This is a genomic window from Curtobacterium sp. ABR8, assembly GCF_057812125.1.
Map to the genome: position 1 here is coordinate 3,119,051 of NZ_CM173818.1, position 225,365 is coordinate 3,344,415.

Here is a 225,365-nt window from a genome sequence, read left to right on the forward strand (position 1 = left end):
TACCTGGCGGACAACTCGCAGCTGTTCGTCAACACCGAGCTGTTCGACCGGGCGGGGCTCGACGTCGAGGAGTCGACGAAGGACCTCTCCACGCTGCTCGACGCGGCGAAGGCCATCCGGAAGCTCGACGACGACGTCTTCGGCTGGTCGATCTCCGGCAACGCCGCCGGCATCATCGGCTTCGTCACGCAGCCGCACGTCTGGGCCACGGGCGTCGACACGATGTCCGGCGAGGTCGGTAAGCAAACGGCGAACATCACCGGCAACGAAGCCCTCGAACGGATGCTCGAGTTCTACCGGCAGCTCTGGAAGGACGGCGTTCTGTCGAAAGCGACGTACGCCGACGCCGGCACGACCTGGGGCGCCGACTTCCGGGCCGGCAAGGTGGGGATCTTCCCGACCTCGTACGGCGCGACCGTGCCCGCGGCCACCAAGGCGATGCGGGCGAAGATGCAGACGGTGCTCATCCCGTCGTGGGACGGCCAGCGGTCGTTCTTCGACGGCGGCGACAACATGTGCATCCCGAACGGGGCGGCGAACCCATCGGGCGGCTGGGCGTTCATGCAGTACGCGAACGGTCTCCAGCAACAGCAGGCCCTGCCCGACGGCGGGTACTTCCCCACCCGCTCGGACGCCGCGACGCCCGAGTACCGGAAGCGGTTCCCGCTGGCGTTCGGCCCGCTCGACGCCATCGAGAAGGGCTACGCGCCGCAGACCCTGGCCTACAACCTGCTCGTCAACCAGCCGTCGTCGCCGTACTTCGCGATGTTCCGCGAGGCCGTGTTCGGTTCGGGCACCGCTGCCGCGATGCGGACGGCGCAGGCGGACTACACCCGCATCCTCGACCAGGTCCAGGCCTGACCGTCCGCTCGTTCGCTCGTTCGCTTGTTGCACAGAGAGGTGCAGACATGACCACCATCTCCACCCGACGGACCGGCGCCGGCCGCCCGACCGTCGGCCGCGGCGCCGGCCGCCCGGGCCGCTCGGGTCCGTCCCGCGGTTCGCTCACGCACCCGCCGCGCGCCGGCGCCGTGCTCGTCACCCCGGCGATCGTCTTCGTCGCGGTGTTCGTCCTCGCCCCGCTCGTGTTCGCGCTCTACATCTCGTTCACGAACTGGCCCCTGATCGGGCCGTACCGGTTCATCGGGCTGCAGAACTACCTGACGCTGTTCCAGGACCCGACGTTCGTGCACGCCATCGGGTACACGCTGCTGTACACCGCGATCGTGACGGTACCGATCCTGGTGCTCGGCTACTTCCTGGCCGTGCTCATCCGGGCACGGCGACGGGGCAGCACCCTGCTGCGGACCGTGTTCTTCCTGCCGTACGTCGTCGGCCTGACCACGCTGTCGTTCATGCTCGTGCTCGAGGCGCAGCCGAACTCCGGAGCCGTCAACATGGTGCTCCGCTGGCTTGGCATCACCGACGGCAGCACGGCCTGGCTCGTCAACGGCCCCCTCGCCACGCTGCTCATCTGCGTGCTCGTGGTCTGGGCGGTGTCCGGGCTGACGATGGTGCTCCTGATGTCGGCGATGCAGGGCATCCCCGACGAGGTGTACGAGTCCGCGCAGCTCGAGGGCGCGTCCTGGTGGCAGACCGAACGGCTCATCACCCTGCCGATGATCCGGTCGACCATCGCCCTCAGCGCCATCATCTCGGTGATCGGTTCGCTGCTCGCGTTCAACCAGTTCTACATCCTGACCCAGGGCGGACCCGGTACCGAGACGACCACGATCGTGAACGCGATCTACAACCGTGGCTTCGTCAACCTGCAACTCGGCGCCGCGACCGCCGAGTCGATCGCCCTCGTCGTCGTCATCGCCGCCGTCACGGTGTTCCAGTTCTGGGCACTGCGAGAGAAGGACTGAGCCATGAGCACCACGACCTCCCGCGCCGGCCTCGCAGCACCGGACCTGTCCACCCGCACCCTGACCACCACCGGCGACGGACACCGACGGCGCCACCACCAGGGCAGCGTCCGGCATCCGCGCGACACCGCCGTCAAGCGCACCCTCTACGTGATCGCCGGCGTCGGGTCGGTGCTCGTCTTCGGCGTCCCGCTGCTGTGGTCGATCCTGCGGGCGTTCCAGTCCGAGGCCGTCATCACGCAGGCAGCCGACCCCGCGACGTTCTTCCAGCTCGGCTGGCAGAACTTCGCGGCGGTGTTCAGCTCGTCGTCGCACCTGCTGACCGGCGTGTTCAACTCGCTGATCGTGTCGATCGCCACCGCCGTGCTCACCGCGGTGATCGCGACGATGGCCGGGTACGGGTTCGCCCGCTTCCGGTTCCGCGGCTCCGGCATCGTGTTCGGCCTGGTGCTGCTGACGATGATGGTGCCGTTCCAGGCGATCCTCACCCCGCTGTACCTCGAGATGAACGCCATGAAGCTCACGAACTCGCTGCTCGGGCTCGTGCTGTTCTACACGACGGTGAACCTGCCGTTCGGGGTGTTCGTGATGCGGAACGCGTTCGAGTCGATCCCGACCGAACTCGAGGACTCGGCGTTCGTCGACGGGGCCTCCCGCTTCCGGGTCGTCGTGTCGGTGCTCCGCCCGCTCCTGCTGCCCGGGGCCGCGACCGCTGCGCTGTACGCCTTCCTGGCGTCGTGGACCGAGTTCCTCGGGGCGCTGACCTTCCTGACGAAGGACTCGCTCTACACGCTGCCGGTGGCGCTGCTCAACCTGCAGACCGGTGCGTACGGGCAGGTGTCGTACGGCAACCTCGTCGCCGGGTCGGTCGTGGCGATGATCCCGTGCATCGCGCTCTACGTCGGGCTGCAGCGGTTCTACGTCGCAGGCCTGTCGTCCGGTGCGTTGAAGGGCTGACGGTCGGGTCAGCTCGGGGCCGGGCCCGCTCGCACCGTGCGGGGTTGCCCGCTCGGTGCGGGACGGCCACGACCTCGCACCGTGCGCCGCCCCTCGGCCGGTGCGGGGTTGCCCGCTCGATGCGGGGTTGTAGCGCCGCACCGAGCGGGCAACCTCGCACCGGCCGCACAACAGCGCACGGTGCGAGGGGCGCTACGCGCTGCGCCGCACCACCAGCTCGGGCGCCAGCAGCGTCTCGTCGCGCGGCTCGCCCTCGACCAGGGCCCGCACGGTGTCGAGCACCCGTTCGCCCATCGCCCGGAAGTCCTGCCGCACGGTGGTCAGCGGCGGCGTGAAGTGCGCGGCCTCGGGCACGTCGTCGAACCCGACCACCGCGATGTCGTCCGGCACGCGCAGGCCCTCGTCGGCGAAGGCGTGGAGCACCCCGAGCGCCATCTGGTCGTTGCCGGCGAACACGGCATCGACGGCCGTCACGTCGATGTGGCGTGCGGCCGCGAACCCGCTCCCCGGCGTCCAGTCGCCGTCGAGCACGACGGGCTCGAGGCCGGCCGCTTCCATGATCCGGACGTACGTGGCACGGCGCACCTCGGACTCCTGCGACACCGGTGGTCCGGCGATGTGCACGATCCGCCGGTGTCCGCGCGCGAACAGGTGCTCCATCACGAGCGACGTCCCCGCTGCCTGGTCGATCGCGACCGCGGCGACGGTCGACGCCGCCGGGGTCCGGACGGCGTCGCGCTGCACGGCGTTGGAGACGACGACCGGCACGGTGACCGGCACGGTGAGCGACCCGAGGGCGTCGAGCACGCGGTTGTCGGCGGCGACGAGCACGATCGCGGCGACGTCCTGCGCGAGCAGCGTGGTCAGTGCACCGGACAGGTCGGACGGCGTCGGGTCCTCGGGCAGGGTCGAGAGCAGCACGTGGTACCCGGCCGAGCGGGCCGCGCGTTCGAACCCGATCGCGGTGCTCGACGGACCGTACAGGGCGTCGCCCGCGGTGATGATGCCGAGCGCGCGGCTCCGGCCGCCGGCGAGTGCCCGGGCGGCGGCGCGGGGCCGGTAGCCGAGTTCGTGGACGGCGTCGGTGACCTGCGTGCGGAACGCGTCGCGGACCGTCGGATCGCCGTTGATGACGCGCGAGACGGTCTGGTGGGAGACGCCCGCACGCTCGGCGACGTCGAAGATCGTCGGCGCCTTCCGGCGTTTGCCGCCCGTGCCCCCTGGGGCGGTCGTGGTCGTCACGAGGCCAACCGTACCGCGCAGTCCGACGCGCGCGGCAAGATCGCGAAACGGTCACGTCGAGTTGACACCCCGTCACGGAACCCACAAGATGTGAGCGCTCACACGAGCACATCCCTCGGGGCACAGCAGCCCCGGCACCTGAGCGCGTCGAGGACGACGCGAGAGGAACAGAGGTACTTCGATGACGAAGCGCAGGATCATCGCGGGCGTTGCAGCCCTCGGCATCGCGATCGCACTCGCCGGCTGCTCGGCCGGTGGCCGTGCGTCCACCGACGGCGGCGGCAGCACCGACAACAAGGGCGCCCTGGTCGGCGTCGCCATGCCGACCAAGGTGTCGGAACGCTGGATCAAGGACGGCGACGCCGTCAAGAGCGACCTCGAGAAGGCCGGCTACAAGGTCGACCTCGAGTACGGCGACAACAAGGTCCAGCAGCAGGCCCAGCAGGTCAGCAACATGATCACGAAGGGCGCGAAGGTCCTCATCATCGCGTCGATCGACGGCGGAGCCCTCTCCGACCAGCTCGACGCCGCCGCCAAGGCCGGCATCAAGGTGATCTCCTACGACCGCCTGCTGACGGGCAACGAGAACGTCGACTACTACGTGTCGTTCGACAACGAGAAGGTCGGCGTCGACCAGGCGACGAGCCTGCTCACCGGCCTCGGCGTCCTCGACGACAAGGGCGAGAAGACCGGCGAGAAGGGCCCGTTCAACATCGAGGTCTTCGCCGGCTCGCTCGACGACAACAACGCCAGCTTCTTCTTCAACGGCGCCATGAAGACCCTCAAGCCGTACCTCGAGGACGGCACGCTGAAGATCCAGTCGGGTCAGGACCAGCTCTCGCAGGCCGCCACGCAGCAGTGGGACCCGGCGACCGCCAAGGCCCGCATGCAGAACCTGGTCGCGAAGTCCTACTCGGGCGGCACCACGCTCGACGGCGTGCTCTCGCCGTACGACGGCATCTCGATCGGCATCATCTCGGCACTGCAGGGTGCCGGCTACGGCACCAGCGACCGTCCGCTGCCGATCGTCACGGGCCAGGACGCCGAGGCGGCCTCGGTCAAGTCGATCATCGCCGGTCAGCAGTACTCGACCATCTACAAGGACACGCGCAAGCTCGCCAAGCAGTCGGTCACCATGGCCGAGGACCTGCTCACCGGCAAGAAGCCCGAGGTCAACGACACGAAGAGCTACGACAACAAGGTCAAGGTCGTCCCGACCTTCCTCTTCCAGCCGACGGTCGTCACGAAGGACAACTACAAGGAAGTCCTCGTCGACTCGGGCTACTACACCGAAGCCGACCTGAAGTAGTCGCAACCCACCTGTCGGACAGGAGGCACGGGTCGACCCCGCCCCGTGCCTCCCGTCCGCCCCATCCGCGCGCCACGGCGCGCACCACGGAAGGCGGTCGACGTGACGGACACGATCCTCGAGATGCGTGACATCACCAAGACGTTCCCCGGCGTGAAGGCCCTGCAGGGCGTCTCGATCGAGGTCCAGCGTGGCCAGGTCCACGCCATCTGCGGCGAGAACGGCGCCGGCAAGTCGACCCTGATGAAGGTGTTGTCGGGCGTCTACCCGCACGGCTCCTTCGAGGGGCAGATCCTGCTCGACGGCGCACCGGTCTCGTTCGCGGACATCAACGACTCCGAGGCCTCTGGCGTCGTCATCATCCACCAGGAGCTCGCGCTGAGCCCGTTCCTGTCGATCGCCGAGAACATCTTCCTCGGCAACGAGCGGTCCAAGGGCGGCTTCATCGACTGGAACAAGACCAACCTCGCCGCCGCCGAGCTCCTGCAGCGCGTCGGCCTCAAGGACAACCCAGTCACGAAGATCGTGGACATCGGCGTCGGCAAGCAGCAGCTCGTCGAGATCGCGAAGGCACTGTCGAAGAAGGTCAAGCTCCTCATCCTCGACGAGCCCACCGCCGCCCTGAACGACGACGACTCCGCGCACCTGCTCGAGCTCATCCGCTCGTTGCAGGCCGAGGGCATGACGGCGATCATCATCAGCCACAAGCTCAACGAGATCAAGGCGATCGCCGACAAGGTCACGATCATCCGCGACGGCAAGACCATCGAGACGCTCGACATGCACGCCGACGACGTGTCCGAGGACCGCATCATCCGCGGCATGGTCGGCCGCGACCTGTCGAACCGGTACCCCGAGCACGATCCCCAGATCGGCGAGGAACTCCTGCGGATCGAGGACTGGACGGTCCACCACCCGCTCGACGGGTCGCGCGAGATCATCCACCAGGTCAACCTGAACGTGCGCGCCGGCGAGATCGTCGGCATCGCCGGACTGATGGGCGCCGGGCGGACCGAACTCGCGATGAGCGTGTTCGGCAGGTCGTACGGATCCGGCATCAGCGGGACCGTCTACAAGCGCGGCGAGCCGATCAAGACCCACACGGTGTCACAGGCGATCGACCACGGCATCGCGTACGTCACCGAGGACCGCAAGCGGTACGGCCTGAACCTGATCGACGACATCAAGCGGAACATCTCCGGGTCGGCGCTCGGGAAGCTCGCGAACTGGGGCTTCGTCAACGCGTCCGAGGAGACCACGGTCGCCGGGCAGTTCCTGAAGAACCTCAACATCAAGGCACCGAACGTCGACGTCGTCACGGGCAAGCTCTCCGGCGGCAACCAGCAGAAGGTCGTCCTGTCGAAGTGGATGTACACCGATCCTGACGTGCTCATCCTCGACGAGCCGACCCGTGGCATCGACGTCGGTGCGAAGTACGAGATCTACACGATCATCAACAGCCTCGCGGACCAGGGCAAGGGGGTCATCGTGATCTCCTCGGAGCTCCCGGAGCTCCTCGGCATCTGCGACCGCATCTACACGCTCTCCGAGGGCACCATCACCGCTGATGTGCCCCGCTCCGAGGCCACCCCAGAGGTCCTCATGCAGTACATGACCCAGGAACGGGAGACCCCTGTCAATGAACGCGCTTAAGTCCGCCGCCGGCTACCTCACCGGGCAGCTCCGACAGATCGGCCTGTTCATCGCGCTGATCGTCATCGTCGTCTTCTTCCAGGTGACGACCAACGGCATCACCCTGGCCCCGATCAACGTCTCGAACCTGATCGTCCAGAACAGCTACATCCTCATCCTCGCCATCGGCATGGTCATGGTCATCATCGCCGGCCACATCGACCTGTCGGTCGGGTCGGTCGTCGCCTTCACCGGCGCGATGGCCGGCGTGATGATCACGCAGTGGCACATCCCGTGGCCGATCGCCGTCGTGCTCTGCCTGGTCGTCGGTGCGCTCGTCGGCGCCTGGCAGGGGTTCTGGATCGCCTACTTCGGGATCCCGGCGTTCATCGTCACCCTGGCCGGCATGCTCGCCTTCCGCGGTGCGGCGCAGATCGTGCTGCACAACCAGCAGATCTCGCCGTTCCCGGACGGGTTCCGCGCCCTCGGGTCCGGCTTCCTGCCGTCGTTCGGCACCACCGGTTACGAGCCGCTCACGATGATCCTCGGCTTCGCCGCCGCGGCCGTCATGGCCGTCACCGCGTTCCGCGGCCGCGCCACCCGCCGCAAGTACCAGCTCGAGAGCGAACCGTTCGCCTGGTTCATCGTGAAGCTCGTCTTCGGCGTGGTGCTGGTCGTCTACGTTGCCCTGCTGCTCGCGAGCTACAACGGCACCCCGATCGTGCTCGTCATCCTCGGCGCGCTCGTGGTGATCTACTCGGTCATCATGCGGAGCGCGGTGTTCGGCCGACACGTCTACGCCATCGGCGGCAACGCCCTGGCCGCGCAGCTGTCCGGCGTGAAGACCAAGCGCGTCACGTTCATGCTCTTCGTTAACATGGGTGTCATCTCGGCCCTGGCCGGCGTGGTCTTCACCGGTCAGCTCAACCTGGCGGCCCCGGGTGCGGGCAACGGCTTCGAGCTCGACGCCATCGCCGCGGTGTTCATCGGTGGCGCGGCGGTCACGGGCGGCATCGGCACGGTCCCGGGCGCCATCGTCGGTGGTCTCATCATCGGCCTGCTCAACAACGGCATGTCGATCCTCGGCGTCGGCACCGAGTACCAGTCCCTGATCAAGGGCCTGGTCCTGCTCGCCGCCGTCGCGTTCGACGTGTTCAACAAGCGTCGGGCGGCCGCCGCGCGCAAGTAGGGCGTCCGTCCGGGGTCACCCCCGCGAAAGCGACAGAGTGCTGCGGAACATCCGCGCACTTCTGTCGCTTTCGTGCGTCAGCGGGACAGGACCGCCCACCCCCGGGCCGGGAGGCGCAGGGTCCCGTCCCCGAGATCGGCACCGCCCGCCTCCACCTGCGTCGCGTCGGCTGCGGGAACCTCGACGGGGTCGGCCGACAGGTTCAGGGCGGTCACCACGGCCGCGTCCGACGTCGCGGTGCGCAGGACGACCGCGGTGTTCGTCAGGTGGACGACGTCGGTGTGCGCCCGGTGCAGCCACGGGTTCCGGCGGCGCAGGGCGATGAGCGCCTCGTACGCGTGCGTCAGCTCGCCCGGTGCGGGTGGTGTGGGCGGGAACTCCGGCCGGACGGCGTCGTCGCCGCCCTCGCGTTCCTCCTTCACCCCGGTCCAGCCGTACTCGTCACCCGCGTAGACGATCGGCGTGCCGGCGACGGTGAACAGCACCGCGGCCGCGTGTCCGGCGAACGGCTCCCCCACGGCGCTCGCGATGCGGGTCACGTCGTGGTTGCCGATGAAGGTCGTCGGGGCGAACGTCTCGAGCAGGGCGTCGTGCCGCTCGATCGCGTGCGCCAGCTCGTGACCGTTGCCGTCCGCGATGCCGTGCCAGATCCCCTGCCACAACTCGTACTGCGTCAACGAGTCCATCGTCGACTCGCGGGCGATCGCCGCCGCGTCGCCGTGGATCACCTCGCCGCTGAACCACGCGTCCGGGAACCGCTCCCGCACCCGCGGCAACACCCTGGCCCAGAACGCCGGCGGCACGGCGTACGCAGCATCGAGGCGCCAGCCGTCGATCCCCCGCTCCAGCCAGTGCGTCATCACCTCGACGACGAGGTCCTCGGTCGCTGCGCTGTCGTGGTCCAGCGCCACGAGGATGTCGTGCCCCTCGAACAACCCGACGGGTACCGGCTGCCCCGGCGTCCACCCGGACCAGTCGATCGCGAAGAGGTCAGCGGTCGCTGCGTCCGGCCCCTGCTCCTCGAGCGCCCGGAACGCCGGGTGCTCGCGGCCGACGTGGTTGAAGACGCCGTCGAGCAGGACCCGGATCCCCCGCTCGCGCGCGGCGGTGACCAGGTGGTCGAAGTCGGCGTCGTCGCCGAGCCGGGGGTCGATGCGGAAGTGGTCCACCGTGTCGTAGCCGTGCGTCGAGCTCGCGAACACCGGTCCGAGCACCAGGCCGTTCAGGCCGAGGTCCACGACGTGGTCGAGCCAGGGCTCGATGCGGCCGAGGCGGTGCTCGACGGCGCGTTCCTCGACAGCGGACCCGGGTCGGACGTCCGCCCCGACGAACCCGAGCGGGTAGACGTGCCACCACATGACGTGCGGGACCCACGTGGGCTCGGGCGGGCGGATCGGTGCGGTGTCGGTGCTCACCGGTCCGATGCTGCCAGCCGGACCCGCGCCGGGTGCGCTCGTGCTGGGAACGGACAGGAGCAGCAGGACGAAGATGCAGGCATGGGACGCGCGATCAGGACGGAAGCGGACGCTGCGGCGAACGAGGCGGAGCACGCCGAGCGCACGTGCGCGTCGTGCGGTCGGACGATGCCCGCGTCCGCGGCCCCGGAGGCGCGGTACTGCTCCGCAGCGTGCCGGAAGCACGGAGTCGACGCCACCGACCGGGCCCTCGAACAGCGCATCGACGAACTCCTCGCCGCGCGGGCCCGGACCTCGAGCATCTGCCCGTCCGAGGTCGCGCGTTCGCTCGAGCCCGACGACTGGCGGCCGCTCATGGAACCCGCCCGGCGAGCTGCTCGGCGGATGACGGCCCGCGGCGAGGTCGAGATCACCCAGGGCGGCTCCGTCGTCGACCCGTCGACCGCGAAGGGCCCGATCCGTATCCGTCGCCCACGATGAGGGAACACGTGTCGTCCATCGTCGGTTGCATGCAGGGATGACTGCAACCGGATCGACCGAACCGACCTCTGTCCAGCCCCGTGCCCTCGTCGTGGGAGCGAGCGGCATCACGGGCTCCGCCCTGGTGAGCCACCTGCTCGACCTCGACTGGGACGTGACCGCGTTGTCCCGCCGGCCGCTCGCCGTGCAGGGCGTCCGGACCGTCGCCGCGGACCTGCGTGACCCCGAGAGCCTGGCGACCGCACTCGCCGACGAGCAGCCGACCCACGTGTTCTTCACCGCGTGGCAGCGTCAGGAGACCGAAGCCGAGAACATCCGCGTGAACGGCGGCATGGTCCGCGACCTGCTCGCTGCACTCGCGCACGCCCCGCTGGCGCACGTCGCGCTGGTGACCGGGCTGAAGCACTACCTCGGCCCGTTCGAGGCCTACGCCGCGGGCGAGATGCCCGACACCCCGTTCCACGAGGAAGAGCCCCGCCTGGACACCCCGAACTTCTACTACGCGCAGGAGGACGAGCTGTTCGCCGCCGCCGAGCGCCAGGGGTTCACCTGGTCGGTGCACCGCTCGCACACCGTGATCGGGCACGCCGTCGGCAACGCGATGAACATGGGCCTGACGATCGCGGTGCAGGCGACGCTGGCGAAGGAGCTCGGCCTCGACTTCGTGTTCCCGGGCAGCGAGGCGCAGTGGAACGGTCTGACCGACATGACCGAGGCCGGGATCCTCGCCGAGCAGATGGTCTGGGCAGCGACCGCACCCGAGGGTGCCGACGAGGCCTTCAACATCGTGAACGGCGACGTCTTCCGGTGGCGCTGGATGTGGCCGCGGCTCGCGGCGCACCTCGGCGTCGACCCGGCGCGCGTGATCGGCTACCAGGACGAGCCGCGGCCGCTCGAGCAGCAGATGGCACCCTACGAGTCCGAGTGGGCCGGCATCGCCGAGCGACACGGTCTCGCGGAGGCGGACATCACCCGTCTCGCCTCGTGGTGGCACACCGACGCCGACCTCGGTCGCGCGATGGAGGTCGTCACCGACATGGGGAAGAGCCGCGAGGCCGGGTTCACGGCCTTCCGCCGGACCGAACGGGCGTTCGCCGACCTGTTCGCGCGCTACCGGGCCGACCGACTCATCCCCTGAGCCGTCGGCCCCGAACAGCGGGCTACAGCGCGAGCAGGAGCACCACGAGCGTCGCGACCGACAGCACCAGCAGGACGACGGCGCCCTGCAGGTCGCGGTCGTGCGCTCGGAGGTGCGCCACCACGGCACCGACGAAGTAGACCACCGCGCCGACGGCCGCGGCGATGGCGAGCGGCACCCACCAGATGCCGATGACGAGCCCGGCGGCAGCGGCGACCTCGAGCAACCCGAGGACCGTCATCTGCGCGGGGGTGACGTGGACGGCCTGCATCGAGGCGACGATCTTCGGGTTGCGGACGAGTTTCATGACGCCCGAGCCGAGCAGGGCCACGGCGAGGACGAGGGACAGGACGACGGCAGCAATGTGCACGGGGAACTCCAGGTGATGAAACGGATGGTTGTCCCCGTTTCAAACCGGAGACTGCTCCCCGTATTCCCGGCCACGCGATCTAGGCTCGGTGCATGACCCGCCGAGACGTCGCCCGGAACCGTCAGGCGCTCGTCGACGCGGCCCGGTCCGCGTTCACCGACCACGGCCTCCAGGCTGCACTGGAACCGATCGCGGTCGCAGCGGGACTCGGCAACGCGACCCTGTACCGGCACTTCCCGACCCGCGCCGCACTGTGGGAAGCCGTCCTGGTCGAGCCGATGCACGAGGTGCTCGACCTCGTCGAGCACTGCCGCGAGCTGTCCGCCTCGGACCCGTGGGAGGGCTTCGCGACCTTCGTCCGCGAGACGGCGGCGATCGAGGCGCGCCGCACCGGGTTCAGCGAACTCATGACCACCGACTACCGCGACGCTCCGGAACTCCTCCGGCTCCGCATCGCCGTACAGGACGGGATCGACGCCCTCTTCACAGCCGGACAGGCGGCCGCGGTCCTCCGCGCCGACGCCACGCTGGCCGACGTCGCACTCCTGCAGCTGTCGATCGCGGAGACGATCCGCACCTTCGGCCGGGTCGCGCCCGAGGCGTACCGACGCTGGGTGGACCTGGTGCTCGACGGGTTCCGGGCAGCGGACGTCCCGCGCGGCGTGCTGGCCGGACGCCCCCTGCGCGGCGACCAGGTCCGTCGGGCACTGGCGGAGCGCCACCAGCCCGCCGGCCGTCAGAAGGCGTAGCGGATGCGGCAGGACGGCAGGTGCTCGGCGACGAGTTCGCGGAAGCGCTCGACGAGCTGCCCCTTCATGCCGGACCGGTAGCGGACGTTCACTCCGCCGTTCTGCGACACCTTCTGCTCCTGCAGGTCGGGGCGCCACAGCAGGTCCTCGGCCTTCGGGTGCCAGCCGAGGTTGACCTCGTGCAGGGGTTGGTTGTGCGTGAGGAAGATCACTTCCGCCGCGAGCTGCGCCTTGGCGGCTGGGGACAGCACGTCGTCGACCTGCCGCAGCAGTTCGGCCCAGTGGGCTTCCCAGGTCGGGGTGACGATGACCGGCGAGAAGTTCAGGTGGACCTCGTACCCGGCGTCGACGAAGTCGTTCACCGCGGCGATGCGCTCGGCGATCGGGCTCGTTCGGATGTCGGTGACCTTCGCGGTCTCGTGCGGCATGAGCGAGAACCGGATGCGGGTCCGGCCCATCGGGTCCCAGTCGAGCAGGTCGCGGTTGACGTACTTCGTCGCGAACGAGGCCTTGGCCGTCGGGGTCATCCGGAACAGGTCGCACAGGTCGCGGACGTTGTCGCTGAGCATCGCGTCGACCGAGCAGTCGCTGTTCTCGCCGATGTCGTAGACCCAGGCCTCCGGGTCGCACTGGTTCGGTTCGGTCTTCGGTCCCTGCTTCGCGATGTTCCGTGCGACGTGCTTCGTGATCTGGTCGATGTTCGCGAACACCGTCACCGGGTTGCTGTAGCCCTTGCGCCGCGGCACGTAGCAGTACGCGCACGCCATCGCGCAGCCGTTCGCCGTCGAGGGCGCGATGAAGTCGGCGGAGCGACCGTTCGGCCGGGTGACCAGCGACTTCTTCACGCCGAGCACGAGGGCCTCGGTCTTGATCCGCACCCAGCGCTGGACGTTCCGTTCGTCGCCGTGCACCTCGGGGATGTTCCAATGCGACTCGACTGGGACGATCTCGGCGTCCGGCCACTGCCCGAGGATCTCCTGCCCACGCTGCAGTTCGAGCGCGGCCGGCTCGGCGTAGATGCGTCGGACGTCGAGCATCGGGCGGACGCGGTCGTTGCTCATCGGCTCCTGTCTACCCGACACCACTGACGGTGCAAGACTCGGGGCATGACCGCCGAAGCCGACGACCGTTACTTCTTGGTGAACGGCCGACGCTGGCGCCGCACCGACCCGGCCCTGCCCGAGGAACTCGCGGCCGCGCTCCGTTCCCACCTGGGGCGCGGGCGCAACGCGGTGAAGACCGCGAAGCGCGCGGGCGACGACGCTGCGCTGGCCGCGGCACGGCACCGGAACGGGCTCGCGAAGCACGGTCTGGGTGAACGCGGCCCGGAGTGGTGGACCCGTCCCGAGGCCGATCGGATCGCCGACGCCGAGCAGGCCCTGGCCGACCTGGACGCTCTGCCGTGACGACGATCCGTCCGCCGCGCCTGGAGCGCATCCTGAACCTCATCGTGTTCGGCCCGGTGATGATCGGGACAGGAGTCGTACTTGCGAGCGTGGCTTTCGTGCCCGGAGCATCGGCGCGGGTGTTCGTCTTCGTCCTCGGTGTCGCCTTCATCGCCGGCGGGACCTGGGCCACGGCCAGGCTCCGACGCGTCGCCGTCCACCTGTCCGACAAAACCCTCCGGTACTCCGGCTTCCTGTCGTCGTGGACCGCACCGCGTGCGGGCGTCACTGCGGTGCTCGACGACGCGTACGTCGAGTGGCGCGACGATCGCGGGGTCGACCACCGACGGCAGATCTGGCTGCTGACCCGAGCATGGGAGGACGACGGCACGAGGTTCGCCCCGCTCTGGCGCTGGCGACGCGAGGCGCTCCTCGAGGTGCAGGCGTGGGCAGCGACTCACGGAGTCCGAAACGTCCCATGACGCCCGCGGTGGAAACCAGAATCGGGCGTCCCTGGTCGGAAGTTCCGACCAGGGACGCCCAATTCGACCAGGGACGCGCGGCTACGCCTCGGTGTGCCCCAGGTCGGGCTGCACGAGCAGGTGCGCCGTCCGGGACGCCGACGCGTGCAACTCGAACACGACGAGCTCGTTGCGACCGTGGCGGAGCACCGGCCCCGGGATCGCCAGGGTCTGCTGCGGGCCGCGCGACCAGTACCGGCCGAGGCAGAACCCGTTGACCCAGGCGACACCCTTGCGGAAGCCGTCGAGCAACAGGTAGCGGTCGTCCACCGCGTCGAGGTCGAACGACCCCGTGGCGAACGTCGGTCCGGCGAGCACCTCGCCGTCGACCGGTTCCACGGCGGACAGCGCATCGAGGGCGGACGGTGCGATCGGGTCGAGCGCCAACGGCGACGCGGTCCAGCGCGAGAGCGGGACCCCGTCGACGGCGACCCCACCGATCAGGCCCTTCGGCTCACCGATCCGGATGCCGTAGTCGACCCGCCCCTGGTCCTCGACGAGCAGTTCGAGCGTCCCGGTCACCGGCGGCAGGGCGATCGCACGGTCGTGGTGCTCGCGCTCCAGGACGCCCACGACCACACCGTCGACGGACACGATCCCGCGGTCGCGGACCTCGGTGCCGACGGTCAGCACGCCGCCGGACGGCAGGTCCACCTCGGCCCGGTACAGGACGAAGCCGCTGGCCGCACCGAGGGCGTCGAACGTCGGCGGCTCGTCGTGCGCCGACCACGTCGTGAGCGTGGGCAGCAGGGAGCGGAGCGACGCGACGCGGTCCAGGCGGACGGCGAGGTCCGTGGCGGGGACGCCCCGGGCCTCCCGGTCGGCTCCGTCCGCAGCATCGGACGCGAGCCGACCCGATCCACCCGGCTCCATCGATGCCGGCAGCGGCGGCACGGGCGCGTAGCGCTCGATGACCGCGCGGAAGGCGTGGAACTTCGGGGTCGGCCGACCGGCCTCGTCGAGCGGGGCGTCGTAGTCGTAGGACGTCGCGATCGGACGGTAGACGCCCTTGTCGTTCGCGCCGTTCGTGAAGCCGAAGTTCGTGCCGCCGTGGAACATGTAGATGTTGACCGAGCCGCCGGCGGCGAGCAGGTCGTCCAGGTCCGTTGCCGAGGCGGCCGCCGGCGTGGTGTGGTGGTGCTCGCCCCAGCTGTCGAACCAGCCGTCCCAGAACTCGGAGCACATCAGGGGGCCGGTGGGCTGGGCCTGCCGCAGGCGCTCGAGGCGGGCGACGGACCGCGAGCCGAACGAGCCGGTCTTGTGCAGCGACGGCAGCGAGCCGTCCTCGAGCATCGTGCCCATCGGCTGGTCGACGCTCGTGAAGGGGACGGTGAGCCCGATCGCCCGGTGCATCTGCTCGAGCTTCGACAGGTAGACGGGGTCGGAACCGTAGGCGCCGTACTCGTTCTCGACCTGCACCAGGACGATGGGTCCGCCGTTGTCGATCTGCCGCGGGACCAGCACCGGCGCCAACGCGTGCAGGTACGAGGAAACGGCGGCGAGGAACCCCGGCTCGTCGCGTCGGACGCCGACGGTGCCGTCGGCGAAGAGCCAGTACGGCAGCCCGCCGTTGGTCCACTCCGCGCAGATGTAGGGGCCGGGACGGACGATGGCGTGCATGCCCTCGGCGGCGACCAGGTCGAGGAACCGGCCCAGGTCGAGCCCGCCGGTCAGGTCGAAGACGTCGGGCGACGGGGCGTGCGCGTTCCAGGCGACGTAGGTCTCGATGGTGTTGAGCCCCATCAGCTTCGCCTTGCGGATGCGGTCGGCCCACAGGTCGGGGTGCACGCGGAAGTAGTGGATCGCGCCGGACAGGACCCGGTGCGGCTCGCCGTCGAGCAGGAAGTCGGTGTCGCCGATGGCGAATCGCATGGTGTGACTTTCTCATGGCCGGCCGGAGCCGGGCGTGGAGCGGGGCCGTGCGGACGTGTCCGCACGGCCCCGCCGAGGGTGCGGTGCTACTTGGTCGAGACCGTGAAGCCCTGGTCCTTGCCGTACTTGGCGAGGGCCTTCTGCCAGGCCTCGAGGCCGGCGTCGAGCGAGGTGCCGTTCTCGTACGCCTGACCGACGGTGTCGGCGTAGACGCTGTTCGCGTACACCTGGTACGGCAGGTAGGTGAAGTCGTTGTCCGAGGACTTCGACGCGTCGACGAGCACCTTGTTGATCTGCTGGCCGCCGAAGTACTCCGGCTTCTCGTCGAGGAAGGCCGACGAGTCGAGGTCGGCGGTGGTCGAGGGGAACCCACCGGACTTCATGAAGACGTCGGTCGACGCCTTCGACGAGTTCAGCCACTTCAGGAAGCCCGCGGCGAGGGCCGGGTTCTTCGACTGCTTCATGACGACCTCGGCGCTGCCGCCGTTGTTCGCGGTCTGGGCGGTGCCGCCGTCGTAGGTCGGCATCGGGGCGACGCGCCAGTCACCCGAGGCCTGGGCGACGCCGGACTCCAGGTTGCCGGGCATCCACGCACCGGTGATCATCGTGGCGATCTCACCGTTGCCGAGCTGCTTGTACCAGTCGTCGGTCCAGCCGACGGTCTTCGACAGCAGGCCCTGCTCGACGAGCTCGTTCCAGGTGCTCGTCCACTTCTTGGTGCCCGCGTCCTGCAGGTTGATCGTGACCTTGTCGCCGTCGGTGGTGAACGGCGTGCCACCGGCCTGGGCGATCATGCTCGTGGTGAAGCCGGCGTCGCCGGAGTCCGCCGCGATGTACGCGTTCGGGTCGGCCTTGTGCAGCTTCTTCGCGGCGGTGACGTACTCGTCCCACGTCTTCGGCACGGCGATGTCGTGCTTGTCGAAGACCGTCTTGTTGTAGAACAGCGCCATGGGGCCGGAGTCCTGCGGCAGGCCGTAGACCTTGCCGTCGATCGAGACCGAGCTCCAGGTGCTCTTCGCGAACTTGTCCTCGAGCGAGTCGAAGCCGTAGCCGGACAGGTCGAGGAGCGAGTCGGACAGGGCGAACTGCGGCAGCGCGAAGTACTCGACCTGGGCGACGTCGGGGGCGCCGGAGCCGGCCTTCACGGTGTTCTGCAGCTTGGTGTACTGGTCGGCGCCGGTGCCGGCGTTGACGAGCTTGACCTTCACCTTGGGGTACTGCTTCTCGAACGCGGCGACCTGGGCCTTGGCGGAGGGGGTCCAGGACCAGTAGGTCAGGGTGCCACCGTCCTTCAGGGCCTTGTCGATGTCGTCGGACGAACCGCCGGAGGACGAGCCGCCGGACGCGCAGGCAGCGAGGGCGATCGCGGCGGTGACGCCGATGGCGAGGGCGCTGAGCCCGCGCCGGAGACGCTTGTTCATGGGGGTGCCTTTCACTTCTTCGTGGAGAGGGGGTGGAGCTTGCTGTGTCAGGCCTTGACCGACCCGGCGGCGAGGCCGGACTGCCAGAAGCGCTGGAGGAAGAGGAACGCGACCACGATCGGGATGATCGTGAGGAGCGATCCCGTGACGACGAGGTTGTAGATCGGCTGCGCGCCGGACCCGGTGGCCTGGGCGTTCCACTGGTTCAGGCCGACCGTCAGGGGGTACCACTTCGGGTCGCTCAGCATGATGAGCGGCAGGAAGTAGTTGTTCCAGGTGGCGACGACCGCGAAGAGCAGGACGGTGACGACACCGGGAGCGAGCAGGCGGAGCGCGATCGTGAAGAAGATCCGGAACTCACCGGCGCCGTCCATGCGGGCGGCTTCGAGGAGCTCGGCGGGGATCGCGTCGACCGCGTAGGTCCAGATCAGGTACATGCCGAACGGGCTGATGAGCGACGGCAGGATGATCGACCACGGGGTGTTGGTCAGGCCGACCTGCGAGAAGAGCAGGAAGGTCGGGACCGCCAGCGCCGTGCCGGGGACCGCGATGGCACCGAGCACGATGGCGAACACCGCGCGGCGTCCGGGGAACTGGAACTTCGCCATGCCGTAGCCGGCGACGGTCGCGAGCAGCGTGGCGCCACCGGCACCGACGACCACGTAGAGCAGCGTGTTGCCGAACCACTGCAGGAAGATGCCGTCGTTGTAGGTGACGGTGTCGACGATGTTCTGCCAGAGGTTGAAGTCCCCGCCGAACCAGAGGCCGAAGGTCGACAGCAGCGACGCCTGCGTCTTCGTGCTGTTCACGAGCAGGTAGAACAGCGGCGCGAACGAGTACACGACGAAGACGACCATGACCGCGGTCAGCAGGCCGGAACGCTTCGGCTTGCGTCCGTCGACGTGCTCCTCGGCCTTCCTGGAGGCACGGATCGAGCGGGTGCGTGGCGCACGTTGCGTCGTGGTCGCCTCGGTCACCGTGGCCGCTGCGGGCCCGGCGGGGTGCTGGATGGTGCTCATCGGTTCTCCTCGCGGGTGCCGCGGACCTGGACGACGTAGGCGATCACCGCGGTGATCACGCCCATCACGATCGCGACCGTGGCGGAGTAGTTGAACTGCTGACCGCTGAAGGACAGCGAGTAGGCGTACATGTTCGGGGTGAAGGCGCTGCCGATGACGTTCGGTGCGAGCGTCTTGAGCAGGTTCGGCTCGTTGAAGAGCTGGAAGCTGCCGATGATGGAGAAGATCGTGGCGATGACCATCGGGCCGCGGAGCGCCGGGAGCTTGATCGAGAACACCGTGCGCAGGGGGCCGGCGCCGTCGAGCTCGGCGGCCTCGTACAGCTCACCGGGCACCGTGCGGAGTGCGGCGTAGAAGATCAGCATGTTGTAGCCGAGGAACTCCCACGTGACCACGTTGCCGATGCTCGTCAGCACCCAGGTGGGGCTGAAGGGCTGCAGCAGGTCGATGCCGAGGGCATCGTTCGCGGCGCCGGTGAGACCGAACTGGTTGCCGTAGATGAAGCCCCAGATCAGGGCCGCGACGACACCGGGGACGGCGTAGGGCAGGAAGACCGCGATGCGGAAGAACGACGTGCCCCAGAGTCGGGCGCTGTCGAGCGCGAGGGCGGCGACGAGTGCGAGCCCGAGCATGATCGGCACCTGGACGACCAGGAAGATCGCGACGCGGCCGAAGCCGGACCAGAACTTGGCGTCCTGGAAGAGCTGCACGTAGTTGGCGAACCAGACGAACTGGTTGCCGCCGATGAGCTGGTCGCGGAACAGGCTGAGCCAGAGGGCGTAGCCGATCGGGACGATGAGCATGGCGACGAGGACGACCACGAAGGGGCCGACGAAGAGCCAGCCGGTCCAGCGTCCGCGCGCCTTGGTCCGACGACCGGCCGGGCGGGGTGCTGCCGGCTGCGCTGCGGCTGCTTCGCCGGGCCGCGCTGCGAGCGTGCTCATGTGACTCCTTCGTCTGCTGCGTTCGGGTGGTCGATGTCGACGCCGCAGCCCCGGACGGATCAGGGGTCCGGGGTGAACACCGATGTTGACGTCAACATCGAACGTCAGGACGATAGCATGGCAACGTCAACATGCACTACCGTCCGGGGAGGCAGACTGCGCGAACCCGCAACGGAAGGAGCGAGCCGATGACGACCGAGTCCCCCGCCGGCACCCGCCGCTCGCCCTCGATGGCCGCCGTCGCGGACGCAGCCGGGGTCTCCATGCAGACGGTCTCGCGTGTCGCCCGAGGGTTCGACAACGTCAGTCCGGACACTCGCGACCGGGTCCAGCGCGCGATGGACGCCCTCGGCTACCGCCCGAACCGCGCAGCCCGTGCCCTGCGATCAGGGCGCTTCCGCACCATCGGCGTGATCATGTTCACGCTCGCGTCCTTCGGCAACATGCGCACGCTCGAGGCGATCGCCGACGCCGCCGGTGCCGCCGACTTCACGATCACACTGCTGCCGATGGCCTCGCGCACCGAGGAAGGCGTCCGCTCCGCGTTCTCCCGCCTGCACGAGCAGGCCGTCGACGGCGTCGTGATCATCATCGAGTCGCACATCATCGACACGGCCGAGGTCGTCCTGCCCGACGGCGTGCCGATGGTCATCGTCGACTCCACCGGCAGCACGGAGCACCCGGCGATCGACACCGACCAGACCGACGGTGCCCGCCAGGCGACACAGCACCTGCTCGACCTGGGCCACGAGACCGTCTGGCACGTCGCCGGACCGACCTCGTCGTACTCCGCCGCACGCCGGTTGGCCGCGTGGCAGGACACCCTGTCGCGCGCCGGACGGGTCGTCCCGCCGGTCTTCCACGGCGGCTGGACGACCGAGCACGGCTACTCGGCGGGGCTCGAGATCGCCGCACGCCCGGACATCACCGCAGTGTTCGCCGCGAACGACCAGACCGCCCTCGGGGTGCTCCGCGCCGCACACGAGTCCGGGCGGTCCGTGCCGTCGTCGCTCAGCGTGGTGGGGTTCGACGACTTCCCCGAGTCCGACTCCTTCTGGCCGCCGCTCACCACCGTGCACCAGTCGTTCGACGAGGTCGGGCGCCGAGCGGTCGCGAACCTGCTCGCCCAGATCGACGGCGCGTCCGTGTCCTCCGCCCCCGACCTGGTGCCCGTGCGCCTGGTGGAGCGGTCGAGCACCGCACCCCCGCCCGCGCGCTGACGGTTCGCGGCCCTGGTTCGCGAAAGCGACACTGTGCCGCCGACCTTCCGCGGAGAACTGTCGCTCTCGCGGACAGGACGGCGCCGCCGGCCGCACATCTGTCGCCTTCGCGACCAACAGGCGGACGGGAGGCACGGTGCGGGCCCGCCACGGGCCTCCCGTCCGCCGCTCGGGGCGCACCCGCGAAAGCGACACTGTGCCGCCGACCATTCGCGGAGAACTGTCGCTTTCGCGGTCCGGACGCCGCACCATGCCGGGAGACTGTCGCTTCCGCGGACCGGCCCGGACCGACACGCGACACGCGACATGCGACCTGCCCCGCGCACCCGCGCACCCGCGCGAGAACGAGCAGAGGACGTCGGGCGCGAGCGCCCGACGTCCTCTGTGCTCACTCGACGCCCGCCGCAGCGCACGCCGAGGCGTCTCAGCCGATCGACACGGCGGTCCAGGACACGGGCGGCAGCTCGATCGTGATGGTGTCGCCGTCGCGGCTGACCGTCTCGTTCGTGCGGAGCCCGACGCGCTCGGTGGACGACAGGTCGTTCACGGCGTGGATGTCGTCGTCCCAGATGCCCTCGGCACGGACGTCACCCGAGGCCGCCAGGCCCGCGAGGTCGATCGTGACGGTGGTCGACTCGGACGGGTGGCGGTTGACCAGGAAGACCGCTGCCGTGCCGTCCTCGGTCACGGTGGCGGCCGAGTCCACGACCGGCACCTCGCCGTACGTGCCGCCGTCGACGGTGTCGCCCGAGGCCTTGACCTGCAGCGACGTGCCGTTCGCCAGGCGCGACGTCAGCGCGAACGGGAAGAACGTCGTCTGGCGCCAGGCCGGCCCGCCGGGCTCGGTCATGATCGGGCCGATCACGTTGACGAGCTGCGCGAGCGACGCCGAGGCGACGCGGTCGGCGTGCCGGAGCAACGAGATGAGCAGCCCACCCACGACGACGGCGTCGGCGACGGTGTACACGTCCTCGAGCAGGCGTGGGGCAACCGGCCAGTCCTGCGGCCCGAAGGTCTTCTGCTGCTCGTTCCACTTCGTGATCGACCAGACGTTCCACTCGTCGAACGAGATGTCGATGCGCTTGTCGGACTTCTTCTGCGCCTGCACGTGGTCGGCGGCGGTGGTGACCGTCTTGATGAAGTGGTCCATGTTCACGCCAGCGGCGAGGAACGACGCCAGGTCGTCGCCCTCTTCGTAGTAGGCGTGCGCCGAGATGTAGTCCACGTCGTCGTAGGTGTGCTCGAGGACGGTGCGCTCCCACTCGCCGAACGTCGGCATCGACGCTCCGGAGGAACCGCAGGCGACCAGCTCGAGGTCGGGCTGGATCTGCCGCATGGCCTTGGCGGTCATGGCGGCGAGCTTGCCGTAGTCCTCGGCGTTCTTGTGGCCGAGCTGCCACGGGCCGTCCATCTCGTTGCCGAGGCACCACATCTTGATGGCGAAGGGCTCCTGACGGCCGTTCGACTTGCGGTACTCGGACAGTGCGGTGCCGGCGTTGATGTTCGCGTACTCGAGGAGTTCGATCGCCTCGGCGGTGCCGCGCGTGCCGAGGTTGACGGCGAGCATGAGTTCGGAGCCGACCTGGTCGAGCCAGTGCTGGAACTCGTGCAGGCCGACCTCGTTCGTCTCGGTCGAGTGCCAGGCCAGGTCGAGGCGCTTCGGGCGCTGCTCGACGGGTCCGACGCCGTCCTCCCACTTGTAGCCCGAGACGAAGTTGCCGCCGGGGTAGCGGATGGCGGAGACGCCGAGTTCCTTGACGAGCTCGACGACGTCCTTGCGGAAGCCGTGCTCGTCGGCGGTCTCGTGCGCGGGCTCGTGGATGCCGTCGTAGACGTGGCGGCCGAGGTGCTCGACGAACCCGCCGAACAGGCGACGTCGCACCGGCCCCACGGTGAACGCGGCGTCGAGGACGAGGTGTGTGCGGGGCATGGATCTCCTTCGATCGTGCGAGAGCGGGTACTGCGGGTCATGCGGTGGGCGGGCACGGTCCGGCGCTCGGGAAGCGAAGCGGACCGTCACGAAAGTGAGCGCTCACCTGACCGAAACGCTACCGGGTTCCACGCCGACGCGAAAGGGGTGGCGGACAGCGAAGGCGAGGGCTAATGTGAGCGCTCACGGAACAGCGACCCACTGTTCCGTGTCCGGAACAGCGATGCTCCGGCGGGAGCACCGACCCTGTTCCCGAGCCCGGCCCATCCCGATGGAGTGATGCCATGCCGAACCGCCCAGCAACACCCGCGTCGCGCCTCTCGCGCCGCGGCTTCCTCGCCGCAGGAGCGGCGGCCGCGACGGTCCTGCCGCTCGCCGCGTGCTCGAGCCCGATCGCAGCCGGCCTGGCCGGCAGTGCGCTCAACCCCGAGACGCTCGTCTTCTGGAACCTCTTCGGCGGAGGTGACGGCCTCCGCATGCAGGCGATGGAGGACGGCTACGCGAAGCAGCACGGCGGATCGAGCTCGCTGCAGGCCACCACGTTCGCGTGGGGCAACCCGTACTACTCGAAGCTGACACTGGCCACCGTCGGGAACAAGCCGCCGGACGTCGCGGTCGCCCACCTGACCCGGGCGAAGCCGCTGTGGGACGGCGACCTGCTCGACCCGATCACGTCCGAGGACCTGGCGAGCGTCGGCCTCAGCGCGGCCGACTTCAACCAGAAGGCGTGGACGGCACAGAAGACCGACGGCAACAACATCGCCATCCCGCTCGACACGCACCCCTTCGTGCTCTTCTACAACGTCGACGTGTGCAAGAAGGCGGGCCTGCTGGACGCCGACGGCAACCTCAAGGACCTGTCCGGCATGGACACGTTCGAGAGCGCCCTCGCCGCGGTCGCGAAGGTCACCGGCGGCACGGCCCTCAACGTCGCCAACGTCGTGCCGGAGACCGCCACCCCGTGGCGCTTCTTCTGGACGATGTACAACCAGATCAACGACGCGACCCCCTTCATCAGCGACGGCGGCGCGAAGCTCACGGTCAACGAGGACGCCTACAACGAGGTCACCAGCCGCACCCAGAAGTGGGTCAAGCAGGGCTGGATGAACAAGGCGCTCGACTACGCCACGGCGCAGTCCCTGATGTTCGACGGCAAGGCCGGCTTCTTCATGCAGGGCGAGTGGGAGATCAGCACCGCGCAGTCCATCAAGGGACTGAAGTTCGGCATGGCCCCGATCCCGCAGCTGTACGACAAGCCCGCGACGCAGGCGGACTCGCACACGTTCGTGCTGCCGAAGAAGGACCGCACCCCGGAGCAGCGCAAGCAGCACATGCTCTTCATCAAGCAGATGCTCGAGCAGAGCCTGACCTGGGCCGAGGGCGGGCACGTGCCCGCCTACATCCCGACGTTCGACAGCAGCGCCTACAAGGAGCTCAAGCCCCAGTCCAACTACGCCGCCGCCGCCGAGACCGCCGTGTTCGACGACCCCGCCTGGTACGGCGGCTCCGGCTCGACCTTCGAGGGCACCGTCGGCGCCCAGCTGGCACTCGTGCAGCAGGGCAGCTCGTCGCCCGCGCAGGCGCTCCGTGCCATCAAGTCGCAGCTCGCGACCTACCTGAACACCCCGAGCCCACTGTGACCGGGCCCGCGACCACCGGGCGTGCACCTGCCCGGCACGTGAACGCCGTGAACACCGCGCGAAAGGCACGATGACGTGACCACAGCACCTGTCCTCGACCGGCCCACGGACGCCGCGACCGCGTCGCGTCCGCGCCGGAGCCGCACCTACGGCACCAGCCTGACCCGTGGCCAGGGCCGCAGCGGCTGGCTCTTCCTCGCCCCGTTCGGCCTGTTCTACGTGGCCTTCCTGCTCGGCCCGACGGTCTGGATGATCGTCTCGAGCTTCTTCAACACCTCGACCGTGCGCACCGGCCTCGGCAGCTTCGCCGGGTTCGCGAACTACGCGGAGATGCTCGGACGCTCCGACTTCTGGTCGTCGCTCTGGCACACCCTGCAGTTCACGCTCTACACGACGCCGCCGCTCGTCATCCTGGCGTTCGTCTTCGCCGTCCTGACGAACCGGATGAACCGCGGCCAGTGGTTCTTCCGACTGGCGTTCTTCCTGCCGTTCATCCTGCCGTCGGCGACGATCTCGCTGATCTGGGTGTTCATCTTCACGCCGGCGACCGGCCTGTGGGCCAGCATGCAGTCGGCCATCGGCCTCACCCCGGGCTCCGGCATGCTGTCCAGCCCGAACACGGCGATGATCGGTGTCGCGATCGCCACCGTCTGGTGGACCCTCGGCTTCAACTTCGTGCTCTACCTGGCCGGCCTGCAGGAGATCCCGCGCGAACTGTACGAAGCGGCCGCCGTCGACGGTGCGTCGAACTGGCAGCAGATCAAGTCGATCACGTTGCCGCTGCTCGGCCGCACCACGACGCTGGTCATCCTGCTGCAGATCATCGCGAGCCTGAAGATCTTCGACCAGGTGTACCTGATGACGAACGGCGGACCGGGCATCTCCACCCAGGTCTCGCTGCAGCTCATCACGGGCGTCGGCTTCACCGACAACCGACTCGGCGCCGCCTCGGCAGCGTCGGTGCTCCTGTTCATCGTGATCGTCGCGATCGCGGTCATCCGGCAGCTCGTCGAGCGCGCTGCCGCCAAGCGAGAGATCGGGGCCTGACATGACCGCCACCGAGAGCATCACCACCGGCCGCGCCAAGCTCCGCACCGGTGTCTCGGCCGCCGCGCCCGCGAACGCCGCCAAGATCGGCGTCTCCGGCAAGGGCTTCAACCTGGTCGCCGGCATCATCCTGATCGTCTTCGCGATCATCTGGCTCATCCCCAGCCTGTTCGCCCTGAAGACGTCACTGTCCGACAACGGCGTCGCCGCCCTCGGCGCGAACTCGATCCTGTCGAACTGGAACCCGACGCTGCACTCCTACGCGGCACTGTTCCAGGCCGGCGACATCTGGAACTGGTACCTCGCCAGCGCCATCACGAGCGTCGTGACGGCCGTCCTGACCGTCATGTTCGCCTCGATGGCGGCGTTCGCGTTGTCCCGCCTGGTGTTCCGCGGTCGGAACATCGCGTTCCTGCTCATCATCCTCGGGATCATGATCCCGACGCAGGTCCTGATCATCCCGATCTTCCAGGAGCTCAACGCCGTCGGCCTGCTGAACACCTACTGGTCGGTCATCTTCCCGCAGGTGCCGGCCGTGATCGCGGTGTTCATCTTCAAGCAGTTCTTCGACGGGATCCCGAAGGAGCTGGAGGAGGCGGCACGCATCGACGGCGCCAACATCTGGAAGATCTACTGGTCGGTCATCCTGCCGCTGTCGCGTCCGGTGATCGCCGCGGTGACGATCCTGACGTTCGTCGGTGTCTGGAACAACCTGCTGCTACCGCTGTTCGTGCTGTCGAACCCGGACCTCATGACGATCCCGGTCGGGCTCGCCACGGTCCAGGGCAGCTTCGGTCAGCGCTACGCGGACATCCAGGCCGGAGCGATCCTGGCGGCGTTGCCGCTGATCATCCTCTACCTGATCTTCCAGCGGCAGATCGTGGAGGGCGTGACGGGTTCCGGCCTCAAGGGCTGACGCCACCCCACGACGGACGGGAGGCCCGGTGCCAGCTGGCACCGGGCCTCCCGTTCGTCGGTCGGTCGCGTCTCGGGCGTACCAGGCATCGCAGGTGCCAGGGGAAGGAACGGGCGCCGCTCAGGCGGAGACGGACTCCTTGGCCTCGTGCTTCCAGAAGCCCGAGAACGTGATGCGTGACTTCGGCAGACCCGCACGGTGCAGGTGCCGGCGCCCTTCGGTCGCCAGGGTCGACTCGCCGACCACGAACGCGTAGCCCCGGTCGTCGACGGGCACGTGCCGCTGCAGCTCGGCGAGCGCGGCGCGACCCGGCACGGCGTGGTGGTCGACCTCGTCGCGGACGATCCACGTGACGGTCACGCCGCTGGGTGCGTCGATCTCGCGGACGTCACCGGCGGTGGGGACCTCCTGGATGATGCGGCCGACGGTGTCCCGCGGCAGCGACGCGGCGATGCCGAGCACGCCCGGCAGGCCGGTCTCCTCGGCCGCGATGACGACCTCGCTGGTGTCGTCCGGGCAGTCGAAGATGCAGCCCTGGTCGAGCATCGCCAGCTGGTCGCCCGGTCGGGCCGCACACGCCCAGATGGCGGCGCGGCCCTCGGGCTCGCCGTCGGCGTCGGTGTGCACGACGAAGTCGATGTCCATCTCCGCGGTGCCGTCGGGCATCGGGCGGAACGCGGCGACGGTGTAGTTCGCGCAGTGCGGGCGGACGTCCTCGGGGATGGCCAGGAACGTCGGCCACCACTTCTTGCCGTCCAGCTCCGGCATCCGGAACGCGTCCTGGTCCGGGCGCCCGGTGAACAGACGGAACCAGTGGTCGAAGCCCAGGAACGGGAACTCGTGCAGGTCGTCGCCGGTGACGGTGACGCGGTGCATCGACGGCGTGGTGCGCTCGGTCCGCAGGACCCGGGCGCGGAAGAGCCGGGGATTCTCGGGCAGGAGCCGCGGAGTCTTCGCCATGAGGCAAGGCTAACCTAAGATGTTCTCCGTGCCAGCCCCCTCTCCCACTCTGGCTTCCGTCCCGGAGGCCCGCGTCACCGATGCGACCACCGCGCTCGGCGTCCACCGCACCGCCGTCCGCCGACACGTCCTGGTGATCGCCGCACTGGTCGTCGTGCTGGTCCTGGTGGCGGTCGCGAGCATGCTCCTCGGCAGCAACCGGATCGGCGTCGACCGGGTGCTGGACGGCCTGTTGCGGACCGGGTCGACCACCGACGAGGCGATCGTCTGGGGCTCCCGGATCCCGCGCACGCTCATCGGTGCCGCGGTCGGTGCGGCCCTGGGGATCGCGGGGCTCCTGATGCAGGGGCACACCCGCAACCCGCTCGCCGACCCCGGACTGTTCGGGGTCTCGTCGGGTGCCGGGCTGGCCGTCGTCCTCGGCGTCTACGTGTTCGGGGTGACCAGCACCGGCGCGACGGTGTGGTTCGCCCTCGGCGGCGCGCTGGTCGCGAGCGTCGTGGTGTTCTCCGTGACCGTCGCGGGCAGCGGCACCGCCAGCCCGGTCCCCCTCGCCCTCGCCGGCGCCGCGGTCTCGGCCCTGCTGGGCGCGCTGACCTCGTTCGTCGTGCTGACCGACCAGGACTCGCTCGACGCCTACCGACTGTGGGTCGTCGGTTCCCTCGCCGCACGGCAGCTCGACGTCCTCGGCGCGGTGTGGCCGTTCCTGGTCGCCGGGCTGGTGCTCGCGGTCGTGAACGTCCGGGCCCTCGACGCCCTCGGGCTCGGGTCGGACCTGGCGAAGGGCCTGGGCGAGAACGTGCTCGTCGCGCGGCTCGTCGGGCTCGGCGGCATCACCCTGCTCGCTGCCGGCGCGACCGCCGCCGCGGGCCCGATCGGCTTCGTCGGCCTGACCGTGCCGCACGTCGCCCGTGCACTCGTCGGGACCGGGCACCGGTGGACGCTGCCGGTGTCGGGACTCGTCGGCGCCGCGCTCGTCCTGCTCGCCGACGTCGTGGGGCGGCTCATCGGCGGGTTCTCGGAGGTCGAGGTGGGCATCGTCCTCGCCGTCATCGGCGGTCCGGTGTTCGTCGCCGTCGCCCGTCGCCGATCGCTGGTGTCCCTGTGACGGGCGCAGCGGTCCGTGCGCCCGGCCGCGCCGGCGTCCGCATCGGACCGATCGGCCTCGCCTGGCGCCCACGGGTGTTCTGGTACACGGTCGCGTCACTCGGTGCCGTCCTGGTGCTCGTCGTCCTCGGCGTCGCGATCGGCTCCACCTGGATCGCCCCGGGCATCGTCGTCCGCTCCCTGGTCGGGCTCGAGACCGGCCCGGACGCCTTCATCATCACCACACTCCGACTGCCGCGCGTCCTCACCGGGGCACTCGTCGGTCTCACGCTCGGCATCGCAGGGGCGCTGACCCAGACCTTCACCCGGAACCCCCTGGGCACCCCGGACATCATCGGCGTGACGTCGGGGGCGAGCGTCGGCGCCGTGGCGGCCATCGTGCTCGGCGGTGGCACGTACTCGGTGTCCTCGTTCGTGCTCAGCGGCGGGATCCCGGTGGCCGCGACGATCGGTGCGTTGATCGCCGCCGCCGTCGTGTACGGGCTCGGCTGGCGCGGTGGGGTGCAGAGCTACCGGCTCATCCTGGTCGGCATCGGCGTCAGCGCGACACTCGACGCGGTGACGAGCTACCTGCTCGTCCGCGCCAAGATCACCCTCGCCACCGCCGCGTCGCAGTGGCTCGTCGGCAGCCTGTCGAGCACCTCGTGGTCGAGCGTCTGGCCGCTGCTCATCGTCGCCGCGGTCGCGGTGCCGATCGCCCTGGCGACGAGCGCGGCGCTCGGCATCGGACAGCTCGGTGACGAGGTCGCCACCGGGGTGGGGCTCGCCGTGCAGCGGCACCGCCTGCTCGTGATCGCGCTGGCCGTCGTGCTCACCGCGGCTGCCGTCGCCGCTGCGGGACCGGTCGGCTTCGTGGCGTTCGTGGTCCCGCAGGTGGGCCTCCGGCTGGCCGGGACGAACCGCCCGCCCCTGCTGCTCGCCGGGCTGCTCGGCGCCGCACTCGTCCTCGCCGCGGACCTGCTGTCGCGCGCCGCGTTCCCGTGGCAGGTGCCCGTCGGCATCATCACGACCGTGATCGGCGCCCCGTACCTGATCTGGCTCCTCATCCGTCACCGCAAGGAGATGTCCCGATGACGACACCCCTGTCCACCCCGGTCCTCGAGGCCCGCGGCCTGTCCGTCGGCTACGACCGGCACCCGGTGCTGACCGACCTGGACCTGCGGGTCGAGCGGGGCACCGTGACGACGTTCCTCGGCGCGAACGGCTGCGGCAAGTCGACCCTGCTCAAGGCCTTCGGCCGGGTGCTGAAGCCGCAGTCCGGCGAGGTCCTGCTCGACGGCGCCCCGATCCGCAAGGAGCCGAACCGCCAGGTCGCCCGGAAGCTCGCGATCCTGCCGCAGTCCCCCGTCGCGCCCGCCGGCACGAGCGTGCTCGACCTGGTGATGCGCGGGCGCAACCCGCACCAGTCCTGGGCGAAGCCCTGGACCGCGGATGACGCCGACGTGGCCGAGCAGGCCATCGCGGCGACCGGACTGACCGACGTCGCGCACCGCGACGTCGCGAGCCTGTCGGGCGGGCAGCGCCAGCGTGCGTGGATCGCCCTGGTGGTCGCGCAGCAAGCCGACACGCTGCTGCTCGACGAGCCGACGACCTACCTGGACCTCGCACACCAGCTCGAGGTCCTGCGCCTGGTGCGCCGACTCAACCGCGAGCAGGGCTCCACCGTCGTGATGGTCCTGCACGACCTGTCGCTCGCGGCCCGGTTCTCCGACCGGCTCGTCGTCCTGCACGACGGCGGCGTCGCTGCTGACGGTGCACCGCACGAGGTGCTGACCCCCGCGTTGCTCGAGCGCGCCTTCGGGCTGCACGCGCGCGTGTTCCCGGACCCCGTGACCGGCGCCCCGATGATCGTGCCCGAAGCCGACGAGCACGACGCGTCGCTGCACCGTGAACGCGAGACCGTGCTGGCGAGCGCGGCCGACTTAGGTTAGCCTCTCCTAACGTGAAGCTCTCCCGACGCGGCTCCCTCCGAGCCACCCTCCTGACCTCCGTGGCCGTCTCGGCCCTCCTCCTCGCCGGCTGCTCGAGCACCGACTCGAACGACTCCGACGGTGACACCTCGGCGTCGAAGGCCTGGTCCTACGAGGACGCCACCGGCACGACCGTCAAGGTCGACCACACGCCGAAGCGCGTCGTCGTGCTGAACGACATCGCGATCTCGTTCATCGAGTACGGCCTGAAGCCGGTCGGCACCTTCGGCCAGCTGACCATGGCGAAGGACGCCCGGTTCGACGACCTGGACACCGACGGCATCACGCAGCTCGGCACCGGGTACGGCGACATCGACCTCGAGAAGCTCGCAGCGCTGAAGCCCGACCTGGTCGTGACCTCGGTGTACCCGACCGACGAGAAGGGCACGCTCGACGACACGCAGCCCGGCTACGGCTTCAAGGACAACGAGCAGGAGAAGCAGATCGAGGCCATCGCGCCGGTCGTCCAGGTCAAGTGGGGCGGCAAGGGCGAGGACGTCATCGAGAAGATCGCCGACCTGTCCGAGTCCCTCGGTGCGAAGGAGTCGACGATCGAGGCTGCCGAGAAGCGCTTCGACACCGCCGGCGACGAGCTCGAGAAGGTCGCGAAGGAGCAGGACCTGTCGGTCGTCTCCATGTACGCCGACGGTGACGGCGCCTACGTCACCCGCCCGACCGACGAGCCACTGCTGCAGATGTACTCGTCGTTCGGTGTCGACTTCGTGAACCCGAAGCCGAAGGGCTTCTACTGGGGCATCTACTCGTGGGAGAACGCGGGCCAGATCAAGGCCGACGTCCTGCTGCTGTCGCAGCAGGGCTACCAGGTCGCGGACCTCGAGAAGCAGCCGACCTTCGCCGACAACGCGGCACTGCAGGCCGGCCAGGTGCACAGCTTCACCTTCCCGGCGCTCGACTACGCCTCGCAGGCCGGCTACATGACGGAGCTCGCGGGCTGGCTCGAGGACAGCAAGAAGCTGTCCTAGGACGCAACCGACGATCGGACGGGAGGCCCGTTGCCAGCTGGCAACGGGCCTCCCGTCCGTTCTGTGGTGCGTTCTCGGGCACGTGGCCCGCCTGGTGTCGTCACCCCACCGGCAAGGCGGCGTTCACCGCGGTCTGCGCATCGCGCCAGACCGCTGCGCGGGACCCCGCGTAGGTGCCGCCCTGACCGTTGGAGTAGTACCGCAGGTTGTGCTTCCCGCCGTCGGTGTTGCCCTGCCAGTAGGCGGTCACCGCGCGCGAGCTCCCGCCGACCAACCACACCTGGTCGGCGGCGTCGGCCGTACCGGTCTTGCCGAACAGCGTGGTGCCGTCCGGGGTCTGGCCGCCGCTCGCCGTACCGCCCCGGAACGCGCCCTGCGAGACCTCGAACGCGGTCGCCGCGGTCTGCGGCGAGACGGCCTGCGAGCAGGTGCGCGGCTGCCCGCCGAGCTCCGTGCCGTCCGGTGCGGTGACCTGGTCGATGACGACCGGCGCGCAGTACCGACCGCCGTTCGCGACGCCCGCGTACGCCGCCGCCATCGTCAGCGGCGCGATGCTCTCGGTGCCGAGCAGCGATGCGGGGTTCCACGGCAGCTCGCCGCCGGCGGCCAGGTGCACGCCGAGGCGCTTCGCGACGTCGCGGATGTCGCACAGATCGAGCTGCGCCGCCATCGACTGGTAGGCGGCGTTCACGGACTGCGCCGTGGCCGAGCGGACCGAGTACGGCCCCTTCTGGCCGGGCGAGTCGTTCTTCGGCTGCCAGAAGGCCGTCGTCTGCTCGCCGCACGCCGTCCACGTGCTCTGCGGGTGCGGGGTGCCGTTCACGACCGTTTCCGGGCTGCGGCCGGCCTCGAGCCACGCCAGCAGCGTGAACATCTTGTACGTCGAGCCGGTCTGGAAGCCCGTCGAATCGCCGTCGGCCTGGTCGACGGCGTAGTTCAGGGACGTCGCCGTCGGTGGCGCCTGCTCCGACCGGTCGTAGTCGGTGTTCTGCGCCATCGTGAGCACCCGGCCGGTGCCCGCCTCGACCGTGTTCAGCGTCGCGCCCAGCGCGAGACGAGTCTCGGTCTTCGGGTCGTACCGGTCGAGCAGTTCCTTCTGCTTCGCGTTCAGGTCGAGGTCGAGCGTCGTCTGGATGCGGTACCCACCCGTCCGCCAAGCATCGGCGCGCTGCTGCTTCGTCGCGCCGAGCTGCGGCAGACGTGCGGCGACGCGCTTGGCGTAGTCGCAGAAGAACTCCGCCCCGGTCTCGACGGCCTCGCACCCCTGCTGCGGCGCGGTGATCCGGACGTAGTCGGCCAGCCGCGACAACCGTGCCGTGCGGTACTCGTCGGTCGTCAGGTGCCCCTGCTCGTGCATCGAGCGGAGGATCACGTTCCGCCGCGCGGCGTTGTCGCGGTAGTGGTCCGGCGTGGACAGGTCGCGGCGCTCCGGCCACTGCACGATCGCGATGAGCGATGCCGCCTCGGCCGGGGTCAGGTCGGTGGCGGACTTGCCGTAGTAGTGCTGCGCGGCCGACTGCACGCCGTAGGTCTGGTCGCCGAAGTACGCGATGTTCAGGTACGCCGTCAGGATCTGCTCCTTGGTGTACTTCTTCGCCAGGCCGATCGCGAGCTTCATCTCGGCGAGCTTCCGCTGCGGCGACCGCTTCGTCGCCTCCTTGTAGCCGGCCCTCTGCTCCTCGAGCGTCGGCAGCTCGCTCGCCCGCTGGATCTTGATGTTGCGCACGAGCTGCATCGTGAGCGTCGAGCCACCCGATCCGCCCTCGCCCTGCGACGCGGCAACACTCACCAGGGAGCGGACCATCGACGTCGCGTCCACACCACCGGTCTCGTAGAACCGCTTGTCCTCGCCGTCGACCGCAGCGTGCTTCAGCTGGTCGCTGATCTGGTCGAACGACAGCTCCTGCCGGTCCTGCGCCCACACGTTCGCCAGGTGCACCGGTTCGCCACCGCGGTACGCCCAGACCTGGTTGCGCTGCGGCAGGTCCCCGATCTCGATGTGCTCCGGCAGCGACTCGAACACCCCGATCGCCGACGTCGTGCTCACTCCGGCGACCGCGATCATCGGCGTCACGCCGACCCCGACCATCAACCCGGCGAGCACACTGCCGCCCACGAAGCCGAGCGCGGCTCCCCCTGCACGTCTCATCGTCATCGCTGTGGATCCCCCGTGGTGCATCACCGCACCGATCTGGTGCGGTAGTTCGGGAGCGTCCCAGCCGATCTCGGGCGGTCGCCGGGACTTCGCCGCGGAACACCGCCGTGTCCGCTGGGAAAGCGCCCGTCGTGACGGGATCGTGACGTCAGTGGGGGCGATCTCGGCCCTCCGGACGATGACGGGCGACCCCGAGAGCACTCGCTCCTGCACGTTTCGTCGCAGGCGGTCAAGTACGAGCGTGCAGCACGTGAGACACGAGCTCCCGATGCACCTCCATCGACAACACGTCGGTCGTCGCGGCGCACGCCCGCGGCAACGAGGTAGTCCTCGCGCCGAGCCGTGTCCCCCTGCCGGACGCACAGGCGAGCCAGACCCGATCTGCATCGCCACGTTGTCTCGCAAGCCACTGTGAATGACACCTTCACCGAAGACGCTTGCGAGACATGGTTGTGAGAACCGCCGCACCCCGGATCCCGCGGGACGGAACGCCGCGGCGGTGCTACCGACGAGACGTTTCGCAACCGTAGGGCTGCGAGCACAAAGCCGGTGGCGGCTCAGACCGCCTCGGGGACTAATAGCCTCGCCGGTACAGCAGCTGGAACACAATCACCCAGGCGATGACGAGGGCGAGCCCCACGATTCCCACCCACACGTGGTTCGCGCTACCCGTGGTCAGGAACAGCACGAAAACTACCCCAAGGACGCCGGAGCCGAGGGCAATCGGCCACCTATACGCCTGTGTCCAGGTACGCGGAGTGTCAACTACGGCCTCGGGTTCAAGTTCGTTGTTTTCTTCCACATGGTCAGAGTAGAAGCTGCGCCGCCGCCACGTCAGCGCTTCGACTGTGGAGTAGGGGCTTTGAGCGGTGATCCGCGCCATATTGGCGTGCCTACGCCGACACGTCTGGCCCCGAGCAGCGTGAACTGCTCGGGGCCAGACGTGTCAGTATCTTCCGGACTTACTGCAGGTCTAGTACCTGCTGGTGGCCTGGTCGCGCGTCAACTGAGTTGATCATCCCGAGCAGGTGATGGTGCCGGTGATCAACCCGGTGACTCCGCCGAGAACAGCACCGGCCGCAGCCCCCTCGATCCCGCCAGCCGGTGCTGTTGCCAACGCACCGGCGATAGCGGCGCCGGTTCCAGTAGCCAGTACGGAGTTGGCGACGCAGCGAGCATACGAGACAAGGGCTACACCACCGGCAGGTGTGTGACCGACGGGGTCGGAACATCAGCTGGCCGAGGAGTCCATCGGGTTGTGTCCCGCGAGCAGATCGAGCACGCCGTCCGGGAACACCGGGACGTCCGTCTCGACGGGCACCCAGCGCACCGGGCTGCCCTCGTCCAGCACCATGAGTTCGGCGTCGAGCGGCACCGCGTCCAGGTCAGCCGACCGGATGGCGAACACGTGGACGTACTCGTGTCCGGGCTGGACCTCGTACTCGAACAGGTTCTCCAGGACACCGAGCAGCCGGACCTCGTCGAGGGCGACGTCGAGCTCCTCGCGGAACTCCCGGCGGAGCGCCTGGACCGCGGTCTCGCCGAACTCGATGCCGCCGCCGACTGCACGGTGGAAGCGGAGGTCCCGTACCCCGTCGAACGACTCGGAGAGCAGCACGTGGCCGTCCTTGACCGGCAGCCCGACCGCGATGTTCCGGATGCTCCCCATCACGCCACTCTGCCACCGGTGCGGGTTCGGTAGGTTCGGACCATGCACGCCATCCGCTCGATCGTCACCCTCGCGATCGTCTTCCTCGGTCTGGGCTTCCTGCTCACCGCCGGTGGTTCCGTCTGGACGATCTTCACTCCGGACGGCACCGGCGTGAACTTCGCCGCGGGGTTCATGTACATGGGCGGCATGGCCGTCGGCGTCGTCGGGATCGCACTCGGGATCGCCGCGCTCGTGATCGTCGCCCGGGCGGCCAAGCGCAGCGTCCGCTAGCCGGCGAGCGACTCGGCGGCAGCGCCCCACCCGGTCGGGTCGTCCCCCGGCGGGGTGAACAGCATCGTGTTCCAGAGCACCAGGACGTCCCACCAGGCGAGCTCGTCCTCGGTGAGCGCGTTCACCGAGCGGTAGCCGTCGAGCAACTGCCGGTGGACCGCTGCGGGGACCGGCCCCCAGTCGTGGAAGAGCGTCCCGAGCAGAACGGCCGACCGCGCCAGTTCGACGCTGCGGTGGTCGCAGCGCAGGTCCTCGAAGTCGATGACGGCGACGACGTCCGAGTCGGCGCAGAGGACGTTCGCCGCTCGGTAGTCGCCGTGCACGATCTGGACCGGCAAGTCGTCGGAGGGCGCGGCCTCGAGCCGGCGTCGAAGCGTCCGCTGGACGCGCTCCGGCAAGTGCATCGGCGCGGCCTTGAGCCATCCCGCGACCTGCTGCACGAGCGGGGTCGGCGGCGGGCGTACAGCAGCCGCGCGCGCCCGATCGGGGCGGTCGCGCAGGGCATCGTGGAAGCGGGCCAGCGTCGCGCCGGCTGCGTGGACCTGTACCGGATCACGAACGTCCAGCAGTGTTCCGCCGATGACGTGCTGGAGACCCATCGAGACCCCGTCGTCCTCGACCTGCACCCGTCCGTCGAGCGTCCGCACCGGGGCGGAAACGGGCAGGCCGCGCTCCGCGAGCCACGTCGTGAGGTCCGCCGCGAACGCCAAGCGCTGGAACCCCTCCGGTGCGATCGACCACTTCAGGAGCATCCGTCCCTCGGCGGTCGACACCCAGGCGAGTGCGTTGTGGTCACTCATCACGATGCGCTCGCACACGACGACGTGCACGTTCCACCACCGGTCGAGCGTCCGGATGACCCAGTCCTCGGCAGCGGCGACGTCCGTGAACCCGAAGCGGCTCCGCAGCACCTGGGCGGGATCGGCGCGTTCCCAGAGCATCTCGAGGGTCATCGCTCCACCCTCGCAGGTCGCGCTGGCATCCGGTACCGGTCCCCCCGACGGAAGCGGGACCGTGTCGCGGCGACGGTCACGCACGCGCAGCTGACGCCTCAGCGGCGGCGGGTGCGGAGCCGCTGCACGCCCACCCACCCGGCGACCGCGAAGCAGCCGGCGGCCAGGACGTACGAGACGAGCAGGTCGGCCCACGTGCGCGGGTTGATCGATCCGTCGGGCAACCGTTCCTGGAGCTGGAACGACGACGGGAACAGCCAGTACGAGGTCGCGTACACGGTGAGCGCTAGCCCGACGAGAACCGAGCCGACGATGATCCACCGAGCGCCGCGCGCTCCGACGGTCATGCGGACGCCCCCTTCACGGATCGTCGCGACGCCGACCGCGGTGGGTTCGCTCGCAGGTGTTCGCTGATGCGCCCGAGGATCCGGGCGAGGTCACTCGCGTCGTCGTCCGTGATCGGTGCGAACAGGAGTCCGTGCACGGTGCCGATGTGGCCGGGGAACACGTCGGCAAGGACTTCGCGCCCCGCGTCGGCGATCGCGACGACGGTGCTGCGTTCGTCGTCCGGCGAGGGGGACCTCGTGACGAGGCCGCGCTGTTCGAGCAGTTGCGCCTGGTAGGTCAGACCGCTGCGGCTGTACACGACACCGTCGGCCAGGTCCGTCATGCGCAGGTGCCCCTCCGGAGCATCCCCCAACCGCGCCAGGAGCTGGAACTGCACGTAGCTCAACCCGCCGACGTCGCGGAGCTGCTTCTCGACCGCGGGGCGCAGGAGCGCACTCACCTCGGTCAGCGCGAAGTAGGCGCCGAGCTGTGTCGGGGTCAGCGCGGTGGGGGTGTCGCTCATGCAGCCATCCTACCTGTTGCTTCGAGTTCAAAGCAGTGGTAGTGTCCCGAGCAAGCGCTTCGAATTCGAAGCAACTACGAGAGGGCATCACCATGAAGGCAGTGCAGTTCCACGAAGTCGGCGGACCCGAGGTCCTCCAGTACGGCGAGGTCGAGCAGCCGACCCCTGCAGCGGGTCAGGTGCGACTCCGCGTCGCGGCCTCCGCGTACAACGCTGCAGACAACGGCATGCGGGCCGGCTTCCTGCCGATCCCGATCCAGCTGCCCCACGTCCCCGGCTACGACGTCTCCGGTACGGTCGACGCGATCGGCGAGGGCGTGACCGGTTTGGCCGTGGGCGACGCGGTCATCGCGTTCCTGCCGATGGACCGCGACGGCGGGGCAGCCGAGTACGTCATCGCACCGGCGGACGCCGTAGTCGCAGCGCCGACGAGCATCCCACTGGCCGACGCGGCCGCGCTGCCGTCCGTCGCGCTGACCGCCTGGCAGGCCCTGTTCGACGACGGCCGGCTCACCGCCGGACAGCGGCTGCTCGTCGTGGGTGCCGGCGGGGTCGTCGGCAAGTACGCCGTCCAGCTCGCCAAGCGCGCCGGAGCACACGTCATCGCGACCGCCAGCCCCCGCAGTGTCGATGCCGTGCGCGCGGCCGGTGCCGACCAGGTCATCGACCACACCGACGTCGACCTGCTCGACGCCCTCGACGGTCAGGTCGACGCGCTGCTCAACCTGGCGCCGATCGAGCCCGAGCAGTTCGCGGCGGACGTCGCAGCGGTCCGCGACGGCGGGGTCGTCGTGAGCACGACGGCGTTCATGGCCACCCCGGGTGACGAGTCCCGAGGCGTGCGCGCAGCGACCGTGTTCGTCCTGCCGAACCGCGAACGCCTGACGGAGCTCGTCGCGTTGGTCGACGACGGTGCACTGACGGTCGAGGTCACGCGACGCATCCCGCTCGCCGAACTCCCCGCACTGCACGCCGAGGGCGCAGCCGGGAGGATCGCCGGCAAGGTCATCGTCCTGCCCTGACCCGGCTCACGGGAGCGACCAGTGCGACGGGCGGTCCAGGTCGTCGGGCAGCACGGTGGACGCATCGCCCTGTGCGGCGTTCACCTGCGGCTGGGTGAGGAACAGCGCGTTCGACAGGTCCGCTCCCCCGAGCCGGCATCGCGCAGGTCCGCCCCGAGCAGGTCCACGCCCGACAGGTCGCATCCCCGCAGGTCCGCGGCGATCAGGTACGCACCGCGCAGGTCGGCCCCGGGCAGGGAGCGGGCACGGAGGTCGCGGCCGGCCAGGTCAGCCGACGGGTGCAGGTCACCGGCCGCCTCGCCGCCAGCGGGGTACCCACCCCGGGCCTCGGCACTGACGTCGATCAGGACGGAACGGACCTCGGACCGGAGCGACTCGACGTCCACCGCGAGGACGTCCCCCAGCTCGCCGTCGAGGATCAGCTGGACACGTTCCCGGAGCACGGTCGGTGCCTCCGCTGACCCCAGGGCGGTCGAGCGGGACACCGCCTCGGCCAGGTACCAGAGCATCTCGTGGAGCTGCCGGGCGACGGCGAAGGCCCGGAACATCTCGGGCTTCGAGTCCGGGCGGTCGAGCCAACTCGTGCCGTCGAACAGGATCTGCGACACGTACTGGCCGGCCCCGAAGCAGTCGAACGTGGTGCACCCCGCGAAGCCCCGCGGACGGAGCGCCTGGTGGATCGTGCAGGAGAAGTCGTCAGCCAGGTTCCGGCACGGGGTGTCGGCAGGCTTGTCGATCGGGAAGTCGCTGGACCGCTGGAACCCGAAGGCGGTACAGCAGAGGGCGAAGCAGTCACCGCACGAAGCGCGGAGCCCCGAGCGGGAGGTGTCGCTGGGTGGGCTCTGCGTCACAGAGCGGGAGAACGTGTCACTGCCGCCAGGCTAGCGGCGCGCGACTGCGCTCGTCCGCAGTCCGGACGCGTACGGTACCCATGTGACCAGAACCCACCCGGCAAGACCGCACCGCCTCGTGCTGATCGCCGCCGCCGTCGTGCTGGTGATCGGCGTCGTGCTCCTGTTCACGCCGTGGGACGGGCTGATCCCCGTGCTCGCCTGGGTGCTCATCGTGGCGTCCATCACCCTCGGCGCGATCACCCTCGTCTTCGCGAGGGCCCCGCGCAGCTAGGACCCACCACGGCTCGGACACCGCGCAGCTAGGACCGCGCCACCAGTCCGTGCTCGTAGGCGAAGATCACCGCGTGCACCCGGTCACGCAGCCCGAGCTTGCCGAGCACCCGCCCGACGTGCGTCTTGACCGTGGACTCGCTCGTCACCAGGTGTGCGGCGATCTCCGGGTTCGACAGCCCGCGGGCCATCGCGAGCAACACGTCGCGCTCGCGCGGGGTCAGGGGCTCCAGCGGGTCCGGACCCGCCGGCCGGTCGTCCGGCAGCACGGAACCGAAGAGCTCGAGCATCCGCCGCGTCACCCGCGGTGAGACGGCGGCCTCGCCCGCTGCCACGGACCGGACGGCGTCGAGGAGCTGCGCGGCGCTCACGTCCTTCAACAGGAACCCGCTCGCCCCGGCACGCAGGCCACCGAACGCGTACTCGTCCAGGTCGAAGGTCGTCAGCACGAGCACCCGGGTCTCGGGGACCTGTTCGACGATCGCGGCCGTCGCCGTGACGCCGTCGACGTGGGGCATCCGGACGTCCATCAGCACGACGTCCGGACGCAGGGCACGGACGAGCCGCACACCTGCACCGCCGTCGCCGGCCTCACCGACGACCTCGATGTCGGGTTGCGCCTCGAGCAGCAGCCGGAACCCGGTCCGGATGAGTTGCTGGTCGTCGACGATCGCGACGCGGATCACCGGTTCTCCGTCCTGACCGGGATCGTCGCCCGGATCTGCCAACCGTCGGTGCCGTCGCGGGAGCCCGCGCGCACCTGCCCACCCAGCGCGCGGATGCGCTCCTCGATCCCGATGAGCCCTCGACCCGACCCCGTCGTGGCGTGCGCCGACCCGTCGGGCCGAGTCGGGCCTCCTGTCCGTCCGTCGTCGGTGACGACCACGGTGACCTCGGTGGCGGACGCGGCCACCTGGACGTCCACCGATCGGACGTGCTGCGCGTGCCGGGCGGTGTTGGTGAGGCCCTCCTGCACGACCCGGTACACGGCGAGCTGCAGGGCGTCGTCCTCGGGGACGACGCCAACGAGTTCGAGGGCGACGGGCGTGCCCAGCGCACGGAACCGGTCGACGAGTTGCGGGACGTCGTGGACGCCCGGCTGCGGCGCGAGCGCGGGTTCACCGTCGCCGCCGAGCACCCCGAGCATGCGGCGCATGTCCCCCATCGCGCCGCGGCCGACGTCGGCGACTCCGCGCATGGCCGCGGTCGCTGCGGACTCGCCCCCACCGGACGACGCCCCGGCGGGAGACCCAGCGGAGGCCCCGGCCGCCGCACCCTCGGCCAGCCGCACCATCACCGTGAGCGAGTGGGACACGATGTCGTGCATCTCGCGCGCGATCCGGGCCCGCTCCGCGGCGGTGGCGAGCTGCGCCTGCTGGTCGCGCTCCCGGGCGAGCTGGTGCGCGCGGTCGATCAGGGCCTGCGTGTAGCGACGGCGGTTGGCGACGTTGATCCCGATCAGCACCGCTGCGAGCAGGAACGCCACGGGCTGCGGGTACAGGACGTCGGCGAGCCCGCCGGATCCGGGTGCGATCACCCAGACGCGGAGGGCCGTGGCTCCGGCAGCCAGCACCGTGGCGACCGCGGCCGTCCACCAGCCGGCGGCGCGCGACCACCACACGGTCGCGGCGTAGACCGTGAAGAGCACCGGGGAGTACCCCGCTTCCGTCCACGTCATCGCGACGACCGACGCCAGCCCGAGCACCGCCGTCGCCGCGGGGTGCGTGCGCCGGAGCGGGATGCCGGAGACGGCGATGACCACGAGGACGACGACCGTGAGCCGCGCGGCGGGGCTCCCGTCGACCTGCCACGCACTCCGGAACGCCACGACGACCTCGATCGCGCCCCAGAAGACCATGAGCAGCGCATCGGTCAGGACCGGGTGGCGCGCCCAGAACCGCCGGAGTCGGCCGGGTGCGTCGGGCAGGGCGATGCCCCCGGCGCCGTCCTGGACGGCACCGGGGGCGAGGTCGGGAGGGGTCACGCGTCCCGCTTCTCGACCAGGGCGAGCGCCGTCACCGAGGCGACGACCACCCAGGCCAGCAGTACCGCGAATCCGCTCCATCCCCCCAAGGCTAGGACGCCGTCGTGCCATCCCGAGGTGACCTCGGTGCCGAACTGCATGAGCGGCTGGCCGGCGTTCTGCGGCAGCAGGTTGGTGAGCGTGCCGAGCCACTTCGCGCCCGTGAACGACTGCACCAGCTGCACGACGACCGGGGCGACGAGCATCAGCCCGAGCACACACGCGATCGCCCCGGCGGTGGACCGCAGCACCACCCCCACCGCGAAGGCGAGCAGCGCGATGAGCGTCAGGTAGACCGAGGCGCCGAGCAGCGGCATCGCGACGCTCGCGTCCAGCGACGCCTCGACGTTCCGGCCCGCCGCGATCGGCAGGGTGGTGAACGCGGTGGCCCACACGCTGACGGCACTCGTGACGAAGACGACCACGGCGAGGACGATCGCCTTCGCCGCCAGCGCGACCGACCGCCGCGGGACCGCCGCGAACGAGGAGCGGATCATGCCGGTGCCGTACTCGCCGGTGACGACGAGAGCGCCGATCACCGCGACGATCAGGACCGAGAGCATCGTGCCGCTCGTGCTGTACTGCACCAGGGCGTTCCGCGCCGCGTCGCCGGTGAGCCCCTGCCTGCCGGTGTCCGCAAAGGCCGCCAACAGCACGCCGATGCCGATCGGCAGGACGAGCAGCAGCAGGAAGCTCCACGCCGTCGACCGCAGTGAGCGGAGTTTGATCCACTCCGAGCGCAGGACGCCGGAGAAGTGGACGCCGGCTCCGTCGTGCCGCGGCAGGGTGTTGCTCGTGACCGCGCTCATCGGGTCACCTCCGATCGGTACTCGACCAGGTCGTGCGTGAGTTCGAGGTAGGCCTGCTCCAGGCTCGCTTCGGTGGTGGCGAGCTGGTGCAGGACGATGCCGGCAGCACCCGCTGCCTCACCGATCTGCTCGGCACCGAGGCCGCGGACCTGCAACGACCCGTCGCCCTCGTAGCCGATGGTGACGTCCGGTCCGGCGATCGCGTCGAGGAGCCGCTCGGGCTCCGGCGTCCGCACGGTGACCGACCGCTCCGTGGCGGCGGCGACCAGGTCCGCGATGTCCGTGTCCGCGAGCACCCGGCCGCGACCCATCACGACGATGCGGTCGGCGGTCAGGGCCATCTCGCTCATCAGGTGGCTCGAGATGAACACCGCACGCCCCTCGGCGGCCAGGCTGCGGGCGAGTCGACGCACCCACACGACGCCTTCGGGGTCGAGGCCGTTGACCGGCTCGTCGAGGATCAGCGTCTGCGGATCACCGAGCAGTGCCGCCGCGATCCCGAGCCGCTGCCCCATGCCGAGCGAGAACCCGCCGACGCGCTTCTTCGCGACGTTCTCGAGGCCGGTCATGCCGATGACCTCGTGCACGCGGGCCGTCGGGATCCGGTGCGTCGCGGCGAGCGCCGACAGGTGGTCGAAGGCGCTGCGTCCCTTGTGGACGGCCTTCGCCTCGAGCAGCGCGCCGACGCGACGCAGCGGGTCGCGCAGTTCACGGTAGGGGCGCCCGTCGACGTGGGCGGTGCCCGAGGTCGGCCGGTCGAGTCCGACGACGGCGCGCATCGTGGTGGACTTGCCCGCGCCGTTCGGACCGAGGAAGCCGGTGACGACGCCGGGGCGCACCGTGAAGGACACGTCGTCGACGGCGACCTTCTCGCCGTAGCGCTTGGTGAGGTTCTGGATCTCGATCATGCGGCAACGGTACGGAGACGGCCGGGTCCGCCACATCGCCATCGCAGACGATCTCCGCGGGGCGGTCGTGGTACCCCGGTACCACCCGCAGCGGTGCCGGATACGGTGGGGACATGGTCGTCCAGCGCTGGCACGAGGACGTCCTCGGGGCGCCCTACGAGCGACTCGAACTCCCGCTCGGCACCGACTCCGAGGGGCCCGTCGTCGCCACTCTGGTCCGTCGTCGCCACACCCCGACCGACCTGTTGCTGCACGGGCGCGGACCGCTGCACGGCGCTGACGTGCTGTACGTGCACGGGTGGTCGGACTACTTCTTCCAGACGGAGCTCGCCGAGCGGGTCGAACGGCTCGGTGCCCGCTTTCACGCACTGGACCTGCGGAAGTACGGCCGGAGTCTCCGCCCGCACCAGACCCCGGGCAACGTCGACGACCTGGCGGTGTACGACGAGGACATCGCCGCTGCGCTCGACGCCGTCTCCGCCGAGCACCCCGGCCCCGGCGAGCGGCGGCTCGTGCTGATGGGGCACTCCACCGGCGGTCTGACGCTGTCGCTGTGGGCTGCGCGGCACCCGGAACTCGTCGACGGGATCATCCTGAACAGTCCCTGGCTCGAGTTCCAGGCGACGGCCGTGGGCCGGGCGATCGTCGCACCCGTCATCAAGCTCGGCGCGAAGCGGAACCCCCTCGCCCCGATGCCCGCCGTCGACCCCGGGTTCTACACGCGCACCGTGTCGGCTGCCGGCGAGGGCACGTGGACGTACGACCAGCAGTGGCGGCCGGACCGCGGGTTCCCCCTGCACCCCGGGTGGCTCGCGGCGGTGTTCGCGGGACAGGACAAGGTCGAGCACGGGCTCGGCATCCAGGTCCCCGTGCTGGTCATGCTCAGCGACAAGAGCATGTTGCAGCCCCGATGGGACCCCGGGATGGCGCACGCCGACGTCGCGTTGAACGTCGACACGGTGGCGCACCGGGCGCTGTCGCTCGGTGACGAGGTCACGGTGCGGCGGCTCGCCGGCGCGGTCCACGACGTGGTGCTGTCCGCGCCCGATGTGCGGGAGCAGGCGTACGACGCGATCGGGCGGTGGGCCACGACGTTGCTCCCCCGCTAGCGTGTCGGGATGACCGACCGCTCCGTCCGGCTGACCCGCCTCGACCCGACCGGGGTCGACCACGACGCCCTCGTCGACTTCCTGTCGACCGAGGAGTTCCCCTTCCACGTGCGGCGGACGTGGAGCCGGGCGGACGCCGTCGAGGCAGTGGACTCCGGGTCCTACCGCGACGACGAGCACGACTCCTACTGGATCGACCACGCGGAGCACGGTCGCATCGGGTTCGTCCGGCTCGAGGACCTGGAAGACCCGGTCCCGCTGTTCGACCTGCGCATCGCCGGTGCGTTCCGCGGTCGCGGACTCGGCGTCCCGACGCTGCGCGCGGTCACCGACCACGTCTTCGGCACCCTGCCGTCGGTGACCCGGTTCGAGGGGCAGACCCGCGAGGACAACACGGCGATGCGCCGGGTCTTCGTGCGCGCTGGGTGGGTCAAGGAGGCGCACTACCGCGAGGGGTGGCCGATCGAGGGTGGCCGCGCGGTTGCGTCGGTCGGCTACGGGATCCTGCGCCACGACTGGGAGACGGGCGAGACGACGCCGGTGCCGTGGGACGACGACGTGCTCCCGGACGACTGACGGTGCGGCGCGATCCGGGTCGCGACCCAGGGCGAACGGGAGGCCCGGGTGACGCCCGCCACGGCCCGTCCGCCGGGGCGGGTGGCTACGTCCAGGGCGTGACGCGCGCGATCAGCCGCCGGTGGCCGTCCGGAGCGCGCTGCACGTGCGCCGGAACGCCGCGCTGAGCGGCTTCGCTCAGGCGGGGCGACTGAAGAGGTTCACGAGGTTGCCGTCGGGGTCGCGGAACAGCGCCGACCGATTGCCCCACGGCATCGTCGTCGGCGGCAGCACCACGTCGTCGAGGTCACCACGCAGCCCCGCGAACACGGCGTCGACGTCGTCCACCGCGAACTCGAGGAACACGCCGCCGTTCGTGCGGGGCTCCGGCGCAGCCGGTCCGAGCATCGCCACCGTCACCGGGGTCGCGAGGGCGAGCACGGCGCCTCCGGTCACGATCTCGGCGAAGACCGGGGCGGGCCGCCGAGCCTCGGTGCCGGTGACGCGCTCGTAGAACCGCACCATCCCGTCGAGGTCGTCGGTGATGATCCGGATGGATGCGAACTGCACGGGAAGCCCTCCTGGCCGGCCACCGTGACCGGACTCGTCGAGCATGCGGGACCACCGCGACAGCGTCCTGTCGGTGTTTCGGCGGATCAGCACGCGGATCGGGCGGCTCAGTCGCCGAGCACCGGACGCAGCACGCCGTGCGGGATGTCGAGTTCGTCGAGGTGGACCACCCGCGGCGGCGCCGGCTCGTCGGTCTCCGCGACCGCCAGCACCCGGTCACCACGGAAGGCCCGGACGCCGTCACGCAGCCGGCACCACGCGACGAGGTACCAGTCCTCGCCCTTCCCGATGTACCCGAGCGGTTCGACGACGCGATCGGTCTCCGCGCCCGCTGCGTCGCGGTACCGCATCCGGACGACGCGCCCGCCGGTCAGTGCTCCGGCGAGCGCCGTGGGAGCAGGTGTGCGCTCCCCCGACTCGAGCAGGTGCACCCGGCTCGCGAGTCGCGCTGCCCGTCGGGCGTCGTCCTCGGCCAGCACCGCGGTGACCTTGCGGGCAGCGCTGCGAGCCGCGTCACGGAAGGGGCTGGAGCCGAGCGTGCCGAGGCCGATCGCCACCGCGAGCGCCTCGTCGACGGTCAGCCCGAGCGGCGGGAGCGTCGCACGGGCGTCGATCGTGTACCCGCCGGTCCTGCCGGGCTCGGCCCAGATCGGCACGCCGGCCTGCTGCAGGGTCAGCAGGTCCCGCTCCACCGTGCGCACGCTCACCCCGAACCGCTCGGCGAGTCGGCGTGCGCTCCGCAGGGCGGGCGCCGCGGCGCGGAGCTCCTCGACGAGCGCGTACAGGCGGTCGGTCCGGTTCACGACGCGACCATAGCCCGTGACGCTACCGGGCACCGGACGGGAGGCCCGTGACGACGCCGCCACGGGCCTCCCGTCCGCCATGCCGTCACGCGCAGGGCGCGGGTCGCGTCAGGAACGCGACAAGCGTTCGACCGTGGCGTGGGCGCCGTCGGCGATGAGCCCGTCGAGGGCGTCGCGGTACGCCGCGACGAACCGCTCGTCGTCGATCAGGTCGCCGAAGACCTGGCGGTTCGCGATGAAGGCGAGCCGGTCGTCACGCTGGGTGAGTGCGATGCGGTGCAGTGGTTCGGCCAGCCGGTCGACGATCTCGATCGGCTCGCCGGACTCGTCCGTGCCCTCGTCGTAGCGCGCCCACGACGCGACGATGCCCGCCGACAACGTGACGGGGCGGTCGGCGGCGAGGTTCTCGCGCACGACGGGCAGCAGCCACTTCGGGATCCGGTCGCTCGACTCGGCGCAGAGCCGGGCCAGGGTGTCGCGGACCTCGGGGTTCTGGAAGCGCTCGATGAGGGTGGACTTGTAGTCCTCGAGGTCGATGCCGGGCACGGGGTGCAGGGTCGGCGAGCCCTCTTCGTCCATGTACCGGCGCAGGAAGGTGGCGATCGCCGGGTCCTGCGTGGCCTCGTGCGCGTACCGGTAGCCGGACAGGTACCCGAAGTAGCACAGGCCCTGGTGCGAGGCGTTGAGCAGCCGGAGCTTCATGAGTTCGTACGGCTCGACGTCCTCGACGATCTGCACGTCGGCGTCCTGGTACGGCGGGCGCCCCGCGGGGTGGTCGTCCTCGAGCACCCACTGGAAGAAGGGTTCGGCGACGACGGGCCAGGCGTCCTCGATGCCGAGCTCGTCGCGGACCCAGGCGCGGTCCTCGTCGGCGGTGACCGGTGTGATGCGGTCGACCATCGAGTTCGGGAACGACACGTGCTCGTCCATCCAGTCCGCGAACGCCGGGTCCTGCAGGCGGGCATAGGCGGTGAACACGTCACGGGCGACGTGGCCGTTGCCCTGGATGTTGTCGCACGACATCACGGTGAACGGCTGCTCGCCGCGGTCACGCCGTCGACGCAGGGCTTCGACGACGAGGCCGAACACCGTGCGGGGTGGTCCGTCGCCGCGCAGGTCGGCCGCGACGCCGGGTTCGTCCGCGACGAACTCGCCGGTGACGTGGTCGAAGTTGTAGCCGCCCTCGGTGATGGTCAGGCTGACGATCCTGGTGTCCGGGTGCGCCATCTTCTCGACCACGGCGTCCGGGTCGTCGACCGCGAGCAGGTAGTCGACGATGCTGCCGACGACGCGGGACTCGCGGGTGCCGTCCGGGTGCTTGAGGACGAGCGTGTAGAGCCCGCCCTGCTCCGCCATCGCGGTGGCCATCCGGCGGTCCTGCTCGAGGACACCGACGCCGCAGATGCCGTACTCACGCGCTTCGCCCTGCTGGAGCAGACGGTCGACCACCATCGCCTGGTGCGCACGGTGGAAGCCGCCGACGCCGAAGTGCACGATGCCGGCGGTGATGCCGCTGCGGTCGTAGGTCGGGACGGCGACGCCGCTCGCGGCGATCTCGTCGAGGGTCTCCGGGGACAGGCGGACGGGCATCGGGTACTCCTTCGTACGGCGGGCGTGCTGGCGGTCGCGCCGCCGGTCGCACCGGCGGTCGTGCTGGGTGCAGTCAACCACGTGCACATCTGTTCAGAACCGTGTTTCCGCCGCGGGGTACGAACCTGAAGATGTACTCCTGCTCGTTGCACCGAGTGCATCGATGCACCTAGTGTTTTCATCTGTGACCCTCACGACCGACCGCCGCGCCGCCCTCAAGGCGAAGCACCGTGCGGCGATCCTGCAGGCCGCTCGTGACCTGATCGACGAACGCGGCGGCCGTGAGTTCAGCGTCGACGACCTGGCGGCGCGGGCCGACATCGCCCGGCGCACGGTGTTCAACCACTTCGCCTCGCTGGACGAGGTCCTGCTGGCCGTGTGCGAGCAGGAACTGTCCGTGATCATCGACCGGTTCCTCGCCGACATGGCGCGCACCCCGATCGGCGACGGCAGCCGGGCCTCGATGTTCGACGAGCTCGAGTCCGCCGCACGCGGTGCCGACCTGGCGGCCGCGATCTCGAGCATGTACCGGATCCTCGGCGACCCGGGCAAGGACGACCCGAAGGCCGCGGTCCTCACCCAGACGGCGTTCTCCCGGGTCACCGAACGACTCCGTGACGAGGTCGCACGCCGCTACCCGGCGGCCGATCCCCTCGACGCGGCCCTGCTCGTCGAGTCGCTCATGAGCGGCATCGTCGTGATCGCGGAACACTGGCTGGCCACCTCCGGCCCCGCGGTCGACGAGCAGTCCGTCGCCGACTGGGACGCCCTGCTGGCACGACTCGTGCACAGCGTCCGCAGCGGCTACATGCCCACCGACTGACACTTCCCTCACAGGGGTCCACCGGCGCACCCCGCTCCACACAGCACCTGCAACGAAAGGAACGGGGCAACCGCATGGCCGGTCTCCTCTACCGTCTCGGACGGTTCTCCGCACGACGCCACTGGCTCGTGATCATCACCTGGGTGGTGATCATGGCCGTCGCCGGCGTCACCTACAGCCTGTTCTCGGGCACGATCTCGTCGGCGATCTCGATCCCCAACACCAAGACGAGTCAGGTGCAGGACGAGCTCGCCGACAAGTTCCCGTCCGCGAACGGCGGCAACGGCACGATCGTCTTCGAGACGAAGAACGGCAAGGCGTTCACCGACGCACAGAAGTCGGAGGTCGCGGAATTCCTGAGCAAGGTCGAGAAGCTCGACGGCGTCAAGGGCGCGACGAGCGGGTTCGACACCCAGGACCAGCTCGACGAGCAGCGCCAGAAGATCGTCGACGGCCGCAAGGAGATCACCGACGGCCGCGCGAAGCTCGAGACCGGACAGGACCAGCTCGACGCCCAGAAGGCGCAGCTGACGGCCGGCAAGCAGCAGATCGCCGACGCGCAGGCGCAGCTGGACGCGCAGAAGGCCCAGGCGCAGGCAGCCGGCTCCGCAGCGGTCCCGGCAGCGCAGGCGCAGGCCGCGGCGGCGCAGCTCGAGCAGGCGCAGGCCCAGATCGACGCCCAGCAGGCGCAGATCGACGCCGGCGAGCAGCAGATCGCCGACGCGCAGAAGACGATCGACGCGAACACGAAGAAGCTCGACGACAGCGCCGAGGAGCTGGAGCAGGGCTCGAAGCTCCTCGACCTGTCGAAGGACGTCCGCTTCGTGTCGTCGAACGGCAGCGCGGTCATCGGCACCGTCCAGTTCACGAAGTCGACCTACGAGGTCCCCGCCGACACGAAGACGGCGATCGCGGACGACGCCGACTCGGCCGACATCAGCGGCGTGAACGTCTACGTGTCGAACGACATCGCCCAGGGTGTCCCGTCGATCCTCGGCCCGGGCGAGATCGTCGGTGTCATCATCGCCGCGCTCGTGCTCTTCCTGATGCTCCGCACGATCATCGGTGCGGCGATCCCGCTCGTCAGCGCCGTGCTCGGTGTCGGTGTGGCCTCACTCGCCTCGCTGTCGTTCTCCGGCCTGGTCGAGTTCATCTCGGTCACGCCCGTGCTGGGGGTGATGCTGGGCCTGGCGGTCGGCATCGACTACTCGCTCTTCATCCTGAACAGACACCGCACCCAGCTGAAGCAGGGCATGCAGGTGCACGAGTCCATCGGCCTCGCGAACGGCACCTCGGGCAACGCCGTGGTGTTCGCCGGCGCCACCGTCATCGTCGCCCTGCTCGCGCTGAACATCACCGGGATCCCGTTCCTCGGCCTCATGGGCACCGTCGGTGCGGTCGCGGTGTTCTTCGCGATCCTCATCGCCACGTCCTTCACGCCGGCACTGCTGTCCCTGATCGGGATGCGGATCCTGCGGAAGAAGGAGCGCGCGAAGATCGGCAACACCGGCTCGACCCGGGTGCCGAACAAGCCGATGAAGACCTGGCGCGCGATCGTCACGCTCGTCGCCGGCGTTGCCGTGCTCGGCACCATCGCGCTCCCCGCGACGCAGATGCGCCTCGGCCTGCCGACCGGCGCGTCCGAGTCCGTCGACTCGAGCCAGTACAAGGCGTACAAGGCCCTCGACGAGGAGTTCGGCGCCGGCCAGAACGGCCCGCTGCTCGTCGTCGCGACGCTGCCCGAGTCGATCAACAAGTCCGACGTCACCGCGACCGAGGTCACCATCGGCGAGGCCCTGGCGGAGAACGACGACGTCAAGGCCGTCCTGCCGATCGGCACCTCGTCGGACCGCGACATCATCGCGTTCCAGGTGAAGCCGGCCGGTGGACCGGACAGCATCTCGACCGAGAACCTCGTGAAGGACCTGCGTGAGCAGACGGTCACGACCGACGACGGCACCGTCACGCTCGGCGTCGCGGGCAACGCGTCGGCCAACATCGACGTGTCCGAGAAGCTGTCGAACGTCCTGCCGCTCTACCTCGTGGTGGTCGTCGGCCTGTCGCTCATCATCCTGATCATCGTGTTCCGGTCATTCCTGGTCCCGATCACGGCGACGGCGGGCTTCATCCTGTCGGTGATGGCGTCCTTCGGTGGCCTGACCGCGATCTACCAGTGGGGCTGGCTCGGCTCCGTGTTCGGCGTGCACGACCCGGCGCCGATCCTGAGCTTCCTGCCCATCATCGAGATCGGCATCCTGTTCGGCCTGGCGATGGACTACCAGCTGTTCCTGGTGTCCGGCATGCGTGAGGCCTACGCCCACGGCGCCTCGGCGAAGGTCGCGGTCCAGCGCGGGCTGCACGCCGGTCGCGCGGTGGTCACGGCAGCGGCGATCATCATGATCTCGGTGTTCGCGGGCTTCATCTTCTCGGACTCCTCCACCATCAAGCCGATCGGCTTCGGGCTGGCGTTCGGTGTGCTCATCGACGCGTTCGTCGTCCGCATGCTGCTCATCCCGGCTGCGATGCACCTGCTCGGCCAGAGCGCGTGGTGGTTCCCGAAGTGGCTCGACCGGATCGTGCCGGACGTCGACGTCGAGGGCGCGAAGCTCGAGCGGTCGCACCCGGTCGCCGGCCAGCCCGGTCAGCCCGGCCAGCCCGATCAGCCCGGCCAGCCCGGCCACGAGGACACCCACACGGGGTCGCACGCCCTCCCCGTGGCGCCGGACGCCAACACGCACGACTCGGGGCACCCGCCCGCGCACCGCGCGTAGTCGACGCACCCAGCCTGGAGGCCCGGGGCCGGTCCACGAGACCGGCACCGGGCCTCCCGTGCGTGCGCCACCCCGCGCCCCGCGACCGACTGCATGCGTCCGCACCTTCCGACGTTCCACCCGTTGATCGACGCGTGGAACGTCGGAACGTACACACGCATCTGATGCGTCTGCACCATGCGACAGAACACGCGTCGATCGGCTGCTGTTCTGTCGATACCTATCCCTGCATGAACGCGCCCACCGCGCCCCGGGAACACTTCGTGGGCGAACGGTATCGTGGGCGCATGACCACCGATCCCGACCCGCTCGCGCTCGACCGGCAGCTCTGCTTCGCTCTCGCAGCGACGAGCCGGAGCGTCATCGGGCTGTACCGCGACCTGCTCGAACCGATGGGCCTGACGCATCCGCAGTACCTCGTGATGCTCGCGCTCTGGGAACGGGACCCGCGGTCGGTGCGCGAGATCGCCGGCGAACTCCGGCTCGACTCGGCGACCCTCAGCCCGTTGCTCAAGCGGCTCGAGGCCTCGGGCTACGTCCGCCGGACCCGCAGCGCGGCGGACGAACGACAGCTCGAGGTCTCGCTCACCACGGCCGGGCGGGCACTGCGCGACCGGGCCCGAGCGGTCCCGCTGGCCGTCGCCGACCGGCTCGGCTGGCCACTCGAACGCCTCGAGGCGCTCAAGGACGACCTGACCGAGCTGCTGGATCGTGTCGACCAGGTGTGATCTGCGGCCGATGGTGCCATAATGGTTCGTGCACGAACGAAAGGATGCACCGTGGGTCGCTTCGGCAAGTGGTACGAACGGTGGAACACGACGCTCATCAACAAGATGGGTCCGTCACAGATCGGCGCCGGGCACCCCGAGGGCGTCGACGACCGGTCGGTGGACCGCGGCTGCCCCATCTGCGGCAAGCCCCTCTCGCTGCACCAGGTGATCCGCCCCGAGGGCCAGGTCCGCTCCTCGACCCTAGTGTGCCCGCGCGACTGACGGCGGGAATTGCACCGAGCAACGCGACGTTGCTCCCCTCGTGAAGCTCTTCGAACCCACCTCCTTCGGCGCCCTGCGCCTGTCGAACCGCGTCGTCATGGCCCCGCTCACGCGCACCCGCGCCGGCGAGCACGGGATCCCGAACGACCTGCTCGTCGAGCACTACCGTCAGCGTGCGGGCCTCGGCATGATCATCACCGAGGGCACCTGGCCCGTGCAGGAGGGCCGCTCCTACCCCGGGCAGCCCGGCATCGAGACCGACGAGCAGATCGCCGGCTGGCGCCGCGTCGCCGACGCCGTGCACGCCGAGGGCGGCACCATCGTGATGCAGCTCATGCACGGTGGCCGTGTCTCCCACCCCGACATCTCGCAGACGCCGCGCATCGTCGCCCCGAGCGCCATCGCCGCCCCCGGACAGACCCACACCGCCACCGGCAAGGCCGACATGCCCGTCCCCCACGAGCTGACCACCGCCGAGGTGCAGGACGCCGTGCAGGGCTTCGCGCAGGCCGCCCGCAACGCGATCGCCGCCGGACTCGACGGCGTCGAGGTCCACGGCGCCAACGGCTACCTCGTGCACGAGTTCATGTCCCCGGTGTCGAACACGCGCACCGACCAGTACGGCGGCTCCCCCGAGAACCGCGCCCGCTTCGCGATCGAGGTCACGACCGCCGTCGCCGAGGCCGTCGGCGCGGACCGCACCGGCATCCGCCTGTCGCCCGAGCACGGCATCCAGGGCGTCATCGAGGACGACGCGGCCGACGTCCGCGCGACCTACACGGCGATCGCCGAGGGCCTCGCCCCGCTCGGACTCGCGTTCATCGACGTCCTGCACGCCGAGCCGACCGGCGACCTCGTGCAGCACGTCCGCCGCACCGCGGGCGCACCGTTCATCGTCAACTCGGGCTTCAGCGCGATGACGACACGTGAGGAAGCGATCACCGTCGTCCACGACCAGGACATCGCCGACGCGATCGCCGTCGGCCGTCCCGCCATCGCGAACCCGGACCTCGCCCACCGCTGGGAGCAGGACGCTGAGCTGAACGAGCCCCGCCCCGAGCTCTTCTACGGCGCGGGCGCCGAGGGCTACACCGACTACCCGTCGCTGGCCGAGGTGCGCGCGACCGTCTGACGCTGCGGGGGGTTCCGCGACACCCCGCGTGCGTGCTGCCGAGGTTCCACGACACCCCGCGTGCGTTCCGTCGAGGTTCCGAACAGGACGGTGCGTGCCCGCGAGGTTCCGAGATCTCGGAACCTCGCGGGGTGGGGGCGAGCGAACGACGGACGGGAGGCCCGTGGCGGGACCGCCACGGGCCTCCCGTCTTCCCGCACACCGTCCCAGGGCGTGACGCACGTCTCGTAGGATCGTCGCAGTGAACACTGCAACGCCGGGCGAGCGGGGCCCCGCGCACCGCGCGCGCGACACGACGCGGTGGGACATCCAGGGTCTCCGCGCCTTCGCGGTGCTGGCCGTCGTCGTGTACCACCTGTGGCCGCACGCCCTGCGGGGCGGCTTCGTCGGCGTCGACGTCTTCTTCGTGATCTCCGGGTTCCTCATCACGGGACTCCTGCTGCGCGAACAGCTCGCCACCGGCACGATCCACCTCGGCCGGTTCTGGTCACGCCGGGCGAAACGCCTGCTGCCGGCCGCGCTCCTCACCATCCTGACCACCGGCGCCGCAGTGCTCGTCGCCGTACCGAGCGCGCTGTGGGGGCAGTACGGCCGCGAGCTCATCGCGTCGACCGTCTACCTGCAGAACTGGGAGCTGGCGGCGAATTCGGTCGACTACCTGGCCTCGGCCGACGACCCCTCGCCGTTCCAGCACTTCTGGTCGCTGTCCGTCGAGGAGCAGTTCTACATCGTCCTGCCCCTGCTGCTGATCGGGCTGGCGGTGGCCGTCCGCGGCCGCCTCTCGACGCTGACGACCGCACGACTGTTGCTCGGTGCGGTCGTCGTGCTGTCCCTGGTGTGGAGCATCGTGCAGAGCAGCACGAACCCCGGCGTCGCGTACTTCTCCACCGGCACCCGGGCGTGGGAGTTCGCGCTCGGCGGCCTCGCCGCGACCGTGCACCTGCCCGAGGTCCGCACCGAGGTCGCCCGACGAGTGCGCATGATCCTGACGAGCATCGGCGCCGTGGCCCTCGTCCTGTCGCTGTTCGTCATCGGGGCGGAGACGCCGTTCCCCGGGATCGCCGCGCTGCTCCCCGTCGCCGGCGCGACCCTCGTGGTGCTGTTCGGCGGACGCACCGTGTTCGAGTCGATCGGAGCGCTCGGCCCGGTCGCGTTCACCGGGCGGATCTCGTACGCCCTGTACCTGTGGCACTGGCCGCTCGTCGTGATCCTGCCGATCATGCTCGGCCGCCCGCTCGACTGGGCGACCAGCACCTCGGTGCTCCTGGTGTCGGTCGGGCTCGCCACAGCCACGACCATCTGGTTCGAGGAACCCGTCCGGTTCTCGAACTGGCTGCGTGACCTGCGGCCCCGCGGGGTCGTCGCCCTCGGCGTCATCTGCACCTTCACGGTCGTGACCCTCGGCGCCTCGACCCTGACCGCGGTCTACGTGCAGGAGGTCCACGCGGAAGGCGCCACCAAGCAACTCACGAAGCAGCTCGCGACCGAACGGGCGCAGCACGACGAGTCCTGCATCGGCGCCGCGGCACGGATCAGCTCCGCCGACCCCTGCGTCGACCCGGCGCTGGCCGACACGCGTGTCCCCGACCCCGCCGCTGCCGAGGACGACGACGCGAACCGCCCCGAGTGCTGGAGCGGCACCTTCCGCACCTGCGTGCTCGGCAAGGCGACCGGCTGGTCCAAGCACCTCATCGTCATCGGCGACTCGCACAGCAACGCCCTGCTCGGCGCCTACGAGAAGATCGCCGACGACAACGGGTGGCGCATCGACCTGGCCGGCATCGGCGGGTGCTACCTCACCACCGCGCAGCAGAACTCGGTGAACGCCGGCTCGCTGCGCGGCTGCAACGCCTGGAAGCACGCGGCCATCGACTACGTCCGCGCCCACCGCGACGCGGACGCGCTGGTCGTCACCCACTCCGCCACGCAGATGCCCGTCAGCCTGCCGGCCGGACCCTCCCGCGACATCGCGACCCGCAACGGCCTCGTCGATGCCTGGGAGCAGGCCGCCGGCGACGAGCTCCCCGTCATCGCCATCCGCGACAACCCGGTCCCCCGACCCGACGTCATCGCGTGCGTGAGCAAGATGTCCGGGCCGACGAACGCGTCGTGCGACCGGCCCCGCTCCGAGGCCCTCGCCCAGACCGACTCGTCGATCGAGGCCGTGCGGGCGTTCAAGGCCGCCGGAGGACGAGCCGGGGTCATCGACCTGACCGACTACTACTGCACCGAGACGACGTGCCCCGCGGTGATCGGCGGCGTGCTGGTCTACCGGGACACGACGCACATCACGGCGACGTGGGCGACGTCGTTGGAGCCGTACCTCGAGCGCGGGCTGCAGAAGCAGCTCACGGCGCTCGGGCGCTGAGCGCGAGCGCTTCGTGAGCGCTGAGCGAGAGCGCTTCGTCGCGGCGACTGGCCCGCTGGACCCCGAACGCGGGCCCCCGCTGCGGGCGCCGTCCCTCTACTCTTGGGCCGGACCTCGCACGCCCGCAGTTCAGCACGTGCGCCGACTGAACGGAAGACACCCGTGACCGACCTCGCCCCCGAGCGTTCCGCGCCGGACACCTCCGCCCCGAGCACGGACGGGACGCCCGGACTCCCCCGCTGAGCCTGCCCGCGGTCGTCGCGATCGCGCTCGCCTTCGTCGCCCCGATCGGCGGCGTCGTCGTCGGGTTCATTGCGCGGCACGAGGTCCGACGGACCGGCGAGCGCGGTGACGGACTGGCGTTCGCGGCCATCCTGATCGGCGCGACGCTGACGCTGTTCGGCGTGCTCGTCCCCGGAGCCCTCGCGCTGTCCGGCGTCATCGACTCGACGATCCAGCCCTGGGGCTGACTGGTCGGGCCGTCCTTCCACCAGCCGGTGGCCGCCGGCCGCAGCGCTCAGGAATGGCCGCGCCCGATGACGGCGTGCCGCACCCCGCCTGCCGGCGCCGGCACATCGCCGGCGAAACGCGGGATGACGTGCAGGTGGGCGTGGAAGACGGTCTGGCCGGCGGCGGACCCGTCGTTGAACCCGACGTTGTAGCCGTCTGGGTGGTGTTGCTCGTCGAGCCGGGCCTTCAGCAGCGCCACCATCCGGGTCATCGCGGACAGCTCACCCTCGGTCGCATCGAACCAGCTGGTGATCCGCCGCTTCGGGATGACGAGCGTGTGGCCAGGTGACACCGGGTGTGCGTCGAGGACCGCGAAGACGAGCTCGTCGTCCGCGACCCACTGCGCGCGAGGTATCCGTTCGAACACGGACGTCGTCGTCATGTTCCCCATCCAACCTCGCCGTGCTTCACTCGGACCATGACCGCGACGACCGTCCTCGCATCCTGTGCCATCGGGAACGTCGACTGCCACGACACCGCGTCGGTCGACCTGCTCCCCCTGCTCGTCGTCGTCGTGCTCATCGTCGTGGCGCTGGTCGCCCTGGGGATCGCGCTGCTCGGGCGTCAGCGCCGGTGAGACGCGACTCGCGCACAAACCGCCAACAACGAAGGGCCCCAGCGGAATCCGCCGGGGCCCTTCGTCTGTTCGGTGTCATGCCGTTCAACCGGCACTGTGCGCTCGAAGGGACTCGAACCCCCAACCTTCTGATCCGTAGTCAGATGCTCTATCCATTGAGCTACGAGCGCGTGGCCTTGCGGCCGTGGAAGACTCTACAACAGCTCCGGCCCGGGCGCCAATCGAGGCCGCCCGACCGCTCCACTCGGCGTGTCGCGAGGCGACAGCCGAGCCCTCGACGTCACAGCGCCGCGGCCTCCTCGCCGAACACTTCGGCCAGGAACACGCGCAGGGCCTGCCATGATCGACGGTCCGCACGCTCCTGGTACTGGGCGCCGTGGTCGGGGGCATCGGTGCCGGGAACGGCGAACGCGTGCATGGCCCCGGCGTACGTGACGACCTGCCAGTCGACGCCGGGTTCGGTCCGCATCTCGTCCTGCCAGGCGTGCACGGCGTCGTCGGGCACGACGGGGTCCGCTCCGCCGGTCAGGACGAGCAGCTTCGCGCGGATCGCCGAGGCGTCGGCGGGGTCGTGCGTGATGAGGCCGCCGTGGAACGACACCGCTCCGACCAGGTCGGCGCCGGTGCGTGCGAGCTCGATCGCGGTGGAGCCGCCGAAGCAGTAGCCGATGACGACGATGCGGGTGGAGTCGACGTCGGGGTCCTGCCGCAGCCGCCGAGTCCGGCGGTGGCGCGTGCCCGGAGCAGCGGCAGGTCCTGGTAGTACGAACCGGCGACCTGGCCGGCGGTGTCGTCACCGGGCCGGACGCCGGCGCCGTAGATGTCCGCGCCGAAGGCCACGTAGCCGAGGCGGGCGAGCATCGTCACGCGCGCTTCGACGTGCTCGTTCACGCCGTGCCAGTCGTGCACCACCAGGACGGCGGGGCGGGGCCCGGCGATGGCCGCGTCCTTCGCGAGCACGCCGAGCAGGTCGGTGCCCTCGTGGTCGTAGTGGACGGGCTCGACACGGATGTCGGCGCCGGCGGGTTCGGGAACGGTCTGCAGGACGTCGTCGATGGTGGTCACGTCGTCCGACGGTACGCCGCCGTCCGGGTCAGGCGTCGATGTTGTCCCAGTCCTCAGGACCGCTCGAGCCGGCCGGGTACTCGTCGAGGGGCGTCGTGCCGGCCTTCCACGCGTCGAGGAACGGTCCGACGACCTTCCAGCCCTGCACGGCGCTGTCGCCACGGACCGACAGGGTCGCGTCACCTTCGAGCACACCGGCCAGGACCTCGCCGTAGGCGCTGAGCCGTCCGGGGTTGAACGTCGTCTCGAGGCTGGTGCGGTCGATCGTGTACGGGTCGCCGGGGCCGTTGACGTTGAGCTCGAGCTGCATCTCGTCCGGGGCGATCCAGATCCGGAGCCGGTCCGGGTGCGCGGCGCCGGACAGACCGACGGGCACCTGCGGGGAGTCCTTGAACGTGATGACGATCTCGCGGCGCTGCTTCGCGAGCGCCTTGCCGGACCGCAGCGTGAAGGGCACCCCGGCCCATCGCCAGTTCGCGATCTCGAGGGTCAGCTGGGCCAGGGTCTCGGTGCCGAGCGACGGGTCGACGCCGTCCTCGTCGGCGTACGACGGCAGCTTCCGGTCGCCGACGGTGCCCGCGGTGTAGCGGGCGCGCTTGCCGGCGGCGACGACGTCCCCGCCCCACGGCCGGACGGCGCGGAGCACGAGCTCCTTCTGGGTCCGCAGGTCGTCGGCGTCGATCGACGCCGGCGCCTCCATCGCCACGACCGCCATGACCTGGAGCAGGTGGCTCTGGATCATGTCGGTGAGGGCGCCGGCCTTGTCGTAGTAGCGGGCGCGTCCTTCGAGGCCGAGGGTCTCGTCGTACACGATGTCGACGCGTTCGACGTGCTGCGAGGACAGCAGCGGCTCGATGATGCGGTTCGCGAAGCGCAGCCCGATCAGGTTGAGCACCGTCGAGCGACCGAGGAAGTGGTCGACCCGGTGGATGCGCTCCTCGGGGATGAACGAGTGCAGCAGGTCGTTCAGGTGTTCGGCGCTGGCGGCGTCGGTGCCGAACGGCTTCTCGAGCGCCAGGCGGGTCCGCTTCGGCAGGTCGAGGTGGGCGAGCTGTTCGCAGCTCTTCTCGGTCACGGCCGGGGGCAGGGCGAAGTAGATCGCGGGGTCGTGGTCGCACGCCCCGAGCAGCGCGCGCAGGTCGTCGGGACTCGTGACGTCGGCCTTGCGGTACGAGGACGCCTCGATGACTGCCTGCAGCCGCGCGGACAGCGACGTCTCCCCTTCCGCGCCTTCGTCGCCCTCGTTCTTCGACGCCTGCGCGTTCTCGAAGGACTCGCGCACCTGCGCCTTCCAGTCGGCGTCGGAGAGGTCTTCGACACCCGCCCCGATGAGCTGGACGTCCCAGTCGTCCTTGACCTCGAGCAGGGTCGCGAGACCCGGCAGGAGCAGGCGCTTGGACAGGTCGCCGCTGGCTCCGAGGATGAGCAGGCTGGTCTGGAGGCTCGACATGCCCCCGACGGTACTCATCGGCCCCGGTGGATGGCCGGGCCGCTACGGTGGTGTCAGTCCGGCGCGAAGGAGCACCATGAGCAGTGGGTACGAAGGACGACGCCTCCGCGTCGTCGTGGTCGGCACCGGCATGATCGCGGGGGTCCACGCCCGCGCGGCCCGGGCTGCGGGTGCCGAGGTGCTCGGCGTGCTCGGCCGGAACGCGTCACGCTCCGAGCAGGTCGCGGCGCAGCTCGACCTGCCCCGTGGGTACGCCTCGCTCGACGACGTGATCGCGGACGCCCCGGACGTCGTGCACATCTGCACGCCGAACGACCAGCACCACCCGCAGGCCATGGCGGTCATCGCCGCCGGCATCAACGTGGTGTGCGAGAAGCCCCTCGCGATCGACCCGGCGCAGGCCGCCGAACTCGTCGCTGCGGCTGCCGAGGCCGGCGTGGTCGCCACGGTGCCGTTCGTCTACCGCTACCACCCCATGGTCCGCGAGATCCGCGCGCGCATCGCCGACGGGGAACTCGGCCGGCTGCTCGCCGTGCACGGTCACTACCTGCAGGACTGGATGCTCGACGAGGACGCCTCGAGCTGGCGGGTCGACCCGACCTCGAGCGGATCGTCCCGCGCGTTCGCCGACATCGGCTCGCACTGGTGCGACCTGGTGGAGTTCGTCACCGGCGAGCGCTTCACCTCGGTGTCCGCGGCGACCGACATCGTGTACCCGACCCGGCCCGCGGCATCGGGGCCCTCGTTCTCCGGCTCACCGGATCCCGACCCGGTCGCCGATGCCGCCGAACGGGCCGAGGTCACCACCGAGGACACTGCGGTCGCGACGTTCCGCACCCGCACCGGCCGGATCGGCAACGTGGTGATCTCGCAGGTCGCCTCGGGCCGGAAGAACCGCCTGTGGTTCGAGGTCGACGGCACCCGCGGCAGTGCCGCCTTCGACCAGGAGCAGCCCGAGTCCGCGTGGTTCGGCAACGAGCGCGGTGCCCAGATCGTGGTGCGCGACCCGTCGCAGGGGTACCCGGACCAGCGGCGTCTGGCCATCGTGCCGGCCGGCCACCCGCAGGGGTACCTCGACGCGTTCGCCGCCTTCGTCGCCGACACCTACACCGCGGTCCGCACCGGTGTGGCACCGGACGGCCTGCCGACCTTCGCGGACGGCGCTCGCTCCGCCGACATCATCGACGCCGTGATCGGCAGCGCCGCCGAGACCACCTGGCGGGAGATCCGGTGAAGCTCGGCATGCTGACGGCCTGTCTGCCGGCCTGGCCCCTCGACCGCATCGCGGAGTTCGCCGCTGGACAGGGCTACGAGCGCCTCGAGGTCGGCGTGTGGCCGGGCACCGGTGGCCGTGACTTCGAGGCGGCGCACCTGCCGGTGACGACGTTCACCGACGAGGACGCTGCGACGACCCGAGACCTGCTCGAGCGCACCGGGCTCGAGATCTCGGCACTCGCGTACTACGAGAACAACCTGCACCACGACCTCGCCCGGCGCGAGGAGGTCCGCACCCACCTCAGGCACGCGATCGACACCGCGCAGGTGCTCGGTGTGCCGTACGTGGGCACGTTCATCGGCCGCGACACCACGAAGTCCATGCGCGAGAACATGGCCGAGGGCGACCGGGTGCTGCCCGAACTCGTCGACTACGCCGGCGAGCGGGGCGTGCGGTTGATCATCGAGAACTGCGTCATGGAGGGCTGGCACCCCGACGGGTACCCCGGCAACATCGCGTACTCCCCCGAGCTCTGGGGCTGGGTCACCGGACTCGGCTTCGGACTGAACTGGGACCCGTCGCACCTAACCTGGATCGGCATCGACCCGGTCGAGACGATCCTGCCGTTCGCCGAGCACATCGTGCACGCGCAGGCGAAGGACCTCGAGCTCTTCCCCGCGAAGCGCAACGAGTACGGCTTCTTCGGCAAGGTCGACAAGGGCGACGACCCGTGGGACATGGGGTGGTGGCGCTTCCGGGTGCCGGGCCGCGGGGTCGTGGACTGGCCACACGTCGTCGACCGTCTGTACGAGGCCGGCTTCGACGGCACCCTGTCCGTCGAGCACGAGGACCCGCTCTGGGGCGGCACGGACGAGAAGGTCCTCGAGGGGCTGCGCATCGCCCACCGCACGCTCCGCCCCCTCATCGCGCAGGAACCCCCGTCCATGTGAACGTCGTGTGACGACTTCGAGGTGACACTGGCGGGTCGGCTGTGCGTCCTCATAGGTTCTCCGACGATGAACCTCCACTCCTCTCCGCGCCGCCGACGGCGCATCGCCAGCGGCGCGGCCTTCGCCACCGCGGGTGTGCTCGTCGCACTGTCCGTCCCCTCCACCGCCGTCGCCGCCGAGGGCGACACGACGATCGACATCATCGACGTCAACGACTTCCACGGCCGCATCGAGTCCGAGGGCACCGCCGTCGACAAGGCCGCGGGCGCAGCGAAGCTCGCCGGCGTCGTGCAGTCGTACCGCGAGGCCAACCCGAACACGATCTTCGCCAGCGTCGGCGACAACGTCGGTGCCTCGACGTTCACCTCGCTGATCCAGCAGGACACCCCGACGATCGACGCACTCAACGCGATGGACCTCGACGTCAGCGCGATCGGCAACCACGAGCTCGACAAGGGCCAGGACGACCTGACCGGCCGCATCGAGGACCGGGCCGACTGGCCGTACGTCTCGGCGAACATCGTGGAGGAGGGCACGACCGACCCCGCGTTCGAGCCGTACTCCATCGTGGAGAGGGGCGGCGTGAAGGTCGGCTTCATCGGCGCGACCACCGAGGACCTCATCCCGGGGCTCGTCAGCCCCGGTGGAGTCGAGGGCCTCGCGATGGCCCCGATCGTCAGGCAGGTCAACAAGTACGCCGAGCAGCTCACGGACGGTGTCGACACCAACGGCGAGGCCGACGTGCTCGTCCTGCTCGTGCACGAGGGCGCGCCGACGAACGCACTCGCCGACGCGACCGGCTCCGGCGTGTTCGGTGCGATCACCTCGGGCGTCTCGTCGAAGGTGTCGGCCATCGTGTCGGCGCACACCCACGCGACGTACAACCACTCGATCGCGGGTCCCGACGGCACGAAGCGTCCGGTGATCCAGACCGGTTCCTACGGCGTGAACTACGGACACCTGCGGCTCACGGTGGACGCCGACAAGCAGCTCACCGGCATCACGTCCGAGGTCGAGTCGGTCAACGGTGCGACCCGCGTGCCGGCCGATCCCACCTCCGTGAACGCGGTTGCCGACATCGTGACGGCCGCGAAGGCCGTCGCCGACGTCGAGGGCAGCAAGAAGCTCGGCGAGATCACCGGCGACCTGCGTCGTGCGGTGCAGTCGGACCGCACGACCGAGAACCGCGGTGGCGAGTCCGTCCTGGGCAACTCCATCGCCGAGGTGCAGCGCTCCGCGACCGAGCGGAACGGCTCACAGGTCGCCTTCATGAACCCCGGTGGCCTGCGCACGGACATGCTCTACGCGTCGAGCGGCGCGGGCGACCCCGACGGCACGGTGACCTACAAGGAAGCCGCGCTCGTCCAGCCGTTCGCGAACACGCTGGTCACCGAGGACATGACCGGCCAGCAGATCAAGGACGCCCTCGAGCAGCAGTGGCAGCCGGACGGCCTGCCGCGTCCGTTCCTCAAGCTCGGCGTCTCGGACGGCTTCGCGTACACCTACGACCCCGCGAAGGGCCGTGGCGAACGCATCACCGGCATGACCCTCGACGGCGAGCCGATCGCCCTCGACGACACCCTCAAGGTGACGGTCAACTCCTTCCTGTCGACCGGTGGCGACAACTTCGCCGCCTTCGCGACCGGCACCAACACCGCCGACTCGGGCCAGGTCGACCTGCAGGCGCAGGTCGACTACTTCCTGGCCAACCCGACGGTCACGCCGCCGTCCGATCAGCGTGCCGTCGGCGCCACGGTCACGCCGACCCCCGAGGGTGGGTTCCGGCCCGGAGACGAGATCACGGTCGGCCTGTCGTCGCTCGTCTTCAGCACCGACGACCCCGCCGCGGCCGGCACCGTGTCGGTCAGCGCCGGCGACGTCGAGCTCGCCACCGCCGAGATCGACCCGACGATCACCGACACGAACGACGAGCAGGGTCGTGCGACGCTGACCTTCGCCGTGCCGACCGCCGAGTCGTCTGCGGACGCAGCCACGGTCCGGTCGGCTGCCCGTGCCGCCGCCACGACGGACGAGCCGCTCGTCGTCACCCTGCCGGGCGGCCAGACGATCACGCTCGCCGTGACCATCCCGCTCGCCGCGGCCGCCGACCCGACGGACCCGACCGACCCGACCGAGCCCACGGACCCGACCGACCCCACGGAGCCGGCCGACCCGGACGCGGGGAACGGGGACGGCCCGGGTGCCGGCAGCGCCCCCGGAGCGGGCACCGGGACCGGCACGGACCTGGCGGGCGACCCGTCCGACTCCACGAACGCCGGCGGTGACCTCGCCTACACGGGTGCGGACCTGACCGTGCCGGGGATCGCAGCGGGCCTGCTCCTCCTGGCAGGCACCACCGCACTCGTCGCCGTGCGCCGGAAGCGCGCACGGACCGACGCGAGCGTCGGGACGGACTGAGGCCGAGCCTCCAGTCCGACCCGAACGGGCCGTCCCACCACCGTGGGCCGGCCCGTTCCGGCGTTCCGGGAGGCACGGATCACGTCCGTCGCGCACCGCGCGCGGATCCGCTGCCGCGCTCCCTGTCCCATAGCAGCACCGGCACTGCGGATCCGGGGATCCGCGGGGTACTGTCAGCCCTGTCGCATTGCGACGCGTCGCGCCGGGTCGCCTCTCAGGTCGGCGGTGGTTCCGTTCGACGAGACTCCGCGACGCGGGCGCCCTCCGCCTCCAGGGAAACGGCGGAGGGTGCCCACCCTCCCGGCGACGTCAGCGCGCACCGTGCACGCTCAGCGGAACAGCTGCTCGCCGATGTACGACCCCTTGCGCGGTGCCGGCGGGATCGCGAACACGGCGGACCCGATGTGCGAGATGTACTCGTTCAGTCGGTCCGAGGCGCCGAGCTTCCGCTGCAGCTGCGTGAAGTGCTCCGGGTCGTTCATGTACGCCAGGAACAGCAGCCCGGCGTCGAGCTGGCCGTACTCGTTGAGGCCGTCCGTGTAGTTGTACGGACGGCGCAGGATCTTCACGCCGCCGTTCGCCTCGTGGGCGGCCAGGGCGATGTGCGACGTCGCGTCGATCTTCGGGGCACCGTCGCGGTCGGCGGCAGCGAAGTCCGGCGTCGTGTGCTCGGTCCCACCGGACAGCGGTGCGCCCTCGATCTTGGTCCGGCCGAACACGCGCTGCTGGTCGCTCACGACGTCGGCATCCCAGATCTCGATGTTCATCCGGATCTTCCGCACCACCTGGTACGTGCCGCCGGTCATCCACGCCGCACCGTCGCCCGGCTCGTCGACCCACACGAAACGGTCGTGGTCCTCGTCCGTGGTGATGTTCCGGGTGCCGTCCTTGAAGCCCATCAGGTTGCGCGGCGTCGACTGGTGCGGGCCGGCCGACGCGCGGCCGAAGCCGAGCACCGTCCAGCGCACGGTCGCGGTACCGCGGGCCATCCGGGCCAGGTCGCGGACGGCGTGGTACGCCACCTGGGGGTCGTCGGCGCAGGCCTGCAACGACAGGTCGCCGCCGGTCAGTCCGGCCTGCAGGTTGTCGCTCGGCAAGCGCGGGACGTCGGCGAGCGCGGCCGGTCGCTTGTCGGCCAACCCGAACCGCTCGTCGAAGACGCCGGGGCCGAGTCCGACGGTGACGGTCAGGGACGCCGGGCCGAGGTCGAGCGCCTCACCGGTGTCCGCGCCGACGCCGTCACCGTGGGCGGGCTCGACGCTGCCGACGGTCTTGCCGGCCTGCAGCTGGGCGATCGCCGCCGACCAGCGGGCGAGGAGCACCTGGAGTTCGGTCGTGACGCTCGTGGACAGGTCGAACGTCATGAACACGCAGTACCGCTGGGGCGCGGTCTGCACACCGCCCTGCGGCTGCCGTGCGGCGGTCGCGTAGAACGGGTGGCTCTGCGACAGGTCGATGGACTCGTCGCCGTTCGCGGCCGCCGTGAACGGGTTGACGCCCGTCGCAGCCGTCGCGCCGCCGATGCCGGCAGCGGCGCCTGCACCGGCTCCGGCCGCGGCGAGTCCCGCGCCGAACAGCCCGCGCCGGGAGACGTGCCCCGAGCCGCGCCCCGCTGCCGTCATCGCGCCCCGTTCCTCCGGGGCGCGATGACCGTCAGCGGGCGCAGCCGGCACAGCGTGCGCAGCCGGACCAACCGATGCAGCATCGTCCGGCTCGGTCACGCGGTGGCGACCTTCTCGGCGAGGCGGGACAACGGATCCTGCAGCGCCTGGATCTGCTGCGAGACCGCGTTCGCGTCGGACTTCTTGGTCGCGGCGTCCCACGTGTCGAAGCCGCCGAGGTCGTCGGCGTTCCGGTAGCCGTCCATCATCGTGTTCGTCGCGTCGAACTGCTTCGCGATCTGCTTCGTCAGCGTCGGGTCGAGCTTCGTCAGGCCCGGCTTGAGGTAGGCGAAGGCCTGGCGGGCGCCCTCGACGTTGGCGGCGAGGTCGACGAGGTCGATGTGGCTGTACGCCTCCTCCTCGCCGGTGACCTTGTTCGACTGGACCTCTTCGAGCAGGCCGGCCGCGCCGTTCGCCAGGTCCTCCGGCTTGTAGTCCAGGGTCGGGACGAGCTTCGCGAGCAGCTGGACGTTCTCGGTCAGGTCGGCGGCGGTCTTCTTCGTCGAGGCGGTGATCTCCCCCGCCTGGAACAGGTCCTTCTCGACGGCGTGGAACCCGCTCCAGCCGACGGCCGGGTCGAGGTTCGACGCGCGCATGTCGATCAGGTAGTCGAGGTTGCCGGCGTTGTCGGTGGCCTTGTACCCCTTCTTCACGAAGCCGTCGACGTCGCTCTCGACGTGCTCGTAGAACGGGCGGGCGTTCGCGTAGTCGGTCTTCGCAGCGTCGAGGTCGCCCGCGTCGACGTCCTTCTGCAGGAGCTCGACCGCGGTGACCATGTCGGTGACCTGGCCGTCGACGTAGTCGGCGTAGCCCTTCGTGCCCTCGTCGAGCAGGGAGGCGGCGCTGCTGTTCGCGGTCGAGGCGACCTTGCCGGTGACGGTGAAGTCGGTGAGCTCGGTGTCGGCTCCGGGGCAGTACACCTTGTACTTCCCACCGGTCAGGGTCGCGGTGAACTGCACGGCGTCGAGCCCGGGCGCGAGGTTCTCCTTCTCGCCCAGGATCCGCTGGTCCTGCAGGAGTTCGACCTCGGTGATGGCGGTCGAGGACTCGTTCTCCACCGAGAACGTGACGGGGCCGGCCGGCACCTTCGTCTCGGAGACCTTGCACTGGTCCGAGCCGTCGTTCGTCAGGGTGATGGTGACGCGGGAGACCTTCGCGGCGTCGGTGGAGCTGTCGGAGGCACCGTCGGAGCTCGCGCAGCCGGTGAGCGCGAGGGCGGTGACGACGCCGAGGGCGCCGAGGGTGATCAGGGGTCGAACGGGCTTACCGAACGGCATAGTCGTTGCTCCTTGCAGGGTCCCCGGCGGGTGGGCCGCGTGTCGGGACGGTTTCGGGGGTGGGTGTCACGGGTGCCGTCCGACGACGGCGGTCTCGCAGCGCGAGCAGCGCCTGGGCGGCGGCCGCGACGCCGAGGGCGATCGGCAACCAGGCCTTCCAGAGCAGCAGCTCGGCGGCCCGTGTGTCCGCGGTCGCCACCGCAGTGGCGGACTGCTCGACGCGGGAGTCGGGGACGGACCACACGGAGCGGTCCAGGGTCGTGGTGCGCGCGGACGGGAGGCCCCCGTCGCTCAGCGTCAGCACCGTGCGTTCGTCGCGGGTGGCGTCCAGGACCCCACCACCGACCGTCCAGAGGGTCACGGTGTCGCGCACCGCCCACCGGGCGGTGAACGGACCGGGGTTCGTCGACGGTGAGACGCCCACCGGGATCCGGCCGAACAGGTCGACGAGGTCGTCGAGCGTCAGCGTCGCGGGGCGGTCCGCGGCGGTGGCCGACGTGCGGATCCGCCACCGGTCGGCGGCCACGCCCGCCCGGGTCAGGCGGCGGTGGGCCGACGTCGGCAACGTCAGCCGCGCCTCCTGGCCGGTGGTGGTGCCGGCCACGCGGAGGACGCCGGACGCTCCGTGGACGTCCGCCGAGACGGACGTGGCGTCGCCGCTGACCGCAGCGGTGCGCGGCAGATCGATCCCGCCCGTCGGCACGGCGATCGCCAGAGCCGCGGCCGCGAGGGCGAGCGCGCCGGCGACGGCGGCGCGGACCACGGGGACGCGTGCCGGTGACGGACGCCAGGCGCGGGGCCAGAGCGTCAACGCCAGGACGGGCACGACGTACAGGACCCAGCCGAGCACCTCGATGACCCGAGGGTCGGGCGGGATGCCGAGCACGCCGGTGACCAGGGCGCCCTGCACCGAACCGTTCGGGGCGAGCCAGGACAGGTCGACGGTGCGCTGCTGCCCGGTGACGACCCAGCCGGCCTCGTGCGCCCGGCGGAGGACCGTCAGCACGAGTCCGCCGGCGACGAACACCAGGAAGACCCCGGTGCCGGTGAAGAACTTCGACAGGTTCAGCCGGACGCCGCCGGTGTAGATGCCGTAGCCGACGGCGACGGCGCCGGCGATGCCGATGACGGCACCGAGGGCGGCGAGGCCGGTGTCGGACGATGCCTGGAAGGTGGCGAGGAGGAAGACCGCGGTCTCGAAGCCCTCCTTGAGCACGGCGAGGAAGGCCATGCCGGCCAGTGCCCACGCGGTGCCGCGGCCGAGCGCCTCGGTCGCGCTCGCCTCGAGTTCCTTCGTCAGCGTGCGCGCGTGGGTGCGCATCCAGACGATCATGCCGGTGACGAAGACCACGGCGACGATGCCGATGACCGCCTCCATGCCCTCCTGCTGCGCTTGCGGCAGCGCCTGCTCGACGACCTGCAGGCCGAACCCGACGGCGATGCTGAGCACGACGGCGACCCCGACGCCGAACCACATGGGGGCGAGGGGGACACGGTTGCGACGCAGGAACGCGGCGATGATGCCGACGATGAGCGTCGCTTCGAGGCCTTCACGGAGGCCGATGACGAGGGTGGCGAGCATGACGTAGGTGAGGCTAACCTAACCGCCGTTCGGCCCGCCAGTCGTCCGGCGTGGGGTTTGATGGTTCTCATGAACCTGCTGTCCGTCGAGGGCCTGGCGTCGGTCACGAACGTGCTCGACCTCGCCGGGGTGTTCGCGTCCGCCCTGCTCGGTGGATCGATCGCCCGGGCGATGGACTTCGACCTGTTCGGTTTCCTGGTCGTCGGGTTCGTGTCGGGGCTGGGCGGCGGCATGCTGCGCGACACCCTGCTGCAGAACGGGCCCCCGGTCGCGCTCGTCGACCCGCTCTACGTGCCGGTCGCCCTGGCCGGGGCGCTCATCGCCTTCTTCGTGTCGTTCTCCGAGATCACCTGGGACCGCCTGTTCACCGTGCTCGACGCGGCGGTGATCGGGTTCTGGGCGGTGGTCGGGGTGCAGCGCACCTACGACGCCGGCCTCGAGTGGCCCGCCGCGATCATCATGGGGACGATCACCGCGGTCGGCGGCGGCGCCATGCGCGACCTGCTGCTCCGCCGCGTGCCCGCGGTGTTCGGCGGGAACGCCCTGTACGCCACCGTGGCCGTCGCGGCATCGGCGGTGATGGTCGTCGCGTCCGCGCTCGGCTCGCCGACGATCGGGATCGTCGCCGCGATCGCGCTGTCACTCGGACTGCGGTGGGGTGCCGTCCGCCGTGGCTGGGGGCTGCCGAACGGCCGCGACTGGCAGCCGAAGTCGACGCTCGGCTCGCTGCTGCGGCGTGGGCGGAGCCTCCGACCGGACGCACTCCGGCTGCTCCGACGCCCCGGACGACGCACCGGGGCTGGCAGCGTCCGCGAAGAACACGACACGTCGACGGATTCCTCGTTCGACGGCTGAGGGGTGTCATCTGTCCGCGCTCCGGCGTAGCATCGCTACCGTCGGGTATCGACCCGGCTCATGTCGTCCGCACCGAACCGACGCGACCCGAACTCGGCGGTTCCGCGCAGACGTGGTGATGGGGGCTTCGCTGATGCCGCGCGGGTTCAGACGCGCGGCGCGGCAGGTCTCCCGCCTCCAGCGCGAACACTCCGCGCCCTCCGATCCCGGTGCCCCGCCCCTGCAGGAACGATGAACGACGACGTCTCCGACTCTCCCACGCCGCGGACACCACGCGCCGAGGTCCGAGAGCGCCTGCTCACCGCCGGCGCCGCCCTCTTCGCCGAACAGGGCGTGCACGGTGCACGGCTCGACGACGTCGCCGCCCGTGCCGGGTTCAGCAAGGGCGCGGTCTACTCGAACTTCTCGTCGAAGGAGGACCTGCTCGCGCAGGTCATGCAACGCGGGACGAACCTGGTGCTCGAGTCCTTGCGCGAACTCGTCCGCGCCGACATTGCGGCGACCGACATCGGCGACGTCGTCCGGGCGGCCTTCGGGCGGCACGACCAGCGCGCACAGTTCGCCCTGCTGTCGGAGTTCCGCGCCTACGCGACCCGGCACCCGGACTTCCTGCCCGAGTTCGTGCGGCAGCGACGGGTGCTGCAGGACGGTGTGCACGAGCTGGTACGGCTGTGGTTCGGGGCGCACCCGGAGGTCGACGCCGGCATGCCGCTCGACACCTTCGCCACCGTGCTGATCGGGGCGAACGTCGGCATCGTGTTCGACGGCCCCGCGCTGCCGGGCGTCGATCCCGGTGAGACCATCGCGGCCCTGGTCGAGGCGGTCGTCCGCCGCCGGTGACCCGGCGGCGCACGGTGCAGCGGCGGCGATCCCGTGCGGCGTTGACCGCTCGGTGACCGGCTGTAGCGCTGCACGGAGCTGTCAACCTCGCACCAGCCGGCGAACCGCGCACGGTGCCGCGGCCAGCCGGGGTCAGGCCGGGGGGTCAGGCCGGGCGACGGGAGCGGCGACGGCCCTCGTGCGACCACGCCGACGACGGCAGCAGGCTCGGCGGCAGCAGGCGCGACCGCACCACCCGCCCACCGGACACCGCGGCGTCGAGGGCGTCCCGCGCCTGCTGGACGTGCCGCACCAGCGCGTCGCCGTCGACCGAGGCGACCCCGGCGCCCGCGAACCGTTCACGGTCGACGGCATCGACCACGGCGTCGAGGTGCGGGATCGCCGAGGCCGGCAGCACCGGACGGAGTCGCCCGAGGACGGCTCGGGCGGTCCGGGCCGCAGCCGCTGCGTCGCCCGGTGGTGCCAGTCCCGGGGCGTACCCGTGGTCGGCGACGTCGTCGAGGGCCTCGCGCCAGGCGTTCACCGCCGGGGAGCGCCCGGCAGCGACGGCGGACAACCGCGATCGCCGCCGGAGCACACGGACCAGACCGGGTGCGACGAGCAACGCGAGGACGAGTGCCGCGCCGAAGAGCAGGCCGGCCGGACCGCTGCCACCCGCGGCCCCGGACGCACCGGGCAGCGCCGATGCCGAGGGGGTCGGGGTCGCGGAGGACTCGGCGGGAGCGGACTGCTCGGGCGCGGGGAGCGGCGACTCCGGGGTCGCGGGGGTCGGGCTCGCCGTCGGTTCCGTCGACGGCTGCGCTGCCGCGTCGGAGTCCGGGGTCGGCTCGAAGGCGACCCACCCGGCGCCCTGGATGTACAGCTCGGGCCAGGAGTGCAGCTGCCGGTTCGACACCGCGTACTCACCGTCGGGCTGCGCCGACCCGGCCCGGTACCCCACTGCGATGCGGGACGGGATGCCGAGTGTGCGGGCCATCACGGCCATCGCCGACGAGAAGTGCACGCAGTACCCCTCGCGCACCCGCAGGAAGGTCGAGACGACGTCCATGCTGTCGCCGTCGTAGCCCTGCTCGACGGGGGCGGTCTCGGAGTAGGTGAACAGGTCGCTGCGGAACCACTGCTCGAGCGCGCGGGCCCGGGCGTAGTCGTCGGACGAGGCCCCGGCCACCCGTTCGGCCGTCGACGAGATGTTGCCGGGCAGGTCGTCCGGCAGGGTCAGGTCGGTCTGCAGCTGGTCGCCGCTCGGCTCACGGAACCCCCGGCCGTCGGCACGGGACAGGGCACCCGAGGCCGCGACGGCGTCGAGGTACGCGTTGGCGAAGGTCGAGGCGCCGTAGACCTCGTACGTGGCACCGCGTGGCGTGGCCGGACCGGTCGACCGTACGGTGCTCGAGGCACCCATCCAGCGCCACTGGGACAGGTCGAGGTTGGTGGACCGCGAATCGATCGACACCGCGCCGGACGGCACCGGCAGGTAGGTGCTGGACAACCCGGTGATCCGGACCGTGACGTCGCCGCGGGTCGCCAGCCGGGGGTTCACGCCCTCGGCCCACTGCTGCTGGTCGGCGGTGTCGGCATCGGCGGCGTTGGTGACCGTCGGTACCCAGTCCCCGGTACCGAACTCGTCGAGATCGGCGAGCTTGAGGTACTCGGGCTGACCGTCCGACGACCGGTAGCGGAGCACCTCGAGTTCGCTCGGCTGCCGCAGGTCGTTGCCGAGCTCGAGCAGGGTGCCGGGGCGACCGGGCTGGATCGGCGACTGGACGGCCCCGGTGACGCCGGACAGCCAGCTCGCGTTGAGCGGCACGATCGCGGGCAGGCCGATCGCCACGACGAGTCCGATCGCGCCGACGACCGCGGCCGGCACCGCACGTTGTACGGGCCGGACCGACAGCCACAGCAGGGCGAGGAAGGCGATCGCCGTGGTGACTACGAGTGCGGTGCCCGCCGGCTGTCCGGTGATGATGCCCGGGACGATGAGGATCACGAGCGCGGGCGCGGCCGCGAGCGACGGGATCCGGGCGATGGCGGCGAGGAAGAGCGAGACGCCCGCCACCCAGGCGATCGACACGGTCACGACCAGACGGATCGCGTCGGTCTGCGGCAAGGGAGCGGGGTTCAGGCGGATGGCCGCGAGCGTCTCGCCCAACGCCCCGTCGGCGTCCAACCAGCCGAGGGGTTGCACGTCGTTGACCAGGGCGGCGGCGCACGAGCACAGCACGAGGGTGGCGACGAGCGCGACGAACCGGATGCCCGGGGGCCGGCGGCGCACCGCGAGCATGACGGCCACGAGCACCGCGACGACCACGACGCCGGACACCCACCAGGCGGTGCCCTGCACGAGTGGACGGATCGCGAGCGCGGCGACGAGCACCGGGACGGGGGCGAGTGCGACGACCCAGGTGCTGGGGGTGTCGCGGGTGTCGGCGTCGCGGTCCAGGACCTCGCGCACGTCGACGGGTCGTCGCGACGGCGCAGCGGTGCCGCTCACCGGGCGACTCCGGCCGCGGTCGCCCCGACGACCGGCACGACCAGCGTGCGCCAGCCGCCGCGGTCGAGGATCCCCCGGACGACCGGGTCGGGCGGCACGATCGTCGCCATGATCCCGCGGCTCGATCCGCTCGTCGCCGCCACGAGTTCGGCCGCCTGCTCGGCGGTGCAGTTGCCGGTGACGACGGCGGTCATGCCGTGCACGTCCCGTCCGCGCACCTCGGGCAGGACCTCGGTCACCGGGCGGGCGTCGCTGCGGAGTCGGACGTCGGCGAGTCCGACGAGCACGTCGGTGAGGCCGCCGACGTCGCCGGCGTGGCGGGTGCTGCCCGACGGTCCGTCGCTGACGAGCACGACGCGCGACGTCCGGGCAGCGAGGGCGCGGGCCACACTGGCGGCGACGACGACCGCGTGTTCGAAGGCCTGGTCACCGCCCAGGTCGGACAGCTCCGCCAGGTCCTCGCGCCCGAGGCCCTGGTACGACTCGCGCCGGACGTCGAGGGCGATGACGGCCTCGGGCGGTTGCGCCTGCGTGGTCTGCCGGACGTGCAGTTCGCCGCGACGAGCACTCTGCGCCCAGTGCACCCGACGGATCGGGTCGCCTGGACGGTACGGCCGGAGTTCGCTGTCGTCGGCGGACCCGCCCTGCCCGACCCGCCCTTCGTCGGCGGAGACGGCACCGGCCAGGGCGCCGGTGTCGATCGCGGCGAGGGGTGCGCTCGCGGGGACGACGACGACTTCTTCTGCCGGCACCACCGGGCGGTCGATGCGGAGCAGGCCGAAGGGGTCCTCGACCCGGATGGTGACCGGTCCGACCAGCGTGCGGCCGCGGTGCATGGCGAGCGCCTCGACGTCGAGCACCGCCGGCGGCAGCCCGGGTCCGACCTGGGCGTACGTCTCGGCCTCGGACACGCTCGCGAAGGCGTCCTCGAGCTGTTCGCGGACGAGCAGGGTCGATCGCGGACCGATCGGCAGACTCGTGCTGCCGAGGGTGATGCGCTCGCGGTAGACCTCGCCGACCTGCACGATCGCGCGGGCCGTGCTCCGGCTGCCCCGGAGCGGCGCGGCGACCACGAACGCCATCACGATGCCGAGCACGACGAGCACGAGCAACAGCAGACCGGCCGACACGGCGACGCTGGTGGTGCCCACGAGTCCGCCGCCGATCAGCCCGATGCCGATCGCGATGACGGTCCAGCCGCGCACGGTCGGGCGGGGGAACGGCGTCCGCCGGAGCAGCGACAGCCCGCGGCGGCCGAAGCGCCCGAGCGTCGAGCGCGCGGCACCGGTGCGCCGCAGCAGCGACGACGGTGCCGATCGGCCGGGCATCAGGAGCGGACGGGGGTCGCCGTGAACGGCACGGCGGTGTCGGAGACGATGCGGACGACGATCTCGCGCACGGTGTCCTCGCCCGTGCCGCCGAGCCCGCGGGCCACCGGCACGAGCCGGTGTGCGAGCACGATCGGCGCCAGGGCGGCGACGTCGTCCGGGGTGACGAACGGCCGGCCGAGCAGCGCCGCGTGGGCACGAGCCGCCTGCGCCAGGTGCAGTGTCGCGCGGGGGCTGGCACCGAGCACCAGGTCGGGGTGCGTGCGGGTGGAGCGGACGATCGCGATGACGTACGCCTCGACGTCGGGGGCGATGTGGACGTTCGCGACGGCCTCGATGATCGCGCGCAGGGTGGTGACGTCGACGATCGGACGCAGGTGCGACAGCGGATCGCCACCGCCGCGGTTCGCCAGCATCTGCCGTTCGGCGTCGACGCTCGGGTACCCCATCGCGATGCGCGCCATGAAGCGGTCGCGCTGCGCCTCGGGCAACGGGTAGGTGCCCTCCATGTCGATCGGGTTCTGCGTCGCCACGATCATGAACGGCCGGTCGAGCTGCCGGGTCACGCCGTCGACGGTCACCTGCGACTCGGCCATCGCCTCGAGCAGGGCGGACTGGGTCTTCGGGCTCGTGCGGTTGATCTCGTCGCCGATGACGACGTTCGCGAACACCGGCCCCGGTGAGAACCGGAACGTGCTCGAGGACTGGTCGAAGATGTTCACCCCGGTGACGTCCGACGGCAGCATGTCCGACGTGAACTGGATGCGGTTCACCGAGCCGCCCACCGAGGCGCCGAGCGCCTTCGCGAGGACCGTCTTGCCGACGCCGGGGACGTCCTCGACGAGCAGGTGCCCCTCGGCGAGCATCACGGTGAGCGCGGTGCGGATCGCCTCCGTCTTGCCGTCGATGACCGTCGACACGGACGCGACGATCGCGTCGCCGACCTCTCGGATGCGCTCGAGGGGGAAGGCGGGGTCGGTCGGCTCCGGCACGCAGGGCTCCTCGTCTCGGGACAGGTGTCGTGCATGCTACCTCGGTCCGGTGACAGCGCCCGGTGGGCGTGTCACCGATGCGCAGTGGACGCCGCGTCGGCTGCGCGCAGGACCTCCGCGGCGACCGCGACCCCTTCTTCGCGGCCGAGCTCGGTGTCCTCGTGCTCGATGTTGACCCACATGTCCGGGTCCACCTCGCGCAGGGCCTCGAGGAACGCCGACCAGTACGCCTCGTCGTGGCCCTTGCCGAGGGCGACGAAGTCCCACGCGGATGGCTTCGGCCACTCGTTGGCCCACTCGTCGCCACCGAGGTTCGTGCGCGGCTCGTCCGGCGAAAGCCGACGGAACGAGTTGTCGAGCACGCCGTTGATCGCCGCGTGCGGGTTGATCCGGACGTCCTTCGCGGCGGCGTGGAACACCAGGTCGCCGAGGTCGCGGACGACCGCCACCGGGTCCATCTGCTGCCAGAACAGGTGACTCGCGTCGAGTTCGACGCCGACGTTCGTCAGGCCGCCGCGCTGCACGAGCTCGCGGATCGTCGCCGGGTTGAACACGACGTTCTGCGGGTGCAGCTCGAGCGCGACCTTCACGCCGTGCTCGCGGGCCAGGGCGTCGATCTCCTGCCAGAACGGCACCGCGATGCTCCACTGGTACTCGATGACGTCGAGTGCGGCGGAGTTCCAGGCGTTCACGATCCAGTTCGGTCGCGTGCCGCCGGGCTCGCCCGCGGGCAGCCCCGACATCGTGACGACGCGGTCCTGACCGAGGCGTGCGGCGAGGCGGATGCTGCGCCGGACGTCCTCGGCGTGGGCGTCGCCGATCGCACGGTCCGGGTGCAGCGGGTTGCCGTTGCAGTTCAGGCCGGCGATCGAGACCCCGGTGCCGTCGAACCGGGCGAGGAAGGCGTCGCGGGCCTCGTCGGACTCGAGGATCGCGTCGATGTCCGGCACGTGCACCGGGGGCAGGAACCCGCCGGTGTTCAGCTCGATGCCCGTCAGGCCGTTGCCCGCGATCGCCGCCAGGGCGTCGGCGAGCGGTCGGTCGTGGAAGATCGCGTTGTACAGCCCGAGCTTCATGCGTGTGCTCCTTCGGTGGTGCGGACGGGCGGCACGTCGAAGGCGGCCCCGCCGGCCGCGGCGGACCGGGCCACCGCGTCGAGGACCTCCATGTTGTGCACGCCGTCGTCGAACGTGGCGTTCGCCGGCAGCGGGTCGGCGACGCCGGTGACCTCGTCGAGGAACGCGCGGGCCTGGTACTCGAACATCTGGTTCTGTCCCCAACCGACCCCGGGGGCGTCCATGGCCATGCCGCCGGCGACGTAGGGGTGGTCCGGGCCGAGGACGACCTGGCGGTACCCACCGAGTCGTGAGCCGTCGGACTGCAGGGCGAGGCCGATCTCCGACGCACGTTCCTGGTCCCACCGGGCAGCACCGTTCTCGCAGAAGACCTCGACGACCAGACCGTTCGGGTGCGCGGTGGCGACCCGGGACACCTCGAGCGAGCCCACCACGGAGCCGTCACCGAAGCGCGCGTTGAAGGTGGCGTAGTCGTCGTTCTCGACGTCGGCGAACTCACCCGTCAACGGGACGGCCTGGCCGCGCAGGGCGAACCCGGCGGCGATCGGGCGCTTCGTGATGGCCGTCGTGAACATGCCGCCGTTGACGCTCTGCACCTCGCCGGCCAGGAACTCGGCCACGTACGCCAGGTGCGAGCCGACGTCGGCGAGGGCGCCGGTGCCGGGGGCACCCGCGAAGCGCCACGAGAAGGGCACGTCGGGCGAGGAGCCGTAGTCGGTCCAGTAGCGACCGGAGACGTGCAGGACGCGACCCAGCGTGCCGTCCTCGACGAGCTGCTTGATCGCGGCGAGGCCGGGAGCGCGGCGGTAGGTGAAGCCGACACGGGCGACGAGCCCCCGCTGCGATGCCTCGGCGGCCGCGGTGGCCATCGCCCGTGCGTCCTCGAGCGAGTCCGACAGCGGCTTCTCGCACAGGACGTGCTTGCCGGCGGCCAGCAGGCCCTCGACGATCTCGCGGTGCAGCGTGTTCGCGACCACGACGCTCACGACGTCGATGTCGTCGGCCTCGGCGATGGCCCGCCAGTCCGTGTCGTGCCGTGCGTAGCCGAAGCGCTGCGCGGCCTCGGCCGCGAGGGGCTCGTAGACGTCGCCGATCGACACGAGCCGCACGGGCGGCAGCGTCGGGGCGAAGAGTGAGGGGGCGTTCCGCCACGCGGCCATGTGGGCCTTGCCCGCCATGCCCGCCCCGATGACGGCGACGCCGATGCTGTCGCTCATGGTTCTCTCCTTCGAGAAGTACGGTGCAATTCTGGAACGTTCCAGAACGCGTCGGTAGACTGTAGCCCGACCACCCCATGTCCTGTCAAGGAGCCGCGTGTCACGACCCCCGACGATCATCGACGTCGCGACCCGTGCCGGCGTCTCGAAGTCGCTCGTCTCGATGGTGCTCCGCGACGACCCCGGGGTCTCCGACGCACGCCGCTCGGCCGTGCTCGCAGCGGCCGCCGAACTCGGCTACCGCCCCAACCGCGCCGCCGCGATCCTCGCCGGCACCCGGACCCGCACCATCGGGGTCATCGTCGACGACTTCCGCAACCCCTGGTTCGTCCCCCTGCTCGACGGCATCCGCGACGCGCTCGCACCGCACGGCCTGCGACTCACCCTGGCGGACACCCGCGCGAACGCCCACCTCGACTCCTCGCCGTTCGACGACCTCGTCTCCCTGCGGGTCGACGGCGTCGTGCTCGCCGCCGAGGGCTTCCCCGACCTCGTCGTCCCGGCCGACACCCCCGTCGTCGTCGCCGGTGCACGCGCCGACGTGCCCGGCGGACTCGACGTCGTCGCCTCGGACGAGGCCGCCGGCGGCCGGTTGGCAGCGGATCACCTGATCGGCCTCGGTCACCGCCGCATCGTCCACGTCACCGGCTCGGGAGGCCCGGCTGCGCTCCGCCGCGAGGCCACCGTCGCGCGGATGGTCGCGTCCGGCATCGAGCCATTGGTGTACGGCGACGGTCCGACCTCCGAGACGACCGGCTACGAGGGCACCCGCCGCGCCCTGCAGGACCACCCGGACCTCACCGCGGTGTTCGCCGCGAACGACGTCATGGCGATGGGCGCGATCGCCGCGGTGCAGGAAGCCGGACTCCGCGTGCCGCAGGACGTCTCGGTGATCGGCAACGACGAGACCCCGCTCGCCGCCTCACCCCTGCTGCGCCTGACCACGGTCGACCCGCACAACGACGAGGTCGGCCGGCTCGCGGCCGCGCGGTTGATCGACCGCATCGGCTCGCCGAGGCCGGAATCGGGGTCGGGGTCGGCGGGGCCGATCCGGACGCTCGTGCCGCCGACGCTCGTCGTGCGGTCGACGACGGGGCCGCCGCGGGCCTGAGGCGCGACCACCCACCGACCCCAGCACGCGAGGCGGCGGCACTCCGAGCCTCCCGGTCGACGGGTCAGACGGTGGCACCCTCGAGCCGGTCGACCGCGACGGCGAGCTCCTCGAGCTCCGGCACCTCGCGCGCTTCGGCGAGCGCCCCTTCGAGCGCCGCGGCGTGGATCGGTGTCGCGCGCTCGAGCAGCACCTGCCCCGCGTGGGTGAGCTCCGTGTACATGCCCCGGCGGTCATCGGCGCAGAGGACGCGGGTCAGCAAGGCACGCTCCTCGAGCCGGTTGACCAGGCGGGTGGTCGCACTCGGGCTGAGGGCAGCGGCCCGGGCGAGCTGCTGCATGCGCATGTGGAAGCCGTCCTGTCGGCGCAGCGCGTCGAGGACGGTGAACTCGACGACGGACAGGTCGACGTCCCGCAGCGCGCGCTCGAGCTGCGTCTCGATCAGACCGTGCAGCGCCGCCAGGGTGCGCCAGCCGTGGGCGCGGACGGCGGTGGAGGTGTCGTCGACGGACATCGGGCTCCTTCTGGTGAGTTGCTGGCGCGTGCAGTTGCTTGCGCCGATAGTCCGCGTGTGCAACTATCGATATCCCGCGCCTGCAACAACCAGCGTACGCGGCACAGCTGCACCGCACAACGGAAGGAACCCCCATGCCCGCGGGACTCATCGCCCTCGCACTCGGCGGATTCGGCATCGGACTGACCGAGTTCGTCATCACCGGCCTGCTGCCCGAGGTGGCGGCCGACTACGGCGTCACCGAGACCACGGCCGGCTGGCTCGTCACCGGCTACGCACTCGCCGTCATCGTCGGAGCGCTCGGCCTGACCGCCGCCACCACCCGCCTCCCCCGCAAGCCCGTCCTGCTCGGGCTGCTCGTGCTGTTCATCGTCGGCAACACCCTGTCCGCGATCGCGCCGACCTACGAGGTGATGATGTCCGGACGCGTCATCGCCGCCCTGTGCCACGGTGCGTTCTTCGGCATCGGCTCCGTCGTCGCCGCGAACATGGTCGACCGCTCGAAGCGCGCCTCGGCCGTCGCCCTGATGTTCACGGGGCTGACCGCGTCGAACGTCCTCGGGGTGCCGTTCGGCACGTTCCTCGGTCAGGCGCTCGGCTGGCGCTCGACCTTCTGGGCCATCGTCGCGATCGGGGTCGTCGCCCTGGTCGGTGTGCTCGTGCTCGTCCCCGCCGTCCGCGTGACGGAGAGCCCGTCGCTCGCCCGCGAGCTCGGCGCCTTCCGCTCCGGGCAGGTCTGGCTGTCGCTCGGCATGACCGTGCTCGGCTACGGCGGGATGTTCGGGGCCTTCACCTACATCGCGTACACGTTGACCTCGGTGTCCGGCTTCCCGTCCTCGGCGGTGCCGTGGCTGCTCGTGGTGTTCGGCGTCGGGCTGTTCGTCGGGAACTTCGTCGGCGGCAAGCTCGCCGCACGCTCGATCGACCGGACCCTGCTCGTCGTGCTCGTCTCCCTCACCGTGGTGCTCGGACTGTTCGCCCTCGTCGCGACCTCGCCCGTGCTCACCGTGATCGCCCTCGTGCTCATGGGTGCCTTCGGGTTCGCGACCGTGCCGGCCCTGCAGACGCGGGTGATGCAGTACGCGGACCACGCGCCGACCCTGGCGAGCGGGGCGAACATCGCCGCGTTCAACCTCGGGAACGCGCTCGGCGCCTGGATCGGTGGGCTCACCATCGCCGCCGGGCTCGGGTACACCTCGCCGATCTGGGCGGGCGCGGGCATCACGCTCGCAGCCGTGGCCCTGACGCTCGTCGCGATGGCTGCGGTGCGGCGTGGGCGTTCGCGCGGCGTCGCGGTGCCGACCACGACGGGGAGCGTCGCCGCCGCCTGACAGCCGCCGAGAACGACGAAACCCCGGTCCGATCGGACCGGGGTTTCGTGGAGTGCGGAGACGGAGGGATTTGAACCCTCGGTCCCCTAAAGGGGACTCCACCTTAGCAGGGTGGTGCACTCGGCCGGACTATGCGACGTCTCCAAGCGCTCTCGCGAGCGCTCCAACCACCATACAGGAGGACCGGGCGACTCTCGACCCGACCACACCCCGCGCGTGGCACGGTCACGGAACACCGGTCCCCCGAATTGGGGACAGCTCGGCCTTGTCCCCGCGTACCCCGGTGCATAGCATCGTCGAGACGCGGCAATCACGTTCCGGGGCTCGTCCCCGCAGTCGCGACACAGCACCGACGTCGCTCTCCGAGCCGGGCCCGGCGCGCCCGGTTGCCTGGCGCCCGCTCGGGGAGCGGCTTCCGGGGGCGCGGTCCACCACCGCGCCCCCGTTTCTGCGTCCGGGCACGGCGGCCGACCAGTACGCGAAAGCGACAGTGTCCCGGCACGGCCCGCGGTCCGTGCCGTCAGCGCGACAGTGTGCCGCGGATGTTCGGCGGCAGACTGTCGCTTTCGCGAGACGCGGCGAGACGCGGGGCGGGGCGGGGCCTCAGCCCCGCGTCAGTAGCCGAATGCCTTGGAACAGGTCTGCTGGTCGGCGGACTGCCCCTCGAGCCCGTCGATGGTCTCCGGCGTCGCGGATGCCGTCGGAGCAGCAGCGGGTGTGGACGGAGCAGCGGCGGCAGGTGACGACGGCGCGGCAGCCGCGGGCGAGGACGCCGGAGCCGACGGCGCGGCAGCAGCCGGCGACGAGGCCGCTGCCGACGGCGCCGCGTTCGTCTCGGACCCGATGCCCGTGCTGTCCTCCCCCAGGGAGAACGACTGGTCCGCCTTGATCTTCGCGAACAACCGGTCGGCCAGGTACGTCGTCGGCTGCACCTTGCCCTCGTAGACCCCGGTGCCGCCGGTCGTGCCCGGGTACTGCACGAAGTTCACCTGCGACAGCGGGAGGTCCTGCAGCGCTCGACCCATCTGCACCATCGTGCCGATGTCGTTCAGGCTCTCGGACAGCTGCATGTTCGACGCCGCGGCGCGGGCCAGCTTGTACAGGGTGGTCGGCGAGGTGAGCGTGTCGTTCGACTTCACGGTCCGGAGCAGCGACGACAGGAACACCTGCTGGCTCGAGATCCGGCCGAGGTCAGAGCCGTCACCGACGCCGTGCCGGGTCCGCAGGAAGGCGAGGGCCTCGTCGCCCTGCAGGGTCGAGGTGCCGGCGGGCAGGTCGAGCCCGGTGTACGGGTCCTCGATCGGCTGCGCCACGCAGACCGGCACGCCACCGATCGCGTTCGACATCTCGATGACCCCGTTGAACGAGACCGCTGCCGAGTACTGGACGTCCAAGCCGGTGAGCCCCTGCACGGTCTGGGTCACGCAGTTGAGCCCACCGTCGCTGAACGAGGTGTTGATCGGCTGCGCGGCCATCGCCGACGCCGTGCCGGAGCCGTCGGTCTTCTTGCACGCGGGGATCGGGGTGACGAGGTCGCGGGGGATGCTCACCGCCGTCGCGTTGGTGTGGTCCGCCGAGACGTGGAGCAGGATGTTGACGTCGTTGAGGGTGGCGTCGCGCTCCCCGAACTCCGCGGACTGGTCCGGGTCGTTGTCCGTCCCGACGACGAGCATGTTGAAGCCGCCCTTGTAGGCGCTGAGCGACGGAGCCCTGGTGCCGTTCGACCGCGGCGCCGGCTGACCCTCGATCTGCACGCCGTCGCCGAGGTCATCCGTCACCTGCTTCGCTGCGATGGCCGCCACGGAGGCGGTACTGACGAACGCCACTGCGGCCACGCTCGCGACCAGCGCAGCGACGGTCCGGAGGGGTGCGGAGCGTCGGAGACGTCCGTGGCGTGCGATCCCGTCGGCTCGGTTCAGGCGGTGGGAGCGATCGCGGACGTCGTGCACGGGCTCTCCTGTCGTCGGTGGACGCGCCGGTGTGGCAACCGGTCAAGGCTGCCACGGAGCTCCCTGGCGATCCAGTGCGAACGACGTCGAACCCGAGTGCGCGATCCGCCACCGGCCCCCGGATCCGTGCGCCGCGACGCCGACCTGTGCGAACCCGCAGCCTCGTCCGCTCAGGAGGCCACGGACACCCGGAACCGCTCCGGCAGGGCGATGAGCGCCGCGGCGAGCTCGAGCAACACCGCCGCGCAGTCGTCGACCGCGTCGCGCTCCGCTGCCCGCACGGCCAGGTCGACGAGGTCGAGTCGCCGCGCCCGGTCGACCACGGCGTCGATCCCGTTGGCCAGGGCGACGTCGTCCGTGAAGAACATGTCGAGGACGGTGCGCTGGGACAGCATCCAGTCGGCGCTCACCGACGCGCCGCGCCGTCGCAGGAACCACGCGGCGAGTTCGACGAAGGCCCCGGCTTCGGTCCAGCACTCGCGGAGCCAGCTGTGGTCGAAGCGATCGTCGGGCCCCACACCGCTCGCCGCCGGGTCGACGATCATCGCGCGTGCGATGCGCAGCCGCTCGGTCATCTGGTCGACCGACCACTGCGTGATCACCACGCCGACGTACCGCTGCACCGTGACGAGCTGGTGCGACTCGAGGGAGACGAGGGCTTCGCGCACCGGGGTGCGGGAGACCTGCATGTCCTCGGCGATGGTGTCGAGCCGGAGTCGCTGCCCACGCCGGTACTCGCCGCGCAGGACATTGTCGAGCAGACGGAGGAACACGGCGTCGCGCAGCAGGCTGCGCCGCAGTCCGCGGAGATCGAGGTCGCTCCGACCGACACGCAACGGTGACTTCTCCATGCGGCCAGCCTCACGCACGGCGAATGCCCTCGGCGGGGGCGCCGCCACCATCGTGGATCGTCGTCGTCGGGGTCGCGCTGTGGAGGAGTGCCATGCGGGCACAGTGGCACCATGTCGACGACGCCGCTAAACACTCTGCATTCAGAATGTTGCATGGCCGAGGCCGTGCGTCAGCGTCGCTGCTCCTCCGCGTCGCCGGTCAGGACCGAGAGTGGTTGCGTCACGTCCTCGAGCCCCTTCCGGGCGGCATCGACCCCGAAGACCAGGGCGATCACCCCACCGGCGATCATCACCGCGGACCCGAGCAGGTAGCCCCAGAAGAGCGGTTCACGCGAGGTTCCGTCCCCGATGAACGCCCCGTAGATCAGCGGCGCGATCGCACCGAAGACCTGCGCGAGGGCGAAGAAGTACGAGATGGCCTGCGACCGCAGTTCGAGCGGGAAGATCTCGCTCACCGTCAGGTACGCGCTCGACGCACCGGCCGAGGCGAAGAAGAACGACACGCACCAGAAGGCCACCTGCACCGTCGCCGAGATCGCGTCGGCGCGGAACAGGAACGCCGAGGTCGCCAGGACGAGCCCGGACACCAGGTACGTCAGGAAGATCATCTGCCGCCGGCCCCAGGTGTCGAAGAAGCGACCGAGGATGATCGGCCCGAGCAGGTTGCCGATCGCGAAGGGGAAGAAGTAGATCGACGTCTGCGCGGTCTTCAGGCCGAAGAAGTTCGTCAGGACGAGCGCGTAGGTGAAGAAGATGGCGTTGTAGAGGAACGCCTGCGTGATCATCATCGACGCCCCGACCAGCGTGCGCGTCGGATACTGCTTGAGCAGCACGCGCGCGATGGTCAGGAACCCGACGCGGTCGGTCGGCGTCACGGTCATGGCCTTCGACTCGTCGACGTCCGGCAGCCGCTTGCCCGTGGACTTCTCGACCGCCTTCTCGATCTGGGTGACGGTCGCCTCGGCCTCTTCCTCCCGTCCGTGGGTCATCAGCCAGCGCGGACTCTCGGGGATGTGCCGCCGCAGGAAGATGATCGCGATGCCGAGTACCGGGCCGAGGAAGAACCCGATGCGCCAGCCGATGCTCTCGGAGAAGTTCGCCGTGTCGAGCAGGTAGATGTTCGCGAAGGCGCCGAGCGCTGCGCCGCCCCAGTAGGTGCCGTTGATGGCGATGTCGACGTGGCCGCGGTACTTGGCCGGGATGAGTTCGTCGATCGCCGAGTTGATCGCCGCGTACTCGCCGCCGATGCCGAGACCCGCGACGAACCGGAACGCGGCCAGGAACCAGAAGTCCTGGGCGAGGCCGGCGACGCCGGAACCGATCAGGTAGATCGCGAGCGTCAGGATGAAGAGCTTGCGGCGCCCGAGCCGGTCGGACATTCGCCCGAACACCAGCGCTCCGACCACCTGACCGACCAGGTAGATCGTGCCGAGGGAGGTCACCTGTTGCGTCGACAGGTTGAGGTCCGCCTGGAAGCCCGCGTTGGAGACGATCTGGATCTCCAGCCCGTCCAGGATCCAGGAGACCCCGAGTCCGACGACGACACTCCAGTGGAACCGCGTCCACGGCAGTCTGTCCATCCTGGCGGGGACCAGGCTCTTGATCGCCCCGTTCGTGCTGCTCACGAGAGGGGAACCTACGCCGAGATCGGCGAGATGGTTCACATTCGGTACGACGGGGCCGGCTCGGAGCCGGATCCCCCTATCGAATCCGGCTCCGATGCCGGAGCCCCAATCATCGCGGTCGCTCCGGAAACCCACAAGCGGACGGGAGGCACGGTGCCAGCTGGCACCGTGCCTCCCGTCCGCAACGGCGTAACGTCCAGGACGTGACCCGACCCGACATCCACACGGTCGGCGAGCTCCGCACTTCTGGCCACGTCCAGAAGACGGTCCGCGCCGAGATCCGCGACAACCTGCTCACCGCGCTGCGCGCGGGAGACGACCCCTGGCCCGGCCTGCACGGGTTCGAGACGACCGTGATCCCACAGCTCGAACGTGCCCTCATCGCCGGCCACGACGTCGTCCTGCTCGGCGAGCGCGGCCAGGGCAAGACCCGCCTGCTGCGGACGCTGCAGGGCCTGCTCGACGAGTGGACCCCGGTGATCACCGGCTCCGAACTCGGCGAACACCCGTACGAGCCCATCACCACCGCGAGCGCCCGCCGGGCCGAGGACCTCGGTGACGCCCTACCGATCTCGTGGCGCCACCGCGACGACCGCTACGTCGAGAAGCTCGCGACACCGGACACGAGCGTCGCCGACCTGATCGGCGACGTCGACCCGATGAAGGTCGCCGAGGGGCGCAGCCTGGGCGACCCGGAGACCATCCACTTCGGACTCGTCCCCCGCGGCCACCGCGGCATCGTCGCCATCAACGAGCTGCCGGACCTGGCCGAGCGCATCCAGGTCGCGATGCTCAACGTGATGGAGGAACGCGACGTCCAGATCCGCGGCTACGTGCTCCGGCTCCCCCTCGACGTACTCGTGGTGGCCAGCGCGAACCCGGAGGACTACACGAACCGCGGCCGGATCATCACACCGCTGAAGGACCGTTTCGGCGCGGAGATCCGGACCCACTACCCGATCGAACTCGAGGACGAGATCGCCGTCATCCGGCAGGAGGCGCAGCTCACCGCCGAGGTGCCGGACGCGATCGTCGAGATCCTGGCCCGCTTCACCCGTGCGCTGCGCGGGTCGAGCGCGGTCGACCAGCGCAGCGGTGTCAGCGCCCGGTTCGCGATCGCCGGCGCCGAGACGGTCGCCGCGGCGGCCGTGCACCGCGCAGCACGCCAGGGTGAGCCGGACGCCGTCGCGCGACCGATCGACCTCGAGACGGCGGTCGACGTGCTCGGCGGCAAGATCGAGTTCGAGAACGGCGAGGAGGACCGCGCGGACGAGGTGCTCGAGCACCTGCTGCGGACCGCCACGGCGGAGACGGTGCGTGCCCGGTTCCGCGGGCTGGACTTCGGGGTGCTCGTCGAGGCGCTCGACGGCGGGACGATGGTGACGACGGGCGAGCAGGTCGGGGCACGGGCGTTCCTCGAGGGGCTGCCGTCGATCGGCGAGTCCGACCTGTACGACCAGGTGTGCGAGCGCCTCGGTGCCACGAACGACGGCGAGCGCGCGGGTGCGATCGAACTCGCGCTCGAGGGGCTCTTCCTCGCCCGCCGCATCAGCAAGGAGTCCGGCGGGGGCGAAGCCGTCTATGGCTAGGCAGAACCGTCGCCTGACGCGGGACACCCGGTACGGCAGGTACACCGACGGTCCGGACCCGCTCGCGCCGCCCGCCGACCTCGCCGAAGCACTCGACGCCATCGGGCAGGACGTGATGGCCGGCACGTCGCCCGAGCGCGCGATGCGGGAGTTCCTGCGCCGTGGCGGCCGGACGCAGCGCGGGCTCGACGACCTCGCGCGCAAGGTCGCGGAACGGCGACGGGAACTCACCGCGAAGAACAACCTCGACGGCACGCTCCAGCAGGTCCGCGAACTGCTCGACCAGGCGCTCCGTGCCGAACGCGGCGAACTCGCCCGCAACGTCGACCTCGACGACGGGGACCGCGCCCTGGGGGAGATGCAGCTCGACAGCCTGTCCCCGTCGCCGGCCGCCGCCGTGCAGGAGCTCGGCGACTACGACTGGACGAGCCGCGAGGCCCGGCAGAAGTACGACGAGATCAAGGACCTGCTCGGACGCGAGGTGCTCGACCAGCGCTTCGCGGGCATGAAGCAGGCGCTCGAGGGTGCCACGGACGAAGACCGCGCCGCCGTCAGCGCGATGATGCAGGACCTCAACGAGCTGCTCGAGGACCACCGCGCCGGCACCGACTCGCAGGAGCAGTTCGACGAGTTCATGGCGAAGCACGGCGAGTACTTCCCGTCGGGCCCCGCGAACGTCGAGGAGTTGCTCGACGACCTCGCCGCGCGGGCCGCAGCCGCCCAGCGGATGCGGAACTCGATGACGCAGGAGCAGCGCGACGAACTCGACGCGCTCGCCCAGCAGGCCTTCGGCTCCCCCGACCTGATGGGGCAGCTGTCCCAGCTCGACGGCACCCTGCGGTCGCTGCGCCCCGGTGAGGACTGGGGCGGGTCCGAGCGCATGGACGGCGAGCAGGGCCTCGGACTCGGCGACGGCACCGGGGTCTTCCAGGACATCGCCGACCTCGACGCCCTCGCCGACCAGCTCGCGCAGTCCGGACCCGGCTCCGAGCTCGACGACCTGGACCTCGACGCCCTGACCCGGCAACTCGGCGCCGAGGCGGCCGTCGACGCCAGGACCCTGCAGCAGCTCGAGAAGGCCCTGCGGAACTCCGGGGCGATGCGCCGCGGAGCTGACGGACAGCTCCGGCTCACCCCGAAGGCGATGCGACAGCTCGGCAAGAGCCTGCTCCGCGACGTCGCCGAGCGGATGTCCGGCCGACAGGGTGCACGGGACGTCCGGCAGTCGGGCGCGGCCGGCGAACCGTCCGGTGCGACCCGGCAGTGGGCGTACGGCGACACCGAGCCGTGGGACGTCACCCGGTCGATCACGAACGCCCTGACCCGGACCGCCGCCACCGGCCGGGTCGGCCCCGGCGTCCGCCTGACCATCGACGACGTCGAGGTGCAGGAGACGGAGGCCCGCACGCAGGCCTGCGTCGCGCTGCTCGTCGACACGTCGTTCTCGATGGCGATGGAGGACCGCTGGGTGCCGATGAAGCGCACGGCCCTGGCGTTGCACACACTCGTCTCGACGCGGTTCCGCGGCGACGACCTGCAGCTCATCGCGTTCGGGCGCGAGGCCGAGGTGGTGGACATCGAGCAGCTCGTCGGTCTCGACGCCATGTGGGACAAGGGCACGAACCTCCACCACGCGCTGCTCCTCGCCAACCGGCACTTCCGGAAGCACCCGTCGGCGCAACCCGTGCTGCTCATCGTCACCGACGGCGAGCCGACGTCGCACCTCGAGCCGAACGGGCAGGTGTGGTTCGACTACCCGCCGGACCCGGTGACGATCGCGCTGACCGTGCGGGAGCTCGAGAACGCCGGCCGGCTCGGCGCCCAGACGACGTTCTTCCGCCTCGGTGACGACCCGGGGCTGGCGAGGTTCATCGACGCGATGGCGAAGCGGGTGGACGGCTCGGTCGTCGCTCCGGAGAACGACGACCTCGGCGTCGCCGTCGTGGACTCCTACCTGGGCTCGCGCCGCGGCGGACCGTCGTTGTTCGACTAGTCCCCGAGATGGTCCGGACAGGGACTGTTGCGCGGGATTCCGCGGCCGTATGCTGAGCGCCACCACCGTTGCCCCAGACCCCGGCCGCTGTGGCCGTTCTTCCCGCGCCGATCTGTCGGTGCGAGGGAAGCGGTCGGCCGAGGGCACCTGATCCGTTCTCGACCGGTCGACCCCCGCGGGGTCCCGGAGTGCAACGGCGCACGCCACCGGACGTCACGGGTGTCCGCGTCCACGGATCACGGACGCGGACCGGTCGGTGGGGTCCGGACCCGACGGGCCCCGCCGACCCGCACCCGACGGGCCACAGGGGCCGCCAGGTCCGCCGGGCGTGGGGTCAGAACAACGGCCACGGCACCGCGGGGCCGTGCCCCGGCGGTGGCGGGAAGATGCCGACGGCCCGCAGTGCCGCGCACCGCGCACGCAGCGTGTCGACCTCTTCCGGTGTCAGGTGCTCGGCGAGTTCGTCGCCCAGGGCACCGCGGAGCGCTTCCGACACCCGGTCGAGCCCCTCGAGTTCGTCCGGCCCGAGCGGCTCGCCGATCCACCCCCACAGCACCGTGCGGAGCTTGTGCTCGACGTGGAACGCCAGCCCGTGGTCGACCCCGAACCGGTGACCGTCGGGCATGGCCAGCACGTGCCCGCCCTTGCGGTCGGCGTTGTTCACGACGACGTCGAAGACGGCCATGCGACGCAACGCCTCGGAGTCCTCGTGCACCAGCGTCACCGGCTGGTCGTGCTCGTCGATCGCCTCGAGGACGGGCAGCCACGGTGACCCGTCGGCCTCGGCGACCTCGGGCGCGACGAGGTCGACTGCGTCCTGATCCGGGTCGATCGTCTGCCAGCGCTGCACCATGCCGGGGCCGAACGGGCCGTCACCGAGCCAGGTCGGCGGGACGATCCCCCAGCCGAACGCCTCGGACACCAGGTGCGCCCCGATCTCGCGGCCGGCGAGCGTGCCGTCCGGGAAGTCCCAGAGCGGGCGCTCCCCCTCGATCGGCTTGTAGACGACTGCCTCGCCGTCCAGTTCGGCCAGGAACGTCGCGTTCGAGGCCTCGCGGATCCGCGCCGTGATGTTCAGTGAGCCGTCGCTCATGCGTCGCCGGGCCGACGGCCGGCGGCGACGATCTCGCGCGTGCGCTCGACGAACGCGCGGGCGGTGCCGACCGGGATCTTGACCTGGAAGAGCTCGTCGGGTTCGGGGATCTCGACGACCGCCTCGATCTCGATGCCGTCCTCGCTCTCCTCCGACACGATCTCGACGTCGTCGTCGATCGGGTACGCCTCGATGACCACCTGCGCCGTCGACGGGTCGAAGCCCAGGCTCAGGGCGCCGGCACGGAACTCCGGTTCCACGGGCTGGTCGAGGGGCTCCGGGTCACGGAGTTCGACGGGAGCGGTGTCCGGCACGCTGAAGCGGTTCGCCTCGACCGTGGCGACCTCGTCCAGCAGCTCGTCGATCTTCTCGGCGAGCACTGCGGTCTGCTCCTTCTCGAGGGCGACGCTGGTGACGCGCTTGCCGGAACGGGCTTGCAGGTAGAACGAGCGCTCGCCCGGACGGCCGATGGTGCCGACGACGAGGCGGTCCGGCCAGTCGAAGCCGTGGACGATGGAGGGCATACCCGCATTGTAGGAGTGCGGGCCTGCGCCCGTTCAGGGTCTGGCAGGACCTGGCTCGGACGGGGCCTCCGGGTGTCCGGCCCCGCCGCCGACCGCCGCGTCCCCGCTCGGCGCCGGAGCGGTCGCGAGCCACGACAGATCGCCGGACTCGGTGTTCGTCGCGACCACCTCGGGGCGGTGCTCGCCGTACCGGACGACGGACACCGACGCCGGTCCGACACCGATGCGCTGGAACAGGTCGAGGTGCATGCCGAACGCGTCGGCGAGGACGGACTTGATGATGTCACCGTGGCTCACCGCGACCCAGACCGCGCCGGGACCGTGCGCCGCCTCGACCTCGGCGTCGATGCGGCGGACCGCCGACACCGCCCGAGACTGCATGGTCTGCATGGACTCGCCGCCGGGGAACACCACGGCGCTCGGGTTCGCCTGCACGGTCCGCCACAGCGGCTCCTTCGACAGGTCGACGAGCTTCCGCCCCTGCCACTCGCCGTAGTCGGCCTCGGTGATCGCCCGCTCGACCGCCGACGCGGGGTCGCCCGACTGCCGCTCCAGGATCGCCCGGGCCGTCTGCCGGCACCGTTCGAGCGGGCTCGAGACGACGGCGACGAGGGGCACGGCCGCGATGCGCTCCGCGGTACGGTCGGCCTGCTTCCGGCCGACGGCGTCGAGTCGCACGCCGGCGGTGCGTCCGGCGAGCACGCCCGTGGCGTTCGCGGTGGTGCGTCCGTGTCGGACGAGGAGGACGGTCGCCATGTGCCCGATCCTAGGCGGCACCTGCCACGACGGGCGTCGGCGAGCGCGGCGACCCTTGACGGGCCGTCGGCCGACCGATCAGATGGTCACATGACCCGGCACCCTCGAGGGGCCCTGTTCGCCACGTCGACGATGACCGGCTTCGGCATCGCCACGTGGGTGACCAGGACGCCCGCCATCCGCGACGAACTCGGGGCGTCGATCGAGGCGATGGGGCTCGTGCTGCTCGGGCTGTCGATCGGGTCGATGATCGGGATCCTCGGTGCCGGTGCGCTCGTCCGACGGCTCGGGACGCGACCGTTGATCCTGCTCGGTGGCGCGCTGCCCGTGGTCGGCATGGTCCTCGTCGCCCTGCTGGCCCCGGCGCAGGTGCCGGCGGGTGTCTGGGCGGGGCTGTTCCTGATCGGGTTCGGGTCCGGAGTCGCCGAGATCGGCCTCAACGTCGAGGCCGCCGCGGTCGAACGGCACATCGGCCGCCCGGTGGTGCCGGTGCTGCACGCCTGCTTCAGCCTGGGAACCGTCGTCGGCGGGGTCGTCGGCATCGCGATGACGGCCGCACGGACGCCAGTCGTGGTGCACCTGCTCGTCGGAGCGGTGGTGATGGCGGCACTCGCGGCGTTCGCTGCGCGCAACCTGCAGCCACTCCCGCGTGCCGCGGCACAGACGGGCGGAGCCGACGCCGCAGACGCCGCCGGCGCGTCCCGCGTCACCACGGCGACGCGTCGATCCGTCATCACCGTGCAGCTCGCCCTCATCGCGGTGATCACGCTCGCGATGGCCTTCGCCGAGGGCGCCGCCAGCGACTGGCTCCCGCTCCTGATGACGACCGACCACGACGCCCCGGAAGCGGTCGGCTCGCTGGTCTTCACCGGGTTCGCGCTCGCGATGCTCATCGGTCGGTCGGCCGGAACCCCGCTCGTCACGCGGCTCGGGCGAGGCCCGGTCGTCCGGCTCTGCGCCGCGGTCGGCGGGATCGGGGTCCTGCTCGTGGTGGTCTCGCCGAGTCCGGTCGTCACGGCGATCGCCGCCGCCGTGTGGGGGCTCGGCATCGCCCTCGGGTTCCCACTCGCGATCTCGGCAGCGGGTGACCACCCGACCGACGGGGACCGCCGCGTTTCGGTCGTCGCCACCGCCGGGTACATCGCGTTCCTGGTCGGACCGCCCCTGCTCGGCTTCGTCGGCGAGCACCTCGGGCTGCAGGCGGCGATGCTGGTGCCCCTCGTGCTGCTCGTCGCCGCCTTCGTCGTCGCGCCCGCCGCCCGTGACGCCGACGTGCGGCGGACCGTCCCCACCTGATCCGCGAGGCCGGGCGCGCGTCCGTGCGCGGGTCCGGGCGCGCCGCCCCGCGGATCGGTACGGTCGATCCCATGCCGTTCTTCCGCGACAGCCTCCAGCCGACCACCCCCTCGAAGATCCAGGCGGCGTGGTCCGACTCGGCGGGCCGCCTCGCGACGCGCTGCCTGCAGCTGATCATCGTCGTGGTGGTCATCGCGGGCGTCGTCTACGCCGGCGGCGTCCTGAGCGTCGTCACCATCCCGGTGCTGCTCGCGCTCATCATCGCCTCGGCCATGCACCCGGTCGTGTCCTGGCTCCGCAAGCACCGGGTGCCGTCGGTGCTGGCGACCCTCGCGGTGCTCATCGGCGTCCTCGCGGTGCTGGGCCTGGTCGGCTGGCTGATCGTCGTCGCGGTCGAGAACCAGTGGTCGCAGCTGCAGAAGTCGGCCGTGGACGGCTTCCAGCAGTTGCAGGACTTCGCGAAGAACCTGCCGTTCTCGATCTCGGACAAGCAGGTCGACGACGCGGTGGCGTCCGTCACCGACTTCGTCACGAGCGCGCAGTTCGGCTCCGGCGCCCTGGCCGGCGCCTCGGCCACCGCGAACTTCCTGACCGGCCTGGTGCTGATGATCGTGGTGCTGTTCTTCTTCCTCAAGGACGGCCCGAGCATCTGGGAGTTCCTGCTCCGTCCGTTCACGGGTGAGCGGTACGCACGTGCACGCCGGGTCGGCGACCGCGTGGTGTCGACCCTCGGCGGGTACGTTCGCGGCACCGCCACGGTCGCCGCCGTCGACGCCATCGGCATCGGTGTCGGCATCGCGATCGTCGGCGTCCCGCTCGCACTCCCCCTGGCCGTCGTCGTGTTCATCACCGCCTTCATCCCGATCGTCGGTGCGACCGCGGCCGGCATCCTCGCGGCCCTCGTCGCATTGGTCGCGCTCGGCCCGGTCCAGGCGCTCATCGTGGTCGGCATCGTGATCCTGGTGAACCAGCTCGAGGGCAACTTCCTGCAGCCGGTCCTGATGGGTCGCACGCTGAAGCTGCACGGCCTGGTCATCCTGATCGGTCTGACCGCGGGCACCGTCCTGGCCGGCATAACCGGGGCCATCATCTCGGTGCCGCTGCTGGCCGCCGCGTGGGGCGCGATCCTGGTCTGGGACGGCCCGAACACCCCGGCGCGTCCGTGGCGGAAGAAGCGCAACGAGGACGTCACGGCCCACGAGCTCCCCGCCGACTGAGTCGCGGGGCGTTCTGCGGACATCCGTTTCGCGCAATCGGGACCGTCGCACGAAGATGGACCCGTGCTCGTCTCCATCGTCTACATGAGTCGCGCCGTCGTCCCCTTCGACGACGGCGACCTGGCGACGCTGCTGGACGGCTCACGCCTCCGCAACGAGGCGCTCGGCGTCTCCGGACTGCTCGTGGTGAAGGGCGGCCGCTTCATGCAGTTGCTCGAGGGCCCGGCGTGGAGCGTGGACGACCGGTTCGCCGCCATCAGCCGTGATCCGCGGCACGGCGAGGTGAAGTCGCTCATCCGCGAGGACATCGAGCGACGACGCTTCGACGGATGGTCGATGGCCTACCGCTCGCTCGACGACGCCGACGTCCACGCGGAGCCGGGCTTCAGTCCGTTCCTGTCCGGCGAGACGGACTTCCCACGGTCGTTCGACCGCACGAGCGCTGCGTGGCTGCTCAAGTGGTTCCGCGACCGCGAACTCCACGACCGCTGAACGTCTCGTCCACCACCCCGAGCAGTCGGTCGCGGTGCGCCGGGTCCGCCGTGGCCGTCAGCACGACCCGCCACATCGTCGCGACGGCCGGGAACAGGTCCGAACGCCCGGTGCGGACGTCGGACACGAGTTGCACCCCGGTGAAGTACGGCACGACGGTGGCGCCGAGCTGCTCCGCGCTCAGGTCGGTGCGGAGCTCACCGGCCGCGATCGCCAGCCGGAACACGTCGACGATCCCGCCGATCCACTGCTCGTAGAAGCTGACCGTCGCCGCGTGGAACTCGCCGCGCTCCAGCGACAGCCGGATGCCCGCCCGCACGATCGGGTCGGTCCGCAGCAGGTCCGCGATGGCGTGTGAGGCGCCGACCAGGGCGGCTGCGGGCGACTGCTCGGTGTGGCTGACGACGTCGAAGGTGCGGACGTTCTGCTCGTCGATCACACCGAGCGCCAGGGCCAGCTTGGTCGGGAAGTGGAAGTACAAGGCTCCCTGCGAGACGCCCGCGCCGCGGGCGATGGCCGCGATCGTCGCGGCGGCGAAGCCGACGCGGTCGAACTCCTCCGCAGCGGCCACCAGGATCTGCTCACGTCGTTCCACGTGACCAGTCTGACGGTCTGGAGGCGCGGGGCGGGCGTGCCCTGTGCCTCCAGACCGAGGGGTGGTCGCGTCAGACCGCGTCAGGTGGCCCGCGCGCTCAGGTGAGCGCCAGCAGGTTGTTGACCTGCTCGTTGGTGCCGGTCAACGTCGAGATCGGCTTGCCGTTCGCGTAGACGTTGTCGAAGGCCGGCTGCAGCAGCGCCTGCACGTCCGCCGGGTTGCGGGTGACGGGGAACAGGAAGGTGGTCTTCTCCTCCACCTGCCGGGTGAAGGCCGACACGTCCAAGCCGCGCTTCCGGAACGACGCGACCGCCGCCTCGGTACCGGCGGGACGGGCCGGGAACACCACGCCCGCGCGACCGACGATCTCCTGCGCGGTGTCGCTGCCGAGGAACGCGACCCACTTCGCCGCGGCCTCCGGGTCCTTCGCCTGCTTCGTGATCGAGTCGCCCAGCCCGTTGAACATCGACGCCCGCTTGCCCGTCGGCCCGATCGGCGTGGGTGCGACGGCGATGTCGAGGTCCTGCATGTTCAGGTAGGAGCCGATCATCCACGAGCCGTTGAACGACAGCGCGCACTTGCCCGCACCGAGCTGCACCTCCGGACCGGTCGTGGTCGAGAAGACGCCGTACTTCGCCATGTAGCCCTTGTCGGCCAGCCGGTAGTACCAGGCGAGGGTGTCCTGCACGGTCTGCTCGTCGTAGCGGAACCTGTCGCCCCACGGGTTCTCGTTCGTGTAGAACCAGTCGGTCGAGCCGGTGAAGGGTGACCACTGCGTCTGGCCGAAGCCGTCGCCGCCGGAGCCGTTCGACGAGATGCCGTAGACCTCGACGTTCTCCTTGTCGAACCCGGACTCGTCACCCCGCCGCCCTTTGGCGTCGATCGTCAGGTGCGCGAGCATCCGCTCGAACGAGCCGCCGTCGTCGGGGTTCCACTCGAGCGTGGCGAGCTCGTCGTCGGAGACGCCGGCCTGCTGCATCGCCTTCCGGTCGTAGAACATCCCCACGGTGTCCCAGTCCTTCGGTGAGCCGTAGCGGTGTCCGTCCTGGCCCTTCCACAGCTCGGCGAGGCCGGACTGGTAGTCGTCGTCGCGGATCGACTTCGTCGCCTCGAGCTCGTCGAGCTTGTACAGCACGTCGAGGTCCGAGTACTGCGGGAACTTCGTCAGGTGGTCGGTGAAGACGTCCGGGGCGGTGCCGGCGATGAACCCGGCCGTCAGCTTGGTCCAGTAGTCGGCCCACCCGAGCTGGGTGATCTGCACCGTGATGTCGGGGTTCTCGCGGTGGAACGCCTTCGCGACCTGCTGGTACGCGGGCAGCTGGTTGGAGTCCCAGAGCCAGTAGCTCACGGTGCGGGGGCCGCGCTTCGACGCGGTCCCCCGGCTCGGTGACGAGCAGGCGGCGAGGGCACCGAGGGCGAGGGCTGAGGCGCCACCGGCGAAGAGTGCGCGGCGGGAGAGGGTGTTCGTCATGGTGTGGTGGTCCTGTCCGAGCCGGGGCTACTTGATCCCGGAGAAGCCGATGGAGTTGACGATCCGCTTGGCGAAGACGCCGAACAGCACGATCATCGGGAGGGCCGCGACGAGGGTCGCGGACATGAGCCCGGCCCAGTCGGTGCCGGACTGCGGGGACTGCGACTTGAAGACGCCGAGCGCCACGGTGAGCACCCGCGAGCTGTCGGTGTACGACACCATGAGCGGCCAGAAGTAGTCGTTCCAGCTCGTGATGTACGTCAGCACGGCGAGCGTGGCGATCGGTGCGGCGGCCATCGGGATGACGAGTCGGAAGAACACCCGGACCTTGCCCGCACCGTCGATGAGTGCGGCCTCCTCGACCTCCTTCGAGATGCCGAGGAAGAACTGCCGCAGGAAGAACACCGCGAACGGGGTCATGAACATCGTCGGCAGCGCGATGCCGAGCAGGTTGTCGACCAGCCCGAGCTGCTTGATGAGCGTGAAGTTCGGCAGCAGCGTGAAGATCGCGGGCACCATCAGGCCGGCGAGGAACACCCCGAAGACCTTGTCGCGTCCGGGCCAGCGCAGTCGGGCGAAGGCGTACGCTGCGGCGGCCGAGAAGAACACCTGGCCGACCGTGACGAGCGTCGACACGATCACGGAGTTGAGCAGGTACCGCCAGAAGTTCAGAGCAGCGCCGGAGCCGCCCTGGGCCAGCGCCTCCTCGGTGGTCTGCAGGCCGAGGACCCGCTCGAAGCCGCCCAGGCTGAAGCCGACCGGCAGCAGTGACGTCGGGTCGGAGTTGATCGCGCCGTTCGACGACAGGGCGGTGCGCAGGATCCAGTAGAACGGGAACAGGGTGACGACGATGACGAGGATCATCGCGACCCAGGCGAGGACGCGGCCGACCGACGGACGGCGACGGTGGCCGGCTCCGGGACGGGGCGGACGCTTCGTGGTGACGGAACGGGTGAGGGTCGTGGTCATGGTGCGGCGCTCCGTTCAGTCCAGGTCCGACTCACCCGAGCGGGTGAGTCGGTACTGGATGATCGTGATGATGCTGAGGACGATGAGGAGCGCGACCGAGACCGCGGACGCGTAGCCGAACTGGAACCGGCCGAACGCCAGGTTGTAGATGTAGTTCTGCACGACGTTCGTGGCGTTCGCGGGGCCGCCCTGCGTGGTGACGGCGACGGTGTCGAACACCTGGAACGAGCCGATCACGGTGATGATGAGCACCAGGGACAGGATCGGGCGGAGCAGCGGCACCGTGATGCGCCAGAACATCTTCCACTCGCTCGCCCCGTCGATGCGGCCGGCTTCGTAGACGGTCTCGGGCAGCGACTGCAGGCCCGCGAAGATCAGGAGCGCCGTGTAGCCGACGTGCCGCCACACGTTGATGAGCGCGATCGACGGGATGCCCCAGACGTCGCTCTGCAGGAACGGGATGCGGTCGAGTCCGAGGGCCGCGAGCATCTCGTTGCCGATGCCGAGCTGGGTGTCGAGGATCCACAGCCAGACGAGCGCCGCGACCACGTTCGACACCAGGTACGGCGCCAGGACGATGCCGCGCACGAAGGTCGACTTCGTCAGGCGGTGCATCATCACCGCGATGAACAGCGCGACGACCGTCTGGATGACGATGTTGATGAGCACGTACTCGACGGTGACCACCATCGAGTGCCAGAAGATCGAGTCCTGCACGAGCCGCGCGTAGTTCTGCAGCCCGGTGAACTCCGGTTCGGTGAGCAGGTTGTACGACGTGAAGCTCAGGTAGATGCCCCGCACGGTCGGCCAGGCGAGGAACACCACGAAGCCGATCGCGGCCGGCGCGATGAAGACGAGCGCGAGCCACAGGTCGTTCCGGGGACGGCGGCGGCGGGGGACGGTGGTGCTGGCGAGCGGGAGGTCGGCTGCCCGACTCCTCCGTCTCGTGCTGGCGGTCGTCAAGGGTGACGACACAGGGCTCTCGGTGGCCATCGCGACTCCTTCGTCTGCGGTGGACTGACGTGCAGCAGTCCGTGAGCCGGGAATCTACACGTGGGGACACGGGGTGGCAAGGGGCTTTTTCCCGTTCCCAATCGGGGGTTGTCACGTGTAGACGATCGTGTCAGGATGGCGGTCGATCGCATCGGCGCGACCTGCCGGCGACGCACCCCTCACCCCTGGAAAGGTCACTGATGATCTCTGTCGGAATGGTCGGCGCGGGCCAGTTCGCCCCCCAGTTCGCCAAGCTGTTCAAGCTCCACCCGGACGTCGACCGCGTCTTCGTGACCGACCTCGTCGACGACCGCGCGTCGGAACTCGTCGAGTCGCAGCACCTCGACGGCACGTTCGCCGACTTCGACGCCGTGCTCGCCTCGGACGTCGACGCGGTCGCGATCTTCACCCAGCGCTGGACGCACGGGCCGCTCGTCGTCAAGGCGCTCCGCGCCGGCAAGCACGTGTACTCGGCGGTGCCGATGGCGATCTCGGTCGACGAGATCCGCGACATCATCGAGGCCGTCCGCGAGACCGGGCTCACCTACATGATGGGCGAGACGAGCTACTACAACCCCGCGACGGTGTTCGCCCGCAAGCAGGTCGCCGAGGGCGCCTTCGGCCGGGTCTTCTACTCCGAGGGCGACTACGTGCACGACATGGACCTCGGGTTCTACGCCGCGTACCAGTTCAGCGGCGGCGAGGACTGGAAGCGCACCGCCAGCTACCCGCCCATGCTCTACCCGACCCACTCGGTCGGCGGCGTCCTCGGCGCCATCCCCGGACACGCGGTCAGCGTCAGCTGCATCGGCGTCAAGGACGACCGCGGCGACGGTGTCTTCGACAAGGACGTCAGCCAGTTCGACAACGACTTCTCGAACGCCACCGCCCTGTTCGAACTCGACAACGGCGGCGTCATGCGCATCAACGAGATGCGCCGCGTCGGCTACCCGTCGCACATCCGCGAGTCGCGCTTCCGCTACTTCGGCACCGAGGCGAGCTTCGAGCAGCTCGCGAAGGTCAGCGTCTGGCAGGACAAGGAGGACTCGCACGACATCAGCGACAAGATCAACACGCAGGCGACGATGGACCTCGACGACCCGCGTCTGGCCGGCGTCGACCCCTCGCTGCGCGACGCGTTCGTCTCCGGGTACGCCGAGGTGCACGACACCGACCGCCTGCCCGCCGAGTACGCCGGCGTGCCGACCGGACACGAAGGATCGCACCAGTTCCTGGCCGACGACTTCGTCCGCGCCGTCGTCGACCGGACCCTGCCGCCGGTGAACGCCTGGACCGCCGCACGCTTCACGCTGCCCGGCATCATCGCCCACCAGTCGGCCCTGCAGGGCGGCGTCCGCCTCGAGGTGCCGGACTTCGGCGACGCCCCGGACACCGTCGAGGCGGTGCCCTCGTCTAGGATCGCCAGCGAGTAGCACGTGGTGTTCGAGTGCCGGTCCGGACGGACCGGCACTCGAACACGACTCCCGAGCCGACGAAGGTGGCATCCGTGACCGTCCCGACGACCCCGAGGGCGGTCACCCGCGCCGACGTCGCCCGGTACGCCGGCGTGAGCACCTCCGTCGTCAGCTACGTCGTGCACGACGGCCCCCGGCCCGTCGCGGCCGCCACCGCCGCCCGGGTCCGCGACGCCATCCGCGTCCTCGGCTACCGCCCCAACGCCAGCGCCCAGGCCCTGCGCACCGGGTCGTCGAAGATGCTCGGCCTCATCGTCCCCGAGCTCGACAACCCGTTCTGGTCGGAGCTCGCCGTCGAGGTCACCCACGCCGCAGCCGCCCGCGGCTACGACGTCCTGCTCGCGAACAGCGACGGTGACGCCACCCAGGAGCGCGAGCGGCTCCGCAGCCTGTCCGCCCGGCAGGTCGACGGCATCATCCTGACGAGCATCATGACCCACCCGGACCTGTCCAACGTCTCCGACCCGGGCATCCCACTGGTCCTGCTCAACACCTTCTTCGAGGTCCCCGACTACGCCAGCATCGGCGTCGACGCCCTGCGCGGCGCGTACGACGGCACCCGGCACCTGGTCGAGCACGGGTACGAGTCGATCGGCCTGGTGATGGGGCACGCGGGGTCGATGGAGCTCCGTGAACAGGGGTGGATGCGGGCCCTGCGCGACGCCGGGCTGCCCGACGGCCCGATCGTCCGGTGCGACTTCACCCGACGGGGCGGCTACGAGGCCGGACTCCGGATGTTCACGAACGGCACCGGACCCCGCGCCGTCTTCGTCAGCTCGGACATGCAGGCAGTCGGCGTCCTGCGGGCACTGTGGGAGCTCGGCCTGCGCGCGCCGGAGGACGTCGCGATCGTGTCGTTCGACGGCGGTGCCGAAGCGGACTACACGAACCCGCAGCTCACGACGGTCCGACAGCCGATCGAGACGATGGCGACCGCCGCGGTCGACCGCGTGCTCGGGCTCGACGCGGACAACCAGTGGCACCGCGACCTGGTGCCCGCCGAGTTGGTCCTGGGCGCGAGTTGCGGGTGCGACGTGCGTCGCTGACGCGCCCACCAGCCGGACGGGAGGCGCGGGGCGGGACCGCCAGGGGCCTCCCGTCCGTCAGATGGCCGGGTCCATGACGGCGGTGAGCCGCTGGATCGGCACACGCTGCTGGGACTCCTGCGTCACCGCGACCGCTTCGACCATCTCACCCGACTCGGCGTCGACGAAGCGCAGGTCCGACGTCAGCTCGGACGGACGGTACCGGTCAGCCCAGCCGCCGAGTGCCAGGAGCACCAGCGAGAGGTCGCGGCCGGCGTCGGTGAGGACGTACTCCTCGCGCGCCCGGGCACCCTCCGGCTTGTAGGTGGTGCGCTCGAGCACTCCCCCGTCGACGAGGGAGGCCAGTCGCGCCGTGAGGACCTCGCGCGGGACGCCGAGGCTCTGCTGGAACTGGCTGAAGCGCGTCGAGCCGGCGAGGGCGTCGCGCACGATCATGAGCGTCCACTTCTCGCCGAGGACGTCGAGGGACCGTGCGATGGGGCAGCGCTCGTCGCCGCCGAGGATGCCGAGCATGCGTTCATCCTAGCTGGGTTCGATTTCCGGACACAACGTGCTAGGTTCGATTTCCGTACTCAACTTCTTCGTCTGGAGCACCACATGACCGACCTCACCAACGCGATCGTCCTCGTCACCGGAGCGAACGGCGGCCTCGGCGCCGAGTTCGTCCAGCAAGCCCTGCAGCGCGGCGCCGCCAAGGTCTACGCGACCGCCCGCACCCCGCGCACCTGGGACGACGAGCGCATCGTGCCGCTCGCCCTCGACGTCACCAGCCAGGACAGCGTCGACGCCGCAGCGCGCGCCGCAGCGGACACCACGATCGTCGTGAACAACGCCGGCATCGCCGGGTCCGACCCGCTCGTGGACACCTCGGTCGAGGAGGTCGAGCGCATCTTCGCCACGAACGTCTTCGGCGCGCTGCGCGTCGCCAAGGCCTTCGCCCCCTCGATCGGCGGCGGCGCCTTGATCGACGTGCACTCGGCCCTGAGCTGGATCGCCCTCGCCGGTGCGTACTCGGCATCGAAGGCGGCGTTCTGGTCCATCACGAACTCGCTCCGCCTCGAGCTGGCGCCCCAGGGCACCCAGGTCGTCGGCGCGCACCTCGGCTACACGGACACCGGCATGACCGCGGGGCTCGACGTCGAGAAGTCCGACCCCGCAGACATCGTCCGGCTCATCTGGGACGCCGTCGAGGCCGGTGAGCACGAGGTGCTGGCCGACCAGGTCAGCCGTGACGTCCGCGCCGGTCTCAGCGCGCCGCTGACGGCGCTGTACCCGGCGCTCGCGACCGCCTGACACTCGTGGACGCCCCAGCAGCCCCCGCCGCTACCATGACCGCATGGGGACGGCGGGGGCAGTGTCGGAGCGGCGCACGGGGTGGACGTCCGCGGGGTGGGCGACCCTGTTCTGGGTGACGACAGCGCTCGGAACGGTCGCGGGCTTCGCCACGTGGTTCTGGCTGTACCTGGCGTCCGACGTCGACAACCGACGTTCAGCTGACGACTTCTCGCACCCGAACGAGGGCGCGCTGTCCCTCGGCCTCCCGGTGGTGGTGGTCGCGCACGTCATCGGTTTCGGGTTGTTGCTGCTGACCGCCCGGAGGGCACGCCGCGGCCGCCGATCGGCGTGGTGGTTCGCCGCGGTCGCGCTGGTCACCAGCTCCCTGATCGGGATGGTGGCGCTGATGCCGCTCACCGACGGCCAGCTCCTGATGCCGTACCCGCTGCCGTTCGTGCCGTGAGCGGGACCGGTCAACCGCCGGCGCCGCGCCCGGTGATCCGGCGGTTCGTGGCCGTGATGGCGGCGCGTTCCCGGTCCGACAAGCCGCCGGCGAGCAGGATCCGGGCCAGCACCTCGCTCTTGCGCTCGATGTAGTCGTCGATGTCCTGCGCCTCGGCAGCGGCTCGGCGCTTCACCGCGGCGTACTCGTCCCGGAGCTCCGGGTCGGCGCGCAGCACGTCGCGGACGGCGAGGTGGTTCCGGAGCGAGAGCGATCCGGCGGTGACGACGTAGGTGTTGCTCGGGGCGAAGTGCTCGGGCGTCCGGAAGGCCTGCCGGTCGGGGACACCGAGGTCGCCCCGTGGCTCGAAGCCGATGGTCGCGAGTGCTGCAACCGCCGCCGTGACGTCGCCGGCATCGACCACGATGTCGACGTCGATGACGGGCTTCGCCGCGAGGCCGGGCACCGAGGTGCTGCCGACGTGCTCGATGCTCCGGTACCGAGCGCCGGCGGCGTCGAGCGCTGCGGCGTAGGCGTCCCGCAACACCGCGAACCGCTCGGGCCAGGACGGCTGGTACTCGACGACCTCGATCATCGAGTGCGCCGCGTGGCAGGCGGTGGTGCGAGGAGTTGGAACATGACGTGGTCGCGCCAGGTGCCGTCGATCTTGATGTACTCCGGCGCGAACCCGTAGCGGGTGAACCCTGCGGACTCGAGGGCACGCTGCGACCCGACGTTCTCGGGCAGGGTCTCGGCCTGCACCCGGTGGAGTCGGAGGACGTCGAACGCGTGGCCGGCAGCAGCGACGACGGCACGGGAGGCGTGCCCCTGGCGGAGTCGGTCGGCGCGGATCCAGTACCCCATCGCGCACGACTGCAGGGCGCCGCGGGTGATGCCGCTCAGTGTGATCCGCCCGAGGAGTTCACCGTCGGTCGACTCGATCACGAACGGCACGGCGCTGCCCGCACGCTCCGCGGCCAGTGACTGCACGATGACGTCGTGCTGGCCCTGCTCGGTGAAGTACGCCGGTGCCCGGGTCGGCTCCCACGGTCGCAGGTGCTCGGCGCTCGCGGTGATGACGGCGGCGAGCACCGCCGCGTCGTCGACGCGGAGCAGGCGCAACCGGGTGTCCATGGCGGAGGGTGTGGGATTCGAACCCACGAGACATCTCTGCCCACCTGTTTTCAAGACAGGCTCCATCGGCCGCTCGGACAACCCTCCAGTGACGCGACCACGTGGCGAGACGTGATCGCGTCCCGGGAAGTCTAACGGGCCTCCCGTCCGCCGTGCGCGTCAGCGCATGCCGCGGTCAGCGCGGCAGGGAGTCGAGCGCCGCTGCCAGGCCGTCGTCGGACACGCCACCGGTGAGCTCGTTGCCGGCGTCGACGACGTCGTCCGGAGCCTGGCCCATCACGACGCCGCGACCGGAGGTCGAGGCCCAGCGGAGCATGTCGATGTCGTTGCGGCCGTCACCCGCGGCGAAGACGCGGGAGCGCGGGATGTCGAGCCACTCGCGCACGCGTTCCATCGCGGTGGCCTTCGTCACGCCCTCTGGCGCGATGTCGAGCCACGCGGTCCAGCCGACGGTGTACGAGACCTTGTGCAGGCCCATGTCCTCGACGATCTGCAGGAACTCCTCGAGCCCGTGCTCCGGCGAGATCACGACGACGCGGGTGGCCTCGACCGTGAGCAGCTGGTCGAACGGCACCAGCTCGCCGGCGTTCGTCATGGTGTCGGCGGGGAAGTTCTCGGAGAGCCGGAAGTGGCCGGTCTCGTCCTCGACGCCGAAGGCCGCGTTCTCCAGGGCCCCGCGGATGGTCTGCAGGACGTCGCTCGGGTCGAAGTGCTCGACGTGGACGCGCTCGTAGGAGCCGTCCGGACGGCGGGCCAGGGTCAGCGCTCCGTTGGCGCAGACGAGGTACTTCGGCTCGATGCCGAGGGTCTCGAGCAGCGGCACCGTCATGCCCTCACTGCGGCCGGTCGACAGCATGACCTCGTGCCCCGCAGCCTCGGCGTCGCGCACTGCGGCGACCACGGCCTCGGTGATGACGCCGTCCTCGCGCATGGTGGTGCCGTCGATGTCGAGGGCCACCAGCCAGCGCTTCGTGCGGGCGGGAGCGCCGGTACCCGCGCCCTGCGCCGCACCGTCCACGAACCGCCCCTGCGCGCTCATCGGGGTTCGATCACCTCGACGCCACCGAGGTAGGGGCGCAGCACCTCGGGCACGACGACGGAGCCGTCGGCCTGCTGGTGCGTCTCGAGGATCGCGACGATCCAGCGGGTCGTCGCGAGGGTGCCGTTCAGGGTGGCGACCGGAGCCGTCTTGCCGCTCTCGGTGCGGTAGCGGATGTCGAGGCGACGGGCCTGGAACGTCGTGCAGTTCGACGTCGAGGTGAGCTCGCGGAACGTGCCCTGCGTCGGGACCCAGGCCTCGATGTCGTACTTCTTCGCCGCGCTCGTGCCGAGGTCACCGGCGGCGACGTCGATCACGCGGTAGTGCAGTCCGAGGTCCTGCAGCATCTGCTCCTGGTACGACACCAGCTTCTCGTGCTCGGCCTCGGCCTGGTCCGGGTGGACGTACGCGAACATCTCGAGCTTGTTGAACTGGTGCACGCGCAGGATGCCGCGGTTGTCCTTGCCCGCCGACCCGGCCTCGCGCCGGTAGCAGGTCGACCAGCCGGCGTAGCGGTGCGCGGTGTTCTCGATGTCGAGGATCTCGTCGGCGTGGAAGCCGGCGAGGGCGACCTCGCTGGTGCCGGTCAGGTACAGGTCGTCGGCCTCGAGCCGGTAGACCTCGGCCGCGTGCTCACCGAGGAAGCCGGTACCCGCCATGGTCTCGGGGCGGACGAGCGTCGGGGTGATGAGCGGCTCGAAGCCGGCGGCGATGGCACGGTCGAGGCCGAGCGACATGAGCGCGATCTCGAGCCGGGCACCGAGGCCGCGCAGGAAGTAGAAGCGCGAGCCGGAGACCTTCACACCGCGGGGGATGTCGATGATGCCGAGGTGCTCGCCGAGGTCGGCGTGGTCCTTCGGCTCGAAGTCGAACTCGGGCTTCGTGCCGACGGTGCGGAGGGTGACGAAGTCCTCTTCGCCACCGGCCGGGACACCGGGCAGGACGACGTTCGGGATGGCGCGGACGACCGAGTTGAAGGTGTCCTCGGCCGCGGTGACGGTGGCCTGGGCCTCCTTCACCTGCGCCGAGAGCGCCTGGGCCTGCTGCACGAGCGCGGCCTTCTCGTCCTTCGGGGCCTTGGCGACGGTCTTGCCGAAGGCGTTCTGCTCGGCGCGGAGCGACTCGAACGCGGTGATCGCGCTGCGGCGGGCGGCATCGGCGGCGACGGCCTCGTCGACGACGGCGACGGAGGCACGGCGGGCCTCCTGCGAGGCCTTGATGACGTCCGGGTTGTCACGAAGCAGCTGGGGATCGATCACCGCTCCATCCTAGAGGCGGCCACATCCACGTCGACCGTCCGCGCGGGGCTGTCCACGCGCAGCATCCGATCGGTACCGTTGGTCGCATGTCGACCCCTTCGGAGACCGCGCCCGCGGACCAGGACGCCCTCCCCACCGAGCACCGGACGGCAGCCGTGGTCTACAACCCGGTCAAGGTCCACCTGCCGACCCTCAAGCGCACGGTCCAGGAACACCAGGAGCAGGCCGGCTGGGCCGAGACCCTGTGGTTCGAGACGTCCGAGGAGGACCCGGGCGGCGGCATGGCCCGTGCGGCGATCGAGGCCGGTGCCGACGTCGTCGCGGCTGCGGGTGGTGACGGCACCGTCCGTGCGGTCGCCGAGGTCGTGCACGAGTCCGGTTCGACCCTCGCGCTGCTGCCGAGCGGCACCGGCAACCTGCTCGCCCGCAACATGAAGCTGCCCCTCGACGACCTGGCTGCGAGCGTCCGGACGATCTTCCACGGCGACGACCGGAAGATCGACTTCGGCATGCTGAAGATCGAGCGCCCCGGCGGCGAGCGCGAACGCTTCGGCTTCCTGGTGATGGCGGGCCTCGGGCTCGACGCCCGCATGCTCGTGAACACCCGCCCGGAGCTGAAGAAGAAGGTCGGTTGGCTCGCCTACGTCGATTCGCTGTTCCGCTCGGTGCGCGACGCCAGCGCGTTCGATTTCCGCTACCAGCTCGACGAAGACGGCAACCACTCGCTCCGGGCCCACTCGCTCATCGTCGGCAACTGCGGGATGCTCCAGGCCGGCGCGATCCTGCTGCCCGATGCCGAGATCGACGACGGCGTGTTCGACATCGCCGTGATGCGTCCCCGCGGGTTCTTCGGCTGGGTGCGGATCGGTGCTCGGGTGTTCTGGGAGAACGGGATCCTGCGGGCATTCCGCCGGTCGACCCTCGCCAAGACCGCCGTCGGCAAGAAGATCGTCTCGAAGTCGCGTGAGGAACGACCGCTGCGCTACCTGCGCGGGCAGGAGTTCACGGCACGGCTCGAGCGGCCCGACGAGTTCGAGATCGACGGTGACCCGGTGGGCAAGGTCATCGCGTTCCGCTCGCGCATCGACCCGATGGGGCTCGCGGTGCGCGTACCGGACCCGGCGGACGACCGGCACGGCTCGCGCCAGGTCCCCTGACCCGAACGGGACCGCCCGGACCGGGCGTCCGACCGTCAGCCCGCGTCGGGCTCGCCGGACACGATCGCGCGCAGCCAGTCCCGCGCCTCGACGAACGCCGCGTCCGAGTACCGCGTCGGCACCTCGGGCTGCACGCCGTCGGCCCGCGGGTACGACCCGAGGAACGTCACGCGCGGGCTGAACCGGCGCAGCCCGAGGAGGGCGTCGGCCACGCGCTCGTCCTGCACGTGCCCGTCCAGGTCGATGACGAACCGGTAGCGGCCGAGCTCGTCGCCGATCGGGCGTGACGACAGCAGCCCCATGTTGATGCCGCGGGTCGCGAACTGCTCGAGCATGTCGACCAGGGCGCCGGGGTGGTCGGCGGGCAGCTCGACGATGACGCTCGTCTTGTCGGCGCCGGTCGGTTCGGGCAGCGCGAGCGTCTTCGACACGAGCACGAAGCGGGTGACGGCCGAGGCGTTGTCGCCGATCGACGACGCGAGCACGACGACGTCGTGGTGGTCGGTGATGCCCGGCGGGGCGACGGCGGCGTCGGCTGTGGGGTTCGCCTCGAGCAGGGCCAGCGCGGCCGCCACGTTCGACGACGCCGGGATGTGGCCGTGGCCGGGCAGGTTCGCCTCGAGCCAGTTGTGGGTCTGCGCGTACGCCACCGGGTGGGCGTTCACGGTGCGGACGTCGGCGAGCGTGGTGCCGGGGCGTGCGACGAGCACGAAGTCGACCGGCACCAGGTACTCACCCACGATCCGCACGCCGGGGATGCGGGCGAGGGCGTCCTGCGTGGCGCTGACCCCGCCGTCGACGCTGTTCTCGATCGCGATGACCGCGCCGACCGAACGGCCGGACATGACGTCGTCGAGGGCCTCGCCGACGTTGTTGACGCTCCGCCACGGCTTGCCGGCCGCGGCGTCGACGAGCTTGAGGGCCGCCTCGGTGAAGGTGCCGGCCGGTCCGAGGTAGGAGTACGTGTCGGACGGCGCGGCGGGGTCGGTCATGGGCCGAGCCTATTGCAGAGAAGGAATCCGAACGGCCGCAAGAAGCGCCCATTCGGAGACACCAGGACCCCATCCGGAGTAGGCGTCAGTCCGCCGCCGCGCCCGTCAGCCGCTGCTCGCAGATCGCGGTGTCGTCGTCGTCCCGCGGGTACGTCAGCGCCGCGAACCGCCCCTCGGGGTCGAGCCGCGTCAGCAGTGCGGCCGCGATGCCGTCGAGCTGGACGACCTGCTCGTCGCTCAGCGCGTCGATCACGACGTGGCGTGCGGTGCGGACGTGGTCGGGCGCTGCCTCGACGATGGTGGCGTAGCCGGCGTCGGTGAGCCGGACGTCGGTGGCCCGGCGGTCCGAGGTCGACGGGCAACGGGTGACGAGTCCGCGCTTCTCGAGGCGGGACACCACGTGCGACAGCCGCGGCAGCGAGGCGTTCGTGGCCGAGGCGAGCGCCGACATCCGCAGCGTGCGGCTGTCGGTCTCGGAGAGCATCGCGATGACCATGTAGTCGAAGTGCGTCAGGTCGGCGTCGCGCTGCAGCTGTTGGTCGAGCGCGGCCGGCAGGAGTTCCATGACGGCCACGAGCTTCATCCACGCGCGCAGCTGCTCGCGGGTGAGCCACGGGGTCTCGTCGGTCATGTCGTCATCCTACCGAAAGGTTGTCGCTTTAACCAGTGGTCTGCGAGCCGCGCACGGCAGACCGCCGCGCCCGCACCACCCCGACGACGAGCACCGCCACCACCACGAGCAGCAACACCCCCTCGACGATCAGCAACCGCGTGCCGTAGTCGAACGGCAGGACCGTGGGGTTCTTCTGCCCGTGCCGCTTCGCCGCGATCTCGGGCAGGACCACGAGCGCGAGCACGCTGCCGAGCACGATCGCCGCCTGCACGACCACGAGCACCCAGGCGCGCAGCGACCGGCCGGCCCGCCGGAGCAGCAGCCCGGCACCGACGACGAACGGCGACAGGATCGCGTCGTGCAGGATGACCGCACCGAGCAGCCAGGCGGCCAACCCACCGATGCGCTTCGGCGACACGGACGTCACGAGGACGAACGCCCCGAACGCGATCACCAGCACGCCGACCACGACGAGCACGATCCGCGCGGCCTTCACCGCAGCACCTCGATCTTCTCGATCCACTTGGTCTGCAGCACGCCGGGGCGTCCGGGAGCGATGACCCGCGCCGGGAACCCGTGGTCCAGGTCGAGCGTCGAACCGTTCAGTTCGAGCGCCACCAGGGTCGTCGGGTCCTCGGCGTACTCCGGCCCCATGTCCATGATCCGGTAGCCACCGTGCCGCTCCAGGCTCGTGACCCGCACGTGCGATCCGGGTTCGGCCTGCACGGCACCGAGCAGGTCGCGCATCCGGATGCCCTTCCACGTCGCCATCTGGCTCCACCCCTCGACGCACGAGATCGGCAGGTCGACCTCGGTGGTGCCGAGGGCGACGAGTTCCGCACGCACGAAGGTGCGGGTCACGTCGGGTCCGACGACCGTCAGGGTCCAGTCCGCGGCGGTGGCACTGGCGAGCACGCCCGCCGCGCGGGCGGTGCGGTTGACCGGCAGGCCGTTCGCACCGAGACCGCGCTGGCGCGCTCCGAACACGTTGAACGGTTCGGCGAGCTTCGAGGACTGCCCCGCCGTCAGGGCGACGACGCCCACGACCGCGGCCGTCACGCCGCCGAAGAACCCGCGTCGCGCGATCCGCTGACGTCGGCCCTGTGCACGCTCGTCGACCGACCGGGAGGCCCGGGTCGGCTCCGCCGTGTCGGCCGCCGGTCGCGCGGCGACCTCGTCCACCCCGTCGATCCAGCGGAACACGCGGCCGAGCAGGCCGGGTGCCGCGGAACCGGCCGTCTCGGCGACCGCAGCCTGCGGGGCGGACGCGGGCCGGGCCTCCCGGGTCGGCGGGAGGAGCTCGCTGCCGGACGCGGGGTCCGCGATGAACCGGCCCTGCTCGTCGTACGAGTCGCGCTTCCGCCAGTAGCGGGCGATGACCGGCAGCTTGGCCGCGATGTGGATGACGAGCGAGCCGATGATCACGTACGCCATCGCGTTGTGCACCTGGCGGAACGGGAACGGCCACGGGTACCACTGGTACGTGTTGAGCAGACCGGTCGCGACCTGGATGATCGACGCCGACACGAGCACGGCGATCGAGAGTCGCTCGAACAGGTGCAGCACGCCGCGCACCGGCGGCACCTGCACCAGCGCGGGCATGACCGTGTTGAGCTTCGCCAGCAGCAGCGGGATGATCGCGATGCCGGTGGTGATGTGCAGGCCCTGCGTGAACTGGTAGAGCTGCGTCGGACGGGTCGGGAACCGCATCCAGCCGAGGGGCTCCTGCAGCAGGTGGCTGTAGATGCCGGTCCCGAAGCAGACCACGAACGCCAGGCCGAGCAGTCGTCCGAGCACCACCGCGGAGCGCGCGTTCCGGTTCGGCGAGGCCAGTGCGGCCCGCGCCTCGAACAGCAGGTGTCGCACGCCCGCTAGCCTCGACGGACCATGAGCGACCGACTGCGTGCCGTCCGACCGTCCTCCGCCGTCGGTCCGGGTGCCCGTCTCGCCGTCGTGGGAGCGGTCGTCGGAGTCCTGGCCCTCGCGGGCGTCATCGCCTTCGGCGTCACGCATCTGGGGTTCCTCCGTTCCGATACTCGTTCGTCATTCGTTGCGTGGACGCTGATCGCTTGGACGGTGTTCGTGATCGCCGTGCTCGCACTGCGCTTCGTGCCCGCCCGGTGGACGACCGCCGTGGTCGTGGTGGGGGCGGTGGTGGTCGGGATCGCGGCGTTGGCCGGTCCCCCGAGCACGAGCACCGACTCGGCACGGTACGCGTGGGACGGCATCGTCCAGCATGCCGGTGTCTCACCGTACGCGCACACCCCCCAGTCCACGGCACTGTCCGGTCTGCGGCCCGACTGGCTGTTCCCGGACAAGGTGGACGGCACGTGCGACGACCTCAAGCCCCGGTTCCGCGGCCTCGGCGACGGCGCGGACGGCCACTGCACCGCGATCAACCGGCCGGACGTGACGACGATCTACCCGCCCATGGCGCAGCTCTGGTTCGCCGCCGTCCGCGCCTTCGTGCCGGCCACCGCGCAGTACATGCCGTTCCAGGTGGCGGGCCTGCTGCTGTCCCTCGTGGTGACCGTCGCCCTCGTGGTGGTGCTGCGGAAGACCGGTCGCCCGACGTGGTGGGCCGCGCTCTGGGCCTGGTCGCCGCTGGTGGCGTCCGAGGCCGTGACGAACTCGCACGTCGACGCCCTGGGCGCGGCGCTCGCGACCGCGGGTGCCGTGCTCGTCGCGTTCGGCCGACCGATCTGGGGCGGGATCGCACTGGGAGCGGCCACGGCCACCAAGCTCATCCCGGCGATCGTGTACCCGCCGCTGCTCGGCCGGTGGCGGTCCTGGTGGGCGATCCCGGTCGGCATCGCCGTGTTCGGGCTGCTCTACGTGCCGTACGTGCTGACGACGGGGCTCGACGTGCTCGGGTACCTGCCCGGCTACCTGAGCGAGGAGGGCTACGAGGACGGCTCCCGCTTCGCCCTGGTGTCGATGGTCTTCCGGGGCGACGCGGCGACCGTGGTGGTCGGGCTCGCCGTGCTGCTCGCCGCGTTCGTCGCGTGGCGCCTGTCCGACCCGTCCAGGCCGTGGTCCGGCGAGGTCCTGATGATCGGCGTGACGTTCCTCGCCGTGACCCCGCGCTACCCCTGGTACGCGCTGCTGCTCATCCCGTTCGTGGTGCTGTCCGGGCGGTGGGAGTGGCTGTCGATCGGACTCGCGATCGCGCTGCGCGGGGTGTGGCCCTCGACGGACGCCTACCGGTGGTGGCTGCTCGCCGCGGTGGCCGTCATCGTGGTGGTCACGCTCCTGCGGACGAGCCGGTCCGACTGGCGGCGCTGGTGGGAACGGCTGTCGTTCCGGCGCGTCGAGCACGTACGCTGAGCCACATGGCACCCGCGACCCTGCTCGGTACGACCGTGGACCCGGCGTCCGCCGGACTCGTCGACCGCTTCGGGCGTCGCGCGATCGACCTGCGGGTGTCCCTGACCGAACGCTGCAACCTGCGCTGCACGTACTGCATGCCGGCCGCCGGACTGCCGTTCGCCCCCGACGACGCCCTGATGACCGCTGCGGAGATCGAGCGACTGGTCCGCATCGGGTCGTCGCGGTTCGGCGTGCGCAAGGTGCGGTTCACCGGCGGCGAGCCGATGCTCCGGCACGACCTGGTCGACGTGATCGCCCGGTGCGCGGCACTGCCCGACGCCCCGGAACTGTCGCTCACCACCAACGCCATCGGCCTCGCCCACCGTGCCCAGGCCCTGTACGACGCCGGACTGCGGCGCGTGAACGTCTCGCTCGACACCGTCGACCCCGACGTGTTCACCACCGTGACCCGCCGCCCGTTCCTCGACAAGGTCATCGCCGGACTTTCTGCCGCACACGATGCCGGCCTCGACATCAAGGTGAACGCGGTGCTGCTGCGCGGGATCAACGACGAGGCCGCGCCGGAGTTGCTGCGCTGGTGCCTCGACCGCGGCTACGAACTGCGGTTCATCGAGCAGATGCCGCTCGACCCCGACCACGCGTGGGACCGCACCGAGATGGTGATCGCGACCGAGACCCGTGCGCTGCTGGCGTCGTCGTTCCTGCTGACACCGGACGATGCCCCGCGTGACGGCGCCCCGGCCGAGCGGTACCGGGTGCAGGACGCACGCTCCGGTGCGCCACTCGGCACCGTCGGGATCATCGCGAGCATCACCGAGTCGTTCTGCGCCGACTGCACCCGCACCCGGTTGACGGCCGACGGCAACGTCCGGAGCTGCCTGTTCTCCGACGCGGAGACCGACGTGCTCGGACCGATGCGCGCGGGGGCCTCCGACGACGAGGTGGCCGAGCTGTGGCGCCGGGCGATGTGGGCGAAGCCGCGCGACCACGGCGACGACAGCGACGAGCTCGTGCACCCCACGCGCGGCATGAGCGCGATCGGCGGCTGAACGATGACCACGATCCGGTTCTTCGCCGCTGCCCGGGCGGCGGTCGGCGTCGACGACCTGTCCACGACAGCTGCGACGATCGACGAGGCCCTGCGCGAGGTCACCGCCACCGACCCGTCGCGCTGGAGTGCGTTGCTGGAGCGGTGCTCGTACCTGGTCGACGGCGTGACCACGCGCGATCGCAGCACCGTGCTGTCCGGGGTCGCGGTCGTCGACGTCATGCCCCCCTTCGCCGGCGGCTGACCGGCGCGCCCGTTCCTTCGACCAGGTACGCCGCCGCGCCGCCCCCACGCTACGGCGAGACGGACAGCACAATGAACGCGGCGAAGATCACCAGGTGCACCCCACCCTGCAGTCGCGTGGCACGACCGGGCAGCACCGTGAGCACCGCGGCGACGATCGTCAGGGCGAGCAGCACGATCTGCGACGGCCCGAGCCCCAGCAGCAGCGTGCCCGGCATGAACAGCGACGCGACCGCGATCGACGGGATCGTCAGACCGATCGACGCCATGGCCGACCCCATCGCCAGGTTCAGGCTGGTCTGGATCCGGTTCCGGGCGGCGGCCTTCGATGCGGCGATGCCCTCGGGCAGCAGGATGAGCAGGGCGATCACGACGCCGACGAACGACGGCGGGAAGCCGACCGCTGCGACGCCGGCCTCGATCGCGGGCGACTCCACCTTGGCGAGCCCGACCACGGCGACGAGCGCGACGACCAGCAGCCCGAGCGACACCATCGTGGTGCGACCGGACGGGCGTGCGGCGTGGGCGTCCTCGGACTCGACGAGCACCCCGCCGGCACGGTTGACCGGCAGGAAGAAGTCACGGTGGGCCACGGTCTGCGTCACGACGAACAGTCCGTAGAGCACGAGCGAGGCCACGGCCACGAAGACCAGCTGCGTCCCGGTGAAGGACGCGTCGTCGGTGCCGGTGGTGAACGTCGGCAGCACCAGGGTCAGCACGGCGAGTGCGGCGACCGTCATCGTCGCGGCGCTGGCGCCCTCCTGGTTGAACCGCACGGTGTTGTGCCGGAGCGTCCCGATCAGGATCGCGAGGCCGACCAGCCCGTTCATCGTGATCATCACGGCCGAGAACACCGTGTCGCGCGCCAGGGTCTCGGCCTGGGCACCGCCGGAGCTCGACAGCGAGATGATCAGCGCGACCTCGATGATCGTGACCGCGACGGCGAGCACGAGTGACCCGAAGGGTTCACCGACCCGGTGGGCGACGACCTCGGCGTGGTGCACCGCCGCGAGCACGGTGGCGGCGAGCACGACCGCGACGATCGCCACGACCACGGTGCCGAGTCCGTAGCGGCCGTACGAGAACGCGAGCACGACGGCCGCCAGGACCGGGATGGCCACGGGCCACGCCTTGGGGAACCAGGAGGTCATCCGACCATTGTCTCAACCGCGAGGCGCGTAGACCGCCAGTTCGGACGCGGGAACGGCCACGTGGACCGCGTCACCGGGTCCGATCCCGAGCGCGGTGACCCGCGCCAGGGTCAGGTCGGCGACGAGGTCCCCGGCGCGCACCCGCACCAGTCCGTCCCGCGGTTCGAGCGACGTGACGGTGCGCACCGGCCCGGCGCCGTCCCGCGTCAGCCGGGCGACCGTCGGGTGGAAGGCGCCCAGGGCGGGCCGACCGGGAGGCACGGCGTGCGTCCCCGACACCAGCTCGCCGCCGCCGTCGGCCGCGATCCCACCCGCGGTGGCGGTCCCGCGCACCAGCGCGAGCCCGGAGAACGCCGCCGCGAACGCACTCGTGGGCCGTCCGAGCACGGCGGCGGGGGTGCCCTCCTCGACGATCCGGCCGTGCTCGACGACGACGACCCGGTCGGCCAGGGCGACGACCTCGACCGGGTCGTGCGTGACCAGGAGGCTCGGGCGCCCGGCGATCGCGGTCCGGAGCGCTGCACGGACCTCGTCACGTGCGGCGACGTCGAGCGCCGACGTCGGTTCGTCGAGCAGCAGCACCGCCGGGTCGGTGGCCAGCGCCCGCGCGATCGCGACGCGTTGGGCCTGCCCGCCGGACAGCGTGTCCGGGGTCCGGTCCGCCAGGCCGTCGGCGCCGACGGCCGCCATCGCACGGAGCGCGCGGGTCCGGGCGGCGGCCCGTCGGACCCCGGCTGCCCGCGGGCCGAACGCCACGTTGCCGATCACGTCGAGGAACGGGAACAGGTCGGGCCGCTGGGCGACGAGCCCGATGCGGCGGCGGTGGGCGGGTACCGTCCGGCTGTGGTCGGCCACGACGGTGCTGCCGAGGACCACCTGCCCGGCGTCGATCGGCAGCAGACCGGCCAGGGCCTCGACCACGGTGGACTTGCCCGCGCCGTTCGGCCCGATGACGGCAACGCACTCCGCCGCGCCGACCTCGAGGGCGACGTCGACGTCCCGCCGCTCGACGACGATCCGCGCCGCGACCCCGGTCACGCGGCCACGCCCCGGGTGCGGAGCGACGAGGCACCGATGACCACGACGGCGACCACGACGAGCACGACCGCCAGGGCCACGGCGGTGTCGGGGTCGACCTCGCGCTGCAGGTAGATCTCCAGGGGCAGGGTCCGAGTGACCCCCTGCAGGCTGCCCGCGAAGGTCAGGGTCGCGCCGAACTCGCCGAGCGCACGCGCGAAGCAGAGCACCAGTCCGGAGACGATGCCGGGCAGGACCCGCGGGGTGGTGACGGTCAGGAACGTGCGGGTGGGGCCGGCGCCGAGGGTCGCGGCGACCCGCTCGTACCGGTCCCCCTCGACGCGGAGCGCCCCCTCGATCGCGGACACCAGGAACGGCATGGCCACGAACGTCTGCGCGATGACGACCGCCGTGGTGGTGAACGCGATGTGCAGCCCGTGGCCGTCGAGGAACGCCCCGACCACCCCGAGGCGGCCGAACGCCGCGAGCAGTGCGAGTCCGCCGACGACGGGCGGCAGCACGAGCGGCAGGAGCACCACGGCGCGGGCGACCCCGACCCACCGTGAGCGGGACCGAGCGAACAGCACGGCGAGCGGGTACCCGAGCACGAACGCGACGGCCGTGGCGGTCAGCGCCGTGCCGAGGCTGAGTCCGAGTGCGGTGAGCGATGCCGTGGAGGTGACGAGGGCGACGAACGACGACCAGTCCACCCGACCGAGCATCGCGAGCACGGGCACGACGACGAACAGGCCACCGAGCACCGCGGGCAGTGGCAGCCACCAGGCGACCGGCGGCCGTCCGTCAGCCCGCGAGGTCACGGGTCACGGCTTCCCGAAGCCCGCGGCGGCGAGCACCTTCTGGCCGGTGGTGGAGCGGACGTACTCGGCGAACGCCTGCGCGAGGTCCGGGTCCTCGGACTCCTCGAGCACGCCGATCGGGTACGTGTTGACGGCCTCGCTCGACTCGTCGAACGGGACGCCGTCGACCTTGCCGTCGGCGCCCTGCACGTCGGTCACGTAGACGAGTCCGGCGTCGGCCTGACCGGACTCGACCTTGCCGAGCACGTCGGTGACGGACTGCTCCTCGCTGACGGGCCGCAGGTCGACGCCCGCGGCGGATGCGACCTTCGCCGTCGCGGCGCCGCACGGCACCGGCGCGGCGCACGTGACGAGCTGGACCCCGGACCCGGTCAGGTCGTCGAGGCCCGTGATGCGCTTCGGGTTGCCCGGCGCGACGGCGATCTCGAGGACGTTCGTCGCGAAGTCGCGCGGGGACCCGCTCGCCAGGTCGCTCGAGGACAGCTTCGCCATGTTCGCCTCGTCGGCGGACGCGAACACGTCGGCGGGCGCGCCGTTCTGGATCTGCGTGACCAGGTCGCTCGACCCCGCGAACGAGAACCGGATCGAGGCCCCGGGGTTGGCGAGTTCGAAGTCCTTGCCGAGCGTGGTGAACGTCTGCTGGAGCGAGGCAGCCGCGAAGACCGTGATCGAGCCGGTCGCACCGCGGTCCGTCGCGGTCGTCGACCCCGACGAGGACGACCCCGCCGGGGCGTCGGCGGTCGAGCACGCCGACAGGCCGAGCGCCGCCACGACGACGAGGGGCACGAGCAGCGAGCGGGAACGACGGCTCATCGGAGGTCCTCCTGGAGTGCGGGCGCCTCGACGGCGACCATCGTGGCCTTGACCGACGCGACGGCGACGGACCCGACCTCGAGCCCGAGGTCGCGCACCGCCTCGGCGCTCATGAGCGAGACGACGCGGTGCGGGCCGCACTGCAGCTCGACCTGCGCCATCACGGTGTCGACGACCAGGTCGGTGACGATGCCGACGAACCGGTTCCGCGCCGAGCTCTTCACGCCCGACGCCGGGTCGGCGAGCTCGGTGCTCCGCGTCCGGGCGTACTCGGCCACCTGCCGACCGTCGACGACCGCTCGACCGGCCTCGTCCGTGGTCCGGTGGAAGGTGCCGCCGTCGACGAGTCGGCGCACGGTGTCGTCGCTGACACCGAGGAAGGCGGCAGCATCGCGGATCCGCAGTTGCGTCATGATGCGACGATCCTAGCCGCGGAAGCGGCGCCCTGGACCCGATCCGTGTCGGATCAGGCGGTGCGCTCGATCGCCACGGGCAACCCCTCGCGACGCCAGGCCTCGAACCCGCCGTCGAGGACCGCCACGTGCCTCCAGGCCGGCTGTGCGGCAGCCCATGCGTCCGCACGCGGGCCACGGGCGCAGTAGACGACCACGTCCGCCGCGTCGGCGTCGCCGGCGACCACGTCACCCGTGACGGCGCCGGCGACCACGCCGTCCGCGCGTTCGGCGTCGGTGCGCACGTCGACGACGACCACCCGGTCCGTCGGGTCGGCCAGACGTGCGGCGAGCGCCGACGGGGCGATGCGGTCGGCACCGGCGGGAGCGACCACGACGGGTCGTCGTGATGCCGGGCCACGCCGGACGACGCTCTCGCTCCACCGCCACCGACGGGCGTCGACGGTCAGGACCCGTCCGAGCAACGGTTCCCCGGTGCCGGTGACCAAGGCGAGCACCTGTCCGGCCATCACCGCTCCGACGGCGCCGCACAGTGCGGGAACGACGCCGTCCAGGGCGCAGGATCCCTCGTCGGGCAGCGCCTCCGGGTGCAGGTCGTGGAAGTCGACACCGTCCGCCCCGGCGTCGCGGAACACGCTGACCTGCCCGTCCTGGCCGAGGACCGTGCCCCACACGAACGGCACACCGGCGTCGGCGCAGGCGTCCGAGACCGCCCGGGTGACCAGCACGGAGTCCGCCGCGTCGACGACCACGTCGTGCCCGGCGACGAGTTCCGGGGTGAAGGACCCGACCACCGCGACCGCGTCGAGTTCCGGGTCGACGGCGCGGGCGCGGGCCACGGCGACCTCGGCCTTCGACGAGCCGACGTCCGCCGCCGTGAAGAGCGTCTGGCGCGCCAGGTTCGTCGCGTCGACCACGTCCGGGTCGATGACCGTGAGCCGTCCGACACCGGTGAGGTACGCGACGACGGGCGCGCCGAGGCCGCCGGCGCCGACCACGAGGACGCGTGAAGCGGCCAGACGGCGGAGCCCGTCGGCGCCGACGTCGGACAGGGCAGCGGTCCGCGAGCCGAGCCGTGTCCGCCACGGGGACAGCGCTGCGACGGGGGCGACGAGGGGGTCCATCCCGTCATTCTGGTCGGTCGCACCGAATCCCTGCATGTGAATGCTCAGCGGGTGGACGCGGCGGATGCTCAGAGCCGCTCGGTACGGTCGCGGGCGTGAGTTCCCCCCGCACCGGCACCGTCACGGTCCGACGCACGACGTCGGACGCGTCGACGCGAGCACGGCTCCGGGCACTGGCCCTGTCGACCGTGCGGGCCCTGGCGCGTGCGCCCGAGATCACCGTCGGGGCGGTCGGTGTCGTCGTCGCGGCGGCCTTCACCTGGGTGCCGTCGGTCTGGTACGACGAAGCCGCCACCCTGACGAGCGCACAGCGCAGTTGGCCGGCGCTCTGGGCGGAGCTGCAGAACGTCGACGCCGTGCACGGCCTGTACTACGCGCTCATGCACGTCTGGCTCGCACTGGTCGGGTACTCCCCGTTCACGCTCCGCTTCCCCAGCGCCCTGGCGATCGGGATCGCCGCCGCGCTCGTGGTGGCGCTCGGCCGGCGGCTCGGCGGCGTCCGGCTCGGGGTCGTCTCCGGCGTGGTCTTCCTGCTGCTGCCCCGCGTCGCCTGGGCAGGGACCGAGGGCCGCCCCTACGCGACCGTCACCACCCTCGCCGCGCTGCTCACCCTCGTCGGGCTGACCGCGGTCCGTCGCACCCGGGCCCGGCACCACGCGACGCGGTGGTGGGTCGTCTACGGGGTGCTCGCAGCGGTGGCCGTCCTCTTCAACGTCTACCTGGCCCTCGCCGTCGTGGCGCACGGCGTCGTGCTCGCGTGGACCGGCGTCGCCGACCGGGCGGCCCGCCGGGAGGCGTCGGTCACCGGCCGCAGCGGTGCGGTGCCCTCGGCGATGGTGGACCGTGCCGTGGCCGTCCGCTGGGCCGTCGCCGCCGTGGCCGCAGCCGTGGTGGTGCTGCCGTTCATCGGCCTCGCTGCGGGGCAGGCCAAGCAGGTCGGCTGGATCACCGGCATCGGGTGGGCCACGCTGCGCCAGGTGTTCGCAACCGCGTGGTTCGGGGTCGTCTACCCGTACGCCGCCGTCGCGTGGCTGCTCATGATCGTCGCGGTCGTGCTGACGGTCCGCGCGGCCCGACGCCCGTCATCCGGAGCCCGCGACGTGCTCCGCATGCAGGCCGTCCGTGTCGCCGTGCCCCTGACGGTCGTGCCCACCGCGCTGCTCGTCGCCGCGACCGCCGCCGGCGAACACCTGTACTCCCCCAAGTACGCCAGCCTGAGCCTGCCGTTCGTCGCGCTCCTGATCGGACTCGCGATCACGGCGCTCCGTCCGCGGCGCTGGGTCGCCGTGGCGGTCGCCGCGATGGTCCTGCTGTCCGTGCCGACCAGCACGATCGTGCGACTGCCGCACGCCAAGCAGTCCTCGCACTGGGCGAACGCGGCGGCGATCATCGAACGCGAGCGGGACGTGACCACCGACGCCGACGAAGGCGTGGTCTACGGCAGCGTCTGGGGGCACCCGACCGCGACCGCGCAGGTCATCGCCGACGCCTACCCGGAGGCCTTCAGCGGCATGCGGGACCTGGCGGTGGCGAGCACGGGCGCGGAGCGCGGTCAGCTGTGGAACGTGAACGGCGACATCGCCACGACCGTGCCGGCACGCCTGACCGACATCGACACCGTGTGGTTCGTCGGTGCCACGTCGCGGAACATCCGACCCCAGGTCTCCGAGACGCTCAAGGACCAGGGCTTCCACGTGGTGCGGTACTGGCACACGGACACGGTCATCCTGTGGAAGTACAGCCGCTGACGGTCGTCGCCGTCAGTGCACGACGCGGGCGCCGTGCACGGGTCCGGTGGCTCGGAGTGCGACGAGACCGGCTGCGCTGAGTTCGACCTGCAGTTCGAGTGCAGCGTCACGGTCCCCGACCAGGAACGCCACCGTCGGGCCGCTGCCCGACACCAGTCCCGCGAGCGCCCCGGCCTTCTCACCGAGTTCGAGCGTCGACGCGAGTCCGGGCTGCAGCCGCATCGCCGGGGCCTGCAGGTCGTTGTGGACGCAGTCGGCGAGCAGGTCGGGGTCGCCGGCGCGGAGCGCCTGCAGCACGTTCGACTCCACCACGGGGTGGGACGGCGCCGGTGCGATGTCGGCGCGGTAGCGCTCGCGGTGCTCGTCGAGTGCACGGTAGACGGCCGGTGTCGACAACCCGTCGTCGCTCAGCGCGAGGACCCAGTGGAACTCGCCCTTCGCCAGCGCCGGGCTGAGTTCGTCGCCGCGCCCGGTGCCCACGGCCGTCCCGCCCGCGAAGGCGAACGGCACGTCCGCGCCGAGCTGCGCGGCCAGGCGGAGCAGTTCCTCGCGACCGAGGGCGGTGCCCCAGAGCGTGTCGACGGCGAGCAGCGTGGCCGCGGCGTCCGCCGAGCCCCCGCCCATGCCGCCGGCCACCGGCACCTGCTTGTCGATCGTCAGCCGGACCCCGCCCTGGTGTCCCGCGGCGTCGGCCACGAGCCGGGCTGCACGGATCGCCAGGTTCGACTCGTCGACCGGCACGTTCGACGTGTCGATCGGCCCCGTGAACGTCACCGAGAAGTCGTCGGCGGGCTCGGCCGTGACGTCTTCGTACAGCGACACCGCCTGGTACGCCGTGGCCACGTCGTGGTAGCCGTCGTCCTGCAGTGCACCGACGGACAGGAACACGTTGATCTTGCCGGGGGCGCGCGTCCGCACGCGGGTCGGGGCGGCCAACGTGGTCATGCCCCCAACCTATCCCGCTGCGGCTGCCGCGAAGCCCCGCGCCAGGTCGGCGAGGACGTCGTCGATGTGCTCGAGGCCGATCGACAGGCGGATGAGCCCGTCGCCGACACCCGCAGCGGCCCGCTCCGACGACGTCATCTGCACGTGCGTCGTCGACGCCGGGTGCACGACGAGCGAGCGGACGTCACCGATGTTCGACACGTGGTCGAACAGCTCGAGGGCGGCCACGAACCGCCGTCCGGCGTCGACCCCACCGTCCAGGTCGAACGCCAGGACCGCCGAGGGGCCCTTCGGCACGTACCGCTGCTGCAGGTGGTGCCACGGCGACGACGGCTGTCCCGCGTAGTGCACGCCGAGCACCTGGTCGTGCGCGTCCAGCCACGTCGCGACGGCGGCCGCGTTCGACACGTGCCGCTCCATGCGCAGGGACAGGGTCTGGATGCCCTGCAGCACGAGGAAGGCGTTGAACGGTGCGATCGCCGGACCGAGGTCGGCGGACAGCTTCGACCGGGTGCGCTGGATGAACGCCCGGCGGCCGAACTTCTCGGCGAAGTTCGTGTTCGCGAACCCGGACTGCTCGGTCGTCGCCAGCTGCGGGAAGGCGTCGGCGTGGGCCGCCCAGTCGAAGTTGCCGCTGTCGACGACGAGCCCGGCGATGGCGCTGCCGTGACCGGCCAGGTACTTCGTCGCCGAGTGCACGACGATGTCCGCACCGTGCTCGATCGGTCGGACCAGGTACGGCGTCGCGATGGTGTTGTCGACGATGAGCGGGACACCGGCCTCGTGCGCGACCCCGGCGACCCCGGCGAAGTCCAGGACGTCGCCGCGGGGGTTCGGGATGGACTCGCCGAAGAACGCCTTCGTCTCCGGACGCACCGCCGCCGCCCACTCGTCCAGGTCGGTGGGGTCCTGCACGAAGGTGAACGCGATCCCGAGGTCACGCAGCGTCGACGCGAACAGCGTGTACGTCGCGCCGTACAGCGAGGCACTCGACACGACGTGGTCGCCCGCGCGGGCGACGCCGAGCACGGCGAGCGACGTCGCCGCCTGTCCGGACGCCAGCGCCAACGCACCGATGCCACCCTCGAGGTCGGCGATCCGACGCTCGAGCGCGGCCGCCGACGGGTTGTTCACCCGCGAGTACGTGTGCCCCGGGGCGTTGAGCATGAACCGGTCCGCCGCGTCCTCACCGGACGGGTAGACGAAGGCCGCGGTCTGGGCGATCGGCGGGACGTTGCCGCCGAACCCCGGATCGGCCTTGAAGCCGGCGCGGATCTGCCGGGTCTCGAACGCCCAGCCGTCCTCGGTGTTGCTCGCGCCGCTGCCCATCACACGACCGCCTCGGACGGCGCGGCCACCGACGGGCGGACGAGCGGGATGACCTGTTCGCCGAAGCGGTCCATCTCCTCGAGCTGCGGCGAGAACTGCAGCAGCAGCGTGTCGACCCCGGCGTCCTCGAACTCCCGGATGCGGTCGGCCACCTGCGACGGCGTCCCCACGAACCCGGGGCGCAGACCGCGGTTCGACACCGAGTAGTCCTCGAGCGAGGGGACGTGCTCGAGCTGCGACTTCGAGATGAAGTCCTGGTACGACTCGTACGCGTTGCCGTGCTGCACGTCGGTGATCCGCGCGAGCTCGGCCTGCGCCTCCTCCTCGGTCTCGCGGACGATGACGTAGGCGGCCATGCCGAACGCCTCGAACGGCGGCAGTCCGGCGTCGACCCGGCGCTGTTTCATCTCGGCGATCTTCGTCCGGAGCTCCTCGACCGTGCCGCCGTGGGTGACGTAGGCGTCGGCGTACCCCGTGATCGCCGCCTTGCCCGCCTCGCTCTCGCCACCGGCGTAGATGCGCGGCGTCACGCGGGGCTTCGGCTCGAGGTGGGCGTTCTGGACGTCGTAGTACTCGCCCGAGAACGAGTACGGGGTCTCCCGCCACATCCCCTTCATGACCTCGACGAACTCCGCGGTCCGCTTGTAGCGGTCGTCGTGCTCCGAGAAGATGCCGCCGTACTGCTTGGCCTCTTCTGCCCACCACGCGCTCACCACGTTGAACGTGAAGCGGCCGCACGAGATGTCGTCGATCGTCGCCGCCTGCTTCGCCGTCACCGCGGGCAGGTGGTAGCCGGGGCGCATCGCCGCCATGATCTCGAGGCGCTCGGTCGTCGCCGCGATGGCCGCCGCGAGCGACCAGGCCTCGAGCGACGGCGCCGCCGTGCCCTTGATGTCGTTGAGGTTGAGCTCCGGCACGAGCGTCAGGTCGAAGCCGATCCGCTCGGCGCGCTGCGCCAAGCGCTTCACGTAGTCGAAGGTGACCGGCATGTTCTCGTTGTCGACGTTGCGCAGCCAGCCGCCGAAGAGCGGGGTCCAGTATCCGAATCGCACGGGGTGAGTTCCTTGGGGAGGTGGGGAGTGCCCTGCAAGGGGCGCGGAGCGGACTGGAGGCCCGTGGCGGGCCCGCCACGGGCCTCCAGTCCGGTGGTTCTTGCGTTCTCAGGCGGTCAGTTGCGCTGCGTACTGCGTCTCCAGCAGGCCGCCGAGGTACCGCGCGATGGAGCGCGGACCGGAGGCCGGCGCGGACTCCTCGACCGCGGGGTTGTAGTTCGTGTTCGTGTTGATGTCGTAGACGACCGTGCGGCCGTCCGTGGTCTCCATGAACTCGACGCCCGCGATGGTGACGCGCTGGTCGGCGAGGAACGTGCGGAGCTGCTGGACCAGCGGGTGCTCGGCGGTGATCTCGGTCCGGACGCTGAACGCGCTCGGCTGGTCGGCGCCCGGTACGTCGCAGACCGCTCCGGCGATGACCTGCGGGACCTCGCACGCGTCGGCCGGGCACAGCTCGAAGCTGCCGGCGCTGGTGTCGACGCGGACGGCGTAGACGAACTCGCCGCCGACGAACTCGACGCGGGTGATGAAGGGCTCACGGGCGGTCAGGAACTCCTGCAGCAGCGTGATGCCGTCGACCGGGGCCTCGAACTCGGGGCTGTCGACGTAGGCGTCGAACTCGGCGAGCGAGTCGAACCGCCGGACGCCCAGGCCCTTGCCGCCCTGGTTGTGCTTCGTGATGAACGGGACGTCATGGCCGTTCGTGAAGGTGCGGGCGGCGTCCTTGAGCGTCGTCGTGCCGAACACGGCGGTGGTGCGGGGCACGTCGAACCCGGCCTGCTGCAGGAGCCCGTGCTGGGCCACCTTGGAGACCTCGAGCTCGAGCACGTGGCTGCCGCCGACGACCTGGCGGCCCGCCCGCTCGAGCCAGCCGAGGACCGCGCGGGTGTACTCCTTGCTGTGCTCGTGGCCGCGGGTGTGGCTCGACGCCGACATCCGGGACCAGTAGACGCCCGGCTCCGGTTCGGCACCGAGGTCGATCTGTCCCTCGGTCAGCAGGATCTCCTGCACCGGGACGCCCTCGGCCTCGAAGGCGGCGGCGAGCGGCGGGAACCACTCGGGGTTCTCGTGGATGACGTACACGCGGGGAGTGCTCACAGGCCCACCCTAGGCACGGTATACCGCACGCGGCCAAGTGTGTGACGCGGGGTTGCTTCGTGTGGTGCGTCCGGGGGGGGAGATAGCCGGGGGGTCCGGGTCGCACGGTGCGCGCTTGTCCGGCAGGTGCGAGGCTGGTCGCTCGGTGGCGGGATGAAGCGTGGCACCGAGCGGTCAACGGCGCACGGGATCATCAGCCTCGCACCGTGCGGGCTCGACCAACCTCGCACGAGCCGAACGGACCCGCACCGTGCGCCGCGTCAGCCGGCGAAGGTCTGCTGGCCGACGACGCCGAGGAGCTCGAGCTTCTGCGCGTCCTCGGAACCTGCGGGCGCGGTGAACAACAGCAGTGCCTGCGCCTGGTCGTCGGTGTGCAGCACCTGGCAGTCGACGGTGATCCGGCCGAGCTCGGGCTGCACGATCGTCTTGTTGTCGGACCAGCGAGTGGCCACCTCGTGCCTCGCCCAGAGCTCGCGGAACTCCGGGCTGCGGGCCTCGAGCTCGCCGATCAGTTCGGTGGCCCGACGGTCCCCCGGTCCAGCGAGCCCCACCGCCGCCCGCAGCGACGCCACCACGACCCGGGCCAGTCGCTCGTGTTGCTCCGGCGCGTACTTCGCGAGCTCGTCCCCGGTCACGAACCACCGCCACGCCTGGTAGCGCTCGTTGCCGGGCAGGCTGACGGACGACCCGAGCAGTGCCGCGGCGAGCCGGTTCTCGACCAGCGTCTCGCCCAGGTGACTGACCACGATCGCGGGGGTGTCCTCGAGCCGGTCGAGCACCCGCAGGATCGCGGGGTCGACGTGGTCGGCGCGGTGCATCCGGGTCGGGGCGTTCTGCCCGGCGAGGTGGAACAGGTGGTCGCGCTCGTCGAGACTGCAGCGCAACGCACGGGCGATCGCGGCGATCATCTGCTCCGACGGCTGCGGCCCACGCTGCTGTTCCAGACGCGTGTAGTAGTCGACCGACATGCCCGCGAGCGCAGCGACCTCTTCACGGCGGAGCCCCGGGGTCCGGCGTCGCGGCCCCTGCCCGAGGCCGACGTCCTCGGGGCGCAGCAGTTCGCGGCGACGGCGGAGGAAGTCGGCGAGCGCAGCACGGTCCATGGTCCCGATTGTCGTCCGCTTCCCGCCACCGTGCCAGGGATCGCCGATCCCCCGATGACCGCGCTCTGGCTGCCGCCCTGCCCGTGGAGCATCGTGGTGGTCATGGACATCACGAACTCCACCGTCTTCATCCCCGGCGCGACCTCGGGCATCGGCCTCGCCCTCGCCCAGCGCCTGCAGGCCGCCGGCAGCACCGTCGTCATCGGCGGCCGTCGCCAGTCGCTCCTCGACTCCCTCGCCGCCGAGCACGGCTTCGGCACCGTGCAGATCGACGTCGCCGACGCGTCGTCGATCGAGGCCGCCGCCGCCTCGGTGCTCGAGGCGTACCCGTCGCTCGATGCCCTCATCACCATGTCCGGGATCATGCGCGACGAGGACCTCCGCGACCCCGCGCACATCCACGACGCTCTCGAGCTCGTCCAGACGAACCTGGTCGGCACGATCCGGCTCGTCGACGCGTTCCTGCCGCACCTGCTCGCACAGCCCTCGGCCACCCTGATGACAGTCACGTCCGGACTCGCGTTCGTCCCGCTCACCGCGTCGCCGACGTACAGCGCGACGAAGGCGGCCGTGCACGCCTACACGCAGGCCCTCCGCCAGCAGCTGGTCGGTTCGTCGCTCGAGGTGCTCGAACTCGCCCCGCCGGCCGTGATGACCGACCTGATGGGCGGCGCCGACTTCGGTGGGATGCCGCTCGACGCCTTCGCCGACGAGGTCATGGCCCTCATCGAGTCCGGCGCTGCCCCGGAGATCCTGGTGCAGAACGTGCACCCGCTGCGCTTCGCCGAACGCAACGGCAACCACCAGCAGATCCTCGAGATGATGGCGTCCCGGGAGCACTGACCCGGGCGCCGTCTCGCACGGTGCGAGGGGCGCGTCAGTCGTCAGTGCCGTCGGTCTGCTCACCACGGCGACGGGCGAGCCGGTCGAGGGCACGGCGCGCGAGCGGCAGCGCCGAGGCGATCACCGCGCTGTACAACGCCGAGTCGAGGGGCTTGTGGTGCAGGCGTGTCACCGCCCAGGCTGCGGTGAACGCGGTCACGGCCAGTGCTCCCTCGGCCACCCGACCCAGACGGTCGAGGCGCGGCGGCGGACGGAAGTCGTCGTCATCATCGCGATCGCCCGGATCGTCGCGGAAGGCCGAGACCGCGACCCCGAACACGGGGAACGCGACCCCGAGCAGCACTCCCGCCCATGCCGCGTCGTTCTGCGGGTCTCGCACGACAGCGGGCACAGCGAAGAACTCGATGACGAGCCCGCCGAGCACGGCGACGATCGCGAGCCACTGGGAGAGGGTGATGCGACGCACTCGCCGATTGTAGGGGTGGGACGACCGTGCGCGCGGTCCCCCGTTCGCGGCGTCAGAGGCCGCCGCGCCGCGTTATGGCGATCAGCCGCCTCCGGCCCCGCGGTGTGTCGGCTACTCCGCAGCCGCGAGGACCGTCCGACCGAGCCGTACGAAGTCGTCGACACCGATCGCCTCGCCCCGCGCGGTCGGGTCGATGCCCGCCGCCTTCAGGACCTCGGAGGCGTGGGCGCTGCCGCCGAGCACACCGGACAGGCTCTGCCGCAGCATCTTCCGCCGCTGCTGGAACGCCGCGTCCACCAGGGTGAACACCCGCGACCGCAGCCGATCGTCCCCCGGGGGCTCGTGCCGGTCGAACGCCACCAGCACGCTGTCGACGTTCGGCACGGGCCAGAAGACCTGACGGCTGACGAGCCCGGCGGTGCTCCACGAGCCGTACCAGGCGGCCTTGACGCTCGGCGAACCGTAGACCTTGCTGCCCGGGCCGGCCGCGAGCCGGTACCCGACCTCGGCCTGCACCATCACGAGCGACCGCTCGATCGAGGGGAAGGTCGCGAGCAGGTGCAGCAGCACGGGCACCGAGATGTTGTAGGGCAGGTTCGCGACGAGGTGGGTCGGCTCGGTGTCGAGGTCCGATGCGGCGACGGTCATCGCGTCCTGCTGCACGACCGTCAGCGACGCCGCCGGCTGCAGCGCACTGACCGTCGACGGCAACTTCGCCGCGAGCCGCTTGTCGATCTCGACCGCGGTGACGGGCGCCCCGGTCTCGGTGAGCCCGAGCGTCAGGGAGCCGAGGCCGGGCCCGATCTCGAGCACCCGGGACGAGGGCGTCACGCCGGCGACCGACACGATGCGCCGGACGGTGTTGGCGTCGTGCACGAAGTTCTGCCCGAGCTTCTTCGTCGGGGTCACGTCGAGTTCAGCAGCGAGCTCCCGGATCTCGGCGGGGCCGAGCAGCGCGCCCACTACTCGTCCACCGTCACGGGTTCGGCGTCCCACGCGCCGTAGACGAGTTCGGTGTTCGAGGCGATCTGCGCGGCGAGCATCGAGGCGTCGGTGCCGAGGGTCTCCGCCATCGACCGTAGGGTGATCGGGATCAGGTACGGGGCGTTCGGCCGGCCGCGGTACGGTGTCGGGGTCAGGAACGGCGCGTCCGTCTCGACCATGATCAGGTGCCGCGGCGCGACGAGCAGGGCTTCGCGGAGCGGGGCCGCGTTCTTGAACGTCACGGTGCCGGCGAACGACATGTACCAGCCGCGCTCGGCGCAGAGCCGAGCCAGGTCGGGGCCGCCGGAGAAGCAGTGGAACACCGTGCGCTCCGGAGCCCCGACGCGGTCGAGCACCTCGACCACGGCGTCGTGCGCGTCGCGGTCGTGGATGGTCAGCGCGAGGCCGTGCTCCTTCGCGATGCGGATGTGCTCCTCGAACGAGCGGATCTGGGCGTCGCGCCCGTCCTCGCCGGTGCGGAAGAAGTCGAGTCCGGTCTCACCGATCGCCCGGACGCGGGGCAACGCCGCCAGCCGCTCGATGCCGGCGAGGTGCTCGTCGAGCAGCCCCTGCTCCTGCAGCGACGGCGCCTCGTTCGGGTGCAGTGCGACCGCCGCGAGCACGCGGGGTTCACGGGCGGCGATCGACGCGGACCACTGCGAAGTGGCGAGGTCGGTACCGACCTGCACGACACCCCGGACACCGACGCTGGAGGCTCGGCCGAGGTGCTCGCGGTAGTCGAGCGCCCCGTCGCCACCGTCGGCGATCTCCATGTGCGTGTGGTTGTCGTAGACCGGGACCACGAGCGCCTCGGGCAACGGCGGGTAGGTCAGGTCGCGCTTGGAGCCGTCCCCGTCGCCGCGGGAGCGGAGGTGGGCGTCGGTCACGCGGAGACCTGCTCCGACTGCTCGATGCGCGGGAACAGCCCGCTCCCGAGCGCCACGACGTGCGAAGCACCCTGCCACTCGAAGGCACGGTCGACCCGCTGCTCGGCGATCGAGCCGCCGGCACCGATCGACGCCCACAGCTTCTCGGTGGCCTTCGGCATCACCGGGGAGAGCAGCACCGCGACCGTGCCGAGGCCGCGCAGCGCGGTGGTCAGGACGGTGCCGAGCCGCTCGCGGTTCGCGTCGTCCTTCGCCAGGGCCCACGGCTGCTGCTCGGTGATGTACCCGTTCAGGGCGTCGACGAGCTCCCAGACGGCGGCGATCGCCTCGTGCGGGGCGAATGCGGCGATGGCTGCGTCAGCGCGCTCGGTGACCGACACGGCCAGGGCGTCGACGGCTTCGTCCGACTCGGTCAGGGACCCGCGTGAGGGCACGGCGCCGTCGAAGTACTTCTGCAGCATCGCGACCAGGCGCGAGGCGAGGTTGCCGAAGCCGTTCGCGAGTTCGGCCTGGTACCGCGCCGAGATGTCCTCCCAGCTGAAGTTGCCGTCCTGCCCGAAGGTGATCGCGCGGAGGAAGTAGTAGCGGAAGGCGTCGGACCCGAACGTGTCGGTGATCTCCGACGGTGCGATGCCGGTCAGCTTCGACTTGGACATCTTCTCGCCGCCGACGAGCAGCCAGCCGTGGCCGAACACGCGTTCCGGCACCGGCAGGCCGGCAGCCATGAGCATCGCCGGCCAGATGACGGCGTGGAAGCGGGCGATGTCCTTGCCGACGATGTGCACGCTCGGCCAGAGGCGCTTGAAGGCCTCGTCGTCCTCGGTGCCGTAGCCCAGCGCCGTGACGTAGTTGAGCAGGGCGTCGAACCACACGTACAGGACGTGGTCGCTGTCCCACGGGATCGTGATGCCCCAGTCGAAGCTGGACCGCGAGATCGACAGGTCACGCAGACCCTGCTTCACGAACGAGATGATCTCGTTGCGCACGCTCTCCGGCTGGATGAACAGCGGGTTCGACTCGTACAGGTCGAGCAGTCGCTGCTCGAAGTCCGACATGCGGAAGAAGTAGTTGCGCTCGGCCAGCACCTCGACCGGGATCGAGTGGATGGCGCAGACCTGCTGGCCCTCGTACGCACCGGTTCCGGGAACCAGGTCGCTCGGCTGCTTGTACTCCTCGCAGCCCACGCAGTAGAAGCCCTCGAACTCGCCGGCGTAGATGTAGCCGTCGTCGTAGAGCTTCTGCAGGAACGCCGTCACCCCGCGCTCGTGGCGCTCGTCGGTGGTGCGGATGAAGTCGTCGTTGGCCACGTCGACGGTGTCGAGCAGCGGCTTCCAGGCGTCGTTGACCAGGCGGTCGGCCCACTCCTTCGGCGTGACGTCGTTCGCCGAGGCGGTGCGCAGGATCTTCTGCCCGTGCTCGTCGGTACCGGTGAGCAGCCAGGTGTCGTCACCCCGCTGCCGGTGCCAGCGCGCGAGGACGTCCGCGGCGACCTCGGTGTAGGCGTGCCCGATGTGGGGCACGTCGTTCACGTAGAAGATCGGCGTGGTGATGCTGAACGAGGACCCGTCGGACATGCGGACCATCCTACGGGCGCGCGGAACCCGCATGACGCGCGCGGCGGTGGTCTGTGGAAAACCGGATCCGGGAGGCCCGTGGCGGGCCCGCCCCGCGCCTCCAGACCGGAGTCCCCAGCCGTCTACCGCGCCGCGAGCGCGCCTTCGTAGAGGTCCCGTTTGGACAGCCCGGTCGCGTCCGCGACCGCCGCAGCGGCCTCCTTCATGCGCATGCCGGCGGCCACCCGCTCCAGCACCAGTCGGACCCCGTCGTCGAGCGTCGCTTCCTCGGTGGCCTCGGCGGCTCCTGCGACCACGATGCAGATCTCGCCCCTGACCCCCTCGGACGCCCACGTGACGAGCTCGTCGAGCGGACCGCGCCTGACCTCTTCGTAGAGCTTCGTGAGCTCGCGGCAGACCGCGGCACGACGATCGCCGCCGAACCCGACGGCCATGTCGGCGAGCGTCTCGGCCAACCGGTGCGGCGACTCGAAGAAGACCATCGTGCGCTGCTCCCCCGCGAGCGCCTGGAACGCACGGCGGCGCTCCCCGCCCTTGCGCGTCGGGAACCCCTCGAACGTGAAGCGGTCCGTCGGCAGGCCCGAGACGGCGAGCGCCATGAGCACGGCGGACGGGCCGGGCAGCGCCGTGACGGTGACGCCGGCCGCGGCCGCCGCCTCGACGAGCGGGAAGCCGGGGTCGCTGATGGCGGGCATGCCGGCGTCGGTGAGGACCACGACGTCCTCGTCACGGGCGAGCTCGACGACCTCGGACGCCTTCGCCCGCTCGTTGTGCTCGTGCAGGGCGATGAGCCGCGGACGGTTCTCGATGCCGAGGGCGCGCATGAGGTGGATGGCGGTCCTGGTGTCCTCCGCCGCGACCACCGTGGCGTTGGAGAGGGTCTCGACGAGACGGCGCGAGGCGTCCCCGAGGTTGCCGATGGGCGTTGCTGCGAGGACGATCACGCACCCATTGTCGTCGCAGCACCGACGCAGCGCGGACATGTGGTCTCTCCGTAGGATGCTCAGCGATGACCAGCGAGCTGACCGACGACCGCACGGCCGTGCCCGACGGGCCGGTCGGCTCGCGCCTCGACGACTGGTGGGGGCGGATGCTCTCCACCGCCCAGCGCGTGGCGGTGTGGCGCTGGGCGGGACCGATCGCGGTGACGCTGCTCGCCGCCGTGCTGCGCCTGGCCAACCTCGGGAACCCGCACTCCCTGGTCTTCGACGAGACCTACTACGTCAAGGACGGCTGGTCGATCGTCCACCTCGGGTACGAGGGCACCTGGCCGGCGAACCCGAGCAGCGACTCCGCCCCGACGACCGACGACCGGTTCTCGAGCGGTGAGACGGACATCTTCACCAGCGCCGCGGAGTTCATCGCGCACCCGCCGCTCGGCAAGTACCTGATCGGCCTCGGCATGCTCCTGTTCGGGGCGGACAACTCGTTCGGCTGGCGGTTCGCGGTGGCCGTGCTCGGCATTGCGACGGTGTTCCTCACCGCCGTGATCGCCCGGTCGCTGTTCCGCTCCACCCTGGTCGGCACGCTCGCCGGCGGCCTGCTCGCGATCGACGGCCAAGCCATCGTGATGTCCCGCGTGACGCTGCTCGACGGGATCTTGACGTTCTTCGTCGTGCTCGGGTTCGGAGCACTCCTGCTCGACCGGCGCCGGAGTCAGCGGCGGCTCGACGACTGGGTCGCCGAGCGCGTCGCCGCCGGCCGGGACACCCTGTGGGGGCCCGTGCTCTGGTGGCGTCCGTGGCTGTTCGCGATGGGGCTGACGATGGGGCTGGCCACCGCGACGAAGTGGTCGGGGATGTACTTCCTGGCGTTCTTCGCCGTCTACTCCGTGCTGAGCGACATGGTGATGCGTCGCCGAGCCGGGGTCGAGTTCTGGTCGTCGAGCGCGCTGCTGCAGCAGGCTCCCGTGTCGTTCCTGCTCACCGTGCCGATCGCCGCCGTCACCTACGTCGCGTCGTGGACGGGCTGGTTCGTGTCGAAGGACGGCTGGGACCGCAACTGGCTGGCCTCCGGCGGGGAACGCTGGACCGGGGTGCTCCGGTGGGTGCCGGACAGCCTGCAGAACTGGTGGCACTACCAGTCGGAGATCTACAACTTCAACATCGGGCTGCACACGCCGCACTCGTACCAGGCGAACCCGCTGCTCTGGCTCGTCATGCAGCGCCCCACCTCGATGTTCTACGTCGGCACCGACGCCGGCCAGGACGGCTGCTCGGCCAGCCGCTGCGGCGAGGCCATCACCGGCGTCGCGAACCCGTTCATCTGGTACGCGGCGGTCATCGCGACGGTGGCGCTGCTCGTGCTCTGGATCCTGCGCCGACGGTGGCAGTACGGGTTCGTCCTGCTCGGCGTCGCCGCGGGGTACCTGCCGTGGCTCATGTACGTCAACCGGACGGTGTTCCAGTTCTACACGATCGCCTTCGAGCCCTTCATGGTGATGGCGCTGGCTGCGGCGATCGGGTTGGTGCTCGGGTCACGGACCGATCCGCGGCCCCGACGGACCCGGGCGATCGTCTGGGTCGGCGTGTACCTGGTCGTGGTCGTGCTCGCGTCGGCGTACTGGTACCCGATGTGGACCGCGATCCAGGTGCCGTGGGACTTCATCCGGTCGCACTACTGGCTGCCGAGCTGGCTGTAGCGCGCGTCGGGTGCCGGCCCGGCGCACTGGTCGCGACCAGACCGCCGGACGGGAGGCACGGGTCGACTCCGCCACGGGCCTCCCGTCCGGAGTCGGCCGGCACCGGAGCCGCGCGCCGTCCGCGGGGACGCGTCAGGACTGCGCGTGCAGCGCTCGCTCGATCGACTCGCGGTCGAGCGGGTCGCCGACCATCTTCGTGGCGGTCTCGCTCACGGTCTGCGGCAGGACGCCCTCGATGAGGAGCTCGGCGTACCGGCGCCACGCGTTCGGGTCGTGCTCTCGGGTCGCGTCGGCCACCGCGCCCACCATCGCGGTGAGCATCGGCAGGTCGCGGTAGTCGAACCCGGCACGGACGACCCCGGCGGTCTCGGCCCGACCGATGATCGCGGAGACCTGGCGTTCCAGCCGGTCACGCTCCTGCACGATCGACGGACGCGCCTTGCCGGCCCGCACGATGGCGTCGGCGAGCGCACGGTCGCGGGCGCGGAACTCGAACACGCCGGTCAGGTAGACCCGGAGGGCCTCGCGCGGATCGACGACGTCGGCGGCGCGGGCAGCAGCGTCGTTCATCGCCTCGAACTTGGTGGCGAGCAGCGCCTCGATCAGGGAGTCCTTGTCGGCGAAACGTCGGTACACGGTGCCGACGCCGACGCCCGCTTCGTGCGCGATGTCGTTCAGGGTGACCGACAGACCACGCTCCGCGAAGCACTTGCGAGCGGTCTGCAGGATCAACTCGCGGTTGCGTGCCGCATCGGCGCGCAGCGGGCGCTCGAGGTCGGGCGCGGACTCGGTGGTGCTCACGGTGCCGAACCTAGTTGAACTTTCTGGGAATAAGTGGATGCGGACCTTCCGTTTCGGTCTACACTGTCGACAAACGGATGCCGCGCATCCGTTTGACACCTCCCCTCTTCGAAACGCCCGACGGCGCGCGCTTCGTGCTCCCCCTCCAACCTTCTCGAAGGAGGCTGCCGTGACGGCAGAACACACCGTGCCGACCCCCACCGGGGCAGCACCCACGACCTCTGGCTCCACCCCCGCCAAGAGCAACCACCGCTGGATCGCCCTGGCGGTCATCGCCTTGGCCCAGCTGATGGTCGTGCTCGACGCCACCATCGTCAACATCGCGCTGCCCTCGGCCCAGGCCGACCTGGGGTTCGGCACCGACCAGCGCCAGTGGATCGTCACCGCGTACTCGCTGGCGTTCGGTTCGCTCCTGCTGCTCGGCGGTCGCCTCGGCGACCTGTTCGGCCGCAAGAACACCTTCATCATCGGCCTGGTCGGCTTCGCGGTCGCATCGGTCCTCGGTGGCCTCGCCGACTCGTTCGGCCTGCTGGTCGCCGCCCGCGCCCTGCAGGGTGTGTTCGGCGCGCTGCTCGCCCCGTCCGCCCTCGGCATGCTGACCACGACCTTCCGCGACCCGAAGGAGCGCGGTCGTGCGTTCGGCATCTTCGGGTCCATCGCCGGTTCCGGTGCGGCCATCGGTCTGCTCCTCGGTGGCGTGCTGACCGAGTACGCGTCGTGGCGCTGGTGCCTCTACGTCAACGTGGTCTTCGCCGTGCTCGGCGTGATCGGCGCGCTCGTCTTCATGGAGAAGCCGCCGAAGGTCGACCGACCGCGCATCGACGTCCTCGGGGTCATCACCATCACCGCCGGCCTGGTCGGCGTCGTCTACGGCTTCTCGAACGCCGAGACCAACGGCTGGGACTCCCCCGTCACCATCGCGATGCTCGCCGCGGGCGTGGTGCTCATCGCCGCGTTCGTGTTCATCGAGACCCGTGTGGCGCACCCGCTGCTGCCCCTGCGCGTGGTGCTCGACCGCGACCGCGGTGGGTCGTTCATCGCGATCGGCCTGGTGGCGATCGGCATGTTCGGCATCTTCCTGTTCCTGACCTACTACCTCGAGCAGACCCTCGGGTTCAGCTCGCTGCAGACCGGTCTGGCCTTCCTGCCGATGCCGCTGTCGATCATGATCTCGGCAACGCAGATCGGTGGGCGCCTCCTGCCCCGCGTCGGCCCGAAGATCCTGATCTTCGCCGGTGGCCTCGTCGCCGCGACCGGCCTGCTCCTGCTGCTGCGCACCGACCTGGACAGCTCCTACGCGGGCACCGTCCTGCCGGCGCTGGTCGTCATCGGCCTCGGCATGGGCACGATCTTCTCGTCCGCGATGAACACCGCGACGACCGGGGTCGCCCGCGCCGACGCCGGTGTGGCCTCGGCGACGGTCAACACGATGCAGCAGATCGGTGGCTCGATCGGCACGGCGCTGCTGTCGACGATCTTCGCCGACGTGGTGTCGAACAGCCTGTCCGGGCTGTCCGCCGCCCCGACGAAGCTGCAGCAGGCGCAGGCCACGCTCGACGGCTACCACGTGGCGTTCGGCATCTCGGCCGGCGTGCTCGTGCTCGTCGCCCTCGCGGGTGGGCTGCTCATCAACCGGCAGTCGGTGCGGGTCGAGCGGCTCGCACGTGCCGGGTCCGCCACGACCGGCAGCATCCCCGCCGCCGCGCACTGACGTCGCAGCGGGGCAGTGCTGACTCGGAACGACGATCGCGATGTCGTACGACAACCGCCTTGTCGTTCCGAGTCGACGCACCAACCACCACGCGCGCCCCGGTTGCGCAGTGTGTCGGTTTCCCTGTCGCCCGTCAGAGGTCCGCATTATCGTGTGCGGCATGGCCCCCGTCCTGACCTCGCCGCTCGTGTCGACGCAGTGGCTCGCCGACCACCTCGGTGGTGACGAGCTCGTCGTCCTCGACGCCTCGGTGCACACGGTGGGGACCGGCCTCGAGACCACGTGGCGTTCCGCGGTCGACTCCTACGAGCAGCGCGGGCACGTCCCCGGCGCCCGCTTCGCCGACCTCGTCGACGCGTTCTCGACGCCGGGAGCCGCGGTCCCCTTCACCCGCCCGAGCGCCGAACGGTTCGAGGCTGCGGCCGGAGACCTGGGTGTCACGAACACCTCGACGGTCGTGGTCTACGACGACAGCGTCGGCGAGTGGTCGGCACGACTGTGGTGGATCTTCCGGTCGTTCGGCTTCGACTCGGTCGCGGTCCTCGACGGCGGCTTCACGAAGTGGCATGACGAGGGCCGTCCGGTCCGCGTCGGAGCACTCCGTCACGCATCCGCGCCGGCGAAGTCGCCCGACGACGACCGCGCCTTCCTCGCCGGTGAAGAGCGCCCGCTCTGGGCCGACCACGCCCGTGTCCGCCGAGCCGTGACCGGTGAGCAGCCCGCGGCGCTGGTGTTCGCGGCGCCCGACGTGGCCCTCGGCGACGACCACCCGCCGATCATCCCGGGCAGCACCCCCATCACGGCGGACACCCTGGTGGACCCGGAGACGAACGCCTACCTGCGGGGCCCGAAGCTCGCCGAGGCGTTCGCCGCCGTCGTCGGCGAGGACGAGATCGTGACGTACTGCGGGGTCGGCAGCGCCGCGTGCGTCGACGCCCTGGCACTGACCGTGCTCGGCCACGACAAGGTCACGGTGTACGACGGCTCAGTGCTGGACTGGTGGCGACACGAGCCCGAGGCGCTGGCCTCCTGACGACGCGGCCCGCCGGCGACCGTCCCGCTAGCGTTGGCGCATGAGCTCCAGACGCGCGGTCATCCTCGGCGGCACCGGCGGGATCGGTTCGGCCGTCGCACGTGAACTGCTCGACGCTTCCGGCCGAGGCGGCGACGACTGGCAGGTCGACGTCCTGGCCCGTCGTGGGGGCCCGGCGGCCGACGCCCTGAGCGCATCGGGCGCGAGCTTCACCGCCGGTGACCGCCGCGACACGAGCACCCTGCGTGACCTCCTCCGCCCCGGCGCGGACCTGCTCGTCGACACCGTGGGGCTGACCCGCGACGACGCGACGCAGCTCCTGCCGTTCCTCGACGACGTCGGTTCCACCGTCTTCGTCTCCTCGCGCGCGGTCTACGCCGACGAGCAGGGGCGGCACGCGAACTCGACCGACAAGCCGGTCTTCGGCGGCGCGGTCACCGAGATCCAGCCGACCGTCACCGCGGGCGACGGCGACCCGACGAGCCGCGACGGCTACGGCGCCGCGAAGGTGGCGTCGGAGCAGGTCCTGCTCGACCACGGCGCCCCGGTCACGGTCCTGCGACCGTCGAAGGTGTACGGCGTCGGCATCGGCCGTCCGCGCGAGTGGTTCGTGGTGCGACGGGTGCTCGACGGGCGCGAACGGATCCTGCTCGCCGACCACGGCCGCGGCGTCGACCACACGACGGCGGCGAGCGGGATCGGCTCACTCGTCCGCCTGGTCGCCGATGCTCCTGACCGGCGCATCCTCAACGTCGCCGACGACACCGCTCCGACGGCGCTCGAGATCGTGCGGACCATCGCCGGGCACCTCGACCACCGGTTCGACGAGGTCCTGCTCGACGCGGACGCCCCCGCCTTCGTCGGGACCACCCCGTGGTCGTCGCCGTCACCGTTCGTCCTCGACACGACGGCGGCGCGGGCGCTCGGGTGGCAGCCGCCGACCTTCGCCACGGCGGTCCTGCCCGAACTCGACTGGTTGGTGGAGACCGCGCAGAGCACACCGGCCGACGGCGACGTGCCGTGGGCCGACGACCCGTTCTGGGAGCGCCTGTTCGACTACGGCCCCGAGGACGCCGCCCTCGCGCTCCTGTCGCTCGGCCTCGGGTGACGGTGCGGAGCGTGCCCCGCTCCGAGGTCCTGTTCGTCGGCGGGCGGTCCGGCGTGGGCAAGTCCACGGCCGCCGAGGCGCTGCACGACCTGCTCGTCGCAGCGGACGTCCGTCACGCGGTGATCGAGGGCGACCTGCTGGACCTCGCGCACCCGGCGCCGCACGTCGAGCACCCCGAGGCGCACCTGGCCGAGCGGAACCTCGCCGCGATGTGGCAGGCCTACCGCGAGCTCGGCCACCACCGACTGGTCTACACGAACACGGTGTCCGTCCTCGAGCACGAGCGTCTGGCCGCCGCCATGGGCGACGACCCGGTGGTCACGACGGTCCTGCTGCGCGCGGCAGACGGTCCCACCGCCGAGCGGCTGGCCCGACGGTCGGGTGGCGACGTCCCGCAGGCGCAGCTCGCGCACAGCACGCGGACGGCCGGGAGGCTCGACGCGGCTTCCGGGGACACGGTCGCCCGGCTGGACACGGACGATCTCACCCCCGCCCAGGTCGCGCAGCGTCTCGCCGCGTTGACGGGGTGGCTCCACCGCTGACCGCTCGGACGAGGGCTGTGGAGATCGACGATCCGTCCACAGATCGCGGCGACCGTTGGTCCGCCCAGTCGCCACGGGGCACGCTGGAGGCATGAACGACAACCGACTCGGCACCTCGGTCAGCCCGTACCTCCGTCAGCACGCCGACAACCCCGTGGACTGGCGCGAGTGGGGCCCCGAGGCCTTCGCCGAGGCACGGGAGCGCGGCGTGCCGGTCCTGGTGTCGGTCGGCTACGCCACGTGCCACTGGTGCCACGTCATGGCGCGTGAGAGCTTCGCCGACCCGGAGATCGGTGCACTGCTCCGCCAGGACTTCGTCGCCGTCAAGGTCGACCGCGAAGAGCGTCCCGACGTCGACGCCAGCCTGATGGCCTCGGCGAGCGCGTTCACCCAGCAGCTCGGGTGGCCCCTGACGACGTTCCTGACGCCCGAGGGCCACGTGTTCTTCGCCGGCACCTACTTCCCGCCCACCCCGGTCGGTCAGGTGCCCGCGTTCCGGCAGATCCTGGCGGCGGTGCTCGACGCGTGGACCGAGCGGCGACACGAGGTCGACGCGAACGCCGCGGCCATCGCGACGGCGATCCGGCAGGGGGCCGAGGCGGACGCGACCGCCCGCGCCGGCGACGGTCCTGGCGGAGCCGACCCGCGCCTCCCGTCCGTCGACAGCATCCGGGCCGTCACCGGTCAGCTGTCGCAGGCAGAGGACACCACCTACGGGGGTTTCGGCGGTGCGCCGAAGTTCCCGAGCACACCGTTGCTGGAGTTCCTCGCCGACGCAGCACGCGACGGCGATGCCGAGTCCGACGGCCTGCTCGACCGGTCGCTGCACGCGATCCGGGCCTCCGAGCTGACCGATGCCGACGGCGGTGTGTTCCGGTACGCGACCAAGCGCGACTGGAGCGTGCCGCACTACGAACGGATGCTCTACGACAACGCCGGCCTGCTCGCGGTCGCCGGGGCCGAACAGGCACGCGGCATCGCGGACTTCCTGCGGGACACCCTGCAGCAGGACGACGGAGCGTTCGTCGCCGCGCAGGACAGCGAGTCCACGATCGACGGCCGGCGGGTGGAGGGCGAGTGGTACCGACGGCCGCTGTCGGAGCGCGCCCTCCTGGACCCGCCACCACTCGACGACCAGGTCCTGACCGGGTGGAACGGCCTGGCGATCCGCGGGCTCGCGATCGCCGGTGAACGCCACGACGACCCCGAGATGATCGACCTCGCCCGATCGGCAGCCGATGCGCTGCTGCGGTCGCACGTGCGTGACGGGCACGTCGTGGTCCGCTCGAGCACGCCGCGCGGGCCCTCGGCGGCCCCGGCGACCATCGAGGACGTCGGGCTGCTGGCCGAGGGGCTGCTCGAGCTCGCCCTGGTGACGGGCGAGGCCGCGTACGCCGTGACCGCCCGTTCCCTGGTCGACGACGGCTTGGCCGGCCGGTTCGACGTCGACCCGGTGCTCGCCGGGGCGGGCACGGCGACCGGGGAACAACCACAGACCGCGATGCGTTCCGGGACGGTGGCACTGGCCGCAGCGGCAGCCGAGCTCGCGGCGTTGACCGGCGACTCCGCGTACCGAACAGCCGCGGAGCAGTTGGTGGCGGACCGGGCGACGACGGGGACCGAGCGGCCGCTCGGGCACGCGGACGCACTCGGTCTCGCACTCGGGCTGCAACGGCCCTCGCGCGAGATCGTGGTCGTGACGTCGGACCCGCACGACCCGCTGCGGGACGCCGTCCGCGCCGCGCGCCGACCCGGCACGATCATCGCTCGCGTGACCCCGACGCAGGCCACGGCGTGGGCAGCCGCGGGGTTCGAGCTGTTCGAGGCGCGGGATGCGCTCGAACCGGCCGCGTACGTCTGTCACGACCGCGTGTGTGCCCTGCCCGCTCGGTCCGCGGCCGACCTCGCCGCCGGGCTCGCAGCACCGGCGGCGTGACGGTATCCTGGAATGCTCATGTCTCCCACGCCGCCAGTCATCACGTACCCGCCCGAACTGCCGGTCTCGCAGCGGCGGGACGACATCGCGGCCGCGATCCGTGACAACCAGGTCGTCATCGTGGCGGGTGCCACCGGCTCGGGCAAGACCACACAGCTGCCGAAGATCTGCCTCGAGCTGGGACGCGAGCACATCGGGCACACCCAGCCCCGCCGGATCGCCGCCCGCACGATCGCGGAACGCGTGTCCGAAGAGCTCGGCAGCGACCTCGGCGACCTGGTCGGCTACCAGGTGCGCTTCACCGACAAGGTGTCGTCGAACACCCGCATCAAGCTGATGACCGACGGCATCCTGCTGAACGAGATCCACTTCGACCGCGACCTGAAGCGGTACGACACGATCATCATCGACGAGGCGCACGAGCGCTCGCTCACCATCGACTTCCTGCTCGGGTACCTCAAGCGGCTCCTGGTCCGGCGCCCCGACCTGAAGCTCATCATCACGAGCGCGACGATCGACCCCGAGTCCTTCTCGAAGCACTTCGGCGACGCCCCGATCATCGAGGTCTCCGGCCGGACCTACCCCGTCGAGATCCGGTACCGCCCGCTCGTGTCCGAGGACCCCGAAGACACCGACGAGGACGACGAGACCGACTCACGCACGGCCGACCGTGGCGGGTCGAACGGCGCCGACGACCGCGACACCCTGCAGGGGATCACCGACGCGCTCGACGAACTCGCGCGCGAAGAACCCGGCGACGTGCTCGTGTTCCTGTCCGGCGAGAACGAGATCCGTGACGCGCAGGACGCCATCGAGGGCAAGCGGTACCAGGGCACCGAGGTCCTGCCCCTGTACGGCCGGCTCTCCGCCGCCGATCAACACCGTGTCTTCGACCGACGCACCACCCCGGGGGTGCGCCGGCGCGTGGTGCTCGCCACGAACGTCGCCGAGACCTCGCTGACGGTGCCGGGCATCAAGTACGTCATCGACACCGGGACCGCCCGCATCTCCCGGTACTCCCCGCGTGCCAAGGTGCAGCGGCTGCCGATCGAAGCGATCTCGCAGGCCAGCGCGAACCAGCGTTCGGGTCGAGCGGGCCGCACCAGTGCCGGCATCGCGATCCGGCTCTACTCCGAGGACGACTTCGAGCGTCGGGACGAGTTCACCGACCCGGAGATCCTGCGGACGAACCTCGCCGCGGTGATCCTGCAGATGATCTCGCTCGGTTTCGGCGACATCGAGTCGTTCCCCTTCCTGCAGCCGCCGGACTCCCGCGGCGTGAAGGACGGCCTCGACCTGCTGCGCGAGCTCCGCGCCGTCGACAAGGACGGCCGGATCACGAAGTCCGGCAGACAGCTCACCCGGCTGCCGATCGACCCCCGGCTCGGCCGGATGGTGCTCGAGGCCGGTCGCCAGGGCGTCGGCCGCGAGGTCGTCGCCGTCGTCAGCGCCCTGAGCATCCAGGACCCCCGTGAACGCCCGCTCGAGAAGCGCGCCCACGCCGACCAGATGCACGCCCGCTTCGCCGACCCGACGAGCGACTTCCTGACCCTGCTCGCCCTGTGGAACTACATCGAGGACAAGCAGGAAGAGCTGTCGTCGAGCGCCTTCCGCCGGCTCTGCAAGGCCGAGTTCCTCAACTACCTGCGCATCCGCGAGTGGCAGGACCTGTACCGCCAGCTCTCCCGCGCCGCGAAGCAGGTCGACGTCCGGGTCGGGCAGTCCCGCTCCGACGACGGCGATGCCGTGCACCGGTCCCTGCTCGCCGGTCTGCTCAGCCAGATCGGGCTGCGCGACCGCGAGAAGCGTGACTACCTCGGCTCGCGGAACACCCGGTTCGTCGTGTTCCCGGGCAGTGTGCTCGCGAAGAAGCAGCCCGACGCGGTGATGGCGGCCGAACTCGTCGAGACCAGCCGGCTGTTCGCACGGACCGTCGGCCGGATCGATCCCGCGTGGGTCGAGCCCCTCGCCGGTGACCTGCTGAAGCGCACCTACGGCGAACCGCACTGGGAGAAGAAGCAGGGCGCCGTCGTCGCGTACGAGCGGGTGACCCTGTTCGGCGTCCCGATCGTGCAGCGCCGCCGGGTGCAGTACGCCCGGATCGACCCGGAGCACTCGCGTGAGCTCTTCATCCGCCACGCCCTGGTCGAGGGCGAGTGGGAGTCGCAGCAGGCGTTCGACCGCGCCAACCGGAAGCTCCGCAAGGAACTCGAGCAGCTCGAGGAGCGCACGCGCCGGCGCGACATCCTGCTCGATGACGAGAACGTCTACGAGTTCTACGACGCGCGCATCCCCGCGGACATCGCGACGACCCGTGACTTCGAGGGGTGGTGGCGGCCGACGCGCCGCGACCAACCGGACCTGCTCACGATGCGCCGGGCGGACCTGCTGGACGAATCCGCTGCCGAGGCGGCGGAGGACGACGCCGAGTACCCGACACAGTGGCGCAGCGGCGACCAGCGACTCGCGATCCAGTACCGCTTCGAGCCGGGCGCGCAGGACGACGGCGTGAGCGTGCAGGTGCCGCTCGCGCTGCTCCCCCGTATGCGCGAGGAGGGCTTCGACTGGCAGGTCCGCGGCCTGCGCAAGGAGCTCGTGACCGCCCTCATCAAGTCGCTGCCGAAGCAGATCCGCAAGAACGTCGTGCCTGCCGCCGACTGGGCCGAGAAGATCGTCGCCGAACTGCCGGATGACGCCCCGACCGAGCCCACCGAGTCGTTCCGCGCGACCCTGGCCAAGGCGATCCAGCGCATGACGTACGTGCCGGTGTCGGAGTCCGACTTCGACCTGTCCCGGGTGCCGTCGCACCTGCTGCCGACGTGGGCAGTCGTCGACGAACGCGGTCGGCGGGTCGAGGCCGGCAAGGACCTGTCGGTCCTGCAGACGAAGCTCAAGGACCGCACACAGCAGAGCGTCGCCTCCGCCACGGTGCGGGCTGCGGGACGACCAGGAGGCGCGGCTCGCGTCGCCGCCGCCGGTGGCGGTGCCGGGGCGGAGCAGTCCGGCCTCACCACGTGGCCGGCCCAGGACCTGCCGCAGACCCTCGACACCAAGCAGGCCGGTGGTGTCATCCGCGCGTACCCGTCCCTGGTGGAAGAAGGTTCCGGCCCGAAGGCGACCGTCGGGGTGCAGCTGCTCGCGACGCCGTCCGACCGGCAGGTCCGCATGCCCGCCGGGGTCCGTCGCCTGGTGATGCTCGCGGTGCCGTCCCCGGTGTCGTACATCCAGTCGCACCTGACGGCGCAGGAGAAGCTCGCACTCGCGGCGAGTCCGTACGCCTCCACGAACGCGTTGTTCGACGACGTGCTCGCGGCCGTCGTCGACGCGGTGATCCGTCGCGCCCACCCGGACGGTCTCGTGTTCACCAAGGCCGAGTTCGAGGCGGTCCGTGACGCCGTGTCGGCGACCGTCGTCGACACGATGTTCACGGCGGTCTCCGAGCTCGCCGCGGTGCTCGCCGCCCAGCGCTCCGCGGAGCGAGCACTCAAGCAGGCCAACTCGATGTCCCTGCTCGGTGCGTTGACGGACATGCGCCAGCAGATGGAGCGGCTCGTCTACCCGGGGTTCGTCTCCGTGGCCGGGCTCGACCGGCTCCGACGTATCCGGGTGTACCTGCAGGGCATCGAGGCACGCGTGCAGAAGCTGCTGCAGAACCCGGGGCGCGATGCCACGTGGATGCGCGAGGTCACCGTCGCCACCGATCGGTACGTCGACGCGGGCGGTGCGTTCCCGCCGCCGGTCGGCGCACACCCCGAGCTCGTGCACGCACGGTGGATGCTCGAGGAGTTCCGCCTCAGCCTGTTCGCGCAGGAACTCGGCACCGCCGAGACGGTGTCGTTGCAGCGGATCACGAAGGCCCTGACCGCAGCGCGCTGATCGGTCTAGCCTGACGGCCATGATCGGCACACTCGACATGGTCGTCCTGGACTGCGCAGACCCCCGCGGCCTGGCCCGCTTCTACGCGGAGCTGCTCGGTGGCGAGATCGTCGGCTTCGACGAGGACTGGGCCGAGGTCGCGCTCCCCTTCACCGACCACCGGCCGCTCCTGGCGTTCCAGCAGGTCGAGGACTACCGCGCCCCGGAGTGGCCCGGGCAGCTCGTCCCGCAGCAGAGCCACCTCGACGTGAAGGTCGAGGACCTCGACGACGGCGAGGCCGCGGTCCTGGCCATCGGTGCGACCGCGACGGGATCGGCGACCGAGACGTTCCGCGTGTACCTCGACCCGGCTGGCCACCCGTTCTGCCTCATCCGCCCGAATGACTGATCAGGCTTCGGTCGCCAGGCCCTCGACGACCTGCACACCCGGCAACGTTCCGAGGACGGAGCCGGGCAGGAACACCTTCGCACCGCGGAGACCTGCACCGATCACAGCGTCCGGGGCATCGAGCACGCGGGAATCGACGTACACCGGCCACGAAGACGGCAGCCCGATCGGCGTGATCCCGCCGTACTCCATTCCCGACAGCTCCACGGCCTGGTCCATCGGCGCGAAGCTCGCTTTCCGCACGTCGAGCAGCTTCCGAACGACACGGTTCACGTCGAGGCGGGTGTGGGCGAGCACGACGCACGCGGCGAACCGGACGTCCTCGCCGCGCTTGCCCGCGACGACGATGCAGTTCGCCCCTCCGTCGAGTGGGAAGCCGTAGGCCTCCGAGAACGCGGCGGTGTCTGCCAGGTCCGGGTCGATCGGAGCTGCTTCGATGCGTGCTGCGACATCGGCGGGCAACGCGGCGAGTGCCGCGGCGGTCGGTGCGGCCAGCAGTTCCGGGGCGGTCAGGGCGGGAACCCGGTCGAGCGTCGGCATGGCTCCACCCTACGGAGCACCGCGTGACCATGCTGGCCCCATGTCGACGTACGTCACCCACCTCACCGCCCTCGCCGGAGCAGCGCAACGGTTCGACGACATCCTGCGGTCCAGCGACCGTGCGGCACCGGTGCCGTCGTGCCCTGGCTGGTCCGTCGGGGACGTCGGTACCCACCTGACCGACGTGCACCGGTGGGCGCTCGGGCAGCTGACCAGTTCGGAGCCCGCACCGCTCGCGCACGACGACCTCGCGGACCGCTTCCGCACGGGAGCCGACGAACTCGTCGCAGCGCTCTGGGCACGCTCCTCGGACACCCCGTGCTCGGCGATCTACCCGCCGGACACAGCCGCGACCTGGGCACGTCGCCAGGCGCATGAGACCGCGATCCACCTGTGGGACGCGCAGCGGGCGCTGGGAGCCGAGCCAGGCCTCCCGGTCGAGCTGGCGACCGACGGCGTTCGTGAGGTCGTCGGCGAACTGTACCCACGTCAGGTGCGGCTCGGCCGCATCGCGCCGCTGGCGCGGACCGTCGTGTTCGCGTTCTCCGACGCACCCGGCGAGGCCACGCTTGGCGGCGCGGGCGGCGATGCCGTCGTCCGGGTGACCGGTCGAGCCGAGGACGTGCTGCTCCTCCTGTGGAAGCGACGGGCGCTCGACGAGGTCGCGCTGACGATCGACGGTGAGCGGGCAGAACTCGACGCCGCACTCGCGACCAGACTGGTGCCATGACGGAACTCCGACCGATCGACCTGGACACCTGGCCGCGCCGCGAGCACTTCGAGCACTACCGGCAGCGCGTGCAGTGCTCCTACGAGGTGACCGTCGACGTCGACGTCAAGGCGTTCGTCGCGGCCGTCCGCACGAGCGGGGCGAAGACGTACGCGTCGCAGATCTGGGCGATCGCGACCGTGGTCAACCGTCACGCCGAGTTCCGGATGCAGCTGCTCGACGACGGCTCCCCCGGCGTCTGGGACGTCGTGCACCCGATGTTCACGGTGTTCCACCCGGACACGGAGACCTTCTCGGCGTTGGTCGTGCCCTACGACGAGGACTTCGGGCGGTTCCACGCCGCCGCGGTCGACACGATGGATCGGTACCGGGACGACGTCCGGATGTTCCCGCAGGACGACCGGCCCCGGAACGTGTTCGACGTCTCCACCTTCCCCCGCACGTCGTTCACGGGGTTCGCGCTGCACGTCCGCGACGGGTACGACCACCTGTTGCCGATCGTCACGCTCGGGCGCTACCGGACCGAGGGCGACCGCACGGTGATACCGATGGCGCTGCAGATCAACCACGCGGCGGCCGACGGCTTCCACACCTCGCGGTTGGTCCAGGAGCTCGAGGACCTGTTCACCGCCCCGTCGTGGCTGGCATGACGGTCAGACCCGCGCTGCCGACCGATGCGGCCGCGATGGCCCGCGTGCACGTCGCATCGTGGCGAACGACGTACCGCGGCCTGATGCGGGACAAGGTCCTCGACGCCCCGTCCTTCGTCGCCCGTCGCGAAGCGTTCTGGACGACGGCACTCACCGACGCCCGGTTTGCAGCGAACCGGGTCGCCGTGGCCGAACACGATGGAGCGGTCGTCGGCATCGCCATGGCGGGCCCCGCGAGCGGCGGGGCCGACCACGGCGACGTGCACCTCTTCGTGCTCTCCCTGCTCGACGGCCACCACGGATCCGGGGCCGGTAGCGAGCTCCTCGACGCGGTGGCCGGCCCGGACGAGCGAGTCACGCTGTGGGTTGCGGACCCGAACCCCCGTGCGCAGGCGTTCTACCGCAAGCACGGCTTCGTGCCGGACGGCGGCGAGCAGGTCGATGACGGCGTCCGCGAGGTTCACATGGTCCGCGCTCCAGTGGCCTGAGCAGCCGCACCGGGTTACAACGGCCGCATGACGAACGCCGTGGTGCACGTCGAACGCATCGGCCCCGACGCGGATCGGTTTCGCGCCTCCTGCGCTGCGCCTCGGGCTGGCCGAACCACGCTGACGGACGGGAGGCCCGTGGCGGACCCCGCCACGGGCCTCCCGTCTGCTCGCCCCGAGTCCAGGGCCACGCAAGACGCCGTCGTGTGGGCGAGACGCCGCGGAACTGCGCGGCGTCTCGGAGACATGGAGGTGTCTTGCCACGACGGCGGCGTCACACGCCCGCGCGCGCCTCCAACGCCTGCTCGAACTCGCGCCGCATCGCGTCGCCGCCCCGGCGGCGCCAGTCGCGCACGACGGCCTTCCACCCCGACACCGGTGCTCGGCCGAGCAGCACGTCGTTGATCGCACTCGTGGCGGAGGTCCCGATGGCCGGTCCCTTGGTGGAGTTCGTCGGCGAGTACAGCCCGTAGGTGGGGTTCGTGATCCCGTCGTCCAACCACGAGGACAGCGACTCGTAGACGACGTCCGTCATCTCCGGGGCTCCCGCGTAGAAGAGCGGCAGTGGGCACTCCGTGAAGTACTGCAGCGGGAACTCACCGAGCGCGGTCTCGCTGTTGCCCGTCTTCGTGAGGACGGGGGCGCCGTCGCGGAAGTCGAAGTCCCGGCCCTCGATGCCGAACTTCCGGTACATCCAGGCCTCGGTCCCGAACGGCGACGCACACCAGTTCAGGACGCCGAGCAGCATGCGGATGCGCTCCTCGGGCGCGGCCGCGAGTGCGGTGATCGCGTTGTTCGGGTCCCCGAGCCACGGTTTCGGCTTCGCGCCGCCCGGCCCGACGAACGGCGCCATGGTCATGCGGAACCCGCTGCCGGGCTCGGCCTGCTGCAGCAGTCCGGGGATCGCGCTGTAGCTGTCCTGGAGCATCAGCGCCGAGCCCTGCACGAACCACACCTTGCCGTTGTAGGCGGTGACGCTGTCCGGGTGGACGAGGCCGTCGGCGAGGAGCTTCCGCGAGGCCTCGAGCATGTCCTGGTACGCGTCGACCTCGTACATGTGGGTCAGGCGGCCGCCCTGCTCGTCCCACTGGTTGGGCACACCGAACATCGACGCGAGGATGTTGGTCGGCACGGAGCCCAGCGCCCAGCGGTTGCGCCGCGGGTCGGAGACCTCGCGGCAGAGCGCCTCGAACTCGTCGAGGTCACGGAAGGACGGGTCGACGCCGAGCTGCTCGAACAGGTCCTGCCGTCGGTGCAGCACACCGGTGGTCAGGGGCCCGCGGGGCACGGGGACGCCGTAGATGCCGCCCGAGAACACGGTGCCGCGCCAGGACGCGGTGGGCAGGTTGGCCAGGTACGGGTAGTCCCGGACGCCGCTGCCGGAGAGGATCTCGGTGAGGTTCGCCGCCTTGGCCTCGAGGAACTGCGGCAGGTACGAGAACGTGCCGAACACCGTGAACACGTCGCCGAGGGTGTCGCCCGCGACCTGCGTGGCGAACTTGTTGCCCCAGTCGGCGTTCGGGGTGATGGTCAGGTCGAGGTCGACGCCCATCCGCTCGTCGAGGCCCTGCCAGTACGGGTTGCTGCCCTTCGACGGTGGGACGGGCGAGTTCGTCGGGACGCTGCCGTGCAGCGTCGACCCGTCGCCGGGTACCCGGTCGGTCGGCACCAGGTCCGACGGGATGCGTCGGAACGCAGAGGGCATGAGCGCGCTGGTCTTCGGGAGCACCGGGTCCGGTCCGCCGGCCCACGGCACGTAGTCCGGCAGGGTCACGGCCCGGTTGATCGCTTTGACGTCGGTGGAGCGGGTGACGGTGTCACAACCGGCCAGGAGGCCCGTGGCCGCGATCCCGAGACCGCCAGCGATCAGGCCGCGGCGGGTGATGCCCCGTGGTGCGTTGGTCGTCATGGTGTCAGCCCTTCACGGCGCCGGTCAGGACACCCTTGGCGAAGTGCCGCTGCAGGAACGGGTAGAGGATGAGGATGGGGACGATCGAGACGACGAGGATCGCCATCTGGATCGACGCCTGCGGGGGCAGCGCGTCGGAACTCGTGCCGAGGTCGGCGCCGCCGAGCTGCGCGTTGTTGATGACGTAGGTGCGCAGCACGAGTTGCAGGGGCCACTTCGCGGTGTCGTTGATGTAGAGCAGGGCGTTGAAGAAGGCGTTCCAGTACCCGACCGCGTAGAACAGGCCGATGACCGCCAGGACGGCCTTCGACAGCGGGAGCACGATCCGCAGGAAGACGCCGAAGTCGCCGGCGCCGTCGATGCGGGCGCTCTCGATGAGCTCTCGCGGGATCGCCATGAAGAACGAGCGCATCACGATGACGTTGAACGCGCTGAGTGCCGTGGGCAGGATGAGCGCCCAGTACGAGTCGAGCAGCCCGAACTGCTTGACGACGAGGTAGTTCGGGATGAGCCCCGGCGCGAACAACAGTCTGACGAGCACGAGGCTCAGCACCACCCCGTGTCCGTAGGACCCCGGCCGGCTCAGCGCGTACGCGAGCATCGCGGTGACGAACAGGCTGATCAGGGTGCCGACCGTGGTGATGCCGACGCTGACGAGCAGTGCCCGGGTGACGACGCCACCGGCGAAGATGCTCTCGTAGGCACTGAAGTCGAGCCCGGTCGGCCACATCACGAAGCCCCCGGCACCGTTGACCTGGCTGGACGGCGCGACGCTCGTCGACACGATGCCGAGGAACGGCAGCAGGACGACGAGGCAGATCACGAGCAGGACGAACCCGGTCAGCAGCCGTCCGGGCAGCGGCGGGGCGTCCAACGGGCGGTGCTTCCGGGTGGCCCCCGCGGGCACGGTCACGCTCCGGGTGGCGCTCATCGCGACTCCTTCTGGTAGACGCCCGCTTCGCCGAAGACGTGCGCGAGCTTGTTGGCGCCGAGGACGAGCAGCACGCCGACGACGCCCTTGACGAGTCCGACGGCCGCGGCGACGCCCCACTGTCCGCCGAGCACGCCGTTGTTGTAGACGTAGGTGTCGAGGACCTCGCTGGCCGCTCGACCGACCGCGGCCTGCTGCAGGAGGATCTGCTCGAACCCGACGGTGAGCGAGTCGCCGAGCCGGAGGATGAGCAGCAGGATGATGATGCCGCGCATGCCGGGCAGGGTGACGTGCCAGAGCTGCCGCCAGCGCGAGGCGCCGTCCATCTTCGCCGCCTCGTACAGGCTCGAGTCGATCTGGGAGAGCACGGCGAGGAACAGGATCGTCGCCCAGCCGGTGTCCTTCCAGATCACCTGGCTGGTGAGCAGCGCGATGAAGCCGTTCGGGTTGCCGAGGAAGTCGATCGCGTCGCCACCCGCCGCCCGGATCGCGTTGTTCACGAGCCCGGAGCCGCCGAGGATCTGCTGGAACACCGCGACGACGATCACCCACGACAGGAAGTGCGGCAGGTACAGGATCGACTGCACGACCTGCTTGATCCGCTCGGACAGCAGCGAGTTGAGCATGAGCGCCAGGATGATCGGCGCCGGGAACACGAACACGACCTGCACGAGCGTGATCACGAGGGTGTTCCGGAGCGCCCCGAGGAACTCCGGATCGCCGTCGAAGACCACCGCGAAGTTCTCGACCCCGACCCACGGGCTGCGCCCGAGGGGGACGAAGGGCAGGTACTCCTGGAAGGCGATGAGGTTGCCGAGCAGGGGCAGGTAGTGGAACCCGAGCAACAGGGCGACGCCCGGCAGGCCCATCAGCAACAGCACTCGATCGCGCCGGATCCGCTGCCAGGTCGTACGCCGTCGGAGCCCGGGGTGCGGCGGCGGTGCGGTGTGCGCGGCGGTCGTCGCGCTGTCGTCGAGCTTCGTCACTCGGTGGCCTCCTCCGTTGGATTCCTGCAGCGACCCTGGCGCGCGGGGCAACACGGTGGCAATCCGTTGCCAAACGTTTCCATCGTTGTAACGCTCCAGTGAGCGCACACCCGCAGCTCGACGACACGAGGCCACCGGCGACCGCCCGCGCTACGCTCGTCCCGATGCGCGCAACCGTGCGGGACGTGGCCACCCTCGCCGGGGTGTCGCCGAAGACCGTCTCCAACGTCATCAACGGCGGCGTGGTGGTGCGCCCGGAGACCCGCGAGCGGGTCGAGCGTGCCGTCGCCCAGCTCGACTACGTGCCGAACCTGTCCGCCCGCGGGCTGCGGAACGGCCGGTCCGGGGCGATCGCCCTCACGCTGCCGGAGATGGGCAGCGCCTACTCCGCCGAGCTCGCGCAGTGGTTCGTCGAACTCGCGCGCGAGCGGGGGTGGGTCGTCCAGCTCGACCAGACCGGCAGCGACCCGGCCCGCGAGCGCGAGCTGGTCTCACGGGCACGCGCCCACCTCGTCGACGGGCTCGTGCTCAACCCGGTGTCGCTCAGCGCGAGCGTCCTGGCGTCGACCGAGGGGCTGCCGCCGACCGTCGTGATCGGCGAGGTCGAACCCGAGCACGTCGACCAGGTGCACATCGACAGCCGGGCCGCCGCCGAGCAGGTCACCGCCCACCTGGTGTCCCGCGGCCACCGCAGGATCGCGATCGTCGGTGCCGCCCGCGCGTCCGAGGCCACCGCCACGAGCGAGCTGCGGGAGCGCGGGTACCTCGCCGCGCTCGCGAGCGCCGGGATCGAACCGGACCCCGCGCTGCGGGTACCACTGCCGTCCTGGACGACGAGTTCGGCGGCGACGGCCTTCGCGACCTGGCTCGACGAGCACCCGCTGCCCGACGCCGTGTTCGCGTTCACGGACTCGATCGCCTTCGGTGTGCTGCACGTCCTGGCGGCCCGGGGTGTCCGCGTTCCCGAGGACGTCAGCGTCATGGGGTTCGACGACATCGACGGAGCGGCGTACGCGATCCCCGCGCTCAGCACGGTGTCGTTCGACCGACGGGCGTTCGCGACGGCGGCGCTCGACCTGCTCACCCGGCGGATCGAGGACCGGGACCTGCCGCCCGAGACGGTCGTGGTGCCGCACCGCATCGTCGAGCGCGCGAGCGTCGCCGACCGTTGAACAGCTCCGGCCGCTGAACAGCTCCGACCGCTGCTCGGCGTACGCTGCGCGGCATGACCAGCGAAGACGCCTCGATGCCGACGCTCGCCGCCACCGTCCTGCAGTCCCCGGAGCCGATCGCGCTCGCCCGGTTCTACGGCGCCCTGACCGGGTGGACCGTGTACGAGGACGGCCCGACCTGGGCCCGGATCCGTCCCGCGGACGGCCCCGGCCTGTCCGTGCAGTTCGAGCCCGAGTACGTCGCCCCGACCTGGCCCGGCACCGCGGACGCTCCCGGCATGCAGCTGCACCTCGACTTCCAGGTGGAGGACCTGTCGGCTGCCGTCGCCCGTGCCGAGGAACTCGGTGCCACGCAGGCCGCGTTCCAACCGCAGGACGACGTCCGGGTGCTGCTCGACCCCGACGGGCACCCGTTCTGCCTGTTCCTGCCCGGGGCCTGACACAGGCCGGCCACGTCTCGAGGTTCCACAACACGCCGGATGATCGCCGCCGAGGTTCCGAACTGCGGCGATCCGAGCGCCGACATGCCGAGATTTCGGAACCTCAGGACGAGACGAGACGGGACGAGACGGGACGAGACGGGACGGGGGCGCTTCAGCGCGGGTCGGCCGCGGCGAGCACCGCGGCGCGCGTCCGGGCATCGCCGAGGATCCGGAAGTGCCCGCCGACCGGCAGCCGCACGTTCGTCGCCCCCGACAGCTCGCTGCCCTCGGGGATGAGCGTGTCGAACACCCCGTAGACCGACGTGATGCGGGCGTTCGCGTCGAGTTCCCGCGCCAGTCCCGCCAGCACGGGGTCGGCGGCGCGGAACACCCGGAGGTGCCGCACCGGAGCGAGGCGCGCGTAGCCGGACCCGGCGAACGGCGTCGACACCGCGACCATGCGGTCGATGCGGCCGTGGTCGTCCAGCTGGGTCATCGCGTACTTCCCGATGAGCCCGCCCTTGCTGTGCGCGAGCACGAGGACGCTCCGCAGGTCGTGCTCCTCGAGGTACGCGAACACGTCGCGCGCCGAGACCGGCACCGGCCGCAGGTTGTGGCGCAGCACCGGCAGCACGTGCACGGGATGGCCGCGGTCGTGCAGGGCGTCCATGAGCGGCCGCATGAAGTGCCAGGTCTCGTAGACGCCGGGGATCACGACGACGGGTTGACCGTCGCCGGTCCGGTAGTCGTCGGCGGTGGTGGGCCCGAGGCTCCGCACCTGCCACGTGATCGCGTACCACCAGTCGAGTGCGGCCCACGTCGCGCGTCGCACCAGCGGGATGCCGGGAGGCACGGGTCGGCCCGTGCCTGTCGCTTCCGTCGAGGACGTGGTCGGCTCGGTCATCGGAGGCCCTCCAGCGTCTGGGCCCGGCGGAACTCGTCGACGAGGCGGGCGAACGCGACGGGGTGCCGCTCCTGCAGGTGGTGCGGCCCCGGGAGTTCGACGAACGACCCTCGCTGCGCGCGCGTCGCCACGCCGACGGCCCAGTCGCGGCGCACGATCGGGTCGTCGCTGCCCCGGACGACGAGGACGGGTCCGCGCACGTCGGCGATCGTCTCCTCCAGCCGGTACCGGAGCATCGGGCGCAGCTCGCGGACGTACTGCCGGACGCTCCGCAGGTAGTCGGTGACGAGCACCCCGTTCATCCGGAGTCCTTCGCCCGTCCCGTCACGGAACAGGTCGGACGCCACCAACAGCAGGGACCGTCGCTCCACCGGGATCACCGGGCTGACCAGGACGACGGAGCCGACGGCCCCGGGGTGCTGCCGGGCTGCCTCGGTCACGACCTGCGCGCCCATCGACTGTCCGACGAGCACGAGGTCCTCCGCTCCCCGCGCACGGACGGCCCGGACCACCAGGTCGCCGAGCTCGGCCATCGACAGCGTCCGGCCGGCAGCGGGGAGCCCGCCGAAGCCGGGCAGGTCGACGCTGACCGTGCGGTGGGTCGCAGCGAGTGCACGCTGTGACCGGGCGAACGACCGATGCGACATCCCGATGCCGTGGACCAGCACGACCGTGGGGTCGAGGTCGCTGCGTACCCGGCCGGCGGGCGCAGCGGTGTGGAGGCGCACCGGCAGGCCGTCGATCCGGATCGTCTCCACCTTGGCGCGCACGAACCGAGGCTACGCGGCGGTTCGCAGCACCGGATCAGCGTCGTCATCGGCCACGCATAGGCACGCGGTGTGCACTGCCTCCCATGAGCGACACCACTCCCCCGAACGGCCACGCGCCGGGCGGCTCCACCCGCACCCCTCCCGTAGCGGCTCCGGCCGGCTGGGGTTCGGCCCCGACGCCGACCTCGACGGCCACCCTCGACACCCCCGCCCCGAACGGCGCCACCCCCTGGTTCGGCACCGCGGCACCGACGAACCGCACGAGTGCCCCGAAGCCGCCGTGGTTCTGGCCAGTCCTCGCGGCGATCATCGGGCTGGCCGCACTGCTCGTCGGCGGTGGCATCGGCTTCGCCGTCGGGCACGCGATCGGCGGGGACCAATCCCGGTCGACCACGCAGCTGCCCGGCACGAACGGCGGGACGAACCAGTTCCCGGGCGGAAGCGGCAGCTGATCCGCAGTACGCTCCGGCCATGCGCAAGGTGACAGCAGGGCTGTTCACGTCGGTCGACGGCGTCGTGCAGGACCCGTACGAGTTCCAGTACGACAGCTTCGACGACGAGCTCGGGGCCGGGATGGGCGCGTTCATGGCCCGCACCGACACCGTCCTGCTCGGCAGGAACAGCTACCTCGAGTGGTCCGAGTGGTGGCCGGCGCACCCGGACGACGGCTTCGGGCAGTGGATCAACCCGATCGAGAAGTACGTGGCCTCCACGACGCTTGGCGACGACCTGACCTGGCAGAACACCACCAGGATCCCGGGCGACCTCGGCACGTTCGTCCACGAGCTCAGGGAACGTGACGGCGCCGACATCGCGGTGTGCGGCAGCGTGAGCGTCGTCCGGCACCTGCTGTTCGCAGGGCTCCTGGACGAACTGCAGCTGATGGTGCACCCGGTGATCGCCGGCGCCGGCCGCAAGCTCTTCGAGCCGACGGACCCGGCCACGCGCCTGCGGCTGGTCGACAGCACCGTGACGAGCAAGGGGAACGTCGTGAGCACCTACGCACGGCTCGACGCCTGACGGAGCCGACCCGTGCCTCCCGGTCGGGCAGTGGACGGGAGCGGTCCACAGCGCGCGTACCCTCGTGGGTGACCACCTCACGAACCGAAGAAAGCCGGATCAGCATGCCCCAGGACACCCGCCCGCACGTCGTCATCGTCGGCGGTGGATTCGCCGGTGTCGCCGCCATGCGCGAGCTGGCGGACGCCCCGGTCCGGGTGACACTCGTCGACCGGCACGTCTACAACATGTTCCAGCCCCTCATGTACCAGGTGGCGACGGGCGGGCTGAACGCGGGCGACGTGACCTACTTCCTGCGCAGCCTGCGGGCGAAGCAGGACAACGCCGAGTTCCGGCACGGCCTGCTCACCGGCATCCGGACCGACGAACGCATCGCCGAGATGTCCGACGGCGAGCACCTGCACTACGACTACCTCGTGCTGGCGAACGGTGTGAACACGAGCTACTTCGGCACCCCGGGCGCCTACGAGTACGCGTACTCGATGTACTCCCGCTCGCAGGCCCTGCGGATCCGCGACGAGCTGTTCACCCGGCTGGAAGAAGCTGCGGCGAACCAGGGCCCCGACGAGATCAAGATCGTCATCGTCGGCGGCGGCGCGACCGGCGTCGAGATGGCCGGAGCGCTCGCGGAGCTCCGCGACCAGGCACTCGAGGGCGCGTACCCCGAGCTCGACAAGGGCGCCATCACGATCACCCTCGTGCACCGCAGCGGCGAGCTGCTCAAGCCCTTCGCGCCGCGCCTGCGCCGGTACGCAGCCAAGGTCCTGCGGAAGCGCGGTGTCGTGCTCCGGCTGAACACCGGCGTCTCCGAGGTCAAGACCGACGGCGTGATGACGGCCGACGGCGAGTTCATCCCCGCCTCGCAGGTCATCTGGGCGACCGGCGTCGCCGCCCACAAGGAGGTCTCCGGGTGGGGCCTGCCGCAGACGAGCGGCGGACGCATCCAGGTGGGCGACGACCTGCGTGTCAACGGTGTCGAGCGGATCTTCTCGGCCGGCGACATCGCGGCGCAGTCCGAGGCCCTCGCCCAGCTGGCACAGCCGGCACTGCAGGGTGGACGGCACGTCGCGAAGCAGATCAAGCGCCTGCTCGAGGGCAAGCCCACCGAGCACTTCAAGTACTTCGACAAGGGCACGATGGCGACGATCGGCACGAACGCCGCAGTGGCCCAGCTGCGCGGCGGGATCACCATGGTCGGGCCGATCGCCTGGGCCGCGTGGGTCGTCGTGCACATCGCGTCGCTGCTCGGCAACGGCAACCGGCTCTCGACCCTGTCGCACTTCTTCGTCCGCTACCTGTGGTTCATGCGGAAGCGTGCCATCCCGATCGTCGGTGACGTCCGCCCCGTGCGCCCGAACGGCGACCGCGAACCCGACCCGTGGCAGATGCAGAAGGCGGAGTAGCAGCGCGTTCGCGGCGTTCGCGTTCGCGGCGTTCGCGTTCGCTTCGTGAGCAGAAATGGTCGGGTCCGGAGACGGAACCCGACCATTCCTGCTCACGATCCGCGGGTGCCGGTACTGCCCCGCGCCGCCTACGCGACCCGCACGTCGAAGTAGGCGCCCGCGGCGATGTCCTCGAGCAGCCCGGGGCCGGTCGGCTGCCATCCGAGGAGCTCGCGGGTGGCCTCGGACGTGGCGGACATCTCCATGCCGAAGAACCGGCCGATGAACCCGAAGTGCGCGTCCGCGTCCGCCGGGTCGATCGAGGTCACCGGCAACCCGAGCCCCTCGCCGATGGCCTCGGCGATCGCGCGGGTCGGGATCGCGGTCTCTGCGACGGCGTGCAGGCGCGTGCCGGCCGGGGCCTGCTCGAGGCCGAGCCGGACGAGCCGTGCCGCGTCGGTGACGTGCACGGCGGCCCAGCTGTTCGTGCCCTCGCCGATGTAGCCGGAGACGCCGGTGCGCTGTGCGGCTCCGACGATCGCGGCGATGAACCCGTGGTCGCCGGTGCCGTGCGTGGTCGGGCTGAAGCGGGCAGCGATCGTCCGCACGCCCTGCTCGACGAAGTCGAACCCGCGGTTCTCGCTGCCGCCGCGCATGCTGTCCGGGCCGACGAACGGGCTGGGGTCCGCTTCGGTCGAGGGGCGACCCGGGGCGAGGCCGGCGACACCCGAGGCGACGACGAACGGGCGGTCCGTGCCGACGAGCGCTGCGCCGATGGTCTCGACCGCGGCGCGCTCGCTGGCGTTCGTGGCTGCCGGGTTCGCCCAGTCGTGCTTGTTGGCGAGGTGCAGGACGCCCTCGGCCTCGGCGGCTCCTCGGCGAATGGCGTCCAGGTCGTCGAGGTCGCCCCGGACGACGGCGACGCCCTTCGCCTCGAGCGCGGCGGCCGACGAGTCGGAGCGGGCGAGACCGGTGACGGTGTGTCCGGCGGCGAGCAGGTCGTCGACGGTGTGGGAGCCGATCCAGCCGGAGGCCCCGGTGACGAACACGTGCATGTGCTTTCCCTTCGCAGGTGTCCACGGCGGTGATGTCATGAACTGACATCACCGTAGCACTCGATGTCAGCCGCTGTCATCAAAGCGTCCTGATCAGTAGACTCTCCGCATGGCTCGATGGCAACCCGGAACGCGTGAACGACTGCAGGCGGTCGCGCTGCAGCTCTTCGCGTCCGAGGGCTACGACGGCACCACGGTCGCGCGGATCGCCGCCGAGGCCCAGGTCACCGAGCGCACCTTCTTCCGGCACTTCGCCGACAAGCGCGAGGTCCTGTTCGCCGGACAGGACGACTTCCTCGCGATGTTCGTGGACCCGATCGCGGCCGCACCGGCCGACACAGCGCCCTTCGACCTGGTCGGCCGCGCCCTCGACGCCGCCGCGGGGTTCTTCCCCGAGGACCGCCGGTCGTGGTCACGGGCCCGGCAGACGATCATCGACGCGAACGCTGCCCTCGGCGAACGGGAGCTCGGCAAGCTCGCCACCCTGAAGGCACGCCTGGGCGAGGTCATGCGCGAGCGCGGCGTCCCCGAACCGGCGGCGACGATGGCCGCCGAGACCGCCGTGACGGTGTTCCACCTGTCCTTCGCGCAGTGGATCGCCCCGGGTGAGGCGCGCCCGTTCGCGGCGATCGTGCACGAGCGGCTCGACGCCCTGACGGCGCTGGTGCACCCCGCTCGCTGAGTGCACGGCGGTCGACCGACCGTAGGCTCGGCGCGTGACCACGGAGCGCACCGACGTCCTCGTGGTCGGCGGCGGTCCCGTCGGCCTGTTCCTCGCCGCGCTGCTGGCCACCCGCGGTGTCACCGTGCAGGTGTGGGAGCGCCGCCCCGGTCCGCCCGAGGGGTCCCGCGCCATCGGCATCCACGCGCCGTCCCTGGACGCCTTCGCCGAGATCGGGCTCGACGCCCCGGTGCTCGCCGAGGCCACCCTCGTGCGCACCGGCGTCGCGCGGAGCCGTGGGCGGACGCTCGGCACGCTGACGTTCGACCGCGCCTCGGACAGCCACCCGTACGTCGCGACGCTCGACCAGCACCGCACCGAGTCCCTGCTGCGGGACCGGCTCGCCGAACTGGACCCGACCGCGCTGCGCACCGGGACGACGGTGACGGGCCTGACCCGCCACCGCGACCACGTCGACGCGGTCGGCAGCAGCCCGGACGGCACAGCGGTCGCCGTACGCGCGGCCTTCGTGGTCGGGGCCGACGGCGCGAGGAGCGTCGTCCGTGACCTGCTCGGCATCGGCACCACCGGACGCGACTACCCGGATCGCTACGTGATGGGCGACTTCGCCGACCCCGAGGACGCCGACGCGCGGACCGCCGCCCTGGTGGACGTCGGACCCGGCGGCGTCGTCGAGTCCTTCCCCCTGCCGCACGGTCGACGCCGGTACGTCGCACTCGTACCGGACTCGCTCGCGTTCGCCCCGAGCGGCGTCGCGCCCGACCCGGTGACGGCCGCACGACTGGCCGCGATCGTCACGGCACGCACCGGCGTCACCCCGGATCCGTCCACCTGCACGATGCTCAGCGGGTTCCGGATCCGGCGTCGCGCGGCCGTCCGCGTCGGGGTCGGCCGGGTGGTGCTCGTCGGCGACGCCGCCCACGAGATCAGCCCGATCGGCGGGCAGGGCATGAACCTCGGCTGGCTCGACGCGGCCGAGCTCGCGCCGTTGCTCGCCGTCGCCGTCCGGATGGGTGTGGCCGGACCGTGGCCCGGCTACGCCGCCCGCCGCCAGGCAGCTGCCCGCCGCGCGGCCCGGCAGGCCGAGGCGAACATGGGGCTCGGTCGTCCGCTCGGCACCGTCGCCACCATCGGACGGGAGGCGCTGCTCCGGGCCGTCCTGTCGCTGCCGACCGCGCACGGCCTGGCCCGGCTCTACGCCATGCGCTGGGCCTGACGGCTCGCGTCGGCCCCGAGCACCGCCGTACGAGCCTCGCAGTGCGACCCGCGCGGGCGCGCGTCAGGCGACGAGTCGCGCCCCGGCGAAGCCGAGCTCGACGACGAGCACCAGGGACGACGCGATCACGAGCCGGAACAGGGTCCGCGACGCCCGTCCCGCCAGCACCAGTCGGACCCCCACCACGGCGAGCGCCAGCACGACGACCGCCCCGATCACGGCGAGCACGACACCGACGCCACGGACCGGGTCGTCACCGAGCACCTGGCCACCGAGCACGAGGGCTGCTGCGAGCACGAGCGAGCCGAACGCCGTGATCCCGGCGCCCCGGAGCCCGAGGCGGTGCGGGAACCCACGGACCCCGGTGGCGGCGTCGTCGACCAGGTCCGGCAGGACGTTGGTGCAGTGGATCGCGACACCGAACACCGCGCCGGTGGCGATCGCCCACCAGGCCGGCCACAGCCCCTCGGGACCGGCGGACACCGCGACCACGGACAGCAGTCCGAAGGCGACGACGAACGGCACGACCGACCACACGGTGCGCTTCAGCCCGGCGTCGTAGGCCCACCCCGCGGCGACGAGCACGAGGTGCGCCACGGCGGCGACGGGGCCGAGGAACAGCGAGAGGACCACCGCGGCTCCGGCCGTCACGAACGCTGCCGCGCGGACCGTCCCGACGGCGATGAGTCCGCGGGCGACGGGCTTGTCGCTCCGGCCCACGGCACGGTCGCGGTCGGCGTCGATCCAGTCGTTGGCCAGGCCGATCGACAGTTGCCCGGCGACCACCGTCAGCGCGACCAGCGCCACGAGCCAGACCGGGTGCCCGACGGCGGCGGCGATCACGGCGGCGAGCACCGTGACCGTGACCGTCGGTCCGGGGTGGGACGAGGCGAACAGCAGTCGCACCACGTGGGGGTCCTGGCCGGCGGTCACCCGGCCAGCGTACGGGCGGGGCGTGCGCGACGGCGCAGACTCCGGCGGCCGAGCACCCCCGAGGCCAGCGCGATGCCGAGCAGCACGACCAGCCCGCCGACGGGCTCGTTCCACCGCACCCGCTCGCCGAGGACGAGCACGCCGAGCGCGACCCCGACCACCGGCGTCAGGTAGGTGACCGTCGACGCCCGACCGGCGCCCCACGCCTGCACCAGCCGCGTGTTCCATGCGTAGGCCAGCCCCGTACCGACGCAACCGAGCGCGACCATCGCGGCCACGATCCTCCCGTCCAGCTGGACCGGGCCGGTGGCGATGACGGGCGCGACCAGCAGGAGCATCCCCGATGCCAGCGTGAGCTGCACCGTCGCGATGGTGACCGGGTCGTGGGCGCTGCCCACCGCCACGCGCCGGAGGTAGGCGAGTCCGATGCCGTAGGACGCGGTCATGCCGAGCAGCGCCACCTGTCCCGGGACGCTCGCCAGGACCGCGGGGTCGCCGAGCAGGTCCCACGGGCCGACGAGCACGAGCACACCGACGATCCCGACGACGATGCCCGCCACCTGCCGGCCCCGCAGCCGTTCGGACGGGACGAGCACCGCGAGTGCGGCCAGCGTCATGATCGGGGTCGTCGCGTTGTAGATGCTCGCGAGTCCGGACGGCACGGTCTGCTCGGCCCACGCCATCAGCGACGACGGCAGGGCGTTCAGGAAGAACGCGACGACCGCCAGGTGTGCCCACACGCGCGGCTCCCGCGGCCAGCGCCGACGCGTGGCGAGCAGCAGGACGACGAGCGTCACGCCCCCGAGCACGGTCCGCACGGTGGCGACCTGCTGCGGTTCGAGCCCGTCGAGGCCGATCTTCGCGAACAGGAAGCTCGAACCCCAGGTGAGGGCGACGAGACCGTAGAGGAGGGCGTTCATGTGGCCTAGTGTCGAACCACTCCCGCACATGCGGCAAACGCATGTGGTTCATACCGTCATGAGGAGCACGCATGCCCGTCTCGGTCCCCCAGCTCCGAGCGTTCGTCGCGACGCTCGACGCCGGGTCGTTCACCTCCGCAGCCTCCGTGCTCGGCGTGGGCCAGTCCGCCGTTTCGCACGCAGTCGCCGGGCTCGAACGCGAGGTCGGCGGGCCGGTCGTCCGTCGTGGTGCGGTCGCCGTCGCGACCCCCCTCGGTGACCGCCTCCTGGCCCACGCCCGCAACGTGCTCGCCTCGGTCGACGCCCTGGAGGCGGTGGTCCGGCCCGCCACGGCGCGCGGCACCGTGCGCCTCGCGGCCGTCCCCACCGTCTGCCAGGGCCTGCTGCCGCGGCTCCGCGAGCTGTGGGCGGTGACGCTGCCCGACGTCGACGTGCAGGTCTACGAGGGCGACGACGACGAGATGCCCGAGTGGCTGGAGAGCGGGACCGTGGACGCCGCCGTGCTCGTCGACCCCTCCCCGCTGCCGAGCGGCGGTGTGGTCGTCGCCCGGGACGAGATGGCCGCGGTCGTCCGGCGCGATCACCCGCTCGCCGAGCTGCCCGCCCTCACGCTCGACGACCTGCACGAGGACGGCCTGGTCGCGGGCGGCGGCGGGTGCGAGTACCAGATCCAGAAGCTGCACGAGCTCGACGGACGCCCCTTCCGCTACGCCCACCGGGTGCGGGAGATGAGCACGATGTTCGGGATGATCGAACGGGGCGAGGGGGTGTCGATCGTCCCGACGCTCGGCCGGGTGATGCTGCCACCGGACCTCGTGATGATCCCGATGGCCAGGCGGCTCGAGCGGACCCTGGTGCTGAGCGGGCCGTCGTCGCGGGACTGGCACCCGTTGGCGAAGGCGTTGGTCGACGCGGTCTGACGAGTTGCACTTGCAAGTGCAACACCGGTACCGTTGAGCCAGTTGCCCACCAAAGAACGCGAGAAGGAGACCCGGTGCACCAGACGACGACGCCACGGCCCGTCCGCGTCGATGAGGTCGCTCGCGCCGAGGCCGTCGACATCGTCGACCGCGCTGGCGATCGACAGGTCGCGACCGTCGAGCTCCACCTCGACGACGGCACGGAACTCGTGCTCCCGGAGCGACTCGGGGGCTTCGTCGCGAACCTCGTCCGCAGCATGGCCGACGGGGCAGGCATCTCGACGAGCATCCTTCCGGACGAGATGACGACGACCGTCGCCGCCGACGTCATCGGCATCTCCCGACCCACCTTGATGAAGGCCATCGGCCGCGGTGAGATCGCTGCACACACCGTCGGGACCCACCACCGGCTCCGGCGCGCGGACGTCCTCGCAGCCCGAGACGCACGACGGGTCGCCCGCGCTGCGGCAGCTCGCGAACTGCTCGACTCCGGTGATGCCTTCGACTGACGCCCGGCCGCACTAGGCTTGATATGTGATGCTTCAGCGGGTCTTCGTCGATGCGAACGTCTTCTGCAGCCGGACGTTGCGAGACTGGACGTGCCTGCTCCGACTCCACACCGACGGGATGTTCCAGCTCCACACGACCGAGGACGTGCTGGCCGAGACCACGCACACCCTCCGTCGGCTGCACCCCGACCGACCCGGGTCGGCCGTCTCCCGGCTGCGAGCAGCGATCCTCGCCTCCGTCGACGAGCTCGTCGACGACTTCGACGCCACGGTCGAGTACCACGGAACCGATCCCGACGACCGGCACGTGCACGCCGCCGCGATCGCCTGCGGGGCGCACGTCCTCCTCACGCAGGACCGTGGTCTCCGCGCGACGGATGCAGCGATGTACGAGGTGTACCGCTGTGACGAGTTCTTCAGCCTGGTCGACGACTCGGCGCCGTGGATCGTCCGCGACGTCGTACGCGAGCAGGCGCGGTACTGGTCCAGCCGTCCCCGCGGCGCACGGAAGAGTCTGCCCGGAGCGCTCCGTGACGCCGATTGCCCGACGTTCGCCGGGCGGGTGGAACGACATCTGCGGTTCCTCGCCGGATGACCGTGCGCTGAACGGAGGTCGACGACCCGTCGGCAGGATGGACCGATGGCCGAGACGCACGTGAAGACCTTCACCACCCCGGACGAAGCGGCAGCCGAAGCCGCCGGACTCCGGTGGCTCGCCGACGCCGAGGACGCGGGCGGCACCAGGACCGCGCGGGTGCTGGGCCGACCGAGCCCGAACGTGCTCGACCTCGAGCTGATCTCCGACGGCTCCCCCACCGCTGCGCAGGCCGAGCGCTTCGGCCGCTCCCTCGCGCACACCCACGCCGCGGGCGCCGACCACTGGGGTGCGCCGCCCGCCGGCTGGACGAAGGGGGCCGCACTGCGGATGGGACGGTCCCGCACCCCGTTCGTCGACGCCGCACACGCACCAGCGACGTGGGGCGAGTTCTTCGCGGAGTACCGGATCCGCGACTTCGTCCGTCGCATCGTCGACGCCGGCGGGCTCGACCACGCCCAGGCCGCGGTGTTCGACCGGGTCGCCGGCCGGGTGCAGGACGGCACGCTCGGGTCCCCGCAGCCGGCGCTGGTCGGGGACCGTCCGGCACGGCTGCACGGCGACCTGTGGGCGGGCAACGTGCTCTGGCCGACGGACTCGTCCGAACCGACCGGGGCGGTGCTCATCGACCCGATCGCGCACGGCGGACACGCGGAGACCGACCTGGCGCTCCTCGGACTGTTCGGGCTGCCGAGGCTGGAGACGGTGCTCGCCGCCTACGACCGCGAGTCGCGGCTCGCCGACGGCTGGCAGGAGCGCGTCGAGTTGCACCAGCTCGCGCCGCTGCTGCTGCACGTGTTCCTGTTCGGCGGCTCGTACACGGGGGCGGCTCTGCACGCGGCGCAGCGGTACGCCTGACTGCGCACCGTGCGGGCTCGCTCGGCCCGTGCGAGGTTGCTCGCCCGGGGACCGGCGCCGCACCGTGCGCGCTCGCTCGGCCCGTGCGAGGTTGCTCGCTCCGTGCGGCGCTACAACCGCGCACCGGGCAGGCAACCCGGCACGGGCCGGACGACAGCGCACCGTGCGCCGCCCCAGCCCCGCCAGCCCCGCGTGCGCCACCCCAGCCAACCGCGCACCGTGCGTCCTTAGCCGGCGCACAGCCGGCGCAGTGCCGCGCTCGGGGAACACCCCGGATGCTCATCGACATGACCACGTACCCGATACCCGTGACCGACCGAAAGGGCTCCGCGCAGACCGACGCGCAGGATCGGCGCCGCAAGCCGCTCGCCCGCCTGTTCCTCGGCGAGCGCGAGGACGCCCGCTGGCTCCGGCCGGCGTTCTGGGCGCTCCTCGCCGTGACCGCCGTGGTGTACCTCTGGGACCTCAGCGTCTCGGGGTACGCCAACAGCTTCTACGCCGCCGCCGTGCAGGCCGGCACGAAGTCGTGGGAGGCGTTCTTCTTCGGCTCCCTCGACTCGTCGAACTTCATCACGGTCGACAAGCCCCCGGCGTCGCTCTGGGTGATGGTGTTGTCCGCCCGGCTGCTCGGCTTCTCGAGCTTCAGCCTGCTGCTCCCCCAGGCGCTCATGGCCGTCGGTTCCGTCGCCGTGGTCTGGGGCACGGTCCGCCGCACCCTCGCCCGCGTCGGCACCACCACCGCGAACGTCGGTGCGCTGCTCGCCGGCTTCGTCGTCGCGGCGACGCCGGCGGCGGCCCTGATGTTCCGGTTCGACAACCCGGACGCGTTGCTCGTGTTCCTGATGACCGCCGGCGCGTACTGCACCGTGCGCGCGCTGCCCCGGGGCAGCTGGAAGTGGATCGCCCTGGCCGGGGTCGCCCTCGGCTTCGCGTTCCTGACGAAGATGCTGCAGGGCCTGCTCGTCCTGCCGGCCTTCGGCCTCGTCTACCTCTTCGCCGCCCGCACCGGATGGGTCCGGCGCGTGGTCGGTCTGCTCATCGCCGCGGGTTCCCTCGTGGTCGCCGCCGGCTGGTGGGTCGTCGCCGTGTGGCTGTGGCCCGCGGAGTCCCGCCCGTACATCGGCGGTTCGACGGACAACACCGTCCTCGACCTGGTGTTCGGCTACAACGGCCTCGGTCGGATCTTCGGCGGCTCGGGCAACGGCGGCGGGGGCGGCAGCATGACCGGTGGCACCGCGGGCGGCTCGTTCGGTGGCTCGACGGGCCTGAACCGACTGTTCTCGTCCGAGATGGGGCTCGAGATCTCGTGGCTCCTGCCCGCGGCGCTCATCGCGCTGGTCGTCGGCCTGGTCGTCGTCGGCCGCCGCCACCTCGCCGACCCGGCCCGCGCCGGCCTCGTCCTGTGGGGTGGCTGGCTCCTGGTCACCGGCCTCGTGTTCTCGTACATGTCCGGCACGATCCACCCGTACTACACGGTCGCGTTGGCCCCGGCGATCGCCGGACTCGTCGGTACCGGCGGCGCCCTGCTCTGGCACGCACGAGCGCGGTTCGTCGGCCGGATCGGCCTGGCCGCGATGATCGGCGTCACGGCGTTCTGGGGCTGGTGCCTGCTGAACGAGAACCCGACCTGGCTGCCCTGGCTGCGCTGGGTGATGCTCGCCGGTGGCCTGCTGTCCGCAGCACTGATCGTCATCGGCAGCGTGCCGTCGCTGCGCAGGCTCGTCACGATCGGCGTCCTCGCCGGCACCCTGTTCGGGCTGTCCGGCACCACCGCCTACGCCCTCGCCACGACCACCGTCGCGCACTCCGGTTCGATCCCGAGCGTCGGTCCGGCGGGCAGCGGCTCCGGCGGGATGGGCGGCGGTGGCACCGGCGGCATGCCGGGAGGCACGGGTGGACCCGGCGGTTCGGCCGCCGGTTCCGACAGCGACGACTCCACCGCCGGCGACGGCTCCCAGCAGGGTCCCGGCGGGACCCTGCCGGAGGGTGCCTCCGGCGAGGCGCCGGAGATGCCGGACGGCACGTCCGGCACGGCACCGGGCAGTGGTCAGGACGACACGGACGACGCGACCTCCGAGGGCGGGTCGGGGACGGGCCTCCAGGCCGGGGGTGGTGGCGAGGGTGCGTCGACCTCCTCCGCCCTGCAGGAGCTGCTCGAGGCGTCCGACGCGAAGTGGGCGGCCGCGGTGAACGGCTCGCAGTCGGCGGCGCAGCTCGAACTCGACACCGACACCGCCGTGATGGCGATCGGCGGCTGGTCGAGCGACCCGGCACCGACGCTCGCGCAGTTCAAGGCGTACGTCGCCGACGGGGACATCGGGTACTACGTGTCGTCCGGTTCCGGTGGCGGCGGGATGGGCGGCGGCTCGTCCACCGCCTCGGCGATCCAGGAGTGGGTCGCGGCGAACTACGAGTCGACCACGGTCGGCGGGCAGACCGTCTACGACCTGAGCACCACGAAGTGATCGACGACGAGGGCGCGGTGGATAGGCTCGCGGACGTGACCGGCCAACCGCTGCTGCGCACCGACGGCACCCCCGTCCGCGCCCTCGTCGTCGACGACGAGCACGCCCTGGCCGACGCCGTCTCCCTCGCGTTCGAGGGCGACGGCTGGGCCGTGCGGACCGTGCACCGAGGCCGCGACGTCCTGTTCGCCGCACGGGAGTTCCAACCCGACGTCATCGTCCTCGACGTGATGCTGCCCGACATCGACGGCTTCGAGGTCCTCGAGCGGCTCCGGGACTCCCGCGACGCCGTCCGTGTGCTGTTCCTCACCGCGCGCGATGCCCCCGAGGACCGCCTCGCCGGACTGACGGGTGGCGGGGACGACTACCTGACGAAGCCCTTCGGCATCGAGGAGCTGCTCGTCCGCGCGCGGATCCTGGCACGGACCTCCGCTCGGGTCGCATCGGTCGGCGGGAGCGTGGGGGTGGTGGTCGGTGACCTCAGCCTCGACGAGGACGCCCGCGCCGTCAGCCGTGGCGGCGACCCGATCGAGCTCACGCCGACCGAGTACGAACTCCTGCGGCACCTGGCGCGGAACGCCAACCGGGTGCTCTCGCGGGAGCAGCTGCTCGCCAACGTCTGGGGGATGGACTTCGGATCGTCGTCGAACCTGGTCGACATGTACGTGTCGTACCTGCGGAAGAAGCTCGACGCCGGACGTGAGCCGATGCTGCAGACCGTCCGTGGGGCGGGGTACGTGCTGCGGCCGACGACGTGAGCCGCGGACGGGCGCCGTCGTTGCGGTGGCGGGTCGTCGCCGCCGTGGCGCTGCTGCTCGTCGCGACGAACGTCGTCGTGGGGGCGGTGACCGTCGTCGCGTTCCGGGGGTACCTCGTCGACCGTCTCGACGCGGAGCTGTCGACGGCGGCGAACCGGACCCCCGGCGGCCGGGACGGTGCGGAGGCGCCCACCGGACCGCCGCCCGGGTCGTCGTCGTCGGATCGGCCGGATCCGGACAACGCCTTCATCGGAGCGCCCGGACAGTCCGCCGGCACCGTCGTCGCGATCGTCCGCGACGGCGTCGTCGTGCTCGGCGGGTACACCGACAGCGACGGCGACCAGCACGGGCTGTCGTCGGCGCAACGGAAGACGCTCACCGCGGTCGACAGCGGCGCCGAGCCGTCGACGATCGACCTCGGCTCGCTCGGCACCTACCGGGTGCAGGCGGTCGGGGACGACGGCGACGTGTTCGTCACCGCGCTGCCCCTCGGCGACCTGGACGCCGCCATCGCACGCCTGCTGCTCGTCATCGGGATCGTCACGGTGCTCGGCCTCGTCGTCGCCGCGTGGGCGCTCGCACTGCTCGTGCGGCGCTCGCTCCGGCCACTCGAACACGTCGCCGCGGTCGCCTCCGGGGTGACCGCCCTCGACCTGGAACGCGGCGACACCGACATCCCGGCGCGCGTCGCCGACGCCGACCTGACCGCGAACCGCGAGGTCGGGCAGGTCGGCACTGCACTGAACCGGCTGCTCGGGCACGTCGCCCGGGCACTCACGGTGCGCCGCGACGCCGAGGCCGGCATGCGGACCTTCGTCGCCGACGCCTCGCACGAGCTGCGGACCCCGATCGCCACTGTCCGGGCGTACGCCGAGCTGTCGGAGCGGACCTCCGACCTGGACGCCGTACACCGCAACGTCGAACGGATCGGACGCGAGGCAGTCCGGATGGGCGACCTCGTCGACGAGCTGCTCCTGCTCGCACGGCTCGACGCCTCGGCCCTGGCGTCGGGGGCTCCCGTCTCCCCGCTCGTCCGCGAGCCGGTCGACCTGACGTCGCTCGTGGTCGATGCCACCATGGACGCCCGCGCGACGGCGCCGGACCACCGGTGGACGCTGCAGATCGTGGACGACGAGCCGCTGCTCGTGGCCGGCGACGAGGTGCAGCTCCGACGGGTGGTCACGAACCTGTTGACCAACGCCCGGACGCACACGCCGCCCGGGACCGCCGTCGTGGTGTCGTTGCAGTCGGTGCCCAGGTCGGGGTCTGCGTCTGCGTCTGCGTCTGCGTCTGCATCTGCGTCTGCGTCTGCGTCTGCGTCGGACGGTGCCGTCGTCCGCTTCGTCGTGGCGAACGACGGGCCGCCGATCCCCGCCGAGTCCCTGCCGACCCTGTTCGACCGGTTCACCCGGGGTGAGGCCTCGCGCTCGCGGGAGCACGGGACGAGCGGCCTCGGGCTCGCGATCGTGCGGGCCGTGGTCGTGGCGCACGGCGGCAGCGTGCGGGTCGCGTCCGAGCCGGGCCGGACCGCGTTCACCGTGGACCTTCCGGGGCCGCCCGACGTGCTCGCCGAGCTCGTCCCACTCGCCGAGTGAGCAGAAGACGTCGAGTCCCGCGACCCGATTCGATGTCTTCTGCTCACCCGATGCGGCCGGGCCGGAGGATGGCACATCATCGCGGCGCTGGACGGATCGTCAGACGATCGTCCAACGTCCTGGCCGAACGCGTGCGGCCGGAGACCCGGCGACGCAGGCTGGGTCCTGTCCGAGCAAGACGACCCGACCGGGTCACCACTGCAGAGATGGGAACACGATCATGAACTCGTTCAAGCGCAAGTCCGTCAAGCTCCTCGCCGGTACCGCCCTCGGCGGCGCCGTCATCGCCGGGGCGTTCGTCGCAGCACCGGCACAGGCCGCCGAGCCCGCACCGAGCACCTCGGCCTCCGTCGGCGGCAACGTCAACGTCAACCTCGACCCGGTCGCGATCGTCAACGCGATCAAGGACGCCGTGAACGACCAGAGCGACCGCGGCGGCGCCGTGCAGGCAGCGCTCGACGTCGGCTACTGGAACGCCGGCAACCCCGACCGCCTCACCGTCGCGGTGGTCAACAAGAACCAGGACATCACGGTGTCCGGCGATGTCGCGGACGCACAGTCGATCGACATCAAGGGCGGCAACTACGTCATCTACTGGTTCAAGGGCCCCGGATCGATCACGAACAACGGCGACGGCGGCTGGCTGAACTGGGGTGCGTTCGGCAACATCGAGCGCATCGACAACGTCATCCACGTGAACGGCGGCTGATCCACCGGCGCTGCAGCGACGCCCCCGGGGACCTCGGTCTCAGGGGGCGTCGTCGTGCGCCGGCGCTTCGATCGCCGACGGCGGGTTGCGCGCAGCCAGCCGGAGGTCCCGCCGAGACCGGATCCAGCCCCGGACGAAGGCGACCGACACCAGCGCCGTCCGGTTCGGCGCGTTCCACGACTTCATCAGCCGCCCGAGGTGCCAGGCCACGGCCTGCCGGCTGTACGCGGTCTCCTTGGCGATGGCGTCGTTCGAGAGCCCGCGGGCGGCGAGCGCCAGCATCCGTTCCTCGGTCTCGTCCAGACCGGGCGCCGACGCCACCAGGTCGATGTCGTCGGTGCCGAGCGCTGTCGTCGCGTCCCCCGACGCGCCTCCCCGGTGCTGCGCCCAGGCCTCGGCCCAGCACGAGCCGAGTTCGTGGGCGACGAGTGAGGCTCGGCTCATCGCGAGCATCGTCCGGCCGGCGTGGTCGATCGTCGTCGCGTGCTCGCGGGTGGCCGTGTGCATGACGAGGGCGAAGACGCGGATGGCGGGCAGGGCGCCGCGGAGCACGACCGAGACGTCGACCTGCGGGTCTCCGGCGCTGGCGGCTGCGACCTCGCGCAGCCGGACGAGGCAGTCGGGATCGAGCGGCTCACCGTGCTCGACGGCCCGCAGCGCCGCGGGGAGCACGAGGGGGACGATCTGCTCGTAGCGACGCCGGAGCCAGTCGTGCCCGTCGGGTCGGATGCCGTGCAACGGTGGCGCGAGCAGCAGTTCCTCGAACTCCGGACACCGCTCGTCGAGCGCCAGGCCCAGCCGCTCCCCGGGGAGCAGCACGGCCGTCCGTCGTGCGTCGTCGCGCTCGGTCGTCATCGTCCGTCGACCGTATCCGGACAACAGGTGTCGTGTCCGCTGCGTTCACGTGGTGTTCGTTCTTACCCGGGCCACAGCGCCCTGCCTCGGCCCCCGTAGCCCCGCTGCCGAGCATGAGCGGCATGACGGAGACGAACCAGACCCACGACATCGACATCGTCGTCCCCTGCTACAACGAGCAGGACACGCTCGCGGCCCACGTCCGACGCCTGCACACCTTCTGCCGGACGTCGTTGCACCACACCTGGCGGATCACGATCGCCGACAACGCCTCGACCGACGACACCGCGCGCATCGCCGACGACCTGGCTGCCATGCTGCCCGGCGTGCACGCGGTCCACCTGGCCGAGAAGGGCCGTGGCCGGGCGCTCAAGGCCGTGTGGGGTGCTTCCCCGGCAACCGTGCTCGTGTACGTGGACGAGGACCTGTCCACCGACCTGGCCGCCCTCGAGCCGCTCGTCGCACCGCTGCTCTCCGGGCACTCCGACCTGGCGATCGGCACACGGCTGGCGGACTCGTCGCGTGTGGTCCGGGGCAGCAAGCGCGAGTTCATCTCCCGCTCGTACAACCTGCTGCTCCGCACGACGATGGGGGTGTCGTTCTCGGACGCGCAGTGCGGGTTCAAGGCCGTCACGAAGCGGGCGGCGGAACGGCTGCTGCCGTTGTGCGAGGACGACGCGTGGTTCTTCGACACCGAGATGCTCGTGCTGGCCGAGCACGCGGGGCTGCGGATCCACGAGGTGCCGGTGGACTGGGTCGACGACGTGAACTCGTCGGTGCAGATCGCCTCGACCGCCACGGAGGACCTGAAGGGCATGTGGCGCGTCTCGCGGGGCATCGCCACCGGGCGGGTGCCGGTGGGCACCGTGTACGACGCGATCGGTCGTCGTCCGTTCACGCCCCCGCACGTCGGGTTCCTCGGGCAGGTGCTGCGCTTCGGCGCCATCGGGGTGCTGTCGACCGTGGCGTTCGCGGTGCTGTACGCACTGTTCCGTCCGGCGATCGGGGCACAGACGGCGGACTTCCTCGCCCTGCTGCTGACGGCGATCGGCAACACCGCGCTGAACCGTCGCTTCACCTTCGGGGTGCGCGGACGTGCCGGTGCTGGTCGGCACCACGTGCAGGGGTTGGTCGTCTTCGGCATCGCGTGGGCGATCACCTCGGGCTCGCTGGTCGTGCTGCACAGCAGCGTGCCGGGAGCGTCGCACGGTGCCGAGATCCTGGTGCTGACGGCCGCCAACCTGTTCGCGACGTGCGTCCGGTTCGTGTTGTTCAAGGCGTGGGTGTTCCGCAGCGGTCGTCGTCGTCCCGAGCTCATCCGCCCGGGGACGACCCCCGCCGCCGACGCCAGCACCGCGGCGACCGAGCCGATCGCCGTCGACGAGCGGACCGGCGAGCGCGCAGCCTGACACCGTGCCGGGCTGTCCACCCGGTGCGCGGTTGTTCGGCACTCGCGGCCCGCCGCACCGTACGCTGTGGACCATCCCGTGCGAGCTTCCACGCTCCGTGCAGCGCAACGACCTCGCACCGAGCGGGCAACCTCGCACCAGCCGAACAGACGCACGCGGTGCGGCGCACGGCGCGGTGTTGCGTGGGCGGTATACCAAGCCGTAGCATCGCGGTACCGCACCACCACCCCACAGGGCCCGACTGCCACCATCGGTCTGCCCGCGGCGAGCGCTCCATCGATGCAGCCCGCGCCGTCCGCTGCCGGCAACGCCCCACTGGACCCGCACGTGAACCCCACCTCTTTCGGTCTCTACGACCCTGCCCGCGAATCGAGCGACTGCGGCGTCGGTTTCATCACCCGACTCGACGGGACGCCGAGCCACGACGTCATCCGCAAGGGCGACGAAGCACTGTGCGCCATCCCCCACCGCGGCGGCAAGTCCGCCGAGGGTGTCGGGGACGGCGCGGGTGTCAGCATCGACCTGTCGGTGGAGTTCTTCAGCGCCATCACCGGACAGGAGCTGCGCGCCGGCCACTTCGGCGTCGCGAACTGCTTCGTCCCGAGCAGCGACGGAGCGCACGGCGCCGACGAGCGGGCCCGCGCCGAGCAGACCGTCACGGACGCCATCACGGCCGAGGGCTTCGAGCTGCTCGTCGTCCGCGACGTCCCGGTGGACCACTCCGTCGCGCGGCCCGAGGCCGAGCAGTACCAGCTGCCGATCGTGCAGTGGGTCTTCCGTGCGCCCGAGCAGTGGGACCGCGCCGAGGTCGACGCGGCAGCGAACCGTGCCCTGCTCGCGATCGAGTCCGTGTCCTACGGCGAGGCCGCCGAGCAGCGAGCCGAGCACGCCGCGCTGTACCCGCTGTCGCTCAGCGCCCGGACCCAGATCCTGAAGGGGCGCCTGAACTCGGGCGAGGTCATCGGGTACTTCACGGACCTGCGCGACCCGCGTCACTCGGTGCGGACGCTGTACTTCCACACGCGCTTCTCGACGAACACCGAGCCGCACCCGACGATGGCGCAGCCGTTCCGTCTGATGGCGCACAACGGCGAGCTGAACACCGACCGGAAGAACCGCCTGTCGGACGAGGCGCTGGCCCGTGCCCGCACCCGCAGCATCGTCCGCCCGCCCGGCCAGTCCGACTCGAGCCGCCTCGACCAGACCCTGCAGAGCCGCGTGTTCGACGACGGGCTCGAGATCGTCGAGGCCGTGGTGTCGCTCATGCCGCCGGCGTGGGAGAACGACCGCACCCTCACCGCCGACGTGCGGGACATGCTCGAGTACTTCTCGCTGTACGAGGAGAAGAACGACGGCCCTGCCGCCGTGATCTTCAGCGACGGCGACGTCGTCGGCGCGCGACTGGACCGCCTCGGGCTGCGCCCGCTGCGCACCGTCGAGACGACCGAGTACCTGATGGTGTCGTCCGAGGCCGGCCAGGTCACGTTCGACGCGGACGAGGTCGTGCACCGCGGCCGCATCGAGGCCGGCGGCATGCTCGTCGTCGACCACCGCACCGGGACCCGGATGCGGACGGGCGAGGTGCTGCGCATGCTCGCGGCCCGCCGTGACTACGGCACCCTGCTCGAGGCCGCCCGCGTCAACCTCGACGACCTGCCCGCGCCCGCGTACGACCGCACCAGGAACACCCTGGGCTACGCGGGCGACCTGTCGCTCGCCGGTCGGTACGTGGCGTACTCGCTGAACCAGGAGAGCTTCCGGTTCATGCTCGACCCGATGCTGCAGAACGGCTCGGAGCGGATCTCGGCGATGGGCTACGGCAACGCCATCAACGCGCTGAGCGACACCGAGGGCGGGATGGCGAAGTACTTCTCGCAGCGCTTCGCCCAGGTGACGAACCCGCCGCTCGACTCGATCCGCGAGGCCGACGGCATGTCGATGCGCGTCGCGCTCGGCGCGAAGCCCGACGGCACGGGCACCACGGGCCGTCAGCTCGTCGTGCAGTCGCCGATCCTGGGGCACCTCGACATGGTGCGGCTGCGCGAGCAGGACATCGTGCCGCTCGAGCGCTTCGACATGCTCTACGTACCGGTGCCCGCCGACGAGCAGGCGAACGCCGACGCGATGCGCGGCGCGCTGGACGCCCTGTGCGACGCGATCGAGGCGTTCGCGGCGCGCGGTGGCGGGATCGCGGTCGTGACCGACCGCGAGGTGTCGTCGACCCATGCGCCCCTCCCCGTGATCCTGGCCGTGGCCGCCGTGAACCAGCGGCTCATCGAGACCGGTCTGCGCCTGCGGGTGTCCGTCGTGGCGGAGAGCGGTCAGCTGCCATCGTCACACCACGTCGCGACCGCGCTGGGCTTCGGTGCCGCCGCTGTGTACAGCTTGAGCGCTCGGCTGCGTGCGGAGGAGAAGTACCCCGCCGCGCCCGCACCCGCCGGCGAGCTGACCGCGACCGACCTGGCGCTCAAGCAGTTCCGCAAGGCGGCCGAGAAGGCCCTGGCGAAGACCATGGGCCGCGTCGGTCTGTGCACCGCCGAGAGCTACATCGGCGGTGAGTTCTTCGAGCCGAACTACCTCGACACCGGCGACGACGTGCTCGCCCGGATCTTCCCGCACATGCAGGCCCCGGTCGGCGGCGTCGGTTTCGCGCGCATCGCCCAGGCGGCGACGGACTGGCACGAGCGTGCCCGCTCGGTGGCGTCCGAGGGCCAGGTCCCGCTGCTCGGCCTGTTCAAGGAACGCTCCGACGGCGCCGGCCACTCGTTCGGCGTCGCGAGCGTGCGCGGGTTCGGCGGCATGACCGAGGAGCGTCCGGCCTTCGAGCGCTCCGGCGACTCGGACGCGCTGCGCCTGCTCACGCTCGGTCAGCTCGACGACTCGTTCGGCATCACCGACGCCGCGTACCGCAACACCGGGTACGACCGCCTCAGCGACGCCGAGATCGACCAGCACCGGATCACGCCGGGCTACGTCACGTTCCTGCAGACCACGCACGACGAGCGGTCGCGCCGTCCCGCTGCGCTCCGCGACGTGCTCGCGCTGCCCGCGGACGTCACGGGCATCGACACGGCGGAGGACTTCGCCCGCGAGCTCGGTCGCTTCTCGACGAGCGGCAACGCCAGCGTCACGGTGCGCGGGCTCTCCGGCTCGCGTCCGGCGGACGACCAGGACCTGCCGGGAGGCACGGAGCGGTTCCGCCTGGAGCTCGCGTCGACGGGCACCACGGGTGCACTGCGCCACCAGGCCCTCGCAGACGGCCTCGCGCTGCTGTACCCGGGCCAGGTCGACGTCGACGCCGTCGACGACACCCGGGTGACGCTCCGCGCCACCGGCGCGGCAGTCGGTCTGCTCGCCCTGCTCGAGAGCGCTCCCGACAGCGTCGAGCTCGACGAGGTGCAGCCGGCGCACGAGATCACCCGGACCCTGGCGTCCGGTGCGATGAGCCACGGTGCGCTCGTCGCCACCGCCCACGAAGCGGTCGCGCACGGCACGAACATGGTCGGCGGCATGTCGAACAGCGGTGAGGGCGGCGAGCACCACTCCCGCTACGGCACCATCCGCGGCTCGCGGATCAAGCAGTTCGCCTCGGGCCGCTTCGGGATCTGGGCGGGGTACCTGGCCGACCCCATGCTCGAGGAACTCGAGATCAAGATCGGGCAGGGCGCGAAGCCCGGCGAGGGCGGCCAGCTGCCCGCGCCGAAGGTCACGGTGGACATCGCCGCGGCCCGTGGCGGCACGCCCGGCGTCGAGCTCATCTCGCCGCCGCCGCACCACGACACGTACTCGATCGAGGACCTGGCGCAGCTCATCCACGACTGCAAGGCCGCCCGCGTCCGGGTGATCGTGAAGCTCGTGTCCTCCGAGGGCATCGGCACCATCGCGGTCGGCGTCGCCAAGGCCGGCGCGGACGTCATCAACGTCGCGGGCAACACCGGTGGCACCGGGGCCGCGGCCGTCACGAGCCTGAAGTACGCGGGCCGCTCGGCGGAGATCGGCGTCGCCGAGGTCCACCAGGCCCTCGTCGCGAACGGCCTGCGCTCCAAGGTCACGCTCCGCTGCTCGGGCGCGCACCAGACCGGCTCCGACGTCGTGACGAGCGCCCTGCTCGGTGGCGACAGCTTCGAGTTCGGCACCACCGCGCTCATGATGCTCGGCTGCGTCATGGCGAAGAACTGCAACGTGAAGTGCCCCGCCGGCCTGACCACGAACGCCGAGGCGTTCGAGGGCGACCCCCGTGCACTCGCGCAGTACCTGCTCAACATCGCGCACGACGTGCGGCAGATCCTCGCCCGCCTCGGCCTGCGCTCGCTGCGCGAGGCACGGGGCCGCACCGACCTGCTGCAGCTCCTCGACCACCCGGCGAGCGTCGGTCGTCTCGACGCCCGCGCCCTGCTCGCGCAGGTGCCGGAGAAGGTCGTGACGGACCCGGAGTACCTGGAGAAGGACTTCCACACCGACGACGCGCTGCTCGAGCGCATCCGCACGGCACTGGTCGACCACGCCCAGGAGCACGTGCTCGTGCACGGCGTCCTGCTCGGCAACAGCGACAAGTCCGTCGGCGGCCAGCTCGGCATCGACGTCGAGCGCCTGCTCAACCACGAGCTCGGCGCCGAGGACGTCCAGGGCCTGCCCGCCGTGGCGACCGACGACCGCGGGCGCCGCCGGCTGGTCGACGGTGCCGTCACGATCCGCACCCAGGGCTCGGCCGGTCAGTCGTACGGCGTGTTCAACAACGACGGCATCGTGCTCGAGCACACCGGCACCGCGAACGACGGCGTCGGCAAGAGCCAGAGCGGCGGGCGGATCATCGTCCGTGCGCCCGGCGGCGGCAGCGCCGACCAGGGCGGCAACGTCCTGATCGGCAACTTCGCGCTGTTCGGGGCCACCGGTGGCCGCACGTTCGTCGAGGGCGAAGCCGGCGACCGCTTCGCCGTGCGGAACTCCGGCGCCACGGCCGTGGTCGAGGGCGTCGGCGACTTCGGGTGCGAGTACATGACCGGCGGTGCCGTGTTCAACCTCGGCGCGTTCGGCAAGGGCCTGGGCAACGGCATGTCCGGCGGGTTCCTGTACCAGTACGACCCGTCCGGTCAGGTCGCCCAGCGTGCCAGCACCGACTCGCTCCTCGTCTTCCCCGTCACCGACACCGAGCGCGGGGCGTTCCACGAGGCCGGGGCGCGACTGCTGCTCGAGTGGCACCTCGAGGCGACCGGGTCGGCGTTGGCCGAGCGCCTGCTGGCCGACTGGGAGACCACCCGTCAGCACGTGTACGTCGGCATGCCGCGCGCCCTGCTGCTCACGCAGGACGCCGGCGAGATCCTCGCGGCAGCCACCCGTCCCGAGCTGCTCGACGAGCTCGCGACCTCGATCGCCACGGACAAGCTCCGTGCGTTCAAGGTCGACTACCGCGACCAGCGCACCGTCCTCGACGGCCGTGCCCCGGCGCTCGGCGACCAGGGCGACGACATGTTCTCGCTGCTGTCGTCGTACACGGTGCTCGGCGTCGCCCAGGACGTCGCCCTCGAGCGCGTCCCCGGTGCTGGCCAGAACGACCCCCGGGTCGCCGAGGCGGTGAAGAACCTCGTCCTGACCGAGGACTTCTCGGTCAAGCAGCGCGTCGTGAAGTACCTGCGCGGCACGCTCGACCGGTTCGCCGACGACCAGCTCGCGACGCTCATCGCGATCAAGCGACTCGACGACTACAAGCGTGCGCTCACGCAGCGGAACAACCGCAGCATGGACGCGCCGGGCACCACGGGGTGGATCATGCACCAGAACGCCAAGAACGACGGTCGCGTCCGCGAGGCGCGCTTCGACGAGCTGCTCGCCACCGCGGCGCTCGAGGACATCGCGCGCCGTGCACCGCAGGCGCCGACCGAGGCGGTGTCCGCGTGAGCCTGCTGCCCCCGACCGGGTCGCTGATCCCCGTCGACGCACCGTTCTCGGCTGCCCAGGAGTCCTGGCTGGCCGGGTTCATCGCGGGCATCGCCGCCGCCGGCAAGAAGGCGTCCGCTGCCGCCCCGACGACGACGATCGACGTGCTGTTCGGCACGCAGACCGGCAACGCGGAGTTCCTGGCCGACGAGCTCGTCGCCGGGGCGAAGGCCCGCGGGCTCGGTGGCCGTGCCGCCGCGCTCGACGCGGTCACCCCGGAGCAGCTCGCCGAGATGACCCACGTGCTCGTCGTCACCTCGACGTACGGCGAGGGCGAGATGCCCGACAACGCCGGACTGTTCTGGGACGCGATCCAGGCGACCACCGTCCCACGACTCGAGGGACTGCAGTACGCCGTCCTCGGCCTCGGGGACACCAGCTACGACGAGTTCTGCCAGGCCGGCAAGCTCCTCGACACCCGCTTCGAGCAGCTCGGCGCGACCCGGGTGCACGACCGCGTCGACTGCGACGTGGACTTCGAAGACGCGGCCGCGCTGTGGAGCGCCGCCGTGCTCGACCGGCTGGCTGCCGAGGCCGGCGCGACGGTCGCACCCGGCGCGACCACGGGCAGTGGTGCCGGCGACGGTGCCACCGCGACCGGCGGGGCGGGCGCGGGCCGTGCCTCCCGGCCGGGGTCGCAGTGGAACAAGCGCAACCCGTACCCGTCACGTCTGGTCGAGAACCGGCTGCTCTCCTCGCCGCGCAGCGCGAAGGAGATCCGGCACTACGAGTTCGACCTCGGCGACTCCGGCATCGAGTACGCCGCCGGCGACGCCCTGGCGGTCGTGCCGGTGAACGACGAGGTCTTCGTCGCGGAGCTGCTCGAGCAGGTCGGCGCGAACGGCGGCGAGTCGTTCGACGGCCGCCCGATCACCGAGGTCCTGCGGAGCGACCGCGAGATCCGCACGCCCTCGAAGGACCTCATCGCCGACCTCGTGCAACGCGCCCCGGCGAGCGAACTCGCCGCGGTCGTCTCGCACGGCGACAAGCACGAGCTGGACCGTTGGCTGTGGGGCCGCGACGTCCTGGACCTGCTGCGCGACGCCGGACCGGCCGCTCCCGGGCTCGACGAACTGCTCCCGAACCTGCGCCCGCTGCAGGCACGCCAGTACTCGATCTCGTCGAGCCCACTGGCGCACCCGGACCGCATCCACCTGACCATCGCGTCCGTCCGCTACGGCGACCCGCACCGGATGTACGCAGGGGTCGCGTCGACGTTCCTCGCCGACCGGGTCGACCCCGACGGTACCGTCGACGTCTACCTGCAGCCGAACGCGTCGTTCGGGGTGCCGGCGGACGAGTCGGCCCCGATGATCATGATCGGTCCGGGCACCGGCATCGCGCCGTTCCGCGGGTTCCTGCACGAGCGGGCCGCGGCGGGAGCGACCGGCCGCAACTGGCTCTTCTTCGGCGACCAGCACCGCGACACCGACTTCGTGTACCAGGACGAGCTCACCGAGCTGCAGGAGCAGGGCGTGCTGAACCGCCTCGACCTGGCGTTCTCGCGCGACCAGGCCGAGAAGGTCTACGTGCAGACCCGGATGCGGGAGCAGTCCGCCGAACTGTTCGCCTGGCTCGAGGACGGCGGCCACGTGTACGTGTGCGGCGACGCCTCGCGGATGGCGAAGGACGTCGAGGCGGCGCTGCTCGACGTCATCCGGACGGGTCGCGGACGGGACGAGGACGACGCGCTGTCGTACCTGGCCGACCTGCGCCGCACGAAGCGGTACGTCCGCGACGTCTACTGAGCCCGCACCACGCGGAGCGCGCAGCGCACGGACTCGCGGCGCACACCCGACCAGGGCAGCAGAACGCCCCGGCAGCGGAACCCGAATCCGACAGCCGGGGCGTCCTGTGGAGGGTGCCGGTCAGTGAGGCCTGACCGACGAGCCCAGAGGCGTGACACATGGAACCGGGTACGATGACCCGGCTTCCTGGACGACGAGTCTCCTGATCCGGGACTCCCGTCGTGCACGCCGCTCAGTCGCCGATGGTTGGTCGGCGCCGGGCGCGCACTGCATCACGGTCATTCGGGTCCCCCTCCTCCCGCGGTTCCTTGCCGTCACCGGCTCCCTGGATGCCGGCCCGAAGGGACGTCACTGATCCGCGGTACCGAAACCGTACGACGATGATGTGGTCTTCGGAACCCGTTGACGGGAATCACTCAGCCGTGCTACCGCTCGGTGTCCCCGAAGCGTCATCGGCGTCCCCCGGGGCGACGGCTCGTGACCACGCCGAGTCGGCCGCGGTGCTCGTGTCCGGCGGTTCCGGGGTCAGGACGAGCCCGGAACCGGACGTGGCCGAGGCGTAGAGGTCCTCGAGCCAGCTGCGGTTGATCGAGGGCACCCGACTGCCGGAGAACTTGAAGTGCAGGCTGACGTTCGGGTTCAGCCAGATCGTGCTGCGGCCGTTGCCGTGGATGACGTCGTCCTTCCACGAGAACGCGAACCGGTGCTCACGTCGGAGCATGTTCACGATCACGATCTGCAGGTGTGTCATGGCGCGGTCGTCGATGCGGAGGTCGAGCGGCTGGCCGTCGTAGATGAGCTGACCCATGGCCCCTTCTACTCCACGGTGCCGGTGTGCTCGACCGATCTCGCCCAGGTCGTGATCGTGGTGTCGAACCAGACGGCGTCCACGTTCCGCTCCCAGGCGTGCTCGGCCGGCTCGCTGACCGCCAACGTCACCGTGCCGGGGTGCGCGCCGGCGAACTCCTGGCTGACGGCGAACGGCACGGTGGTGTCCCCCGACGAGTGGATGAGCAGGGTCGGCGGCAGGTTCCGGGGCGCGTGCAACCAGGACAGCGCGCGGACGTCCACCGGCGAGCGGAGCCCGACGACGCGGCACACGAGCGGCAGCGCCATCGCCCGGAGCGCGGCACCGACGACGAACCCGGGGAGTCCGGCACGACCCGCCTGGGACCGCACCGTCGTCTCCCAGTCGAGCGCCGGGGACACGAGGACGAGGCCGGCGATCCGGTCTCGGTGGGCGGATCGAGCGAGCAGTTCGTGGGTGATCGTCGCGCCCATCGACCACCCCACGATGACGAGCCGTCCGGCCCCGTTCGCGACGGCGTGGTCGAGCGCGGCTTCGACATCGGGCCACTCGCGGGCACCGAGGTGCGAGGCACGGCCCTGCCAGGGCGCCTCGCCGTCGCCGCGGAACGACGGGACGATCGAGGTCCAGCCGGCCTCGAGTGCCGCCGGGACCGTCCGGAGTGCCGTCACGCGGGTGGTGCGGATGCCGTGCACGTGGACGGCCCACGTCGTGGCGGGTGCGGCCGCGGCTGGTGCGGGTGCGGCGGGTGCGGGTGCGGGGCCGCCGGGCCGGATGACCCACGCCGGTGCCGGCCCCACGGGCGTCGGCAGGTCGAGCTCCGCCCAGTCGACGTCCATCGCGGCGGGGTCCGGGTGCACGTGCCCGCTCCACCGCACCCGTGCCGACACGTCGCCGCTCGTCCGGACCACCGCACGGCGGACGGTGCCGGCAGCCTCGTCGACCTCGAGCACCGGTCCGACCGTGGTGTGCCCGGTGCCGTCGTGCCACAGGCCGTACTCCCCCGGGCGGACGGTGTCGTCGGTGATCGGGAGCTGGATCGAGTCGTCGGTCGTCTCGAGCACCGGGGTCCAGCGATCGCCGCCGGGCAGCACGATCTTGCCGACGACCTTCCGCAGCACGAGCAGGAACGCCGCCGCCAGCACGACGAGCACGCCGAGCACCCACCAGACGATCGTCATCGCATCAGCCTCCGAGACTGCGGGTCAGGGTCAGTTCCGCTGAGCGCACCTGGGCGAGCTCGGAATCGTCGAGGGTGCGGCCCTGCACCTCGGCGTCGCGGATCGCGATGACGAGGTCGTAGGTCCGTGCCTGCACGTCGCCGTCCCGTTCGACGGCGCGCACCGCGTGGCGGCGGGCGATGCGCCGGAGTCGTCGGTGGTGCCGACGGCACGCCACGTCGCGCCCCCACCGCCGGAAGGTCAGGGACGCCATCGCGACGACGATGAGGACGATGCCCAGGTAGAACGGCGGGTCGAAGCCCAGGCGGAGTCCGTCACGCACCGCTGCGGGGAACCACCCGAAGTGGTCGGCGGTGAGCGACAGCAGCTCGTCGATGCTCGCGATGACCACCAGCGACTGCCCGACCCGGAAGACCACGAGCGCGACGGGGTTCCGCAGCACACCGTGCCGGAGCGTGGCAGCCGCGATCGCGCCGACGCCCACCATGTAGATCGAGCTGTACAGCCACATCGCCGGCTGGTGGATCTCCCGCACGATGAAGTGGAAGTCGGTGCCGCCCCGGTCGCGCACGGTGAAGAACGGCACGGCGAAGGCCACGACCACCACGAGCAGTGCCAGCGGACTCGCGAGCAGCGGGCGCTTCGGCAGGTCGGAGGTGCTCGCCCGGAGCATCAGCCAGAAGGCCACGGTGGCGCACACGTTCTGCACGAGGTTGATGAGGTTCGTGCCCCCGAGGGCGCCGTCGAGCACGGTCTGCGGCACGACGCTGCCGAGCGTCAGCAACCCGAGCGCGCCGACCCCGGTGGCACCCCAGGCGGCACGGCCGCGCGGGTTCCGGAGCACGTAGGGCGTGCGGGCGAGGAAGATCAGCGCCGCGCACCAGAAGGCGGCGGCGTGCAGGACGACCATCAGCCGTAGGCCCGCTCGTCCGCGCCCGCGCTGCCGGCGAGCAGCACGGTCGCGAGCTCGTACGCGAACCGCTCGGCGAAGTGCTCGTCGTCGTCCGAGATGCTCACCAGCCCGGTGTCGCCGTCGAGCGCACGGCGGCACACGTGGCCGCCCGAGGCGAACTCGGCGATGGACGTGGCCGAGGGCGCACCGACGTCGCCGTGCACCAGGTGGCCGAGCTCGTGCAGGACACAGTGCATCCGGTACAGCTCGGGAGCGCCGGCCGGCACCAGGACGAGGTTCTCGTGCTCGAACTGCGACACCAGCGCGGTGAGCGGACCCCAGCTCGGACCGTCGACGTCGACCACGCGGGTCGTCTTGCCGACGAACCGCCCGACCCCGGCGACGACGTCGGGGAGCCTCGGCGACGGGGGAAGCGTCGCGACGAGGGCTCCGACGGTGTCCGACGCACTCCTGCCCACTGCCATCGCCCCTTTCGATCTCAGCGGACAGACTACCTGCACGATCCCCTTGCGCACGAGGTCGCTCGGACGGAGCCTGGGACCAGGACCGAACCCGACGACCGAACCCGACGACCAGGAGCGACGATGCCCACCACGTCCGTCCACACCGATCCCGAGGCACTCGCGATGACCCTCGTCGCCGAGTCCACGGTGCCGGTCGAGCGCCTCTTCGGCGCCTTCGCCGATCCCCGTCAGCTCGAACGCTTCTGGGGCCCGCCCGGCTTCCCCGCCACCTTCACCTCGTTCGACCTGCGGCCCGGTGGCCGCGCGGACTACCGGATGACGTCGCCGCAGGACGAGCGGTTCCACGCCGTCTGGCAGGTCACCGAGGTCGACGAGCCGCACCGCATCACCTTCCGCGACCTCTTCACCGACGCCGACGGCACGGTCGACGACTCCCTGCCAGCCGGCGAGACGGTCCTGTCCTTCGAGGCCGTCGGCTCCGGGTCGCGCGTGACCGTCCGGTCGTCGTTCGGGTCAGCCGCCGACCTCGAGACCATGATCGACATGGGCATGGTCGACGGTTACGAGCAGGCCTTCGGACAGCTGGACACCGTCCTCACCGACCTGCGCGAGGACGCCCTCGGCACGGGCACCGTCACCGAGCTGGTCGACGACACCCACGTCCGCATCACGCGGGCGTTCGCGGCGCCGCGCCACCTGCTGTGGCGGGCGCACACCGAACCCGAGCTCGTCCGGCAGTGGCTGCTCGGTCCGGACGGGTGGGAGATGACGGTGTACGAGAACGACCTGACGCCGGGTGGCACGTTCCGGCAGGCGTGGGCGCCGACGGGTGACACCGAGGGGGAACCGTTCGGGTTCGAGGGCGAGAACCTCGTCGTGGAGCCGGAGCGCCGGATCGTGTCGACCGAGCGGATGACCGGTGCCCCGTTCCCGCCGAACACGAACGACCTGCAGTTCGACGAGGCCGACGGCGTCACCCTGATGACGCTGCTCGTCACCTACCCCGACCGGGCGCAGCGGGACGTGGTCCTCGCCACCGGCATGACCGACGGCATGGAGACCAGCTACCAGCGTCTGGAACGCGAGGTCCTGTCCGCCACGTGACCCCAGGACGGACGGGAGGCCCGGTGCCAGCTGGCACCGGGCCTCCCGTCCATCACGCGGAAGCGACAGATCCCCGCGAACGTTCCGCGGGGATCTGTCGCTTCCGCGGGTGGGTCGGACCGGTCAGGCCGGCGTGGTCGCCTCGTAGTGGCGCGCGCCGCCGCGCACACCGGCGAACCGGTACGGCCCTGCCGTGACGCGCGGACGCTCGACGTCGTCGCTCGTCGCGGCGCCGGTCGCGTGCAGCTCGCGGTACGCGTCCACGGTCAGCGGGACGCGGGCGGACAGCAGCTGTCGGACCCGGCCGACGCGACGGTGGTCGCGGTACGACGGCTGCACGATGCCGGTGAGGAGCTCGCCGACGCTGCCGGAACCGTAGCTGAACAGGGCGATGCGCTCCCCCGCCAGGTCCTCGTCGAGGTCGAGCAGTGCTGCGAGCCCGATCCAGAGCGACGCCGTGTACGTGTTGCCGGTCTGCTTGTTGTACGTGAAGCCGACGAACAGCTCCGACTCGTCGAAGGGCACACCCACGTGCTGCGTCAGCTTCCGGTGGGCCTTGAGCGCCATCTTCGTGAACGGCTGGTGGTGGACGAAGCGCACGATGTCCTCGTACGCGGGGCCGCCCTGGTCCGCCAGGTCGTCCCACGCGCCGACGAACGCGTCGACGTAGGCGCTCACGGACAGGCGGCCGTCGACCAGTGCCGTCGACCGGTCGTTCGGGCGCCAGAAGTCGTCGACGTCCGCGGTGAAGACACCGGCGGCCGGCTCGATCTCGATCAGGTCGGGATCGGCGGACACCAGGATCGCGGCGGCGCCGGCACCCTGCGTGGGCTCGGCGGCGGTGTCGACGTCGTACCGCGCGACGTCGGCGGCGATCACGAGGACCCGCTCGCCCGGCGCCCGGGCGATGATGCCGAGGGCGAGCTGGACGGCGGCCATCCCGCCGTAGCAGGCCTGCTTCAGCTCGACGACGCGGACGTTCTTCGGCAGGCCGAGCAGGCCGTGCACGAAGACCCCGGCGGCCTTGGACTGGTCGACGCCGGACTCGGTGGCGAACAGCACGGTGCGGATGCCCTCGACGCCGTGGCGGTCGATGACCTCCTTGGCCGCGGCGGCGCCCATCGTGACGATGTCCTCGTCCGGGGCGGGCACGCTGAAGGCGTCCTGGCCGATGCCGACGTGGTACTTCGCCGGGTCGACGCCGAGGCGTTCGGCCAGGTCGTCGAGTTCGAGCACGTGGTGCCCGGTCGCGATGGCGATGTCGTGGATGCCGATGCGCAGTGCGCCGTTCGCCGTCATGCTGCACCTCCGGCGGGCTTCGCGCCGCGTCGCTCCATGGCGACGTGGGCGGCCATCAGCTCACCCGGGTTCGTCTGGGCGGCGAGGAGCGAGAGCTCCCCGCACAGCACCGTGGCGGCGCAGAGCGCGGCGAGACGACGGGCGTTCGCACCGGGCTCGCGGTCCTCACGACAGCCGAGCCGCACCAGGGCGTCCTCGACGACGGGCAGGTCCCCGCCCTTGCCGTTGCCGACCGTGCCGACGATCAGGTGCGGCAGCGAGGTGGCGAAGTACAGGTCGCCGTCGCGGTTCTCGGCGCTCGTGATGCCCTGCGAGCCCTCGACGATGTTGGCGGCGTCCTGCCCGGTGGCCAGGTAGAAGCCGAGCAGCATGTTCGCGTAGTGGGCGTTCGCGGAGCGCAGGGCGCCGGCGATGGTCGACCCGATCAGGTTCTTCGCGATGTTCAGTTCGACGATGCGCTCGGTGCTCGACCGCAGGCGCTTCTCGACGACCTCGCCGGGGATCACGATCTCGGCGATGGTGTTGCGGCCACGGCCACGGATGCCGTTCACGGCGGTGGCCTTCTTGTCGGTGCAGAAGTTGCCGGACACGGAGACATACCGCAGGCCCGGCTGCCACGCCAGGATCGCCGGCAGGAGCTTGTCCGCCGCCTGCGTGACCATGTTGTGGCCGGAGGCGTCGCCCGTGGTGAACGCGAACCGCAGGAACAGCAGGTCGCCGACGATCTCCGGGTGCACCTCGATGAGCTTCGCGAACCGGCTCTGCCCGGCGACCAGCGCCTCGAGTTCGTCCTGTCGCGCCAGGATCTGCCCCGCAGCGACGTGCGCCGCGGCGGCACTGGCCGCGCGGACGACGACCGATCGGGTCATGCGCTCGTCGACGACGGTCGCGACGATGCCGTCGTCGACCATGCGCGAGATCCGGGCGCCACGGCCGACGGACGGCCAGAGCGGCGACTCGTACGTGGCGAGCGGGACCTCGTGCTCGCCCTGGACCGCGTTGCCGCTGATGCGGATCGGCCCGACCCACTTGGTCGGGATCGGCGTGAGCAGGTCACTCATCGAGGGCTCCTTCTGGTGCTCGCACCGCGACGCTGAGGTGTCTGATGTCGTGCGCCTCCCAGGCGCGGTGGATGCCGGCGGGGTCGGTGTCCGCCGGGACGAGCGCGATGCCGCAGTCGCCGCCACCGGCGCCGGACGGCTTCGCCGCCCCGCCGGCCGCTTCGACGACGTCGCACAGGGTCGCGAGGCGTTCGGTCTCGATCTTCGACCCGACCGAGTCGCCGAGCCGCTGCATGAGCACCCGGGCACGTCGGAGCGCGTCGAGCGTCTGCTCCGCGTCGCCGGTCTGGAGGCCCGTGGTCAGGTCGTCGACGCAGCTCCGGCTCTCGTCGAGGAACGCCTGGTACCCGCCGTTGCGGTGTCGACGCACCACCCCGACGAGCTTCGTGGTCGAGGCCGGCGAGCCGGTCCAGCCAACCAGGAGCTGCAGGTTCTCGGGGGCCGGGAGTCGCTGGACGTCGAACCCCGCCCACGCCTCGGCGTCGGTGAGGATGTCGGACACCCGGCGCTCGTCGACGAACGAGGCGAGGTGGTCGCGGTCCGGGGCGCTGTAGCGCAGCCAGCCGCCGAAGGTGCTCGCGGCCAGGTCACCGCCGGATGCCCGCGGGTTCACCCGGATGGTGGCGAGCAGGGCGACCTGGAAGCGCTGCCGCTGGGTCAGGCCGATCCCGTAGAAGCGGTCCAGGGCACCGACCGTGGCGACGGTCACCGCCGCTGAGGACCCGAGCCCGAACTTCCGGCCGCTGGCGTCGTCGAGCTGGCTCTCGATGCGCAGGTCGTGGAACCGCGGCGCGATGCCCCGTTCGGCGCGGAGCTTCTCGACGAGGTCGATCGTCGCCATCACGTAGTCGTAGGGGTGGTGCTCGCGGTCGAGGGCGAGGCCGTCCTCGTCCCGCGTCCACGTCAGCGGCAGGTGGCCGTACTCCTCCGAGTGCACGCTGCCCGCACCGTGCGCCTCGGACACACGCGCCGTGATGGCGCGGTCGAGGGCGATGAGGACGGACGGCTGGCCGGGCTCGACGACGGCGTACTCGCCGGCGACGAACAGCTTGCCGTGGGCGCGGAACTCGATCACTGCACGGACTCCTTCTGGTCGGGATTGCTCCCCGACTCTTCGGAGCGGAGCACCCGAGCGGCAGGTCCGGTGCCGGACTCGATCACGTCGCCGAACGACGCCAGCGCGGTGGCCACGGCGGAGCGGTCCGCGGGCTGGCAGAGCACGACCACGTTCGGACCGGCGTCGGCCGTGGCGTAGGCCTCGAGCCCCGCGGCGCGGAGTTCGCCCACGGCGTCGAACACGGCGACGCTGCGCGCGTTGAGGTAGCGGATCGGCGGGAAGGCGCCCTCGATCGTGGCGTGCATGCGCAGCGCGTTGCTCTCGGTGATCTCGCCGATGCGGGTGAAGTCGCCGGCTGCGCAGGCGTCGAGCATGTCGCCCACGGTCTCGGTGGTCGAGGTGACCCACGCCGGGTAGAACGGCGACGTCGCGATGGTTCGGCGCATCGCCTCGCGCGAACCGATGGGCTTCGGGCCGGCGTCGATCGTCACGACCACCATGGCCATCGGCGGCGCCGGGATCGGTTCGGCGAAGGAACTCTGGTCGTCGCCGGCGTGCCAGACGGCGACGCCCCCGGGGATCGACCGGGTGGCCGACCCCGAGCCGCGGCGGGCGAGGCGGGAGAGGTCGCGCGCGGACAGGTCGAGACCGTACGCCGCCGACGCGGCGGTCGCGAGCGCCGCGAACCCCGAGGCGCTCGACGCCAGCCCGGCACCGGTCGGCACGGTGTTCTCGGACACGACGGACGCGCGGGTGTCACTGCCGGCGAGCTCCCGCACGAGGTCGAGGAACTGCTGCACGCGCACCAGGGCACCGTCCTCGACGACATGGCCGTTCAGCGTGAAGGCGTCTCCCCACGGGCTCGGCCTGCCCGCCGCTTCGCGACGGTCAGGTACCGGCCCGCGTGGGCCCAGAGCCTCCGCACCGGCACCGGACCCGCCGTCCAGCGTGACGGTCGTCGTCGTCGGGAACACGTCGAGGCCCATGGAGACGCTGCCCGTGGCGGGCAACGCCAGCTGCGCGTCCGCCTTGCCCCAGTACTTGACGAGGGCGATGTTGGGGTGCGCGACGGCGGTGGCGGTCATCAAGCGCGGGCTCCGATCGTGGTGGTCCAGGTGGCTGCGGCACCTGCGCCGCGGAGTGCGGCCGCGATGCGGTCCGCGTGGTCGTCGTCCGCGGCGAGTGCGAGCACGCACCCGCCCCGCCCGCCGCCGGTCAGCTTCGCGCCGAGGGCGTCCGCAGCACGTGCGGCGTCGACGAGCCGGTCCAGGTCGGCACTCGACACGTCGAGTGCGCTGAGCAGGTCGTGCGCGGCGTCCATGGTGACACCGAGCCCCTGTGCGTCGCCAGCCTCGAGTGTCCCCCGCGCCTGCCGTGCGAGTTCGCCGATCCGGTCGATGACGCCGTCGACCGCCGCCGGGTCCTGGTCGTGCCGTTCCCGCACGGCCGCGACGGCCTGCCGGGTGTGGCCGGGGACGCCGGTGTCGGCGACGACGAAGGTGAAGCGTGCCCCGAGCGCGACGGGCTCGATGCTGCCCCCCTCGAACCAGACCGGCACCGCGGCGACGACCCCGCGGGCGTCGAGGCCCGACGGTCGGCCGTGGGCGACGCGCTCGCACTCCTGGATGAGGTCGTGGTGGGTCTCGGCGTCGAGTGTCTCGCCCAGCGCGTCCGCGACGGCTGCCGTGACGGCCGCGGCGACCGCTGCGCTCGAGCCCATGCCGCGGGCCGTGGGGACCTCGCTGTCGACCCGGACGTGGAAGTGCCGGTCGGTCACGCCGAAGTGCCGCAGCGTCGCCGTGACGGCGGTGACCGTCGGCATCACGGCCGCGGGTGCGAGGTCGAGCGGGCCGGTGTGCACCGTGGACTCGAGGGTGTGCCCGACGGTCGTGCCAGCTGCTTCGTCCCCCCGTGCGGTGACCGGGCTCACCGTCGCGACGACCCGTGCGTCGAGCACCGGCAGGACGAGAGCGGGTGCGCCGTAGACCACGGCGTGCTCACCGATCAGGATCGTCTTGCCGTGGGACGACGCCGATCCGTTGCCGGGGGTCGTGGTGGTGTCGAGGTGGGTGCTGGTCATCGTGGGTCACGTCAGCCTAACCGTCCGGGCCGTCGGCGTGTTCGTCGTGACCTGAGCATCGGCTGCGATGAGTTGTGCACAACCGGGTTGCGTGACAGGCTGATGCCATGCCCGTGACCGACGAGATGGTGTGCTTCTCCCTCTACGCAGCGAGCCGCGCGACCACGCAGGCGTACCGCACGATGCTCGAGCCCTGGGGCCTGACCTACCCGCAGTACCTGGTGCTCGTCACCCTGTGGGTCGAGGGCGACCAGACCGTCTCGAGCCTCGGGGAACACCTGCAGCTCGACTCCGGCACCCTGTCGCCACTGCTCCGCCGCATGGAGCAGAGCGACCTGGTCCGCCGTGAGCGCCGCAGCGCCGACGAGCGCGTCGTCACCGTGACCGTGGGTGACCGCGGGCGGGAGCTCCGGTCCGAGCTGAGCGGCATCCCCGCACGCATCGCCGCCGGCATGGGCCTGGCCGACGAGCGGGCCGCCGCCGAACTCATCGCGACCCTGCACCGGCTGACCGAGACGATGCACGCCGCGGCGGACGCCACCGATCGCGCCGTCACGGACCACTGACCCCACGAAGGAAGGAACACCATGGAAACCCTCTACACCGCCGAGGCCCTGGCCACCGGCGAAGGCCGCAACGGCCACGTCGCCACGAGCGACGGCACGGTCGAGTTCGACCTCGCCATCCCGAAGGAGATGGGTGGCTCCGGCAACGGCGCCAACCCCGAGCAGCTGTTCGCCGCCGGCTACGCCGCCTGCTTCCACTCCGCACTGCAGGGCGTCGCCCGCAGCCAGAAGGTGAAGATCACCGACTCGTCCGTCGGCGGTCGCGTGTCGATCGGCCCGAACGGCAACGGCGGCTACCAGCTCGCCGTCATGCTCGAGGTCGTCATCCCCGGAATGGAGCACGACCAGGCCCGGGCCCTCGCCGACGCAGCCCACCAGGTCTGCCCCTACTCGAACGCGACCCGCGGCAACATCGACGTCACCATCGTCGTCTCGGAGGACTGACCCATGAGCACCACCCCCACCACCATGCGCGCCGTCGTCCACGAGACCTTCGCCGAGCCCGCCGACGTCCTCGAGGTGCAGGAGCGCCCCGTCCCGACACCCGGCGCCGGCGAGGTCCTCGTCCGCACGGTCCTCTCCCCCATCCACAACCACGACCTGTGGACCGTCCGCGGCACCTACGGCTTCAAGCCCGAGCTGCCCGCAGCATCCGGCACCGAGGCGCTCGGTGTCGTCGAGGCCCTGGGCGAGGGCGTCACGAACCTGACGGTCGGCCAGCGCGTCGCCGGCGGCGCCTTCGGCGTCTGGGCCGAGTACTACACCGCGAACGCCGCCGGACTCGTCCCGGTCCCGGACGCGATGTCCGACGAGGCCGCCGCACAGCTCGTCTCGATGCCGTTCAGCGCGATCAGCCTGCTGCACTCGCTCGACCTGCACGAGGGCGACTGGCTGATCCAGAACGCCGCGAACGGCGCGGTCGGCCGCATGGTCGCCCAGCTCGGCGCAGCCCGCGGCATCAACGTCATCGGCCTGGTGCGTCGCGCCGCCGGTGTCGAGGAGCTGCGCGAGCAGGGCATCGAGCGCATCGTCGCCACCGATGCGGCCGACTGGAAGGACCAGGTCGCCGCGATCACCGGAGGCGCTCCGATCGTCGCCGGCGTCGAGTCCGTGGGCGGCAAGGCCGCCGGCGACATCGCATCGGTGCTCGGCGAGAACGCCACCCTCGTCGTCTTCGGTGCGATGGCGTCGCCCACGCTCGAGATCCCGTCGGGCAAGGTCATCTTCGGCCAGCTCACCGTGAAGGGCTTCTGGGGCTCCGTCGTCAGCAAGACGATGCCGGCCGAGACGAAGGGGCAGCTCTTCGGTGAGCTCATCACCCGCGTGCTCGACGGCTCGCTGACGCTCCCCGTCGCCGAGACCTTCGCGTTCGAGCAGGTCCGCGACGCCGTCCGCGCCTCGGACACCGCCGGCCGCGTCGGCAAGGTGCTCCTGCGCCCGTAGCGCGACCAGCAGACGGACGGGAGGCCCGTGGCGGATCCGCCACGGGCCTCCCGTCCGTCCTGGGGGCGTCCGTCGGCGTCAGCCGCCGATCACGTGGATGCCGTAGGCGGCGAAGAAGCCGAGGACGGCGATGAGGCCCGTCCAGGGTCCGGTCTTTCGGAACGCCTCCGGCAGCATGGTGTCGGCGAGCATCGCCAGGATCGCTCCGGCGGCGACGGCGGTCACGGCGCTCTGCACGCCGGCCGGTGCCTGCCCGAGGACCGCGTACCCGCCGAGTGCCGACAGGGCGCACGCGAGGGCGATGGCGCCCCACACCGTGAAGACGTAGCGAGCGCCGCGGCCGTTCGCCTTCATGTCCGAGGTGCTCGACAGCCCCTCCGGCAGGTTCGAGATGATGACGGCCGCGACGACCGCGATGGACAGCGACCCGCCGGCGGCGAGTCCGACGCCCTGCACCGCCGTCTCGGGGATCCCGTCGAGCAGTGCGCCGAGGGCGATGCCGAGCCCCGTGCCGGACCCCGTCGAGCCTGTTCCGCTGCGCTTCTTGCGCGCCCCGCGGCGTTCGAGCAGGACGTCGAGCCCGACGTAGACCACCGCGCCCCCGAGGAACCCGGCCATCGCCGTCCAGAACGTGCCGGACCGGGTCGCCTCCGCGACCAGGTCGAAGGAGAGCGCAGAGATGAGGACGCCCGCGCCGAAGGCGGTGATCGTGGCGACCACGGTCCGTGGCACGCGGACGAACCAGGCGATCGCGGCGCCGACGACGAGGGCGAGACCGGAAGCCAGGCCGGCCCCGGTCGCCAGGAAGAGGGGATGCACGGGTCGAGTGTAGGAACCGGGCGATGCGGACGCGCCAAGGTCGCCCGGACACGATCGCGTGCCCGTGGTGAGCAGAAGACGTCGGGTGCCCTGGGGCGACCCGACGTCTTCTGCTCACTCCGTGCAGCGTGGTGCGGACTAGCGGCGCGACGCCTTGTCGGGGACGGTGAAGATGTTGCCGGTGGTGACGCCCTCTTCCACTTCCTCGAGGGTGCGACCGCGGCTCTCCGGCACGAACTTCCAGATGAAGAGCAGCGCGAGCAGACCGACGATGCCGAATCCGAAGAACGTGCCGGTGATGCCGGTCGCGGCGACGATCGTCGGGAAGTACAGCCCGAGGAACGCGTTCGCGATCCAGAGGCAGAACACCGAGATGCCCATGCCGAGCGCGCGGATCTGCGTCGGGAAGATCTCCGACAGCACCACCCACACGGCGATGTTCAGGAAGGTCTGCATCGAGCCGACGAACGCGACGACGAGGAACAGGATCACCCACGGGCGGGCCGGGTTGCCCTCGGGCAGCGCGACCGAGGCGATGCCGATCAGGAAGTGGCAGACCGTCGTGAGCGAGAACCCGATGATCAGGGTCGTCCGGCGGTTGATCTTCTCCATGTTGTACAGCGCGATGACGCCACCGACCACGGCGATCACGCCGGGGGCGATGTTCGCGATGAGGGCCGCCGACGCCTGGAACCCGGACTCGATGAGCACGGTCTGGCCGTAGTACATGATCGAGTTGATGCCGGTGAGCTGCTGGGCCACGCCCAGCCCGGCACCGATGAGCACGATGCGGATGAGCCACTTGTTCCCGCGTAGCGTCTGCCATCCGCTGACGCGGTCTTCCTTCGCCTCGAGGTCGTTGCTCCGCTTGATGTCGTCGAGCTCGGCGGTCGCACGCTCCGTGGTCCGGACCTGCTGCAGGACGGACAGCGCTTCGTCGTAGCGCCCCTTCGACGCGAGCCAACGCGGCGACTCCGGCACCCGGAGCATGCCGACGAAGAGTGCGATGGCGGGGAGCGCGCAGACGGCGAGCATGACGCGCCAGACACCGTTGCCCTCACCCCAGAGGTTGCCGATGATGGCGTTGACCACGAACGCGGCGAGCTGCCCGATCACGATCATGAGCTCGTTGCGGCCGGACAACGAACCGCGGATCTCGTACGGCGCGAGTTCGGCGAGGAACACCGGGACGACGGTCGATGCACCACCCACCGCGAGGCCGAGGAGCACGCGGCCGACGACGATCACACCGAACGTCGGGGCGACGACGCAGATGAGCGTGCCGAGGAAGAACGTCACGGCGAGGGCGATGATCGTCTTGCGGCGCCCCCACCCGTCGGCGATGCGGCCGCCGAGCATGGCGCCGATCGCGGCACCGAACAACAGGGAGCTGGTGACGACGCCCTCGGTGAAGTTCGTGAGACCGAGCTCGGCCTTCATCGGGTTCAGGGCACCGTTGATGACACCGGTGTCGTACCCGAAGAGCAGTCCGCCGAACGTGGCGACCAGGGCCAGGACGCCGAGGCGTCGGCGGTGCGGTCCGGTCCCGATCGGGGGCAGTGCGACAGTCGGGGCTGTCGGCTTGATGTCGACCATTCGGTGACTCCTTCGTCGGTGATCGCGCTTCAGTGCGTGCACCGATGGTAACCCGAATCCATGTCCTGTCAATTGGACATTCTGTCGTCAGGACGATTGGATCGGTCCACATAACACCTGATCAGAACGGGAGCGCTCCAACGCACTCCGAGCCCGCGTCAGGACTCGTCGGGCTCCGGGCTGTCCCCCAGCACGTCACCGAGCGAGGCCATGTCCGCACCGTGGTCCGTGTACCGCCGGACCGTCCGCCGGGCCGCTGCGCTGGCGGCACCGGAGAGCGCCGGGTTGCGTCGCGCGGCATCGGCGACGCGACCCGCGTGCCCCGCGGTCGAGAGCAGGACGTTCGCCAGCGCCCGGGCATCGCCGCGCTCGGGCACCCCGGTCACGGTCCACGCCGTGCGCACCTGGGCGTCGGGCGTCACACCGCGTCGCGTGCCCATCCGGTGCCAGTCGGACAGCACGCCCTCGGTCCGGGAGGCCGCACGGTCGGCCTCGGCCGCACGCCGGCGTGCGGCGTCGCGCGCGTCGGACTCGCCACTCGTGCCCTCGACCGTGTCGTACCGGTCGGTGAGGCCGTCGGCTCGGCGGCGGACGCTGTCGGCCCGTTCGCGCGCGGCACCGTCGTCACCGCCTTCCTCGGCGATGCGGGCGGCGTGCGCGGCGGCAGCCGCGGCGAGGATCTCCGAACGCTCCATGGCCTCGACCGTAGCCGCTCCGACCGACACCGAGCTGCCACCGGGTTAGCATCGACCTGAGGGGGAATCATGAACCGGATCGGCGCCATCGCTGTCGTCCTGGCCACGACGGTGGCGGTGTCGGGGTGCTCCCTGCTGCGCGGGCCGGATCCCCTGCCTGCCCCCTCGACGCCGTCGGCGACCACGACCCCGAGCGACACCCCGTCCGCGACACCCGACGGCGAGTCCGCGTCCGACCTGCTCGAGGCCTCGGCGAACCCGCGCACGCCGACCCCGGAGCCGACCGAGTCCGCCGCGCCCGCGCCGACACTCACGCCGATCCCGGCGGGCACCGTCCTCGCGCAGGGCGACGTCGCATCGCCGAAGGGCAGCATCCACTTCCACTTCCGGGTGGTCGCGAAGGGCGACGACACCTTCACCGCGCAGTACTCCGGCTTCACCTCGACGCTGCCGGTGCCGGTCGGCGTCGGGCTGTTCGACCTGCCGCGTGCGGTCGGCGACGGCCTGACCTACCCCGGCGTCGGCGACCGGGTCCTCGGCGGGCCGACCAGTGCGGCGACCGCGGTGGACGTCCCGCTGAGCGGCTCCGGGGTCGACCCGTCGCACCTCGGCACCCTCGTCGTGTCCTCGGCGGCAGCACCGGGACAGGACGTCCCCGTGGAGATCGCGGCCGGCAAGGTCCTCGCGGTGTCGACCGTGAGGTGGTCGGTGCCCGCACGGCAGACGAACGTGCACCCGGAGGACACCGGAACCCGTGCGAACGCGGCCGGGACCGTCGCGGGGACGACCGCCGCCGGGGCTCCTGCGGCGTACACCGTCGCACCGGACGACCTCATCGGTGACGTCGCCGCGCGGTTCGGCATCACCGTCCGGGACCTCGTGTGGCTGAACGAGGGCGTGCAGGTCTTCGGGCAGGACCAGCACCTGTACGAGGGCACGACGCTCAACCTGGACCCGCTCGGCCGCTGACCGCTGGCCGCTGACCGCGAAAGCGACACATCTCCGATGAACATCGGCGCACATCTGTCGCTTTCGCAGGCCTGACGACAGCCCAGGGCACGCAACTGTCGCATTGACAGCACGCACGAGACGGACGGGAGGCCCGTGGCGGATCCGCCACGGGCCTCCCGTCTCGCAGGTGGGTGCGTCGCTACTTGCGCAGCTCCAGGTACTTCGCGATGAGCGCCTTGGTCGAGGCGTCCTGCGCGTCGAGCGCGGCCTGGTCGCCCTCGACGGCCGGCGTGACCTGCAGCGCCAGCTGCTTGCCGAGCTCCACGCCCCACTGGTCGAACGAGTCGATGCCCCAGATGGTGCCCTCGGTGAACACGATGTGCTCGTAGAGCGCGATGAGCTGCCCGAGCACGCTCGGGGTGAGCTCCGGCGCCAGGATCGACGTCGTCGGCTTGTTGCCCGGGAACGTGCGCGCCGCGACGATGCCCTCGTCGGTGGTGCCCTCGGCGCGGACCTCGTCGGCGCTCTTGCCGAACGCCAGCGCCTTCGTCTGCGCGAAGAAGTTCGCCAGGAACAGCGTGTGCACGTCGGTGCCGGGCGCGACGCCCTTGCCGTCACCGGTCTCGTCCTTGAGTGGACGGGCCGGGTTCGCGACCGTGATGAAGTCGGCCGGGATCAGGCGGGTGCCCTGGTGGATGAGCTGGTAGAACGCGTGCTGGCCGTTCGTGCCGGGCTCGCCCCAGAAGACCTCGCCGGTCTCGGTGGTCACGGGCGAGCCGTCCCAGCGGACGCGCTTGCCGTTCGACTCCATGGTGAGCTGCTGCAGGTACGCGGCGAAGCGGTGCAGGTACTGCGTGTACGGCAGGACCGCGTGGCTCTGCGCACCGAGGAAGTTCGTGTACCAGACGTTGAGCAGGCCCATCAGGACGGGGACGTTCTGCTCGAGCGGCGTGGTGCGGACGTGCTCGTCGATGGCGTGGAACCCTGCGAGGAACTGCTCCCAGTTCTCCTGACCGATCGCGACGATGACGCTCGTGCCGATGGCCGAGTCGACCGAGTAGCGGCCGCCCACCCAGTCCCAGAACCCGAAGGCGTTCTCGGGGTCGATGCCGAAGGCCTCCACCTTGTCGAGGGCGGTGGAGACGGCGACGAAGTGCTTGGCGACGGCGTTCTTCTTCTCGTCGTCGGCGGCGTCGGTCAGGCCGAGCTCCTCCCACAGCCACTGGCGGGCGAGCCGCGCGTTGGTCAGGGTCTCGAGCGTGCCGAAGGTCTTCGACGCGACGATGAAGAGCGTGGTCTCGGGGTCGAGGTCCGCCGTCTTCTCGTAGATGTCCGCCGGGTCGATGTTCGACACGAAGCGGGCTTCGAGGCCGGGCTGGACGTAGGGCTTGAGCGCCTCGTAGACCATGACCGGGCCGAGGTCCGATCCGCCGATGCCGATGTTGACGACGGTCTCGATGCGCTTGCCGGTGACACCGGTCCACGAGCCGTCGCGCACCTGCGACGCGAAGCCGTAGACCTTGTCGAGCGTGGCGTGCACGTCGGCGTCGACGTCCTGGCCGTCGACGGTCAGCGGTGCCGCCGGGACGAGGCCCTCGGTCGCCTTCGGACGGCGGAGCGCGGTGTGCAGGACGGCACGGTCCTCGGTGACGTTGATGTGCTCACCGGCGATCATCGCCTGGAAGCGCTCGGCGACGCCGGTGTCCTTCGCCACCTGCAGCAAGGCGGCGAGGATCTCGTCGGTGACGAGGCCCTTCGACAGGTCCACGGTCAGGTCTGCTGCCTGGAACGTGTACTGCTCGGCACGGCCGGGGTCACTGTCGAACCACCCGCGCAGGTCAGGGGTGAAGTCGGCGGCGATGCCGTCGAGCTTCTTCCAGCCTTCGGTCGATGTGGGGTCGACGGGAGCGGATTCGGTCACTTCGGTCCTCCTGGGATCACGTTCGAGACGTACAGCCCGCAGGTCACCGCACCAGTGCGTCGCGGACCGTCTTCGAGCGTAGTGCCGTCGGCGCCGTGGTGCGCACCGCCGGACGGGAGGCGCGGGCTGCGTTCGCTGCGCGCGTCACGTCCGGCGGGTGGCCGGCCTCAGGGCCGGGGTGCGAAACGACGCAGCCGCAGGCTGTTCGTCACGACGAAGACGGACGAGAACGCCATGGCGGCGCCGGCGAGCACCGGGTTGAGCAGCCCCGCCATCGCGAGCGGGATCGCCGCCACGTTGTACGCGAACGCCCAGAACAGGTTGCCCTTGATGATGCCGAGCGTGGCCCGCGACAGCCGGACGGCGTCGGCGACGACGGTGAGCCGACCGCTCACGACCGTGATGTCGCTGGCCGCGATCGCCGCGTCGGTGCCGGCGCCCATCGCGATGCCGAGGTCGGCCGCGGCGAGCGCCGCGGCGTCGTTGACACCGTCGCCGACCATGGCAACGCTCCGTCCCCGGGCCTGCATGCCCCGGACGGTGTCGAGCTTGCCGGCCGGGGTCGCGCGGGCGTGCACCTCGTCGATGCCGACCTGCGCGGCGACGGCTCGGGCTGCTCCGTCGTTGTCGCCGGTGAGCAGGACGGGGTGGAGGCCGAGGGCCACGAACCGCGCGACGGCGTCGGCCGCCTCGGGCTTCACGGTGTCACCGACGACCACGACGCCCAGCACGCTGCCGTTCCGGGCCACGACGACCGCGGTCCCGCCGTCGGTCTCGGCGGCGGTGATCGCCGCGGTCACCGCGTCGGGGACGGGGATCGCCCACGACGAGGTCAGCCAGCGGGTACCGCCGACGAGGACGACGTCGCCGTCCACGACGGCCTGCACGCCGGCGCCGGGGGTCGACTCGAACTGCTCGGCGGTCGGGACGTCGAGGTGCCGGGCCCCTGCCGCACGGACGACCGCACGGGCCACGGGGTGCTCGGACCCGTGTTCGACGGCCGCGGCGAGGCGGAGCACGGCGTCCTCGTCGAGGGCGGCGTCGGCGGAGGTCACCGCGCGAACGGTCATCTCGCCGGTGGTGACGGTGCCGGTCTTGTCGAGCAGGATCGTGTCGACGCCACGGGTCTGCTCGAGTACCTGCGGCCCGCCGATCAGGATGCCGAGCTGCGATCCACGGCCGGTGCCGACGAGCAGCGCGGTCGGCGTCGCGAGCCCGAGGGCGCACGGGCAGGCGATGATGAGCGTGGCGACGGCTGCGGTGAACGCCGCCGTGACCGAACCGCCGAGCACGAGCCAGCCGACGAACGCCAGCACGGCGAGCGCGATGACGATCGGCACGAAGACGCCGGACACCCGGTCGGCCAGGCGTTGCACGTCGGCCTTGCCGGTCTGCGCGTCCTCGATGAGTCGCCCCATCCGGGCGAGTTCGGTGTCGGCGCCGACGCGGGTGACCTCGACCACGAGCCGGCCGCCGACGTTGATCGTCGCACCGGTCACCCGGTCGCCCGGTCCGACCTCGACGGGGACGGACTCGCCGGTGACCATGCTGCGGTCGACGGCCGACGACCCGTCCCGCACGAGGCCGTCGCTCGGGATCCGCTCCCCCGGCCGCACGACGACGACGTCCCCGACGACGAGGGCCGACGCCGGGACGCGCTGCTCGACGCCGTCCCGCAGCACCGTGGCCTCCGTCGCGCCGAGTTCGAGCAGGGCGCGGAGGGCTGCTCCGGACTGCCGCTTGGCGCGGGCCTCCATGTACCGGCCGGCCAGGATGAACACCGTCACGGCCGCGGCGACCTCGAGGTACAGGTCGGTCGCCTCGGGGTCGGTCGCGATCCACGAGAAGGTCATGTGCATGCCGGTCGTGCCGGCGTCGCCGAGGAAGAGGGCGTACAGGGACCAGCTGAAGGCCGCGAGCACGCCCACGCTCACCAGGGTGTCCATGGTCGCCGCGCCGTGTCGGGCGTTCACCCAGGCCGCACGGTGGAACGGGAGCGCGCCCCACACCGCGACGGGGGCCGCCAGCGTCAGGGCGAGCCACTGCCAGTTCGGGAACTGCAGGACCGGCACCATGGAGAGCACGACGACCGGGACGGCGAGGACCGCGGACACGACGAGTCGACGGCGCAGCGCGGCAGCCGGGTCGTCGGCGTCGGTGTCCGCGTCGGCCGTGGTGTCGGCGGGCGGGGTGGGCACGGTCGCGCCGTACCCGGCGGACTCGACGGCGGCGATGAGGGTCGCGGGGTCGGCGGTGCCGTCGGCCGCGACCTGCACCTGCGCCTTCTCGGTGGCGTAGTTGACGGTGGCGGTGACCCCGGGCAGCTTGCCCAGCTTCCGTTCGATGCGGTTCGCGCACGAGGCGCAGGTCATGCCCGTGATGTCGAGTTCGACGATGCCCTCCGTCACGACGGCACGACCTCGTACCCCGCCTCGGCGACCGCGCCGCGGAGCGCCTCGGGGTCGACGGGTGCGTCCGAGGTGACGGTCACCGACGAGGCACCGCCGGGGACGAGCGCCACGGCGACGTCGGACACCCCCTCGAGTCCGGTGAGTTCCTCGGTCACGCTCATCACGCAGTGTTCGCAGGTCATGCCCTCGACGAGCAGCAGTTCGGTGGTCATGGTGTCTCCTCCTGTGGTTCCGGTGGGGGCGGGGGTCACGAGCGCACGAGCCGGGCGATGGCCTGGCTCGCTTCGCGGACCTTCTCGTCCGCGGCGTCGCCGCCCTCGGCCACGGCCTCGGCGACGCAGTGCTTGAGGTGGTCCTCGAGCAGCGAGAGCGCCACGCGCTCGAGCGCCCGGTTCGCCGCGGAGATCTGGGTGAGGACGTCGATGCAGTACGTCTCGTCCTCGACCATCCGGGCGATGCCGCGCACCTGCCCCTCGGCGCGACGGAGCCGCTTGAGCAGGTCGTCCTTGTCGCCGATGTACCCGACGTGTTCGTGCATGGTGGCCTCCACGGTGCTCAATACGGTACCCCCCTAGGGTATTCCCTTCGGGTGACGGACGGAGCGCGAACGCGGGTATTCACCCCTGCGCGCGGTCGGTGTCATGATTTCGACCATGACCGATCCGACGACGAACGGCTTCCGCAAGCTGCGGTTCGCCGACGGCGACGGCTCGGACTACTCCGACATCTTCGAGGCGGAGTACCACGGGTCCGACTTCGCCTCGGAGACGTACGCGACGGACGACACCCGCTACGAGTACACCGTGGTCGGCGACGACGACCTCACGCTGCGGACCATGCGCGCCGAGGGCGGGCGCCGCGGCGGGGTCATCGGGGCGCGGCAGGACCACGTGGTCTTCTGGCTCACCAAGGGTCGGCTCGAGATGCACTTCGCCGACCGCACGCGGGTGGTCGAGCCGGGCAGCCCCTACATCGCCAGCGCGTCCGAGGCGTACCGCTTCGAGTCGGACGGCACGGTCTACAACGGGGTGCACATCGCGGACTCGTTCCTGCGGACCGTCGGGCGCGACCTCGGCTACCGGCTGCCGGACGGCCCACTGCTGTTCGACCAGCAGGACGAGGTCATCGCCCGCCGCGAACCGCTGCGCCACCTGATCGGGGAGCTCGGCCCGGCACTCGTCGACGACCGCGTGGTCGGTCCGATGCGGACGGCGCTGAACCGCCGGTTGGCGATCGTCGTGCTCGACACCTTCCCGATCCGCAACCGCGGTGACGACGTCCCCGTCGCGAACCGCCTGCGCGACGCGATCCGGTACGTCGAACGGCACGCGGCCGAGCGTCCGGCGGTGTCGGAGATCGCCGCGGCGTGCGGGCTCAGCCAGCGCGGTCTGCAGGACGTGTTCGCACGCACGCTGGACTCGACGCCGCACCGGTTCCTGCGCGAGCACCGGCTCGACCGGGTCCGGAGCGAGCTCCTGCGTACCGGCGACGACCGATCCCCCAACGCCGACAGCGTCGCCGTGGTCGCGCGCCGGTGGGGCTTCACCAACCCTGGTCGGTTCGCCACCGCCTACCGGGAGCGGTTCGGCGAGGACCCCGCCGCCACCCGCCGCGCCTCCCTGTCCGCACGACCGGACAGCGGCCGTTCCTCGTGGCGGGTCCGCCGTGCCGTGGCCTTCATCGAGGAGCACGCCACCGAGGACCTCTCCCTGCAGGAGATCGCCGACGCCGCCGGGGTCCTGCCGCGACGGCTGCAGCAGCTCTTCCGGGCCGAGCGAGGTGAGTCCCCGATGGCGTGCGCCCGGGCGATCCGCGCCGCTGCAGAACGCAACGTGGCGGACGGAACGCGCGAAACCGCCTGAGTGGACCACCAGGGGGTACAGCCACATCCCCGTGTCCCCGCGGATCCCTGGAATTCTCCCGAGTCCGGAAAGTCATGTGTGACGAATCTCTGGTGCAGCCCGTCTCATCCGTGAACAGCAACCGCTGGGAACGCCCGGCGGGTCAATCGGAAGGAACGAACCATGGCTGACTCCATCACCACCACCCCGGCCACCACCGCAGCGGCCCGGACCACCTCGCACGCCGGCTCGAACAGCGGCGTCACCGGCAAGACCGTCATCGACGACACCGTCGTGTCGAAGGTCGCCGGCATCGCGGCCCGCGAGGTCAACGGCGTGCACTCCCTCGGTGGCGGCGCCGCCCGTGCGATCGGTGCGCTCCGCGACGCGATCGGCCAGCGCGACTTCGGTCAGGGCGTCAAGGTCGAGGTCGGCGAGAAGCAGGTCGCCGCGGACATCGTCATCGTCGCCGAGTACCCGGTGTCGCTCCAGCAGGTCGCCGACGGCGTCCGCAGCAGCGTCGCCCGTGCCCTCGAGCAGATCGTCGGCATGGAGGTCGCCGAGGTCAACGTCACCGTCCAGGACGTCTTCATCCCGGGTGACGACGACGACCACGACAACGACGAGAAGAAGGAAGCGCGAGTCGCATGAGCAACACACTGATCGGTGCCCTCATCGGCGCCGTCCTCGCAGTCGTCGCACTGCAGTTCGGGTTCTGGGGCTTCGTCCTGGTCATCGTCTTCGGTGCGATCGGCGCCCTCGTGGCCGCCCTCGCCACCGGCAAGATCGACCGCGGCGCCCTGACCGACGTGCTCACCGGGCGCCGGAGCTCCCGGTGAACGCCGGCCCGGTCGTCCCGGGCCGCGTCGAGATCACCGCTCGTGCACTGACCTCGCTGGCGCGGGCCGTCGCAGCCGAACGGCTCGGCGCCCCCGCCAAGCGGGTCAGGGTCGGTCTCGGCGACGCGTCCGGTGCGATGTCCCTCGACGTCACCGGCCCGATCGCCGCGGGCGACGACCTCGTCGCCCGCTCGGCCCGGGTCGCCGACGAGGTCAAGAGCCGCGTGAGCGAACTCACCGGCCGACGCGTCGGCAGTGCCCACATCGAACTCACCGGGATCGTGCGCGAGCGCGAGTCCCGAACCCGCTAGGAGACCATCATGAGCAACGGTTCCGTCGAACGACGCATCCGTCGTCGGAGCGTGCACCGCTCCCGCTCGACCGCAGTCGCCGTGGCGCTGGTGGTCCTGGCACTGGTCGCCGCGTGGATCGGCACGGAGTCGGTCCTGCGAGCGATCGGGCGGCCCCCGCTCCTCGCCGACCCGCAGACCGCCGTCGATGCCGCACTGCAGCCCGACGCCGCCTTCGTCACGATCGCCGAGGTCATCGCCGTCGTGCTCGTGGTCCTCGGCATCGTGCTGATCGTCCTGGCCCTCAAGCCGGGTCGTCAGCACCGCTCCGTCGTCCAGCACGACCGTGGGGCAGTCGTCATCGACACCCGCATCGTCGCCTCGACCGCGGCCAACGCCGCCGGGACGGCAGCGGGGGTCCCCGAGGGCAACGCCTCGGCAACCGCGCGCGGTCGCCGCACCGACGTCCGGATCGTGCCGGTCACCGGCATCCCGGTCGACGAACAGGCCGTGCAGGCGGCCGTCCGCGACCGCCTCAGTGGTCTCGACGAACGCTTCGGCCAGAACATCCGCGTCCGCATCGACGAGAAGGGGACCCTCGCATGACCAAGAGCAACCGGACCATGAACCGGATCATCCTCTTCGTCCTCGGCCTCGTCGCCGTCGTCGTCGGTCTCACCATCGGCGCGGGTGTGCTGCCCGCCGTGCAGGACGCGATCAAGCCCTACGTCGACCTGCCGAGCAACCTGGACGTCCCCGCGTCCTCGCTCTGGATCGTCGCCGTCGTCTGCGCCGTCGTGATCGTGCTCGCCCTCGTCTGGGTGTTCACCCGCGGAGGGGGCGGCACGTCCGTCGCCGTCCGCGAACGCTCGGGTGAGGACGCCGTCACGGTGAACGTCGCCCTCGTCCGCGACGTCGTCGAGCACGAGCTCGCCGGTGTCCGCGACGTCGTCGGCTCCCGCGTCGACACCTACCTGGTGCGCAAGCAGCGTGCCGCTCGCATCCGCGTCGCGGTCCGCCGCGGCGGGGACGCCGTCTCGGTGCTCGACGCCGTCGACCGCGCCGTCGCGGTCCTCGACCGCACGCTCGGTCGCCAGGTGCCCGTCCTGGTCCACCTCACCGGTGGGACCCGTTCGGCGCTCGCGAAGTCGACCCGCGTCCGCTGACACCCGTCAGCCGGACGCGACCCCGGGCCTCCCGGCCCACCGAAGACCCACGCAACACCCACCTCCGGGCGCAGGCCCGACCGATGAAAGGACCCGTCATGGGACTCGACGACAAGATCAAGAACGCTGCTCAGGACCTCGCCGGCAAGGCGAAGGAGGCCGTGGGCAAGGCCACGAACGACGACTCCAAGGTCGCCGAGGGCCAGAAGGACCAGGCCTCCGCGAGCGTCAAGCAGACCGGCGAGGACGTCAAGGACGTCTTCAAGAAGTAGGACGCCCGATGCGTGTCGGGGCACTCGCGACGTCGAGTGCCCCGATGCGTCCGCGCGGACCCGAACGAGGAGGAACCATGCAGCACGACCCCCATGCGCACACGCAGGTCACCGAGGTGGCCCTGCCCGCAGAACTGACGGAGCCGCTGCCCGACGACGCGACCCCCGCGATGCTGATCGCGCGGACCGCGGCGGAGACGGCGCTCGGTGTGCCCGGCGTGCACCACCTCGGCGGGACCGTCTCCCGGGCCGCCGACGAACTGCGGAAGCGGCTCGGCCGCTCCGCCGGCACCGCCGGCGTCCAGGTCGACGACGAGGACGGCACCTTCGCGGTGCACGTCTCCGTGATCGTCACCTACCCGCGGAACGTCCGCGAGGTCGCCGACGAGGTGCGCCGACAGGTGACCGCCGCCGCCGGTCAGGTCTCGACCGAGCCGACGACGGTGGACGTCCGCGTCCTCGACGTGCACGGACCGTTCGACGACGAACCCTCGCCCGTCGAGCGTGCCGCCACTGCCGTCGGCGACGCGGTGCAGGACGCCGCGAAGGCGACCAGCGACACCACCAAGCGCGTGGCATCCGCGACCGTCGACGCCACGAAGCAGGCAGCGGACGCCACCGCCGAGGCGACGAGGCGCGCCGCGGACGCCACGGCCGACGTGACGAAGCAGGCTGCGGAGGCCACCGCGGACGCGACCAAGCGTGCCGCCGACGCGACGGTCGACACCGCTCGACGCGCAGCCGACGCCACCGCGGACACGACGAAGCGTGCCGCTGCCGCGAGCGCCGACGCCACGAAGCGTGCCGCCGACGCGACCGCGGACGCAGCGGAGCGGGCCGTCGACGCGACGACCGACACGGCTGGCCGTGTGCACGACGCCACGTCGGACGCACTCGACCGGGCGTCGGAGGGCGCCCGGGACGCCGCGGACACCGCCCGCGACGCAGCCGACCGCGCACGGACGGCCGCAGCGGCAGACGACACCGCTGCGACCTCCGACCCGGCCGGTGCTACCGCCGCCGACGCAGCGGTGCGTGCCGCCGACTCCGCCGAGGACGCCGCGCAGGACGCTGCCGACGCTGCGGCCGACGCCAGCGAGGCAGCGCGGGCAGCCGCCCGCGATGCCGACCAGCCGACGACGCCGGCCGCTGACCGCCCGTGACCCCCGCCTGGTCCGGCGGTCGTCGGCCCCGCGACCGACGACCCCGGCCACGTGGGGTGTGGATCGCGGGTGGCATCGGCGTGGTCCTGGTCGCCGGGGTCCTGCTCGGGGCGTTCCTGCCCCTGGTCGGCTTCCTCGGCGGCGTCACGGCCACCACCGCGGGCCTCGTGCCCTTCCCGTTCATCCGGGTCACGGTGATCGCGGTGCTCGGCCTGGTCGTCGTGCTGGCGCTCCTCGCGCTGGCGCTCACCCGGCGGCACACCACCACGGCGACGATCGCCGTCGTGCTCGCCGTGCTGGTGAGCATCGCCGTCACGATCGTCCCCGTGGTGCTGGTCGCCGTCGGCTCCGCCGACCGCGCCGGCGACGTGTGGCCCATCGTCACCGAGCTCTGGCAACGCTTCACCGGCTGAACCGCCGGCGGACGGTCAGGAGTCCCGGATCACCTGCGCCGATCGGCGCGCGTGATCCGGGCCTCCGGTCCGCTAGCCTCTCGACGTGAAGCGTCTCTCCCCCGGCCAGCGCTGGGTCATCGGTCTCGGCGCGTTCGCGCTCGTCTGTCTCGTCGTCGGCATCATCGCGATCGCCGTCGGCGTCGAGAACGGACACGCGATGTGCGGCTCGTCCGAGGACGGGTTCTGGGAAGCCTGCCCCGGTGACACCTCCGGCGTCGTCTGGGGCAGCGTGCTCGGCGTCATCGGGCTGCTCCACCTCGGCCTGACCGGCGTCACCGGAGCACTCGTGTGGACGTCGACCCCGACGATCGGCCCGAAGCCGATCCGGCGCCCCGCGCCGTGGCCCGGCACCACGCACCGGGTGTTCTCGTACGGCACGCTGCGGCAGCCGCTCGTGCAGGAGTCACTGTTCGGCGACCACGTGCCCACCACCCCGGACACGCTGCCCGGCTGGCGGCTCGACTGGGTGGCGATCACCGACCCCGAGGTGGTTCGGACCAGCGGTTCGGACCTGCACCCGATCCTCCGCCGCGGCACTGCGGACGACGTCGTCGAGGGGTCGACCCTGACCCTCGGCTACGAGTGGCAGCTCCGCGCGGTCGACGACTACGAGGTCGCGGACTACCAGCGCATCCGGGTCGAGCTCACCTCGGGCCTGTCGGCCTGGGTCTACGTCGCGGCCGACGAGGTCTGAGCCGCCGCCAAGCGCGCGAGACCCTCGTCGATCGACACCGAGGGCGCCCACTGCAGGTCGGCGCGGGTGCGGCGCTGGTCGAACCAGTGCGCCGTCGAGAGCTGCTCGGCGAGGAACCGGGTCATGGGTGGCTCGTCCTGCCCCGGACGCACCCGCCACACGACCTCGACCAGGGACCCCGCGGCCCGTGCCACAGACGCCGGCACGTGCCACCGGGGTGCTGCGACGCCCGAGGCCGCACAGATCCCGGCGAGCAGGTCCGCGACGGGCCGGGGCTCGCCGTTCGTGACGACGTAGGCGCTGCCGTGCACGTCGTCGTCCGCCGCGTGCTCGAGCGCCGCGACCATGGCCGAGGCGGCGTTGTCGACGTAGAGGGTGTCGATCAGGGCGGCCCCGGCGTCGAGCAGCGGGAGCCGTCCGGCCCGTGCCCGCTCGACGATGCGGCCGATCAGCTGGGTGTCTCCCGGCCCCCACACCAGGTGCGGCCGGACGGCGACGACGGCGAACCCCGGAGCATCGGCGTCGAGCGCGAGCAGTTCGGCCGCGGCCTTCGTGCGGGCGTAGTCGCCGCGCGCGTGCTGCGGTTCGGCGACGCCCGCTCCGGCGCCGACGAGCGACGATCCGGTGTGCGCGACCGACGGCGACGACACGAACACGAACCGCCGGGCGCCGGCACGGCGTGCGGCGTCGACGAGCGCTCGGGTGCCGTCGACGTTCACGCGGGCGAAGTCGGCCGGGTCACCGGCCAGGGAGACCTTGGCGGCGAGGTGCACGACGGCGTCGACACCGTCGACCGCGCGGGCGACTGCTGCGTCGTCGGTCATCGTGCCGGCGACGTCCTGCACGCCTGCGACCCCCGAGGGCCGCCGCTGGAACGTGCGGACCTCGTGCCCGGCGTCGCGCACGGCGGCGGCGGTGGCCTGCCCGAGGAACCCGCTGGCCCCGGTCACCAGGACCGTCACGGCCGCGTCATCCGTCCACCGGACAGCACCGCGGTCGCCCAGCGGGACAGCCGGGTGCGGTCGACCTTCGAGTTGTGCCGGATGTCGGTCGGCAGCACCGGCACGGTCAGCACCGCTGCGAGCGGGACCCCGGCCGCGGCACGGACCGATGCCGCCAACGCCGGCGACGCCAGGGCGGGACGACGGGCACGTCGTCCGCTCGTGGTCTCGACCACCGCGACGACCTGCTGCGTCCCGCGCGGGCCGATCCCCGCGACGCCGGCACGACCGACCCCGGGTACGCCCTCGATGCGCTGCTCCGGTCCGACCGGGGTGACGACGCCCTCGGGGGTGGTGAGCACGTGCTGCATCCGCCCCTCGACCCAGAGGCGCCCGGAAGCGTCCAGGTGTCCGACGTCGCCGGTGCGGTGGCCGCGCGGGTCCTCGACGCCGAGCCGCGCGACCCGGTTCGTCCGCCACAGTCGGTCGTAGTGGTCGCGCACGTGCGGTGCTGCGACGACGATCTCGCCGGTGACGCCCGCCGAGTCGGTCAGCGCCCCGGTCGCGGCGCCCGAGGCGTCGAGCGGCGCGATCCGCACCCGGACGTTCGCCGCCGGAGCGCCGACGCAGATGCCCTCGTCGTCCGAGGCCGCAGCGGAACGGACGCCGTCCAGGTCGACGTCGGTCATGAGCAGTCCCTCGGTCATGCCGTAGGGGGTGTGCGCGCTCGCGTTCGGCATCAGCTCCGTCGCCGCTGTGAGCAGCGCGGCGGACACCGGGGCACCCGCCGACAGGAACAGCCGGACGCGTGCGAGTGCCGCACGGTCGGCACCGTCCAGCGCCGACGCCGTCGCCACGACGTTCGCCAGTGCCGCCGGTGACAGGAACACCACGGTCGCGTCGGCCGCGGCCACCGAGGCCGCCACGGCACGGGCCGTCAGGGTGCGGGGCGCGGTGACGTCCATGTCCGGAGCCACCGACCGCGCCCCGAGGGCGGGACCGAGCAGGGCGAAGGGTGCGAAGCCCGCGACGAGCCCGGTGCCGACACCGATGTCGTACTGGGTCGCCAGGACGTCGCGGACGGCTCCGAGCTGTCCGTGCGTGTACACGACGCCCTTCGCCGGCCCGGTCGACCCGGAGGTGAACAGGATCGCTGCCGGAGCGTCGGACGACGGCACCGCCGGCAGCGACGTCCCGTGAGCGAGTCGACGGGCGCCGCGCCGGGCGACGTCGACCAGCGTGTGCTCCACGCGCAGGGCACGCCGAGCGGGGGCGGGCAGCGGGACGGTCGCGATGCGCCGACCCGGCCAGCCGAGCGCACGGGCGGCTCCGAGTCCGGGCAGCGCGCCGATGATCCAGTCGGGCCGGGCTCCGCGCACCGCACGGGTCAGGCCGCGCAGACCGAGTCCGGCATCCGCCACGACCACGACCGCGCCGATCCGCACGCAGGCGTACAGGACGGCGGTCAGGTCGGCTCCGGGGGTGACGAGGAGCGAGACCCGGTCGCCGCTCCGGACACCGAGGTCGTCCAGCCCGGCGGCGATCTCGTCCACCCGACGTGCGAGCAGGCGCCACGTGATCGTGCGGGGCCCGCCGGCAGCAGCCATCTCGACCAGGGCGGGTTCGTCGCTGTCGCGCAGGTCCTCGAGCGCAGCGCCGAGCGGGCGGCTCACGTCCGCGCGCTGGTCGGGAGCGGACGGGAGGCCCGGGGTGGCGTCGTCGGGGACGCTCCCGCCCGGCAGGCGGTCGCCGATCCAGTCGAACACCGCCCCCGCCACGTCGGCGTCGTCGGGCAGCAGGTGGCCGGCACCCTCGAAGCGGTGCACGTCGGCGTGTGGCAGCCGCTCGGACAGGTCGTCGAGGTAGCGCTCCAGGAACACGGGGTCGCGGGGACCCCAGAGGAGCAGCGCCGGGACCTCGAGCGCCGCGACCCCGGCGGCGATCCGGTCGAGCTCCGGCGCACTCCGGTGCCGGGCGTCGACGGGGATGTCCGCGACGAAGCCCCCGATGCCGCCGCGTCGGGCGGCACCGCGGTAGGGCGCACGGTAGCCGTCGGCCACGGCACGCTCGAGCTTCGGGTGCGCGATGCCGAGCGTCGTCTCGAGGAACGCCGGCGTCACGACGGTCGCTCGGCCGAGCAGCCCCGGTCCCAGGGCGAGCCGCAGCGGCGCGGGGATCGGGGCGTCGTCGGGCTGGTGCACGGCGGTGTTGCACGTCATGACGGCGGCCAGGACGTCGGGGTGGTCGACGGCCCACCCGAGCGACACCACGCCGCCCCAGTCGTGGCCGAGGGTGACGACCGGGCCGGTCAGCCCGAGTTCGTCGGTCAGGGCGCCGAGGTCCACGACGCGCTGCGGCAGCCCCCGTTCCACCCCGGTGCGCTCCGAGAACCCCATGTCGAGCTGGTCGACGGCGACCACGCGCCACGCCGGGCCACCGGCGCGGGCGACCTCGAGCGAGGTGCGGAGCACCGACCGCCACAGGTACGACCACGTCGGGTTGCCGTGCACGCACAGGATGGTGCCGACCGGTTCCACGCCGAGCGCGGCCAGGGACCCGGCCGTGTCGAGGAGGTGCCAGGTGCGCGCGGCGTGATCCATTCCTCCCGTCCGGTCCCCGGACCACGCGGGAACCGTCACCAGGCGTGACCACGCCGGGTCGAGACCGGGCAGGGAGGGCGGCTGCGTCGCCGGAGCCGTGCTCGCGGCGACGCGGGGAAGCCGGGACCTCACCAGTGCAGTTCCATCATCGCCGTATTGATGCCGGAGCCCACGCCACCCAGGAACACGCGGTCGCCGCGGCGGATCCCGCCGGACTCGACCTCGTCGGCCAGGGTGATCGGGATCGACGCCGGACCGACGTTGCCGAACCGCTGGTAGGTGGTGGGGACCTTGTCGCGCGGGATGCCGATGGCCTCGACGAACGCGTTGGTGTGCACGTCGGAGACCTGGTGCAGGACGTAGCGGTCCATGTTCGCCCAGTCGAAGTGGGCGCGGGCCTCGGTCCACGCGGCGACGACGAGCTCCATGCCGCCCTTGAGCAGCATCTTGGCGTCCGTGAACATGCCGTCCACGCTGCCGACGCACAGGTCGTACCACTGGGTCGCCGCGCGGGTGACGCCGCCGACGATCCGGTGGCCCTCGGGGTGCAGGTCCGCCGGGCCGAGCACGGCGGCCGCGGCGCCGGACCCGAGGGTCAGGCTGGCGAACTCGCTCATGAAGTCCTTGCGGTTCCGGCCGCCCTGGTTCAGACGGTCGATGGTGTTGAGCTGCACCTGGTCGGCGTCCTCGCCGTCGACGACGAGCGCGTACTTGATCTGACCGGAGTCGATCATGCCCGCCGCGACGCTCATGGCGTTGACGAAGCCCAGGCACGCGTTCGCGATGTCGAAGTTGATGGCGGACGACGGCAGGCCGAGCCCATGGTGCAGGCGCACGGCGACCGACGGCTCGAGGTGCGGACGGGTCACCGAGGTGTTGATGAGCAGCCCGATCTCGTCGGGACGCACACCCGCCTCGGCCATCGCGCGACGACCGGCGTCGATGGCGGCGTCCTGGAAGGTCTGGCCCTCGCCCCAGTTGCGACGCTCGATCACACCGGCGACGCGCTCGAGCAGGCCCATCGGCAGACGGAGTCGACGGAGCACGCCGCGGAGCCGGGCCTCGATGTCCGCAGAGGTCGTCACGCGTTCGGCCGTCGTCGTCGCCACGGACAGCAGCGAGACGTTGTGGTGCTTCGCCGTGGCGTTGCCGGGCTGCTCGGGTTCACTGCTCGCCGCCCGCTGCCCGTTCGCTGCCTGGTCGACCGGCCGTTCCGTCATGATCGTCACCGACACATACTTCCTCATTTCGCCTGTGTGTGCAGTCCGGCTCGGCTGGACGCGCGGTGTCAGGCGTCCTTCGGGAGCTTCCGGATCGTGCTCCGACGGCGTCGACGGTCCGGCACCATCGAGCGCATCTCCTCGAGCTTGCCGAAGCAGAGCAGCCGGTCACTTGCCTGCAGCGTCACCCCACTGCGCGGGTTGGGGATGACGGTCGCGCCCCGGTGCAGGGTCAGGACGGTGATGTCCCGGTCCCAGAGCCCGGACTCCTTGATCGTCTTCCCGACCAGGTCGGCGTTGGTGTGCACGAGCAGCTCGGCGACGCCGTAGCCCGTCGAGACGCTGAGCCGCTGGCGCACGTCGATCTCCGGGAAGGCGACCTGGTTGCCGATGAAGTCGATGATCGCGCCGGCGACGTCGAGGCCCGTCGCACGCTCGACGCCCTCGAGCCCCGGTGACGAGTTGACCTCCATCACCAGTGGGCCGTCGTTGCCCTCGAGCATGTCGACGCCGGCGACCTTGAGGCCCATGATCTGCGCCGACCGGACAGCCACCGCTTCGTACTCGGGCGACAGCGTGACCTTCTCGACCGTGCCGCCGCGGTGCACGTTGGACCGGAACTCGTCCCCCGACGCCGTCCTGCGCATCGCGGCCACGACCCGGTCGCCGACGACGAGCGCACGGATGTCGCGGCCACGGCTCTCCGAGATGAACGACTGGATCAGGACGTTCTGCTTCGTCGAGTGCAGGGTCTCGACGATGGACTCGGCGACCTTCTCCTCCGGCGCCAGGATCACCCCGATGCCCTGCGTGCCCTCGAGCAGCTTGATGACGACCGGAGCGCCGCCGACCCGCTCGATCGCGCCGCGGACGTCGGCCCGGCTGTTGACGAACGTCGTCGCGGGCATGCCGATGTGGTGCCGGGACAGGATCTGGTTCGCCCGGAGCTTGTCCCGTGAGTTCGTGATGCCCGTCGCGGTGTTCGGCGTGTAGACGTCCATCTGCTCGAACTGCCGCACGACCGCGGTGCCGTAGTAGGTGATCGAGTTGCCGATCCGGGGCAGGACGGCGTCGTAGTCGGACAGGAGCTTGCCGCGGTAGAGCAGGTCCGGGTCCTCGCCGGACAGGTCGATCGCGAAGCGCAGGGTGTTCAGCACCTTGACCTCGTGACCGCGGTCCAGCGCTGCCGCACGGAGGCGTTGGGTGGAGTACGCCTGCGGGGCGCGCGACAGGATGGCGAGTTTCATCGAGGGGTTCTCCGCGGGGTCGGATCGACGGCGACGGTCCATCAAAGCACGCGGACACTGCCGTCGGGCGTACGACAAGATGGGGCCATGGCGCGTGCTCCGAAGTCCCCCGACGGCGGGCTCGTCGTCGCCGGCTGGCGCGAGTGGGCCGGCCTGCCGGACCTCGGGCTGCCGTGGATCAAGGTCAAGCTCGACACCGGTGCGCGCAGCTCGGCGCTGCACGCCTTCGACCTCGAGGAACTGCCCGGCGACCGGGTGCGGTTCTCGGTGCACCCCTGGCAGGACACCGATGCCGACGCCGTCACGATCGAGTGCGCCGTGCACGACCGGCGCGTCATCCGCAGCTCGACCGGGCACACCCAGGAACGCATCGTCGTGCTCACCACGATCACCCTGGCGGGGCGCGCCGTCGAGTCCGAGGTCACCCTGAGCAACCGCGACCAGATGGGGTTCCGGATGCTCGTCGGACGAGAAGCCCTGCGACAGGGGTTCCTCGTCGACCCTGCGAGGTCCTTCATGGCCGGTCGGGCTCCGAAGGAGATCCGGCGCCGGAACCGCGGGCGCGCCTGAGCGCTCCCCGTCACGTTCCGCGTGCCGTGGGCGCGACCGGTCGACGGACAGGAGGCCCGGTGCGGGCCCGCCACGGGCCTCCCGTCCGTCTCGGCGCGCGTCCAGGGCGCGACTCGGGTCAGCGACCGAGGTGGCGAGCGAGGAACGCGAGCTGCTGCGGCGCCAGGCGCCGCCAGTAGCCGTGGGTGTGCGCGCCGGGTTCGAAGCCCCCTGCCGGTGGCGCGTCGAACCCGTCGACGTAGGTGTGGACGGCCGGTGCGAACCCGTCGCCGTTGCCGCAGTCCACGCGCACCGCGACCCCGTCGAGCGCGCGCTGCCGACCGAGGACGGTGTTCTCGCGGAAGTCGGCCGCGTCGTCGAATGCTCCGCGGGCGGTGTCCGCTGCTGACGTCCAGAGTGCGGGGCTGATCGCCGACACCGCGCGGACGCGGGATGCACCGAGCACCCCGCCGAGCCGGAGGGCACCGAACCCACCCATCGAGTACCCGGTCAGCGCGAGCCGGTCGGTGTCGAACCCGCGCCGTGCGATCCGGGGCAGGAACTCGTCGACGACCATCGCTGCGGGGTCGTCCCCGTCCGACCGGTGGTGCCAGTACCGGTTGCCGCCGTCGATCGAGGCGATCGCGAAGGGCGCCCCACCGTCCGCGATGTGCGCCGCGAGGAACCGGTCCCAGCCGAGCTCCCGCCCGAAGAACGACGCGTGGTCGTCGCCGTAGCCGTGCAGCGCGACGGCGACGGGCAACGGGGTGTCCGACGCCGGGGCGGCGATGGTCCAGCCGACCGTGCGCCCCTTCCTGGACGCCGACACGAAGGTGCCGGAGACGGAGGGCACGGGGTCGACATCGGGGATCGTGCCGTCGGCACCGTTGAGCCCGAGCACGCGGTACATCGTCGACCGACCCGGGAGCAGGTCGAGGTTGACCGCCTCCGCGGTTGCACCCGCGGCGACGACGCCGATGCCACCGATCAGCAGCGACCGTCGGGTGATCGTCGACGCACGCGAACGGGTCATCCGAGGGGCACCGTTCCGTCAGAGGTCACGCGCTGCATCACGAGGGTCGAGGAGAGTCGCTGCACACCGGGCAGGGTACCGAGCGTGGTGTCGGAGAACCCCGGGGCTGACGAGCGGTCAGGCGGCTTGGACGAGCACTGCGGCGACCGCGCGCGCCGTCGACGTCCCGACCGACGGGTCGCGCAGGCGCATCGCGAGGTACCCCGAGACGACGAGCAGCAGCTGGTCGGCGAGGGCACCGGCACGGTCGCCGACGACGGGCGCGGCCCGCGCGGTGAGCCGGGTGCGGAGCGCGCCGGTCTCGCGGTCGAGCACCGCGTGCACCTCGGCAGGGGCGTCCGCGTACTCGGCAGCGGTCCCGAGGAAGGCGCACCAGCGTGAGCCGGCGGCGGTGGTCCGGTAGTCGTCGAGCGCGTCGAACACCGCGAGCAGGCGGCCACGGTCGTCCGGAGCGGCTTCGACCGCACGGTCCCACGTCGCGAGCCAGTCGTCGTGCCGGCGCTCGAGTGCTGCAGCGACCAGGGCCTCCTTGCTCGCGTACCCGCGGTAGAGCGTGGCGCTCGAGATCCCGGCGTGGTCGAGCACGGCGTCGATCGGGGTCGCGGCGATGCCCTGCGTGAAGAAGAGTTCCTCGGCCGCGTCGAGCAGCTTCTGCTCGGTTCCTGGACGCATCGCCATGGAAGCACCCTAGGCTCTCAAAAGTGAAACGATCGTTTTCGTTACGACAGTGGGTGTTCCTCGGTAGCGGGGTGGCCCTGATCGCCGCGACGTACGGGCTGGTCCGCCTGGCGTTCGGTCTCTTCCTGCCCGACGTCGAACGTGACCTCGGGCTGCGTCCGGACGCCGCCGGGTGGGTCTCCTCGGGCGCCTCGGCGATGTACTGCGTCGGCGCGGTGGTCGGGTTCCTGGTCGCCGCACGGGTCCCCCGTGTGCTCGTCGCCGCGGCGTCCACGTTCGCCGGGGTCGGCGCGCTCGCGATGGCGACGGCACCGGGGCCGTGGACCTTCGGGATCGCCGCGGTGCTCGCCTCGACCGGAGCCGGGCTCGCGTCACCGGCCCTCGTGCAGCTCGTGTCGCGCGCGGTGCCGGAGTCCGTGCAGGGAACGGCGCAGGCGGTCGTCAACTCGGGGACCGGCCCGGGGCTGGTCGCCGCCGGCGCGCTCGCGCTCGTGCTGCTGCCGGACTGGCGGACGGCCTGGGCGTGGTCCGGGGTGTTCGCCCTCGCCGTCGGCGTCGTGCTGCTGCTCGTGTCGCGCGGGAGCGGGTCCGGCGCCGGCCGGGCCACCGCACCGGGGACGGCGTGGCTCGCGGCGCACCGTCGGGTCCTGACGCTCGCACTGCTCTTCGGCGCCGGGTCGGCGGTCGTGTGGACGTACGGCCGGTCGGCGCTGGTCGACGCCGGCGCGGCGGCCGTGGTGTCCGTGTCGGCGTGGATCGCGCTCGGCGTCGGCGGCGCCGCGGTCGCCGTGACGGCTCGGTGGACGAGCGGACTCCGCGCGCGGGTGCTCTGGGCGGTGACCGCGGGCGCCGTGGCGGTGGCCGTCGTCGCCCTCGGGCTCGCGCCGCAGGCCACGGTGGTGGCGATGCTGGCCTGCGCGGTGTTCGGCTGGGGCTACACGGCCGCGACCGGCGCGTTGATCGCCTGGACGACCGAACTCGACGCTGCGCGGTCGTCGGCGGGGACGTCGATGCTCTTCGTCGCACTCGTGCTCGGGCAGGCCGTCGGAGCGGCGGCGACGGGCGCGCTCGTCGGTCTGTCGGGCTACGCGGCGACGTTCGTGGTCGGTGCGGTCGTCACCGCGGCGAGCGCCGTACCCGCCGTGGTCGGCAGGCGCGGAGGCCCTCCGCACGGTGATACTTCCGTCACAGGAGTGGACGCAGCTCGATCTTCCGGTTGCACGCCTGCGACGCCTCGTGCGCCACACGGAGCGCCGACTCGGCATCCGGCAGCTCCATGACCCAGAAGCCCGCGACGAACTCGGCGGTGTCGGTCGCCAGCCCTGGAGTCGTGTCCGAGCCGCCGCTGCGCGCGTCGACGACGGTGCCGTCGGCCGGAGCGGACACCCCGGCGGCGAACACGACCGCGTCGCCGAGACGTTCGTTCAGCGCGTCGACCGCATCGGCCTCGGCCTGGGTGGCGGACTCCGTCCGACCGGCGGCGACGGCCTGCCCGTCGTCGATGACGTTGACGAGGAACTGCACGGTGACTCCCCTGCTCGTTGGCGGGAGGCTACTCCCGCCCGGAGCCACCCGCTAGCGTTTGCTGCATGGGGACGACGGCGGAGTGGTCACGGCTGCCGGTGGGGCGGCACGAGTACCGGCAGGACATGGTGCTCGCCGTGGTGCTGGCCGGGGGGCTCGCCGTCACGACGTTCCTGTACGGGTCCGCCGGTACCTACGGCGACGACCAGGCCGCATGGTGGGTCTCCGCGCTGATGATCGTCGCGAACGCCGCCCCGATCGCGTTCCGCCGACGGTTCCCGATGTCGGTGGCGCTGGTGTCGGCGGTGGCGTTCGCCGCGACGCAGCTGCTCCAGGTGCCCGAGGTCTTCCTCGTCAACTTCACGCTCTTCATCGCGCTGTACACGGTGGGCGCGTGGTGCTCGGACCGCGTCCGGTCCGAAGCCGTGCGCTGGGTCGTCATCGGCGGCATGTTCGCGTGGCTGTTCGTCGCGATCTCGTTCGGGTGGGCGTCACCGAACGCCCTGCCGAACGACACGGACTCCCCGGTGGCTCCGTACGTGGCGATCTCGCTGTTGAACATCCTCATCAACGTCATCTACTTCGGCGCTGCCTGGTACGCGGGCAACCGGGCCTGGGCCTCGGCCGTGGCCCGGCACCAGCTCGACGAACGCACCGCGGAGCTCGCGGCCGAACGGGAGCGTAGCGCCGCCCAGGCCGTCACCATCGAGCGGGTGCGGATCGCCCGTGAGCTGCACGACGTCGTCGCGCACCACGTGTCCCTGATGGGCGTGCAGGCCGGTGCCGCCCGACGCGTCATCGACCGCGATCCGGCACAGGCGACGGCGTCGCTCGGCGTGGTCGAGGAGAGCGCGCGCACCGCAGTCGAAGAGCTGCGGCGGATGCTCGGCACCCTGCGGTCGGCCGACGAACCGAGCGCCGGGAACCCCGGTGTCGGGGACGGTCCGAGCACCGAGGGCATCGCGCGCATCGGTGAGCTCGCCGAGTCGGCCCGGGTCGCCGGGCACCCGACCGAGTACGTGGTCGTGGGCGACGAGCGTCCGGTGCCGCCGACGGTCGCCGCCGTCGCGTACCGGATCGTGCAGGAGGCCGTGACGAACGTCCTCAAGCACGCCGGTCCGACCGCCCGCGCCGACGTCCGGTTGCGGTACCTGGACGACGGTGTCGAGGTCGAGGTCACCGACGACGGCCACGGCGAGCGCCCGGCGCGGAACCCGTCGGGCAGCGGCCTCGGGCACGTCGGCATGCGGGAGCGGGTCGCCGCCGTGGACGGACGGATCGAGATCGGGCCACGCGCCCGGGGAGGCTACCTGGTGCGGGCATGGCTGCCGACGACGTGAACGCGACGACCGACCTGACGATCGTCCTCGCGGACGACCAGGAGCTGGTCCGGGCCGGGTTCCGCGTGATCCTGGAGTCCGAGCCGGGGTTCCGGGTGGTCGGCGAGGCCCCCGACGGTGCCCGTGCGGTCGAGGCCGTCCGGATCCTGCGCCCGGACGTGGTGTGCCTCGACGTGCAGATGCCCGGCGTCGACGGGCTCGAGGCGGCGCGGCGGATCGCAGCGTTGCCGGCCCCGCCGGCGGTGCTCATCCTGACGACGTTCGACAGCGACGACGCGCTGTTCCAAGCGCTCGAGGCGGGTGCGAGCGGCTTCCTGCTGAAGAACGCCTCCCCCGAACGGCTGATCGACGCCGTCCGGACCGTCGCCGCCGGGGACGCCCTGCTCGCGCCCGACGTCACGCGGCGGGTGATCAGCCGGGCGACGGCGGCGCCGGTGTCGAGCGGCCGCGCCTCCGACCTGTCCGGCGACGCCGCCCTCGCATCCGCCGGGCTCACCGAGCGCGAGACCGAGGTGCTCCGGCTGCTCGCCCGGGGGCTCAGCAACGCCGAGATCGCCGCCGAACTGTACGTCGGTGACGCCACCGTGAAGACCCACGTGTCGAACGTGCTGCAGAAGCTCGCGCTGCGGGATCGCATCCAGGCGGTCGTCTGGGCGTTCGAGCACGGCGTCGCCGGCTGACCGAGCCGATCGATCCGGCACCGGCAGGACAAGTCCGCATGGTGCCGCGCTCGCACTACGCCCGCACCGTGCGCCCTCGCTCAACCCGTGCAGCGTTGACCGCACCGTGCCCCGCCACGACGACGCACCGAGCAACCAAAGCCCCACGGGCCGAACAACCCAGCACCGTGCCGACCCGGCCCACCGGACCGACCCACCCCCTCCCCCGTGCGGTGGAGCCGACCACCCACCCAAGTCCCGCCTGGCGGCGGAGGCGGGGCGTGCCTCCCGGCCAATAGCGTCGGACGCAGCGACGACCAGCGTCGCGAGAGGGGTACGACATGCTCACCATCGAAGGGGTGACGAAGCAGTTCGGCGACCGCCGGGTGCTCGACGACGTGGGGTTCACGGTCGGCGACGGCCGCCTCACCGGGTTCGTCGGCGGCAACGGCGCCGGCAAGACGACCACCATGCGCATCATGCTCGGCGTACTCCAGGCCGATGCCGGCTCGGTCTCGATCGACGGCACCGAGGTCCGGCCCGCCGACCGCCGCCGGTTCGGCTACATGCCCGAGGAACGCGGCCTCTACCCGAAGATGCCGGTGGCCGAGCAGATCACCTACCTGGCCCGGTTGCACGGCGTGGACAAGCGCGCAGCGACCACGCGCACCACCGAGCTGCTCGAACGGCTCGAGCTGACCGGCCACGCCGACGACGCCGTCGAGAAGCTGTCGCTCGGCAACCAGCAGCGGGTGCAGATCGCCGCGGCCCTCGCGCACGACCCCGAGGTGCTGGTGCTCGACGAGCCGTTCTCGGGCCTCGACCCGATGGCGGTCGACACGGTGCTCGGTGTCCTGCGCGAGACCGCGGCGCGGGGCGTCCCGGTGCTGTTCTCGAGCCACCAGCTGGACGTCGTCGAGCGGCTCTGCGACGACGTCGTCGTGATCGCGGGCGGCACCATCCGCGCTGCCGGCCCGCAGGACGAACTCCGCAAGCAGGCCGGCCCCGCCGCCTGGGAGCTGCTCGTCGACGGTGACGTCGCCTGGCTCCGCGACGAGCCCGGCGTGACGGTCCGCGAGTTCGACGGCGGCTACGCCGTCTTCGAAGCCGAGCCGGCCACCGCCCAACACGTCCTGCAGCGGGCCGTGCAGCACGGCACCGTCGGCTCGTTCGCCCCGCGGGTCCCGCGGCTCAGCGAGGTCTTCCGGGAGGTCATCCGATGAACGACTCCTTCGTGCAGGCCGTGCGGCTCGTCTCCGCACGCGAGATCCAGGCACGCATCCGCAGCAAGGCCTTCGTGGTCTCCGCCCTCATCCTGATCGGCATGGTCGTCGCGTCCATCGTGGTCGGCGGCATCGTCGGGAAGGCCACCGCCGACGACACCACGCCGGTCGCGGTCGTCGACGGCGTCTCGCTGCCGACCACCACGGGCCTCGACGTCACGGACTCCACCTCGGTGGCGGACGCCGAACGGCTCGTGCAGAACGGCGACGTGGACGCGGCGATCGTGCCGTCCGACGATCCGCTCGGGTACAAGGTCGTCGGCCTCGACGAGGCACCGACCGACGTCGTCTCCGCGTTGAGCGTCACACCGCGGATCGAGCTGCTCGACCCGGACGCGCTGCCCGGCGGCCTCGTCTACCTCATCGCCATCGCGTTCGGCGTCGTGTACTTCGCCTCGGCCGTGACGTTCGGCCAGTCCATCGCGCAGAGCGTGGTCGAGGAGAAGTCGACCAGGGTCGTCGAGATCCTGATGTCCGCGATCTCGGCCAGGGCGCTGCTCGCCGGCAAGGTCCTCGGCAACAGCGTCATGGCGTTCGCGCAGATCGTCGCCGTGGCCATCGCCGCGGTCGTCACCCTGGCGGTCACCGGGCAGGACAACATGTTCTCGATGCTCGGCCCGAGCATCCTGTGGTTCGTCGGGTTCTTCGCCGTCGGCTTCGTGCTCATCGCCTCGCTGTTCGCCGCGGCGGCCGTGCTCGTGTCGCGTCAGGAGGACGTCGGCAGCGTCACCACCCCGGTGATGATGCTCGTGATGATCCCGTACATCCTGATCATCGTCGCGTACAACAACCCGACGGTGCTCGGCATCATGTCGTACGTCCCGTTCAGCGCTCCGATCGGCATGCCGATGCGGATCTTCCTGGGGACGGCCGAGTGGTGGGAGCCGATCCTGTCGCTCCTGATCGTGGTCGCCTCGGTGGTCGTGGTCGTGCTCGTCGGCGCTCGCGTCTACGAGAACGCGCTGCTGCGGACGGGCAGTCGCGTGAAGCTGACGGAGGCGCTGCGCGGCTGACGCCGCCGACCCCGCAGATCGGACGGGAGGCCCTCCCCGCGTGAGCAGGTCGGCTCACGTGATCCGGGCCTCCCGTCGTCAGTCCGCGCGCACCGAGAAGACGTCGCCCGGCTGGCACCCGAGCTCCTGGCAGAGCCGGGTGAGGGTGGAGAACCGGATCGCGCGCGCCCGGTTGTTCTTCAGCACCGACAGGTTCACCACGGTGACCCCGACCCGGTCGGCGAGCTCCGTCAGGGTCATGCCGCGAGCCGCGAGCAGCTCGTCGAGGTGACAGACGACCGCATGGCCGTCCTCCTGCTCCGGGGGCATCAGACCAGCCCGGACTGGTCGCGCACCATCCGCTGCGACGCGGTGAGGGCGAACCGGAAGCAGATGACGACGAGCAGGCCGAGGTACACGGGCACGAACTGGTGGTCGACGTCCGGCGTCGGCAGGTACCCGTCCCACCCGAGCCCCGACACCACCCAGTTCCACCCCATCCGGCGGACGAACTGGGGCACGAAGCCGGCCACCAGCACCGCGGCGGCGAGCCAGTCGAGGATGCGGGTCGTCGACCGGTCGAACAGCCCGCCGCGCGAGATCTTCCAGGCCACCGCCGCGACGAGGGCGATGAGCGCACTGACCAACAGGACCTCGAGCGCGTCACCGACCCGGATGTACCCGATCGCCCCGGCCGGCACGTCCGCGACCGGAGCCCGGAGCACGAGGTGGTCGGCGGTGACGGTCGCACCGCCGGGCGGCTGCGGGACGTCGCTCGTCGCGGTCATCCGGACGGGCACCGACACCGTTCCGGAGCCGACTGAGCGGACGAGCAGGTCGACGTACCGCCAGACGACCAGGACGATGCCGATCGCGCAGCAGGCGACGTAGGCGAGGTAGGAGTTCCGCCCGCGGGGCGGTTCGTACACGGGTGCGGTCACGGCGTCTTCCCCTGTCGATCATCGGTACCATCGAAATTCGATACAACGATAAACGATGGGTACAACCGCTGCAAGACCCTGCCCCGCCCGACCTACAGCAGGCCGAACACCGCCTGCGCCCCGAGGCTCGTGCCCGCCACCAACACCCAGAGCGCGATGCCGAGCAGCATCGGACGGAACCCGGCACGGCGCAGCGCCGCGAAGTCCGTCGAGCAGCCGATCGCGGCGAGCGCCACCGTGATGAGGAACGACGCCACGGTCGAGAACCCCGGGGCAGCCCCAGCCGGCAGCACCCCGACCGTCCGGAGCAGCACCACCACGAGGAACCCGATCAGGAACCACGGGACCAACCGGAACACGCGGAACCCGCTGCGCGACCCCGTGTCGGGCGCGAGCTGCTCACGGGAGGCGCGTCGGGCCTCCAGGCCGGCCAGCCCGATGACGATCGGGATGATCATCAGGGTCCGCACCAGCTTCACGACGACCGCGGTGTCGGTCGCCTGGCGACCGTAGACCGTGGCGGTGGCGACGACGGACGACGTGTCGTTCACCGCCGTCCCCGCGAAGACGCCGAAGGCGTGCTGGCTGAGCCCGAGGGCGTGGCCGAGCAGGGGGAAGGCGAACACCGCGGCGATGTTGCAGAGGAAGATCGTCGACATCGCGTAGGCGACGTCCGCGCTGACCGCGCCGATGACGGGCGTGACGGCCGCGATCGCGGACGCGCCGCAGATGCCGGTCCCGACGCCGATCAGGGTGCGGAGGGCACTCGACACCCGCAGCAGGCGACCGATCCCCCACGCTGCTCCGAGGCACACCACGAGGGTCGTCAGCATGACCGGCAGGGTCTCGCCGCCGATGCGCAGCACCTCGCCGATCGACAGCTGCGCGCCGAGCAGCACCACGGCAAACTGCAGCACACGGCTCGACGAGAACTTCACGCCCGGAGCGAGCACGGCGAGGCTGCCACCGGTGCGCCGCCGGACGAGCCAACCGAGCACCGCGCCGATCAGGACGGCGGGGACGGGCCCGCCCACGACCGGGACGGCCGTGCCGACCAGGGTGGCGACGAGGCCGATCGCGACGGCGACGGCGACACCGGGTGCGGCGGTGCGGGCGAACTGCATGGGACCAGCATCTCGTGCTCGCGGCCGTCGTGCGGTGCAGCCGGGCAGGATGGTGCGGTGGAGTACGCGGGCGAGCGGTGGGTGCAACGGCTGCGCGACGGCGAGACGCCGATGCGGTGGCCGGTCCTGCTCGTGGCCGCGGTGACGACGACAGCGGGGCTCGTCGTGCTCGTCGCCGAGTTCGCGTCGCCGGACTTCCTGCGCGGTCTCGACAGCGCCCGCACACAGGCCAACTTCATCCTGTGGCCGCTGCTCGTCGCCGGGTTCGGCCTGCTGCTGGCGGTGGTGACCTGGAGCGCCGGCCGGACCGATCGCCGCACCCTGGCACGGATCCGGGAACGCCGCGCGCCCCGCTTCCACCTGCCGGTCTCCGCGTCGGGGTTTCGAGCGACCGACGACCTGCCGGGCCCCCGACCCGAGATCTGGACCGTCGACGCGTCCGGTCTGCACGCGTGGGCGCCGTCCCGGGCGGAGCCGGTGTTCGACCTGCCCTGGACTCACATCCGGAAGTTCTCCGTCGCCACGAAGGACGCACGCGGACAACGGGTCGACTTCGGCGTCTGGATCAGCACGACGGTCGGCGAGGACGTCGTGCTGGAGCCACGACCAGCGCTCGGACGCGGGTTCGAGGGCGGTCCGGACAAGCTCGCGACGATCGTTCGAGTCCTCCGCGCCCTGCAGCGCGAACTCGGCGGTCGGGGTGCTGCCGCCGATCAGCCCTGAGCGGGCGGGACCTCGCCGGTCATGTCGACGCGTTCGGTGCCGTCGTTCCAGATGTAGGTCGCCGTGGTGCGACCGGATGCGTCCGCGTTCGCCTCGTTCGCCTTCGCGTAGGTGTAGGTCACGGAGATCGAGGCGTCGGACAACCGCTCGACCGCCGGCTCGAACGCGTACTGCTCGGACGTCGCGGTGCCGAGGTACCGGCCCTGGTGGAAGAGCAGGATCGCGTACGGCGAGCCGGCCGTGGCCATCTCGGGCGAGACCACGGACCAGGAGAGTGCCGCGCAGGCGTCGTAGCCGGAGTAGTCGGCGTTCGCGGCGTCCCACTTCGTGCCCTCGAGGCCGGCGGGCGACGGCAGCGCGGCGATCCCCGATACCGCTGCCTCGGCGCCGCTCGCGGGTCCACACGTGGGGGTGGGCGTGGGGGTCGGCGTGGTCGCCGGCGTCGGGGCGGCCGCTGTTTCCGTCGGTGCCGCGGTCACGGTCTCGGTGACGGTCGGGGTCGCGTCACCGCCCTCGCCGCCGTCTCCACCGCCCGAGCACCCGGTCAGCAGGGCCACCAGGGCGGCGCCGGTCAGGAACAGGACGGTCTTCGAGGTACGCACCACTCCACGGTGCACCGACGGCGGAGTCGACGCGCGCATCGTTACCGGCCCGTAGTCTGCTGGCATGGGGGGGAACAGCGGGGACGGTCGACGTCGTGGACGACGTGCTCGCGGGTCCCCACGGCCCGGTGCCGATCCGGCGGTACCGGGCTGCGGACGCCCGGACCGCGCCGACGCTGGTCTGGTTGCACGGCGGCGGGTTCTTCCGCGGCGACCTGGACCTGCCCGAGTCGGACGCCGTGGCTCGAGCGCTCGGTGCCCGCGGCGTCCCGGTCGTCACCGTCGACTACCGGCTCGGTCCACTGCCGGGCATGCCCTGGATCGGTCGGACGGGCGCCCGAGCGCGCCGCCGTGCGCCGCATGCACGCGACGAGGTCGTGGCGGTGCTGCGCGAACTCGCGACGAAGTGTCCCGCCGGTCTGGTGCTGGGCGGCGCGAGCGCTGGAGCGTGTCTGGCGGCCACGGCGATCCCGGCCGCGCCCACGCTCGCCGGCGCGGTGCTCGCCTACGGGTTCTTCCACGCGCGGACACCCCGCGACCGAGCAGTGCAGCGGCTCGTGCGCGGGCACCGGCGCATCACGCACGCTCCGCTGCTGCTCGACGCCGCGAACCGCACCTACGCCGGGCCGCTCGGTGCCGGAGCGTTCCCGGCACCGCAGGAGCTCGGCACGTTCCCGCGCACGCTGGTGCTCGACGCCGAGCGGGACACGATGCGCGCATCCGGCGACCGGTTCGCCGGGCAGCTCCGCGCAGCCGGGGTCGACCTCGAGCGCGAGGTGTTGCCCGACAGCCGGCACGCCTTCCTGAACCGTCCGGCCAGCAGCGACTTCGCGGCCGCCGTCGACCGGATCGCGTCCTGGATGGTCCGACGAACCGACTGACCGCGGGAGCGGATGCGACCGCTGGACATTCCGGTGACGGCACGACGAAGCGGACGTATCCTGCTGTCGGAAGCAACGGCGGTTCCGAACACCCTTCGCCACGTTCACCGTCGTGGCGTCCCGCCTCTGCGACGAAGAGTCCCACCGTGACCGAACACCTGATCGAGTACGTCGCCCGTGACCGCACGGGCATCACCGCCGTCGTGACGACCACCAGCGTCATCGACGTCGACACCGTGATCCAGCACATCAGCTCGGGCCACACCGGCTACTACGTCGCCGCCGACTCGTGGAAGCGGACACCGGTCCGGAGCATGTCGTTCGTCGGCGGCACCTACCTGTTCGCGAACTGGGACGGCTCGAAGCGGAACATGCTGCACGACCTGGCGTTCCGGTCGCCGACCCGGGCGGTGCAGACCACGGAGGTGCCGGAGTCCCGCTTCGCGCGGTTCCTCAGCGCAGTGTTCGGTCGCCGGCTGCCGCAGCCCTGACCCCTGAGCGCTGCTGGCGCTGGCGCTGACGGCGACGCGGTGTCGGCGCGGTGTCGACTCGGAACGACGTCCTCGATGTCGTACGACGACGAGGACGTCGTTCCGAGTCGACGAGCGCCCCCTACTTCTCCCCGTCCTCTTCCGGGTTGAAGTGCGAGTCGTCCCCGACGTGCCCAGCGGCCAGGCCGTCCGGGTCGTTGGGGATGGTGTTGTCGTCGCCGAGCCCGCCCGGCTTCTCGGTGCCCTCGGAGTCGTTCACGGGGGCCTTGGTG

Annotated in this window: 216 protein-coding genes, 3 tRNA genes and 2 pseudogenes (2 of these 221 running past the window's edge); 107 read left to right on the forward strand and 114 right to left on the reverse strand. The window is 71.3% G+C overall.

Annotated features, from left to right (window positions below):
* The 3 genes in view from ACXKZB_RS14840 to ACXKZB_RS14850 are tightly spaced (at most 47 nt apart) and all read left to right on the forward strand, a layout consistent with a single transcriptional unit that may run on beyond the window.
* Positions 1-861, forward strand: partial view of an ABC transporter substrate-binding protein gene (locus tag ACXKZB_RS14840; RefSeq protein WP_488823646.1) — the 3' portion only. 447 nt of this gene lie to the left of the window's left edge; the window shows 861 of its 1,308 coding nt (coding positions 448-1,308); its start codon lies off the left edge, out of view; it ends in the stop codon at positions 859-861.
* A 47-nt stretch (positions 862-908) separates the two neighbouring features.
* A complete protein-coding gene (locus ACXKZB_RS14845; RefSeq protein ID WP_340195795.1) occupies positions 909-1,868 on the forward strand; it encodes a carbohydrate ABC transporter permease in 960 nt (319 codons plus the stop codon).
* Between the two features lie 3 nt (positions 1,869-1,871).
* On the forward strand, positions 1,872-2,825 hold the full coding sequence (locus ACXKZB_RS14850; protein ID WP_123314062.1) for a carbohydrate ABC transporter permease: 954 nt from the start codon (positions 1,872-1,874) through the stop codon (positions 2,823-2,825).
* A 192-nt stretch (positions 2,826-3,017) separates the two neighbouring features.
* Here ACXKZB_RS14850 and ACXKZB_RS14855 read toward each other — a convergent pair whose 3' ends face one another.
* Positions 3,018-4,067, reverse strand: coding sequence for a LacI family DNA-binding transcriptional regulator (locus tag ACXKZB_RS14855; protein ID WP_222658331.1), 1,050 nt, complete (start codon positions 4,065-4,067; stop codon positions 3,018-3,020).
* A 181-nt stretch (positions 4,068-4,248) separates the two neighbouring features.
* Here ACXKZB_RS14855 and chvE point away from each other — a divergent pair, with 181 nt between their 5' ends.
* The 3 genes from chvE (at position 4,249) to mmsB (ending at position 8,197) form a co-directional block, all read left to right on the forward strand.
* Positions 4,249-5,376 carry a multiple monosaccharide ABC transporter substrate-binding protein gene (chvE, locus tag ACXKZB_RS14860; protein WP_488823647.1) on the forward strand — a complete coding sequence of 376 codons (1,128 nt, stop codon included), beginning with the start codon at positions 4,249-4,251 and terminating at the stop codon, positions 5,374-5,376.
* 102 nt (positions 5,377-5,478) lie between these two features.
* Positions 5,479-7,029: a multiple monosaccharide ABC transporter ATP-binding protein gene (gene mmsA, locus ACXKZB_RS14865; protein ID WP_488823648.1), complete on the forward strand. Its 1,551-nt coding sequence runs from the start codon at positions 5,479-5,481 to the stop codon at positions 7,027-7,029.
* Positions 7,016-8,197, forward strand: a complete 1,182-nt coding sequence (mmsB, locus tag ACXKZB_RS14870) for a multiple monosaccharide ABC transporter permease (protein ID WP_111086259.1) — start codon at positions 7,016-7,018, stop codon at positions 8,195-8,197. Before mmsA ends, mmsB begins: the two co-directional genes overlap by 14 nt.
* Before the next feature lie 77 nt (positions 8,198-8,274).
* On the opposite strand, the gene ACXKZB_RS14875 is transcribed toward mmsB, so the two are convergent.
* On the reverse strand, positions 8,275-9,612 hold the full coding sequence (locus ACXKZB_RS14875) for an alpha-amylase family glycosyl hydrolase (RefSeq protein ID WP_488823649.1): 1,338 nt from the start codon (positions 9,610-9,612) through the stop codon (positions 8,275-8,277).
* A gap of 81 nt (positions 9,613-9,693) precedes the next feature.
* On the opposite strand from ACXKZB_RS14875, the gene ACXKZB_RS14880 reads away from it, so the two are divergent.
* Both ACXKZB_RS14880 and ACXKZB_RS14885 read left to right on the forward strand, forming a co-directional pair.
* Positions 9,694-10,092, forward strand: a complete 399-nt coding sequence (locus tag ACXKZB_RS14880; protein WP_123314109.1) for a DUF3253 domain-containing protein — start codon at positions 9,694-9,696, stop codon at positions 10,090-10,092.
* 37 nt (positions 10,093-10,129) lie between these two features.
* Positions 10,130-11,230, forward strand: a complete 1,101-nt coding sequence (locus tag ACXKZB_RS14885) for an SDR family oxidoreductase (protein WP_488823650.1) — start codon at positions 10,130-10,132, stop codon at positions 11,228-11,230.
* A gap of 22 nt (positions 11,231-11,252) precedes the next feature.
* Here ACXKZB_RS14885 and ACXKZB_RS14890 read toward each other — a convergent pair whose 3' ends face one another.
* Positions 11,253-11,600, reverse strand: coding sequence for a DoxX family protein (locus tag ACXKZB_RS14890; protein WP_131921523.1), 348 nt, complete (start codon positions 11,598-11,600; stop codon positions 11,253-11,255).
* A gap of 92 nt (positions 11,601-11,692) precedes the next feature.
* Here ACXKZB_RS14890 and ACXKZB_RS14895 point away from each other — a divergent pair, with 92 nt between their 5' ends.
* On the forward strand, positions 11,693-12,349 hold the full coding sequence (locus tag ACXKZB_RS14895; protein ID WP_488823651.1) for a TetR/AcrR family transcriptional regulator: 657 nt from the start codon (positions 11,693-11,695) through the stop codon (positions 12,347-12,349).
* Here the strand turns inward: ACXKZB_RS14895 and ACXKZB_RS14900 are convergent.
* Positions 12,337-13,410, reverse strand: a complete 1,074-nt coding sequence (locus tag ACXKZB_RS14900; RefSeq protein ID WP_488823652.1) for a spore photoproduct lyase family protein — start codon at positions 13,408-13,410, stop codon at positions 12,337-12,339. The two genes, ACXKZB_RS14895 and ACXKZB_RS14900, sit on opposite strands and share 13 nt — an antisense overlap.
* A 45-nt stretch (positions 13,411-13,455) precedes the next feature.
* On the opposite strand from ACXKZB_RS14900, the gene ACXKZB_RS14905 reads away from it, so the two are divergent.
* Together ACXKZB_RS14905 and ACXKZB_RS14910 are read left to right on the forward strand one after the other, a co-directional pair.
* Entirely contained in the window at positions 13,456-13,755 is a 300-nt protein-coding gene (locus ACXKZB_RS14905) for a biopolymer transporter Tol (protein ID WP_488823653.1), read from the forward strand.
* Positions 13,752-14,216: a hypothetical protein gene (locus ACXKZB_RS14910; protein ID WP_488823654.1), complete on the forward strand. Its 465-nt coding sequence runs from the start codon at positions 13,752-13,754 to the stop codon at positions 14,214-14,216. Before ACXKZB_RS14905 ends, ACXKZB_RS14910 begins: the two co-directional genes overlap by 4 nt.
* Before the next feature lie 81 nt (positions 14,217-14,297).
* On the opposite strand, the gene ACXKZB_RS14915 is transcribed toward ACXKZB_RS14910, so the two are convergent.
* The 4 genes from ACXKZB_RS14915 to ACXKZB_RS14930 all read right to left on the reverse strand — a co-directional run bounded on the left by ACXKZB_RS14915 (position 14,298) and on the right by ACXKZB_RS14930 (position 19,511).
* On the reverse strand, positions 14,298-16,127 hold the full coding sequence (locus ACXKZB_RS14915; RefSeq protein ID WP_488823655.1) for a glycoside hydrolase family 35 protein: 1,830 nt from the start codon (positions 16,125-16,127) through the stop codon (positions 14,298-14,300).
* A gap of 86 nt (positions 16,128-16,213) precedes the next feature.
* Entirely contained in the window at positions 16,214-17,548 is a 1,335-nt protein-coding gene (locus tag ACXKZB_RS14920; protein WP_340195802.1) for an ABC transporter substrate-binding protein, read from the reverse strand.
* A 47-nt stretch (positions 17,549-17,595) separates the two neighbouring features.
* Positions 17,596-18,567 (reverse strand): carbohydrate ABC transporter permease, encoded by a 972-nt coding sequence (locus tag ACXKZB_RS14925; RefSeq protein WP_221180584.1) that lies wholly within the window; start codon positions 18,565-18,567, stop codon positions 17,596-17,598.
* On the reverse strand, positions 18,564-19,511 hold the full coding sequence (locus ACXKZB_RS14930; protein ID WP_123314116.1) for a carbohydrate ABC transporter permease: 948 nt from the start codon (positions 19,509-19,511) through the stop codon (positions 18,564-18,566). The genes ACXKZB_RS14925 and ACXKZB_RS14930 overlap by 4 nt, the downstream gene beginning before the upstream one ends.
* A gap of 188 nt (positions 19,512-19,699) precedes the next feature.
* Here ACXKZB_RS14930 and ACXKZB_RS14935 point away from each other — a divergent pair, with 188 nt between their 5' ends.
* On the forward strand, positions 19,700-20,731 hold the full coding sequence (locus ACXKZB_RS14935; protein ID WP_488823656.1) for a LacI family DNA-binding transcriptional regulator: 1,032 nt from the start codon (positions 19,700-19,702) through the stop codon (positions 20,729-20,731).
* 424 nt (positions 20,732-21,155) lie between these two features.
* On the opposite strand, the gene arfA is transcribed toward ACXKZB_RS14935, so the two are convergent.
* The gene (gene arfA, locus ACXKZB_RS14940; protein ID WP_488823657.1) at positions 21,156-22,661 is read right to left on the reverse strand and encodes an arabinosylfuranosidase ArfA; all 1,506 of its coding nucleotides are present in this window, start codon (positions 22,659-22,661) and stop codon (positions 21,156-21,158) included.
* A 284-nt stretch (positions 22,662-22,945) separates the two neighbouring features.
* Here arfA and ACXKZB_RS14945 point away from each other — a divergent pair, with 284 nt between their 5' ends.
* The 3 genes from ACXKZB_RS14945 to ACXKZB_RS14955 all read left to right on the forward strand — a co-directional run bounded on the left by ACXKZB_RS14945 (position 22,946) and on the right by ACXKZB_RS14955 (position 26,264).
* Positions 22,946-24,301 carry an extracellular solute-binding protein gene (locus ACXKZB_RS14945; protein ID WP_123314119.1) on the forward strand — a complete coding sequence of 452 codons (1,356 nt, stop codon included), beginning with the start codon at positions 22,946-22,948 and terminating at the stop codon, positions 24,299-24,301.
* Between the two features lie 75 nt (positions 24,302-24,376).
* Positions 24,377-25,348: a carbohydrate ABC transporter permease gene (locus ACXKZB_RS14950; protein ID WP_222658344.1), complete on the forward strand. Its 972-nt coding sequence runs from the start codon at positions 24,377-24,379 to the stop codon at positions 25,346-25,348.
* 1 nt (position 25,349) lies between these two features.
* The gene (locus tag ACXKZB_RS14955) at positions 25,350-26,264 is read left to right on the forward strand and encodes a carbohydrate ABC transporter permease (RefSeq protein ID WP_123314121.1); all 915 of its coding nucleotides are present in this window, start codon (positions 25,350-25,352) and stop codon (positions 26,262-26,264) included.
* Between the two features lie 120 nt (positions 26,265-26,384).
* On the opposite strand, the gene ACXKZB_RS14960 is transcribed toward ACXKZB_RS14955, so the two are convergent.
* Positions 26,385-27,224 (reverse strand): siderophore-interacting protein, encoded by an 840-nt coding sequence (locus ACXKZB_RS14960; protein ID WP_488823658.1) that lies wholly within the window; start codon positions 27,222-27,224, stop codon positions 26,385-26,387.
* Positions 27,225-27,252: 28 nt separating this feature from the next.
* Here ACXKZB_RS14960 and ACXKZB_RS14965 point away from each other — a divergent pair, with 28 nt between their 5' ends.
* From ACXKZB_RS14965 to ACXKZB_RS14980, 4 genes are read left to right on the forward strand one after another with little or no spacing between them, the layout of a single operon-like run.
* On the forward strand, positions 27,253-28,332 hold the full coding sequence (locus tag ACXKZB_RS14965) for a FecCD family ABC transporter permease (protein ID WP_261783926.1): 1,080 nt from the start codon (positions 27,253-27,255) through the stop codon (positions 28,330-28,332).
* Positions 28,329-29,405, forward strand: a complete 1,077-nt coding sequence (locus tag ACXKZB_RS14970) for a FecCD family ABC transporter permease (protein ID WP_488823659.1) — start codon at positions 28,329-28,331, stop codon at positions 29,403-29,405. Before ACXKZB_RS14965 ends, ACXKZB_RS14970 begins: the two co-directional genes overlap by 4 nt.
* Positions 29,402-30,262 carry an ABC transporter ATP-binding protein gene (locus ACXKZB_RS14975; protein ID WP_488823660.1) on the forward strand — a complete coding sequence of 287 codons (861 nt, stop codon included), beginning with the start codon at positions 29,402-29,404 and terminating at the stop codon, positions 30,260-30,262. The genes ACXKZB_RS14970 and ACXKZB_RS14975 overlap by 4 nt, the downstream gene beginning before the upstream one ends.
* Positions 30,263-30,273: 11 nt before the next feature.
* Positions 30,274-31,284 carry an ABC transporter substrate-binding protein gene (locus ACXKZB_RS14980; protein ID WP_488823661.1) on the forward strand — a complete coding sequence of 337 codons (1,011 nt, stop codon included), beginning with the start codon at positions 30,274-30,276 and terminating at the stop codon, positions 31,282-31,284.
* Between the two features lie 100 nt (positions 31,285-31,384).
* Here the strand turns inward: ACXKZB_RS14980 and ACXKZB_RS14985 are convergent, their stop codons facing one another.
* From ACXKZB_RS14985 to ACXKZB_RS14995, 3 genes are all read right to left on the reverse strand, one after another.
* The gene (locus tag ACXKZB_RS14985) at positions 31,385-33,439 is read right to left on the reverse strand and encodes a transglycosylase domain-containing protein (protein ID WP_488823662.1); all 2,055 of its coding nucleotides are present in this window, start codon (positions 33,437-33,439) and stop codon (positions 31,385-31,387) included.
* A gap of 574 nt (positions 33,440-34,013) precedes the next feature.
* A complete protein-coding gene (locus ACXKZB_RS14990) occupies positions 34,014-34,322 on the reverse strand; it encodes a hypothetical protein (protein ID WP_488823663.1) in 309 nt (102 codons plus the stop codon).
* Between the two features lie 348 nt (positions 34,323-34,670).
* Positions 34,671-35,108 (reverse strand): NUDIX hydrolase, encoded by a 438-nt coding sequence (locus ACXKZB_RS14995; RefSeq protein ID WP_488823664.1) that lies wholly within the window; start codon positions 35,106-35,108, stop codon positions 34,671-34,673.
* A gap of 42 nt (positions 35,109-35,150) precedes the next feature.
* On the opposite strand from ACXKZB_RS14995, the gene ACXKZB_RS15000 reads away from it, so the two are divergent.
* Positions 35,151-35,381, forward strand: coding sequence for a hypothetical protein (locus ACXKZB_RS15000; protein WP_488823665.1), 231 nt, complete (start codon positions 35,151-35,153; stop codon positions 35,379-35,381).
* Here the strand turns inward: ACXKZB_RS15000 and ACXKZB_RS15005 are convergent.
* The 3 genes from ACXKZB_RS15005 to ACXKZB_RS15015 form a co-directional block, all read right to left on the reverse strand.
* Positions 35,378-36,334, reverse strand: coding sequence for a phosphotransferase enzyme family protein (locus ACXKZB_RS15005; RefSeq protein WP_488823666.1), 957 nt, complete (start codon positions 36,332-36,334; stop codon positions 35,378-35,380). The two genes, ACXKZB_RS15000 and ACXKZB_RS15005, sit on opposite strands and share 4 nt — an antisense overlap.
* A 98-nt stretch (positions 36,335-36,432) precedes the next feature.
* The gene (locus ACXKZB_RS15010) at positions 36,433-36,681 is read right to left on the reverse strand and encodes a hypothetical protein (protein ID WP_488823667.1); all 249 of its coding nucleotides are present in this window, start codon (positions 36,679-36,681) and stop codon (positions 36,433-36,435) included.
* Complete coding sequence (locus ACXKZB_RS15015) at positions 36,678-37,184, reverse strand: MarR family winged helix-turn-helix transcriptional regulator (protein WP_488823668.1); 507 nt, start codon at positions 37,182-37,184, stop codon at positions 36,678-36,680. The genes ACXKZB_RS15010 and ACXKZB_RS15015 overlap by 4 nt, the downstream gene beginning before the upstream one ends.
* A 92-nt stretch (positions 37,185-37,276) precedes the next feature.
* Here ACXKZB_RS15015 and ACXKZB_RS15020 point away from each other — a divergent pair, with 92 nt between their 5' ends.
* Positions 37,277-38,206, forward strand: coding sequence for an NADP-dependent oxidoreductase (locus ACXKZB_RS15020; RefSeq protein WP_488823669.1), 930 nt, complete (start codon positions 37,277-37,279; stop codon positions 38,204-38,206).
* 6 nt (positions 38,207-38,212) lie between these two features.
* On the opposite strand, the pseudogene ACXKZB_RS15025 reads toward ACXKZB_RS15020, so the two are convergent.
* Positions 38,213-39,057: pseudogene (locus tag ACXKZB_RS15025) on the reverse strand (pentapeptide repeat-containing protein).
* A gap of 118 nt (positions 39,058-39,175) precedes the next feature.
* Here ACXKZB_RS15025 and ACXKZB_RS15030 point away from each other — a divergent pair.
* Complete coding sequence (locus ACXKZB_RS15030) at positions 39,176-39,331, forward strand: hypothetical protein (protein ID WP_488823670.1); 156 nt, start codon at positions 39,176-39,178, stop codon at positions 39,329-39,331.
* Positions 39,332-39,359: 28 nt separating this feature from the next.
* Here the strand turns inward: ACXKZB_RS15030 and ACXKZB_RS15035 are convergent, their stop codons facing one another.
* From ACXKZB_RS15035 to ACXKZB_RS15050, 4 genes are read right to left on the reverse strand one after another with little or no spacing between them, the layout of a single operon-like run.
* Positions 39,360-40,016 carry a response regulator gene (locus ACXKZB_RS15035; protein ID WP_488823671.1) on the reverse strand — a complete coding sequence of 219 codons (657 nt, stop codon included), beginning with the start codon at positions 40,014-40,016 and terminating at the stop codon, positions 39,360-39,362.
* Complete coding sequence (locus ACXKZB_RS15040; protein ID WP_488823672.1) at positions 40,013-41,314, reverse strand: sensor histidine kinase; 1,302 nt, start codon at positions 41,312-41,314, stop codon at positions 40,013-40,015. Before ACXKZB_RS15040 ends, ACXKZB_RS15035 begins: the two co-directional genes overlap by 4 nt.
* Positions 41,311-42,162, reverse strand: coding sequence for an ABC transporter permease (locus ACXKZB_RS15045; protein WP_488823673.1), 852 nt, complete (start codon positions 42,160-42,162; stop codon positions 41,311-41,313). Before ACXKZB_RS15045 ends, ACXKZB_RS15040 begins: the two co-directional genes overlap by 4 nt.
* The gene (locus ACXKZB_RS15050) at positions 42,159-43,070 is read right to left on the reverse strand and encodes an ABC transporter ATP-binding protein (protein ID WP_488823674.1); all 912 of its coding nucleotides are present in this window, start codon (positions 43,068-43,070) and stop codon (positions 42,159-42,161) included. The genes ACXKZB_RS15045 and ACXKZB_RS15050 overlap by 4 nt, the downstream gene beginning before the upstream one ends.
* A 113-nt stretch (positions 43,071-43,183) precedes the next feature.
* Between ACXKZB_RS15050 and ACXKZB_RS15055 the strand changes: the two genes are divergently transcribed.
* Together ACXKZB_RS15055 and ACXKZB_RS15060 are read left to right on the forward strand one after the other, a co-directional pair.
* Positions 43,184-44,179: an alpha/beta hydrolase gene (locus ACXKZB_RS15055; protein ID WP_488823675.1), complete on the forward strand. Its 996-nt coding sequence runs from the start codon at positions 43,184-43,186 to the stop codon at positions 44,177-44,179.
* Between the two features lie 9 nt (positions 44,180-44,188).
* Entirely contained in the window at positions 44,189-44,755 is a 567-nt protein-coding gene (locus ACXKZB_RS15060; RefSeq protein WP_488823676.1) for a GNAT family N-acetyltransferase, read from the forward strand.
* 177 nt (positions 44,756-44,932) lie between these two features.
* On the opposite strand, the gene ACXKZB_RS15065 is transcribed toward ACXKZB_RS15060, so the two are convergent.
* From ACXKZB_RS15065 to ACXKZB_RS15075, 3 genes are all read right to left on the reverse strand, one after another.
* On the reverse strand, positions 44,933-45,304 hold the full coding sequence (locus ACXKZB_RS15065) for a VOC family protein (RefSeq protein ID WP_488823677.1): 372 nt from the start codon (positions 45,302-45,304) through the stop codon (positions 44,933-44,935).
* Between the two features lie 107 nt (positions 45,305-45,411).
* A complete protein-coding gene (locus tag ACXKZB_RS15070; protein ID WP_488823678.1) occupies positions 45,412-46,107 on the reverse strand; it encodes a helix-turn-helix transcriptional regulator in 696 nt (231 codons plus the stop codon).
* A 108-nt stretch (positions 46,108-46,215) separates the two neighbouring features.
* Complete coding sequence (locus ACXKZB_RS15075; protein ID WP_488823679.1) at positions 46,216-47,697, reverse strand: mannitol dehydrogenase family protein; 1,482 nt, start codon at positions 47,695-47,697, stop codon at positions 46,216-46,218.
* Positions 47,698-47,881: 184 nt separating this feature from the next.
* Between ACXKZB_RS15075 and ACXKZB_RS15080 the strand changes: the two genes are divergently transcribed.
* From ACXKZB_RS15080 to ACXKZB_RS15110, 7 genes are all read left to right on the forward strand, one after another.
* Positions 47,882-48,520, forward strand: coding sequence for a TetR/AcrR family transcriptional regulator (locus ACXKZB_RS15080; RefSeq protein WP_222658383.1), 639 nt, complete (start codon positions 47,882-47,884; stop codon positions 48,518-48,520).
* 74 nt (positions 48,521-48,594) lie between these two features.
* Entirely contained in the window at positions 48,595-51,291 is a 2,697-nt protein-coding gene (locus ACXKZB_RS15085) for an MMPL family transporter (RefSeq protein ID WP_488823680.1), read from the forward strand.
* Positions 51,292-51,578: 287 nt separating this feature from the next.
* Entirely contained in the window at positions 51,579-52,019 is a 441-nt protein-coding gene (locus ACXKZB_RS15090) for a MarR family winged helix-turn-helix transcriptional regulator (RefSeq protein ID WP_123314145.1), read from the forward strand.
* 51 nt (positions 52,020-52,070) lie between these two features.
* On the forward strand, positions 52,071-52,283 hold the full coding sequence (locus ACXKZB_RS15095) for a hypothetical protein (protein WP_173169183.1): 213 nt from the start codon (positions 52,071-52,073) through the stop codon (positions 52,281-52,283).
* 40 nt (positions 52,284-52,323) lie between these two features.
* On the forward strand, positions 52,324-53,415 hold the full coding sequence (locus ACXKZB_RS15100) for an alkene reductase (protein ID WP_340196776.1): 1,092 nt from the start codon (positions 52,324-52,326) through the stop codon (positions 53,413-53,415).
* A gap of 241 nt (positions 53,416-53,656) precedes the next feature.
* Positions 53,657-55,783 (forward strand): acyltransferase family protein, encoded by a 2,127-nt coding sequence (locus tag ACXKZB_RS15105; RefSeq protein WP_488823681.1) that lies wholly within the window; start codon positions 53,657-53,659, stop codon positions 55,781-55,783.
* Between the two features lie 263 nt (positions 55,784-56,046).
* Complete coding sequence (locus ACXKZB_RS15110) at positions 56,047-56,253, forward strand: DUF4190 domain-containing protein (RefSeq protein WP_488825916.1); 207 nt, start codon at positions 56,047-56,049, stop codon at positions 56,251-56,253.
* A gap of 47 nt (positions 56,254-56,300) precedes the next feature.
* On the opposite strand, the gene ACXKZB_RS15115 is transcribed toward ACXKZB_RS15110, so the two are convergent.
* Positions 56,301-56,675, reverse strand: coding sequence for an HIT family protein (locus ACXKZB_RS15115; protein WP_258373335.1), 375 nt, complete (start codon positions 56,673-56,675; stop codon positions 56,301-56,303).
* A 36-nt stretch (positions 56,676-56,711) separates the two neighbouring features.
* On the opposite strand from ACXKZB_RS15115, the gene ACXKZB_RS15120 reads away from it, so the two are divergent.
* Entirely contained in the window at positions 56,712-56,870 is a 159-nt protein-coding gene (locus tag ACXKZB_RS15120; RefSeq protein WP_488823682.1) for a hypothetical protein, read from the forward strand.
* Between the two features lie 97 nt (positions 56,871-56,967).
* Here ACXKZB_RS15120 and ACXKZB_RS15125 read toward each other — a convergent pair.
* The 4 genes and pseudogenes from ACXKZB_RS15125 to ACXKZB_RS15140 form a co-directional block, all read right to left on the reverse strand.
* Positions 56,968-57,040 (reverse strand) — tRNA-Arg (locus tag ACXKZB_RS15125).
* Between the two features lie 110 nt (positions 57,041-57,150).
* Entirely contained in the window at positions 57,151-57,582 is a 432-nt protein-coding gene (locus ACXKZB_RS15130; protein ID WP_488825917.1) for a dienelactone hydrolase family protein, read from the reverse strand.
* Between the two features lie 128 nt (positions 57,583-57,710).
* Positions 57,711-57,935 (reverse strand): annotated as a pseudogene (locus ACXKZB_RS15135) (dienelactone hydrolase family protein); the annotation flags it as partial.
* Positions 57,936-57,963: 28 nt separating this feature from the next.
* Positions 57,964-59,385: a glucose-6-phosphate dehydrogenase gene (locus ACXKZB_RS15140; protein ID WP_488823683.1), complete on the reverse strand. Its 1,422-nt coding sequence runs from the start codon at positions 59,383-59,385 to the stop codon at positions 57,964-57,966.
* A gap of 76 nt (positions 59,386-59,461) precedes the next feature.
* On the opposite strand from ACXKZB_RS15140, the gene ACXKZB_RS15145 reads away from it, so the two are divergent.
* The 3 genes from ACXKZB_RS15145 (at position 59,462) to ACXKZB_RS15155 (ending at position 63,969) form a co-directional block, all read left to right on the forward strand.
* Positions 59,462-60,619 carry a Gfo/Idh/MocA family protein gene (locus ACXKZB_RS15145; RefSeq protein WP_488823684.1) on the forward strand — a complete coding sequence of 386 codons (1,158 nt, stop codon included), beginning with the start codon at positions 59,462-59,464 and terminating at the stop codon, positions 60,617-60,619.
* Positions 60,616-61,551: a sugar phosphate isomerase/epimerase family protein gene (locus ACXKZB_RS15150; protein ID WP_488823685.1), complete on the forward strand. Its 936-nt coding sequence runs from the start codon at positions 60,616-60,618 to the stop codon at positions 61,549-61,551. The genes ACXKZB_RS15145 and ACXKZB_RS15150 overlap by 4 nt, the downstream gene beginning before the upstream one ends.
* A gap of 66 nt (positions 61,552-61,617) precedes the next feature.
* The gene (locus ACXKZB_RS15155) at positions 61,618-63,969 is read left to right on the forward strand and encodes a bifunctional metallophosphatase/5'-nucleotidase (protein ID WP_488823686.1); all 2,352 of its coding nucleotides are present in this window, start codon (positions 61,618-61,620) and stop codon (positions 63,967-63,969) included.
* A gap of 329 nt (positions 63,970-64,298) precedes the next feature.
* On the opposite strand, the gene efeB is transcribed toward ACXKZB_RS15155, so the two are convergent.
* The 3 genes from efeB to efeU form a co-directional block, all read right to left on the reverse strand.
* Positions 64,299-65,591 carry an iron uptake transporter deferrochelatase/peroxidase subunit gene (gene efeB / locus ACXKZB_RS15160; RefSeq protein WP_488823687.1) on the reverse strand — a complete coding sequence of 431 codons (1,293 nt, stop codon included), beginning with the start codon at positions 65,589-65,591 and terminating at the stop codon, positions 64,299-64,301.
* Positions 65,592-65,686: 95 nt separating this feature from the next.
* Positions 65,687-66,907 (reverse strand): iron uptake system protein EfeO, encoded by a 1,221-nt coding sequence (gene efeO, locus ACXKZB_RS15165; protein ID WP_488823688.1) that lies wholly within the window; start codon positions 66,905-66,907, stop codon positions 65,687-65,689.
* The gene (gene efeU, locus ACXKZB_RS15170) at positions 66,894-68,489 is read right to left on the reverse strand and encodes an iron uptake transporter permease EfeU (protein ID WP_488823689.1); all 1,596 of its coding nucleotides are present in this window, start codon (positions 68,487-68,489) and stop codon (positions 66,894-66,896) included. The genes efeO and efeU overlap by 14 nt, the downstream gene beginning before the upstream one ends.
* Positions 68,490-68,558: 69 nt before the next feature.
* On the opposite strand from efeU, the gene ACXKZB_RS15175 reads away from it, so the two are divergent.
* Together ACXKZB_RS15175 and ACXKZB_RS15180 are read left to right on the forward strand one after the other, a co-directional pair.
* Complete coding sequence (locus ACXKZB_RS15175) at positions 68,559-69,344, forward strand: trimeric intracellular cation channel family protein (protein ID WP_123314163.1); 786 nt, start codon at positions 68,559-68,561, stop codon at positions 69,342-69,344.
* Positions 69,345-69,575: 231 nt separating this feature from the next.
* Complete coding sequence (locus ACXKZB_RS15180) at positions 69,576-70,184, forward strand: TetR/AcrR family transcriptional regulator (protein ID WP_488823690.1); 609 nt, start codon at positions 69,576-69,578, stop codon at positions 70,182-70,184.
* Positions 70,185-70,329: 145 nt separating this feature from the next.
* On the opposite strand, the gene ACXKZB_RS15185 is transcribed toward ACXKZB_RS15180, so the two are convergent.
* From ACXKZB_RS15185 to ACXKZB_RS15205, 5 genes are all read right to left on the reverse strand, one after another.
* Positions 70,330-72,675, reverse strand: a complete 2,346-nt coding sequence (locus tag ACXKZB_RS15185; protein ID WP_488823691.1) for a transglutaminase TgpA family protein — start codon at positions 72,673-72,675, stop codon at positions 70,330-70,332.
* Positions 72,672-74,003: a DUF58 domain-containing protein gene (locus ACXKZB_RS15190; protein WP_488823692.1), complete on the reverse strand. Its 1,332-nt coding sequence runs from the start codon at positions 74,001-74,003 to the stop codon at positions 72,672-72,674. The genes ACXKZB_RS15185 and ACXKZB_RS15190 overlap by 4 nt, the downstream gene beginning before the upstream one ends.
* Positions 74,003-74,995, reverse strand: a complete 993-nt coding sequence (locus ACXKZB_RS15195) for an AAA family ATPase (RefSeq protein WP_260233154.1) — start codon at positions 74,993-74,995, stop codon at positions 74,003-74,005. The genes ACXKZB_RS15190 and ACXKZB_RS15195 overlap by 1 nt, the downstream gene beginning before the upstream one ends.
* A gap of 71 nt (positions 74,996-75,066) precedes the next feature.
* On the reverse strand, positions 75,067-76,071 hold the full coding sequence (locus ACXKZB_RS15200; protein WP_488823693.1) for a sugar phosphate isomerase/epimerase family protein: 1,005 nt from the start codon (positions 76,069-76,071) through the stop codon (positions 75,067-75,069).
* The gene (locus ACXKZB_RS15205; RefSeq protein WP_488823694.1) at positions 76,068-77,288 is read right to left on the reverse strand and encodes a Gfo/Idh/MocA family protein; all 1,221 of its coding nucleotides are present in this window, start codon (positions 77,286-77,288) and stop codon (positions 76,068-76,070) included. Before ACXKZB_RS15205 ends, ACXKZB_RS15200 begins: the two co-directional genes overlap by 4 nt.
* A 97-nt stretch (positions 77,289-77,385) precedes the next feature.
* On the opposite strand from ACXKZB_RS15205, the gene ACXKZB_RS15210 reads away from it, so the two are divergent.
* Positions 77,386-78,399 (forward strand): LacI family DNA-binding transcriptional regulator, encoded by a 1,014-nt coding sequence (locus ACXKZB_RS15210; RefSeq protein ID WP_488823695.1) that lies wholly within the window; start codon positions 77,386-77,388, stop codon positions 78,397-78,399.
* A 64-nt stretch (positions 78,400-78,463) separates the two neighbouring features.
* Here ACXKZB_RS15210 and ACXKZB_RS15215 read toward each other — a convergent pair whose 3' ends face one another.
* Positions 78,464-78,913 (reverse strand): MarR family winged helix-turn-helix transcriptional regulator, encoded by a 450-nt coding sequence (locus ACXKZB_RS15215; RefSeq protein ID WP_488823696.1) that lies wholly within the window; start codon positions 78,911-78,913, stop codon positions 78,464-78,466.
* 134 nt (positions 78,914-79,047) lie between these two features.
* On the opposite strand from ACXKZB_RS15215, the gene ACXKZB_RS15220 reads away from it, so the two are divergent.
* The gene (locus tag ACXKZB_RS15220; RefSeq protein ID WP_488823697.1) at positions 79,048-80,244 is read left to right on the forward strand and encodes an MFS transporter; all 1,197 of its coding nucleotides are present in this window, start codon (positions 79,048-79,050) and stop codon (positions 80,242-80,244) included.
* 55 nt (positions 80,245-80,299) lie between these two features.
* On the opposite strand, the gene ACXKZB_RS15225 is transcribed toward ACXKZB_RS15220, so the two are convergent.
* The 4 genes from ACXKZB_RS15225 to ACXKZB_RS15240 form a co-directional block, all read right to left on the reverse strand.
* Positions 80,300-80,388: transfer RNA gene (locus tag ACXKZB_RS15225), tRNA-Ser, on the reverse strand.
* 470 nt (positions 80,389-80,858) lie between these two features.
* Positions 80,859-82,070 (reverse strand): LCP family protein, encoded by a 1,212-nt coding sequence (locus ACXKZB_RS15230; protein ID WP_488823698.1) that lies wholly within the window; start codon positions 82,068-82,070, stop codon positions 80,859-80,861.
* Between the two features lie 293 nt (positions 82,071-82,363).
* Positions 82,364-83,044 carry a GntR family transcriptional regulator gene (locus tag ACXKZB_RS15235; protein ID WP_488823699.1) on the reverse strand — a complete coding sequence of 227 codons (681 nt, stop codon included), beginning with the start codon at positions 83,042-83,044 and terminating at the stop codon, positions 82,364-82,366.
* A gap of 170 nt (positions 83,045-83,214) precedes the next feature.
* The gene (locus tag ACXKZB_RS15240; protein WP_488823700.1) at positions 83,215-84,669 is read right to left on the reverse strand and encodes an MFS transporter; all 1,455 of its coding nucleotides are present in this window, start codon (positions 84,667-84,669) and stop codon (positions 83,215-83,217) included.
* A 203-nt stretch (positions 84,670-84,872) separates the two neighbouring features.
* Between ACXKZB_RS15240 and ACXKZB_RS15245 the strand changes: the two genes are divergently transcribed.
* Together ACXKZB_RS15245 and ACXKZB_RS15250 are read left to right on the forward strand one after the other, a co-directional pair.
* The gene (locus ACXKZB_RS15245; RefSeq protein WP_488823701.1) at positions 84,873-86,258 is read left to right on the forward strand and encodes a MoxR family ATPase; all 1,386 of its coding nucleotides are present in this window, start codon (positions 84,873-84,875) and stop codon (positions 86,256-86,258) included.
* Entirely contained in the window at positions 86,251-88,251 is a 2,001-nt protein-coding gene (locus ACXKZB_RS15250; RefSeq protein WP_488823702.1) for a vWA domain-containing protein, read from the forward strand. The genes ACXKZB_RS15245 and ACXKZB_RS15250 overlap by 8 nt, the downstream gene beginning before the upstream one ends.
* A gap of 334 nt (positions 88,252-88,585) precedes the next feature.
* Here the strand turns inward: ACXKZB_RS15250 and ACXKZB_RS15255 are convergent, their stop codons facing one another.
* From ACXKZB_RS15255 to ACXKZB_RS15265, 3 genes are read right to left on the reverse strand one after another with little or no spacing between them, the layout of a single operon-like run.
* Positions 88,586-89,344, reverse strand: a complete 759-nt coding sequence (locus ACXKZB_RS15255) for an SCO1664 family protein (RefSeq protein WP_123314177.1) — start codon at positions 89,342-89,344, stop codon at positions 88,586-88,588.
* Complete coding sequence (locus tag ACXKZB_RS15260; protein WP_123314178.1) at positions 89,341-89,868, reverse strand: DUF3090 domain-containing protein; 528 nt, start codon at positions 89,866-89,868, stop codon at positions 89,341-89,343. The genes ACXKZB_RS15255 and ACXKZB_RS15260 overlap by 4 nt, the downstream gene beginning before the upstream one ends.
* 33 nt (positions 89,869-89,901) lie before the next feature.
* Positions 89,902-90,624, reverse strand: a complete 723-nt coding sequence (locus ACXKZB_RS15265; RefSeq protein WP_488823703.1) for a histidine phosphatase family protein — start codon at positions 90,622-90,624, stop codon at positions 89,902-89,904.
* Between the two features lie 90 nt (positions 90,625-90,714).
* Here ACXKZB_RS15265 and ACXKZB_RS15270 point away from each other — a divergent pair, with 90 nt between their 5' ends.
* The 3 genes from ACXKZB_RS15270 (at position 90,715) to ACXKZB_RS15280 (ending at position 93,629) form a co-directional block, all read left to right on the forward strand.
* Positions 90,715-91,920: an MFS transporter gene (locus ACXKZB_RS15270; RefSeq protein ID WP_488823704.1), complete on the forward strand. Its 1,206-nt coding sequence runs from the start codon at positions 90,715-90,717 to the stop codon at positions 91,918-91,920.
* 71 nt (positions 91,921-91,991) lie between these two features.
* Positions 91,992-93,137, forward strand: a complete 1,146-nt coding sequence (locus ACXKZB_RS15275) for an AI-2E family transporter (RefSeq protein ID WP_488823705.1) — start codon at positions 91,992-91,994, stop codon at positions 93,135-93,137.
* A 63-nt stretch (positions 93,138-93,200) separates the two neighbouring features.
* Positions 93,201-93,629, forward strand: coding sequence for a BLUF domain-containing protein (locus tag ACXKZB_RS15280; protein WP_111084665.1), 429 nt, complete (start codon positions 93,201-93,203; stop codon positions 93,627-93,629).
* On the opposite strand, the gene ACXKZB_RS15285 is transcribed toward ACXKZB_RS15280, so the two are convergent.
* From ACXKZB_RS15285 to ACXKZB_RS15300, 4 genes are all read right to left on the reverse strand, one after another.
* Positions 93,592-94,224, reverse strand: a complete 633-nt coding sequence (locus tag ACXKZB_RS15285) for a ScbR family autoregulator-binding transcription factor (protein WP_340196751.1) — start codon at positions 94,222-94,224, stop codon at positions 93,592-93,594. The two genes, ACXKZB_RS15280 and ACXKZB_RS15285, sit on opposite strands and share 38 nt — an antisense overlap.
* Positions 94,225-94,321: 97 nt before the next feature.
* The gene (locus ACXKZB_RS15290) at positions 94,322-95,695 is read right to left on the reverse strand and encodes an ABC transporter substrate-binding protein (RefSeq protein ID WP_488823706.1); all 1,374 of its coding nucleotides are present in this window, start codon (positions 95,693-95,695) and stop codon (positions 94,322-94,324) included.
* Between the two features lie 27 nt (positions 95,696-95,722).
* Positions 95,723-96,664: a carbohydrate ABC transporter permease gene (locus ACXKZB_RS15295; protein ID WP_488823707.1), complete on the reverse strand. Its 942-nt coding sequence runs from the start codon at positions 96,662-96,664 to the stop codon at positions 95,723-95,725.
* A gap of 15 nt (positions 96,665-96,679) precedes the next feature.
* Positions 96,680-97,627, reverse strand: a complete 948-nt coding sequence (locus tag ACXKZB_RS15300) for a carbohydrate ABC transporter permease (RefSeq protein WP_123314369.1) — start codon at positions 97,625-97,627, stop codon at positions 96,680-96,682.
* A gap of 230 nt (positions 97,628-97,857) precedes the next feature.
* On the opposite strand from ACXKZB_RS15300, the gene ACXKZB_RS15305 reads away from it, so the two are divergent.
* Both ACXKZB_RS15305 and ACXKZB_RS15310 read left to right on the forward strand, forming a co-directional pair.
* The gene (locus ACXKZB_RS15305) at positions 97,858-99,090 is read left to right on the forward strand and encodes a Gfo/Idh/MocA family protein (RefSeq protein WP_488823708.1); all 1,233 of its coding nucleotides are present in this window, start codon (positions 97,858-97,860) and stop codon (positions 99,088-99,090) included.
* Positions 99,091-99,164: 74 nt separating this feature from the next.
* Positions 99,165-100,178, forward strand: a complete 1,014-nt coding sequence (locus tag ACXKZB_RS15310) for a LacI family DNA-binding transcriptional regulator (protein ID WP_261783934.1) — start codon at positions 99,165-99,167, stop codon at positions 100,176-100,178.
* Between the two features lie 57 nt (positions 100,179-100,235).
* Here ACXKZB_RS15310 and ACXKZB_RS15315 read toward each other — a convergent pair whose 3' ends face one another.
* Entirely contained in the window at positions 100,236-100,691 is a 456-nt protein-coding gene (locus ACXKZB_RS15315) for a winged helix-turn-helix transcriptional regulator (protein WP_488823709.1), read from the reverse strand.
* A gap of 84 nt (positions 100,692-100,775) precedes the next feature.
* Between ACXKZB_RS15315 and ACXKZB_RS15320 the strand changes: the two genes are divergently transcribed.
* Together ACXKZB_RS15320 and ACXKZB_RS15325 are read left to right on the forward strand one after the other, a co-directional pair.
* Positions 100,776-101,471 (forward strand): SDR family oxidoreductase, encoded by a 696-nt coding sequence (locus ACXKZB_RS15320; protein ID WP_488823710.1) that lies wholly within the window; start codon positions 100,776-100,778, stop codon positions 101,469-101,471.
* Between the two features lie 43 nt (positions 101,472-101,514).
* Complete coding sequence (locus tag ACXKZB_RS15325) at positions 101,515-101,916, forward strand: hypothetical protein (RefSeq protein ID WP_488823711.1); 402 nt, start codon at positions 101,515-101,517, stop codon at positions 101,914-101,916.
* A gap of 10 nt (positions 101,917-101,926) precedes the next feature.
* Here ACXKZB_RS15325 and ACXKZB_RS15330 read toward each other — a convergent pair whose 3' ends face one another.
* From ACXKZB_RS15330 to serS, 5 genes are all read right to left on the reverse strand, one after another.
* Positions 101,927-102,490, reverse strand: a complete 564-nt coding sequence (locus ACXKZB_RS15330; RefSeq protein WP_488823712.1) for a GrpB family protein — start codon at positions 102,488-102,490, stop codon at positions 101,927-101,929.
* A complete protein-coding gene (locus ACXKZB_RS15335; RefSeq protein ID WP_488823713.1) occupies positions 102,487-103,029 on the reverse strand; it encodes a GNAT family N-acetyltransferase in 543 nt (180 codons plus the stop codon). Before ACXKZB_RS15335 ends, ACXKZB_RS15330 begins: the two co-directional genes overlap by 4 nt.
* A tRNA-Ser gene (locus ACXKZB_RS15340) sits at positions 103,029-103,116 on the reverse strand. The genes ACXKZB_RS15335 and ACXKZB_RS15340 overlap by 1 nt, the downstream gene beginning before the upstream one ends.
* An 88-nt stretch (positions 103,117-103,204) precedes the next feature.
* Positions 103,205-104,068, reverse strand: a complete 864-nt coding sequence (locus tag ACXKZB_RS15345) for an HAD-IIB family hydrolase (RefSeq protein WP_123314216.1) — start codon at positions 104,066-104,068, stop codon at positions 103,205-103,207.
* Positions 104,065-105,327 carry a serine--tRNA ligase gene (gene serS, locus ACXKZB_RS15350; RefSeq protein WP_123314217.1) on the reverse strand — a complete coding sequence of 421 codons (1,263 nt, stop codon included), beginning with the start codon at positions 105,325-105,327 and terminating at the stop codon, positions 104,065-104,067. The genes ACXKZB_RS15345 and serS overlap by 4 nt, the downstream gene beginning before the upstream one ends.
* A gap of 86 nt (positions 105,328-105,413) precedes the next feature.
* Here serS and ACXKZB_RS15355 point away from each other — a divergent pair, with 86 nt between their 5' ends.
* A complete protein-coding gene (locus ACXKZB_RS15355; RefSeq protein ID WP_488823714.1) occupies positions 105,414-106,484 on the forward strand; it encodes a diacylglycerol/lipid kinase family protein in 1,071 nt (356 codons plus the stop codon).
* Positions 106,485-106,519: 35 nt separating this feature from the next.
* Here ACXKZB_RS15355 and pheA read toward each other — a convergent pair whose 3' ends face one another.
* The 4 genes from pheA to ACXKZB_RS15375 all read right to left on the reverse strand — a co-directional run bounded on the left by pheA (position 106,520) and on the right by ACXKZB_RS15375 (position 109,955).
* A complete protein-coding gene (gene pheA, locus ACXKZB_RS15360) occupies positions 106,520-107,476 on the reverse strand; it encodes a prephenate dehydratase (RefSeq protein WP_340196742.1) in 957 nt (318 codons plus the stop codon).
* Between the two features lie 85 nt (positions 107,477-107,561).
* Positions 107,562-108,107, reverse strand: coding sequence for a MarR family winged helix-turn-helix transcriptional regulator (locus ACXKZB_RS15365; RefSeq protein WP_488823715.1), 546 nt, complete (start codon positions 108,105-108,107; stop codon positions 107,562-107,564).
* A gap of 28 nt (positions 108,108-108,135) precedes the next feature.
* Positions 108,136-108,585: a hypothetical protein gene (locus tag ACXKZB_RS15370; RefSeq protein WP_488823716.1), complete on the reverse strand. Its 450-nt coding sequence runs from the start codon at positions 108,583-108,585 to the stop codon at positions 108,136-108,138.
* Positions 108,582-109,955 carry a molybdopterin-dependent oxidoreductase gene (locus ACXKZB_RS15375; protein ID WP_488823717.1) on the reverse strand — a complete coding sequence of 458 codons (1,374 nt, stop codon included), beginning with the start codon at positions 109,953-109,955 and terminating at the stop codon, positions 108,582-108,584. Before ACXKZB_RS15375 ends, ACXKZB_RS15370 begins: the two co-directional genes overlap by 4 nt.
* A 21-nt stretch (positions 109,956-109,976) precedes the next feature.
* Between ACXKZB_RS15375 and ACXKZB_RS15380 the strand changes: the two genes are divergently transcribed.
* From ACXKZB_RS15380 to ACXKZB_RS15390, 3 genes are read left to right on the forward strand one after another with little or no spacing between them, the layout of a single operon-like run.
* Complete coding sequence (locus ACXKZB_RS15380) at positions 109,977-111,416, forward strand: glycosyltransferase 87 family protein (protein ID WP_488823718.1); 1,440 nt, start codon at positions 109,977-109,979, stop codon at positions 111,414-111,416.
* 5 nt (positions 111,417-111,421) lie between these two features.
* Positions 111,422-112,468: a GTP 3',8-cyclase MoaA gene (moaA, locus tag ACXKZB_RS15385; RefSeq protein WP_488823719.1), complete on the forward strand. Its 1,047-nt coding sequence runs from the start codon at positions 111,422-111,424 to the stop codon at positions 112,466-112,468.
* A 3-nt stretch (positions 112,469-112,471) separates the two neighbouring features.
* On the forward strand, positions 112,472-112,711 hold the full coding sequence (locus ACXKZB_RS15390) for a MoaD/ThiS family protein (protein ID WP_488823720.1): 240 nt from the start codon (positions 112,472-112,474) through the stop codon (positions 112,709-112,711).
* 49 nt (positions 112,712-112,760) lie between these two features.
* Here ACXKZB_RS15390 and ACXKZB_RS15395 read toward each other — a convergent pair whose 3' ends face one another.
* From ACXKZB_RS15395 to ACXKZB_RS15420, 6 genes are read right to left on the reverse strand one after another with little or no spacing between them, the layout of a single operon-like run.
* Positions 112,761-113,861 (reverse strand): calcium:cation antiporter, encoded by a 1,101-nt coding sequence (locus ACXKZB_RS15395; RefSeq protein WP_488823721.1) that lies wholly within the window; start codon positions 113,859-113,861, stop codon positions 112,761-112,763.
* Between the two features lie 12 nt (positions 113,862-113,873).
* The gene (locus tag ACXKZB_RS15400) at positions 113,874-114,899 is read right to left on the reverse strand and encodes a sulfate/molybdate ABC transporter ATP-binding protein (RefSeq protein WP_488823722.1); all 1,026 of its coding nucleotides are present in this window, start codon (positions 114,897-114,899) and stop codon (positions 113,874-113,876) included.
* Positions 114,896-115,696 carry an ABC transporter permease gene (locus ACXKZB_RS15405; RefSeq protein ID WP_488823723.1) on the reverse strand — a complete coding sequence of 267 codons (801 nt, stop codon included), beginning with the start codon at positions 115,694-115,696 and terminating at the stop codon, positions 114,896-114,898. The genes ACXKZB_RS15400 and ACXKZB_RS15405 overlap by 4 nt, the downstream gene beginning before the upstream one ends.
* A 3-nt stretch (positions 115,697-115,699) precedes the next feature.
* The gene (gene modA, locus ACXKZB_RS15410) at positions 115,700-116,509 is read right to left on the reverse strand and encodes a molybdate ABC transporter substrate-binding protein (protein ID WP_488823724.1); all 810 of its coding nucleotides are present in this window, start codon (positions 116,507-116,509) and stop codon (positions 115,700-115,702) included.
* Entirely contained in the window at positions 116,506-116,922 is a 417-nt protein-coding gene (locus tag ACXKZB_RS15415; protein ID WP_340196726.1) for a TOBE domain-containing protein, read from the reverse strand. The genes modA and ACXKZB_RS15415 overlap by 4 nt, the downstream gene beginning before the upstream one ends.
* A gap of 53 nt (positions 116,923-116,975) precedes the next feature.
* Entirely contained in the window at positions 116,976-118,046 is a 1,071-nt protein-coding gene (locus ACXKZB_RS15420; protein WP_488823725.1) for a ThiF family adenylyltransferase, read from the reverse strand.
* A 95-nt stretch (positions 118,047-118,141) separates the two neighbouring features.
* Here ACXKZB_RS15420 and ACXKZB_RS15425 point away from each other — a divergent pair, with 95 nt between their 5' ends.
* Entirely contained in the window at positions 118,142-119,794 is a 1,653-nt protein-coding gene (locus ACXKZB_RS15425; RefSeq protein ID WP_488823726.1) for a glycosyltransferase family 39 protein, read from the forward strand.
* A gap of 12 nt (positions 119,795-119,806) precedes the next feature.
* Here the strand turns inward: ACXKZB_RS15425 and ACXKZB_RS15430 are convergent, their stop codons facing one another.
* The 5 genes from ACXKZB_RS15430 to ACXKZB_RS15450 form a co-directional block, all read right to left on the reverse strand.
* Positions 119,807-120,739 carry a 4-(cytidine 5'-diphospho)-2-C-methyl-D-erythritol kinase gene (locus ACXKZB_RS15430; protein WP_123314233.1) on the reverse strand — a complete coding sequence of 311 codons (933 nt, stop codon included), beginning with the start codon at positions 120,737-120,739 and terminating at the stop codon, positions 119,807-119,809.
* Positions 120,740-120,748: 9 nt separating this feature from the next.
* On the reverse strand, positions 120,749-122,068 hold the full coding sequence (locus ACXKZB_RS15435) for an O-acetylhomoserine aminocarboxypropyltransferase/cysteine synthase family protein (protein ID WP_488823727.1): 1,320 nt from the start codon (positions 122,066-122,068) through the stop codon (positions 120,749-120,751).
* Complete coding sequence (locus ACXKZB_RS15440) at positions 122,068-123,120, reverse strand: LLM class flavin-dependent oxidoreductase (protein WP_488823728.1); 1,053 nt, start codon at positions 123,118-123,120, stop codon at positions 122,068-122,070. The genes ACXKZB_RS15435 and ACXKZB_RS15440 overlap by 1 nt, the downstream gene beginning before the upstream one ends.
* Positions 123,121-123,228: 108 nt before the next feature.
* Positions 123,229-124,218, reverse strand: a complete 990-nt coding sequence (locus tag ACXKZB_RS15445) for an ATP-grasp domain-containing protein (RefSeq protein WP_488823729.1) — start codon at positions 124,216-124,218, stop codon at positions 123,229-123,231.
* A 260-nt stretch (positions 124,219-124,478) separates the two neighbouring features.
* A complete protein-coding gene (locus tag ACXKZB_RS15450; protein ID WP_488823730.1) occupies positions 124,479-125,321 on the reverse strand; it encodes a helix-turn-helix transcriptional regulator in 843 nt (280 codons plus the stop codon).
* Positions 125,322-125,423: 102 nt separating this feature from the next.
* Between ACXKZB_RS15450 and ACXKZB_RS15455 the strand changes: the two genes are divergently transcribed.
* Positions 125,424-126,164 (forward strand): SDR family oxidoreductase, encoded by a 741-nt coding sequence (locus ACXKZB_RS15455; protein WP_488825919.1) that lies wholly within the window; start codon positions 125,424-125,426, stop codon positions 126,162-126,164.
* A 34-nt stretch (positions 126,165-126,198) separates the two neighbouring features.
* Here ACXKZB_RS15455 and ACXKZB_RS15460 read toward each other — a convergent pair whose 3' ends face one another.
* The 5 genes from ACXKZB_RS15460 to rsmI form a co-directional block, all read right to left on the reverse strand.
* Positions 126,199-126,630, reverse strand: coding sequence for a hypothetical protein (locus ACXKZB_RS15460; RefSeq protein WP_488823731.1), 432 nt, complete (start codon positions 126,628-126,630; stop codon positions 126,199-126,201).
* A gap of 111 nt (positions 126,631-126,741) precedes the next feature.
* Positions 126,742-127,593 carry a 16S rRNA (adenine(1518)-N(6)/adenine(1519)-N(6))-dimethyltransferase RsmA gene (rsmA, locus tag ACXKZB_RS15465; RefSeq protein ID WP_488823732.1) on the reverse strand — a complete coding sequence of 284 codons (852 nt, stop codon included), beginning with the start codon at positions 127,591-127,593 and terminating at the stop codon, positions 126,742-126,744.
* Positions 127,593-128,501: a TatD family hydrolase gene (locus ACXKZB_RS15470; RefSeq protein WP_222658457.1), complete on the reverse strand. Its 909-nt coding sequence runs from the start codon at positions 128,499-128,501 to the stop codon at positions 127,593-127,595. The genes rsmA and ACXKZB_RS15470 overlap by 1 nt, the downstream gene beginning before the upstream one ends.
* Positions 128,498-130,075, reverse strand: a complete 1,578-nt coding sequence (gene metG, locus ACXKZB_RS15475) for a methionine--tRNA ligase (protein ID WP_488823733.1) — start codon at positions 130,073-130,075, stop codon at positions 128,498-128,500. Before metG ends, ACXKZB_RS15470 begins: the two co-directional genes overlap by 4 nt.
* 122 nt (positions 130,076-130,197) lie before the next feature.
* Positions 130,198-131,019: a 16S rRNA (cytidine(1402)-2'-O)-methyltransferase gene (gene rsmI, locus ACXKZB_RS15480; RefSeq protein ID WP_123292295.1), complete on the reverse strand. Its 822-nt coding sequence runs from the start codon at positions 131,017-131,019 to the stop codon at positions 130,198-130,200.
* A 65-nt stretch (positions 131,020-131,084) separates the two neighbouring features.
* Here rsmI and ACXKZB_RS15485 point away from each other — a divergent pair, with 65 nt between their 5' ends.
* Positions 131,085-132,716, forward strand: a complete 1,632-nt coding sequence (locus tag ACXKZB_RS15485; protein WP_488823734.1) for a dolichyl-phosphate-mannose--protein mannosyltransferase — start codon at positions 131,085-131,087, stop codon at positions 132,714-132,716.
* A gap of 132 nt (positions 132,717-132,848) precedes the next feature.
* Here the strand turns inward: ACXKZB_RS15485 and ACXKZB_RS15490 are convergent, their stop codons facing one another.
* Positions 132,849-133,517, reverse strand: a complete 669-nt coding sequence (locus ACXKZB_RS15490; protein WP_488823735.1) for a TetR/AcrR family transcriptional regulator — start codon at positions 133,515-133,517, stop codon at positions 132,849-132,851.
* 169 nt (positions 133,518-133,686) lie between these two features.
* Here ACXKZB_RS15490 and ACXKZB_RS15495 point away from each other — a divergent pair, with 169 nt between their 5' ends.
* From ACXKZB_RS15495 to ACXKZB_RS15525, 7 genes are all read left to right on the forward strand, one after another.
* A complete protein-coding gene (locus ACXKZB_RS15495; RefSeq protein WP_222658462.1) occupies positions 133,687-135,228 on the forward strand; it encodes an MFS transporter in 1,542 nt (513 codons plus the stop codon).
* 160 nt (positions 135,229-135,388) lie between these two features.
* Positions 135,389-136,261: a sulfurtransferase gene (locus tag ACXKZB_RS15500; protein ID WP_488823736.1), complete on the forward strand. Its 873-nt coding sequence runs from the start codon at positions 135,389-135,391 to the stop codon at positions 136,259-136,261.
* A gap of 40 nt (positions 136,262-136,301) precedes the next feature.
* Positions 136,302-137,369, forward strand: coding sequence for an NAD-dependent epimerase/dehydratase family protein (locus ACXKZB_RS15505; RefSeq protein WP_488823737.1), 1,068 nt, complete (start codon positions 136,302-136,304; stop codon positions 137,367-137,369).
* An 11-nt stretch (positions 137,370-137,380) separates the two neighbouring features.
* Positions 137,381-137,911: an ATPase gene (locus tag ACXKZB_RS15510; protein WP_488823738.1), complete on the forward strand. Its 531-nt coding sequence runs from the start codon at positions 137,381-137,383 to the stop codon at positions 137,909-137,911.
* 91 nt (positions 137,912-138,002) lie between these two features.
* Positions 138,003-139,847 (forward strand): thioredoxin domain-containing protein, encoded by a 1,845-nt coding sequence (locus ACXKZB_RS15515; protein ID WP_488823739.1) that lies wholly within the window; start codon positions 138,003-138,005, stop codon positions 139,845-139,847.
* An 18-nt stretch (positions 139,848-139,865) separates the two neighbouring features.
* On the forward strand, positions 139,866-143,723 hold the full coding sequence (gene hrpA, locus ACXKZB_RS15520; RefSeq protein WP_488823740.1) for an ATP-dependent RNA helicase HrpA: 3,858 nt from the start codon (positions 139,866-139,868) through the stop codon (positions 143,721-143,723).
* A 19-nt stretch (positions 143,724-143,742) separates the two neighbouring features.
* Positions 143,743-144,111: a VOC family protein gene (locus ACXKZB_RS15525; RefSeq protein ID WP_488823741.1), complete on the forward strand. Its 369-nt coding sequence runs from the start codon at positions 143,743-143,745 to the stop codon at positions 144,109-144,111.
* On the opposite strand, the gene ACXKZB_RS15530 is transcribed toward ACXKZB_RS15525, so the two are convergent.
* Positions 144,112-144,651: a YbaK/EbsC family protein gene (locus ACXKZB_RS15530; protein ID WP_488823742.1), complete on the reverse strand. Its 540-nt coding sequence runs from the start codon at positions 144,649-144,651 to the stop codon at positions 144,112-144,114.
* Between the two features lie 40 nt (positions 144,652-144,691).
* On the opposite strand from ACXKZB_RS15530, the gene ACXKZB_RS15535 reads away from it, so the two are divergent.
* Genes ACXKZB_RS15535 through ACXKZB_RS15545 form a run of 3 tightly spaced genes read left to right on the forward strand, consistent with a single transcriptional unit; the run spans position 144,692 to position 146,519 of the window.
* Positions 144,692-145,381 carry a maleylpyruvate isomerase family mycothiol-dependent enzyme gene (locus ACXKZB_RS15535; RefSeq protein WP_488823743.1) on the forward strand — a complete coding sequence of 230 codons (690 nt, stop codon included), beginning with the start codon at positions 144,692-144,694 and terminating at the stop codon, positions 145,379-145,381.
* A complete protein-coding gene (locus ACXKZB_RS15540) occupies positions 145,378-146,031 on the forward strand; it encodes a CatA-like O-acetyltransferase (RefSeq protein ID WP_488823744.1) in 654 nt (217 codons plus the stop codon). Before ACXKZB_RS15535 ends, ACXKZB_RS15540 begins: the two co-directional genes overlap by 4 nt.
* A complete protein-coding gene (locus tag ACXKZB_RS15545) occupies positions 146,028-146,519 on the forward strand; it encodes a GNAT family N-acetyltransferase (protein ID WP_488823745.1) in 492 nt (163 codons plus the stop codon). The genes ACXKZB_RS15540 and ACXKZB_RS15545 overlap by 4 nt, the downstream gene beginning before the upstream one ends.
* A 274-nt stretch (positions 146,520-146,793) precedes the next feature.
* Here ACXKZB_RS15545 and ACXKZB_RS15550 read toward each other — a convergent pair whose 3' ends face one another.
* From ACXKZB_RS15550 to ACXKZB_RS15560, 3 genes are read right to left on the reverse strand one after another with little or no spacing between them, the layout of a single operon-like run.
* A complete protein-coding gene (locus tag ACXKZB_RS15550; protein WP_488823746.1) occupies positions 146,794-148,428 on the reverse strand; it encodes a type 2 periplasmic-binding domain-containing protein in 1,635 nt (544 codons plus the stop codon).
* Between the two features lie 4 nt (positions 148,429-148,432).
* Positions 148,433-149,359, reverse strand: a complete 927-nt coding sequence (locus ACXKZB_RS15555) for a carbohydrate ABC transporter permease (protein WP_488823747.1) — start codon at positions 149,357-149,359, stop codon at positions 148,433-148,435.
* On the reverse strand, positions 149,356-150,345 hold the full coding sequence (locus ACXKZB_RS15560; RefSeq protein WP_488823748.1) for an ABC transporter permease: 990 nt from the start codon (positions 150,343-150,345) through the stop codon (positions 149,356-149,358). The genes ACXKZB_RS15555 and ACXKZB_RS15560 overlap by 4 nt, the downstream gene beginning before the upstream one ends.
* Before the next feature lie 164 nt (positions 150,346-150,509).
* On the opposite strand from ACXKZB_RS15560, the gene ACXKZB_RS15565 reads away from it, so the two are divergent.
* Both ACXKZB_RS15565 and ACXKZB_RS15570 read left to right on the forward strand, forming a co-directional pair.
* A complete protein-coding gene (locus ACXKZB_RS15565; protein WP_456796082.1) occupies positions 150,510-151,517 on the forward strand; it encodes a LacI family DNA-binding transcriptional regulator in 1,008 nt (335 codons plus the stop codon).
* Between the two features lie 53 nt (positions 151,518-151,570).
* Positions 151,571-151,957: a VOC family protein gene (locus tag ACXKZB_RS15570; protein ID WP_261783940.1), complete on the forward strand. Its 387-nt coding sequence runs from the start codon at positions 151,571-151,573 to the stop codon at positions 151,955-151,957.
* Between the two features lie 154 nt (positions 151,958-152,111).
* Here ACXKZB_RS15570 and ACXKZB_RS15575 read toward each other — a convergent pair whose 3' ends face one another.
* Together ACXKZB_RS15575 and ACXKZB_RS15580 are read right to left on the reverse strand one after the other, a co-directional pair.
* Positions 152,112-152,843, reverse strand: coding sequence for an esterase/lipase family protein (locus ACXKZB_RS15575; RefSeq protein ID WP_488823749.1), 732 nt, complete (start codon positions 152,841-152,843; stop codon positions 152,112-152,114).
* Positions 152,840-153,613, reverse strand: coding sequence for an alpha/beta fold hydrolase (locus ACXKZB_RS15580; RefSeq protein ID WP_488823750.1), 774 nt, complete (start codon positions 153,611-153,613; stop codon positions 152,840-152,842). Before ACXKZB_RS15580 ends, ACXKZB_RS15575 begins: the two co-directional genes overlap by 4 nt.
* A gap of 83 nt (positions 153,614-153,696) precedes the next feature.
* Between ACXKZB_RS15580 and ACXKZB_RS15585 the strand changes: the two genes are divergently transcribed.
* The 3 genes from ACXKZB_RS15585 (at position 153,697) to ACXKZB_RS15595 (ending at position 156,036) form a co-directional block, all read left to right on the forward strand.
* Positions 153,697-154,065, forward strand: a complete 369-nt coding sequence (locus tag ACXKZB_RS15585; RefSeq protein ID WP_488823751.1) for a hypothetical protein — start codon at positions 153,697-153,699, stop codon at positions 154,063-154,065.
* 19 nt (positions 154,066-154,084) lie between these two features.
* A complete protein-coding gene (locus ACXKZB_RS15590; protein ID WP_488823752.1) occupies positions 154,085-154,633 on the forward strand; it encodes a dihydrofolate reductase family protein in 549 nt (182 codons plus the stop codon).
* 68 nt (positions 154,634-154,701) lie between these two features.
* A complete protein-coding gene (locus tag ACXKZB_RS15595) occupies positions 154,702-156,036 on the forward strand; it encodes an NAD(P)/FAD-dependent oxidoreductase (RefSeq protein WP_488823753.1) in 1,335 nt (444 codons plus the stop codon).
* 128 nt (positions 156,037-156,164) lie between these two features.
* Here ACXKZB_RS15595 and ACXKZB_RS15600 read toward each other — a convergent pair whose 3' ends face one another.
* Positions 156,165-157,070, reverse strand: coding sequence for an SDR family oxidoreductase (locus ACXKZB_RS15600; RefSeq protein ID WP_488823754.1), 906 nt, complete (start codon positions 157,068-157,070; stop codon positions 156,165-156,167).
* A gap of 109 nt (positions 157,071-157,179) precedes the next feature.
* Here ACXKZB_RS15600 and ACXKZB_RS15605 point away from each other — a divergent pair, with 109 nt between their 5' ends.
* A complete protein-coding gene (locus ACXKZB_RS15605; RefSeq protein ID WP_488823755.1) occupies positions 157,180-157,752 on the forward strand; it encodes a TetR/AcrR family transcriptional regulator in 573 nt (190 codons plus the stop codon).
* 34 nt (positions 157,753-157,786) lie between these two features.
* The gene (locus ACXKZB_RS15610) at positions 157,787-158,968 is read left to right on the forward strand and encodes an FAD-dependent oxidoreductase (RefSeq protein ID WP_488823756.1); all 1,182 of its coding nucleotides are present in this window, start codon (positions 157,787-157,789) and stop codon (positions 158,966-158,968) included.
* Between the two features lie 63 nt (positions 158,969-159,031).
* On the opposite strand, the gene ACXKZB_RS15615 is transcribed toward ACXKZB_RS15610, so the two are convergent.
* Positions 159,032-159,901: a UbiA family prenyltransferase gene (locus tag ACXKZB_RS15615; RefSeq protein ID WP_488823757.1), complete on the reverse strand. Its 870-nt coding sequence runs from the start codon at positions 159,899-159,901 to the stop codon at positions 159,032-159,034.
* On the reverse strand, positions 159,898-160,821 hold the full coding sequence (locus tag ACXKZB_RS15620) for a DMT family transporter (protein ID WP_488823758.1): 924 nt from the start codon (positions 160,819-160,821) through the stop codon (positions 159,898-159,900). The genes ACXKZB_RS15615 and ACXKZB_RS15620 overlap by 4 nt, the downstream gene beginning before the upstream one ends.
* A 71-nt stretch (positions 160,822-160,892) precedes the next feature.
* Between ACXKZB_RS15620 and ACXKZB_RS15625 the strand changes: the two genes are divergently transcribed.
* From ACXKZB_RS15625 to ACXKZB_RS15660, 8 genes are all read left to right on the forward strand, one after another.
* Positions 160,893-161,741, forward strand: a complete 849-nt coding sequence (locus ACXKZB_RS15625) for a LysR family transcriptional regulator (RefSeq protein WP_488823759.1) — start codon at positions 160,893-160,895, stop codon at positions 161,739-161,741.
* 74 nt (positions 161,742-161,815) lie between these two features.
* Positions 161,816-162,250, forward strand: coding sequence for an excisionase family DNA-binding protein (locus ACXKZB_RS15630; RefSeq protein WP_488823760.1), 435 nt, complete (start codon positions 161,816-161,818; stop codon positions 162,248-162,250).
* Positions 162,251-162,278: 28 nt separating this feature from the next.
* Entirely contained in the window at positions 162,279-162,845 is a 567-nt protein-coding gene (locus ACXKZB_RS15635) for a PIN domain-containing protein (protein WP_261783943.1), read from the forward strand.
* A gap of 45 nt (positions 162,846-162,890) precedes the next feature.
* The gene (locus tag ACXKZB_RS15640; protein WP_488823761.1) at positions 162,891-163,703 is read left to right on the forward strand and encodes a fructosamine kinase family protein; all 813 of its coding nucleotides are present in this window, start codon (positions 162,891-162,893) and stop codon (positions 163,701-163,703) included.
* 308 nt (positions 163,704-164,011) lie between these two features.
* Complete coding sequence (locus ACXKZB_RS15645) at positions 164,012-166,168, forward strand: ArnT family glycosyltransferase (RefSeq protein ID WP_488823762.1); 2,157 nt, start codon at positions 164,012-164,014, stop codon at positions 166,166-166,168.
* A gap of 35 nt (positions 166,169-166,203) precedes the next feature.
* A complete protein-coding gene (locus tag ACXKZB_RS15650; RefSeq protein ID WP_488823763.1) occupies positions 166,204-166,926 on the forward strand; it encodes a response regulator transcription factor in 723 nt (240 codons plus the stop codon).
* The gene (locus tag ACXKZB_RS15655) at positions 166,923-168,521 is read left to right on the forward strand and encodes a sensor histidine kinase (RefSeq protein ID WP_488823764.1); all 1,599 of its coding nucleotides are present in this window, start codon (positions 166,923-166,925) and stop codon (positions 168,519-168,521) included. The genes ACXKZB_RS15650 and ACXKZB_RS15655 overlap by 4 nt, the downstream gene beginning before the upstream one ends.
* 220 nt (positions 168,522-168,741) lie before the next feature.
* On the forward strand, positions 168,742-169,230 hold the full coding sequence (locus ACXKZB_RS15660) for a hypothetical protein (protein WP_111084734.1): 489 nt from the start codon (positions 168,742-168,744) through the stop codon (positions 169,228-169,230).
* A gap of 39 nt (positions 169,231-169,269) precedes the next feature.
* On the opposite strand, the gene ACXKZB_RS15665 is transcribed toward ACXKZB_RS15660, so the two are convergent.
* The gene (locus ACXKZB_RS15665; protein ID WP_488823765.1) at positions 169,270-170,085 is read right to left on the reverse strand and encodes a helix-turn-helix transcriptional regulator; all 816 of its coding nucleotides are present in this window, start codon (positions 170,083-170,085) and stop codon (positions 169,270-169,272) included.
* A gap of 113 nt (positions 170,086-170,198) precedes the next feature.
* Between ACXKZB_RS15665 and ACXKZB_RS15670 the strand changes: the two genes are divergently transcribed.
* From ACXKZB_RS15670 to ACXKZB_RS15680, 3 genes are all read left to right on the forward strand, one after another.
* Positions 170,199-171,494, forward strand: coding sequence for a bifunctional glycosyltransferase family 2/GtrA family protein (locus ACXKZB_RS15670; RefSeq protein ID WP_488823766.1), 1,296 nt, complete (start codon positions 170,199-170,201; stop codon positions 171,492-171,494).
* A 327-nt stretch (positions 171,495-171,821) separates the two neighbouring features.
* Positions 171,822-177,389, forward strand: coding sequence for a glutamate synthase-related protein (locus ACXKZB_RS15675; protein ID WP_488823767.1), 5,568 nt, complete (start codon positions 171,822-171,824; stop codon positions 177,387-177,389).
* Complete coding sequence (locus ACXKZB_RS15680; protein ID WP_488823768.1) at positions 177,386-179,176, forward strand: sulfite reductase subunit alpha; 1,791 nt, start codon at positions 177,386-177,388, stop codon at positions 179,174-179,176. The genes ACXKZB_RS15675 and ACXKZB_RS15680 overlap by 4 nt, the downstream gene beginning before the upstream one ends.
* Positions 179,177-179,588: 412 nt before the next feature.
* Here the strand turns inward: ACXKZB_RS15680 and ACXKZB_RS15685 are convergent, their stop codons facing one another.
* The 4 genes from ACXKZB_RS15685 to ACXKZB_RS15700 are packed head-to-tail and all read right to left on the reverse strand — an operon-like array spanning position 179,589 to position 182,542.
* A complete protein-coding gene (locus ACXKZB_RS15685) occupies positions 179,589-179,984 on the reverse strand; it encodes a DUF7882 family protein (RefSeq protein WP_111084738.1) in 396 nt (131 codons plus the stop codon).
* 8 nt (positions 179,985-179,992) lie between these two features.
* Positions 179,993-181,165 (reverse strand): alpha/beta hydrolase family protein, encoded by a 1,173-nt coding sequence (locus ACXKZB_RS15690; protein WP_488823769.1) that lies wholly within the window; start codon positions 181,163-181,165, stop codon positions 179,993-179,995.
* A 4-nt stretch (positions 181,166-181,169) separates the two neighbouring features.
* On the reverse strand, positions 181,170-182,075 hold the full coding sequence (locus ACXKZB_RS15695; RefSeq protein WP_488823770.1) for a hypothetical protein: 906 nt from the start codon (positions 182,073-182,075) through the stop codon (positions 181,170-181,172).
* On the reverse strand, positions 182,075-182,542 hold the full coding sequence (locus tag ACXKZB_RS15700; RefSeq protein WP_488823771.1) for a hypothetical protein: 468 nt from the start codon (positions 182,540-182,542) through the stop codon (positions 182,075-182,077). The genes ACXKZB_RS15695 and ACXKZB_RS15700 overlap by 1 nt, the downstream gene beginning before the upstream one ends.
* Positions 182,543-182,662: 120 nt before the next feature.
* On the opposite strand from ACXKZB_RS15700, the gene ACXKZB_RS15705 reads away from it, so the two are divergent.
* Positions 182,663-183,646, forward strand: coding sequence for an SRPBCC family protein (locus ACXKZB_RS15705; RefSeq protein WP_488823772.1), 984 nt, complete (start codon positions 182,663-182,665; stop codon positions 183,644-183,646).
* 123 nt (positions 183,647-183,769) lie between these two features.
* Here ACXKZB_RS15705 and ACXKZB_RS15710 read toward each other — a convergent pair whose 3' ends face one another.
* Genes ACXKZB_RS15710 through mvk form a run of 5 tightly spaced genes read right to left on the reverse strand, consistent with a single transcriptional unit; the run spans position 183,770 to position 189,143 of the window.
* Positions 183,770-184,945 (reverse strand): hydroxymethylglutaryl-CoA synthase, encoded by a 1,176-nt coding sequence (locus tag ACXKZB_RS15710; RefSeq protein WP_222658494.1) that lies wholly within the window; start codon positions 184,943-184,945, stop codon positions 183,770-183,772.
* Complete coding sequence (locus ACXKZB_RS15715) at positions 184,942-186,006, reverse strand: hydroxymethylglutaryl-CoA reductase (RefSeq protein ID WP_222658495.1); 1,065 nt, start codon at positions 186,004-186,006, stop codon at positions 184,942-184,944. Before ACXKZB_RS15715 ends, ACXKZB_RS15710 begins: the two co-directional genes overlap by 4 nt.
* Positions 185,999-187,081: a phosphomevalonate kinase gene (locus tag ACXKZB_RS15720; protein ID WP_340197075.1), complete on the reverse strand. Its 1,083-nt coding sequence runs from the start codon at positions 187,079-187,081 to the stop codon at positions 185,999-186,001. Before ACXKZB_RS15720 ends, ACXKZB_RS15715 begins: the two co-directional genes overlap by 8 nt.
* The gene (gene mvaD, locus ACXKZB_RS15725) at positions 187,078-188,148 is read right to left on the reverse strand and encodes a diphosphomevalonate decarboxylase (protein ID WP_488823773.1); all 1,071 of its coding nucleotides are present in this window, start codon (positions 188,146-188,148) and stop codon (positions 187,078-187,080) included. Before mvaD ends, ACXKZB_RS15720 begins: the two co-directional genes overlap by 4 nt.
* Positions 188,148-189,143, reverse strand: a complete 996-nt coding sequence (mvk, locus tag ACXKZB_RS15730) for a mevalonate kinase (RefSeq protein WP_488823774.1) — start codon at positions 189,141-189,143, stop codon at positions 188,148-188,150. The genes mvaD and mvk overlap by 1 nt, the downstream gene beginning before the upstream one ends.
* A 107-nt stretch (positions 189,144-189,250) precedes the next feature.
* Between mvk and ACXKZB_RS15735 the strand changes: the two genes are divergently transcribed.
* From ACXKZB_RS15735 to ACXKZB_RS15745, 3 genes are read left to right on the forward strand one after another with little or no spacing between them, the layout of a single operon-like run.
* Entirely contained in the window at positions 189,251-189,709 is a 459-nt protein-coding gene (locus tag ACXKZB_RS15735; protein WP_488823775.1) for a MarR family winged helix-turn-helix transcriptional regulator, read from the forward strand.
* 21 nt (positions 189,710-189,730) lie between these two features.
* A complete protein-coding gene (locus tag ACXKZB_RS15740; RefSeq protein ID WP_488823776.1) occupies positions 189,731-190,153 on the forward strand; it encodes an organic hydroperoxide resistance protein in 423 nt (140 codons plus the stop codon).
* A gap of 24 nt (positions 190,154-190,177) precedes the next feature.
* Positions 190,178-191,152, forward strand: a complete 975-nt coding sequence (locus ACXKZB_RS15745; protein WP_488825921.1) for a zinc-binding dehydrogenase — start codon at positions 190,178-190,180, stop codon at positions 191,150-191,152.
* A 78-nt stretch (positions 191,153-191,230) separates the two neighbouring features.
* Here the strand turns inward: ACXKZB_RS15745 and ACXKZB_RS15750 are convergent, their stop codons facing one another.
* From ACXKZB_RS15750 to ACXKZB_RS15760, 3 genes are all read right to left on the reverse strand, one after another.
* Positions 191,231-191,971: a ZIP family metal transporter gene (locus ACXKZB_RS15750; protein ID WP_488823777.1), complete on the reverse strand. Its 741-nt coding sequence runs from the start codon at positions 191,969-191,971 to the stop codon at positions 191,231-191,233.
* 138 nt (positions 191,972-192,109) lie between these two features.
* Complete coding sequence (locus ACXKZB_RS15755; RefSeq protein WP_488823778.1) at positions 192,110-193,567, reverse strand: sugar porter family MFS transporter; 1,458 nt, start codon at positions 193,565-193,567, stop codon at positions 192,110-192,112.
* A 158-nt stretch (positions 193,568-193,725) separates the two neighbouring features.
* Positions 193,726-194,262 (reverse strand): hypothetical protein, encoded by a 537-nt coding sequence (locus tag ACXKZB_RS15760; protein WP_123314275.1) that lies wholly within the window; start codon positions 194,260-194,262, stop codon positions 193,726-193,728.
* A 69-nt stretch (positions 194,263-194,331) separates the two neighbouring features.
* Here ACXKZB_RS15760 and ACXKZB_RS15765 point away from each other — a divergent pair, with 69 nt between their 5' ends.
* Positions 194,332-195,231, forward strand: a complete 900-nt coding sequence (locus tag ACXKZB_RS15765) for a LysM domain-containing protein (RefSeq protein WP_488823779.1) — start codon at positions 194,332-194,334, stop codon at positions 195,229-195,231.
* Between the two features lie 181 nt (positions 195,232-195,412).
* Here ACXKZB_RS15765 and pgi read toward each other — a convergent pair whose 3' ends face one another.
* The 4 genes from pgi to ACXKZB_RS15785 all read right to left on the reverse strand — a co-directional run bounded on the left by pgi (position 195,413) and on the right by ACXKZB_RS15785 (position 200,083).
* Entirely contained in the window at positions 195,413-197,134 is a 1,722-nt protein-coding gene (gene pgi, locus ACXKZB_RS15770; protein WP_456796113.1) for a glucose-6-phosphate isomerase, read from the reverse strand.
* A 167-nt stretch (positions 197,135-197,301) separates the two neighbouring features.
* Positions 197,302-199,542: a heavy metal translocating P-type ATPase gene (locus ACXKZB_RS15775; RefSeq protein WP_488823780.1), complete on the reverse strand. Its 2,241-nt coding sequence runs from the start codon at positions 199,540-199,542 to the stop codon at positions 197,302-197,304.
* Complete coding sequence (locus tag ACXKZB_RS15780; RefSeq protein WP_260233163.1) at positions 199,539-199,757, reverse strand: heavy-metal-associated domain-containing protein; 219 nt, start codon at positions 199,755-199,757, stop codon at positions 199,539-199,541. The genes ACXKZB_RS15775 and ACXKZB_RS15780 overlap by 4 nt, the downstream gene beginning before the upstream one ends.
* A 35-nt stretch (positions 199,758-199,792) precedes the next feature.
* A complete protein-coding gene (locus tag ACXKZB_RS15785; RefSeq protein ID WP_111084793.1) occupies positions 199,793-200,083 on the reverse strand; it encodes a metal-sensitive transcriptional regulator in 291 nt (96 codons plus the stop codon).
* A 115-nt stretch (positions 200,084-200,198) separates the two neighbouring features.
* On the opposite strand from ACXKZB_RS15785, the gene ACXKZB_RS15790 reads away from it, so the two are divergent.
* The 10 genes from ACXKZB_RS15790 (at position 200,199) to ACXKZB_RS15835 (ending at position 206,265) form a co-directional block, all read left to right on the forward strand.
* Positions 200,199-201,407 carry an AraC family transcriptional regulator gene (locus tag ACXKZB_RS15790; RefSeq protein ID WP_488823781.1) on the forward strand — a complete coding sequence of 403 codons (1,209 nt, stop codon included), beginning with the start codon at positions 200,199-200,201 and terminating at the stop codon, positions 201,405-201,407.
* 162 nt (positions 201,408-201,569) lie between these two features.
* The gene (locus ACXKZB_RS15795) at positions 201,570-202,037 is read left to right on the forward strand and encodes an Asp23/Gls24 family envelope stress response protein (protein WP_488823782.1); all 468 of its coding nucleotides are present in this window, start codon (positions 201,570-201,572) and stop codon (positions 202,035-202,037) included.
* Positions 202,034-202,225 carry a DUF2273 domain-containing protein gene (locus tag ACXKZB_RS15800; RefSeq protein ID WP_123291766.1) on the forward strand — a complete coding sequence of 64 codons (192 nt, stop codon included), beginning with the start codon at positions 202,034-202,036 and terminating at the stop codon, positions 202,223-202,225. The genes ACXKZB_RS15795 and ACXKZB_RS15800 overlap by 4 nt, the downstream gene beginning before the upstream one ends.
* Positions 202,222-202,536: a hypothetical protein gene (locus tag ACXKZB_RS15805; protein ID WP_123314280.1), complete on the forward strand. Its 315-nt coding sequence runs from the start codon at positions 202,222-202,224 to the stop codon at positions 202,534-202,536. Before ACXKZB_RS15800 ends, ACXKZB_RS15805 begins: the two co-directional genes overlap by 4 nt.
* Before the next feature lie 9 nt (positions 202,537-202,545).
* Positions 202,546-203,121, forward strand: a complete 576-nt coding sequence (locus tag ACXKZB_RS15810; RefSeq protein ID WP_111084757.1) for a DUF6286 domain-containing protein — start codon at positions 202,546-202,548, stop codon at positions 203,119-203,121.
* Entirely contained in the window at positions 203,118-203,681 is a 564-nt protein-coding gene (locus ACXKZB_RS15815; RefSeq protein WP_488823783.1) for a hypothetical protein, read from the forward strand. Before ACXKZB_RS15810 ends, ACXKZB_RS15815 begins: the two co-directional genes overlap by 4 nt.
* 98 nt (positions 203,682-203,779) lie before the next feature.
* On the forward strand, positions 203,780-203,953 hold the full coding sequence (locus ACXKZB_RS15820; RefSeq protein ID WP_123314283.1) for a CsbD family protein: 174 nt from the start codon (positions 203,780-203,782) through the stop codon (positions 203,951-203,953).
* A gap of 77 nt (positions 203,954-204,030) precedes the next feature.
* Positions 204,031-205,116: an Asp23/Gls24 family envelope stress response protein gene (locus ACXKZB_RS15825; protein WP_488823784.1), complete on the forward strand. Its 1,086-nt coding sequence runs from the start codon at positions 204,031-204,033 to the stop codon at positions 205,114-205,116.
* 56 nt (positions 205,117-205,172) lie between these two features.
* The gene (locus ACXKZB_RS15830) at positions 205,173-205,529 is read left to right on the forward strand and encodes an MFS transporter permease (RefSeq protein WP_488823785.1); all 357 of its coding nucleotides are present in this window, start codon (positions 205,173-205,175) and stop codon (positions 205,527-205,529) included.
* 85 nt (positions 205,530-205,614) lie between these two features.
* The gene (locus tag ACXKZB_RS15835) at positions 205,615-206,265 is read left to right on the forward strand and encodes a gamma-glutamylcyclotransferase family protein (RefSeq protein WP_488823786.1); all 651 of its coding nucleotides are present in this window, start codon (positions 205,615-205,617) and stop codon (positions 206,263-206,265) included.
* Here the strand turns inward: ACXKZB_RS15835 and ACXKZB_RS15840 are convergent.
* The 4 genes from ACXKZB_RS15840 to rimK all read right to left on the reverse strand — a co-directional run bounded on the left by ACXKZB_RS15840 (position 206,241) and on the right by rimK (position 212,273).
* Positions 206,241-207,227, reverse strand: coding sequence for an NAD-dependent epimerase/dehydratase family protein (locus ACXKZB_RS15840; protein ID WP_488823787.1), 987 nt, complete (start codon positions 207,225-207,227; stop codon positions 206,241-206,243). The genes ACXKZB_RS15835 and ACXKZB_RS15840 overlap by 25 nt on opposite strands.
* On the reverse strand, positions 207,224-209,806 hold the full coding sequence (locus ACXKZB_RS15845) for an alpha/beta fold hydrolase (protein WP_488823788.1): 2,583 nt from the start codon (positions 209,804-209,806) through the stop codon (positions 207,224-207,226). Before ACXKZB_RS15845 ends, ACXKZB_RS15840 begins: the two co-directional genes overlap by 4 nt.
* Before the next feature lie 128 nt (positions 209,807-209,934).
* Positions 209,935-211,041 (reverse strand): 3-oxoacyl-ACP synthase III, encoded by a 1,107-nt coding sequence (locus ACXKZB_RS15850; protein ID WP_123314289.1) that lies wholly within the window; start codon positions 211,039-211,041, stop codon positions 209,935-209,937.
* A 53-nt stretch (positions 211,042-211,094) separates the two neighbouring features.
* A complete protein-coding gene (gene rimK / locus ACXKZB_RS15855) occupies positions 211,095-212,273 on the reverse strand; it encodes a 30S ribosomal protein S6--L-glutamate ligase (protein WP_123314388.1) in 1,179 nt (392 codons plus the stop codon).
* Positions 212,274-212,360: 87 nt separating this feature from the next.
* On the opposite strand from rimK, the gene ACXKZB_RS15860 reads away from it, so the two are divergent.
* On the forward strand, positions 212,361-212,843 hold the full coding sequence (locus ACXKZB_RS15860; RefSeq protein ID WP_123314290.1) for an ATP-dependent zinc protease family protein: 483 nt from the start codon (positions 212,361-212,363) through the stop codon (positions 212,841-212,843).
* 118 nt (positions 212,844-212,961) lie between these two features.
* Here the strand turns inward: ACXKZB_RS15860 and ACXKZB_RS15865 are convergent, their stop codons facing one another.
* Both ACXKZB_RS15865 and ACXKZB_RS15870 read right to left on the reverse strand, forming a co-directional pair.
* A complete protein-coding gene (locus ACXKZB_RS15865; protein ID WP_488823789.1) occupies positions 212,962-213,855 on the reverse strand; it encodes an alpha/beta hydrolase in 894 nt (297 codons plus the stop codon).
* 117 nt (positions 213,856-213,972) lie between these two features.
* The gene (locus ACXKZB_RS15870; protein ID WP_488823790.1) at positions 213,973-214,533 is read right to left on the reverse strand and encodes a TetR/AcrR family transcriptional regulator; all 561 of its coding nucleotides are present in this window, start codon (positions 214,531-214,533) and stop codon (positions 213,973-213,975) included.
* Between the two features lie 53 nt (positions 214,534-214,586).
* On the opposite strand from ACXKZB_RS15870, the gene ACXKZB_RS15875 reads away from it, so the two are divergent.
* A complete protein-coding gene (locus ACXKZB_RS15875; RefSeq protein WP_488823791.1) occupies positions 214,587-215,813 on the forward strand; it encodes an MFS transporter in 1,227 nt (408 codons plus the stop codon).
* Here the strand turns inward: ACXKZB_RS15875 and ACXKZB_RS15880 are convergent.
* Positions 215,719-216,057, reverse strand: coding sequence for a YciI family protein (locus ACXKZB_RS15880; RefSeq protein WP_488823792.1), 339 nt, complete (start codon positions 216,055-216,057; stop codon positions 215,719-215,721). The genes ACXKZB_RS15875 and ACXKZB_RS15880 overlap by 95 nt on opposite strands.
* Positions 216,058-216,122: 65 nt before the next feature.
* Between ACXKZB_RS15880 and ACXKZB_RS15885 the strand changes: the two genes are divergently transcribed.
* The 4 genes from ACXKZB_RS15885 (at position 216,123) to ACXKZB_RS15900 (ending at position 220,352) form a co-directional block, all read left to right on the forward strand.
* The gene (locus ACXKZB_RS15885; protein WP_488823793.1) at positions 216,123-217,397 is read left to right on the forward strand and encodes a sensor histidine kinase; all 1,275 of its coding nucleotides are present in this window, start codon (positions 216,123-216,125) and stop codon (positions 217,395-217,397) included.
* A complete protein-coding gene (locus ACXKZB_RS15890; protein WP_488823794.1) occupies positions 217,379-218,077 on the forward strand; it encodes a response regulator in 699 nt (232 codons plus the stop codon). The genes ACXKZB_RS15885 and ACXKZB_RS15890 overlap by 19 nt, the downstream gene beginning before the upstream one ends.
* Positions 218,078-218,397: 320 nt before the next feature.
* Positions 218,398-219,279 (forward strand): ABC transporter ATP-binding protein, encoded by an 882-nt coding sequence (locus ACXKZB_RS15895; protein ID WP_488823795.1) that lies wholly within the window; start codon positions 218,398-218,400, stop codon positions 219,277-219,279.
* Entirely contained in the window at positions 219,276-220,352 is a 1,077-nt protein-coding gene (locus ACXKZB_RS15900) for an ABC transporter permease (protein ID WP_488823796.1), read from the forward strand. Before ACXKZB_RS15895 ends, ACXKZB_RS15900 begins: the two co-directional genes overlap by 4 nt.
* 78 nt (positions 220,353-220,430) lie before the next feature.
* Here the strand turns inward: ACXKZB_RS15900 and ACXKZB_RS15905 are convergent, their stop codons facing one another.
* The 3 genes from ACXKZB_RS15905 to ACXKZB_RS15915 form a co-directional block, all read right to left on the reverse strand.
* Complete coding sequence (locus ACXKZB_RS15905; protein WP_123291745.1) at positions 220,431-220,661, reverse strand: helix-turn-helix domain-containing protein; 231 nt, start codon at positions 220,659-220,661, stop codon at positions 220,431-220,433.
* Positions 220,661-221,272 carry a hypothetical protein gene (locus ACXKZB_RS15910; protein WP_488823797.1) on the reverse strand — a complete coding sequence of 204 codons (612 nt, stop codon included), beginning with the start codon at positions 221,270-221,272 and terminating at the stop codon, positions 220,661-220,663. Before ACXKZB_RS15910 ends, ACXKZB_RS15905 begins: the two co-directional genes overlap by 1 nt.
* Before the next feature lie 92 nt (positions 221,273-221,364).
* Positions 221,365-222,396 carry a YeiH family protein gene (locus tag ACXKZB_RS15915; protein ID WP_488823798.1) on the reverse strand — a complete coding sequence of 344 codons (1,032 nt, stop codon included), beginning with the start codon at positions 222,394-222,396 and terminating at the stop codon, positions 221,365-221,367.
* 57 nt (positions 222,397-222,453) lie between these two features.
* Here ACXKZB_RS15915 and ACXKZB_RS15920 point away from each other — a divergent pair, with 57 nt between their 5' ends.
* Positions 222,454-223,119 carry a hypothetical protein gene (locus ACXKZB_RS15920; RefSeq protein WP_488823799.1) on the forward strand — a complete coding sequence of 222 codons (666 nt, stop codon included), beginning with the start codon at positions 222,454-222,456 and terminating at the stop codon, positions 223,117-223,119.
* Here ACXKZB_RS15920 and ACXKZB_RS15925 read toward each other — a convergent pair.
* On the reverse strand, positions 223,110-223,721 hold the full coding sequence (locus ACXKZB_RS15925; protein ID WP_488823800.1) for an LppP/LprE family lipoprotein: 612 nt from the start codon (positions 223,719-223,721) through the stop codon (positions 223,110-223,112). The two genes, ACXKZB_RS15920 and ACXKZB_RS15925, sit on opposite strands and share 10 nt — an antisense overlap.
* Before the next feature lie 95 nt (positions 223,722-223,816).
* Here ACXKZB_RS15925 and ACXKZB_RS15930 point away from each other — a divergent pair, with 95 nt between their 5' ends.
* Together ACXKZB_RS15930 and ACXKZB_RS15935 are read left to right on the forward strand one after the other, a co-directional pair.
* Positions 223,817-224,602, forward strand: coding sequence for an alpha/beta hydrolase (locus ACXKZB_RS15930; protein WP_488823801.1), 786 nt, complete (start codon positions 223,817-223,819; stop codon positions 224,600-224,602).
* Positions 224,603-224,748: 146 nt separating this feature from the next.
* Positions 224,749-225,093 (forward strand): hypothetical protein, encoded by a 345-nt coding sequence (locus ACXKZB_RS15935; RefSeq protein ID WP_488823802.1) that lies wholly within the window; start codon positions 224,749-224,751, stop codon positions 225,091-225,093.
* Between the two features lie 121 nt (positions 225,094-225,214).
* On the opposite strand, the gene ACXKZB_RS15940 is transcribed toward ACXKZB_RS15935, so the two are convergent.
* Positions 225,215-225,365: the 3' portion of a hypothetical protein gene (locus ACXKZB_RS15940; protein ID WP_123314305.1), read on the reverse strand. The gene runs 32 nt beyond the window's last position; 151 of the gene's 183 nt are visible here — the last part of the coding sequence; its start codon lies beyond the right edge, outside the window; its stop codon occupies positions 225,215-225,217.

Coding starts and splice junctions, on each gene's coding strand:
- chvE (WP_488823647.1), top strand. CDS start 4,249: ATGACGAAGCGCAGGATCATCGCGGGCGTTGCAGCCCTCGGCATCGCG.
- ACXKZB_RS15600 (WP_488823754.1), bottom strand. CDS start 157,070: ATGCACGTGTTCGTCACCGGGGCCTCCGGCTGGATCGGCTCCCACACC.
- efeU (WP_488823689.1), bottom strand. CDS start 68,489: ATGCTCGCCACCCTCGTCATCGGCCTCCGTGAAGGCCTCGAAGCGACG.
- ACXKZB_RS15740 (WP_488823776.1), top strand. CDS start 189,731: ATGGAAACCCTCTACACCGCCGAGGCCCTGGCCACCGGCGAAGGCCGC.
- ACXKZB_RS15690 (WP_488823769.1), bottom strand. CDS start 181,165: ATGACGATCGTCTGGTGGGTGCTCGGCGTGCTCGTCGTGCTGGCGGCG.
- ACXKZB_RS15500 (WP_488823736.1), top strand. CDS start 135,389: ATGGCCCCCGTCCTGACCTCGCCGCTCGTGTCGACGCAGTGGCTCGCC.
- ACXKZB_RS15485 (WP_488823734.1), top strand. CDS start 131,085: ATGACCAGCGAGCTGACCGACGACCGCACGGCCGTGCCCGACGGGCCG.
- ACXKZB_RS15050 (WP_488823674.1), bottom strand. CDS start 43,070: ATGATCGAGATCCAGAACCTCACCAAGCGCTACGGCGAGAAGGTCGCC.
- ACXKZB_RS15190 (WP_488823692.1), bottom strand. CDS start 74,003: ATGCCCGGCCGATCGGCACCGTCGTCGCTGCTGCGGCGCACCGGTGCC.
- ACXKZB_RS15890 (WP_488823794.1), top strand. CDS start 217,379: ATGGCTGCCGACGACGTGAACGCGACGACCGACCTGACGATCGTCCTC.
- ACXKZB_RS14900 (WP_488823652.1), bottom strand. CDS start 13,410: ATGAGCAACGACCGCGTCCGCCCGATGCTCGACGTCCGACGCATCTAC.
- ACXKZB_RS15585 (WP_488823751.1), top strand. CDS start 153,697: ATGAGCGACACCACTCCCCCGAACGGCCACGCGCCGGGCGGCTCCACC.
- ACXKZB_RS15220 (WP_488823697.1), top strand. CDS start 79,048: ATGCCCGCGGGACTCATCGCCCTCGCACTCGGCGGATTCGGCATCGGA.
- ACXKZB_RS15765 (WP_488823779.1), top strand. CDS start 194,332: ATGAACCGGATCGGCGCCATCGCTGTCGTCCTGGCCACGACGGTGGCG.
- mmsB (WP_111086259.1), top strand. CDS start 7,016: ATGAACGCGCTTAAGTCCGCCGCCGGCTACCTCACCGGGCAGCTCCGA.
- ACXKZB_RS15085 (WP_488823680.1), top strand. CDS start 48,595: ATGGCCGGTCTCCTCTACCGTCTCGGACGGTTCTCCGCACGACGCCAC.
- ACXKZB_RS15760 (WP_123314275.1), bottom strand. CDS start 194,262: ATGGAGCGTTCGGAGATCCTCGCCGCGGCTGCCGCCGCGCACGCCGCC.
- ACXKZB_RS15665 (WP_488823765.1), bottom strand. CDS start 170,085: ATGACGACCGAGCGCGACGACGCACGACGGACGGCCGTGCTGCTCCCC.
- moaA (WP_488823719.1), top strand. CDS start 111,422: ATGGCACCCGCGACCCTGCTCGGTACGACCGTGGACCCGGCGTCCGCC.
- ACXKZB_RS15270 (WP_488823704.1), top strand. CDS start 90,715: ATGACCCGGCACCCTCGAGGGGCCCTGTTCGCCACGTCGACGATGACC.
- ACXKZB_RS15305 (WP_488823708.1), top strand. CDS start 97,858: ATGATCTCTGTCGGAATGGTCGGCGCGGGCCAGTTCGCCCCCCAGTTC.
- ACXKZB_RS15815 (WP_488823783.1), top strand. CDS start 203,118: ATGACCAAGAGCAACCGGACCATGAACCGGATCATCCTCTTCGTCCTC.
- ACXKZB_RS15325 (WP_488823711.1), top strand. CDS start 101,515: ATGGGGACGGCGGGGGCAGTGTCGGAGCGGCGCACGGGGTGGACGTCC.
- ACXKZB_RS15695 (WP_488823770.1), bottom strand. CDS start 182,075: ATGGTCGTCCTGCACGCCGCCGCCTTCTGGTGCGCGGCGCTGATCTTC.
- ACXKZB_RS14925 (WP_221180584.1), bottom strand. CDS start 18,567: ATGAGCACCATCCAGCACCCCGCCGGGCCCGCAGCGGCCACGGTGACC.
- ACXKZB_RS14960 (WP_488823658.1), bottom strand. CDS start 27,224: ATGGCGAAGACTCCGCGGCTCCTGCCCGAGAATCCCCGGCTCTTCCGC.
- efeB (WP_488823687.1), bottom strand. CDS start 65,591: ATGACGGCAGCGGGGCGCGGCTCGGGGCACGTCTCCCGGCGCGGGCTG.
- ACXKZB_RS15660 (WP_111084734.1), top strand. CDS start 168,742: ATGAACTCGTTCAAGCGCAAGTCCGTCAAGCTCCTCGCCGGTACCGCC.
- ACXKZB_RS15235 (WP_488823699.1), bottom strand. CDS start 83,044: ATGGAGAAGTCACCGTTGCGTGTCGGTCGGAGCGACCTCGATCTCCGC.
- ACXKZB_RS15005 (WP_488823666.1), bottom strand. CDS start 36,334: ATGACCCTCGAGATGCTCTGGGAACGCGCCGATCCCGCCCAGGTGCTG.
- ACXKZB_RS15045 (WP_488823673.1), bottom strand. CDS start 42,162: ATGAGCGCGGTCACGAGCAACACCCTGCCGCGGCACGACGGAGCCGGC.
- ACXKZB_RS15865 (WP_488823789.1), bottom strand. CDS start 213,855: ATGACCCGTTCGCGTGCGTCGACGATCACCCGACGGTCGCTGCTGATC.
- ACXKZB_RS15120 (WP_488823682.1), top strand. CDS start 56,712: ATGACCGCGACGACCGTCCTCGCATCCTGTGCCATCGGGAACGTCGAC.
- ACXKZB_RS14935 (WP_488823656.1), top strand. CDS start 19,700: ATGACGACCGAGTCCCCCGCCGGCACCCGCCGCTCGCCCTCGATGGCC.
- ACXKZB_RS15450 (WP_488823730.1), bottom strand. CDS start 125,321: ATGGACCGTGCTGCGCTCGCCGACTTCCTCCGCCGTCGCCGCGAACTG.
- ACXKZB_RS15295 (WP_488823707.1), bottom strand. CDS start 96,664: ATGACCACGACCCTCACCCGTTCCGTCACCACGAAGCGTCCGCCCCGT.
- ACXKZB_RS15685 (WP_111084738.1), bottom strand. CDS start 179,984: ATGGGTCAGCTCATCTACGACGGCCAGCCGCTCGACCTCCGCATCGAC.
- ACXKZB_RS15825 (WP_488823784.1), top strand. CDS start 204,031: ATGCAGCACGACCCCCATGCGCACACGCAGGTCACCGAGGTGGCCCTG.
- ACXKZB_RS14975 (WP_488823660.1), top strand. CDS start 29,402: ATGACGACACCCCTGTCCACCCCGGTCCTCGAGGCCCGCGGCCTGTCC.
- ACXKZB_RS15605 (WP_488823755.1), top strand. CDS start 157,180: ATGGCTCGATGGCAACCCGGAACGCGTGAACGACTGCAGGCGGTCGCG.
- ACXKZB_RS15255 (WP_123314177.1), bottom strand. CDS start 89,344: ATGAGCGACGGCTCACTGAACATCACGGCGCGGATCCGCGAGGCCTCG.
- arfA (WP_488823657.1), bottom strand. CDS start 22,661: ATGCCCCGCACACACCTCGTCCTCGACGCCGCGTTCACCGTGGGGCCG.
- ACXKZB_RS15570 (WP_261783940.1), top strand. CDS start 151,571: ATGACCAGCGAAGACGCCTCGATGCCGACGCTCGCCGCCACCGTCCTG.
- ACXKZB_RS15180 (WP_488823690.1), top strand. CDS start 69,576: ATGAACGACGACGTCTCCGACTCTCCCACGCCGCGGACACCACGCGCC.
- ACXKZB_RS15640 (WP_488823761.1), top strand. CDS start 162,891: ATGGCCGAGACGCACGTGAAGACCTTCACCACCCCGGACGAAGCGGCA.
- ACXKZB_RS15010 (WP_488823667.1), bottom strand. CDS start 36,681: ATGACCGTCGGAGCGCGCGGCGCTCGGTGGATCATCGTCGGCTCGGTT.
- ACXKZB_RS14955 (WP_123314121.1), top strand. CDS start 25,350: ATGACCGCCACCGAGAGCATCACCACCGGCCGCGCCAAGCTCCGCACC.
- ACXKZB_RS15430 (WP_123314233.1), bottom strand. CDS start 120,739: ATGACCACGTTGGCCGCCCCGACCCGCGTGCGGACGCGCGCCCCCGGC.
- ACXKZB_RS15545 (WP_488823745.1), top strand. CDS start 146,028: ATGACGGTCAGACCCGCGCTGCCGACCGATGCGGCCGCGATGGCCCGC.
- ACXKZB_RS15335 (WP_488823713.1), bottom strand. CDS start 103,029: ATGGACACCCGGTTGCGCCTGCTCCGCGTCGACGACGCGGCGGTGCTC.
- ACXKZB_RS15205 (WP_488823694.1), bottom strand. CDS start 77,288: ATGAGCGACAGCATCGGCGTCGCCGTCATCGGGGCGGGCATGGCGGGC.
- ACXKZB_RS15800 (WP_123291766.1), top strand. CDS start 202,034: ATGAGCAACACACTGATCGGTGCCCTCATCGGCGCCGTCCTCGCAGTC.
- ACXKZB_RS15020 (WP_488823669.1), top strand. CDS start 37,277: ATGAAGGCAGTGCAGTTCCACGAAGTCGGCGGACCCGAGGTCCTCCAG.
- ACXKZB_RS14845 (WP_340195795.1), top strand. CDS start 909: ATGACCACCATCTCCACCCGACGGACCGGCGCCGGCCGCCCGACCGTC.
- ACXKZB_RS15395 (WP_488823721.1), bottom strand. CDS start 113,861: ATGACCTCCTGGTTCCCCAAGGCGTGGCCCGTGGCCATCCCGGTCCTG.
- ACXKZB_RS15275 (WP_488823705.1), top strand. CDS start 91,992: ATGCCGTTCTTCCGCGACAGCCTCCAGCCGACCACCCCCTCGAAGATC.
- ACXKZB_RS15075 (WP_488823679.1), bottom strand. CDS start 47,697: ATGCCCGTCCGCCTGTCCCCGGAGACCCTCGACGAGATCGCCGCGAGC.
- ACXKZB_RS15900 (WP_488823796.1), top strand. CDS start 219,276: ATGAACGACTCCTTCGTGCAGGCCGTGCGGCTCGTCTCCGCACGCGAG.
- ACXKZB_RS15345 (WP_123314216.1), bottom strand. CDS start 104,068: ATGAGCGCGCAGGGGCGGTTCGTGGACGGTGCGGCGCAGGGCGCGGGT.
- ACXKZB_RS15090 (WP_123314145.1), top strand. CDS start 51,579: ATGACCACCGATCCCGACCCGCTCGCGCTCGACCGGCAGCTCTGCTTC.
- metG (WP_488823733.1), bottom strand. CDS start 130,075: ATGTCCGACGGGTCCTCGTTCAGCATCACCACGCCGATCTTCTACGTG.
- ACXKZB_RS15015 (WP_488823668.1), bottom strand. CDS start 37,184: ATGAGCGACACCCCCACCGCGCTGACCCCGACACAGCTCGGCGCCTAC.
- ACXKZB_RS15555 (WP_488823747.1), bottom strand. CDS start 149,359: ATGAGCGCCACCCGGAGCGTGACCGTGCCCGCGGGGGCCACCCGGAAG.
- pheA (WP_340196742.1), bottom strand. CDS start 107,476: ATGACCGACCCCGCCGCGCCGTCCGACACGTACTCCTACCTCGGACCG.
- ACXKZB_RS15820 (WP_123314283.1), top strand. CDS start 203,780: ATGGGACTCGACGACAAGATCAAGAACGCTGCTCAGGACCTCGCCGGC.
- ACXKZB_RS15885 (WP_488823793.1), top strand. CDS start 216,123: ATGGGGACGACGGCGGAGTGGTCACGGCTGCCGGTGGGGCGGCACGAG.
- ACXKZB_RS15915 (WP_488823798.1), bottom strand. CDS start 222,396: ATGCAGTTCGCCCGCACCGCCGCACCCGGTGTCGCCGTCGCCGTCGCG.
- ACXKZB_RS15550 (WP_488823746.1), bottom strand. CDS start 148,428: ATGACGACCAACGCACCACGGGGCATCACCCGCCGCGGCCTGATCGCT.
- ACXKZB_RS15670 (WP_488823766.1), top strand. CDS start 170,199: ATGAGCGGCATGACGGAGACGAACCAGACCCACGACATCGACATCGTC.
- ACXKZB_RS15175 (WP_123314163.1), top strand. CDS start 68,559: ATGAACCTGCTGTCCGTCGAGGGCCTGGCGTCGGTCACGAACGTGCTC.
- ACXKZB_RS15200 (WP_488823693.1), bottom strand. CDS start 76,071: ATGAAGCTCGGGCTGTACAACGCGATCTTCCACGACCGACCGCTCGCC.
- ACXKZB_RS15435 (WP_488823727.1), bottom strand. CDS start 122,068: ATGGGCAGCGGCGCGAGCAACACCGAGGACGGCTGGGCGTTCGAGACC.
- ACXKZB_RS15265 (WP_488823703.1), bottom strand. CDS start 90,624: ATGGCGACCGTCCTCCTCGTCCGACACGGACGCACCACCGCGAACGCC.
- ACXKZB_RS15515 (WP_488823739.1), top strand. CDS start 138,003: ATGAACGACAACCGACTCGGCACCTCGGTCAGCCCGTACCTCCGTCAG.
- ACXKZB_RS15390 (WP_488823720.1), top strand. CDS start 112,472: ATGACCACGATCCGGTTCTTCGCCGCTGCCCGGGCGGCGGTCGGCGTC.
- ACXKZB_RS14920 (WP_340195802.1), bottom strand. CDS start 17,548: ATGAACAAGCGTCTCCGGCGCGGGCTCAGCGCCCTCGCCATCGGCGTC.
- rimK (WP_123314388.1), bottom strand. CDS start 212,273: ATGAAACTCGCCATCCTGTCGCGCGCCCCGCAGGCGTACTCCACCCAA.
- ACXKZB_RS15355 (WP_488823714.1), top strand. CDS start 105,414: ATGTCGACCCCTTCGGAGACCGCGCCCGCGGACCAGGACGCCCTCCCC.
- ACXKZB_RS15140 (WP_488823683.1), bottom strand. CDS start 59,385: ATGTCGAGCCTCCAGACCAGCCTGCTCATCCTCGGAGCCAGCGGCGAC.
- ACXKZB_RS15620 (WP_488823758.1), bottom strand. CDS start 160,821: ATGAACGCCCTCCTCTACGGTCTCGTCGCCCTCACCTGGGGTTCGAGC.
- ACXKZB_RS14895 (WP_488823651.1), top strand. CDS start 11,693: ATGACCCGCCGAGACGTCGCCCGGAACCGTCAGGCGCTCGTCGACGCG.
- ACXKZB_RS15525 (WP_488823741.1), top strand. CDS start 143,743: ATGATCGGCACACTCGACATGGTCGTCCTGGACTGCGCAGACCCCCGC.
- ACXKZB_RS14880 (WP_123314109.1), top strand. CDS start 9,694: ATGGGACGCGCGATCAGGACGGAAGCGGACGCTGCGGCGAACGAGGCG.
- ACXKZB_RS15535 (WP_488823743.1), top strand. CDS start 144,692: ATGTCGACGTACGTCACCCACCTCACCGCCCTCGCCGGAGCAGCGCAA.
- ACXKZB_RS15735 (WP_488823775.1), top strand. CDS start 189,251: ATGCCCGTGACCGACGAGATGGTGTGCTTCTCCCTCTACGCAGCGAGC.
- ACXKZB_RS15060 (WP_488823676.1), top strand. CDS start 44,189: ATGACCGACCGCTCCGTCCGGCTGACCCGCCTCGACCCGACCGGGGTC.
- ACXKZB_RS15790 (WP_488823781.1), top strand. CDS start 200,199: ATGACCGATCCGACGACGAACGGCTTCCGCAAGCTGCGGTTCGCCGAC.
- ACXKZB_RS14995 (WP_488823664.1), bottom strand. CDS start 35,108: ATGGGGAGCATCCGGAACATCGCGGTCGGGCTGCCGGTCAAGGACGGC.
- hrpA (WP_488823740.1), top strand. CDS start 139,866: ATGTCTCCCACGCCGCCAGTCATCACGTACCCGCCCGAACTGCCGGTC.
- ACXKZB_RS15705 (WP_488823772.1), top strand. CDS start 182,663: ATGCCCACCACGTCCGTCCACACCGATCCCGAGGCACTCGCGATGACC.
- efeO (WP_488823688.1), bottom strand. CDS start 66,907: ATGCCGTTCGGTAAGCCCGTTCGACCCCTGATCACCCTCGGCGCCCTC.
- ACXKZB_RS15625 (WP_488823759.1), top strand. CDS start 160,893: ATGCCCGTCTCGGTCCCCCAGCTCCGAGCGTTCGTCGCGACGCTCGAC.
- ACXKZB_RS14990 (WP_488823663.1), bottom strand. CDS start 34,322: ATGGCGCGGATCACCGCTCAAAGCCCCTACTCCACAGTCGAAGCGCTG.
- ACXKZB_RS15810 (WP_111084757.1), top strand. CDS start 202,546: ATGAGCAACGGTTCCGTCGAACGACGCATCCGTCGTCGGAGCGTGCAC.
- ACXKZB_RS15145 (WP_488823684.1), top strand. CDS start 59,462: ATGAGCAGTGGGTACGAAGGACGACGCCTCCGCGTCGTCGTGGTCGGC.
- ACXKZB_RS15530 (WP_488823742.1), bottom strand. CDS start 144,651: ATGCCGACGCTCGACCGGGTTCCCGCCCTGACCGCCCCGGAACTGCTG.
- ACXKZB_RS15000 (WP_488823665.1), top strand. CDS start 35,151: ATGCACGCCATCCGCTCGATCGTCACCCTCGCGATCGTCTTCCTCGGT.
- ACXKZB_RS15455 (WP_488825919.1), top strand. CDS start 125,424: ATGGACATCACGAACTCCACCGTCTTCATCCCCGGCGCGACCTCGGGC.
- mvk (WP_488823774.1), bottom strand. CDS start 189,143: ATGACCAGCACCCACCTCGACACCACCACGACCCCCGGCAACGGATCG.
- ACXKZB_RS15540 (WP_488823744.1), top strand. CDS start 145,378: ATGACGGAACTCCGACCGATCGACCTGGACACCTGGCCGCGCCGCGAG.
- mvaD (WP_488823773.1), bottom strand. CDS start 188,148: ATGACCGCCACCGCCGTCGCGCACCCCAACATCGCCCTCGTCAAGTAC.
- ACXKZB_RS15780 (WP_260233163.1), bottom strand. CDS start 199,757: ATGACCACCGAACTGCTGCTCGTCGAGGGCATGACCTGCGAACACTGC.
- ACXKZB_RS15785 (WP_111084793.1), bottom strand. CDS start 200,083: ATGCACGAACACGTCGGGTACATCGGCGACAAGGACGACCTGCTCAAG.
- ACXKZB_RS15415 (WP_340196726.1), bottom strand. CDS start 116,922: ATGACGCAACTGCGGATCCGCGATGCTGCCGCCTTCCTCGGTGTCAGC.
- ACXKZB_RS15700 (WP_488823771.1), bottom strand. CDS start 182,542: ATGGCAGTGGGCAGGAGTGCGTCGGACACCGTCGGAGCCCTCGTCGCG.
- ACXKZB_RS14905 (WP_488823653.1), top strand. CDS start 13,456: ATGACCGCCGAAGCCGACGACCGTTACTTCTTGGTGAACGGCCGACGC.
- ACXKZB_RS15330 (WP_488823712.1), bottom strand. CDS start 102,490: ATGATCGAGGTCGTCGAGTACCAGCCGTCCTGGCCCGAGCGGTTCGCG.
- ACXKZB_RS15755 (WP_488823778.1), bottom strand. CDS start 193,567: ATGGTCGACATCAAGCCGACAGCCCCGACTGTCGCACTGCCCCCGATC.
- ACXKZB_RS15055 (WP_488823675.1), top strand. CDS start 43,184: ATGGTCGTCCAGCGCTGGCACGAGGACGTCCTCGGGGCGCCCTACGAG.
- ACXKZB_RS14850 (WP_123314062.1), top strand. CDS start 1,872: ATGAGCACCACGACCTCCCGCGCCGGCCTCGCAGCACCGGACCTGTCC.
- ACXKZB_RS15590 (WP_488823752.1), top strand. CDS start 154,085: ATGCGCAAGGTGACAGCAGGGCTGTTCACGTCGGTCGACGGCGTCGTG.
- ACXKZB_RS15155 (WP_488823686.1), top strand. CDS start 61,618: ATGAACCTCCACTCCTCTCCGCGCCGCCGACGGCGCATCGCCAGCGGC.
- ACXKZB_RS15315 (WP_488823709.1), bottom strand. CDS start 100,691: ATGCTCGGCATCCTCGGCGGCGACGAGCGCTGCCCCATCGCACGGTCC.
- ACXKZB_RS15715 (WP_222658495.1), bottom strand. CDS start 186,006: ATGAGTGACCTGCTCACGCCGATCCCGACCAAGTGGGTCGGGCCGATC.
- ACXKZB_RS15420 (WP_488823725.1), bottom strand. CDS start 118,046: ATGGACCCCCTCGTCGCCCCCGTCGCAGCGCTGTCCCCGTGGCGGACA.
- ACXKZB_RS15505 (WP_488823737.1), top strand. CDS start 136,302: ATGAGCTCCAGACGCGCGGTCATCCTCGGCGGCACCGGCGGGATCGGT.
- ACXKZB_RS14885 (WP_488823650.1), top strand. CDS start 10,130: ATGACTGCAACCGGATCGACCGAACCGACCTCTGTCCAGCCCCGTGCC.
- ACXKZB_RS14945 (WP_123314119.1), top strand. CDS start 22,946: ATGCCGAACCGCCCAGCAACACCCGCGTCGCGCCTCTCGCGCCGCGGC.
- ACXKZB_RS15320 (WP_488823710.1), top strand. CDS start 100,776: ATGACCGACCTCACCAACGCGATCGTCCTCGTCACCGGAGCGAACGGC.
- ACXKZB_RS15745 (WP_488825921.1), top strand. CDS start 190,178: ATGCGCGCCGTCGTCCACGAGACCTTCGCCGAGCCCGCCGACGTCCTC.
- ACXKZB_RS15575 (WP_488823749.1), bottom strand. CDS start 152,843: ATGACCGAGCCGACCACGTCCTCGACGGAAGCGACAGGCACGGGCCGA.
- ACXKZB_RS15710 (WP_222658494.1), bottom strand. CDS start 184,945: ATGACGGCGAACGGCGCACTGCGCATCGGCATCCACGACATCGCCATC.
- ACXKZB_RS15845 (WP_488823788.1), bottom strand. CDS start 209,806: ATGGATCACGCCGCGCGCACCTGGCACCTCCTCGACACGGCCGGGTCC.
- ACXKZB_RS15895 (WP_488823795.1), top strand. CDS start 218,398: ATGCTCACCATCGAAGGGGTGACGAAGCAGTTCGGCGACCGCCGGGTG.
- ACXKZB_RS14930 (WP_123314116.1), bottom strand. CDS start 19,511: ATGAGCACGCTCGCAGCGCGGCCCGGCGAAGCAGCCGCAGCGCAGCCG.
- ACXKZB_RS15290 (WP_488823706.1), bottom strand. CDS start 95,695: ATGACGAACACCCTCTCCCGCCGCGCACTCTTCGCCGGTGGCGCCTCA.
- ACXKZB_RS15380 (WP_488823718.1), top strand. CDS start 109,977: ATGAGCGACCGACTGCGTGCCGTCCGACCGTCCTCCGCCGTCGGTCCG.
- ACXKZB_RS15860 (WP_123314290.1), top strand. CDS start 212,361: ATGGCGCGTGCTCCGAAGTCCCCCGACGGCGGGCTCGTCGTCGCCGGC.
- ACXKZB_RS15365 (WP_488823715.1), bottom strand. CDS start 108,107: ATGACCGACGAGACCCCGTGGCTCACCCGCGAGCAGCTGCGCGCGTGG.
- modA (WP_488823724.1), bottom strand. CDS start 116,509: ATGAGCCGTCGTTCCCGCTCGCTGCTCGTGCCCCTCGTCGTCGTGGCG.
- ACXKZB_RS15795 (WP_488823782.1), top strand. CDS start 201,570: ATGGCTGACTCCATCACCACCACCCCGGCCACCACCGCAGCGGCCCGG.
- ACXKZB_RS15260 (WP_123314178.1), bottom strand. CDS start 89,868: ATGCCCTCCATCGTCCACGGCTTCGACTGGCCGGACCGCCTCGTCGTC.
- ACXKZB_RS15115 (WP_258373335.1), bottom strand. CDS start 56,675: ATGACGACGACGTCCGTGTTCGAACGGATACCTCGCGCGCAGTGGGTC.
- ACXKZB_RS15635 (WP_261783943.1), top strand. CDS start 162,279: ATGCTTCAGCGGGTCTTCGTCGATGCGAACGTCTTCTGCAGCCGGACG.
- ACXKZB_RS15870 (WP_488823790.1), bottom strand. CDS start 214,533: ATGGCGATGCGTCCAGGAACCGAGCAGAAGCTGCTCGACGCGGCCGAG.
- ACXKZB_RS15905 (WP_123291745.1), bottom strand. CDS start 220,661: ATGCCCCCGGAGCAGGAGGACGGCCATGCGGTCGTCTGTCACCTCGAC.
- ACXKZB_RS15215 (WP_488823696.1), bottom strand. CDS start 78,913: ATGTCCGTCGACGACACCTCCACCGCCGTCCGCGCCCACGGCTGGCGC.
- ACXKZB_RS15565 (WP_456796082.1), top strand. CDS start 150,510: ATGCGCGCAACCGTGCGGGACGTGGCCACCCTCGCCGGGGTGTCGCCG.
- ACXKZB_RS14985 (WP_488823662.1), bottom strand. CDS start 33,439: ATGACGATGAGACGTGCAGGGGGAGCCGCGCTCGGCTTCGTGGGCGGC.
- ACXKZB_RS14915 (WP_488823655.1), bottom strand. CDS start 16,127: ATGCGATTCGCCATCGGCGACACCGACTTCCTGCTCGACGGCGAGCCG.
- ACXKZB_RS15250 (WP_488823702.1), top strand. CDS start 86,251: ATGGCTAGGCAGAACCGTCGCCTGACGCGGGACACCCGGTACGGCAGG.